General features: G+C 71.3%; 192 protein-coding genes, 7 tRNA genes, 1 other RNA gene, 4 pseudogenes and 1 riboswitch (1 of these 205 cut by a window edge). Of the genes and pseudogenes, 81 read left to right on the top strand and 123 right to left on the bottom strand.

What is annotated here, in order from left to right; translation table 11 throughout:
• On the top strand, window positions 1-274 hold the end of the coding sequence (gene pdxY, locus ASC54_RS10865; protein ID WP_055861057.1) for a pyridoxal kinase PdxY. Its footprint begins 578 nt before the window's first position; only the last 274 of its 852 coding nucleotides appear in the window; its start codon lies beyond the left edge, outside the window; it ends in the stop codon at window positions 272-274.
• 10 nt (window positions 275-284) lie between these two features.
• On the opposite strand, the gene ASC54_RS10860 is transcribed toward pdxY, so the two are convergent.
• From ASC54_RS10860 to ASC54_RS10840, 5 genes are all read right to left on the bottom strand, one after another.
• Window positions 285-860 (bottom strand): HIT domain-containing protein, encoded by a 576-nt coding sequence (locus tag ASC54_RS10860; RefSeq protein ID WP_055899023.1) that lies wholly within the window; start codon window positions 858-860, stop codon window positions 285-287.
• A 14-nt stretch (window positions 861-874) separates the two neighbouring features.
• On the bottom strand, window positions 875-2,782 hold the full coding sequence (gene thrS / locus ASC54_RS10855) for a threonine--tRNA ligase (protein ID WP_055899399.1): 1,908 nt from the start codon (window positions 2,780-2,782) through the stop codon (window positions 875-877).
• A gap of 202 nt (window positions 2,783-2,984) precedes the next feature.
• Window positions 2,985-3,059 (bottom strand) — tRNA-Val (locus tag ASC54_RS10850).
• 49 nt (window positions 3,060-3,108) lie between these two features.
• Window positions 3,109-3,179: transfer RNA gene (locus tag ASC54_RS10845), tRNA-Cys, on the bottom strand.
• 36 nt (window positions 3,180-3,215) lie between these two features.
• A tRNA-Gly gene (locus tag ASC54_RS10840) sits at window positions 3,216-3,287 on the bottom strand.
• A gap of 152 nt (window positions 3,288-3,439) precedes the next feature.
• Here ASC54_RS10840 and ASC54_RS10835 point away from each other — a divergent pair.
• Window positions 3,440-3,515: transfer RNA gene (locus ASC54_RS10835), tRNA-Val, on the top strand.
• Between the two features lie 8 nt (window positions 3,516-3,523).
• Here the strand turns inward: ASC54_RS10835 and ASC54_RS10830 are convergent.
• The 4 genes from ASC54_RS10830 to zapE form a co-directional block, all read right to left on the bottom strand.
• Entirely contained in the window at window positions 3,524-4,588 is a 1,065-nt protein-coding gene (locus ASC54_RS10830; protein WP_055899020.1) for an ammonium transporter, read from the bottom strand.
• Window positions 4,589-4,690: 102 nt separating this feature from the next.
• Entirely contained in the window at window positions 4,691-5,959 is a 1,269-nt protein-coding gene (locus tag ASC54_RS10825) for an ammonium transporter (RefSeq protein WP_055899018.1), read from the bottom strand.
• A gap of 206 nt (window positions 5,960-6,165) precedes the next feature.
• A complete protein-coding gene (nhaA, locus tag ASC54_RS10820) occupies window positions 6,166-7,521 on the bottom strand; it encodes a Na+/H+ antiporter NhaA (RefSeq protein WP_055861044.1) in 1,356 nt (451 codons plus the stop codon).
• A 115-nt stretch (window positions 7,522-7,636) separates the two neighbouring features.
• On the bottom strand, window positions 7,637-8,665 hold the full coding sequence (gene zapE / locus ASC54_RS10815; protein WP_055861042.1) for a cell division protein ZapE: 1,029 nt from the start codon (window positions 8,663-8,665) through the stop codon (window positions 7,637-7,639).
• Between the two features lie 206 nt (window positions 8,666-8,871).
• Between zapE and ASC54_RS10810 the strand changes: the two genes are divergently transcribed.
• From ASC54_RS10810 to ASC54_RS10800, 3 genes are read left to right on the top strand one after another with little or no spacing between them, the layout of a single operon-like run.
• Entirely contained in the window at window positions 8,872-9,771 is a 900-nt protein-coding gene (locus ASC54_RS10810; RefSeq protein ID WP_055899015.1) for a sulfurtransferase, read from the top strand.
• Between the two features lie 10 nt (window positions 9,772-9,781).
• The gene (locus ASC54_RS10805) at window positions 9,782-10,228 is read left to right on the top strand and encodes a SufE family protein (RefSeq protein WP_055861037.1); all 447 of its coding nucleotides are present in this window, start codon (window positions 9,782-9,784) and stop codon (window positions 10,226-10,228) included.
• Window positions 10,225-10,956, top strand: coding sequence for a dihydrofolate reductase family protein (locus ASC54_RS10800; RefSeq protein ID WP_055861034.1), 732 nt, complete (start codon window positions 10,225-10,227; stop codon window positions 10,954-10,956). Before ASC54_RS10805 ends, ASC54_RS10800 begins: the two co-directional genes overlap by 4 nt.
• Here ASC54_RS10800 and ASC54_RS10795 read toward each other — a convergent pair.
• Window positions 10,877-12,139 (bottom strand): S9 family peptidase, encoded by a 1,263-nt coding sequence (locus ASC54_RS10795; RefSeq protein WP_235451458.1) that lies wholly within the window; start codon window positions 12,137-12,139, stop codon window positions 10,877-10,879. The genes ASC54_RS10800 and ASC54_RS10795 overlap by 80 nt on opposite strands.
• Before the next feature lie 62 nt (window positions 12,140-12,201).
• Between ASC54_RS10795 and ASC54_RS10790 the strand changes: the two genes are divergently transcribed.
• The 5 genes from ASC54_RS10790 (at window position 12,202) to ASC54_RS10770 (ending at window position 18,192) form a co-directional block, all read left to right on the top strand.
• Entirely contained in the window at window positions 12,202-12,792 is a 591-nt protein-coding gene (locus ASC54_RS10790; RefSeq protein WP_055899012.1) for a DUF3000 domain-containing protein, read from the top strand.
• 97 nt (window positions 12,793-12,889) lie between these two features.
• Entirely contained in the window at window positions 12,890-14,071 is a 1,182-nt protein-coding gene (locus ASC54_RS10785; protein WP_082515118.1) for an HRDC domain-containing protein, read from the top strand.
• A 97-nt stretch (window positions 14,072-14,168) separates the two neighbouring features.
• A complete protein-coding gene (locus tag ASC54_RS10780) occupies window positions 14,169-15,353 on the top strand; it encodes an acetyl-CoA C-acyltransferase (RefSeq protein ID WP_369813330.1) in 1,185 nt (394 codons plus the stop codon).
• Window positions 15,354-17,513: a 3-hydroxyacyl-CoA dehydrogenase NAD-binding domain-containing protein gene (locus tag ASC54_RS10775; RefSeq protein WP_055899008.1), complete on the top strand. Its 2,160-nt coding sequence runs from the start codon at window positions 15,354-15,356 to the stop codon at window positions 17,511-17,513.
• Between the two features lie 136 nt (window positions 17,514-17,649).
• Window positions 17,650-18,192, top strand: coding sequence for a dihydrofolate reductase family protein (locus ASC54_RS10770; RefSeq protein ID WP_055861022.1), 543 nt, complete (start codon window positions 17,650-17,652; stop codon window positions 18,190-18,192).
• On the opposite strand, the gene dxs is transcribed toward ASC54_RS10770, so the two are convergent.
• From dxs to dut, 5 genes are all read right to left on the bottom strand, one after another.
• Window positions 18,168-20,123, bottom strand: a complete 1,956-nt coding sequence (gene dxs / locus ASC54_RS10765) for a 1-deoxy-D-xylulose-5-phosphate synthase (RefSeq protein ID WP_055861020.1) — start codon at window positions 20,121-20,123, stop codon at window positions 18,168-18,170. The genes ASC54_RS10770 and dxs overlap by 25 nt on opposite strands.
• A 162-nt stretch (window positions 20,124-20,285) precedes the next feature.
• The gene (locus tag ASC54_RS10760; protein ID WP_055861017.1) at window positions 20,286-23,099 is read right to left on the bottom strand and encodes an aconitate hydratase; all 2,814 of its coding nucleotides are present in this window, start codon (window positions 23,097-23,099) and stop codon (window positions 20,286-20,288) included.
• Between the two features lie 180 nt (window positions 23,100-23,279).
• A complete protein-coding gene (locus tag ASC54_RS10755) occupies window positions 23,280-24,047 on the bottom strand; it encodes a DUF3159 domain-containing protein (RefSeq protein ID WP_055899004.1) in 768 nt (255 codons plus the stop codon).
• Window positions 24,044-24,682, bottom strand: a complete 639-nt coding sequence (locus ASC54_RS10750; RefSeq protein ID WP_055861011.1) for a DUF3710 domain-containing protein — start codon at window positions 24,680-24,682, stop codon at window positions 24,044-24,046. The genes ASC54_RS10755 and ASC54_RS10750 overlap by 4 nt, the downstream gene beginning before the upstream one ends.
• Complete coding sequence (gene dut / locus ASC54_RS10745) at window positions 24,679-25,146, bottom strand: dUTP diphosphatase (protein WP_055861008.1); 468 nt, start codon at window positions 25,144-25,146, stop codon at window positions 24,679-24,681. The genes ASC54_RS10750 and dut overlap by 4 nt, the downstream gene beginning before the upstream one ends.
• A 32-nt stretch (window positions 25,147-25,178) precedes the next feature.
• Between dut and ASC54_RS10740 the strand changes: the two genes are divergently transcribed.
• Entirely contained in the window at window positions 25,179-25,637 is a 459-nt protein-coding gene (locus ASC54_RS10740) for a DUF3093 domain-containing protein (RefSeq protein WP_055899002.1), read from the top strand.
• Window positions 25,638-25,717: 80 nt separating this feature from the next.
• Here the strand turns inward: ASC54_RS10740 and ASC54_RS10735 are convergent, their stop codons facing one another.
• Window positions 25,718-26,008: a DUF4193 domain-containing protein gene (locus ASC54_RS10735; protein WP_055861003.1), complete on the bottom strand. Its 291-nt coding sequence runs from the start codon at window positions 26,006-26,008 to the stop codon at window positions 25,718-25,720.
• A gap of 204 nt (window positions 26,009-26,212) precedes the next feature.
• Here ASC54_RS10735 and sepH point away from each other — a divergent pair, with 204 nt between their 5' ends.
• Entirely contained in the window at window positions 26,213-27,322 is a 1,110-nt protein-coding gene (sepH, locus tag ASC54_RS10730) for a septation protein SepH (protein ID WP_055861000.1), read from the top strand.
• 4 nt (window positions 27,323-27,326) lie between these two features.
• Here sepH and ASC54_RS10725 read toward each other — a convergent pair whose 3' ends face one another.
• Entirely contained in the window at window positions 27,327-28,457 is a 1,131-nt protein-coding gene (locus ASC54_RS10725) for an alkaline phosphatase family protein (RefSeq protein ID WP_235451457.1), read from the bottom strand.
• A gap of 12 nt (window positions 28,458-28,469) precedes the next feature.
• On the opposite strand from ASC54_RS10725, the gene ASC54_RS10720 reads away from it, so the two are divergent.
• Window positions 28,470-30,932: a DNA topoisomerase (ATP-hydrolyzing) subunit A gene (locus ASC54_RS10720; RefSeq protein WP_055898998.1), complete on the top strand. Its 2,463-nt coding sequence runs from the start codon at window positions 28,470-28,472 to the stop codon at window positions 30,930-30,932.
• Window positions 30,933-30,983: 51 nt separating this feature from the next.
• Here ASC54_RS10720 and ASC54_RS10715 read toward each other — a convergent pair whose 3' ends face one another.
• A complete protein-coding gene (locus ASC54_RS10715; protein WP_055898995.1) occupies window positions 30,984-33,065 on the bottom strand; it encodes a type IIA DNA topoisomerase subunit B in 2,082 nt (693 codons plus the stop codon).
• Window positions 33,066-33,317: 252 nt separating this feature from the next.
• Between ASC54_RS10715 and ASC54_RS10710 the strand changes: the two genes are divergently transcribed.
• Both ASC54_RS10710 and ASC54_RS10705 read left to right on the top strand, forming a co-directional pair.
• A complete protein-coding gene (locus tag ASC54_RS10710; RefSeq protein WP_055860988.1) occupies window positions 33,318-33,539 on the top strand; it encodes a hypothetical protein in 222 nt (73 codons plus the stop codon).
• Window positions 33,540-33,545: 6 nt separating this feature from the next.
• Window positions 33,546-34,565, top strand: coding sequence for a sugar-transfer associated ATP-grasp domain-containing protein (locus ASC54_RS10705; RefSeq protein ID WP_055898992.1), 1,020 nt, complete (start codon window positions 33,546-33,548; stop codon window positions 34,563-34,565).
• 24 nt (window positions 34,566-34,589) lie between these two features.
• Here the strand turns inward: ASC54_RS10705 and ASC54_RS10700 are convergent, their stop codons facing one another.
• The 4 genes from ASC54_RS10700 to ASC54_RS10685 form a co-directional block, all read right to left on the bottom strand.
• Window positions 34,590-35,291, bottom strand: coding sequence for a coenzyme F420-0:L-glutamate ligase (locus ASC54_RS10700; protein ID WP_055860982.1), 702 nt, complete (start codon window positions 35,289-35,291; stop codon window positions 34,590-34,592).
• 52 nt (window positions 35,292-35,343) lie between these two features.
• The gene (locus ASC54_RS10695; protein WP_235451456.1) at window positions 35,344-36,798 is read right to left on the bottom strand and encodes an RNA polymerase sigma factor; all 1,455 of its coding nucleotides are present in this window, start codon (window positions 36,796-36,798) and stop codon (window positions 35,344-35,346) included.
• A 120-nt stretch (window positions 36,799-36,918) separates the two neighbouring features.
• Window positions 36,919-38,244, bottom strand: a complete 1,326-nt coding sequence (locus tag ASC54_RS10690) for a nitrate/nitrite transporter (protein WP_055860972.1) — start codon at window positions 38,242-38,244, stop codon at window positions 36,919-36,921.
• A gap of 70 nt (window positions 38,245-38,314) precedes the next feature.
• Window positions 38,315-39,241 carry a proteasome assembly chaperone family protein gene (locus tag ASC54_RS10685; RefSeq protein WP_055860969.1) on the bottom strand — a complete coding sequence of 309 codons (927 nt, stop codon included), beginning with the start codon at window positions 39,239-39,241 and terminating at the stop codon, window positions 38,315-38,317.
• A gap of 115 nt (window positions 39,242-39,356) precedes the next feature.
• Between ASC54_RS10685 and ASC54_RS10680 the strand changes: the two genes are divergently transcribed.
• From ASC54_RS10680 to sucB, 3 genes are all read left to right on the top strand, one after another.
• Window positions 39,357-40,850, top strand: a complete 1,494-nt coding sequence (locus ASC54_RS10680; protein ID WP_055860965.1) for a leucyl aminopeptidase — start codon at window positions 39,357-39,359, stop codon at window positions 40,848-40,850.
• A gap of 96 nt (window positions 40,851-40,946) precedes the next feature.
• The gene (lpdA, locus tag ASC54_RS10675; RefSeq protein WP_055860962.1) at window positions 40,947-42,320 is read left to right on the top strand and encodes a dihydrolipoyl dehydrogenase; all 1,374 of its coding nucleotides are present in this window, start codon (window positions 40,947-40,949) and stop codon (window positions 42,318-42,320) included.
• Between the two features lie 47 nt (window positions 42,321-42,367).
• Window positions 42,368-43,909: a 2-oxoglutarate dehydrogenase, E2 component, dihydrolipoamide succinyltransferase gene (gene sucB / locus ASC54_RS10670; RefSeq protein ID WP_055898985.1), complete on the top strand. Its 1,542-nt coding sequence runs from the start codon at window positions 42,368-42,370 to the stop codon at window positions 43,907-43,909.
• Window positions 43,910-43,924: 15 nt separating this feature from the next.
• Here sucB and ASC54_RS10665 read toward each other — a convergent pair whose 3' ends face one another.
• The gene (locus ASC54_RS10665; protein WP_055898982.1) at window positions 43,925-45,532 is read right to left on the bottom strand and encodes a hypothetical protein; all 1,608 of its coding nucleotides are present in this window, start codon (window positions 45,530-45,532) and stop codon (window positions 43,925-43,927) included.
• A gap of 113 nt (window positions 45,533-45,645) precedes the next feature.
• Here ASC54_RS10665 and ASC54_RS10660 point away from each other — a divergent pair, with 113 nt between their 5' ends.
• A complete protein-coding gene (locus ASC54_RS10660) occupies window positions 45,646-46,353 on the top strand; it encodes a DUF4191 domain-containing protein (protein ID WP_055898978.1) in 708 nt (235 codons plus the stop codon).
• Window positions 46,354-46,356: 3 nt separating this feature from the next.
• Here the strand turns inward: ASC54_RS10660 and ASC54_RS10655 are convergent, their stop codons facing one another.
• On the bottom strand, window positions 46,357-46,761 hold the full coding sequence (locus ASC54_RS10655) for a transporter (protein WP_055898975.1): 405 nt from the start codon (window positions 46,759-46,761) through the stop codon (window positions 46,357-46,359).
• 99 nt (window positions 46,762-46,860) lie between these two features.
• On the opposite strand from ASC54_RS10655, the gene lipB reads away from it, so the two are divergent.
• The 3 genes from lipB to glnA all read left to right on the top strand — a co-directional run bounded on the left by lipB (window position 46,861) and on the right by glnA (window position 50,104).
• Window positions 46,861-47,526, top strand: a complete 666-nt coding sequence (gene lipB / locus ASC54_RS10650; protein ID WP_055898972.1) for a lipoyl(octanoyl) transferase LipB — start codon at window positions 46,861-46,863, stop codon at window positions 47,524-47,526.
• Window positions 47,523-48,539 carry a lipoyl synthase gene (lipA, locus tag ASC54_RS10645; RefSeq protein ID WP_235451455.1) on the top strand — a complete coding sequence of 339 codons (1,017 nt, stop codon included), beginning with the start codon at window positions 47,523-47,525 and terminating at the stop codon, window positions 48,537-48,539. The genes lipB and lipA overlap by 4 nt, the downstream gene beginning before the upstream one ends.
• A gap of 140 nt (window positions 48,540-48,679) precedes the next feature.
• The gene (gene glnA, locus ASC54_RS10640) at window positions 48,680-50,104 is read left to right on the top strand and encodes a type I glutamate--ammonia ligase (protein ID WP_055898969.1); all 1,425 of its coding nucleotides are present in this window, start codon (window positions 48,680-48,682) and stop codon (window positions 50,102-50,104) included.
• A 91-nt stretch (window positions 50,105-50,195) separates the two neighbouring features.
• On the opposite strand, the gene ASC54_RS10635 is transcribed toward glnA, so the two are convergent.
• Entirely contained in the window at window positions 50,196-53,114 is a 2,919-nt protein-coding gene (locus tag ASC54_RS10635) for a bifunctional [glutamine synthetase] adenylyltransferase/[glutamine synthetase]-adenylyl-L-tyrosine phosphorylase (protein ID WP_055898966.1), read from the bottom strand.
• A 30-nt stretch (window positions 53,115-53,144) separates the two neighbouring features.
• Window positions 53,145-54,482, bottom strand: a complete 1,338-nt coding sequence (locus ASC54_RS10630; RefSeq protein ID WP_055860943.1) for a glutamine synthetase family protein — start codon at window positions 54,480-54,482, stop codon at window positions 53,145-53,147.
• A 56-nt stretch (window positions 54,483-54,538) separates the two neighbouring features.
• Between ASC54_RS10630 and ASC54_RS10625 the strand changes: the two genes are divergently transcribed.
• On the top strand, window positions 54,539-56,269 hold the full coding sequence (locus ASC54_RS10625) for an NAD+ synthase (RefSeq protein WP_055898962.1): 1,731 nt from the start codon (window positions 54,539-54,541) through the stop codon (window positions 56,267-56,269).
• 30 nt (window positions 56,270-56,299) lie between these two features.
• Entirely contained in the window at window positions 56,300-57,151 is an 852-nt protein-coding gene (gene panB / locus ASC54_RS10620; RefSeq protein WP_055898959.1) for a 3-methyl-2-oxobutanoate hydroxymethyltransferase, read from the top strand.
• Between the two features lie 19 nt (window positions 57,152-57,170).
• On the opposite strand, the gene ASC54_RS10615 is transcribed toward panB, so the two are convergent.
• Window positions 57,171-57,356 carry a hypothetical protein gene (locus tag ASC54_RS10615; RefSeq protein WP_055898956.1) on the bottom strand — a complete coding sequence of 62 codons (186 nt, stop codon included), beginning with the start codon at window positions 57,354-57,356 and terminating at the stop codon, window positions 57,171-57,173.
• A gap of 33 nt (window positions 57,357-57,389) precedes the next feature.
• On the opposite strand from ASC54_RS10615, the gene map reads away from it, so the two are divergent.
• Both map and ppgK read left to right on the top strand, forming a co-directional pair.
• Window positions 57,390-58,256 carry a type I methionyl aminopeptidase gene (gene map / locus ASC54_RS10610; protein ID WP_055898953.1) on the top strand — a complete coding sequence of 289 codons (867 nt, stop codon included), beginning with the start codon at window positions 57,390-57,392 and terminating at the stop codon, window positions 58,254-58,256.
• Window positions 58,257-58,290: 34 nt separating this feature from the next.
• On the top strand, window positions 58,291-59,043 hold the full coding sequence (ppgK, locus tag ASC54_RS10605; RefSeq protein ID WP_055898950.1) for a polyphosphate--glucose phosphotransferase: 753 nt from the start codon (window positions 58,291-58,293) through the stop codon (window positions 59,041-59,043).
• A 72-nt stretch (window positions 59,044-59,115) separates the two neighbouring features.
• On the opposite strand, the gene ASC54_RS10600 is transcribed toward ppgK, so the two are convergent.
• Entirely contained in the window at window positions 59,116-60,219 is a 1,104-nt protein-coding gene (locus ASC54_RS10600; RefSeq protein ID WP_055898947.1) for an acyl-CoA desaturase, read from the bottom strand.
• Window positions 60,220-60,411: 192 nt separating this feature from the next.
• On the opposite strand from ASC54_RS10600, the gene ASC54_RS10595 reads away from it, so the two are divergent.
• A complete protein-coding gene (locus ASC54_RS10595) occupies window positions 60,412-61,140 on the top strand; it encodes a VIT family protein (protein ID WP_055860917.1) in 729 nt (242 codons plus the stop codon).
• A 108-nt stretch (window positions 61,141-61,248) separates the two neighbouring features.
• The gene (locus ASC54_RS10590; RefSeq protein ID WP_055860914.1) at window positions 61,249-62,715 is read left to right on the top strand and encodes an SDR family NAD(P)-dependent oxidoreductase; all 1,467 of its coding nucleotides are present in this window, start codon (window positions 61,249-61,251) and stop codon (window positions 62,713-62,715) included.
• A gap of 40 nt (window positions 62,716-62,755) precedes the next feature.
• On the opposite strand, the gene rnpB is transcribed toward ASC54_RS10590, so the two are convergent.
• The 6 genes from rnpB to ASC54_RS10565 all read right to left on the bottom strand — a co-directional run bounded on the left by rnpB (window position 62,756) and on the right by ASC54_RS10565 (window position 68,913).
• An RNA gene (gene rnpB, locus ASC54_RS12505) (RNase P RNA component class A) lies at window positions 62,756-63,140 on the bottom strand.
• 24 nt (window positions 63,141-63,164) lie between these two features.
• Window positions 63,165-63,590 carry a reverse transcriptase-like protein gene (locus ASC54_RS10585; protein ID WP_055898944.1) on the bottom strand — a complete coding sequence of 142 codons (426 nt, stop codon included), beginning with the start codon at window positions 63,588-63,590 and terminating at the stop codon, window positions 63,165-63,167.
• On the bottom strand, window positions 63,587-64,327 hold the full coding sequence (locus ASC54_RS10580; RefSeq protein WP_055898941.1) for a zinc ribbon domain-containing protein: 741 nt from the start codon (window positions 64,325-64,327) through the stop codon (window positions 63,587-63,589). Before ASC54_RS10580 ends, ASC54_RS10585 begins: the two co-directional genes overlap by 4 nt.
• Window positions 64,327-65,184, bottom strand: coding sequence for a Nif3-like dinuclear metal center hexameric protein (locus ASC54_RS10575; protein ID WP_055898939.1), 858 nt, complete (start codon window positions 65,182-65,184; stop codon window positions 64,327-64,329). Before ASC54_RS10575 ends, ASC54_RS10580 begins: the two co-directional genes overlap by 1 nt.
• A gap of 9 nt (window positions 65,185-65,193) precedes the next feature.
• On the bottom strand, window positions 65,194-68,004 hold the full coding sequence (locus tag ASC54_RS10570) for a cytosine permease (RefSeq protein WP_055898936.1): 2,811 nt from the start codon (window positions 68,002-68,004) through the stop codon (window positions 65,194-65,196).
• An 18-nt stretch (window positions 68,005-68,022) separates the two neighbouring features.
• On the bottom strand, window positions 68,023-68,913 hold the full coding sequence (locus tag ASC54_RS10565) for a DMT family transporter (protein WP_235451454.1): 891 nt from the start codon (window positions 68,911-68,913) through the stop codon (window positions 68,023-68,025).
• Between the two features lie 98 nt (window positions 68,914-69,011).
• Here ASC54_RS10565 and ASC54_RS10560 point away from each other — a divergent pair, with 98 nt between their 5' ends.
• On the top strand, window positions 69,012-69,383 hold the full coding sequence (locus tag ASC54_RS10560) for a hypothetical protein (RefSeq protein WP_055898934.1): 372 nt from the start codon (window positions 69,012-69,014) through the stop codon (window positions 69,381-69,383).
• 34 nt (window positions 69,384-69,417) lie between these two features.
• Here the strand turns inward: ASC54_RS10560 and ASC54_RS10555 are convergent, their stop codons facing one another.
• The 4 genes from ASC54_RS10555 to ASC54_RS10540 form a co-directional block, all read right to left on the bottom strand.
• Window positions 69,418-69,951: a hypothetical protein gene (locus ASC54_RS10555; protein WP_055898931.1), complete on the bottom strand. Its 534-nt coding sequence runs from the start codon at window positions 69,949-69,951 to the stop codon at window positions 69,418-69,420.
• 23 nt (window positions 69,952-69,974) lie between these two features.
• On the bottom strand, window positions 69,975-70,883 hold the full coding sequence (locus tag ASC54_RS10550; protein WP_055898929.1) for a zinc-ribbon domain-containing protein: 909 nt from the start codon (window positions 70,881-70,883) through the stop codon (window positions 69,975-69,977).
• Window positions 70,884-70,981: 98 nt separating this feature from the next.
• Window positions 70,982-71,054: transfer RNA gene (locus ASC54_RS10545), tRNA-Val, on the bottom strand.
• An 11-nt stretch (window positions 71,055-71,065) separates the two neighbouring features.
• On the bottom strand, window positions 71,066-71,557 hold the full coding sequence (locus tag ASC54_RS10540; RefSeq protein WP_055860886.1) for a redoxin domain-containing protein: 492 nt from the start codon (window positions 71,555-71,557) through the stop codon (window positions 71,066-71,068).
• Window positions 71,558-71,694: 137 nt separating this feature from the next.
• Here ASC54_RS10540 and aceE point away from each other — a divergent pair, with 137 nt between their 5' ends.
• The 6 genes from aceE to ASC54_RS10510 all read left to right on the top strand — a co-directional run bounded on the left by aceE (window position 71,695) and on the right by ASC54_RS10510 (window position 79,396).
• Window positions 71,695-74,421 carry a pyruvate dehydrogenase (acetyl-transferring), homodimeric type gene (gene aceE, locus ASC54_RS10535; protein WP_055898926.1) on the top strand — a complete coding sequence of 909 codons (2,727 nt, stop codon included), beginning with the start codon at window positions 71,695-71,697 and terminating at the stop codon, window positions 74,419-74,421.
• A 77-nt stretch (window positions 74,422-74,498) separates the two neighbouring features.
• Complete coding sequence (locus ASC54_RS10530) at window positions 74,499-75,668, top strand: CdaR family transcriptional regulator (RefSeq protein ID WP_055862072.1); 1,170 nt, start codon at window positions 74,499-74,501, stop codon at window positions 75,666-75,668.
• A 148-nt stretch (window positions 75,669-75,816) separates the two neighbouring features.
• Complete coding sequence (locus ASC54_RS10525) at window positions 75,817-76,731, top strand: ACP S-malonyltransferase (protein WP_055898923.1); 915 nt, start codon at window positions 75,817-75,819, stop codon at window positions 76,729-76,731.
• Window positions 76,728-77,732, top strand: a complete 1,005-nt coding sequence (locus ASC54_RS10520) for a beta-ketoacyl-ACP synthase III (RefSeq protein ID WP_055898920.1) — start codon at window positions 76,728-76,730, stop codon at window positions 77,730-77,732. The genes ASC54_RS10525 and ASC54_RS10520 overlap by 4 nt, the downstream gene beginning before the upstream one ends.
• 92 nt (window positions 77,733-77,824) lie before the next feature.
• Entirely contained in the window at window positions 77,825-78,073 is a 249-nt protein-coding gene (locus tag ASC54_RS10515) for an acyl carrier protein (protein WP_055860874.1), read from the top strand.
• Window positions 78,074-78,157: 84 nt separating this feature from the next.
• Window positions 78,158-79,396 (top strand): beta-ketoacyl synthase, encoded by a 1,239-nt coding sequence (locus ASC54_RS10510; RefSeq protein WP_055860870.1) that lies wholly within the window; start codon window positions 78,158-78,160, stop codon window positions 79,394-79,396.
• Between the two features lie 212 nt (window positions 79,397-79,608).
• Here ASC54_RS10510 and ASC54_RS10505 read toward each other — a convergent pair whose 3' ends face one another.
• Window positions 79,609-80,112: a DUF3145 domain-containing protein gene (locus ASC54_RS10505; RefSeq protein WP_055860867.1), complete on the bottom strand. Its 504-nt coding sequence runs from the start codon at window positions 80,110-80,112 to the stop codon at window positions 79,609-79,611.
• Between the two features lie 227 nt (window positions 80,113-80,339).
• Between ASC54_RS10505 and ASC54_RS13090 the strand changes: the two genes are divergently transcribed.
• Window positions 80,340-80,906, top strand: coding sequence for a PadR family transcriptional regulator (locus ASC54_RS13090; protein WP_055898917.1), 567 nt, complete (start codon window positions 80,340-80,342; stop codon window positions 80,904-80,906).
• A gap of 13 nt (window positions 80,907-80,919) precedes the next feature.
• On the opposite strand, the gene ASC54_RS10495 is transcribed toward ASC54_RS13090, so the two are convergent.
• The 4 genes from ASC54_RS10495 to ASC54_RS10480 form a co-directional block, all read right to left on the bottom strand.
• Window positions 80,920-82,608, bottom strand: coding sequence for a bifunctional 3'-5' exonuclease/DNA polymerase (locus ASC54_RS10495; protein ID WP_082515116.1), 1,689 nt, complete (start codon window positions 82,606-82,608; stop codon window positions 80,920-80,922).
• Window positions 82,609-82,917: 309 nt separating this feature from the next.
• Complete coding sequence (locus tag ASC54_RS10490) at window positions 82,918-83,775, bottom strand: DUF1684 domain-containing protein (protein ID WP_055860858.1); 858 nt, start codon at window positions 83,773-83,775, stop codon at window positions 82,918-82,920.
• A gap of 117 nt (window positions 83,776-83,892) precedes the next feature.
• Window positions 83,893-85,506 (bottom strand): choice-of-anchor I family protein, encoded by a 1,614-nt coding sequence (locus ASC54_RS10485; protein ID WP_055860855.1) that lies wholly within the window; start codon window positions 85,504-85,506, stop codon window positions 83,893-83,895.
• A gap of 63 nt (window positions 85,507-85,569) precedes the next feature.
• Complete coding sequence (locus ASC54_RS10480) at window positions 85,570-86,304, bottom strand: hypothetical protein (protein ID WP_235451484.1); 735 nt, start codon at window positions 86,302-86,304, stop codon at window positions 85,570-85,572.
• A gap of 86 nt (window positions 86,305-86,390) precedes the next feature.
• Window positions 86,391-86,456: riboswitch (guanidine-III (ykkC-III) riboswitch) on the top strand.
• Window positions 86,457-86,465: 9 nt separating this feature from the next.
• Between ASC54_RS10480 and ASC54_RS10475 the strand changes: the two genes are divergently transcribed.
• From ASC54_RS10475 to ASC54_RS10465, 3 genes are all read left to right on the top strand, one after another.
• On the top strand, window positions 86,466-86,753 hold the full coding sequence (locus ASC54_RS10475) for a multidrug efflux SMR transporter (RefSeq protein WP_055860849.1): 288 nt from the start codon (window positions 86,466-86,468) through the stop codon (window positions 86,751-86,753).
• Window positions 86,754-86,886: 133 nt separating this feature from the next.
• Complete coding sequence (locus ASC54_RS10470) at window positions 86,887-88,242, top strand: adenylate/guanylate cyclase domain-containing protein (protein ID WP_055860846.1); 1,356 nt, start codon at window positions 86,887-86,889, stop codon at window positions 88,240-88,242.
• A complete protein-coding gene (locus tag ASC54_RS10465; protein ID WP_055860843.1) occupies window positions 88,239-89,249 on the top strand; it encodes a cyclic nucleotide-binding domain-containing protein in 1,011 nt (336 codons plus the stop codon). The genes ASC54_RS10470 and ASC54_RS10465 overlap by 4 nt, the downstream gene beginning before the upstream one ends.
• Window positions 89,250-89,302: 53 nt before the next feature.
• Here the strand turns inward: ASC54_RS10465 and ASC54_RS10460 are convergent.
• The 3 genes from ASC54_RS10460 to ASC54_RS10450 form a co-directional block, all read right to left on the bottom strand.
• Window positions 89,303-89,376, bottom strand: a tRNA-Ile gene (locus tag ASC54_RS10460).
• 38 nt (window positions 89,377-89,414) lie between these two features.
• Window positions 89,415-90,650, bottom strand: coding sequence for a glycosyltransferase (locus tag ASC54_RS10455; RefSeq protein ID WP_235451453.1), 1,236 nt, complete (start codon window positions 90,648-90,650; stop codon window positions 89,415-89,417).
• A gap of 83 nt (window positions 90,651-90,733) precedes the next feature.
• Window positions 90,734-91,654, bottom strand: a complete 921-nt coding sequence (locus ASC54_RS10450) for a DMT family transporter (protein WP_235451452.1) — start codon at window positions 91,652-91,654, stop codon at window positions 90,734-90,736.
• A gap of 40 nt (window positions 91,655-91,694) precedes the next feature.
• On the opposite strand from ASC54_RS10450, the gene def reads away from it, so the two are divergent.
• Window positions 91,695-92,261 carry a peptide deformylase gene (def, locus tag ASC54_RS10445; RefSeq protein WP_055860840.1) on the top strand — a complete coding sequence of 189 codons (567 nt, stop codon included), beginning with the start codon at window positions 91,695-91,697 and terminating at the stop codon, window positions 92,259-92,261.
• A 19-nt stretch (window positions 92,262-92,280) separates the two neighbouring features.
• Here the strand turns inward: def and ASC54_RS10440 are convergent, their stop codons facing one another.
• From ASC54_RS10440 to ASC54_RS10375, 14 genes are all read right to left on the bottom strand, one after another.
• The gene (locus ASC54_RS10440; RefSeq protein ID WP_055860837.1) at window positions 92,281-92,595 is read right to left on the bottom strand and encodes an AzlD domain-containing protein; all 315 of its coding nucleotides are present in this window, start codon (window positions 92,593-92,595) and stop codon (window positions 92,281-92,283) included.
• A complete protein-coding gene (locus ASC54_RS10435; RefSeq protein ID WP_082515050.1) occupies window positions 92,592-93,347 on the bottom strand; it encodes an AzlC family ABC transporter permease in 756 nt (251 codons plus the stop codon). The genes ASC54_RS10440 and ASC54_RS10435 overlap by 4 nt, the downstream gene beginning before the upstream one ends.
• On the bottom strand, window positions 93,344-94,258 hold the full coding sequence (locus ASC54_RS10430; RefSeq protein WP_055860834.1) for a sensor histidine kinase: 915 nt from the start codon (window positions 94,256-94,258) through the stop codon (window positions 93,344-93,346). The genes ASC54_RS10435 and ASC54_RS10430 overlap by 4 nt, the downstream gene beginning before the upstream one ends.
• 107 nt (window positions 94,259-94,365) lie before the next feature.
• Window positions 94,366-94,441: transfer RNA gene (locus ASC54_RS10425), tRNA-Asn, on the bottom strand.
• 75 nt (window positions 94,442-94,516) lie between these two features.
• Window positions 94,517-95,566 carry a D-isomer specific 2-hydroxyacid dehydrogenase family protein gene (locus tag ASC54_RS10420; RefSeq protein ID WP_082515048.1) on the bottom strand — a complete coding sequence of 350 codons (1,050 nt, stop codon included), beginning with the start codon at window positions 95,564-95,566 and terminating at the stop codon, window positions 94,517-94,519.
• A 43-nt stretch (window positions 95,567-95,609) separates the two neighbouring features.
• A complete protein-coding gene (locus ASC54_RS10415; RefSeq protein WP_055860831.1) occupies window positions 95,610-96,443 on the bottom strand; it encodes an ATP-binding cassette domain-containing protein in 834 nt (277 codons plus the stop codon).
• 158 nt (window positions 96,444-96,601) lie between these two features.
• On the bottom strand, window positions 96,602-98,602 hold the full coding sequence (dnaG, locus tag ASC54_RS10410) for a DNA primase (RefSeq protein WP_055898911.1): 2,001 nt from the start codon (window positions 98,600-98,602) through the stop codon (window positions 96,602-96,604).
• A gap of 10 nt (window positions 98,603-98,612) precedes the next feature.
• A complete protein-coding gene (locus ASC54_RS10405; RefSeq protein ID WP_200932327.1) occupies window positions 98,613-99,896 on the bottom strand; it encodes a deoxyguanosinetriphosphate triphosphohydrolase in 1,284 nt (427 codons plus the stop codon).
• Window positions 99,897-99,908: 12 nt separating this feature from the next.
• A complete protein-coding gene (gene dusB / locus ASC54_RS10400; RefSeq protein ID WP_055860822.1) occupies window positions 99,909-101,075 on the bottom strand; it encodes a tRNA dihydrouridine synthase DusB in 1,167 nt (388 codons plus the stop codon).
• Window positions 101,076-101,136: 61 nt separating this feature from the next.
• Window positions 101,137-102,828: an ABC transporter ATP-binding protein gene (locus ASC54_RS10395; protein WP_055860819.1), complete on the bottom strand. Its 1,692-nt coding sequence runs from the start codon at window positions 102,826-102,828 to the stop codon at window positions 101,137-101,139.
• On the bottom strand, window positions 102,825-103,847 hold the full coding sequence (locus tag ASC54_RS10390) for an ABC transporter permease (RefSeq protein ID WP_055860815.1): 1,023 nt from the start codon (window positions 103,845-103,847) through the stop codon (window positions 102,825-102,827). Before ASC54_RS10390 ends, ASC54_RS10395 begins: the two co-directional genes overlap by 4 nt.
• 1 nt (window position 103,848) lies before the next feature.
• Entirely contained in the window at window positions 103,849-104,955 is a 1,107-nt protein-coding gene (locus ASC54_RS10385; protein WP_082515047.1) for an ABC transporter permease, read from the bottom strand.
• 149 nt (window positions 104,956-105,104) lie between these two features.
• Window positions 105,105-106,763 carry an ABC transporter substrate-binding protein gene (locus ASC54_RS10380; RefSeq protein ID WP_055860812.1) on the bottom strand — a complete coding sequence of 553 codons (1,659 nt, stop codon included), beginning with the start codon at window positions 106,761-106,763 and terminating at the stop codon, window positions 105,105-105,107.
• A gap of 161 nt (window positions 106,764-106,924) precedes the next feature.
• The gene (locus tag ASC54_RS10375; RefSeq protein ID WP_055898908.1) at window positions 106,925-108,040 is read right to left on the bottom strand and encodes a Gfo/Idh/MocA family oxidoreductase; all 1,116 of its coding nucleotides are present in this window, start codon (window positions 108,038-108,040) and stop codon (window positions 106,925-106,927) included.
• Window positions 108,041-108,108: 68 nt separating this feature from the next.
• On the opposite strand from ASC54_RS10375, the gene ASC54_RS10370 reads away from it, so the two are divergent.
• Window positions 108,109-108,615, top strand: a complete 507-nt coding sequence (locus tag ASC54_RS10370; protein WP_055860804.1) for an aminoacyl-tRNA deacylase — start codon at window positions 108,109-108,111, stop codon at window positions 108,613-108,615.
• Window positions 108,616-108,914: 299 nt separating this feature from the next.
• Here the strand turns inward: ASC54_RS10370 and ASC54_RS10365 are convergent, their stop codons facing one another.
• The 10 genes and pseudogenes from ASC54_RS10365 to ASC54_RS10320 all read right to left on the bottom strand — a co-directional run bounded on the left by ASC54_RS10365 (window position 108,915) and on the right by ASC54_RS10320 (window position 120,166).
• Window positions 108,915-109,589 carry a DsbA family protein gene (locus ASC54_RS10365; protein WP_055860801.1) on the bottom strand — a complete coding sequence of 225 codons (675 nt, stop codon included), beginning with the start codon at window positions 109,587-109,589 and terminating at the stop codon, window positions 108,915-108,917.
• 86 nt (window positions 109,590-109,675) lie between these two features.
• Window positions 109,676-110,695, bottom strand: coding sequence for a hypothetical protein (locus tag ASC54_RS10360; protein ID WP_055898906.1), 1,020 nt, complete (start codon window positions 110,693-110,695; stop codon window positions 109,676-109,678).
• Between the two features lie 239 nt (window positions 110,696-110,934).
• Window positions 110,935-112,320: a glycine--tRNA ligase gene (locus ASC54_RS10355; protein ID WP_055860795.1), complete on the bottom strand. Its 1,386-nt coding sequence runs from the start codon at window positions 112,318-112,320 to the stop codon at window positions 110,935-110,937.
• Window positions 112,321-112,414: 94 nt separating this feature from the next.
• The gene (locus tag ASC54_RS10350; protein WP_055862055.1) at window positions 112,415-113,248 is read right to left on the bottom strand and encodes an isoprenyl transferase; all 834 of its coding nucleotides are present in this window, start codon (window positions 113,246-113,248) and stop codon (window positions 112,415-112,417) included.
• Window positions 113,249-113,442: 194 nt separating this feature from the next.
• Window positions 113,443-114,165: pseudogene (gene recO / locus ASC54_RS10345) on the bottom strand (DNA repair protein RecO); the annotation flags it as partial.
• A gap of 87 nt (window positions 114,166-114,252) precedes the next feature.
• On the bottom strand, window positions 114,253-115,524 hold the full coding sequence (locus ASC54_RS10340; RefSeq protein WP_200932314.1) for a cysteine desulfurase family protein: 1,272 nt from the start codon (window positions 115,522-115,524) through the stop codon (window positions 114,253-114,255).
• Window positions 115,525-115,530: 6 nt separating this feature from the next.
• Window positions 115,531-116,391 carry a carboxylating nicotinate-nucleotide diphosphorylase gene (gene nadC / locus ASC54_RS10335; protein ID WP_055898903.1) on the bottom strand — a complete coding sequence of 287 codons (861 nt, stop codon included), beginning with the start codon at window positions 116,389-116,391 and terminating at the stop codon, window positions 115,531-115,533.
• Window positions 116,388-118,121: an L-aspartate oxidase gene (locus ASC54_RS10330; RefSeq protein WP_082515045.1), complete on the bottom strand. Its 1,734-nt coding sequence runs from the start codon at window positions 118,119-118,121 to the stop codon at window positions 116,388-116,390. Before ASC54_RS10330 ends, nadC begins: the two co-directional genes overlap by 4 nt.
• 12 nt (window positions 118,122-118,133) lie before the next feature.
• A complete protein-coding gene (nadA, locus tag ASC54_RS10325; RefSeq protein ID WP_055898900.1) occupies window positions 118,134-119,405 on the bottom strand; it encodes a quinolinate synthase NadA in 1,272 nt (423 codons plus the stop codon).
• Complete coding sequence (locus tag ASC54_RS10320) at window positions 119,402-120,166, bottom strand: NUDIX domain-containing protein (protein WP_082515044.1); 765 nt, start codon at window positions 120,164-120,166, stop codon at window positions 119,402-119,404. Before ASC54_RS10320 ends, nadA begins: the two co-directional genes overlap by 4 nt.
• Before the next feature lie 157 nt (window positions 120,167-120,323).
• On the opposite strand from ASC54_RS10320, the pseudogene ASC54_RS10315 reads away from it, so the two are divergent.
• The 3 genes and pseudogenes from ASC54_RS10315 to ASC54_RS10305 all read left to right on the top strand — a co-directional run.
• Window positions 120,324-120,965 (top strand): annotated as a pseudogene (locus ASC54_RS10315) (trimeric intracellular cation channel family protein); the annotation flags it as partial.
• 199 nt (window positions 120,966-121,164) lie between these two features.
• Complete coding sequence (gene sigJ, locus ASC54_RS10310; protein ID WP_055862048.1) at window positions 121,165-122,079, top strand: RNA polymerase sigma factor SigJ; 915 nt, start codon at window positions 121,165-121,167, stop codon at window positions 122,077-122,079.
• A 34-nt stretch (window positions 122,080-122,113) separates the two neighbouring features.
• The gene (locus ASC54_RS10305) at window positions 122,114-122,863 is read left to right on the top strand and encodes an SDR family oxidoreductase (RefSeq protein WP_055898898.1); all 750 of its coding nucleotides are present in this window, start codon (window positions 122,114-122,116) and stop codon (window positions 122,861-122,863) included.
• 184 nt (window positions 122,864-123,047) lie between these two features.
• Here ASC54_RS10305 and leuA read toward each other — a convergent pair whose 3' ends face one another.
• From leuA to hrcA, 9 genes are all read right to left on the bottom strand, one after another.
• Complete coding sequence (leuA, locus tag ASC54_RS10300) at window positions 123,048-124,808, bottom strand: 2-isopropylmalate synthase (protein WP_055898896.1); 1,761 nt, start codon at window positions 124,806-124,808, stop codon at window positions 123,048-123,050.
• Window positions 124,809-125,355: 547 nt separating this feature from the next.
• The gene (era, locus tag ASC54_RS10295; protein ID WP_055898893.1) at window positions 125,356-126,297 is read right to left on the bottom strand and encodes a GTPase Era; all 942 of its coding nucleotides are present in this window, start codon (window positions 126,295-126,297) and stop codon (window positions 125,356-125,358) included.
• Window positions 126,298-126,310: 13 nt separating this feature from the next.
• Entirely contained in the window at window positions 126,311-127,642 is a 1,332-nt protein-coding gene (locus ASC54_RS10290; RefSeq protein WP_055898890.1) for a hemolysin family protein, read from the bottom strand.
• Window positions 127,639-128,106 (bottom strand): rRNA maturation RNase YbeY, encoded by a 468-nt coding sequence (ybeY, locus tag ASC54_RS10285; RefSeq protein WP_055860778.1) that lies wholly within the window; start codon window positions 128,104-128,106, stop codon window positions 127,639-127,641. Before ybeY ends, ASC54_RS10290 begins: the two co-directional genes overlap by 4 nt.
• A 2-nt stretch (window positions 128,107-128,108) precedes the next feature.
• Window positions 128,109-129,182, bottom strand: a complete 1,074-nt coding sequence (locus ASC54_RS10280) for a PhoH family protein (RefSeq protein ID WP_082515114.1) — start codon at window positions 129,180-129,182, stop codon at window positions 128,109-128,111.
• A gap of 55 nt (window positions 129,183-129,237) precedes the next feature.
• A complete protein-coding gene (locus ASC54_RS10275) occupies window positions 129,238-129,603 on the bottom strand; it encodes an HIT domain-containing protein (RefSeq protein ID WP_055860772.1) in 366 nt (121 codons plus the stop codon).
• A gap of 96 nt (window positions 129,604-129,699) precedes the next feature.
• The gene (locus ASC54_RS10270; protein WP_055898887.1) at window positions 129,700-130,455 is read right to left on the bottom strand and encodes a 16S rRNA (uracil(1498)-N(3))-methyltransferase; all 756 of its coding nucleotides are present in this window, start codon (window positions 130,453-130,455) and stop codon (window positions 129,700-129,702) included.
• 8 nt (window positions 130,456-130,463) lie between these two features.
• Window positions 130,464-131,576: a molecular chaperone DnaJ gene (gene dnaJ / locus ASC54_RS10265; RefSeq protein ID WP_055898884.1), complete on the bottom strand. Its 1,113-nt coding sequence runs from the start codon at window positions 131,574-131,576 to the stop codon at window positions 130,464-130,466.
• A complete protein-coding gene (gene hrcA, locus ASC54_RS10260; RefSeq protein ID WP_055898882.1) occupies window positions 131,577-132,596 on the bottom strand; it encodes a heat-inducible transcriptional repressor HrcA in 1,020 nt (339 codons plus the stop codon).
• 167 nt (window positions 132,597-132,763) lie between these two features.
• On the opposite strand from hrcA, the gene ASC54_RS10255 reads away from it, so the two are divergent.
• A complete protein-coding gene (locus ASC54_RS10255) occupies window positions 132,764-133,156 on the top strand; it encodes a DUF4870 domain-containing protein (RefSeq protein ID WP_055898878.1) in 393 nt (130 codons plus the stop codon).
• Between the two features lie 115 nt (window positions 133,157-133,271).
• Window positions 133,272-133,643: a DUF4870 domain-containing protein gene (locus tag ASC54_RS10250; protein ID WP_235451451.1), complete on the top strand. Its 372-nt coding sequence runs from the start codon at window positions 133,272-133,274 to the stop codon at window positions 133,641-133,643.
• A gap of 40 nt (window positions 133,644-133,683) precedes the next feature.
• Here the strand turns inward: ASC54_RS10250 and hemW are convergent, their stop codons facing one another.
• A complete protein-coding gene (gene hemW / locus ASC54_RS10245) occupies window positions 133,684-134,922 on the bottom strand; it encodes a radical SAM family heme chaperone HemW (RefSeq protein WP_055898875.1) in 1,239 nt (412 codons plus the stop codon).
• 70 nt (window positions 134,923-134,992) lie between these two features.
• Between hemW and ASC54_RS10240 the strand changes: the two genes are divergently transcribed.
• A complete protein-coding gene (locus tag ASC54_RS10240; RefSeq protein WP_055898870.1) occupies window positions 134,993-136,111 on the top strand; it encodes an NAD(P)/FAD-dependent oxidoreductase in 1,119 nt (372 codons plus the stop codon).
• Complete coding sequence (locus tag ASC54_RS10235; protein ID WP_055898867.1) at window positions 136,108-136,818, top strand: HAD family hydrolase; 711 nt, start codon at window positions 136,108-136,110, stop codon at window positions 136,816-136,818. The genes ASC54_RS10240 and ASC54_RS10235 overlap by 4 nt, the downstream gene beginning before the upstream one ends.
• An 11-nt stretch (window positions 136,819-136,829) precedes the next feature.
• Here ASC54_RS10235 and ASC54_RS10230 read toward each other — a convergent pair whose 3' ends face one another.
• Together ASC54_RS10230 and truB are read right to left on the bottom strand one after the other, a co-directional pair.
• The gene (locus ASC54_RS10230; RefSeq protein WP_055898866.1) at window positions 136,830-137,198 is read right to left on the bottom strand and encodes a hypothetical protein; all 369 of its coding nucleotides are present in this window, start codon (window positions 137,196-137,198) and stop codon (window positions 136,830-136,832) included.
• 97 nt (window positions 137,199-137,295) lie between these two features.
• Complete coding sequence (truB, locus tag ASC54_RS10225; protein WP_055898864.1) at window positions 137,296-138,213, bottom strand: tRNA pseudouridine(55) synthase TruB; 918 nt, start codon at window positions 138,211-138,213, stop codon at window positions 137,296-137,298.
• Window positions 138,214-138,246: 33 nt separating this feature from the next.
• On the opposite strand from truB, the gene ASC54_RS10220 reads away from it, so the two are divergent.
• Window positions 138,247-139,257 (top strand): ketopantoate reductase family protein, encoded by a 1,011-nt coding sequence (locus ASC54_RS10220; RefSeq protein WP_055898863.1) that lies wholly within the window; start codon window positions 138,247-138,249, stop codon window positions 139,255-139,257.
• A 180-nt stretch (window positions 139,258-139,437) separates the two neighbouring features.
• Here the strand turns inward: ASC54_RS10220 and ASC54_RS10215 are convergent, their stop codons facing one another.
• From ASC54_RS10215 to ASC54_RS10200, 4 genes are read right to left on the bottom strand one after another with little or no spacing between them, the layout of a single operon-like run.
• Entirely contained in the window at window positions 139,438-140,310 is an 873-nt protein-coding gene (locus tag ASC54_RS10215; RefSeq protein ID WP_055860734.1) for an aldehyde dehydrogenase family protein, read from the bottom strand.
• The gene (locus ASC54_RS10210) at window positions 140,307-141,818 is read right to left on the bottom strand and encodes an aldehyde dehydrogenase family protein (protein WP_055860732.1); all 1,512 of its coding nucleotides are present in this window, start codon (window positions 141,816-141,818) and stop codon (window positions 140,307-140,309) included. Before ASC54_RS10210 ends, ASC54_RS10215 begins: the two co-directional genes overlap by 4 nt.
• 3 nt (window positions 141,819-141,821) lie before the next feature.
• Entirely contained in the window at window positions 141,822-142,835 is a 1,014-nt protein-coding gene (gene deoC / locus ASC54_RS10205; protein WP_055898861.1) for a deoxyribose-phosphate aldolase, read from the bottom strand.
• A complete protein-coding gene (locus tag ASC54_RS10200) occupies window positions 142,832-143,866 on the bottom strand; it encodes a sugar-binding transcriptional regulator (protein ID WP_082515042.1) in 1,035 nt (344 codons plus the stop codon). The genes deoC and ASC54_RS10200 overlap by 4 nt, the downstream gene beginning before the upstream one ends.
• Before the next feature lie 207 nt (window positions 143,867-144,073).
• Between ASC54_RS10200 and ASC54_RS10195 the strand changes: the two genes are divergently transcribed.
• Window positions 144,074-145,009, top strand: coding sequence for an ROK family protein (locus tag ASC54_RS10195; protein ID WP_055860726.1), 936 nt, complete (start codon window positions 144,074-144,076; stop codon window positions 145,007-145,009).
• A 21-nt stretch (window positions 145,010-145,030) separates the two neighbouring features.
• Here ASC54_RS10195 and ASC54_RS10190 read toward each other — a convergent pair whose 3' ends face one another.
• The 5 genes from ASC54_RS10190 to lepA all read right to left on the bottom strand — a co-directional run bounded on the left by ASC54_RS10190 (window position 145,031) and on the right by lepA (window position 150,434).
• The gene (locus tag ASC54_RS10190; RefSeq protein ID WP_055898860.1) at window positions 145,031-146,329 is read right to left on the bottom strand and encodes a CynX/NimT family MFS transporter; all 1,299 of its coding nucleotides are present in this window, start codon (window positions 146,327-146,329) and stop codon (window positions 145,031-145,033) included.
• A 73-nt stretch (window positions 146,330-146,402) separates the two neighbouring features.
• Window positions 146,403-147,359, bottom strand: coding sequence for a bifunctional riboflavin kinase/FAD synthetase (locus ASC54_RS10185; RefSeq protein WP_055898857.1), 957 nt, complete (start codon window positions 147,357-147,359; stop codon window positions 146,403-146,405).
• Complete coding sequence (locus tag ASC54_RS10180) at window positions 147,356-147,790, bottom strand: hypothetical protein (protein WP_055860718.1); 435 nt, start codon at window positions 147,788-147,790, stop codon at window positions 147,356-147,358. The genes ASC54_RS10185 and ASC54_RS10180 overlap by 4 nt, the downstream gene beginning before the upstream one ends.
• Window positions 147,791-147,804: 14 nt before the next feature.
• Window positions 147,805-148,560 carry a DUF1990 family protein gene (locus ASC54_RS10175; protein WP_055898854.1) on the bottom strand — a complete coding sequence of 252 codons (756 nt, stop codon included), beginning with the start codon at window positions 148,558-148,560 and terminating at the stop codon, window positions 147,805-147,807.
• 2 nt (window positions 148,561-148,562) lie between these two features.
• Complete coding sequence (lepA, locus tag ASC54_RS10170; protein WP_055860712.1) at window positions 148,563-150,434, bottom strand: translation elongation factor 4; 1,872 nt, start codon at window positions 150,432-150,434, stop codon at window positions 148,563-148,565.
• Window positions 150,435-150,734: 300 nt separating this feature from the next.
• On the opposite strand from lepA, the gene rpsT reads away from it, so the two are divergent.
• Entirely contained in the window at window positions 150,735-150,995 is a 261-nt protein-coding gene (gene rpsT / locus ASC54_RS10165; protein WP_055860708.1) for a 30S ribosomal protein S20, read from the top strand.
• 415 nt (window positions 150,996-151,410) lie between these two features.
• Here the strand turns inward: rpsT and holA are convergent, their stop codons facing one another.
• From holA to ASC54_RS10140, 5 genes are all read right to left on the bottom strand, one after another.
• Window positions 151,411-152,463, bottom strand: a complete 1,053-nt coding sequence (gene holA, locus ASC54_RS10160; protein ID WP_055860706.1) for a DNA polymerase III subunit delta — start codon at window positions 152,461-152,463, stop codon at window positions 151,411-151,413.
• A gap of 92 nt (window positions 152,464-152,555) precedes the next feature.
• Window positions 152,556-155,093, bottom strand: a complete 2,538-nt coding sequence (locus ASC54_RS10155) for a ComEC/Rec2 family competence protein (RefSeq protein WP_055898851.1) — start codon at window positions 155,091-155,093, stop codon at window positions 152,556-152,558.
• Window positions 155,090-155,827, bottom strand: a complete 738-nt coding sequence (locus ASC54_RS12680; protein WP_082515040.1) for a ComEA family DNA-binding protein — start codon at window positions 155,825-155,827, stop codon at window positions 155,090-155,092. The genes ASC54_RS10155 and ASC54_RS12680 overlap by 4 nt, the downstream gene beginning before the upstream one ends.
• 61 nt (window positions 155,828-155,888) lie before the next feature.
• A complete protein-coding gene (gene leuS, locus ASC54_RS10145; protein WP_082515039.1) occupies window positions 155,889-158,576 on the bottom strand; it encodes a leucine--tRNA ligase in 2,688 nt (895 codons plus the stop codon).
• A complete protein-coding gene (locus tag ASC54_RS10140; protein WP_055898845.1) occupies window positions 158,542-160,005 on the bottom strand; it encodes an anthranilate synthase component I family protein in 1,464 nt (487 codons plus the stop codon). Before ASC54_RS10140 ends, leuS begins: the two co-directional genes overlap by 35 nt.
• 11 nt (window positions 160,006-160,016) lie before the next feature.
• On the opposite strand from ASC54_RS10140, the gene ASC54_RS13000 reads away from it, so the two are divergent.
• The 4 genes from ASC54_RS13000 (at window position 160,017) to ASC54_RS10120 (ending at window position 164,179) form a co-directional block, all read left to right on the top strand.
• Entirely contained in the window at window positions 160,017-160,928 is a 912-nt protein-coding gene (locus ASC54_RS13000; protein ID WP_055898842.1) for an aminotransferase class IV, read from the top strand.
• Window positions 160,929-161,010: 82 nt separating this feature from the next.
• The gene (locus ASC54_RS13085) at window positions 161,011-162,711 is read left to right on the top strand and encodes a DUF2510 domain-containing protein (RefSeq protein ID WP_235451450.1); all 1,701 of its coding nucleotides are present in this window, start codon (window positions 161,011-161,013) and stop codon (window positions 162,709-162,711) included.
• Between the two features lie 189 nt (window positions 162,712-162,900).
• Window positions 162,901-163,719, top strand: a complete 819-nt coding sequence (locus tag ASC54_RS10125; protein WP_055860689.1) for a DUF2510 domain-containing protein — start codon at window positions 162,901-162,903, stop codon at window positions 163,717-163,719.
• A gap of 130 nt (window positions 163,720-163,849) precedes the next feature.
• Window positions 163,850-164,179, top strand: a complete 330-nt coding sequence (locus ASC54_RS10120; RefSeq protein ID WP_055898836.1) for a hypothetical protein — start codon at window positions 163,850-163,852, stop codon at window positions 164,177-164,179.
• 33 nt (window positions 164,180-164,212) lie between these two features.
• Here the strand turns inward: ASC54_RS10120 and ASC54_RS10115 are convergent, their stop codons facing one another.
• Both ASC54_RS10115 and ASC54_RS10110 read right to left on the bottom strand, forming a co-directional pair.
• A complete protein-coding gene (locus ASC54_RS10115; protein ID WP_055898833.1) occupies window positions 164,213-166,786 on the bottom strand; it encodes an RNA helicase in 2,574 nt (857 codons plus the stop codon).
• A 36-nt stretch (window positions 166,787-166,822) separates the two neighbouring features.
• Window positions 166,823-167,665, bottom strand: a complete 843-nt coding sequence (locus ASC54_RS10110; protein ID WP_055898830.1) for a CPBP family intramembrane glutamic endopeptidase — start codon at window positions 167,663-167,665, stop codon at window positions 166,823-166,825.
• Window positions 167,666-167,788: 123 nt separating this feature from the next.
• Here ASC54_RS10110 and ASC54_RS10105 point away from each other — a divergent pair, with 123 nt between their 5' ends.
• From ASC54_RS10105 to ASC54_RS10090, 4 genes are all read left to right on the top strand, one after another.
• A complete protein-coding gene (locus ASC54_RS10105; protein ID WP_055898828.1) occupies window positions 167,789-168,169 on the top strand; it encodes a hypothetical protein in 381 nt (126 codons plus the stop codon).
• A complete protein-coding gene (locus tag ASC54_RS10100; RefSeq protein WP_055860673.1) occupies window positions 168,166-168,393 on the top strand; it encodes a hypothetical protein in 228 nt (75 codons plus the stop codon). The genes ASC54_RS10105 and ASC54_RS10100 overlap by 4 nt, the downstream gene beginning before the upstream one ends.
• Window positions 168,394-168,657: 264 nt before the next feature.
• Complete coding sequence (locus ASC54_RS10095; RefSeq protein ID WP_055860670.1) at window positions 168,658-168,948, top strand: hypothetical protein; 291 nt, start codon at window positions 168,658-168,660, stop codon at window positions 168,946-168,948.
• Window positions 168,949-169,073: 125 nt separating this feature from the next.
• On the top strand, window positions 169,074-171,221 hold the full coding sequence (locus ASC54_RS10090; protein WP_055898826.1) for a DUF2510 domain-containing protein: 2,148 nt from the start codon (window positions 169,074-169,076) through the stop codon (window positions 171,219-171,221).
• A gap of 60 nt (window positions 171,222-171,281) precedes the next feature.
• On the opposite strand, the gene ASC54_RS10085 is transcribed toward ASC54_RS10090, so the two are convergent.
• Window positions 171,282-171,950 carry an alpha/beta fold hydrolase gene (locus ASC54_RS10085; protein WP_055860665.1) on the bottom strand — a complete coding sequence of 223 codons (669 nt, stop codon included), beginning with the start codon at window positions 171,948-171,950 and terminating at the stop codon, window positions 171,282-171,284.
• A gap of 78 nt (window positions 171,951-172,028) precedes the next feature.
• Between ASC54_RS10085 and ASC54_RS10080 the strand changes: the two genes are divergently transcribed.
• From ASC54_RS10080 to ASC54_RS10070, 3 genes are read left to right on the top strand one after another with little or no spacing between them, the layout of a single operon-like run.
• On the top strand, window positions 172,029-173,540 hold the full coding sequence (locus ASC54_RS10080) for an NAD(P)/FAD-dependent oxidoreductase (RefSeq protein ID WP_055898824.1): 1,512 nt from the start codon (window positions 172,029-172,031) through the stop codon (window positions 173,538-173,540).
• Window positions 173,540-174,037, top strand: coding sequence for an SRPBCC family protein (locus tag ASC54_RS10075; protein ID WP_055898821.1), 498 nt, complete (start codon window positions 173,540-173,542; stop codon window positions 174,035-174,037). Before ASC54_RS10080 ends, ASC54_RS10075 begins: the two co-directional genes overlap by 1 nt.
• Window positions 174,038-174,081: 44 nt before the next feature.
• Window positions 174,082-174,609, top strand: coding sequence for a heme-binding protein (locus tag ASC54_RS10070; protein WP_055898818.1), 528 nt, complete (start codon window positions 174,082-174,084; stop codon window positions 174,607-174,609).
• A gap of 32 nt (window positions 174,610-174,641) precedes the next feature.
• On the opposite strand, the gene ASC54_RS10065 is transcribed toward ASC54_RS10070, so the two are convergent.
• Entirely contained in the window at window positions 174,642-174,905 is a 264-nt protein-coding gene (locus ASC54_RS10065; protein ID WP_055898816.1) for a hypothetical protein, read from the bottom strand.
• Window positions 174,906-174,995: 90 nt separating this feature from the next.
• Window positions 174,996-178,640 (bottom strand): bifunctional RecB family nuclease/DEAD/DEAH box helicase, encoded by a 3,645-nt coding sequence (locus ASC54_RS10060; RefSeq protein WP_055898813.1) that lies wholly within the window; start codon window positions 178,638-178,640, stop codon window positions 174,996-174,998.
• A 129-nt stretch (window positions 178,641-178,769) separates the two neighbouring features.
• Between ASC54_RS10060 and ASC54_RS13280 the strand changes: the two are divergent.
• The 5 genes and pseudogenes from ASC54_RS13280 to ASC54_RS10040 all read left to right on the top strand — a co-directional run.
• Window positions 178,770-178,925, top strand: a pseudogene (locus tag ASC54_RS13280) (helix-turn-helix domain-containing protein); the annotation flags it as partial.
• 18 nt (window positions 178,926-178,943) lie between these two features.
• On the top strand, window positions 178,944-179,375 hold the full coding sequence (locus ASC54_RS10055) for a hypothetical protein (protein WP_235451449.1): 432 nt from the start codon (window positions 178,944-178,946) through the stop codon (window positions 179,373-179,375).
• Complete coding sequence (locus ASC54_RS10050; protein WP_055898806.1) at window positions 179,372-179,932, top strand: DUF6036 family nucleotidyltransferase; 561 nt, start codon at window positions 179,372-179,374, stop codon at window positions 179,930-179,932. Before ASC54_RS10055 ends, ASC54_RS10050 begins: the two co-directional genes overlap by 4 nt.
• Window positions 179,929-180,216, top strand: a complete 288-nt coding sequence (locus tag ASC54_RS10045; protein WP_055860642.1) for a nucleotidyltransferase family protein — start codon at window positions 179,929-179,931, stop codon at window positions 180,214-180,216. Before ASC54_RS10050 ends, ASC54_RS10045 begins: the two co-directional genes overlap by 4 nt.
• Window positions 180,217-180,294: 78 nt before the next feature.
• Entirely contained in the window at window positions 180,295-181,206 is a 912-nt protein-coding gene (locus ASC54_RS10040; RefSeq protein WP_055898803.1) for a M48 family metalloprotease, read from the top strand.
• A gap of 34 nt (window positions 181,207-181,240) precedes the next feature.
• Here the strand turns inward: ASC54_RS10040 and ASC54_RS10035 are convergent, their stop codons facing one another.
• From ASC54_RS10035 to ASC54_RS10020, 4 genes are read right to left on the bottom strand one after another with little or no spacing between them, the layout of a single operon-like run.
• Window positions 181,241-181,480: a hypothetical protein gene (locus ASC54_RS10035; protein ID WP_055898800.1), complete on the bottom strand. Its 240-nt coding sequence runs from the start codon at window positions 181,478-181,480 to the stop codon at window positions 181,241-181,243.
• Window positions 181,477-181,740: a ribbon-helix-helix domain-containing protein gene (locus ASC54_RS10030; protein WP_055898797.1), complete on the bottom strand. Its 264-nt coding sequence runs from the start codon at window positions 181,738-181,740 to the stop codon at window positions 181,477-181,479. The genes ASC54_RS10035 and ASC54_RS10030 overlap by 4 nt, the downstream gene beginning before the upstream one ends.
• Before the next feature lie 55 nt (window positions 181,741-181,795).
• Complete coding sequence (locus ASC54_RS10025; RefSeq protein ID WP_055898793.1) at window positions 181,796-183,232, bottom strand: ADP-ribosylglycohydrolase family protein; 1,437 nt, start codon at window positions 183,230-183,232, stop codon at window positions 181,796-181,798.
• The gene (locus tag ASC54_RS10020; RefSeq protein WP_055898792.1) at window positions 183,229-184,119 is read right to left on the bottom strand and encodes an ARPP-1 family domain-containing protein; all 891 of its coding nucleotides are present in this window, start codon (window positions 184,117-184,119) and stop codon (window positions 183,229-183,231) included. The genes ASC54_RS10025 and ASC54_RS10020 overlap by 4 nt, the downstream gene beginning before the upstream one ends.
• An 85-nt stretch (window positions 184,120-184,204) precedes the next feature.
• Between ASC54_RS10020 and ASC54_RS10015 the strand changes: the two genes are divergently transcribed.
• The 4 genes from ASC54_RS10015 to ASC54_RS10000 all read left to right on the top strand — a co-directional run bounded on the left by ASC54_RS10015 (window position 184,205) and on the right by ASC54_RS10000 (window position 195,509).
• Window positions 184,205-184,870, top strand: a complete 666-nt coding sequence (locus tag ASC54_RS10015; RefSeq protein ID WP_055898788.1) for an NUDIX domain-containing protein — start codon at window positions 184,205-184,207, stop codon at window positions 184,868-184,870.
• Between the two features lie 59 nt (window positions 184,871-184,929).
• Window positions 184,930-187,869 carry a PD-(D/E)XK nuclease family protein gene (locus ASC54_RS10010; RefSeq protein ID WP_082515037.1) on the top strand — a complete coding sequence of 980 codons (2,940 nt, stop codon included), beginning with the start codon at window positions 184,930-184,932 and terminating at the stop codon, window positions 187,867-187,869.
• Entirely contained in the window at window positions 187,866-191,159 is a 3,294-nt protein-coding gene (locus ASC54_RS10005; protein ID WP_055898782.1) for an exodeoxyribonuclease V subunit beta, read from the top strand. The genes ASC54_RS10010 and ASC54_RS10005 overlap by 4 nt, the downstream gene beginning before the upstream one ends.
• Window positions 191,160-191,942: 783 nt before the next feature.
• The gene (locus tag ASC54_RS10000; RefSeq protein ID WP_055898779.1) at window positions 191,943-195,509 is read left to right on the top strand and encodes a hypothetical protein; all 3,567 of its coding nucleotides are present in this window, start codon (window positions 191,943-191,945) and stop codon (window positions 195,507-195,509) included.
• A gap of 55 nt (window positions 195,510-195,564) precedes the next feature.
• Here the strand turns inward: ASC54_RS10000 and ASC54_RS09995 are convergent.
• The 7 genes and pseudogenes from ASC54_RS09995 to ASC54_RS09965 all read right to left on the bottom strand — a co-directional run.
• Window positions 195,565-195,897 (bottom strand): annotated as a pseudogene (locus tag ASC54_RS09995) (DUF2130 domain-containing protein); the annotation flags it as partial.
• A 24-nt stretch (window positions 195,898-195,921) separates the two neighbouring features.
• Complete coding sequence (locus ASC54_RS09990) at window positions 195,922-198,948, bottom strand: Z1 domain-containing protein (RefSeq protein WP_082515035.1); 3,027 nt, start codon at window positions 198,946-198,948, stop codon at window positions 195,922-195,924.
• Window positions 198,945-199,925 carry a PD-(D/E)XK motif protein gene (locus ASC54_RS09985; RefSeq protein ID WP_235451481.1) on the bottom strand — a complete coding sequence of 327 codons (981 nt, stop codon included), beginning with the start codon at window positions 199,923-199,925 and terminating at the stop codon, window positions 198,945-198,947. The genes ASC54_RS09990 and ASC54_RS09985 overlap by 4 nt, the downstream gene beginning before the upstream one ends.
• Window positions 199,926-199,927: 2 nt before the next feature.
• Window positions 199,928-201,466 (bottom strand): ATP-binding protein, encoded by a 1,539-nt coding sequence (locus tag ASC54_RS09980; RefSeq protein ID WP_162242508.1) that lies wholly within the window; start codon window positions 201,464-201,466, stop codon window positions 199,928-199,930.
• Window positions 201,467-201,471: 5 nt separating this feature from the next.
• Window positions 201,472-204,801, bottom strand: a complete 3,330-nt coding sequence (locus ASC54_RS09975; protein ID WP_055898767.1) for a DUF499 domain-containing protein — start codon at window positions 204,799-204,801, stop codon at window positions 201,472-201,474.
• A 3-nt stretch (window positions 204,802-204,804) separates the two neighbouring features.
• On the bottom strand, window positions 204,805-207,633 hold the full coding sequence (locus tag ASC54_RS09970) for a DUF1156 domain-containing protein (protein WP_055898765.1): 2,829 nt from the start codon (window positions 207,631-207,633) through the stop codon (window positions 204,805-204,807).
• 75 nt (window positions 207,634-207,708) lie between these two features.
• Window positions 207,709-208,728, bottom strand: coding sequence for a sigma factor-like helix-turn-helix DNA-binding protein (locus ASC54_RS09965; RefSeq protein WP_055898763.1), 1,020 nt, complete (start codon window positions 208,726-208,728; stop codon window positions 207,709-207,711).
• 294 nt (window positions 208,729-209,022) lie between these two features.
• Here ASC54_RS09965 and ASC54_RS09960 point away from each other — a divergent pair, with 294 nt between their 5' ends.
• Entirely contained in the window at window positions 209,023-210,147 is a 1,125-nt protein-coding gene (locus ASC54_RS09960) for an endonuclease NucS domain-containing protein (RefSeq protein WP_055898760.1), read from the top strand.
• Here the strand turns inward: ASC54_RS09960 and ASC54_RS09955 are convergent.
• A complete protein-coding gene (locus ASC54_RS09955) occupies window positions 210,144-211,859 on the bottom strand; it encodes a nuclease-related domain-containing DEAD/DEAH box helicase (protein ID WP_055898757.1) in 1,716 nt (571 codons plus the stop codon). The genes ASC54_RS09960 and ASC54_RS09955 overlap by 4 nt on opposite strands.
• A 114-nt stretch (window positions 211,860-211,973) precedes the next feature.
• Here ASC54_RS09955 and ASC54_RS09950 point away from each other — a divergent pair, with 114 nt between their 5' ends.
• The 4 genes from ASC54_RS09950 (at window position 211,974) to ASC54_RS09935 (ending at window position 214,261) form a co-directional block, all read left to right on the top strand.
• Entirely contained in the window at window positions 211,974-212,870 is an 897-nt protein-coding gene (locus ASC54_RS09950; protein ID WP_082515033.1) for an HNH endonuclease, read from the top strand.
• Window positions 212,871-212,974: 104 nt separating this feature from the next.
• A complete protein-coding gene (locus ASC54_RS09945) occupies window positions 212,975-213,457 on the top strand; it encodes a DUF2510 domain-containing protein (protein WP_055898754.1) in 483 nt (160 codons plus the stop codon).
• Window positions 213,458-213,563: 106 nt separating this feature from the next.
• A complete protein-coding gene (locus tag ASC54_RS13080) occupies window positions 213,564-213,974 on the top strand; it encodes a DUF2510 domain-containing protein (protein ID WP_055898751.1) in 411 nt (136 codons plus the stop codon).
• Between the two features lie 80 nt (window positions 213,975-214,054).
• A complete protein-coding gene (locus ASC54_RS09935) occupies window positions 214,055-214,261 on the top strand; it encodes a dodecin family protein (RefSeq protein ID WP_055898746.1) in 207 nt (68 codons plus the stop codon).
• Between the two features lie 100 nt (window positions 214,262-214,361).
• Here the strand turns inward: ASC54_RS09935 and ASC54_RS09930 are convergent, their stop codons facing one another.
• Both ASC54_RS09930 and ASC54_RS09925 read right to left on the bottom strand, forming a co-directional pair.
• Complete coding sequence (locus ASC54_RS09930; protein WP_156376817.1) at window positions 214,362-215,183, bottom strand: hypothetical protein; 822 nt, start codon at window positions 215,181-215,183, stop codon at window positions 214,362-214,364.
• A gap of 199 nt (window positions 215,184-215,382) precedes the next feature.
• On the bottom strand, window positions 215,383-216,159 hold the full coding sequence (locus tag ASC54_RS09925; RefSeq protein ID WP_055898740.1) for a DarT ssDNA thymidine ADP-ribosyltransferase family protein: 777 nt from the start codon (window positions 216,157-216,159) through the stop codon (window positions 215,383-215,385).
• Window positions 216,160-216,332: 173 nt separating this feature from the next.
• Between ASC54_RS09925 and ASC54_RS12875 the strand changes: the two genes are divergently transcribed.
• The 4 genes from ASC54_RS12875 (at window position 216,333) to ASC54_RS09910 (ending at window position 219,875) form a co-directional block, all read left to right on the top strand.
• Window positions 216,333-216,887, top strand: a complete 555-nt coding sequence (locus tag ASC54_RS12875; protein WP_156376816.1) for a hypothetical protein — start codon at window positions 216,333-216,335, stop codon at window positions 216,885-216,887.
• 122 nt (window positions 216,888-217,009) lie between these two features.
• Entirely contained in the window at window positions 217,010-217,765 is a 756-nt protein-coding gene (locus tag ASC54_RS12870) for a hypothetical protein (protein ID WP_156376815.1), read from the top strand.
• A gap of 207 nt (window positions 217,766-217,972) precedes the next feature.
• A complete protein-coding gene (locus tag ASC54_RS09915; RefSeq protein WP_162242507.1) occupies window positions 217,973-218,926 on the top strand; it encodes a carbohydrate kinase in 954 nt (317 codons plus the stop codon).
• A gap of 91 nt (window positions 218,927-219,017) precedes the next feature.
• On the top strand, window positions 219,018-219,875 hold the full coding sequence (locus ASC54_RS09910) for a DUF429 domain-containing protein (protein ID WP_055898731.1): 858 nt from the start codon (window positions 219,018-219,020) through the stop codon (window positions 219,873-219,875).
• Here the strand turns inward: ASC54_RS09910 and ASC54_RS09905 are convergent.
• The 6 genes from ASC54_RS09905 to ASC54_RS09880 form a co-directional block, all read right to left on the bottom strand.
• On the bottom strand, window positions 219,872-220,261 hold the full coding sequence (locus ASC54_RS09905; RefSeq protein WP_055898728.1) for a hypothetical protein: 390 nt from the start codon (window positions 220,259-220,261) through the stop codon (window positions 219,872-219,874). The two genes, ASC54_RS09910 and ASC54_RS09905, sit on opposite strands and share 4 nt — an antisense overlap.
• Window positions 220,262-220,315: 54 nt before the next feature.
• Window positions 220,316-220,753, bottom strand: a complete 438-nt coding sequence (locus ASC54_RS09900; RefSeq protein ID WP_055898725.1) for a hypothetical protein — start codon at window positions 220,751-220,753, stop codon at window positions 220,316-220,318.
• Between the two features lie 165 nt (window positions 220,754-220,918).
• On the bottom strand, window positions 220,919-221,851 hold the full coding sequence (locus tag ASC54_RS09895) for a DnaJ domain-containing protein (RefSeq protein WP_055898722.1): 933 nt from the start codon (window positions 221,849-221,851) through the stop codon (window positions 220,919-220,921).
• Between the two features lie 47 nt (window positions 221,852-221,898).
• Window positions 221,899-224,037 (bottom strand): glycosyl hydrolase, encoded by a 2,139-nt coding sequence (locus tag ASC54_RS09890; RefSeq protein ID WP_156376814.1) that lies wholly within the window; start codon window positions 224,035-224,037, stop codon window positions 221,899-221,901.
• Window positions 224,034-224,777: an HlyD family efflux transporter periplasmic adaptor subunit gene (locus ASC54_RS09885; protein WP_055898716.1), complete on the bottom strand. Its 744-nt coding sequence runs from the start codon at window positions 224,775-224,777 to the stop codon at window positions 224,034-224,036. The genes ASC54_RS09890 and ASC54_RS09885 overlap by 4 nt, the downstream gene beginning before the upstream one ends.
• A complete protein-coding gene (locus ASC54_RS09880; RefSeq protein WP_055898713.1) occupies window positions 224,774-226,597 on the bottom strand; it encodes a glycosyltransferase family 2 protein in 1,824 nt (607 codons plus the stop codon). The genes ASC54_RS09885 and ASC54_RS09880 overlap by 4 nt, the downstream gene beginning before the upstream one ends.
• Window positions 226,598-226,902: 305 nt before the next feature.
• Here ASC54_RS09880 and ASC54_RS09875 point away from each other — a divergent pair, with 305 nt between their 5' ends.
• Window positions 226,903-229,185, top strand: coding sequence for a S9 family peptidase (locus ASC54_RS09875; RefSeq protein WP_156376813.1), 2,283 nt, complete (start codon window positions 226,903-226,905; stop codon window positions 229,183-229,185).
• A gap of 30 nt (window positions 229,186-229,215) precedes the next feature.
• Here ASC54_RS09875 and ASC54_RS09870 read toward each other — a convergent pair whose 3' ends face one another.
• Together ASC54_RS09870 and ASC54_RS09865 are read right to left on the bottom strand one after the other, a co-directional pair.
• Complete coding sequence (locus tag ASC54_RS09870) at window positions 229,216-230,142, bottom strand: aldo/keto reductase (protein ID WP_055898707.1); 927 nt, start codon at window positions 230,140-230,142, stop codon at window positions 229,216-229,218.
• Between the two features lie 36 nt (window positions 230,143-230,178).
• A complete protein-coding gene (locus ASC54_RS09865) occupies window positions 230,179-230,673 on the bottom strand; it encodes an 8-oxo-dGTP diphosphatase (RefSeq protein ID WP_235451480.1) in 495 nt (164 codons plus the stop codon).
• Window positions 230,674-230,686: the final 13 nt, after the last annotated feature.

Genomic DNA, 230,686 nt, shown 5'->3' with positions numbered 1-230,686 from the left:
GATGCTGGCCGTCGACGACCGCGGCGCATGGATCGTCACGACCCCGCAGCTGCCGATGAAGGCGAACGGCTCGGGCGACGTCACCGCGGCGCTCTTCACCGCGCACTACCGCCGCACCGGCGATGCCGCCGATGCGCTCGCCCGCACCGCCTCGAGCGTCTTCGATCTGCTCACCGCCACGCTCGAGTCGGGCGAGCGCGAGCTGCAGCTCGTCGAGTCGCAGGAGGCCTACGCGCACCCGCGCATGCAGTTCGCGGTGCGCCAGGTGCGCTGAGTCCGCCGGATCAGCGCGGCCAGGCCGCGGCGATCTCGTCGCGCACCTCGCCGAGCAGCCGGGGCACGGCCTTGGTCTGGGCGACGATCGGGAAGAAGTTCGAGTCGAGCGCCCACCGCGGGACGACGTGCTGGTGCAGGTGCGCGGCGATTCCCGCGCCGGCGATACGGCCCTGGTTCATGCCGATGTTGAAGCCGTGACAGCCGCTCGTCGCGGTCAGCACGCTCATCGCCGTCTGCGTCAGCTCGCCGATCTCGGCGACCTCCTCCCGGCTCGCCTCGTCGTAGGTCGCGATGTGGCGGTACGGGCAGACGAGCAGGTGCCCGCTGTTGTACGGGTAGAGGTTGAGCAGCACGTAGGCGTGCTCGCCGCGCGCGACGATGAGCGCCTGGACGTCGTCGAGCTCGGGGGCGCGGCAGAACGGGCATGCGTCGTCGTCCGGCTGCTGGCCGTTCTCGATGTAGACGAGGCGATGCGGCGTCCAGAGCCGCTGGAACGAGTCGGGCACGGCGGCGAAGCCGGCCGACGACTCGGCCGCGACTCCGTCGATCGACGGGCCCGGGGCATCCCTCTCGTTCTCGATCATGACCGGATGCCCGCCTACAGCTCGGCCGAGCGCGAGCTGATCGCGCCGGTGATGCGCGCGATGACCTCGTCGACGGGAACCCCGTTGACCTGCGTGCCGTCGCGGAAGCGGAAGCTCACGGCGCCCTTCGCGCGATCCTCCTCGCCCGCGATGAGCTGGTACGGGACCTTCTGCATCGTGTGGGTGCGGATCTTCTTCTGCATGCGGTCGTCGCTGCGATCGAGGTCGGCGCGGACGCCCTGGGCCCGCAGCCGGTCGATGACCTCCTGCAGGTAGGGGGCGTACTCCTCGGCGACGGGGATGCCGACGACCTGCACGGGCGAGAGCCAGGCCGGGAACGCACCCGCGTAGTGCTCAAGCAGGATCGCGAAGAAGCGCTCGATCGAGCCCAGCAGCGCGCGGTGGATCATGATCGGGCGCTGGCGCGAGCCGTCGGAGGCGGCGTACTCGAGCTCGAAGCGCTCGGGCTGGTTGAAGTCGAGCTGCACGGTCGAGAGCTGCCAGGTGCGGCCGATGGCGTCGCGCGCCTGCACCGAGATCTTCGGGCCGTAGAACGCGGCACCGCCCGGGTCGGCGACGAGCTCGAGGCCCGACTCGGTCGCGACCTCGCGGAGGGTCTCGGTCGCCTGCTCCCAGACGTCGTCCTCGCCGACGTACTTGTCGGGGTTCTTCGTCGACAGCTCGAGGTAGAAGTCGTCGAGGCCGTAGCCGCGCAGGGTCTCGAGCACGAACTCGAGCTGGCTCGCGACCTCGGCCTTGACCTGGTCGGGCGTGACGTAGATGTGGGCGTCGTCCTGGGTGAGGCCGCGCACGCGGGTGAGGCCCGAGAGCGTGCCGCTCTTCTCGTAGCGGTAGACGGTGCCGAACTCGGCGAGGCGCAGGGGCAGTTCGCGATAGCTGCGGCCGCGCGCGCGGAAGATCAGGTTGTGGAACGGGCAGTTCATGGGCTTGAGGTAGTAGTTCTGCCCCTGCTTGGTGATGTTGCCCTCGGCGTCGCGCTCCTCGTCGAGGTGCATCGCCGGGAACATGCCCTCCTCGTACCACTGCAGGTGGCCGCTCGTCTCGAACAGCTGACCCTTGGTGATGTGGGGCGAGTAGACGAGCTCGTAGCCGTTCTCGAGCAGGCGCTGGCGCATGTAGTTCTCGATCTCGGCGCGGATGATGCCGCCCTTGGGGTGGAAGACCGAGAGCCCCGAGCCGATCTCGTCGGGGAAGGAGAACAGGTCGAGCTCGACGCCGAGCTTGCGGTGGTCGCGCTTGGCGGCCTCCTCCAGGCGCGAGCGGTACTCGCGCAGCGCGTCCTTGCTCGGCCACGCGGTGCCGTAGATGCGCTGCAGCTGCGGGTTCTTCTCCGACCCGCGCCAGTAGGCGGCGGCGACGCGCATGAGGGCCCAGCCGTTGCCGATCATGCGCGTGTTGGGCAGGTGCGGGCCGCGGCAGAGGTCCTTCCAGTGGACCTCGCCGGTCTTCGGATCGACGTTGTCGTAGATCGTGAGCTCGGTGCCGCCGACCTCGACGCTCTCGCCGTCGGCGCCGTCGGCGGCGGCACCCTTGAGCCCGATGAGCTCGAGCTTGTACGGCTCGTCCGCGAGCTCGGCGCGCGCCTCGTCCTCGGTGACGACGCGGCGGATGAACCGCTGCCCCTGACGGACGATGCGCTCCATCGCCTTGCTGAGCGCGGCGAAGTCGTCGGTCGTGAACGGGGATGCGACGTCGAAGTCGTAGTAGAAGCCGTCGGTCACGGGCGGGCCGATCCCGAGCTTCGCCTCGGGGTTGATCGACTGCACGGCCTGCGCGAGGACGTGCGCGGCCGAGTGCCGGAGGATCGCGAGGCCGTCGGGGCTGCCGATCGTGACGGGCTCGACGCGGGCGCCGGGCTCGACGCGGTGCGCGAGGTCGCGCAGCTCGCCGTCGACGCGCATCGCGACGACGGAGCGGTCGGTGAAGAGCCCGAATCCGTCGGTCGTCGTCTCGGCCACGACCGCCTCGAGGGTGGGGGTGGACTGCTCGGCGACGGGCTCGGACACGGTGCTCCTTCTGCAGGGTCTGCGGGACCGCACCAGCCTACCGGCGGCGAAAACGCGAAAACCCCCGCCGGAGCGGGGGCTGTTCTCGCGAAACTCGTGGTGGGCGATACTGGGATCGAACCAGTGACCTCTTCCGTGTCAGGGAAGCGCGCTACCGCTGCGCCAATCGCCCAAGGTGGTGCTGGTGGTAGTGGTACCGCCTCGGATCTCCGGGGAGTGCGAGGTGGCGACGGGATTCGAACCCGTGTGCACGGCTTTGCAGGCCGCTGCCTCGCCTCTCGGCCACGCCACCGTGGGTGCAACCCCCACTACCGAGGGGCCGTACTCGAGCGGATGACGAGATTCGAACTCGCGACCCTCACCTTGGCAAGGTGATGCGCTACCACTGCGCCACATCCGCATTTTCGCCTGCCGTTTCCGGCGTGCATGGAAACCATAGCCGACCTCTCGGGGGGATGCCAAACCGGGCGGACCGGGCGTGTCACCCCGCGGTATCGACGGCCGCGAGCGGTGCACGACGGCCTGAGGACTTATGGCAAGATGGACGCGCACGGGCGATTGGCGCAGTTGGTAGCGCGCTTCCTTCACACGGAAGAGGTCATCAGTTCGAGTCTGGTATCGCCCACCACTCTCCCCTCAGTGCTCGGTCACGAATCGCTTCGTCGCTCTCAGCGCGACCCACGCGATCACCCAGCAGACAAGGCCGCCGAGCGCCGCGAGCAACGTCACCGCCAGCACCGCTCCGAGCTGCGCCGCCGCGAGGACGAGCGTGCCGGTCGCGGCGAGGCCGAAGCCGTCCGCGAGGAGCGCGACGATGATCCCGCCCGTCGCGGTCGCCCCGATCGCCCCGATCGTCCACGAGCGTCGCGGCGCGGCATCCGCGTCATCGCGGGCTCCTGCGCCGCTCATCGCCGAGCCGACGGCCCCGCCGAGCACGGCCGCGGCTCCCAATGCGGGCGGCGCGAGGAACGGTGCCCCGACGCCGATCGCCGCCCATCCTCCCCAGGCGCCGGCGACGAGCACCGCGGGGGTCAGCCGGTTCCAGCCGATCTTCTCGATGAGCGACCACGTGAGGGCTGCGACGGCGATCCCGATGACCGCGTTGGCGACGATGCGGCCCGTCGCCTCGTCGACGACGCGCTCCACTCCTGCGAGCCAGGCTGTGCCGCCGACGATCACGAGAGCGGCGGCGAGCACCGCGCGCGGCCAGCCCACGGATCGGGCGACGAACGCGAAAGAGACGACGCGACGTGGCGCGGGCAGCAGATGCACGACGAGGAGCGCGGCCCCGGCAGCGACATGCGTGGCGAGGACTCCGGCGAAGTCGACCGCGCCGATGAGCGACTGCACGAGCGCGGGGAACTCCCCCACGACGGCCCCCACTACGGGCTGGTAGACGAGCGCCGACCACGAGCCGGCGAGCACGACGCCGCCGACGGAGCCGAGCCGGCGGGCGGCGAGGGTCGCCACGATCGCCGTGACGGCGGCCGCGATGGCGGCGTCGAGGACGCGCGCCGGGAGATCCGTGATCGGGCCGGCCAGGGCATCCCCCGCGATCGAGGCGACGGCGCCGGCCGCGCCGGCGACGAACGCGGTCAGCACGCGTACGCGCTCCGCTCGCCCGGTGCCGAGAAGCACTCCGGCCGGGGCTGCGAGCACGAGAAGCGCGGCGACGAGCTGAAGGCCGGGATCGCTCGTCACGTGCCGTCTCCTCGCGTCGGGACCCCCGTGCAACGACGACGGGGCGCTACTCGAATCGAAGAGTAGCGCCCCGCGCGCGCCCGGAGGCGATGGGTCAGTCGATCAGCGCGTGCCCTCGAGGACGTAGCCCTCCTCGCCGTGCACGATCGGGTCGATGCCCGCGAGCTCGTCCTCCTCCTTCACCCGGAAGCCCATCGTCTTCTCGATCGCGAGACCGATGACGAAGGCGAGGGTGAACGAGTAGATCATGACCGCGAAGGCGGCGATGGCCTGCACCATGAGCTGCGTGAGCTCCCCGCTGTAGAGGAGGCCGGTGCCGTTGGCGAAGACGCCCAGGTAGAGGGTTCCGACGAGGCCGCCGACGAGGTGGATGCCCACGACGTCGAGTGAGTCGTCGAAGCCGAACTTGAACTTCAGGTCGACCGCGAGGGCGCAGACCGCGCCCGCGACGAGGCCGAGCACGATCGCCCAGCCCGGCGTGAGCGCGGCGCACGCGGGGGTGATCGCGACGAGACCGGCGACCGCGCCCGAGGCGGCGCCGACCGAGGTCGGCTTGCCATCCTTGATCTTCTCCACGACGAGCCACGCGAGCAGGGCTGCGGCCGGCGCGGCGATCGTGTTGATGAAGGCGAGCGCTGCGGTGCCGTCGGCGGCGAGCTCCGAGCCGGCGTTGAAGCCGAACCAGCCGAACCACAGCAGGCCCGCGCCGAGGAGCACGAACGGCGGGTTGTGCGGCACGTGAGCGCCCTTGGCGAAGCCGATGCGCTTGCCGAGGACGAGCGCGAGGGCCAGTGCGGCGGCGCCCGCGTTGATGTGGACGGCGGTGCCACCGGCGAAGTCGATCGCGCCGACCCCGAAGGCCTCCTGCATCCCGTACGTGATCCATCCGCCGTCGGTGAACGCGAGCGTCTCGGGGTCGAGCGTGAAGTTGAAGACCCAGCTGGCGACGGGGAAGTAGACGACCGTTGCCCAGACGCCCGCGAACACCATCCACGCGCCGAACTTGGCGCGGTCGGCGATCGCGCCCGAGATGAGGGCCACGGTGATGATCGCGAACGTCGCCTGGAAGGCGGCGAAAGCGAGCGGCGGGAACGCGGCACCCTCGGGGACCTCGAGAAGGCTGGTGAGGCCGATCGCGCCCGAGTCGATGCCGATGACTCCGTCGATGCCGACGTTGTTGGCGAAGGCGATCGCGTAGCCGTACAGAACCCAGAGGACGCCGATGAGCCCGATCGCGCCGAAGCTCAGCATCATCATGCTGATGACGCTCTTGGCCTTGACGAGTCCTCCGTAGAAGAACGCCAGGCCGGGGGTCATGAGCAGGACGAGTGCGGCGGCGACCAGGATGAAGGTGGTGTTTCCCTGATCCATGTGGAACCTCTCTTGCCGTGGGGAATGAGGCGCCCGACTCGGAGGCTCGGATGTAGGGTCACCGGCCTCCCGGCGAGGACCGGGCGCTCTTGAAGTGTCGGTGCGCGAGATTTCGCGAGAGGTGTCGCGGTATTTCGAGCGGGTTACACGCCGGCCGGTGATGTAAACATCGCGTTACGCGAGGCGAGGAGCTCGCCCGGGCTCCCCTATGCGCGGACCGTGTCCTCGAAGGCGTCGGGGATCCCGTCGCCGTCCGAGTCGCGCTCGTCCTCCTCGCGCCGGCGCCGGTAGTGGCGATTGCGGGTGCCGAGCAGGATTCCCGCAGCGACCGCGGCGATGAGCGAGCCCAGGAGGATCCCGACCTTGGCGACGTCGTCCAACGGGTCGCCCTGCCCGTAGCTGAGCTCGCTGATGAGCAGGGAGACCGTGAAGCCCATGCCCGAGAGCATCGCGAGGCCGACGACGTCGATCCAGCGCACGCCCCGGGGCAGGGTGACGCCCGGCAGCCGGGTCACGAGCCAGGAAGCCAGCGTGATGCCGATCGTCTTGCCGACGACGAGCCCGACGACGATCCCGATCGCCACGGGCGATGTGATCGCCTCGACGAGCCCGTCGAGACCGCCGACCGCGACCCCCGAGGAGAAGAACGCGAACACCGGCACCGCGAAGCCCGCCGAGATCGGGCGCAGACCGTGCTCGAACTTCTCAGCGAGACCCTCCCGGCCGCCGAGCCCGTCCTCCTCGCCCCCGCGGGCGAGGACGGGCACGGTGAACGCCAGCAGCACTCCCGCGACGGTCGCGTGCACGCCCGAGGAGTACATGAGGAACCACACGACGATGCCGATCGGGGCGAGGATCGCGATCGCCGCGGTCGAGCGCAGGCGGAAGAGCTCCTGGTACCTCTGCGCGATGAGCCCGAAGATCGCGAGCCCGATGCCCGCCAGCACGAGATACAGCGGCTGGAGGTCGTCGGTGTAGACGAACGCGATGACGGTGATGCCGATGAGGTCGTCGACGACCGCGAGCGTCAGCAGGAAGGTGCGCATCGCGATCGGCAGCGAGGTGCCCACGACCGCGAGCACTGCCAGGGCGAAGGCAATGTCGGTCGCGAGCGGGATCGCCCAGCCGCGCAGCACCTCCTGCCCCTGGGTGAGGTTCACGAGCGTGAAGATCACCGCCGGCGTCGCGGCTCCGCCGAACGCGGCCGCGACGGGAACGAGCGCGCGGCGAGGGTCGCGCAGCTCGCCGGCGACGAACTCGCGCTTGAGCTCGAGGCCGGCGAGGAAGAAGAAGATCGCGAGCAGACCGTCGGCGGCGAGGTGGCCGACCGAGATCTCGAACACCGCGTCGCCGAATCCGAGGATCACGGAGGTGTCGCGCAGCGCGAAGTAGCCGTCGGCCGCGGCCGAGTTGGCCAGGGCGACCGCGATCACCGTCGCGACGAGCAGCAGGATCCCGCCCACCGTCTCCTTGCGGAGGATCTGCTCGATCCAGAGGCTCTCGCGGTAGCGGTCGGCACCCGTAGGGGCGCCGGAGGGCGTTCCGGTGGGCGTTCCGGTCATGGGGTCTCCTCGGGGTCGTCGGCGCGGTTCCGCCCCCGCGACGCGGCAGGCGGGCCGACCAGACTTCCCGGCGCTCCGGTGACGATCCTATCGGCGCGTCCGCGCGCGACCCCGGTCAGGACGCCGTGGTCAGAGCGATCATGCGCGAGGTCGCCCGCAGGTACTTCTTCCGATACCCGCCAGCGAGCATGTCGTCGGTGAAGACCTGATCGAGCGGGGTGCCCGTGGCGAGGATGCGGATCTGGGCGTCGTAGAGGCGATCGACGAGCGCGACGAGGCGCAGGGCATCCGTCTGATTGCGCAGCGGCGAGACGTCGGTGAGCGCGATCGCCGACAGCCCGTCGATGAGGCCGATGTATCGGCTCGGGTGCACGGTCGCCAGGTGCGCGAGGACCGCGTCGAAGCGGTCGACGGTGACCGTGCCCGTCTCGGCGGCGAGGCGCGCGTCGAGCTCCTCCGGGCTCAGCGCGACCGCGTGGCCCTCGATGTCTCGCTTGCGGTAGTCCTCGCCGTCGATGCGGCGGATGTCGAAGCGGTCGGCGAGGGCGTTGATCTCGCGCAGGAAGTCCTGGGCGGCGAATCGCCCCTCGCCGAGCGCGTGCGGAGGCGTGTTGGAGGTCGCCGCGATGCGCGAGCCGCTCGCGACGAGCTCGCCCAGCAGGCGCGACATCACCATCGTGTCGCCCGGGTCGTCGAGCTCGAACTCGTCGATCGCGATCAGGCGCGCCCCGCGGAACTGCTGCACCGCCTGCTGGTAGCCCAGCGCCCCGACGAGCGCCGTGTACTCGATGAACGTGCCGAAGTACTTGCGACCGCCGACGCGGTGCCAGAGCGCCGCGAGCAGGTGCGTCTTGCCCACGCCGAAGCCGCCGTCGAGGTAGATGCCGGCCTTCTCGGCCACGACCGGGGTGCGGCGCGCGAAGAGGCCGCGCAGCCCGGTGGGCGCCTCGTCGGGAGCGCCGTCGGCGAAGCGACGGATCGCCTCGACCGCCTCCGCCTGCGAGGGGTGCGCCGGGTCGGGCACGTAGTTCTCGAGGCTCGCGTGAGCGAACTGCGGCGGCGGGGTCAGGTGGCCGAGCAGCTCGGAGGCCGCGAGGGTCGGCTGACGGTCGGTCAGGCGCAGGGTCGTCGGCGCAGGATTCACTAGGGGCCGTTCGCTCGCGGGGGTCGCACTCTCCGCCCTGCCGCGCCGGGTGGCGGGACGAGGCGCGGCGCGCTCGGAGTGCGTAGATTCGAGCGCGCGCGGCGTGTCCCAGAATACCGGCGGCCCGCCGCGCGTTGCTCCCCGCACAGGCTCGCACCGTGGCGCCGCTCCTCGGCAGCCGCCGTTCCCCCATCGAGAGGTCACCCATGCCCGTCTCCCCCGATCCGTCCGAGAAGTTCCAGGCGTACGCCCACCCCGAGCGGCTCGTCTCGACCGCGTGGCTCGAGGAGCATCTCGAGGACCCCGGCCTCGTCGTGGTCGAGTCGGACGAGGACGTCCTGCTGTACGAGACCGGGCACATCCCCGGCGCGGTGAAGATCGACTGGCACACCGACCTCAACGACCCCGTCGTTCGCGACTACATCGAGGGCGAGGCGTTCGCCGAGCTCATGGGCCGCAACGGCATCGCGCGCGACACGACGATCGTGCTCTACGGCGACAAGAGCAACTGGTGGGCCGCCTACGCGCTGTGGGTCTTCACGCTCTTCGGCCACGAGGACGTCCGGCTGCTCGACGGCGGCCGCGACCGCTGGGTCGCCGAGGGCCGCGCGATGACGAAGGACCGCCCGAGCCGCGAGGCCGTCGAGTACCCGGTCGTCGAGCGCGACGACAGCGCGATCCGCGCCTTCAAGGAGGACGTGATCGCGCACTTCGGCAAGCCGATCATCGACGTCCGCTCGCCCGAGGAGTACAGCGGAGAGCGCACCCACATGCCCGCCTACCCCGAGGAGGGCGCCCTCCGCGGCGGCCACATCCCCTCGGCGCGCAGCGTGCCGTGGGCTCGCGCTGCGAACGAGGACGGCACCTTCCGCGGCGCCGACGAGCTCGCCGCGATCTATCGCGAGGATGCCGCGATCGGCGAGGCGGAGGACGTCGTCGCCTACTGCCGCATCGGCGAGCGATCGAGCCACACGTGGTTCGTCCTGACCCACCTGCTCGGCGTGCCGCGCGTGCGCAACTACGACGGGTCGTGGACGGAGTGGGGCAGCGCCGTCCGGGTGCCGATCCAGACCGGCGGCGAGCCCGGCGACGCGCCCCTCCGGTAGCGTGACGGCGATGACCGACGCCCCGACTCCCGCCCTCCCACCGTCGCTCGCGGAGATCCGCGACGACTTCCTCGAGCTCGGCGAGTCCGACCGCCTGCAGCTGCTGCTGGAGTTCTCCGAGGCGCTGCCCGAGCTCCCCGAGCGGTTCCGCGACCACCCGGAGCTCCTCGAGCGCGTCGAGGAGTGTCAGTCGCCCGTCTTCATCGTCGTCGAGGTCGACGGCGGCGCGGTCGCGGTGCACGCGACGGCCCCCGCCGAGTCGCCGACGACGCGGGGCTTCGCGTCGATCCTCGCGCAGGGTCTCAGCGGCCTCGAGGTCGCGACGGTCCTCGCGACCCCCGACGACTTCCCGTTCGAGCTCGGCCTCACCCGCGCAGTGAGCCCCCTGCGCCTGCGCGGCATGACGGGCATGCTCGCACGCATCAAGCGGCAGGTGCGCGAGGCGGCCGCGGCGTGATCCTCCGCCGAGTCCACCCCGCGGGGGCGGCCGAGGAGGTCGCGCTCGACACCGAGAGCCCGGGAGCCCGGGATCGGCTGCTCGAGTGGTACGCGCCGGGCGACGGCGAGCGCATCCGACTGAACTTCGTCGCGACGCTCGACGGACGCGTGACGGGCGAGGACGGCACGTCCGGCTCGCTCACCGCGGGCGCCGACCGCATGATCCTCGGCGTCATCCGCGAGCACGCCGACGTGATCCTCGTCGGGGCGAGGACCGTGCGCGCCGAGTCGTACCGGCTCCCCCGCCGCACGCCGCTCGCCATCGTGACGACCTCGGGCGACCTGACCGGGCACGGCTTCGAGCCGCGCGAGGGCGCGCCCGAGGTGCTCGTGATCGCGCCCGAGACGGCGACGGATGCCGTGCGCCGCTCCCTGAGCGGCATCCGGAGCACGATCCTCCCCCTCCCCGATCGCGGCGAGGCGGCGACCGCGCTCGAGATCCTCGGCGCGCTCCGCGCGCACGGCGCCGAGCGGATCGTCTGCGAGGGCGGCCCCGGCCTCGCCGGGCTGCTGCTCGCCGCGGGGCTCGTCGATGAGGTGTGCCTGACGACGGTTCCGCGCCTGGGCGGGTCGGGCATCCGCCTTCTGGCCGATGACGACCCGGCGATCAGCCGGTGGGCTCCCCGTCAGCTGCTCCTCGACGACGAGGGCGTGCAGTACGCCCGCTGGACGCGTCGAGCCGGCTGATCCAGGCGCGGATCACGCCCTCCCAGCGCTCGGGGTCGAGGTTCCACAGCCGCGTGTGCCGCGCGCGGGCGAACCGCTCGAGCGTCACGAGGTCGGGTCGGGCGTCGGCGAGGGCGAGCGAGGCGTCGATCGGCACGTAGCCGTCGTCGTCGCTGTGCAGGATGAGAACGGGAACGCTGAGCTCGTCAGCGCGGGCGACGAGATCGAGCGAGGCGAGATCGATGGGCTCGGCGCTGCCGACGAGAGGCGTGACCGCCGTCGTGCCGAGCAGCCCCATCGCGACCTCGCCGACCGACCTGGGCAGCCCCGAGAGGGCTGCGTGGAACCGCAGCACCGTCCGCCAGTCGATCACGGGCGAGTCGAGCACGAGGCCGTGGACGAGTCCCGCGAGCTCGGATCGGACGAGCAGCTGCAGGGAGATCGCGCCGCCCATCGACCAGCCCATGACGACGATGCGGCCGGCTCCCGCATCCCGCGCGTGCGCGACGGCCGCCTCGAGATCGCGCCACTCGGCGGCCCCGAGCGCGTACCGACCGTCGGGGCTCGCGGGGGCGTCGCCATCGTTGCGGTAGCTGATGAGGAGGCTCGCCCAGCCGAGCTCGCGCGCGAGCGGGATGGCGCGGATGCCCTCGGCGCGCGAGGCCCCGCGCCCGTGCACGTGAATGATCCAGTCCTCGCCGGCGCCGCTCCCGCCGTCGACGGACGGCACGAACCACGCGGGCGCGTCGCCGACGGGGGTGCGGATGCTCGTCTCGACCGCCGCGACGCCCAGCTCGCCCGGCTCGAGCCAGTACCACCCGCCCCAGCGCCCCGCGGGCGCCGACTCGAGCGTGCCGCGCTGCACGGACTCGAGCACGCGCGTGACCGAGCCCGCGTCCTCATGGAGGACGCGGCCGACGCGCGCGTGGCCGCGGCCCCCGGCGAACCAGAAGCCGTATCGCCCGGGAACGGCGGAGTCGGCCGTGCGACTGAGGCGGATCGTCGCGCGCGCGGTGTCGACGGCGAGGACGCGGATGTCCTCGGGCCGCTCGCGCACCGGAGTCACGACTCGGCGCGCCATCGTGATCGCCGCAGCGGCGGATGCGGCCAGCGCGGCGATCCCGGCACCCGCGACTCCCGCCGCGATCGCGACGGCGAGCCCGCGGCGTCGGCGCTCGGTCGTCCCCCGTGCGCCTCGGCGCACGGCTCCCCTCAGGTCGGCGCGTCCCACGCGTCGAACGTAGCAACTGCTCTTAGTCTTCAGGGGTGCCCCTCTCTCCCGCATCGCCGCAGGAGGTGTTCGACGCACTGATCGCCTCCGTCGATCGGGCCGTCCTCCGCCCCGAGCTCGACGTGCGCAGCATTCCGGCGCCTACCGGGCTCGCGCCCTTCTCGTACGCGCTCGCGGCGGACGTCAACCCCGCGCGGCACGTCGACGACTCCGACCTCGGCACCGGTCGTCTGCTCGTCCTCTTCGATCCGGAGGCGCCGGCCGGTTGGAAAGGCACCGTGCGCATCGTCTGCTTCGCCCAGGCGCCGCTCGAGGTCGACATCGGGCTCGATCCGTTCGTTGCCGATGTCACCTGGGCGTGGCTCGTCGACGCCCTCGAGACCCGGGGCGCCGAGTACACGGCCGCGAGCGGCACGGCGACCAAGGTCCTCTCGACCGGCTACGGCGAGCTCGCCGCTCAGGGCAGCGGGGCGCAGCTCGAGCTCCGCGCCTCCTGGACGCCTCTCGACGACGATCTCTCGGCGCACGTCGAGGGCTGGTCCGAGCTCCTGTGCATGATCGCGGGCTACCCGCCGGCTCCCGAGGGCGTCGCCGTCCTCCCGACCAGGCGGGCATCGCGTGACTGACGCGCAGTCGCCCGATCCCGATGGCGCGGTCGCGCCCGCGGGCGAGCCGGCCGCGGCTCCCCCGCTGCCCACCGCCGTCCCGGCCGTGACCCCCGTCGTGATCGATGATCGGGAGCACTATCTGGTCGCCGTCGAGGCCCTCGCGGCCGGCGAGGGGCCGGTCGCCGTCGACGCCGAGCGCGCGAGCGGCTTCCGCTACTCGCAGCGCGCCTACCTCATCCAGGTCTTCCGCCGCGGAGCTGGCACCTTCCTGTTCGATCCTCCGGCGATCGGCTCGTTCGTCGAGCTGCAGGAGGCGATCGGCGAGGCGGAGTGGGTGCTGCACGCAGCGAGCCAGGATCTCTCGTGCCTCCGCGAAGTCGGTCTCGACCCCGTGACGATCTTCGACACCGAGCTCGGGGCCCGCCTCGCCGGTCTGCCCCGCGTCGGTCTCGGCGCGGTGGTGGAGTCGACCCTCGGCCTGCACCTGGCCAAGGAGCACTCGGCCGCTGACTGGTCCACCCGCCCGCTTCCCGCATCCTGGCTCACCTACGCGGCCCTCGACGTCGAGCTGCTCGTCGACGTGCGCGACGAGATTGCCGCTCTGCTCGCCGCCGACGACAAGCTCGAGCTCGCCGAGCAGGAGTTCGCGGCCGTGCTCTCCCGCGAGGCGCCCGAGCCCCGTACCGACCCGTGGCGACGCCTCTCCGGTCTCCACTCCGTCCGCGGTCAGCGCGCGCTCGCGGTCGCCCGCGAGCTGTGGCTGGCGAGGGATGCCTATGCGCGCGAGATCGACAGCGCACCCGGCCGCCTGCTCCCCGACGCCTCCCTCATCGTCGCGGCCCGCGCGATGCCGGCGAGCAAGCGCGAGCTCGCCGCGCTGCAGGGCTTCCACGGGCGTGCGAGCCGCTCGCAGATCGACCGCTGGTGGGCCGCCATCGAGGCGGGTCGCACGACCGAGGACCTCCCCGTCCTGCGCTCGACCGAGGAGGTCATCCCGCCTCCCCGCTCGTGGGCCGATCGCAACCCCGAGGCGGACCGCCGGCTCAAGGCCGCCAAGCCCGCGGTGCAGCGCGTCGCGGAGGAGCGGCGGATCCCGCTGGAGAACGTCGTGATCCCCGACCACCTCCGCCGGCTCGCCTGGAACCCGCCTGCCGAGACGACCGTCGAATCGATCGCGGAGGCGCTGCGCGCGCTCGGCGCCCGCCCCTGGCAGATTGACGCAACGGCACAGACGATCGCCCAGGCCTTTGTCGATGCGAGCCAAGGGCCCGTCGAGGGCGCCGAGAGCGCTTCGTAGGAACACGCAGTCGAATCCCCGCCTCGCGGGCTGGCCTCCTAGGTTGGTGGAGTTGACCACCGACAAGGGAGGCACTGTGGCCGATCGAGCCGAAGTCGTGTTCGTCGACGGAGTTCGCACTCCGTTCGGACGAGCGGGCGAAAAAGGGATGTACTGGGGCACGCGAGCCGACGATCTGATCGTCAAGGCGATGATCGGGCTCCTGGAGAGGAACCCGTCGCTGCCGAAGGACCGCGTCGACGACGTCGCGATCGCGGCGACGACGCAGGAGGGCGATCAGGGGCTCACTCTCGGTCGCACCGCGGCGATCCTCGCCGGGCTGCCGATGTCCGTCCCCGGGTACGCGATCGACCGAATGTGCGCCGGCGCGATGACCGCGGTCGCGACGACCGCGGGCGGCATCGCCTTCGGCGCCTACGACGTCGCGATCGCCGGAGGAGTCGAGCACATGGGCCGCCACCCGATGGGCGGCAGCGCCGACCCCAACCCGCGCTTCCTCGCCGAGAAGCTCGTGAGCGGCGACGCTCTGAACATGGGCATGACCGCCGAGCGCCTGCACGACCGCTTCCCGCAGCTCACGAAGGAGCGCGCCGACCGATTCGGCATGCGCAGCCAGCAGAAGGTCGCCGCGGCCTACGCCGCCGGGCACATCCAGCCCGACCTCGTTCCCGTCGCTCTCCGCAGCGAGCAGGGCTTCGGCCTCGCCACCATGGACGAGGGCATGCGCCCCGAGACCACGATGGAGGGTCTCGCCGGGCTCAAGACCCCCTTCCGCCCGCACGGCCGGGTGACGGCCGGCAACGCCTCGCCCCTCACCGACGGCGCCACCGTGAGCCTGCTCGCGAGCGCCGGCGCGGCCAAGGAGCTCGGGCTGCAGTCGAAGATGCGCCTGGTGAGCTTCGCCTTCGCGGGCGTGCAGCCCGAGGTCATGGGCATCGGGCCCATCCCCTCGACCGAGAAGGCGCTGAGGAAGGCCGGCCTCACGATCGAGGACATCGGTCTCTTCGAGCTCAACGAGGCGTTCGCCGTGCAGGTGCTGAGCCTGCTCGACCACTTCGGCATCGACGACGACGACCCGCGCGTCAACCCCTGGGGCGGCGCGATCGCGATCGGCCACCCGCTCGCGAGCTCGGGCGTTCGGCTGATGATCCAGCTCGCGCGTCAGTTCGAGCAGCACCCCGAGGTGCAGTACGGCCTCACCGCGATGTGCGTCGGCCTCGGCCAGGGCGGATCGATGATCTGGGAGAACCCGCACTACCGCGGCGGACGGAAGGGCAAGTAGATGACCAGCGCCATCGCACAGTACTCGGCCGAGCAGTTCGAGCCGCTGCTCGCGCTCGCCGACGACGAGGTCGTCACGCACTCCTTCGTGCGCGACGTCGCCCTCCCGAGCGGCGGCACCCTCGCCCTCGTCACGATCGATAACGGCCGTGACCACACCCGACCGAGCACGCTCGGCCCCCAGGGGCTCCTCGAGTTCGCGCGCGTCATGGACGAGCAGGCCGGCCGCGCCGCGCGCGGCGAGATCGCGGCCGTGGCCGTGACCGGCAAGCCCTTCATCCTCGCCGCGGGCGCCGACCTCTCGAAGGTCGAAGGCATCCCCGATCGCGCCTCGGGCAGGCTCATGGCGCAGCTCGGGCACTACGCGCTCGGCAAGCTCGGCGAACTGGGCGTCCCGTCGTTCGTGTTCATCAACGGCCTCGCCCTCGGCGGCGGCGTCGAGGTCGCGCTCAACGCCGACTACCGCACGATCGATCGGAACGCCGCCGGCATCGCCCTGCCCGAGGTCTTCCTCGGCATCATCCCCGGCTGGGGAGGCGCATGGCTCCTGCCGAACCTCATCGGCATCGAGAACGCGCTCAAGGTCGTCGTCGAGAACCCGCTGAAGAACAACCGCATGCTGACCGCAGAGCAGGCGTTCGAGCTCGGCATGGCCGATGCGATCTTCGACTCCGCGACCTTCCTCGAGAGCTCGATCCGCTGGGCCGACGGCGTCGTCTCCGGGCGCACGAAGGTCAAGCGCCCGAACCAGCCCGGCAAGATCGAGCGCGCGGTGAAGTGGGATGCCGCCATCGGCATCGCGCGGAGCATGCTCGAGAAGCGCATCGGCACGGTCGCCCGCTCGCCGTACGTCGCGCTCGACCTCCTCAAGGCGGCCAAGAGCAGCGACAAGGCCGCGGGCTTCGCGGCCGAGGACGAGTCGCTCGCCGATCTCATCTCGGGCGACCAGTTCCGCGCCTCCATCTACGCCTTCACCCTCGTGCAGAAGCGCGCGAAGAAGCCCGCGGGGGCCCCGGACAAGTCGCTCGCGACGCCCGTCACGCGCATCGGCGTCCTCGGCGCCGGTCTCATGGCGAGCCAGTTCGCGCTCCTGTTCGTCCGCCGCCTGCAGGTCCCGGTCATCATCACCGACCTCGACCAGGAGCGCGTGGACAAGGGCATCGCGTACATCCACGGCGAGATCTCGGCGCTCGAGAAGAAGGGCCGTCTGCACGCGGACGACGCCAACCGTCTGCGCTCGCTCGTGACGGGCACGACCGACAAGGCCGACTTCGCGGGCTGCGACTGGGTCATCGAGGCCGTCTTCGAGGAGCTCGCGATCAAGCAGTCGGTGTTCGCCGAGATCGAGAAGCACGTCTCGCCGACGGCCGTCCTCGCGACGAACACCTCGTCGCTCTCGGTCGAGCGGATCGCGGAGAAGCTCGAGCACCCCGAGCGCGTCGTCGGCTTCCACTTCTTCAACCCGGTCGCCGTCATGCCGCTCATCGAGGTCGTCAACGCGCCCGCGACGAACGAGGCGACCCTCGCGACCGCGATGGTCACGGCTGCGGCGCTCAGGAAGAACGCGGTCATAACCGCCGACTCCCCCGGGTTCGTCGTCAACCGCATCCTCGCCAAGCTCCTCGGCGAGGCGATGCACGCGGTCGAGACCGGCACGCCGTTCGAGGACGTCGTCGCCGCCCAGCGCCACTTCGGGCTCCCGATGGACCCGTTCGTGCTGCTCGACCTCGTCGGCCTCAAGGTCGGCGCGCACGTGCTGGACACGCACCACGCGGCGTTCCCCGAGCGGTTCTTCGAGTCGCCCGCGCTCCACGAGCTCGCCGAGGCCGGCGTGCTGCTGGAGAAGGACGCGAAGGGCAACCCGAAGGGCATCGACAGGAAGGCGATCGCGATCGTCGCGAAGCACCGCCCGGCGGGCTCGACCCCGGCGACCGTCGAGGAGCTCACGCGGCGCCTCGAGGACGGCCTCGCCCACGAGGTCCACCGCATGCTCGAGGAGGGCGTCGTCTCCGCACCGGAGGACATCGACCTCTGCATGATCCTCGGCGCGGGCTGGCCCTTCCAGATGGGCGGCGTCACGCCGTTCCTCGACCGGGTCGGCGCCTCCGAGCGCGTCTTCGGCGGCACGTTCCACACGCCGCCCATCCGCGGCTCGCACTGACCGCGGGCACCGTTCCGCCGGTCTCGGCCCCGGGCGTCCGTCACGGATGCCCGGGGCCGTCGCCGTTCCCGCTCCGCTCCCGACGGCGCAGCCCCGGTGCCCCGCCGATGTCGGCGCATCGCCGTAGCGTGGCCGCATGAGCACCGTGCAGTACTACGTCGCCCAGAGCCTCGACGGCTTCATCGCCGACGCCGACGATCGCATCGACTGGCTCCTCGCCTTCGGCTTCGAGGCCTTCCAGGAGGGCTACGACCGATTCTTCGCCGGAGTGGGCGCGATCGTCATGGGAGCGGGGACTCTGCGGTTCCTTCTCGAGGAGGGCGCACCGTGGGCCTACCCCGGACTCCCGGTGTGGGTCCTCACGCACGGCGAGGTCCCGAGCATCGAGGGCGCCGACATCCGCGTCGTGAGCGAAGACGTCGGTCGCGTGGCGCGCGAGGCGCGTGCCGCCGCGGGCGACCGGTCGGTGTGGCTCGTCGGAGGCGGCGCGACCGCCGCCCAGTTCGCCGAGATCGGAGAGATCGACGAGCTCATCGTCACCGTGATGCCGCTCACGCTCGGTTCAGGTGCCCGACTGATGCCGACGACGGGCGAGCCGCATCACTGGAAGCTCACGGGCACCGCGACGTTCGAGAACGGCGCGGTCGAGCTGCGCTATCGGCGGCGGTCGGTGGGCTGATCGCTCGAGGACTCGATCGCGGCGTCCTCCGGCAGAGGCCGAGCGACCGGGATCCGCGTGCCGAGCACCTGGGCGACTAGGTCGCGGGCGATCGCCTGCGGCGTGAGCCCGACCTCCTCGAGGATCTCATCGCGGCTCGCGTGGTCGAGGAACTCGTCCGGCAGACCTAGCTCGTCCACGGCGGTGTCGACCCCGGCCGCGCGCAGCTCCTGACGGATCCGCGTGCCGATGCCGCCGACGCGGATGCCGTCCTCGATCGACACGACGATGCGGTGATCGCGTGCGAGGTCGATGATGCTGCCGGCGACCGGGACGACCCAGCGCGGGTCGATGACGGTGGCGCCGATGCCCTGCGCGGCGAGCCGCTCGGCCACCTCCAGCCCGATCTTGGCCATCGGGCCGACCGTGACGATCAGGACGTCCTTGTGCGGGGCCTCGCGGAGGACGTCGACGCCGTCGGCCGTGCGACGGACAGCATCGAACTCGGTGCCGACCGAGCCCTTCGAGAAGCGCAGCACGGTGGGGGCGTCCTGCACCGCGACGGCCTCGGCGAGCTCCTCGCGGAGCCGGGTGGCGTCGCGCGGAGCCGCGAGACGGATGTTGGGCACGACCTGCAGGATCGCGAGATCCCAGATGCCGTGATGGCTCGGGCCGTCCGGTCCGGTGACGCCGGCGCGGTCGAGCACGAAGGTGACGCCCGCCTTGTGCAGCGCGACATCCATGAGCACCTGGTCGAAGGCCCGATTGATGAAGGTCGCGTAGACCGCCACGACCGGGTGCAGCCCGCCGAAGGCGAGGCCGGCGGCCGAGGTCACGGCGTGCTGCTCGGCGATGCCGACATCCAGCACGCGGCCGGGGTGCTTCTCAGCGAGCTTGTGCAGGCCGGTGGGCCGCAGCATCGCCGCGGTGATGCCCACGATGCGCTCGTCGCGGTCGGCGAGCGAGACGAGCTCCTCGGCGAAGACGCTGGTCCAGGAGGGACGGGTGGCGACCTCCATCGACTCCCCCGTCTCGGGGTCGATCTGCCCCACGGCGTGGAACTGGTCCGCGACATCGGCGAGGGCCGGCTCGTAGCCCTTGCCCTTCTGCGTGATCGCGTGGACGATGACCGGCGCGCCGTACTCCTTCGCCTGACGCAGCGCGCGCTCCATGGCTTTCAGGTCGTGACCGTCGACGGGGCCGACGTACTTGATGTCGAGGTTCGAGTAGAGCGCCTCGTTGTTCGTGAATCGCGAGAGGAACCCGTGCAGACCCCCGCGCACCCCGCGGTAGAGGGCGCGGCCGGGAGCACCGAAGTGCGCGAAGAAGCTCTCGCTCGAGCGGCGCAGGCGGCGATAGCCGCGTCGCGTGCGCACGTCGGAGAGGAACCGCGCCATCCCGCCGATCGTCGGCGCGTAGGAGCGCCCGTTGTCGTTGACGATGAGGACGAGGTTGCGGGAGTTGTCGTCGCTGATGTTGTTGAGGGCCTCCCACGTCATGCCACCTGTGAGAGCGCCGTCGCCGACGACCGCGACCACGTGACGATCGTTCTGACCCGTCATCTCGAACGCTCGGGAGATGCCGTCCGCCCAGCTGAGGGAGCTCGACGCGTGCGAGCTCTCGACGATGTCGTGCTCGCTCTCGGAGCGCTGCGGGTAGCCGGCGAGGCCGCCCTTCTGGCGGAGCCGCGAGAAGTCCTGGCGGCCGGTGAGGAGCTTGTGCACGTACGACTGGTGACCGGTGTCCCAGACGATCGCATCGCGCGGCGACTCGAACACGCGGTGAATGGCGATCGTCATCTCCACGACGCCCAGGTTCGGGCCGAGGTGGCCGCCGGTCTTCGAGACCTCGGCGACGAGGAATCGGCGGATCTCATCGGCGAGGGCTGCGAGCTCGGACTCCGTCAGGCGATCCAGATCGCGCGGGCCGTGGATCGTCTCGAGCAGTGCCATTCCAGCACTCTACGCGAGCACGACCGCGGGCGCCCTGATGCCGTGCCGCCCGCCGCCTGGTCGTTCGCTGTGTGCGGACCGTACGCGACAGGCGGGCATCCGGGAACGCGGAGCGGGCCCGATCGCGCACGGCGATCGGGCCCGCTCCCGGGATGGCGCGGTCTAGACGAGGCTGCGCAGCACGTACTGCAGGATGCCGCCGTTGCGGTAGTAGTCGGCCTCACCGGGGGTGTCGATGCGGACGACCGCGTCGAACTCGATCGTCGACTTGCCCGCGGGCGAGTGGGCGCTCGGCTCGGCCGTCACGCGGACGGTCTTCGGCGTGCGCCCCTCGTTGAGCTCCGTGATGCCCGAGATCGAGACGGTCTCGGTCCCGTCGAGCCCGAGGCTCTCCGCGGTCTGACCGGCGGGGAACTGCAGCGGGACGACGCCCATGCCGATGAGGTTCGAGCGGTGGATCCGCTCGAAGCTCTCGGCGATGACGGCGCGGACTCCGAGGAGGCTCGTGCCCTTCGCGGCCCAGTCGCGGCTCGAGCCGGAGCCGTACTCCTTGCCGGCGAAGATCACGAGCGGGACGCCCGCGGCCTGGTAGTTCTGGCTCGCGTCGTAGATGAACGACTGCGGGCCATCGGCCTGCGTGAAGTCCCGCGTGAACCCGCCCTCGACGCCGTCGAGGAGCTGGTTCCGCAGGCGGATGTTCGCGAAGGTGCCGCGGATCATGACCTCGTGGTTGCCGCGGCGTGAGCCGTAGGAGTTGAAGTCCTTGCGGTCGACGCCGTTCTCCATGAGGTAGGCGCCCGCGGGCGAATCGGCCTTGATCGAGCCGGCCGGACTGATGTGGTCCGTCGTGACCGAGTCGCCGAGCTTCGCGAGCACGCGAGCGCCGGCGATGTCGGTCACCGGGCTCGTCTCGATCGTCATGCCGTCGAAGTACGGGGGCTTCCGGACGTAGGTCGACTTCGCGTCCCATTCGAACGTCGCGCCGTCCGGCGTCGGGAGCGAGCGCCAGCGCTCGTCGCCCTCGAACACGGAGGAGTACTGCGTGTCGAACATCGCGGTGTCGATCGACGAGTCGATCGTCGCCTGCACCTCCGCCGCGTCGGGCCAGATGTCGCGGAGGAAGACCTCGTTGCCCTCGGAGTCCGTGCCCAGGGCATCCTTCTCGAAATCGAAGTTCATGGAGCCGGCGAGAGCGTACGCGATCACGAGCGGCGGGCTCGCGAGGTAGTTCATCTTCACGTCGGGGTTGATGCGGCCCTCGAAATTCCGGTTGCCCGAGAGGACGGCGGTCACCGCGAGATCGTTCTGGGCGATCGCGGAGGAGATCTCGTCCGCGAGCGGACCGGAGTTGCCGATGCAGGTCGTGCAGCCGTAGCCGACGGTGTAGAAGCCGAGGGCCTCGAGGTCGTCGGTGAGACCTGCCTTCTCGTAGTAGTCGGTCACGACCTTCGAGCCCGGCGCGAGGGTCGTCTTGACCCACGGCTTCGCGGTGAGGCCCCTCTTCACCGCATTGCGGGCGAGCAGGCCCGCGGCGAGCATCACCGAGGGGTTCGAGGTGTTCGTGCACGACGTGATCGCCGCGATCGTCACGGCGCCGTGGTCGAGCGTGAACTCGGTGCCGTCCACCGTGACGTCGATCGGCGCGGACGCCGTCGCCGGCGCGTGCGAGCGGTGGCGGTGCGACAGCTCGTGCGCCGTGTCCTCGTCCTGCGCGGTGAAGCCGACGGGATCGGAGGCGGGGAAGGTCCCCTCGACGGCCGCGTCGACCATCGAGTGGTCGTGGCTGGTGTAGTCGACGAGCGCGGTCTCGAACGCGGACTTGGCGTGCGTGAGCTCGATGCGGTCCTGCGGGCGGCGCGGGCCGGCGATCGAGGGGACGACGGTCGACAGGTCGAGCTCGATGTACTCGCTGAACACGGGCTCGACGCTCGGGTCGTGCCAGAGGCTCTGCATCTTCGAGTAGGCCTCGACGAGGGCGACCTGCTGCTCGCTGCGGCCGGTGAGGCGGAGGTAGTCGAGCGTGACGTCGTCGATCGGGAACATCGCCGCGGTCGAGCCGAACTCGGGGCTCATGTTGCCGATCGTCGCGCGGTTCGCGAGCGGGACGGAAGCGACACCCTCGCCGTAGAACTCGACGAACTTGCCCACGACGCCGTGCTTGCGGAGCATGTCGGTGATCGTGAGCACCACGTCCGTCGCGGTCACGCCCGTCGGGATGGCGCCGGAGAGCTTGAAGCCGACGACCTTGGGGATGAGCATCGACACGGGCTGGCCGAGCATCGCGGCCTCGGCCTCGATGCCGCCGACGCCCCAGCCGAGCACGCCGAGGCCGTTGACCATCGTCGTGTGCGAGTCGGTGCCGACGCAGGTGTCGGGGTAGGCGCGCAGCACGCCGTCGACGGTGCGCGTGTAGGTGACCTTGGCGAGGTGCTCGATGTTGACCTGGTGCACGATGCCCGTGCCCGGGGGCACGACCTTGAAGTCGTCGAACGCGGTCTGGCCCCAGCGGAGGAACTGGTAGCGCTCGCCGTTGCGCTCGTACTCGATCTCGACGTTGCGCTCGAGCGCGTCGGCCGTGCCGAAGAGGTCGGCGATGACCGAGTGGTCGATGACGAGCTCGGCGGGGGCGAGCGGGTTGATCTTGTTGGGGTCGCCGCCGAGCGCCGCCACGGCCTCGCGCATCGTGGCGAGGTCGACGATGCAGGGCACGCCCGTGAAGTCCTGCATGACCACGCGCGCGGGCGTGAACTGAATTTCGGTGTCCGGCTCGGCCGAGGGCTGCCAGGCGCCGAGCGCCCGGATCTGCTCGGCGGTGACGTTCGCGCCGTCCTCGGTGCGGAGGAGGTTCTCCAGCAGCACCTTGAGGCTGAACGGGAGCTTCTCGTAGCCCGGCACCGTGTCGATGCGGAAGACCTGGTACTCGTCGTCACCGACCCGGAGGGTGTCGATGGAATCGAAACTGTTCACTGCGGACACTTCGCCGTCTCCTCTTGACTCTGCCGGGCGCATCCCGCGCTCGCACGTCGGCCAGCCTAGCCTCCGACGCGGCGCGCGGCACCGGCTCGATCGACCTCGACGACGGTGCGGATGCGGCGCTATTTATCTTGATGTCGAGATACTTCATGGTAGCACCGGCGGGCGATCGCCAGGCGAGGATCAGGCGGCGCGGCGCGCGTAGACAGCGCGAACCATGAGCCAGGTGACCCAGAGCAGGGCGGCGTAGAGCGGCACGCCCATGATGAGCTTCGTCGCCGCGAGGGCGGCGGCCTGCGAGGACAGGTAGAGGGGAACCTGGACCCCGAGACGCAGAGCGAACATCCCGACCCACAGCCAGGTCGTGACGGTCAGCACCGCACGCTTCGCCGGGTCGCCCCTCCAATCGTGGTCGCCCGTGAGGAGCCCGGCGATCACGCCCACGAGGGGGCGGCGGGCGACGAGGCTGACGAGGAGCGCAACGAGCCAGACGGCGTTGATGACGAATCCGAGGACGAAGTTCTCCTCCGCCCGTCCCGTGATGAGGGCGAGGCCTGCCGAGAGCGCGATGCCGACGAGGCCGACGACGGCCGGGAGGATGGGCGAGCGCGTGACCGCGCGGACCACGACGAACAGCACGGCGACGGCGGCCGGGATGAGGACCGACGGGGCGACCTCGCCGGTGATCGTGAAGACGATGAGGAAGAGGAAGCCGGGCAGCAGCGACTCGAGGAGCCCCCGGACCCCGCCGACCGCAGCCCAGAGAGCGTGCGCGGTCGGGCGCTCCCCCGGCGTCACGAGACCGAAGCCGGACTGCCGCGCCGCGGCGGCGAGGGCCTCTCGGACCTGCTCGCGCTCGTCGCGGTCGGGTGCGGCGGAGGTGCGGTCGAGCCCCGCGTCGTCGCAGTCGCGCTCGCCCGGGCTCTCGGCTCCCGTCGGGGTGCCCGTCATACCGAGGCGGTCGGCGGCACCGCGGCGGGGCCGCCCGCGGTCGCGCCGGCCGGCACGTGGAGCGGGATCAGGTCGCGCGGCGGCATCGGGGTCGAGCCGCGCACGACGACGATGCTGCGGAAGACGTCGTCGATCTGCTCGGCCGCCGCGGCATCGACGGCGCCCTGGCCGGCCACGACGCCGCGGAGGAACCAGCGCGGGCCGTCGACGCCGATGAAGCGCGCGATTCGCGTGGAGCCGCCCGCGTCGCCGACGACGGGGATCCGGGCGAGGATCTCGGGCCCGAAGGGGCCTTCGCGCTCGGTCGTCTCGCCGCCCTGCTTCTGGATCTGCTCGATGATCTGCGCGCGCACCTCGTGCCACAGACCGCTCGAGCGCGGCGCGGCGAAAGGCTGCACCTGCAGGGTCGAGCCCGCGAAGTCGATGCCGACCGCGATCACGCGCTGGGAGCCCTCCTCGACCTCGAGCCGCAGCTGGAGCTCGGGGCGGGGGACGATCTTGACCCCGCCGAGGTCGACGTAGGGCCGGACGGCGTTCGCCTCGCTCTCGTCGAGCGGACCTGCCGTGGGGCGGTCCTCCGGGGCGGATTTCGCGTCGTCGGGCAGGGGCCCGTCGGTCGAGATCGGATCGCTCACGCGGTGACTCCTTCAGTGGTGTCGGTCGCTCCACGGTAGCCCGTCGAGCCGAAGCCCTGCTCCCCGCGGTGCGAGCCCGGCAGCGAATCCACCGGGACGAAGCGCGCGCGGACGACGCGCTGCACGACGAGCTGCGCGATCCGGTCGCCGGGGCGGACCTCGAACGGTGCGGCCGGGTCGGTGTTCAGCAGCGTCACCCGGATCTCGCCCCGGTAGCCCGCGTCGACCGTGCCGGGCGCGTTGACGATGGTGATGCCGTGCCGGGCGGCGAGGCCGCTGCGGGGCATGACGAAGGCGGCGAAGCCGTCGGGCAGGGCGATCGCCGTGCCCGTTCCGATCGTCGCGCGCTCCCCCGGAGCGATCACGACGTGCTCGGCCGCGACCAGATCGGCCCCCGCGTCACCGGGGTGGGCGTAGACCGGGAGGTGGTCGCCGGTGATCAGGACGTCGGCGGAGTCGGGCACGCGTCGAGGTTAGTGCATGGTCGAATGGAGGCATGTCGAGCTATCGCGAGCGCCTGTGGCCCGCCGCCTGGATGTACCTGGTCATCGCCCTGATCGTGCCCGCGACCATGCTCGTGTTCACTCCGATCAGCCTGATCGCGGGCGTCATCACCGCGGTCGCGCTCGTCGCGGCGTGCGTGGGGCTGCTCATCGCCTCGGCCCCGACGATCGCCGTGGAGGACGGACTCCTGCGAGCGGGGCGGGCGAGCATTCCCCTCGATCTGGTCGGGGATGCGTCGGCTGCGCACGGCGAACAGGCCCGCCACGAGCGGGGCCCCGGCCTCGACGCTCGGGCCCACCTCGTTCTGCGCGGCTGGGTGGACCCGGTTCTGCGCGTCGAGATCCTCGACCCGGACGACCCGGCGCCCTACTGGCTCGTGTCCACCCGGCGGCCGGAGCAGCTCGCCGCCGCGATCGAGGCGGAGCGCGCGGCGAGGCCGAGCGGCGCCTGACGGCGCCCTCGCGTTAACGACGCAGCCGCCGCATCCCCTCACGGTGTGCGACGGCTGGGACGACAGCGGCGCGCGATGGACTACGCGGCGCACTCCGTGCACACCGGTCCGAGCTTGACCTCGTGGTCGAGCTGCGAGCGATGCTTGACGAGGAAGCAGCTGACGCACGTGAACTCGTCGGCCTGCGGCGGGAGGACGACGACGTCGAGATCGAGGTCGGCGAGGTCCTGGCCGGCCAGCTCGAAGCCCGGATTGTCGGCGTCGTCGACGTCGACGACACCCGACATCTTGTCGGGAACGCGCTCCTGCAGAGCCTGGATCGAGTCGGTGTCCTCGTCCGTCTTGCGGGGGGCGTCGTAGTCGGTAGCCATGCTGCTCGTTTCGTCGAATGGTGCTTCGGGGCCGCGCTCGGCGGCGATAGTTTGCAGGAACCCCGACCGAAACGCAAACCACTGAGAGCGTGGGTGTTCGGCGGTGCTTCCCGGGCAACTTCCGACCCGCCCGGTCTATTCCCGGGTGCGGGGGCATCGGCATGGAACACTGAGCCGACCGGTTGCGAATGAGAGGGCCACGTCATGGACGAACTCACCGTCATCGGCGCCGAGAACGGCGCCCTGATCGTGGTCTCCGAGGACGGGAACCGCTACCGCGTGCCCATCACGGAGGCCCTGCACACCGCCCTGCGGCAGAACCGACCGGCGGCGCCCGCGGCGCACCGCGTCAGCCCCCGCGAGATCCAGGCGATGATCCGCGCCGGCAAGTCCGCCGCAGAGGTCGTGGCAGAGACCGGCGAACCCGCCGAGTACGTGCAGCGCTTCGAGGGGCCGGTCATCGCCGAGCGGGAGTACGTCGTCACGGCGGCGCGCAGCGTTCCCGTCGCCGTCGTCGCCGAGACCGAGTCGGGCATCGCCTCGCACACCTTCGGCGGGGTCATCGACTCCCGTCTCTCCGAACTGTCCGCCACGGACGTCCGGTGGTCGAGCTGGAAGACGGATCTCCACTGGATCGTCACCGTCGCCTTCCTCGACGCGGGCGTGGAGCGCGAGGCGCGCTGGACGTTCGACCCCAAGAAGGCCACGCTCATCCCCTCCAACCACGAGGCCCAGTCGCTCTCCCAGCAGGGCGAGGCTCCTCCCACGCTGATCCCGCGCCTGCGCGCCGTGCCGATCCAGCAGTCGGAGGACCGCACCCGGTTCGACAGCGGCGCCTTCCTCCTCGACGACGACATCGCCGGGATCGGCTCGCCCGCAGCCCCGTCATCGGGCGCCTCCGCGGGCTCCGCGAGCATCCCGAGCGCGCCGCTCGCCCCGGCCGCTCTGCCGCACAGCCGAATGGGCGTGCGCACCGCGGGCGACGACGCCGACACCGCCGATGTGAGCCAGACCGCGGACCTGCTCGAGGCCCTCCGCCGACGCCGGGGCGAGCGCGAGGCCGCTCCGCGCGATGAGCTCGAGGCCGCGAAGGCGGCGCACCCGTCGACCGGCAGCATCCGCATCGTCGACGTCCCTCTCGACTTCTCGGCCGATTCCGCCCCCGAGCCCGACGAGGCGCCGCGGGCGACGGCGCCCACCGCGATCGGCGCGAACGATACCGGGCCCGTCAAGAGCGCGCGCCGCGGCCGGGCAGCGATGCCGAGCTGGGACGAGATCGTCTTCGGCGCTCGCCCGGACGACGACCCCGCCTGATCGCTCAGGGCGCGAAGGCGCCCCATCGGGCGAGGGGGATGCGCGTCTCCTCCGGCGAGAACGATCCGTGCTGGCCGACCATGGCGAGCGATCGCGGCGATGCCGTGCGCTCGTCGTAGTAGGCGACCCGGCTCCGCGCCGCCACGATCACGTCGCCGATGCGCTCCTCGACCCCCGGCGCCACCGCCCCGAACCAGCCGGCGGCGATCGCCTCGTCCCGGCTCACGACCCATGATCGCGCGCTCTCCGCCGCGCGCCAGCGCTCGAGCACCTCGACGGCATCGGCGTCGGGCTCGAGCGCGAGCTGCAGGCATCGCGGCTCACCTGCGACGTGCCGCACGCCGCTCCAGAGCGCGCTGCGCGCGTCGATCACCAGTCGCTGGTGCTCGGGCACGTCGAGCATGCCGTGATCGGCCGTGAGGTGGATCCCGGCATCGCGCGGCACCCGTCGTGACAGCGGCTCGAGAGCGGCGTCGAGCTCCTCCAGCCTCTCGATCCAGGCCTCCGACTCGCTGCCCTGCGCGTGGCCGGCCATGTCGAGCTCCGGGATGTAGCAGTAGACGAGCGCGGGCTGCGCCGCGCTCAGCAGCTCGACGGTCGTGCGGATGCGATCGGCGATCGAGGGCTCGGCCAGGAAGCGAGCCCCGCGCAGCACCGCGTCGGTGAAGCCGGTGTCGCGATAGCGCTCCGCGCCGACGACCACCGCGTCGATGCCGGAGGCCGCGGCAGACTCGAACACCGTCGGGTGCGGCTGCCATTCCGCCGGCCGCATCCCGTCGTCCCATCCGGTGAGCTGGTTGACGACACGGTCGCCCGCGCGATCGACGGCGGTGTAGCCGACCAGGCCGTGGGTGCCGGGCTCGAGCCCGGTCGTGAGGGTGGCGAGCGCGGCAGCGGTCGTGGTCGGGAAGCCCGCGTCGATCGCCCCCCGCTTGCTGGGGAGGGCGGCCAGCAGGCGGCGGGCGTGACCCGCCCGCGCGCGGAGGGCGGACATCCCGAGACCGTCGACGAGGATGACGGCGGCGCTGCGGACGGGAGCGCTCCCGAGGCGGTTCTCCTCGCCCCGCATCGCCGCGAGCGCGCCCGTCAACACGTGCCCGAGTGACGGGGCGTCGCGTCGGGGCGCCGGTAGCATGGGGGCCATCCTATGACTCCCCCTCCTGCGCCCCGCTCGACCCAGCCCGACCTCGACGAGACCCCCGGCGAACGCATCGACGACGTCGATCTCGCCGACGAGATGCAGGGGTCGTTCCTCGAGTACGCGTACTCGGTCATCTACTCCCGCGCGCTCCCGGACGCGCGCGACGGCCTCAAGCCCGTGCAGCGGCGCATCCTCTACATGATGAGCGAGATGGGCCTGCGTCCCGACCGCGGGCACGTGAAGTCGGCGCGCGTCGTCGGCGAGGTCATGGGCAAGCTTCACCCGCACGGCGACGGCGCCATCTACGACGCGCTCGTGCGCCTCGCTCAGGACTTCACGCTGCGAGTGCCGCTCGTCGACGGGCACGGCAACTTCGGCTCGCTCGACGACGGACCCGCCGCCTCGCGCTACACAGAGGCGCGCATGCGGGCGGCCGCGCTCGCGATGGTCGACGATCTCGACGAGGACGTCGTCGACTTCATCCCGAACTACGACAACCAGCTCGTGCAGCCCGCCGTCCTCCCGGCGGCCTTCCCGAACCTCCTGGTCAACGGCGCGAGCGGCATCGCGGTCGGCATGGCCACCAACATGGCCCCGCACAACCTCATCGAGGTCGCGGGCGCCGCGCGTCACCTCATCGAGAACCCGGTCGCGACGCTCGAGGAGCTCATGGCGTACGTGCCGGGCCCCGACCTGCCGACGGGCGGCACGATCATCGGCCTCGACGGCATCAAGGACGCCTACGCGACCGGCCGCGGCTCGTTCAAGACGCGGGCGAAGGTCTCGATCGAGCCGGTCACGCCGCGCAAGACGGGCATCGTCGTCACCGAGCTGCCCTACCTCGTCGGCCCCGAGAAGGTCATCGAGAAGATCAAGGACGGCGTCCAGTCAAAGAAGCTCGCCGGCATCAGCGACGTCACCGACCTGACCGACCGCAAGAACGGCCTGCGGCTCGTCATCGGCATCAAGACCGGCTTCAGCCCCGAGGCAGTGCTCGAGCAGCTCTACCGCTACACCCCGCTGGAGGACGGCTTCTCGATCAACGCCGTCGCTCTCGTCGAGGGCCGCCCGCGGACGCTCGGTCTGCGGGAGCTCCTGCAGGTCTACGTCGATCACCGCATCGAGGTCGTCACGCGCCGCAGCCGCTACCGGCTCGCGCGCCGCCGCGAGCGCCTGCACCTCGTCGAGGGCCTGCTCATCGCGATCCTCGACATCGACGAGGTCATCCAGGTCATCCGCGCCTCCGACGACGCCGAGCAGGCTCGCACGCGCCTCATGGAGGTCTTCGACCTCAGCCAGCTGCAGAGCGATTACATCCTCGAGCTGCGCCTGCGCCGCCTGACGAAGTTCAGCCGCATCGAGCTCGAGGCCGAGCGCGACCAGCTGCGCGCCGAGATCGCGGCGCTGGAAGCGCTGCTGGCGGACCCGGCGCGCGTGCGCACCGTCGTGGGCGATGAGCTGGATGCCGTGGCCGAGCGATTCGGGACGCCCCGCCGGACCCTCCTCACCGAGGCGAACCCCTCCATCGCCGCGCCGCGATCGCGGGGTGCGGCGCCCGTGCTCGAGATCGCCGACACCCCCTGCCGCGTCCTCCTCTCGACGACGGGCCGCGCGGTGCGCGTCGAGCTCACCGACGAGCCCCTCGTCCCGCCGGCGCGCCGCAGCAAGCACGACGCGATCCTCTCCGCCGTCGACTCCACCGCCCGCGGCGACCTCGCGGCGATCACCTCCCGAGGTCGTTTCGTGCGGTTCACGCCCGTCGGGCTTCCCGCAGTCCCGGCGAACTCTCTGCAGCTGGGCGCGGGCGCGAGACTGCGCGACTACATCGGTCTCACTGACGCGAGCGAACGGATCGTCGCGATCGTCGACCCCGCGTCGACGACGCCGCTCGCTCTGGGAACCCGCGACGGCGTCGTCAAGCGCGTCTCCCCCGGCTCCTGGCCGGCGCGCCCCGACGGCGAGGTCATCGGGCTCAAGACCGGCGACGAGGTGGTCGCCGCCGCGCCCGCGGCCGACGATGCCGAAGTCGTCTTCGTGACGTCGGATGCGCAGCTCCTGCACTTCGGAGCCGATCAGGTCCGCCCGCAGGGCCTCCCCGCCGGGGGCATGGCGGGAATCAAGCTCGCTCCGGGCGCGCGAGTGGTGCACTTCGGCGTCGTGGAGCCCGCGACGGCCGAGGTCGTCACCGTGAGCGGGTCGACGGAGACGATCGCGGGCACCGATCCCGGCCGCGCGAAGGTCTCGGCCTTCGCCGAGTTCCCGGGGAAGGGGCGCGCCACCGGCGGCGTCCGCGCCCACGCATTCCTCAAGGGCGAGGATGCCCTGCAGCTCGCCTGGGTCGGCACCGACCCGCTCGCCGTCGGCGCCGACGGCTCGGCGCGGGCGCTCCCCGCGGGCGGAGCGAAGCGCGACGGCTCGGGCACGCCGCTCGACGCCGTGATCGGATCGATCGGCGCGCGCCCGTCCTGACGCGTCGGCCGCGCTCGGCCGATCCGGGCATCCCCCCGTCGTCGATCCGGGCTAGACGTCGATGCGGTCGCGGTCGAGCCCCTGGCCGGCGATGATGAAGTCCTTGCGCGGGGCGACGTCGTTGCCCATGAGCAGCTCGAAGACGCTCGACGCCATCTCCGCGTCGCTCACGCGCACGCGCCGCAGCGTGCGGTGCTTGCGACTCATGGTCGTGTCGGCGAGCTGGTCGGCGTCCATCTCGCCGAGGCCCTTGTAGCGCTGGATCGGGTCCTGGTAGCGCCGACCGGACTTCTTCAGCGCCGCGAGCACGCCCTGCAGCTCGGCCTCGCTGTAGGTGTAGATCGTCTCGTTCGGCTTCGTGCCGGGGTTCATGACGATGACCCGATGCAGGGGCGGCACGGCGGCGAAGACCCGGCCCTCGTCGATCATCGGGCGCATGTAGCGGAAGAAGAGCGTCAGCAGCAGGGTGCGGATGTGCGCGCCGTCGACGTCGGCGTCGCTCATGATGATGACCTTGCCGTAGCGGGCGTGCGCGAGATCGAACGAGCGGCCGGAGCCGGCGCCGATGACCTGGATGATCGACGCGCACTCGGCGTTCGAGAGCATGTCGCTCACGGAGGCCTTCTGCACGTTGAGGATCTTGCCGCGGATCGGCAGCAGCGCCTGGAACTCGCTGTCGCGAGCGAGCTTCGCCGTACCGAGCGCGCTGTCGCCCTCCACGATGAACAGCTCGCTGCTCGCGACGTCGTTCGAGCGGCAGTCGACGAGCTTCGCCGGGAGCGAGGACGACTCGAGCGCATTCTTGCGACGCTGGGTCTCCTTGTGCGCGCGCGCCGAGATGCGGCTCTTCATCTCGGCGACGACCTTGTCGAGCAGGAGGGCGGTCTGCGCCTTGTCATCGCGCTTGCTGGAGGCGAAGCGCTCCTTGAGCGCCGACTGCAGCACCGAGGCGACGATCGCGCGCGCGGCGGGAGTGCCGAGCACCTCCTTCGTCTGGCCCTCGAACTGCGGCTCGGCGATGCGCACCGTCAGCACGGCCGTGAGGCCGGCGAGGACGTCGTCCTTCTCGAGCTTGTCGCTGCCGGCCTTGAGGCGCCGCGCGTTCTTCTCGACCTCGGCGCGCAGGGTCTTCAGCAGCCCCTGCTCGAAGCCGGCCTGATGCGTGCCGCCCTTGGGGGTGGCGATGATGTTGACGAAGCTGCGCAGCACCGTCTCGTAACCCGTGCCCCAGCGCAGCGCGATGTCGACGACGCATTCGCGCTCGAGCTCGGTCGGCACCATGTGGCCGTTCGCCTGGAGCACCGGCACGGTCTCGGTGAAGGTTCCGGTGCCCTGGATGCGCCAGGTGTCGGTCACGCCCGAGTCGGGCGCGAGGAACTCGGCGAACTCGCTGATGCCGCCGTCGTAGCGGAAGGCCTCGGCGACCGGCTCGTCGCCTCGCTCATCGGTGATCGAGATGGCGAGGCCGGGGACGAGGAACGCGGTCTGGCGCGCACGGCCGACGAGGTCATCCGTCTGGAAGGTCGCGCCGCGGCTGAAGATCTGCGAGTCGGCCCAGTAGCGGATGCGCGTGCCGGTGACGTTCTTCCCGACCTTCCCGACGACGCGCAGCTCGCTGTTGTCGGTGAACGGGGTGAAGGGTGCGTCGGGACGAGGGCCGTCGGGGCCGTCGGCGAACACGCCCGGCTCGCCGCGGTGGAACGACATCGCCCAGGTCCTGCCGTTGCGGTCGACCTCGACGTCGAGACGCTCGGAGAGCGCGTTGACGACCGAGGCGCCGACGCCGTGGAGTCCGCCCGACGCGGCGTACGAGCCCGACCCGAACTTGCCGCCCGCGTGCAGCTTCGTGAACACGACCTCGACGCCCGAGAGCCCCGTCTTCGGCTCGATGTCGACGGGGATGCCGCGCGCGCGGTCGCGCACCTCGACGCTGCCGTCGCGGTGCAGGTGCACGTCGATCGTGTCGCCGTGACCGCCGAGCGCCTCGTCGACCGAGTTGTCGATGATCTCCCACAGGCAGTGCATGAGCCCGCGGGAGTCGGTCGAGCCGATGTACATGCCCGGTCGCTTCCGCACGGCCTCGAGGCCCTCCAGGACCGAGAGATGGTGGGCGGTGTAATCGGACTGGGCCACGGGTGAGTGCCTCGCGATGCTCGTGAATCAGGATGCTGCGGGCGCGCCCGGCGGCGAGCCCACGACAGCCTAAACCGGCCCGCCGTCGCGGCCGGCCTCCCACGCCCGTCGCGAGCGCTCCCGGTCGCGGGTGTTCGCCCTCGCCTACGCGTTCAGCGAAATGGCAGGCGAATGGCACCGATCCGCTGGCGGCGTGTGTTCGAATAGGGGTCACCAGGTACCACGACGATTCAAGGAAGTGAGGGACACCCCATGACGCAGCTCACCACCGAGAGCCCCGAGATCGTCGTCGCGCAGCCGCTCACCGTCTCCGACCGCTGCGACAGCTGCGGCGCTCAGGCCTACGTGCGCGTGACCCTGGCCACGGGCGAGCTCCTGTTCTGCGCGCACCACGCCGCGCGCTTCAAGGAGAAGCTGAGCACGGCCGCCCTCGCCTGGCACGACGAGACCGACCGCCTGACGGCCGACGCCTAGGCCCGCGTGGCAGGCCTCGGCCTGAGCCGGCGGCTCCGGTACCTCGCCAAGCGCGCCGCGGCCGTCGACACCGCGAACCTGTCGAGGCTGGCCGGACGCATCGCCGCCTCGAGCGGTCGACCCAAGCCCGTCATCCTCGGCGACATGCTGTGGTCGTCGGTGCGCCACGAGACCGGCTTCCAGGACTACTACGACTGGGACTTCCACCTCCTGAACCGGCGCGAACGTCGCACGTTCATGACGCACCCGAAGTCGAACCACCTCGCCCAGAAGCTCAACCAGCCGGAGCACCGGGCTCTGTTCGCCGACAAGTCGCGCTTCAACGCCCGTTTCGGCGATGCGCTCCATCGCGAGTGGCTCGATCTGCGCGTCGCGTCCTCCGAGGAGCTGACCGACTTCCTCGGGCGCCACGACCGGGTGATGGCGAAGGTGGCGGACAGCCTCGGCGGCGACGGGATCCAGGCGTTCGCGACCGCGGACATCCCCGACCCTGAGGCGTGGCGCACGGCGAGGCTCGCCGCGCGCCAGGTGCTCGTCGAGGAGTTCCTCACCCAGCACCCCGTGATGGCCTCGCTCAACCCGTCGAGCGTCAACACGCTGCGCATCATCACGTTCCGCGACGACCAGGACCGCGTGCACACGCTCGCGCGAACCCTGAAGATGGGGAACGGCGGCGACGTCGACAACTTCAGCGACGGCGGCATGTACACGATGCTCGACGAGCACGGGGTCGCCCATCACCCCGCCTTCGACGGCGAGGGGCGCGTCTTCTCGGTGCACCCGCTGTCGGGCACGTCGATCGTCGGCTTCGCGGTCCCCCTGTGGGAGTCGGTGCAGGCGCTCGTCGAGCGGCTCGCGCGCGAGGTTCGGGAGATCCCGTACGTCGGGTGGGACATCGCGATCACGCCCGAGGGGCCCGCCGTCATCGAGGGCAACTACAACACGGGCGTGTTCCAGCTGAAGCCGAGCGTCACGGGCGTCCGCGAAGGGCTTCTGCCGGTGTACCAGCGGGCGATCGGGTTCTGAGCGCCGGAGCGCTCCTCCGATCGGCTAGTCGACCGGGCGGATGACGCCGAGCGGCGTCGACTGGTGGCCCTGACCGAGCGGGTTGTCGCCGAGGATCCGCGCGAGGCGCGCGTGCCCGGCCTTCGGCAGGGTGGCCCCGAGGATGTTGCCGCCGAAGTCGTTGATGTCGACGATCGCGACGTCGGCGATGTCGCCGAGAGCCGTCTTGATCTCGGCGGCGACGGCATCCGGGTTCTCGGGGACCAGGACGACCTGCGTGTTGTACGGCGGGATCGTGTTGTGGGTCGGGCCGTCGATGCCGCGCGCCTTGGGGCCGGCGATGCGGTAGAAGTCGCCCTTGCGGCCGATCGCCTTCGAGACGGCGGCGACCGCCGCGGCGAGGAGGATGCGCGGCGTTCCGACCTCGCGGAGGGCCATCTCCATCGTCTCCGGCATGCCGAGGCCGATGCCGTGCGAGGTCTTCGTCACGTACTTCGAGAGGGTGTGCGCGAGCGGGCGCGCATCGATGTCGCCGACGGGGTACGAGCGCCCCTGCGTGATCGCGACGATCTTCTCGGTCACGAACAGGACGTCGCCGGGCTGGACGACCCCGGTGGCGTAGCGGGTGACGACCTCGATGATGTCCTCCCCCGCGACGACGACGTGCGTCTTGATCGGGATGCGCTGCCAGCGCTGCCCGTCGATGTCGACCTCGAGCGCCTTGCCCTCGTTCGCCTGAGCGGTCATGTCGGTTCTCCCTCGCGGTGTCGCGTGCCGGATCTCGTTCGGGCGCGGCGGTCTACTCGAGGTAGTCGCGCAGCGCCTGCGAGCGCGACGGGTGCCGCAGCTTCGCCATGGTCTTCGACTCGATCTGGCGGATGCGCTCGCGCGTCACGCCGAAGGTGTCGCCGATTTGGTCGAGCGTCTTCGGCATGCCGTCGCCGAGGCCGAAGCGCATGCGGATCACGCCGGCCTCGCGCTCGGAGAGCGAGTCGAGCAGGCTCTCGAGCTGCTTCTGCAGCATCGTGAAGCCCACGGCGTCGGCCGGCACGACGGCCTCGGTGTCCTCGATGAGGTCGCCGAACTCGCTGTCGCCGTCCTCACCGAGGGGCGTGTGCAGGGAGATCGGCTCGCGGCCGTACTTCTGCACCTCGATGACCTTCTCGGGCGTCATGTCGAGCTCGCGGCTGAGCTCCTCGGGCGTGGGCTCGCGGCCAAGGTCCTGCAGCATCTGGCGCTGGACGCGGGCCAGCTTGTTGATGACCTCGACCATGTGCACGGGGATGCGGATGGTGCGCGCCTGGTCGGCCATGGCGCGCGTGATCGCCTGACGGATCCACCACGTGGCATAGGTCGAGAACTTGAAGCCCTTGGTGTAGTCGAACTTCTCGACGGCGCGGATGAGGCCGAGGTTGCCCTCCTGGATCAGATCCAGGAACTGCATGCCGCGACCGGTGTAGCGCTTGGCGAGCGAGACGACGAGTCGGAGGTTCGCGCCGAGGAGGTGGTTCTTCGCACGCTGCCCGTCCTTGGCGACCCAGGCGAGCTCGCGACCCAGCTGGGTGCGCTTCTCCTTGTCGCTCATCTGACCGAGCTTCTCCTCCGCGAAGAGGCCGGCCTCGATGCGCATGGCGAGCTCGACCTCCTCCGCGGCGTTCAGCAGCGGGACCTTGCCGATCTGCTTCAGGTAGTCCTTGACCGGGTCCGCCGTGGCGCCCGTGATCGTCGAGGAGTAGACGGGGACCTCGTCGTCATCCTTCATCGACAGCACGATGGCGCCGGTGGGGAGGTCGACGATGGGGGCGGAGGTCGCGCCGTCCTCACCGCTCTCCTCGGCATCGGCGTCGTCGGACTCGTCGGAGGCATCTTCCGCGGCGGCGGGGACCACCGCGTCCGCGTCGACCGCGTCGGCGCTGTCGTCGATCTCGACGGGCTCGACGTCGTCGTCCTCGGCGGGCTCGGTGACGCTCGAGGTCGTGCCGGCCGCCGCCTTCTTCGAGGCGGGCTTCCTCGTTGCGGGCTTCTTGGCGGCGGGGTTCCTCGCCGCAGGCTTCTTCGTCGCCGTCGCGGCGGTGGTCTCGTCTGCCGACGCGGTCTTGAGGGTCTCCTCCTCGACGACGGCGACGGCTGCGGTCTTCGTCGCGGCGGGCTTCCGAGCGGGAGCCTTCTTCGCGGCGGTCGTCGTCGAGGCAGTGGTGGTTCGGGTTGCCATTCGGACCCTCTTTTCCGTTCTCCGGGCAGTACAACGACCCATGTCAAGTCGCTCTTCCCGCGCGCTCTGCATGAGCGAATGAGAGTGGGCGACCGACCGGGTCGTGAGCGTCAAGTATCGCACAAGTTCGCGGTCACCCGATGCAGGCCACCGAGCGGGCACTCACTCCCCGCGTCGCTCTCGTCGCGCCCGACGACGACGGACGATCGCGACCCACAGCGGGCCGACGGCGATGCCCTCCTCCTCGGCGAGGAGCCGCCGTGCGCGCCCGCGGGAGACGAGCATCGCCGCGACGGTGGCCGCGACGACCGGGTACTGCACGGCGAAGGCGATCCGGAAGCTCTCCCACGAGTACAGGAGCGCCGGATCCGGCGAGTCGCTCCGCGCATCGAGCACCAGGCCGACGAGCAGGAGGAGTGCGACGGAGGTCGCGAAGCCGCCCACGTTCACGAACCCGGAGGCGGCTCCCTGGCTCGCCGGAGGGTTGAAGGTGCGCGCGAAATCGAATCCGATCAATCCGCCCGGACCGCCGACGGCGAGCACGACGAGGAGCGCGATGACGGCGGCGAGGGGCGGGCGCTCGGGCCACAGCAGGACGACTCCCCACGCCGCCGCCGTGAGACCGACGATGAGGAGAACGACGTTCGAGCGCCGGTAGGGGTAGCGAGCGGAGAGCAGGCCGATGACGGGGCCGCCCACGGCGCCGGCGATGACGACGATGCTGAGCAGGGCGCCGGCGCTCGCGGGCCCGTACCCGAGCCCGACCGAGAGCGCGGGGAACCCCCACAGGATCACGAACATCGTCGCACTCGCCTGGCTGGATGCGTGCGCCCAGAATCCGAGTCGGGTCCCCGGTCGCCGGAGGCTCTGACCGAGCTGCTGCAGGGCGACCCGGAAGGTCGCCGCACGCAGTCTCTCCGTCCCGGGAGGGGTGTCGCGGACGCCGAACCAGACCGCCGCGCTCGCGGTGGCCGAGATCGCCGCGAGACCGATGAACGACGACGACCAGCCGATCTCGTGCAGCGCTATCGAGAGCGGGATGGCGGAGAGCAACTGACCGGTCTGCCCGAGCGTGCCGACCCACTGCGAGAGGAGCGGGAGGCGCCGCGGCGAGAACCACGCGCCGAGGAGCCGGAGGACGGAGATGAACGTCATCGCGTCCCCCGCGCCCACGAGGACGCGTCCGGCGATGGCGACGGAGACATCGGGGGCGAGGGCGAGCACGAGCTGACCGAGTGCCATGACGGTCGCGCCGACGCCGATGAGGGCGCGAGGACCGAAGCGGTCCACCAGCACGCCGACGGGGATCTGGAGCCCCGCGTAGACGAGGAGCTGCAGGATCGCGAGCGAGGAGAGCGTCGTCGCATCGATCGCGAAGCGCTCGGTTGCCGCCACTCCGGCGACGCCGAGGGATGTCCGCTGCATGACGCCGACGATGTACGCGAAGCCGCCGACGGCGAGGACGATGATCGCGCGGCGGGAATCCACGCTCCCAGCGTAGGTCCCGCGGCCGATCAGCCGGGTCGGGCCCGTCGCCGCGGACGGGGCCCCCGACCGCTCAGCCGACGATCGGCGGCTCGTCGCTCGGGCGGCGGAACGCGAGGAACTTCTCGAGCTCGGCGGCGATCGAGTCGGCGCTGGGCAGCTCGCCGTCCTCGTCCGTCAGCGGGGAGCGGAGCGGGTTGTCCTCCATGTAGCTGTCGTGACGCTCCTCCAGCGTGCCCACGAGTCGGGCGAGCTCGGTGTTGCCCTCGACCTGCGACTCGATCTTCGCGAGGAACTCGCGACCCTCCTCGCGCAGCCGGTCGGTCGGGAAGAGCAGCCCGGTCGCCGCGGTGATGCTCTCGAGCGCGGTGACGGCCGCCGAGGGGAACTCGGTGTCGGCGAGGTAGTGAGGGACGAGCAGCACGAAGCCGGCGGTCGAGTGCCCCGACTGCTGCAGTCGGAACTCCAGCAGGTGCAGCACGTTGCCCGGCACCTGGGTGCGCGGGCGCCACACCGACAGGGCCTCGATGAGGTCGTCTCGATTGCCGCTCACGGTGACGCCGATCGGCCGCGTGTGCGGCACCGGCATCGGGATGGCGTGGACCCACGTGGTGCTCGACACCTCGAAGCGCTCGATGATGTCGCGCACCGCCTGCGTGAAGCCTTCCCAGAGGAAGTCCGGCTCGTACCCGCTCAGCAGAAGGAACGGCGCCCCCATCTCGTCGGTCATGAGGCGCACGGCGAGCGAGGGCATCGTGTACTCGGCGATACGGGTCTCGTCGAAGAAGAGGACGGGACGGCGCGCGCGCCAGTCGAGCAGCTCGTCGTTGTCGAAGACGACGACGTCACGGTGGTCGAGAGTCGAGAGGAGGTACTCGGTGACCTGGCCGACAGCGGTCCCCGCGTCGGCGAAGCCCGTGAGCCCGGCGACCAGCGGGAGCCCGCGCGGCACCTCGTGATCCGCCATGACGACGGAGTAGAGAGAGGAGGGTTCGCGCATGCCTCCATGGTAGGTCTGCGCCTCCGGGCGAGGTCGCCGCACAGGACCTGCCGAGAGCGAACAGGCCCCCTGGCGTCCCCGATCCGGGCCAGGAGCCGCCCGTAGGATTGCCCGCATGACCCCTCCCTCTCTCCACGTCTCCGCCGTGCCCGCCCGCGAGATCCAGGCCGACGTCCTCGTCGTCGGGGTCGTGAAGGGGGCAGATGGGCCGCGCGTCGAGGGACCGCTCGCGGAGGAGCTCGGTGCCCTGGGAGCCGGGCTCGCCTCACTGGGCCTGACCGGAGCGGCCGACGAGGTCTCCCGCCAGGTCGCGCCCGCGGGCCTCGCGGCCGGGAGCGTGCTCCTCGTCGGGCTGGGCTCGGGCCCCGCAACCCCGGACTCGCTGCGCAGCGCGGCCGGGACCGCCGCGCGCTCCGTGAGCGGGGCATCCCGCCTCGCGATCGCCCTCCCCACCGCGGACGGTGCCGACGTCCAGGCAGTGCTCGAGGGCGCCGCGCTCGGGGCGTACCGGTACACCGCCTACCGCTCGGGCGACGCGCCCGCGCCCGTGGCCGAGATCGTGCTCGCGACCGACGTCGACGGTGCGGATGCCGCGCTCGAGCGGGCGCGCATCGTCTCCGAGGCGGTCGTGGCCGTCCGCGATCTCGTCAACGCCCCGCCGAACGACCTCTACCCGGAGAGCTTCGCGGCTCGCGCCCGCGAGCTTTCCGAGGGCCTCCCCGTCGAGCTGCAGGAGTGGGACGTTCCCGCGCTGCAGGAGGGCGGCTTCGGCGGGATCCTCGGCGTCGGTCAGGGCTCCTCGCGGCCGCCGCGGCTGGTCGCCGTGCGCTACGCGCCGGAGGGCGCGACGCAGCACCTCGCGCTCGTCGGCAAGGGCATCACCTTCGACTCCGGCGGTCTCTCGCTCAAGCCAGCGGCCGCGATGGTCGGTATGAAGTACGACATGACCGGCGCCGCGACCGTCCTCGCCACCGCGCTCGCCGTCGCGCGGCTCGGTCTGCCGATCCGGGTCACCGCCTGGCTCTGCCTCGCCGAGAACCTCCCCTCGTCCACCGCGATGCGGCCCAACGACGTGCTGACGATCCGCGGCGGCACCACGGTGGAGGTCCTGAACACCGACGCCGAGGGCCGGCTCGTGCTGGCCGACGGGCTCGTCGCCGCGAGCGAGGAGCGTCCTGACGCGATCGTCGACGTGGCCACTCTCACGGGCGCCGCCCGCGTCGCGCTCGGCGACCGCTACGCCGCCGTGATGGGCGCCGACGATCTGGTTCGATCCGTCCAGGAGGCGGCGGCGGCGACCGGCGAGCTCGTCTGGCCGATGCCGCTCCCGGCCGACCTGCGCTCGATCCTGCAGAGCGAGGTCGCCGACATCGCCAACGCCAAGCCGGGCAACACGGCCGCGGGCATGCTGCTGGCGGGAGTCTTCCTGCAGGAGTTCGTCGGACGCACCGGTGACGATCAGGATGCGCCGCGCATCCCCTGGGCGCACCTCGACATCGCCGGCCCCGCCAGCAACGGCGGATCCGGCTACGGCTGGACCCCGAAGGGGCCGTCCGGCGTGACGGTGAGACTGCTCGTGAAGCTCGCTGAACGGCTCGCCGGTCAGTAGTAGGCTCGACCGCGGTGCGCGACGCGTGCCGCCCTCCAGGTCGACTGCCACCGTCTAGATCGGCCTCCGCACGAAATCCTCAAGGGAGTCTCCTCGGTGTCGGAACACACTTTTGACCTCGTCATCCTCGGTGCCGGCAGTGGCGGCTACGCGGCCGCCCTCCGCGCCAGCCAGCTCGGCATGACCGTCGGTCTGATCGAGAAGAGCAAGGTCGGGGGCACCTGCCTCCACGTCGGCTGCATCCCCACGAAGGCGCTGCTGCACGCGGCGGAGGTCGCCGATGCGGCCCGCGACTCGGCCAGGTTCGGTGTGCGCGCGACGCTCGAGGGGATCGACGTCCCCGCCGTCACCGCGTACCGCGAGGGCATCATCGCGAGCAAGTACAAGGGCCTCCAGGGCCTCATCAAGGCGCGCGGCATCACCACGATCGAGGGCGAGGGGCGCCTCACCTCTCCGACGACCGTCCAGGTCGGCGAGAACACGATCACGGGTAAGAACGTCGTCCTCGCGACGGGCTCCTACTCGCGCAGTCTCCCCGGGCTCGAGATCGGCGGCCGCGTCATCACCTCCGAGCAGGCCCTCCAGCTCGACTACGTGCCCAAGAAGGTCGCCGTGCTCGGCGGCGGGGTGATCGGCGTCGAGTTCTCGAGCGTGTGGCGCTCGTGGGGCTCGGAGGTCGTCATCATCGAGGCGCTCCCCCACCTGGTCCCCAACGAGGACGAGGCGATCTCGAAGCAGTTCGAGCGCGCCTACCGCAAGCGCGGGATCGACTTCAAGCTCGGCGTGCGCTTCCAGGGCGTCACGCAGGACGACAACGGCGTGGTCGTGACCCTCGAGAGCGGCGAGACGATCGAGGCCGACCTGCTGCTCGTCGCCGTCGGCCGCGGCCCCATGACGGCCAATCTCGGATTCGAGGAGGTCGGGGTCGCGATGGACCGCGGCTTCGTGCTCACGGACGAGCGGCTCCGCACCAACGTGCCGGGCGTCTACGCCGTCGGCGACATCGTGCCCGGCCTGCAGCTCGCCCACCGCGGATTCCAGCACGGCATCTTCGTCGCGGAGGAGATCGCGGGCCTCGACCCGGTCGTCATCAGCGACGTCAACGTGCCGAAGGTCACCTACAGCGAGCCCGAGGTCGCGTCGGTCGGCCTGACCGAGGCCAAGGCGAAGGAGCAGTACGGCGAGGCGCAGATCGCGTCGTACGACTACAACCTCGCCGGCAACGGCAAGAGCCACATCCTCGAGACCTCCGGGATCATCAAGGTGATCCGCGTGGTCGACGGTCCGGTGGTCGGCGTGCACATGATCGGCGCCCGCGTCGGCGAGCTCATCGGCGAGGCGCAGCTCGCCGTGAACTGGGATGCCCACCCCGAGGACATCGCGCCCCTGCTCCACGCGCACCCGACGCAGAACGAGGCGCTCGGCGAGGCGTTCCTCGCTCTCGCCGGCAAGCCCCTGCACGGCATCTGATCCGCCCATAAGCTGAACAACCACCGGTTTCCAAAGGAGCATCACTGATGAGCGAATCCGTCAACCTCCCGGCGCTCGGGGAGAGCGTCACCGAGGGCACGGTCACCCGCTGGCTGAAGAACGTGGGCGACCGCGTCGAGGTCGACGAGCCGCTGCTGGAGGTGTCGACCGACAAGGTCGACACCGAGATCCCGTCGCCCGTCGCCGGCGTGATCGAGGAGATCCTCGTCGCGGAGGACGAGACGGTCGAGGTCGGCACTCCGCTCGTCCGCATCGGAGACGGCAGCGGCGGCGGCGAGTCCGCGCCGGCTGACGCTGCTCCCGCGGACGCCGCTCCTGCGGCCGAAGCCGCTCCTGCCGAGCAGCCCGCGCCGGCGGCGGAGGCCCCGGTCGAGGCCGCTCCGGCGGAGCAGGCGCCCAGCACCGAGCAGCCCGAGGCAGCGGCTCAGCCCCCCACCGAGGCACCCGCCCCTGCCGAGGCGCCCGCCGCGTCCGCCCCGGCGGCACCGGTTCAGGAGGCACCTGTTCAGGATGCGCCGGCCCCCGCGCCCCAGACGCCCCAGCCGACGGAGGCGCCCGCCGCGCAGCCGGTGGCCGAGGCCCCGGCGGCGGCCGCCCCCGCCGCTCCGTCCGTCGTCTCGACCCCCGCCGCGGAGCCGGCTGACGCATCCGATGCGAACGGAAGCGCCGGATACATCACCCCGATCGTGCGCAAGCTCGCGCAGGAGAAGGGCGTCGACCTCGCGAACGTGAGCGGCACGGGCGTCGGCGGCCGCATCCGCCGCCAGGACGTCCTCGCCGCCGCCGAGTCCGCTGCGGCTCCCGCGAACGCCACCCCGACCGCCGCACCGCGGGCCGCCGCGGAGGTCTCCCCGCTGCGCGGAACGACGACCCAGATGTCGCGGCTGCGCAAGGTCATCGCGGAGCGCGCCGTCGCCTCGATGCAGTCGACGGCCCAGCTCACGACGGTCGTCGAGGTCGACGTGACCAAGGTCGCGGCCCTCCGCACCGCTGTGAAGGACGAGTTCCAGAAGGCGACGGGCGTCAAGCTCTCGTTCCTGCCCTTCTTCGCGAAGGCGGCGACCGAGGCGCTGCGCTCGTTCCCGATCATCAACGCGACCGTCGACGGCGACTCGATCGTCTACCCGGAGACCGAGAACCTCTCGATCGCGGTGGACACCGAACGGGGCCTGCTCACCCCCGTCGTCCGCAACGCGGGAGATAAGTCGATCGCCGATCTCGCGAAGGACATCGCGGACCTCGCCGCGCGCACGCGCGACAACCAGCTGAAGCCCGACGAGCTCGCTGGCGGCACGTTCACGCTGACCAACACCGGCTCGCGCGGCGCGCTGTTCGACACGCCCGTCGTGTTCCTCCCGCAGGTGGCCATCCTCGGCACCGGCGTCGTTGTCAAGAAGCCGGCGGTCGTGACCGTCGACGGCACCGACGCGATCGCCATCCGGTCGACCGTCTACCTGGCCCTGTCGTACGACCACCGCATCGTCGATGGCGCCGACGCCGCTCGCTTCCTCAGCGCCGTCAAGGCGCGCCTGGAGGAGGCCGACTTCGACGGCGACCTCGGCATCTAGCCGACGCCGTCCGCCTCACGGCATCACGGCGCGAACGCGCCACCCGGCCTCGCTCCTCACCACGAGGAGCGAGGCCGTCGCCGTCTCCGCCTCCAGCAGGTCCACGAGCGCTGCGGCGCCCATGCGATCCACGACGATGAGCGTGCGCTCCCCGCCGGCCCACTCCTGCAGCGCGGACAGCGCCTCCACCGATGCGGTCGCCTCAGCGCCCGCCATCAGAGCCTCGTGCGCCGAGGAGCCGGCGTGCGCCACCGACGCCGCGCAGTCCTCCGACGGCGACGGAGCGCACGCGATCCAGCGGTCGACGAGCTCCCCGACGAGCGGGCTCCACTCCTCCGGCGTGGGATCGTCGAGCGACTCCGGCAGGGCGGCAGCGCTTCGCTGCTCAGCGGCGGCGGTCGATGCGGCGGGCCTCGGCGTCGCCTGCCGGCCCTGAGCCGCCGGATCCGACGGGGGTGCCGGCGTGCCCGGCGCCGACGACGCCGACGTGCTCTCGGCCGAGGCGAGGGCGCCCGCTGCGAGAAGGGCCACGAGGCCCGCGGCACCCACCAGGACCACTCCCCTGCGCGGGCGGGGCCCACCGGCGACTCGGGTGACGAGAGCCCGACTCGCTCGCACCCTGCTCCCGACCGCGCCCTGCGCCGACCGCAGGGCCGCGTCCACGGGCCGAAGGAGCCCGGCGGGGAGCCCGATCGCCTGGGAGACCCGATCGACTCCGCTCGCGACCTCCGGAGGATCGGACGGCACCACCGGGAGGGTCTGCCGGCGAGAGGTCGGGAGCTCTGCCGAGACCTGACCCCGGGGAGCGGGTGTCGGCGCAGAGCGCGGGAGTTCCGCGGCCCGGGAGTCGTCCCCGTCGGGCTCCTGGAGGAGCGACTGCAGCGGGAGCGGCGCAGCGCAGTCGAACAGGGCGAGCTCGAGCGCGCGCGGCTCCCCGGCGCTCGCGAGAGCCGCGCGCACCGCATCCCGCTCGCGCTCGTGGACGCGGTCGGCGAGAGCGTCGCCGAAGGCGCGCAGCGCGGCGCGATCCGCGCGGATCGACGGCTCCCGATCGCGGAAGCGCTCCGGCAGCGGCGCGGCGACCGCGGCCGCGCCGAGGGCGACGACGATGGGCGCTCCGGAGGAGTCGAGTCGGATGCCTGCGGCGTCGAGGCGACCGAGAGTCACCCCGAGCTCATGGGCCCCGTCGAGGAGGGCCGCGATCGGGGCGAGGATCGTCGTCACGTGACCGGCGCGCAGGGGGCTGGTCGCTCGAGGCAGGACGTCGCTCAGGAGCGGCCCGACCACCGCGGCGATCACGGGCACCGGCCGGCCGTTGCGCGACGTCGCGACGTCGAGCAGCTCGGGCACGTGCCCGTCGCGCAGCCGCTCGCGCGCGCCGAGCTCGGCGTCGATGCGCGCATCGGGTGCGGAATCCCGGAAGACCCGGAGCACCACCGTCTCCTCGCCGCCGCGGGCGAGCCAGGTGACGACGGCCTCGTCCTCGTCGAGTCGCCGCACGAGGCGGTAGCCCCCGACCGCCGCGGGGTCGCCCGGAGCTGCGGGCAGCCCCGATGACGGGGGCTCGGGGAGCGATGCGGAGCGGTGCTCGTGCGGGTCGGACGAGGAGAGGGCGCGCGGCATGCCGGTCAGGGTGCCGGGGACACGGCGGATCCGCGCCGCAACGGTGCGACCTGGGGAGGAACGAGCGTGAAGCCCGTCAGGGGACGACCCGCGCCGGGCCCTATTCTGGAGGCATGGCCCGCCCCTCCGCATCCACGCCCGCCAAGGAACCCGGTCGCATGACGCAGCTGTGGCAGGTGTTCCGCATGACCATCCGGAACGACCGCGCCGCACTGTGGCTGATGCTCGCGGGTCTGCTGCTGCCCATCGCCGCGGGCATCGTGCTCGCGATCGCGTTCTCCAGCGACAACGTCATCGGCATCGTGCTGTACATCATCACCGGCGTCCTGGGCGGAATCCTTGGCCTGCTCATCGTGCTCGGGCGCCGCGCCGAGCGCGTCGCCTACCGCCAGATCGCCGGTCAGCCCGGCGCCGTCGGCGCCGTGCTCAAGAGCTCGCTGCGCCGCGCCTGGCAGGCGAGCGAGATGCCGGTGGCCGTCACGAAGTCGCAGGACGCGGTCTATCGCGCCGTCGGCAAGCCCGGTGTCGTGCTGATCGGCGAGGGCCCGCACTCGCGGACGCGTCGCATGCTCGAGGAGGAGCGCCGCAACGTCGCGCGCATCATCCCCAACGTGCCCATCCACCTCCTGCACGTCGGGCCGGACGGCGAGAGCATCCCGCTGGAGCGTCTGCCGAGGACGCTCAACCGCCTCAAGAAGTCGATCAGCAAGGCCGAGGTCCTCGCGATCAACAACCGGCTCGTGTCGCTCAGCCGGAGCAGCAGCCTGCCCATCCCCAAGGGCATCGACCCGACGAAGGTCCGGGCGCCCAAGCCCCGCTGACGCCTATCGGCGCAGCAGGATCGTGCGGACGGCGCGATCGTGGAGCCCCCGCTGGTCGTTGTCGACGATGAGCGCGGGAATCACGAGGCCCAGAAGCACCGAGCGCACGATCGGGCGCCAGGCCCCGAGCCCGCCGCCCTCGATGCGCTGGAGGCGCATCCCCAGCAGAAGATGGCCGACGCTGGCGTTCAGCAGCACGAGCGGCACGATCTGCAGCAGCACGAACAGCCCCTGCAGCACGAGAGCGTCGTACTGGAAGAACGCCACCGCGAGCAGGACGGCGAGCGCCCAGTCGATCGCGACGGCCGCGAGCCGGCGACCGTAGCGGGCGATCGAGCGCGGCCCGGACTCGGGGAGCCCGAGGTGCTGGCCGGGCCACTGCGGGAAGGCGGGCGGGGTCTCGGGCACGGCTCCGATCCTAGGCGGGGTGCGGCTGGGCGAGCACGCACAGCAGGCGCGGAGCATCCACTCGCATGACCGTCGGCGCCGCAGGCGTACACTGACGACGTGATCGACTACGTCGACACGGGGCTAAGCGCCAACTCCGTGCCGTATCTGTCGGGTCTCGAGCAGCAGCGTGCACGGCACGCCGCCGTCGTCGAGGGCCGGGCGCCTGATTCCGTCCTCCTGCTCGAGCACGAGAGCGTCTACACCGCCGGCAAGCGCACCGAGCCGCACGAGCGACCCGTCGACTGCTCCCCCGTCATCGATGTGGACCGCGGCGGCAAGATCACCTGGCACGGCCCCGGCCAGCTCGTCGGCTACCCGATCATGCGCCTCGCCGAGCCCGTCGACGTCGTCGCGTACGTGCGCGCCCTCGAGGGGATGCTCATCGCTGTGCTCGAGGACCTCGGCGTCGTGGGTGCCGAGCGCGTCGAGGGCCGGTCCGGCGTCTGGCTGCGCGGCACCGACAAGATCGCGGCGATCGGCATCCGCGTCGCGAGCGGCGTCACGATGCACGGCTTCGCCCTCAACTGCTCCAACGGCTTCGAGGCCTACGAGCGCATCATCGCGTGCGGCCTGACCGACGCGAGCGTCACGAGCGTGAGCCGCGAGCTCGGTCGCACCGTGACGCCCGCCGACGTCGCCCCCCTCATCCAGCGGCACTTCGCGCCGCTCGTCCACGCGCGCGTCGGCGTGCCCGCCCTCCAGGATCAAGGAGTCCCCGCATGACCGCCCTCGACGCGACCACGAGCCCCACCCACCCCGGCGAGGGACGCAGGATGCTGCGTCTCGAGGTGCGCAACGCGCAGACCCCGATCGAGAAGAAGCCCGAGTGGATCAAGACGCGGGCCAAGATGGGGCCCGAGTACACAGAACTGCGCGCCCTCGTCGGCGAGAAGCAGCTGCACACGGTGTGCCAGGAGGCCGGCTGCCCCAACATCTACGAGTGCTGGGAGGACCGCGAGGCGACCTTCCTCATCGGCGGCAGCCAGTGCACCCGCCGCTGCGACTTCTGCCAGATCGACACGGGCAAGCCCGCCGACTACGACCGCGACGAGCCCCGCCGCGTCGCCGAGAGCGTGCGGGAGATGAACCTGCGCTACGCGACCGTGACGGGCGTCGCGCGCGACGACCTCCCCGACGAGGGCGCGTGGCTGCACGCCGAGACCGTCCGCATGATCCATGAGCTCAACCCCGGCACGGGCGTCGAGATCCTCGCGACCGACTTCAGCGGCAACCCGGACCTCCTGCGCGTCGTCTTCGAGTCGCGCCCGGAGGTCTTCGCGCACAATGTCGAGACCGTCCCGCGCATCTTCAAGCGCATCCGCCCCGCCTTCCGCTACGACCGCTCGCTCGACGTCATCACGCAGGCGCGCGACTTCGGCCTCATCACGAAGTCCAACCTCATCCTCGGCATGGGCGAGACGCGCGAGGAGGTCAGCCAGGCGCTGCGCGACCTGCACGATGCGGGCACCGATATCGTCACGATCACGCAGTACCTGCGCCCGACGCCGCGCCACCACCCCATCGATCGCTGGGTCAAGCCCGAGGAGTTCGTCGAGATCAAGGCCGAGGCCGAGGAGATCGGATTCCTCGGCGTGCTCGCCGGCCCTCTCGTGCGCTCGAGCTACCGCGCCGGTCGTCTGTGGGCGCAGTCGATGGTCGCGAAGGGGCGCGAGATCCCGGATGCCCTGCGCGGGCTCGCGGAGCCGAGCGCCGGCTTTGCCCAGGCCGTGGGCTGAGCATCCGTCGCCGCTGCGCCGGGCCAGCGCGGCGCGTAACATCCCCGAAACAATCGGGACACCGCGGGGAAACGCCCGCCCCGTAACGTCGACCACGGTTGCGCTCGCAGCCGTCCGGTACTTACCCAGGAGACCATCACATGTTCAGTGATTCTTCCGAGGTCCTGAAGTTCATCAAGGACACGGACGTCAAGTTCCTCGACATCCGCTTCACCGACCTCCCCGGCGTGCAGCAGCACTTCAACATCCCTGCTGCCAGCGTCGACGAGGAGTTCTTCACCGTCGGCCAGCTGTTCGACGGCTCGTCGATCCGCGGCTTCCAGTCGATCCACGAGTCGGACCTGCAGCTCATCCCCGACGTGTCGACCGCCTACGTCGACCCCTTCCGGGCCGAGCGCACGCTCATCATGGTCTTCGACATCTACAACCCGCGCAACGGCGAGATCTACGGCCGCGACCCGCGCCAGGTGGCCAAGAAGGCGGAGAAGTTCCTCGCCTCGACCGGCATCGCCGACACCGCGTTCTTCGCCCCCGAGGCCGAGTTCTACATCTTCGACGACGTGCGCTACGAGGTGAAGCAGAACAAGAGCTTCTACGAGGTCGACTCGAGCGAGGCCGCGTGGAACTCCGGTCGCGTCGAGGAGGGCGGCAACCTCGCCAACAAGACTCCCTACAAGGGCGGCTACTTCCCCGTCTCCCCCGTCGACCAGCACGCCGACATGCGCGACGACATCGTCGTCAAGCTCATGGAGGCGGGCCTCGAGGTCGAGCGCAGCCACCACGAGGTCGGCACCGCCGGCCAGGGCGAGATCAACTACCGGTTCGACACGATGGTCTCGGCCGCCGACGACATCCTGAAGTTCAAGTACATCGTCAAGAACACCGCCTCCGAGTGGGGCAAGGTCGCGACCTTCATGCCGAAGCCGCTCATGGGCGACAACGGCTCGGGCATGCACACCCACCAGTCGCTCTGGAACGACGGCAAGCCGCTGTTCTACGACGAGGCCGGCTACGGCGGGCTCTCGGACATCGCGCGCTGGTACATCGGCGGCCTGCTCAAGCACGCCCCCGCGGTCATGGCGTTCACGAACCCCTCGGTCAACTCGTACCGCCGACTCATCCCCGGCTTCGAGGCGCCCGTCAACCTCGTGTACTCGGCGGGCAACCGCTCGGCCGCGATCCGCATCCCGATCACGGGCACGAACCCGAAGGCCAAGCGCATCGAGTTCCGCGCCCCCGACGCGGCGAGCAACCCGTACCTCGCCTTCGCCGCGCAGATGATGGCCGGCATCGACGGCATCATCAACAAGATCGAGCCGCACGAGCCCGTCGACAAGGACCTCTACGAGCTCCCGCCCGAGGAGGCCAAGACGATCCCGCAGGCTCCCGCCTCGCTCGAGGCGGCGCTCGCGGCGCTCGAGGCCGACCACGACTTCCTGCTCGCGGGCGGCGTGTTCACGAAGGACCTCATCGAGACCTGGATCGACTACAAGCGCGAGAAGGAGCTCCTCCCCTTCGCGCAGCGCCCGCACCCGTTCGAGTACGAGCTGTACTTCTCGGTCTAGGCGCCCCTGCACGACAGCGCCCGAGGGCCGCATCCGCATCGCGCGGGTGCGGCCCTCGTGGCGTTGCGGGGCCGTGGCGTTGCGGGGCTCGTCAGGCGGTCGGCGGCGCGGCGTAGAAGCCGCGCTCGAAGACCTGGCGCGCGAGGCGCGTCGTGCGGAGGTAGTCCTCCTCGAGACGCGCTGCGCCCCCGGGCCCGTACCCCAGGAGCCGGGCGACGCCGTCGAGCTGACGGCGGTCGGTCGGCAGGACGTCGGCGGTCTTCGCCGTCCACAGCGTCATCGCCGACCGGGCGCGGGAGGCGATGAGCCACGCATCGCGCAGCCGCTCGGCGTCGCGCTCCGGGATGAGTCCGGCCTCCACGCCTGCCGCGAGGGCCCCCAGCGTCGAGGGCGTGCGCAGGCCCGGCGTCGCGGCGGCGTGCTGCAGCTGCACGAGCTGGACGAACCACTCCACGTCGCTCAGCGAGCCGCGGCCGAGCTTGAGGTGCCGCGCGGGGTCGGCCGCTTGGGGAAGCCGCTCCGATTCCACTCGCGCCTTGATGCGGCGGACCTCGCGGGCATCCGCCTCGGCGAACGCGGCCGGGTACCGGACGCCGTCGGCGAGGGCGGTGAAGTCGGCCGCGAGCGCCTCATCGCCGGCGATGACGGCCGCGCGCAGCAGCGCCTGAGCCTCCCACGTGAGCGACCAGCGCTCGTAGTAGGCGCGGTACGAGTCGAGCGAGCGGACGATCGTGCCGTTCCGGCCCTCCGGCCGCAGGCCCGCGTCGAGCTCGAACGGCAGGCGGAGGTCCTCCGTGAGACGGACGAGCTCGCGCACGACGAGCTCGGCGCGCTTCTGCGCCGCGTCCCCGGCCCCCGCGTCGCGGTAGACGTACATGACGTCGGCATCGGAGCCGAACCCGAGCTCTCGGCCGCCGTACCGGCCCATGGCGACGATCGCGAACTCGATGCCCGCGGCGTCGCGGCGCGCGAGTGCGAGGGCACCCGTGAGCAGCGTCGTCGTGATGTCGCTGAGCGCGACCCCGAGCTCCTCGATCGTGATGACGTCGAGGATGCCCGCGAGGGCCGTGCGCAGGATCTCCCTCCGTCGCGCGGTGCGCAGCGCCTTCGCCGCACCCTCCACGTCGCCCGCGTGGCGCGCCAGGGTGGCGCGCGCCTCGTCGAGCAGCGCATCGAGAGGACGCGGCCTCAGCTCCTCCTCGTTCTCGAGCCACGCCGCACCGTCGGGGATCCGCTCGAAGAGCCCGCCGACGTACCGCGACGAGGCGAGCACGCTCGTCAGGCGCTGGGCGGCGCCGCTCGAGTCGCGGAGCATCCGCAGGAACCAGTACGCCTCGCCGAGGTCGTCGCTCAGGCGGCGGAAGGCGAGAAGGCCGTAATCGGGGTCGGCGCCGTCGGCGAGCCACTGCAGGATGACGGGCAGCAGCGTGCGCTGGATCTGAGCGCTCCGCGAGACGCCCGTCGTGAGCGCCGCGATGTGGTGCAGAGCTCCGCGCGGGTCGACGAAGCCGATCGCGCGCAGCCGCGCCTCGGCCTGCGCGCTCGTGAGCGCGAAGCCCTCCTCCGGGAGCGCGGCGACCGCCGAGAGCAGGGGACGGTAGAAGAGGCGCTCGTGCAGCGAGCGCACCGCGAGGCGCGTCTGCTGCCAGCGCACCGTGAGCTCCTCCGCCGTCGAGAGGAACCCCGTCGCGCGGGCGATGACCCGCAGCTTCTCCGGATCGCGCGGCATGAGGTGCGTGCGCCGCAGCCCGTCGAGCTGCAGCCGGTGCTCGATCACCCGCAGGAGGCGGTAGTCGCTCGAGAACTCGGCGGCCTCGGCGCGGCCGATGTAGCCGCGCTCGGCGAGGGCCGCGAGGGCGTCGATGGTCGAGCGCGCCCGCACCGAGTCGTCGAGGTGCCCGTGCACGAGCTGCAGGAGCTGGATCGTGAACTCGACGTCGCGCAGCCCGCCCGGCCCGAGCTTGAGCTGCACGTCGACCTCGTCGGCGGGGATGTGCGCGGTCACGCGCTCACGCATCGCCTGCACCGACTCCACGAAGCCCTCGCGCTGCGAGCTCTGCCACACGAGCGGCGAGACCACGCCGAGGTAGTCCTCGCCGAGCTCCTCGTCCCCCGCGATCGGGCGGGCCTTCAGCAGCGCCTGGAACTCCCAGTCCTTCGCCCACCGCGCGTAGTAGGCCCGATGCGAGTCGAGCGAGCGGACGAGCGCTCCGTCCTTCCCCTCCGGGCGCAGATTCGCGTCGACCTCCCACAGCGGCGGCTCGATCGCCGGCTCCTGGATGCCCCGGGCCGTCGCCTGCGCCAGTCGCGTCGCGATCTCCACCGCCCTCGCCGTCTCCAGCCCGGAGGAGCCCTCCGCCACGTAGATGACGTCGACGTCGCTGAGGTAGTTGAGCTCGCTCGCCCCGCACTTGCCCATGCCGATGATCGCGAGCCGCGTCCGCGCGACGTCCTCGGCCGGGAAGGCGCTCTCGCGCCGGGCGATGTCGAGCGCCGCCTCGAGGGCGGCGCCGGCGAGGTCGGCGAGGGCGGCGCCCACGCGCGGCATCGCGGCGAGCGGGTCGGGGTGCTCGAGATCCCACACCGCGAGACGCAGCAGGTGATGGCGGTAGCGGACGCGCAGCGCGATGACCGCCGCGTCACCCGAGCTCGCCACGACCGCCGCCCGCAGGTCGTCGCGGTACCCGAGCGCCGTCAGGGGCTCGGGCAGCGGGTCGCGGAGCGCCGTCAAGTGAGCCGGACGGCGGCGGAGGAAGTCGAACAGCCCGTCGCTCGCGCCGAGAGCGCGGATCAGCCGCCTCGCCCAGTCGGCGTCGCCGAGGGCGGCGGCCACGGCATCCCCATGCAGCTCGTGGAGGCGCCGCAGCGACCGCAGCGCGCGGTCGGGGTCGGCGGCGAGCCCGAAGGCCTCGAGGTGCTCCTCGTAGCCGTCGAGGCCCGCGCGCGCGTCGCTGAGCTCGGTGAACCCGAGCCGGGCGATGGATGAGAGCGTCAGCGGTGAGCGCGTCATGGTGTGCGGGGGCGCGGAGCGCGCGGCGAGCTAGAGGATCTCGAGGTTGCTCTTGAGCTCGTACGGCGTGACCTGCTCGCGGTACTCCTTCCACTCCGCGCGCTTGTTCAGCAGCACGTAGTTGAAGACCTGCTCGCCGAGCGTCTCGGCGACGAGCTCGCTGTTCTCCATCAGGCTGAGCGCGCGGTCGAGGCTCGCCGGCAGCGCCTGGTAGCCGAGTGCGCGGCGCTCGGCCTCGGTGAGCGCCCACACGGTGTTCTCGGCCTCGGGAGGAAGCTCGTAGCCCTCCTCGATGCCCTTCAGACCCGCCGCGAGAAGGAGCGAGTAGGCCAGGTACGGGTTCGCGGCCGAGTCGACGCCGCGGTACTCGATGCGAGCGCTCTGGCCCTTGCCGGGCTTGTAGAGCGGCACGCGGACGAGAGCCGAGCGGTTGTTGTGGCCCCACGTGACGTAGCTCGGGGCCTCGTCGCCGCTCCACAGCCGCTTGTACGAGTTGACGAACTGGTTGGTCACGGCGGTGATCTCGGGGGCGTGGGTGAGGATGCCCGCGACGAACTGGCGGCCGATCTGAGAGAGCTGGTACTGGCCGGCGGGATCGAAGAACGCGTTCGAGTCGCCCTCGAAGAGCGACAGGTGCGTGTGCATGCCCGACCCGGGGTGCTTCGCGAGGGGCTTCGGCATGAACGTCGCGTAGACGCCCTGCTCGATCGCGACCTCCTTGATGACCGTGCGGAAGGTCATGATGTTGTCGGCGGTCGTGAGCGCGTCGGCGTAGCGGAGGTCGATCTCGTTCTGACCGGGGCCCGCCTCGTGGTGGCTGAACTCGACCGAGATGCCGAGGTCCTCCAGCATGCGCACCGCACGGCGGCGGAAGTCGTGCGCGGTGCCGCCGGGCACGTTGTCGAAGTAGCCGGCGGAGTCGACGGGCTCGGGGCCCTCGGGGCCGTACTTGCTGCTCTTGAGCAGGTAGAACTCGATCTCGGGGTGCGTGTAGAAGGTGAAGCCGCGGTCGGCGGCCTTCGCGAGCGCGCGCTTGAGCACGTGCCGCGGGTCGGCGGCGGCGGGCTGGCCGTCGGGCGTCGTGATGTCGCAGAACATCCGCGCGGTCGGGTCGACCTCGCCGCGCCACGGGAGGATCTGGAACGTGGTCGGATCGGGGTGCGCGAGCACGTCGGCCTCGAAGGCGCGCGTGAAGCCCTCGATCGCCGAGCCGTCGAATCCGAGGCCCTCGGCGAAGGCGCCCTCGACCTCCGCGGGGGCGATCGCGACCATCTTGAGGGTGCCCACGACGTCGGTGAACCACAGCCGGACGAACTTCACGCCGCGCTCCTCGATCGTGCGGAGAACGAAGTCGCGCTGCTTGTCCATGGGGCCCTTCCTCGACGGCGGATGGGCCACCAGGACCCAGCGTTAGGCTACCGGCTATGCCCCGTCTCCGCTTGGCACTCGGCCAGTCCAACCCCGTCGTCGGAGACCTCCGCGGCAACGCCGAGCAGGTGCTCTCGGCAGCCCGCGAGGCGCACGCCGCGGGGGCCGATCTGCTGGCGATGGGCGAGATGGCGCTCACCGGCTACCCCATCGAGGACCTCGCCTCGCGGCCCTCCTTCCTGGTCGCCGCGAGCCGCGCCGCGCACGAGCTCGCGGCCCGCCTCGAGGCCGAGGGTCTCGGCGAGCTCGTCGTCATCATCGGCCACCCCGACGGTCCGCACCCGCCGCGCGAGCTCGGCACCTCGAACGCCCCGACGGCGATCGCGCAGAACGTCGCGAGCGTCCTCCACCGCGGCGCCGTCGTCGCGCGGTACGCCAAGCACCACCTGCCCAACTACTCCGTCTTCGACGAGTACCGCGTGTTCATCCCGGGCGACGAGCTGCTCGTGCTGCGCATCCGCGACGTCGACGTCGCCCTCATCGTCTGCGAGGACCTCTGGCGCGACGGCGGCCCCGTCGGCCGCGTGCTCGAGGCCGACGCAGGGCTCCTCGTCGTCATCAACGCCTCGCCCTTCGAGCGCGACAAGGACGAGGTGCGCCTGCCGCTCGTCACCCGCCGCGCTGTCGAGACCGGCACCGTCGTCGCGTACGTCAACATCGTCGGCGGGCAGGACGACCTCGTGTTCGACGGCGACAGCGTCGTCGTCGACGGCGACGGCGTCATCCTCGCCCGCGCGCCCCAGTTCGCCGAGCACCTGCTCGTCGTCGACGTGGATGCCGCGGCCGCGACCGACACGCCGCTCCCGCCCGCGGTCGCCCGCGTCGCGATCGCGGCCGCGGACTCGCCTCAGCCCGAGCTGCCCCGCGACGTGGCCGAGCTGCCGGACGACCGCGAGCAGATCTGGAACGCGCTCGTGCTGGGGGTGCGCGACTACGTCGGCAAGAACGGATTCAGCTCGGTGATCCTCGGGCTCTCCGGCGGCATCGACTCCGCCGTCTGCGCCGCGATCGCCGTCGACGCGCTCGGGCCCGACGCCGTGCAGGGCGTGAGCATGCCGAGCCGCTGGAGCAGCGACCACAGCCGATCCGACGCCGACGACCTCGCCGAGCGCCTGGGCCTGCACTACTCGGTCGAGCCCATCGCCGATCTCGTGGCGCCGGTCGAGAGCCAGCTCGCGCTCAACGGCATCGCCGCCGAGAACCTGCAGGCGCGCATCCGGGCCATCATCCTCATGGGGCTGTCGAACATGCACGGCCACCTCGTGCTCACGACCGGCAACAAGACCGAGCTCGCCGTCGGCTACTCGACGATCTACGGAGACTCGGTGGGCGGGTTCGCCCCGATCAAGGACGTCCCGAAGACTCTCGTGTGGGAGCTCGCGCGCTGGCGCAACGAGCACGCGGTCGCGCGCGGCGAGACCCCGCCCATCCCCGAGAACTCGATCGCCAAGCCGCCGAGCGCCGAACTGCGGCCCGACCAGGTCGACCAGGACACCCTGCCGCCGTACGAGCTCCTCGACGCCGTGCTCGAGGCGTACATCACGCGCCACCTCGGCAAGGACGACATCGTCGACCTCGGCTACGACCCCGACCTCGTTCACCGCATCACGGGCCTCGTCGATCGCGCCGAGTGGAAGCGCCGCCAGGGCGCGATCGGGCCGAAGATCTCGGGCATGGCGTTCGGGCGCGACCGGCGCCTGCCGATCACCTACCGCCCGACCGAGTGAGCCCCCGCCCTCGGGTCTAGGGTGGATCGCATGGCTGAGCAGGCACTCAAGCGCGTCCGCACCCGTCACTTCGCACGGGCGAAGGAGCAGGGCATCAAGATCACCGGCCTCACGTCGTACGACGTGCTCACGGCGCAGATCTTCGACGAGGCGGGCATCGACTTCCTGCTCGTCGGCGACTCGGCGGGCAACACCGTGCTCGGCTACGACACGACGCTCCCTGTGACGATCGATGACCTCATTCCGCTCACGCGCGGTGTCGTGCACGGCGTCAAGCGCGCGCTCGTCGTCGCCGACATGCCCTTCGGCTCGTACGAGACCGGCCCCGACGAGGCGCTCCACACGGCGTTCCGCTTCATGAAGGAGACGGGCGCCCACGCCGTCAAGCTCGAGGGCGGGGTGCGCTCGGCCGAGCAGATCCGTCGCATCGTCTCGGCGGGCATCCCCGTCATGGGCCACATCGGCTTCACCCCGCAGAGCGAGCACGGCCTCGGCGGCCACGTCATCCAGGGCCGCGGCGAGGCCGCCGATCTGCTGCTCGCCGACGCGAAGGCCGTCGAAGAAGCAGGCGCGTTCGCGGTCGTGCTCGAGATGGTGCCGGCCGAGGCCGCGCGCCGCGTGACCGAGGCGCTGAGCATCCCCACGATCTCCGTCGGCGGGGGCCCGCACTGCGACGGCCAGCTCGTCGTCTGGACGGACTGGGCGGGGCTGTCGAGCGGGCGCATCCCGAAGTTCGTGAAGCAGTACGCGAACCTGCGGCAGGTGCTCACGGATGCCGCGCTCGCCTACCGCGCGGACGTCGAGTCGGGCGCGTACCCCGACGCCGATCACTCCTACGAGGACGACACGGCCGAGCAGGCGCTGCAGGAGCGCGCGAACTAGCCTCCGCCCTTCCCCGCGCTCAGCTCTCGGCGGCGTCCTCCGCCGCCCAGGCACGGGCGCGCTCGCGCGCGATCTCGGGAGCGCGCGCGGCCTCCTCGCGGCTGGAATACGGGCCGTCGCGGTCGGAGCCCAGCGACTGGGGGCCCTCCTCCACCTCGCCGGTCCGATGGTTGTACCACCACTGCGTCGCTCGATCGTCGGCCATGACCGTCTCCCCTCGCTCGGTAGACTCGACCCTATGCCTCGCGACGCGTCCGGACACCTCATCGCCGGGCGGCTCTCACCGCAGCGTCAGGTTCCGGCGAGCATCCCCCGTCCCGAGTACGTCGGGAAGGCCTCTCCCGCCGCGCACGTCGGCGGCGACGTCTACGACGCCGAGACGATCGAGCTCATCCGCCACTCCGGACGCATCGCCGCCCAGGCGGTCGAGACGGTCGGCGAGGCCATCCGCCCGGGCATCACGACCGACGAGCTCGACCGGATCGCGCACGAGTTCCTCCTCGCCCACGACGCCTATCCGTCGACGCTCGGATACCGGGGCTTCCCCAAGTCGAGCTGCACGAGCATCAACGAGGTCATCTGCCACGGGATCCCCGACGACACCGTGATCGCCGACGGCGACATCGTCAACATCGACATCACGGCCTTCGCGAACGGCGTCCACGGCGACCTCAACAAGACCTTCATCGCGGGCACCGCGAGCGAGGATGCCCGGCTCCTCGTCGAACGGACGCAGGAGGCCCTCAACCGCGGCATCAAGGCCGTCGCGCCGGGCCGGCAGATCAATGTGATCGGCCGCGCGATCGAGGCCTACGCGAAGCGCTTCGGCTACGGCGTCGTGCGCGACTTCACCGGTCACGGCGTCGGCCGCTCGTTCCACTCCGGGCTCATCGTGCCCCACTACGACGCCGCGCCCGACTACTCGACGGTCATGGAGCCTGGCATGGTCTTCACGATCGAGCCCATGCTGACGCTCGGCTCGATCGAGTGGGATCTCTGGCCCGACGACTGGACCGTCACGACGAAGGACCGCTCGCTCAGCGCGCAGTTCGAGCACACGCTCGTCGTCACCGAGCGCGGAGCGGAGATCCTCACGCTGCCGTGAGGCCGACCGACCGCCCGAAGGAAGGACATCCGCTATGACGATCGCCGTCGGCATCGACATCGGAGGCACGGGCATCAAGGGAGCCCTCGTCGATCTCGCGACCGGCGAGCTGCGCAGCGAGCGCGTCAAGCGCGCGACGCCCGCGGGCGGTGCGCCCGCCGCGATCGTCGAGACGACCGCCGACATCCTCGCCGAGCTGGATGCTCCCGCCGGGGTTCCCGTCGGCGTCTGCTTCCCCGCGATCGTGATAGCCGGCCGCACGATGTCGGCCGCGAACGTCTCGGACGAGTGGATCGGCCTCGAGGCCGAGGCGCTGTTCGAGGCGGGACTCGGCCGCGGCATCCACTTCGTCAACGACGCCGACGCCGCGGGCGTGGCCGAGGCGCGGTACGGTGCCGCCGCGGGCCAGGACGGCCTCGTCATCATGACGACGCTCGGCACGGGAATCGGCAGCGCCTTCCTCTTCGACGGCGCACTCATCCCGAACACCGAGCTCGGCCACCTCGAGCTCGACGGAGCGGACGCCGAGACGTGGGCCTCCAACGATGTCCGGGAGCGCGAGGAGCTCTCGTTCGAGGAGTGGGCGGCCCGGCTGCAACGCTTCTACGCGCACGTCGAGTTCCTCTTCTCGCCCGACCTCTTCATCGTCGGCGGCGGCGTCTCGAAGCACCACGAGCAGTTCCTGCCCCTGATCGACCTGCGCACCCCGATCGTCCCGGCGACGCTCCGCAACAACGCGGGGATCCTGGGCGCCGCGGCGCTCGCGCACCGCCCCGAGCACACCTAGGCCGCGCCCGGGGGAACGACGAACGCCCGGCACGAGGGCCGGGCGTTCGCGAGGATCGTGCCGAGGCGCGGACTACGCGCGGCGGAACCGGTTGACCATCGGGCAGTCGAACGGGTCGCGCGCCTGCAGGCCCACCTCGTTGAGGTAGCGGATGACGATGCGGTACGACTCGCCGACGCCGGCCTCCGTGTAGGGGATGCCGAGCTGCCGGGCGTACTCGCGGGTGATCTCGCGGGCCTTCGCGAGCGCGGGGCGCGGCATGTTCGGGAACAGGTGGTGCTCGACCTGGTGGTTGAGCCCGCCGAAGAGGGCCGTCGACCACCACCCGCCCTTGATGTTGCGCGAGGTGATGATCTGGCGGCTGAGGAAGTCGAGCTTGGAGTCGTGCGGGAGGATGGGCATCCCCTTGTGGTTGGGCGCGAAGGAGGCGCCCATGTACACGCCGAAGACGGCCAGCTGCACGCCGAGGAAGGCGAAGGCCAGGCCGAGCGGCAGCGCCCAGAAGATCACGGCGACGTAGAGGCTCAGGCGGAGGCCGATGAGCGTCAGCTCGAGCGCGCGGCCCTCGATCCTCCCCTTCTCGAACAGGCTCATGATCGAGCGCACGTGGAGGTTGATGCCCTCGAGGGTCAGGAGGGGGAAGAACAGCCAGCCCTGGCGGCGCGTGATCAGCGCGAGCGGCCCGCGGACCTCTGCGGCGTCGGACTCGGTGAAGCGGATCGTGTCGGGGGCGATGTCCGGGTCGGCACCGACCTGGTTCGGCTTCGAGTGGTGGCGCGAGTGCTTGTGCATCCACCAGTGGTAGCTGATGCCGACGACACCGGCGGCGAGCCAGCGGCCGGCGCGATCGTTCGCCTTGCCCGACTCGAAGACCTGGCGGTGCGAGGCCTCGTGGGTCACGAAGGCGATCTGCGTGAGGATGATGCCGAGAGCGGCAGCGATGAGCAGCTGGTACCAGGAGTCGCCCAGAAGGACGAAGCCCGTGATCGCGCCGCCGAGGGCGACGACGAGGGCGCCGAAGACGGCGAAGTAGAAGCCGCGGCGGCGGCGCAGGAGGCCGGCGTCACGCACGGTTCGCATGAGCGCCGAGTAGGTGCTCGTAGGGTGCGGCGCCGCCGGGTCGCGCGGGGTGGTCGGGCGGACCGCACCGAGGGTGGAGCTGGTGATGGAGGTCATGGGGCCTTCCGGAATCGAGTCGCCGACTTCCCAGCCGCCATGTGCACCCGGGCTGACCCGGTGGATGCATTCCACAGTACGTGCCGACCCATGCAGAGCGAGGAATACAGGTCGGGGCTCGACGGGGCCGCTGTGAGTGTGCATAGCCTCGCCTTCATTGAGCCAGGGGGGCTCGAGTGCTTGACTTCCCCTATGTCCGACTCCCCCGCGATCTCACTCCATCGGGAAGAACCCCACGACCGCGGCGCCTTCACCGATCGGGTCAACCGGATCCGCGCCGGCGTCCTCGGCGCCAACGACGGCATCGTGTCGGTCGCGGCGGTCGTCGTGGGCGTGGCGGGAGCGACCTCCGACACGCAGCCGATCCTCGCCGCGGGACTCGCCGCCGTCATCGGAGGCGCGATCTCGATGGCGCTCGGCGAGTACGTCTCGGTCTCGAGCGCGCGCGACAGTCAGAGCGCGCTCATCGCGAAGGAGAAGCGCGAGCTGGCCGAGCAGCCGGAGGAAGAACTGGCGGAGCTCGCCGCCATCTACCGGGGAAAAGGCCTCACGGAGGCCACTGCGCTGCGCGTCGCGGAGGAGCTCACGGCGCACGACGCGCTCGGCGCGCACCTCGAGGCAGAGCTCCACATCGACGAGCACGAGGTGCTCAAGCCGTGGCAGGCGGCCCGCGCCTCCGGCCTCGCGTTCCTCCTCGGGGCCGTCCTGCCGATGCTGGCGATCCTTCTCCCGCCGGAGGGGCTGAGGATCCCCATCACCTTCGCCGCCGTCCTCGTCGCCCTCGGCGTCACGGGCGCGATCGGCGCGCGGCTCGGCGACAGCCACTGGGTGCGACCCACGATCCGCGTCCTGGTCGGCGGCGCGATCGCCCTCGCCGTCACCTTCGCGGCGGGCGCGCTCCTCGGCGCCGCCGTCCAGTAGCGCGACGATTCCTCGATCCTGAGCAGTTCCTATGCGGTTCGGTCGCGCCTGAATTCCGGGCGTGTCGGATGCGGCGCGGCGCCGGGCAGGCGGCCGGTACGATTCCGTGTGCCCACCCCGCCTCCCGCACCGAACCGGATCGACCCCGACGACCTCGCCGCCACCCTGCGCGTGCTCGAGGCCCTCCACGGCCTCGACGAGGACGACCCCGACTTCGTCGCCGTGCGCCGCGCGACCGCGCACATGATCCGCGCCGTGAAGGTGCGGCGCCGGGTCGACAAGCGCACCGAGATCGCGGACGCCGACCGCGCGGTGATCGCCGCGACCGCGACCGGCTCGCCGGAGCGCATCGACGACGAGACCCGCGGCGTGGACATCAGCTCGTCGACCGACGCTCCCTTCGCGGGCGAGCTCACGCGGCCGCAGGCGTGCTACATCTGCAAGAAGCCGTACACGCTCGTCGACGCGTTCTACCACCAGCTCTGCCCCGACTGCGCCCGGCTCAACCACGCGAAGAGGGATGCCCGGACCGACCTGACGGGGCGCCGCGCCCTGCTCACCGGAGGTCGCGCCAAGATCGGGATGTACATCGCCCTCCGACTGCTGCGGGATGGAGCCCACACGACGATCACGACGCGCTTCCCCCGCGACGCGGTGCGCCGCTTCTCGGCGCTGCCGGACTCGGCCGAGTGGATCGACCGCCTGCGCATCGTCGGGATCGACCTGCGCGACCCCGCCCAGGTGATCGGGCTCGCCGAGTCGGTCGCCGACGCCGGTCCGCTCGACATCCTGATCAACAACGCCGCGCAGACCGTGCGGCGCTCGCCCGGCGCGTACCAGCCGCTCATCGAGGCCGAGCTCGCGCCCCTGCCCGACGGGCCGCTGCCGGAGCTCGTGACGTTCGGCCACACGATGGATCCGCACCCGCTGGCTCTCGCGGAGTCGGTCGCCGCCCACCCCATCCTCTCGGCGGCCGCCGCGAAGGCCGAGCAGCTGACGCAGGCGGCCCTGACGGCGGGGAGCGCATCCCTCGCCCGGCACCGCGACGGCACCGCGATCGACGCCGGCGGCCTCGTGCCCGACCTGCACGACGTCAACAGTTGGACCCAGGCGGTCGGCTCTGTCGAGCCGCTGGAGATGCTCGAGGTGCAGCTCGCGAACTCGGTCGCGCCGTTCATCCTGGTCGATCGGCTGCGGCCGTCGATGGCTGCTTCGTCGTTCGAGCGGCGCTACGTCGTCAACGTCTCGGCGATGGAGGGCGTGTTCGGCCGCGGGTACAAGGGGCCGGGGCATCCGCACACGAACATGGCGAAGGCCGCGATGAACATGCTCACCCGCACGAGTGCGCGGGAGATGTGGGAGTCGGACCGCATCCTCATGACGAGCGTCGACACGGGCTGGATCACCGACGAGCGCCCGCACCCGACGAAGCTGCGGCTCGCCGAGGAGGGCTTCCACGCCCCGCTCGACCTCGTCGACGGCGCCGCGCGCGTGTACGACCCGATCGTGCGCGGCGAGGCCGGCGAGGAGCTCTTCGGCGTCTTCCTGAAGGACTACGCGCCCTCGCAGTGGTGAGCGGGGCATCCGTCGCCCGACCGGTGATGCGGTTATGAGGCAAGTGGGCCGGCCGATACGCCGGGTTCTGTTCCCGGGATCTCTCCCGTTCGACGGCCATCTCTCTCGACGTGACGTTGCCGGCACGTTCCAGCGGTCTACCCGACACCTCAGCGAGCCGCCTCGACGGTGTCTGTCTGACCTTGCTCCGGGCGAGGTTTACCCAGCGAGCCCGATCGCTCGGGCCCCTGGTGGTCTCTTACACCACCGTTTCACCCTTACCGCCGGCACGAGGCCGGAGGCGGTCTGCTCTCTGTTGCACTTTCTCGCGGATTGCTCCGGGTGGGTGTTACCCACCGCCCTGCTCTGCGGAGCCCGGACGTTCCTCGGCGGAGCCGTTCCCCCTCGCGGGGGCGTGTCTCCGACGCGACCGTCTGGCCGACCCACTTGCGTCCCCCAGGCTAACGCTCTCAGCGCGAGAAGGATGCCCGGGCATCCATCGCATCGTTCGCGCACTTGTCGGCGCGGGAGTTCTGCAGTCGCGGCACCCACTCGAAGCGGACGGGCGTGCCCGTGAGCGCCTGACGGGCCTCGGCGGCGAGCTCGGCCATCGCGGGGTGCTTGATCTTCCAGCGGCCCATCATCTGCTCGACGACGAGCTTGGAGTCCATGCGGATCGTGAGAGCGGCATCCGGATCGATCTCGAGGGCGCGGCGCACGCCCGCGAGCATGCCCGAGTACTCGGCCACGTTGTTGGTCGCGGTGCCCACCCAGACGCCGACCTCGGCGATGACCTCGCCGCTCGCGGGATCGATGACGACGGCACCGCCCGCGGCCGGACCCGGGTTGCCGCGCGAGCCGCCGTCGGCCTCGATGAGAAGCTCGCGAGCCGTCACAGACCCGACTCCGCGGTGCGGACGAGGATGGCGTTCGAGTCGGGGCACAGGACGACCTCGTCGGGCGCCGCGCGGCGCACCATCTCGAGGTCGGAGCCCGTGAGCGTCACGCCGCTCGCGCTCGACACGCGAGCGCGCAGGTGCGAGGCGCCGGTGCCGTAGCGCTCGCGCTGCTTCTCGTAGAGCGCGACGAGGTCGGCGGGCAGCTCGGCGACGAGCGCGGAGCGCTGCGCGTCGAGGTCGGCGCGCTCGCGGTCGATCCCGGCGAGGGCGGCGGCGAGCTCCTCCTCGGCGACCGTGCGGCGAGCGGTGTGCGCCTCGAGCGTCTCGCGGGCACCCGTCGCGGCGCGCTCGAGGAGCTCGATGCGCTCCATGACGGCGAGCTCGATCTCCTCCAGATCGCCGAGCCGGGTGCGCAGCGAGGCGAGCTCGTGCTCGAGGCCCTGGATGTCCTTCACCGACGAGCTCGACTGCAGCCGCTCGGAGTCGCGGGCGATGCGCTTCTCGACGAGCTCCACGTCGGACTCGGCGCGGCCGAGCTCGAGCCGGGCATCCTCGAGGTGGCCGCTCGTCTCGACGACGGCCGCCTTGATGCGCTCGGCATCCTCCTGCAGCGCTGTCACGGCCGCGCGCTCGGGGAGCGTGCGGGAGCGGTGCGCGAGCTGCTGCAGCGCGGTGTCGAGTCGCTGCAGGTCGAGCAGCCTCGCCTGGGTCTCGGGGCTGGCGGTGAGTGCCATCAGGGGTGCCTCTCTCGCGCCGGGGTCGCCGGCGTCTCGTTGACGATCTGGAAGCTCCAGGGGTCGGTGCGGCGGTCGCTCTCGACGACCTCCAGCCCGGGCAGGGCCGCGCGCAGCTCGTCGGCGGCGGTCGCGAGCCACAGCGACTCGCTCGCCCAGTGCGACACGTCGATGAGGGCCGGGCCGCCGGCGACGAGGGCCGTCTCGACGGCCTCGCTCGCGGGGTGGTGGCGGAGGTCGGCGGTCACGTAGACGTCGGCCTCGCGCACGAGCGGCGCGCCGAGCAGCGAGTCGCCCGCGCCGCCGCAGACCGCGACCGCGCGCACCATCCGGTCGGGATCACCCGCGACGCGGACTCCCCCGACCGTCGGCGGCAGGATGCTCGCGACGCGCCGCGCGAAGGCCTCGAGCGTCATCGGCACGGCGAGTCGGCCCGCCCGCCCGAGGCCGCGCTCGGGGTGCTCGCTCGACGGCTCGATGGGCCGCGCATCCTCGACCTGGAGGAGCTCGGCGAGCCGCGCGCTCGTGCCCGACTCGACGACGTCGGCGTTCGTGTGCGCAGCGTAGAGCGCGCACCCGCCGCGGATCAGACGCGCGAGCAGCGCGCCCTTGGCCGTCGACTCGGCGACCGTCGTGACCCCGCGCATGAGCAGCGGGTGGTGGACGAGGAGCAGCTGCGCCTCGCGCTCGACCGCCTCGTCGACCGTCGCGGCGACCGCGTCGACGGCGAGCAGGACGCGCTCGACGGGCGCGAGCGGGTCTCCGCTCACGAGACCGGGGGCGTCCCACTCCTCCGCGCCGCGCAGCGGCCACAGCCGCTCCGCCGCGGAGACGACATCGGCGACGGTTCGGAGCATGCCCCCAGTCTAGGAGTCGAGGGACGCCCTGTACTCGGCCGCCTGGAGCCGGCGGACAGCCGGGATGCCCGCGACGATGGGCGTGAGCAGCCCCACGAGAAGGGCCACGGCGACGCCCGCATCGGATTCGGCGAGAGCCCCCGAGCCGCCCGTGGCCGCCCACAGGTAGCCCTGCCAGTCGAGGCCGCCGACGGCGGCGCTCGTGAAGCCCCAGCCGAGCACGCTCGCGACGACCAGCATGACCGTGTTCACCCAGCGGACGGGCGGGTAGACCCCGCCGGACTGCAGGAGGGAGGGCGAGTGCACGCGCCGCGTGCGGATCATCGTTTCGGCGCCGAAGATGCCCGCCCACGCCGCGACCGGCACCGCGAGGGTCGTGAGCACGTCGCGCACGAGCACGTCGAGCGAGGGCGCCATCGCGACGACGGGGGCCGCGATCGCGCCCGTGATCACGACGCCGATGAGCACGCCCATGGGCCGCGAGGTGCGCAGCCCCGTGGAGAGGAGAGCGAACCCGCCCGAGTAAAGCGCGAGCGCCGCGGCGGCCGTGAGACTCAGCGCGATCGCGAGGACGAGCGGCAGGCCGAGCCCGGCGGGCAGGAGGTCGACGAGCGCGCCGACCGGGTTCGTCGCGAGGGACGCGCGCAGCTCGGGGTCGGAGCTCGCGAGGGTCGACCCCCACCCGATGAGGGCGAAGGCGGGGATGGTCGCGCCGAACGAGGCGAACAGCACCGCGCCCGCGCCGATCGTGCCCTTCGACTGGTAGCGGGCGAGATCGCCGCTCGAGTTCGCCCACGCGAGCCCGACGACGCTGAAGACGAGCACGGCGCCGGTGACGACGAGCGCCCAGTCGCCGTCGGGGATCGCGAGGGCGGCGGACATGTCGACCGCAGGCGCGGTGAGGGCGATGACGAGAACGACGAGGATGCCCGACACGATGCTCGCGGCGGCGGCGACGGTCGCGATCATGCCGTATCCGAACCCGGCCACGACGGCGGCGAGCACGAGGCCGGTCGTCGCGATCGCGCTCGCGAGCCCGAGCCGGTCGGCTCCGGCGGCGATGCCGGTCGAGACGAGGGCCTCCGCGACGCCGGCGCCGAGCATCCCGAGCAGGATGGCCGCCCAGAGCAGGCGCGTGACCACCGCGAGCACTGCGGGGAGGAGGTTCCCGACGATGCCGAAGGTGGCGCGGGAGATGACCATCGTGGGCTGGCCGCTCCACTTGCCGGCGAGCGTGCCCAGGCCGAGCGCGAGGAAGGAGACCGCGACACCGACGAGCGCCGACAGGATCGCCTGGCGCAGGCTCATGCCGAGCCCGACGAGGATCCCGCCGAGACCGATGCTCACGACGCTCGCGTTGACCGCGAACCAGAGCCAGAACAGGCGGATCGAGCGTCCCGCGCGGAGCGCGACGGGGGTCGGCTCGAGCGCGGAGGCCTCGACGCGCAGCGCGGGCGGGTTGGAGCGCCCGCCCGTGTCGGGGACGGGGACTGCCTGGAACGGGCCCGTGGTGGACGGGGGCATCGTGGTCGTCTTCGGCGGGGGCGTCTTCGGCGGGGGCGTCGTCGGCGGAGGCGTCGTGGCCGCAGTCGACGAGAGTGCTGTCGGCACGGTGCCGGCGGAGGATGCGGCGAGGGTCGCCGGCGGGTCGAGCGCGGGCTCGGGCGCCGACGCGGGCGTCGCACCCGCGGCGCGCAGGATGTCATCGAACCCGAGGGCCGCCGCCGCGACCGCGGCAGGATTCGCCAGGATCGGACCCGTGGGGGCGCCGACGGGCGCTGAGGGCATGGGCCGTTCGGCGCGGCGAACGGGCTCCTCGGCGCTCGGATCGGCGGTCGGGTCGGGGCTCGGCTCGACGAGCGGTTCAGCGCTCGGCTCGATGAGAGCCGGCGGCTCCGGGGTCGGGGCGAAGGCCGCCTCGTCCGCGGGAGGGGGGACGACGGCGGAGGGCACGAGGCCGAACGGCGGAGGGGCGTCCGCGAGGATGCCGGCGAGCGAGGCGGCGGGGTGGGGGCCGGGGTCGACCGGCCCGGGGTACGGCTCGGACTCGGTGCGCACGTCGGGTTCGGTGCGCGGCTCGGACTGCGGCGGCGGGGCGACCTCGAGCGCGGCGGCGATGTCCTCGGGGCCCACGATCGGCGGGATCACGAGCGGTTCGCTGTCATCCGCCGAGGCCGGGGGCGGCGCGATCTCGCCCGGGTAGCGCGCCCACGGGTCGTCGCTCGTCGGCGCCGGCGGGATGACGTCGATGATGCCGGTGAAGGCGCTGCGGACGGACTCGACGATCTCGTCGGCCTGCGGCAGGCCCGTCTCGCGCACGGCCTGCTCCCACAGGGACAGGCGCTGAGCCTCCTCGGCGCGAAGGGCGAGCTGCTCCTCGAAGAGGTCGATGAGCTCGGCCGTGCTGCCGGGCGCGGCGGTGGACGGGTCGACGACGGACGCGAGCTCGGCGTCGGAGAGCGACAGGCGCGAGGGCGGCGCCGGGATCTCGGCGAGATCGACCGCGGAGACGGGAGCGGTCCGGCCGGGGATCCCGGCGGGCGGCTCGGAGCGCACGGGCGGCTCGGCGGTCCCGATCTCGGGCTCCGAGCTCTGCACCGTCCAGACGACGCGGTCGGACTCCTCGGGCGGCTCGACGGGCTGCTCGGCGCGCGGCTCGGCACCCAGCTCCGTGCGCGGCTCGGCGGGCAGGGTTACGGCGTCGCCCGTCAGCGAACCGGGGCGGTACTCGGCACCGGCGGGAGGCGGGGTGTAGGTCGATCGGCGGGGGCCGGGCGGACGAGCCGGGTCTCCGTCGTCGGGTTCGAGGGGGTCGACCATGCCCCGATGATAGGGGCGCTACGGCGCCGGAACGGGGCGACGGGCCGTGGAGACGACGGTCACCCCGACGAGGATCAGCGCGAGCCCCGCCCACCCGAGAGCGTCGAGGCGCTCGCCCACGACCAGGACGGCGAGGAGGGTCGCGATGACGGGCTCGAGCAGCGTGACGACCGTGACCGTCGAGCTGCGGATCGACCGCAGCCCCCAGCCGAACAGCACGTAGCCGAGGAGCATCGGCCCGACGGCGAGGTAGCCGATGATCGCGACGTCCTGCGGCGACTCGAGGATGGGCCTGCCCGTCGCGAGCAGGACGACCGCGAGCGGGATCGCCCCGAGCCCGAACACCGCGCCCATGGTCGAACGGCTCGAGACGCCGAGTCCGATCACCCGCCCGGAGGCGAAGGTGTACAAGGCGTACGCGGCGCCCGCGAGAAGCCCGAGCGCGACGCCGAGCGGCACGCCTGCGGAGTCCGCGCCGCCCTCGCCGCCGTGCCCGCCGGCGACGAGCAGGGCGACGCCGACGATGCCGGCGCTCGCGCCGAGCATCCACCGCCGGGTCAGACGACGGCCGTCGATGACGCGCTCCAGGAGCGCGGCGAACAGCGGCCCGGAGCCGAGCGCGACGACGTTGCCGATCGCGACACCGGCGAGATCCATGGCCGAGTAGAAGGCCAGCGGGTAGGCGACGACGCCGACGGCGCCGATGAGGAGCCACCGCCGGGTGTCGGGCCGACGCACCGCGGCCACCGCGCCGCGGGCGCTGATCGCCAGCAGCAGGGCGCCGCCGATCGCCATGGTGGCGGCCCCGATGGCGATCGGGCTCACGGCGTCGCTCACGAAGCTCGCGGCCGTGCCCGTCGTGCCCCAGAGGATGCTCGCCGCCACGAGCGCCCACAGCGCTGAACGCACGGCCGGCTCCCCTACTCTGATGATCATCGCCGCGATCGCGGCTGAGCCGATCGTAGCGAGGGCTCGATCGGAGTCCGGCACGACCCAGGGAGCCCCCGTTGACCGAGCCAGAGCTCATCGCGCAGTGGAACGCCGCCCGCTGGCACATCATCGTCTCGCAGCTCGCCCCGACCTTCCTCCTCGCCGTGACGGTGTGGATGCTCGTCGACGGGCTCGCCGAGACAGAGCTGCCCGTGCGCCTCGCGGCGGCGGGGATCCTGCTCGCCTCGGGCGTGCTCGGCGCGATCACCCAGTTCGCCGCCGCGAGCGAGGGGCGCGCGATCATCGAGTCGCTGCGATCGATGCCCTCCTCCAGCACGCTCTCGCGGCGCATCGTCGCGATGGGTCGCGGGGTCGAGATCGTCCGCTTCGTGACGCCCGCGATCTTCGTGCTCACGTTCGTCGCGCTGCTCTGGGCGCTGTTCCTCTAGTTTGGGGGCCCCCGGTCAGTCGCGAGACACGGGGTCACGCCAGTGGCACCGGGTCGAGGTCGAACCCGGGCACGACGCCCAGAGTGAGCCAGTCGTGCGCGATCCGGAGGAACTGGTCCGCCGTGAGGAGTTCGCTCAGATCGACGGGCTGGCGGCGATCGGATTCCGGGTGCACGTCGATCGTCTCGCCCCGAGGGCTGCCCTGCCGGACGCGTTGGACCGCATGCCGCCGGGAGACGGCGTCGCGCGCACCGATCTCCACGATGAGACGGGCGCGCGTGCCGAGGCACTGCACGAAGCGCTCGCCGGGGTCCGTTGTCCGCTGGACGACCAGATAGGGCATGCCCGTCGAGCCGAGCGCGCGAACCAGACGAGCGAGGTGCGACCACGAGAAGAGCGGCTCGAACCGACCGGCGTGGCTCGCCGTCGACCATTCGAGCGCCGGCATGGGCGAGAGCGCGAGGGCCGAGAGCGCGAGGGCGGTGACGGCAGCGCGATGCTCCGGTGATCGGGCCGACGCACGCTGCCGGGCGTGCGCGGGCGCGGGCGCGGTGCCATCGGTGGTCATGCGGCTCCTCTCCTCAGTCGAGGCTAGGCACGACCACCGACATCTCCCGCACGTCGGTAGGCGTCGACGAAGAGCGGGCTGCGCGCCTCGGCGACGCGGTCGACGAGGGCGTCGATCGCTCGCTGCGACACCCCGGGCACGACGAGGTCGAAGGGCCCGAGCGGACGAAGGGGGCGGATGCGCAGGCGGACGACCTCCCAGCCCACCTCGCGCAGCAGCCGATCCTTCCGACGATCGACGGATTCCCGGCGCCCGATGTGCTCGTCGGCGTTGCGCCCGATCGTGTCGAGCTCGATCGCGACCGCGAGCTCGGGGATGACGATGTCGGGCCACACCTCGAGCCGATCGAAGAACGGCGTTCGGATGCGCACGGCGTTCGGGGTCAGGTCGACGGCGAGGCGGGCCTCGATCGCGGCGCGCACCGCGCCCTCGCTCGCCGATGTCGCTCGAGGGGCTATCGCGCTGCGGAAGGCGCGGCCGACGGCGACGTCGGCGGCGCGCACGGTCGGGAGCGCGGCGGCGGTCGCGGGCACGTGCCGGGGAGGGCGACGCGCGGGCGGCGGGGTGACGGGTGAGGGAGACGGGGCGGCTGCGGTGGCGGGGCGGGGCCACTTGCCGCCCGCCGGCAGGAACCCGGGCACCGAGCAGATCGGGCACCACGAGCGGTTGGAGCGCGACCGGCCGGGTCGTGCTCGCTGCTCGGCGGGGGTCGCGACGAACTCGTGGCCGATGGCGCACACCCAGACGAGCCACACCTCCGCCGCGGGTGGCACCTGCGACAGCAGGAGCGCGCGATTGCGGTCGGGGCGGAACTGCTCGACCAGCATCGCGAACGGGGCCCAGGCATCCCGATAGCGCCCGATCGGGTAGGGCACCTCGCGACCGGTCGTCCACTGCCGCCGCGCCCACCACTGCTCGACGCTCTCGGGCACGCTCCCGCTCCCTCTCCGGACGCCGGTGCGCCCGAGTGCGACGGTAGCGGCGACCGCCGACACGAATATGCGCCGCGCGGGGGCGGACAGGAGCGCGGTGGGCCCTGAGGGACTCGAACCCCCGGCATCCTCGGTGTAAACGAGGCGCTCTACCAGCTGAGCTAAGAGCCCGCGCGGCCAGCCTAGCCGCGGGCCGCGCGCTCGTCGGCCGGCGCGTCGAGAGCCGCGAGCATCCCGCGATGCATCTCCGCGTCCCGGGGCGCACCGTCGGTTCCGGTCGCGAGAGCGCGGACGACGCCGGCGGCGTCGACGAGCACCGAGACGCGATCGGCCCAGCCGCGATCCGGCAGGAATGAGCCGTAGGCCTCGGCGACCGCGCCGTGCGGCCAGAAGTCGGAGAGCAGGGTCAGCCCGAGCGCCTCCGCCTCATCGAACGCGCGGAGCGTCGCCATCGAGTCGACCGAGCAGGCGAGGACCGTGACTCCCTCGGCCTCCAGTGCCGCGCGCTCGGCCGCGAGCGACCGCAGCTCGTCCGTGCAGGTGGGGGTGAACGCCTGCGGGAAGAACACGAGGAGGACGGCGCGCCCGAGGCGGGCATCCGGCACCGCGATCGCGCGCCCGAACTGGTCGCGCAGGGCGAAGGGAGGGGCGGGCGAGCCGACGGCGATGGGCACTCGTGCAGGCTACCGCCGCCTCGGCGAGCACGAGGGCGCTCGGGTCTAGAGTGGGAGGGTTCGCCAGTCCGCGTGTCCGCAACCCGGTCCGCGGCGCCGACACACTCCCCCTAATCACCACCAGGAAGAGGTTCAGGGTGACGGTCAACGACCAGGATCCGTACTCGGTGCACACCATGGATGCGGATCCGGAGGAAACCGCCGAATGGAACGAGTCGCTCGACGCCCTCGTGCAGCAGCACGGGCCGCAGCGCGGGCGCGAGATCATGCTCAGCCTGCTCAAGCGCAGCAAGGAGCTGCACCTCGGCGTGCCGATGGTGCCGACGACGGACTACCTCAACACGATCGCCCCCGAGAACGAGCCCGAGTTCCCCGGGGATGAGGAGATCGAGCGCCGATATCGCGCGTGGATCCGCTGGAACGCCGCGATCACCGTGCACCGCGCGCAGCGCCCCGGCATCGCCGTCGGCGGCCACATCTCGACCTACGCGTCGAGCGCGGCGCTCTACGAGGTCGGCCACAACCACTTCTTCCGCGGCGCCGACCACCCCAACGGCGGCGACGCGATCTTCTACCAGGGCCACGCCTCCCCCGGCATGTACGCCCGCGCCTTCCTCGAGGGCCGCCTGAGCCCCGAGCAGCTGGACGGCTTCCGTCAGGAGAAGTCGCACCCGACGGGCGGGCTCTCGAGCTACCCGCACCCTCGCCTCATGCCCGACTTCTGGCAGTTCCCGACCGTGTCGATGGGCCTCGGGCCGATCAACGCGATCTACCAGGCCCAGCTCAACAAGTACGTCACCAACCGCGGCATCGTCGACGGCGACGACTCGCAGGTGTGGGCGTTCCTCGGCGACGGCGAGATGGACGAGGTCGAGAGCCGCGGCGCACTGCAGCTCGCCGCGAACGACGGCCTCGACAACCTGAACTTCGTCATCAACTGCAACCTGCAGCGGCTCGACGGCCCGGTCCGCGGCAACGGCAAGATCATCCAGGAGCTCGAGAGCTTCTTCCGCGGTGCCGGCTGGAACGTCATCAAGGTCATCTGGGGTCGCGAGTGGGATGCCCTGCTCGACCAGGATCACGAGGGCGCGTTGCGCGACCTCATGAACGTGACCCCCGACGGCGACTACCAGACCTACAAGGCCGAGTCGGGCGCGTTCATCCGCGAGCACTTCTTCGGCCGCGACCCGCGCACCGCCGCGATGGTCGAGAACTACACCGACGACCAGATCTGGAAGCTCAAGCGCGGCGGCCACGACTACCGCAAGGTGTACGCCGCCTTCAAGGCCGCGCAGGAGCACAAGGGCCAGCCGACCGTCATCCTCGCGAAGACCGTCAAGGGCTACGGCCTCGGCCCGAGCTTCGAGGGCCGCAATGCGACCCACCAGATGAAGAAGCTCACCCTCGACAACCTCAAGCAGTTCCGCGACGAGATGCGCATCCCGATCACGGACGCGCAGCTCGAGGCCGACCCGTACCGCCCGCCGTACTATCACCCGGGCGACGACGACCCCGCGATCCAGTACCTGCACGAGCGTCGCCGCGCGCTCGGCGGCTACCTGCCCGAGCGCCGCTCGAAGCACGTCGACATCTCGCTTCCCGACGAGAGCGCCTACGCGATCGCGAAGAAGGGCTCGGGCAAGCAGGAGGTCGCGACGACCATGGCCTTCGCGCGCCTGCTCAAGGACCTGCTGCGCGACAAGGAGTTCGGCCACCGCATCGTCCCGATCATCCCGGATGAGGCGCGCACGTTCGGCATGGACGCCTACTTCCCGACGTCCAAGATCTACAACCCCAACGGCCAGCACTACACGAGCGTCGACCGGGAGCTGCTGCTCGCCTACAAGGAGAGCCCGCAGGGCCAGATCATCCACACCGGCATCAACGAGGCGGGCGCGTTCGCCGCCTTTACGGCCGTGGGCACGAGCTACGCGACGCACGGCCAGCCGCTCATCCCCGTCTACGTCTTCTACTCGATGTTCGGCTTCCAGCGCACGGGCGATGCGATGTGGGCGGCGGGCGACCAGATGGCGCGCGGCTTCATCATCGGCGCGACGGCCGGCCGCACGACGCTCACGGGCGAGGGCCTGCAGCACGCCGACGGCCACTCGCCGCTGCTGGCCAGCACGAACCCCGCCGTGGTCACCTACGACCCGGCGTTCGGCTACGAGCTGGGACACATCGTGCGCGCGGGCCTGGACCGCATGTACGGGGGCCAGCACCCGGACCCGAACGTCATGTACTACCTGACGGTCTACAACGAGCCGCACGTGCAGCCGGCCGAGCCCGAGGGCCTCGACGTGGAGGGCCTGCTCAAGGGCCTCTACCTCCTGAAGCCGAGCGCGGCCGCGGGCCACAAGGCGCAGATCCTCGCCTCGGGCGTCGCCGTGCCGTGGGCGCTCGAGGCCCAGGAGCTGCTGGCGAACGACTGGGGCGTGTCGGCCGACGTCTGGAGCGTCACATCGTGGACGGAGCTGCGCCGCGACGGTCTCGCCGCCGACGAGCACAACTTCCTCAACCCCGCGGCGGCGCCGCGCACGGCCTACGTGTCCGAGAAGCTCCGCGGAGCCGAGGGGCCGTTCGTCGCGGTCACCGACTTCATGCACGCCGTGCCCGACCAGATCCGGCAGTTCGTGCCCGGCGACTACGCGACCCTCGGAGCCGACGGCTTCGGGTTCAGCGACACCCGCCCCGCCGCCCGCCGCTTCTTCCACATCGACGGCCCGTCGGTCGTCGTGCGCACCCTGCAGCAGCTCGTCCGACGCGGCGAGCTCGACCCCTCGGTCGTGGCGGAGGCGATCGAGCGGTACCGCCTGCACGACGTCACTGCCGGGACCACCGGGTCCGCCGGCGGCGAGGCGTAGATCGCAGCAGCACCATCCGGGGCCCCGCGACTCGCGGGGCCCCGACCGGTCCGAGGAAGGGACGAGTCGTGGCGTCGATGACGAAGGCCCAGACCCTGCAGTACCTGCGGAACATCTCGGGCGAGCTCGCCACCGCGACGCTCAAGCGGCTCGACGACACGCTTCCGTGGTACCGCGAGATGCCTCCGAGCCGCCGCTCGGCGGTCGGCCTCGTCGCGCAGGCCGGCATCAGCTCGCTCATCAGCTGGTACGACGACCCGACCTCACAGCCGTGGATCGCCGCCGACGTGTTCGGCGCCGCGCCCCGCGAGCTGCTGCGCTCGGTCAGCCTGCAGCAGACCCTGCAGCTCATCCGCGTGACCGTCGAGGTCGTCGAGGAGCGGGTCACGAGCGGCGACCAGAGCCTGCGCGAGGCGATCCTGCTGTACAGCCGCGAGATCGCCTTCGCCGCCGCCGACGTCTACGCGCGCGCCGCCGAGGCGAGGGGGCTGTGGGATGCCCGGCTCGAGGCTCTCGTCGTCGACTCCATCCTCTCCGGCGAGTACGACAACGAGCTCCCGAGCCGCATCGCCGCTCTCGGCTGGAACGGCCACGGCGAGGTGTGCGTGCTCGTCGGCACGACCCCGCGCATCGTCGACGTCGACCAGATCCGCCGCACCGCGCGCCATGTCGACGCCGACGTGCTCATCGGCGTGCAGGGCAACCGCCTGGTCGTCGTGATCGGCCGCGCCCTCCCGCGGGCCGACGAGCCATCGCCGCAGCCGGCGACCTTCCCGCAGATCGCCCAGGCCCTCGAGCCGTTCTTCGGCGCCGGGCACCTCGTTCTCGGGCCGGAGGTCCCCGACGTCGTCGACGCCGGCAAGAGCGCCAAGGCCGCGCTCGCGGGCTTCGCCGTCGCGCGCTCGTGGCGCAACGCCCCGCGCCCGACCCTCGCTGACGACCTGCTGCCCGAGCGCGCGCTCGCGGGCGACCCGATCGCGCGCTCGACGCTCATCAACCGCATCTACAAGCCGCTCAAGCAGCACAACACGGAGCTGCTGACGACCCTGTGGGCCTATCTGGACAACGGCCGCAGTCTCGAGGCGACCGCCCGCGAGCTGTACGTGCACCCCAACACCGTCCGCTACCGCCTCAAGCGCATCAGCGAGGTCATCGGCTGGGATGCCACCGGCGCCCGCGAGGCGATCATCCTGCAGTGCGCGCTCATCGTCGGGTCGATCTCCGAGCCGGAGGCGCCGCGCCGCTGACCGCGCCCAGGCCGGTTCCCGCTCCGCCGGCCCCGGGAGGCATGCCCCGGCGGGAATCCCCGACCCTGTACGGTCCTCACAAGGTCTGCGACCGTTCTTGCACCACCCCCACACCACCCCTTGTCCCCGCTCTTGGGAGGATGAAGCAATGATCGTCGTCGTCGCCCCCGGCCAGGGCTCGCAGAGCCCCGGCTTCCTCGAGCCCTGGCTCGCCGACCCCGCGCATCGCACCCGCCTCGAGGCGCTCGGCGAGGCCGCCGGCATCGACCTCGTCACGCACGGCACGGTGTCGGACGCCGACACGATCCGTGACACCGCCGTCGCGCAGCCGCTCATCGTCGCCGCCTCGCTGCTGAGCGCCGCCGCGCTCCTCGAGGGGCGCCGCGACCGCGTCGGCGCCGTGGCCGGCCACTCCGTCGGCGAGTTCGCGGCCGCGGCCATCGCCGGGGTCATCGACGAGCTCGACGCGATGCGGCTCGTCCGCGAGCGCGGCATCGCGATGGCGGAGGCCGCCGCGGCCGTGCCGACCGGCATGAGCGCTGTTCTCGGCGGCGACGCGGATGCTCTTCGCGAGCGCCTCCTCGAGCTCGGCCTCGAGGCCGCCAACGTCAATGGCGGCGGGCAGACCGTCGTCGCGGGCGAGCTGCGCAACCTCGACGCCCTCGCGAGCGACCCCGTGCCCGGCACGCGGGTCATCCCGCTGCAGGTCGCCGGCGCGTTCCACACGAGCTACATGGGCTCAGCGGTCGAGCGCGTGCGCGCGGCTGCCGCGACGGTCCCGACCGCGGACCCGGGCATCCGCCTCTACACGAACCGCGACGGCGCGGTCGTCACCTCGGGCGCGGGCTACGTCGACCTGCTCGTCGGGCAGATCTCCTCGCCGGTCCGCTGGGACCTCTGCATGGAGTCGATGGCCGCCGACGGCGTCACGGGCGTTATCGAGCTGCTGCCCGCCGGCGCCCTCGTCGGGCTCGCCAAGCGCGGCCTCAAGGGCGTGCCGACCGTCGCGATCCGAACCCCCGACGACCTCCCCGCCGCGATCGAGATGCTGGAGAGCGCATGAGCGAGCAGCCTGTCCTGAAGCAGTCGGTCGGCGTGCCGTTCACGCGCATCTGGTCGGTCGGCGCAGCGCGCGGCGACCTCACGGTGCCGAACGACGACATCGTCGGGCCGATCGACTCCTCCGACGAGTGGATCCGGCAGCGCACCGGCGTCATCACGCGGATGCGCGCCTCCGACTCCGTCACGGCCGTCGACCTCGCGGAGGCGGCCTCGAAGGAGGCGATCGCGAAGGCCGGCATCGACCCGAGCCGTATCGGCGCCGTGATCGTCTCGACGATCTCCAACCCCGTGCAGACGCCCTCGCTCGCGGCACTCCTCGCCGAGCGCGTGGGCGCGAACCCCGCCCCCGCGTACGACGTCTCAGCCGCGTGCGCCGGCTATACCTACGGCATCGCGCAGGCGGACGCCCTCGTCCGGGCCGGCGCTGCCGAGTTCGTGCTCGTCGTCGGCGCCGAGAAGCTCAGCGACTTCGCGAAGCCCACCGACCGCACGATCTCGTTCCTGCTCGGCGACGGCGCGGGGGCGGCGATCGTCGGACCCGCCGACTCCCCCGGCATCGGAGCGAGCGTGTGGGGCTCCGACGGCTCGAAGTGGGAGACGATCGGGATGGACCACACGATCGCCGAGGGCGTGGAGGCCGGCGTCTTCCCGACACTCCGCCAGGAGGGCCAGACGGTCTTCCGCTGGGCGGTGTGGGAGATGGCGAAGGTCGCCCAGCGCGCCCTCACCGCCGGCGGAGTGACCGCCGACCAGCTCGCGGCGTTCATCCCCCACCAGGCGAACATGCGCATCATCGACGAGTTCGCCAAGCAGCTCAAGCTGCCCGAGAGCGTCGTCATCGCGCGCGACATCGCAACGACGGGGAACACCTCGGCGGCCTCGATCCCCCTCGCGACGCATCGACTGCTCGCCGAGCATCCCGAGCTCAGCGGAGGACTCGCCCTGCAGATCGGCTTCGGCGCCGGACTCGTGTTCGGCGCCCAGGTGGTGCGGCTGCCCTAGCCCGCCACGACCACCCCGGCCACCGCGCCCGCGGCTCACCCCCGCCCTAGGATGGGGGACGGTCATTCGACACCCCCTGAGGAGACAACACCATGGCACATTCCACCGAAGAGGTTCTCGCCGGCCTGGCCGAGCTCATCAACGACGAGACCGGCATCGCGACCGACTCCGTCGCGCTCGACAAGTCGTTCACGGACGACCTCGACATCGACTCGATCTCGATGATGACGATCGTCGTCAACGCCGAGGAGAAGTTCGACGTGAAGATTCCCGACGAGGAGGTCAAGAACCTCAAGACCGTCGGCGACGCCGTCACCTTCATCGTCAACGCGCAGGGCTAGACCCCGCGCGGATGCCGGGGCCGTCGCACACGCGCGGCCCCGGCCCCCGCGACGCCTCCCACCCCTGAGAGAAGAGCTGACGCTATGACCACCATCGTCGTCACCGGAATCGGTGCCACCTCCCCCATCGGCGGGACCGCCCGTGAGAGCTGGACGGCCCTCCTCGCCGGAGAATCCGGCGCCCGCAGCCTCGAGCAGCCCTGGGTCGAGCAGTACGAGCTCCCCGTGACCTTCGCCGCGCAGGCGAAGGTGCGCCCCGAGGAGGTGCTCGAGCGCCAGGAGATCAAGCGCCTCGACCCGTCCGCGCAGTTCGCGCTCATCGCCGCGCGTGAGGCGTGGGCCGACGCGGGCGCTCCCGACATCGTCCCCGAGCGCATCCTCGTCGACTACGCCACCGGCATCGGCGGCCTCTGGACGCTCCTCGACGCGTGGGACGTGCTGAAGGAGAAGGGCCCCCGGCGGGTCCTCCCCATGACGATCCCCATGCTCATGCCGAACGCCGCCGCGGCCGCGATCAGCATGGGCCTCGGCGCCCGCGCGGGCGCCCGCACCGTCGTCTCCGCGTGCGCCTCCGGCACCGAGGCGATCGCCAACGCCTACGAGCACCTGCAGCAGGGCCTCGCCGACATCGTCGTCGCCGGCGGCACCGAGGCGGTCGTGCATCCGCTGCCCATCGCCGCGTTCGCGTCGATGCAGGCGCTCTCCAAGCGCAACGATGACCCTGCCGCCGCCTCGCGGCCCTACGACGTCGACCGCGACGGCTTCGTGCTCGGCGAGGGCGCGGCCGCGATCGTGCTCGAGACGAAGGAGCACGCGCTCGCGCGCGGCGCCCGCATCTACGCCGAGCTCGCCGGCGGCTCCGTGACGAGCGACTCGTACCACATCACCGCTCCCGACCCGGAGGGCTCGGGCGCCGCCCGCGCCGTGCTCGCGGCCCTCGAGCAGGCCGGGGCGACGCCCGACGAGGTCACGCACATCAACGCCCACGCCACCTCCACGCCCGTGGGCGACGTCGCGGAGTTCGAGGCCCTCAAGCGCGTCTTCGGCGACCGGGTCGGGTCGATCCCCGTCTCGGCGACGAAGGCGTCCACGGGCCACCTGCTCGGCGGGACGGGCGCGCTCGAGGCGGTCTTCACGATCCTCGCGCTCCACGAGCGCACCGCGCCGCCGACCATCAACCTCGACAACCAGGACGAGCGCATCCCGCTCGACGTCGTCACCTCGCCGCGCCCGCTCGGCGACGGGCCGCAGCTCGCGATCTCGAACTCGTTCGGGTTCGGCGGGCACAACTCGGTCATCGCGTTCCGCTCGTACGACGAGTAGCCCGCTCTGCGACGGGCGCGGCCGCGCTCGACCGCGCTCGCGTCGGAACTCAGGACGATCGACGTCGGCACCCCGCCGCGCACGTCAACAACTCAGGACCAGCGGTGCTTCACGGGCCCGGGGAGCGATCACCCGGCGCTCGTGGCGCCTGCTGTCCTGAGTTGTCGACGAGTGCGGGGTCCGGTCGTCCTGAGTTCTCGACGAGCGCCGGGTCAGCCGGCGCGGTGCAGCCAGACGACGCGCTGGCCGTCGCCCGCGTGGCGGAAGGCCTCGAGCTCGTCGTCCCAGGCCTGGCCGAGGGCGAGGCGGAGCTCGCGGTGCAGCTCGAGCGTGTTCGAGCCCGCGACCTCCATCGCGTAGCGGACGCGGTCCTCCGGGACGACCATGTTCCCGGCGACGTCGGTCTGGGCGTAGAAGATGCCGAGGTCGGGCGTGTGCATCCAGCGCCCGCCGTCGGTGCCGAAGCCGGCCTCCTCGGTGACCTCGAAGCGGAGGTGCTCCCAGCCGCGCAGGGCGCTCGCGATGCGCGCGCCGGAGCCGCGCTCGCCCTCCCAGACGAACTCGGTGCGCTGCGAGCCCTTCATGACCGGCTGATCGATCCAGTCGAAGCTCACGGCGCGATCGATGGCGCGACCTGCTGCCCACTCGATGTGCGGGCAGAGCGCGCGCGGAGCGGAGTGCACGTAGAGCACTCCGCGAGCCGTTGCTGTTGCCACTGTTCACTCCGTTTCCTCAGGTACGACTTCCCCATCGACCTGTTCGCGGTGTGACAGCGTGTTCAGTTATGGCGATCTCTCGCCGTGTACGCATTATCGCCCACCACGGGCTCGAATCACAAGCGTGTCGTTCGATCTCCTCGACGCATCGCCCCGCCGTCCCCCCGACGCGCGGAGAGGCGCTGACCGATTTCCCGGTCATTGCATACGCCGCATAGTGTGGAGTCATGACGCTCCGTCATTCCCTGCTCTCCGTCCTCACCCTCGGCCCGGCCTACGGCTACCAGCTGCACGCCGAGGTCGTCGAGCGCACGCGACGCGACGCGCCCCTCAACGTGGGCCAGGTCTACTCGACTCTCGACCGGCTCCGCCGCGACGGACTCGTGGAGGACGCGGGCTCCACGCCCGACAACCTTCCGCTCTACCAGCTCACCGACGCCGGCACGATCGAGGCGCGCATGCACCTCACCGAGCCCGACCTCGCCGACTGGCACGAGATGGTCGAGCGGGTCCTGCTCGCGATGTCGCTGCCGGGCAACCACCTCGACACGCTCCTGGCGAACTATCGGATGCTCTGGGCGCCTCGAGAGGGCGCCTCCGCCGAGATCGCGGATCCCTCCGGCGGCGCGGCGCAGGCCTCGGCCGCCCACGCGCAGCGCCTCCTCCGCTCCGCGGCGCTCGCCTGGCTCGATTCCCTCCCGGCGATCGACCCATGGCCGCTCCGCACCGATCGTCGCCGACGCGGTCGCCGCGCCGCCGACACCAGCGCGGCCGCGCACGGCTCGTCGCGCTGACGCGGACGACCGGCTACTTGGCGTCGCTGTAGCGCTCGACCGTCGCGACCGTGACGGGGAAGCTCACCGGACTGCCCTGGAAGAGCAGGCGCCCGGCGTCGACGGCGGCGGCGCGCATCACCTGCTCGACCTCGGGCGCGCGCTCGCGCGGAGCGTGGACGATGAGCTCGTCGTGCAGGAAGAACACGAGGTGGGGCTGCGAGGCCAGCGGACCGCCCTCCGGCGACCAGAGACGGCGGCGCACGCCGGCCATCCACGACAGCGCCCATTCGGCGGCGCTGCCCTGCACGACGAAATTGCGGGTGAAGCGCCCCCACGCGCGCGCGGCCGAGCGTGCCTCGTCGCGCTGCGCGGCGGTCGCGGCGTCGGAGGCCGCGATGAGCTGCCGCTCGCGCCAGGCCTCGCTGGGCGCGGGCGACGTGCGACCGAGGCGCGTGCGCACGTGCTCCCCGCGCTCCCCCGCCCTCGCTGCCTCCTCCACGAACCGGATCGCGTCGGGGAACGCGCGCTGCAGCCGCGGCAGGACGCGGGCGCTCTGGCCGGTCGTTCCGCCGTACATCGCGCCGAGCATCCCGAGCTTGGCCTGCTCGCGCGACTCGACAGCGCCGCTCGCGACGATGCCGGCGTAGAGGTCCTCCCCCGCGCCGGCGCGCGCCATCGCCGCGTCGTGCGAGAGAGCGGCGAGGATGCGCGGCTCGAGCTGCGCCGCGTCGGCCACCACGAGCACCCAGCCCGGGTCGGCCTGCACGGCTCCGCGGATCTGCTTCGGCAGCTGCAGCGCGCCGCCCCCGTCGGAGCCCCAGCGGCCTGTGACGACTGCGCCGGGGACGTAGCTGGGGCGGAAGCGGCCGTCGCGCACGTGGGCGTCGAGCCAGTTCCAGCCGTTCGCGGAGAGCAGTCTGCTGAGCTTCTTGTAGCGCAGCAGCGGTTCGATCGCGGGGTGGTCGAGGCGGCGGAGCTCCCAGGAACGGGCGCTCGAGACCTCGAGCCCGGCGCGACGCAGCGCCTTGACGAGCTCGGGCGGGGAGTCGAGCGGGATGCTCCCCGGCGCGGCCCCGAGCAGTCGCTCGACCTCGGCGCCGAGCGCGGTGAGGCTCGCCGGGCGGGCCCCGGGGGCCTCCGGACGTGGCCCGAGGAGCTCGGTGAGGAGGGCGTCGTGGGTCTCGGCGCTCCACGGCAGGCCCGTGCTCTGCATCTCGACGGCGGCGAGAGCGCCGGCCGATTCGGCTGCGGCGAGCAGGGCGAGGGCGCGGGGGCGCGGCGCACCGGGGCCGCGGTCGCGGGCGAGGTCGGCGCGCTGGGTGGCGGCGAGGGTGGGCACCGGCGCGGGGCGCCCGAGATCGGGGCCCCCGGGACGCACGGCCGGCACCGGCGCGGAGGAGCCGTCGAAGACGACGTCGTCGAACTCGAAGAGCGCCTCGACCTGCGGGCGCGGCATCGGGGGTCGGACGAACTCGACCGTGCGAGCGAGCGCGGGCTCGGGCGCGCGGCCGTCGACCCCGGCGAGGATGGCGTCGACGAGGCGCAGGTCGTGGCAGCGCTCGACGCGCGCACCCGCGGCGAGCAGCTCGGGGTAGCGGGCGGCCGTGTCGCTCCAGACCCACCGGGGCGGCTCGCCGGGCTCGCGCTCGCGCGCGGCGACGGTCGCGGCGAGCTCGGCGGCGGGGAGCTCGATCGTTCCGTCGTCGTCGGTGAGGAGCATCCCCCCGTCAGGGCTGCGGTCGACGACGATGAGCACGCCCCCAGTCTGCCGCCCCCCACCGACGGCGCCCGCCGCGCCAGGCCCGTGCGCGCCAACAACTCAGGACGAGCGTCATGCGCGCTCGCGTCAACAACTCAGGACCAGCGCTGCGGGCCTGTGGTCGCTCGCCCGGTGCAGCGGGACAGGACCGCGGTCAGACGCGCGCTCGTCCTGAGTTATTGACGCGCACTCGCGGGCAGGGTCGCGCGGGCCCATCGCGAGGAGCGCTCGTCCTGAGTTGTCGACGCGCAGCGTCAGGGCGTCAGGCCGTCAGTGCAGCAGCGAGCCGTCCTTCGCGAGCACGTTCTTCTCGCCCGCCTCGATCGGGAAGGGGAAGCGGTTCTGCTTGGGCGGCAGCGGGCAGTTGAAGTTGTAGCTGAAGGCGCACGGAGGGAGGATCGCCGTGTTGAAGTCGAGGGTGATCGAGCCGTCGGCGTTCGGGGCGAGGAAGAGGAACCGCCCGACCGAGTAGGTGCTGTCGCCCGCCGTCGCGTCGCTGAAGACGAGCTGCAGGGCCCGGCCCGACTTGAAGGCCGCGATGTCGTACTCGACCCCGCCGTGCGTGAAGCGGATCTCGCCCGGGATGACCTCGTCGCGCGTCGCGCCGTCGTCCTTGAGGTGCTCGAAGCCCACCGTCGTGCCGCCCTCGATCTCGCGGAACGTACCCGTCACGACCCACGCCGGGTCGTAGGGGAACGCGTCGATCCGGCCGAAGCTCTCGATCGCCTCGCTGCGCGAATCCCACACGCGCAGGGCGTAGGTGCCGTTCTCGCCGGCGATGACGAAGCCGGTCGTGTGGTCGTCGAACACGATGCTGGAGGCCTGCGGGTCGTCCTTGCCGCGCACGCGCACCGTGCCGTCGACGACGGCCCCGTCGACGGTGATGCCGTCGGCCGCGGTCGCGGTGACGAGCAGACCGCCCTCGGGCGCGGGCGCCCAGCGCCCGGGCACGCCCCAGATCGTCTGCTCGGCATCGACCCACTGCGTGTTGACGAGGGCGAGCGGGCCCTGCGGCTGCACCGCGGCGAGGTCGCGCCGCTCGCGGAAGACGCGATAGCGCTCCTCCGGCGTGGCGGGTGCTGCCGTGGAGGCGGGGGCGGCGTTCGGGGCGGCGGCGGCGTGCGACATGGGCTCCATCCTGACGGGGATGCTCGGGCCAACGCCAATCGGCGCGCCGGTGTTCCCCGGCGCGCCGATCGTCGACGACGTCCCAGCCCGGTCGGTCGTCGGGCCTGAAGCGGATGATCAGCCGGCGAGCTGCCAGATGACGACGGTGCTCGACACCTCGTTCGAGGAGATCAGGAGCGGCTGGCCGGTCGGCGAGTCCGAGGCGGCGACGAATCGCAGGACCTCCACGCCCGAGTCGGTCTCCGCGGACTCGGGGTCGGCGGCGTAGTCACGGGTCTGGAGGTACTCGACGAGCACGGGGGTGCCCGGGTCGCTCACGTCGAGCACCATGACCCCGCCCTGCCGCTCGAGCCCGACGAACGCGAGAGTGCGGTCGCCGAGCCGGCCGACGGCGACGGCCTCCGGCTCGGGGCCCTTGTTGTCGCTGCGATTGTCGAACGCGTTCTCGTCGTTGTTCGTGTTGAAGTCGGCGGGGCTGAGCTCCGCGACGGTGCGCTCGAAGAGGTCTCCCGTGTCGGCGACGCGCGCGGCCGTGGAGCCGTTCCAGATGCTCGCCGAGCGTGTGCCGAAGGCGACGATGCGGTCGTAGTCGCCGTCGCCGTCGTCGTCGCCGCTCGCGCGCGTGACCGTCAGGCGACCCAGCTCGGCGTTCGCCTTCAGCGCCGCCGCGTCGGGGAAGGCCGTGGGGTCGAGCGCATAGCCGCCCGAGCCGACGCGGACCTCCTCGGCGTACCCCGGCCAGTCCTCGCGCGAGTCGCCCTCGTTGGCCGAGACGAGGTAGGTCTCGCCGTCCACGAGGAAGGAGGCGATCGCGTCGGGCATAGGCAGCCCCACGACCGGGCGCGGGCGGATGTCGATGCGGCCGTCGCGGTCGCTCGCGTCGATCCCGGAGCCACGCACGGAGTGGTCCACGGGCGCGAGCGCGCGGATCGCGACCACCTCGAGCCCGGCGAGGTCGAGCTCGGCGATCGCATTGTTCTCCTGCAGGCTCACCCACGCCCGCTCGCCCTCGACGGTGATGTACTCGGGCTCGAGATCCTCGCTCACGCTCGCACCGGGACCGAACACGCGCACCTCGGCGGGAAGCTCGGCGTGCCGGGCACCGACCTCGTCGAACGCGCGGAAGTCGATCGTCGCCAGCGCGCCGGGGTCTCGAGCGAGCATCCGTCGCACATCGACGACGCTCACCGAGCCCTCGGCGTCGTCCTTCGGGGAGTAGGAGACGGGCTCGCCCTCGTTCGCGACGAGGATGCGGCGGCCGGCCTCGTCGAAGGTCACCATGTCGGGATTCGCCCCGACCTGCACCTCTCGCAGAACCCTGCCCGCGGGGTTCAGGAGCACGAGCGTCCCGGGGTCGGTCTTGTGCGCGGCCGGCAGCACGACGGCCACGCGTCCCTCGGTCGCGGCGACCGAGGTGATGCTCGGGCCGAACGCGGAGAGGTCGATCGAGCGCTCGCGGCGGGGGTCGCGCGGGTCGGAGATGTCGACGATGTCGAGCCGGGCATCCGCGTCGATCACGTACATGCGGTCGCCGGTGACGGCGACGACCTCGGCGCCGTCGTTGGCGTAGCGGCCGAGGACGGTCGCGGAGAAGCCGTCGGCGTCCGCATCGAGGCCGGAGACGGGGGTCGACGCGGTGGCCGGGAGTGCAGCCGTCGCGGCGAGGGCGGGCGCGAGCACGAGGGCGGCGAGCAGCGGAGCGGTGCGGCGGCGGATACGGGGTCGGGTCATGGAGGAAGCGAATCGATCTCGTGTGAACGGACCCCGAACTCCGATCGTCCCGCCGATGAACGCTCAGCCGAGAAGACGCACGAGAACCACGAGCACCGCCGAGTGCGCGAGCCCCAAGAGGGTCGCGACCCGCTCGGCGTCGGCCGCCGGGTGGGCCGACCGCCGATGCTCGCGGTGCCACCACACCGAGAACCACGACGCCGCGGCGAGCAGCAGGAGCGCGATCGTGCCCGCGCTCACGACATCGCTGACGGGCTCGCCGACGAGCAGCCGTGTCACCTGGTACAGCGCGACGACGCCCCACGGCACGATGCCGATCGCGGCCCCCGCGCTGAACGGTGCGAGCCCGCGCGGGCCCGGCGCCGTCTGGCGGTCCTGGATCCACAGCAGCAGCACCGCCCCCGCCGCAAGGGCGTAGAGGGCGACGAGCACGCCCGCCTCGCTCACCCCGTTGAGCAGCGCGACGAGCACGATGGTGATGCTCGCGGACTGCGACAGCTCGAGCCAGCGCCAGCCCGCTCGACCGCGCGCGAGCTGATCGTCGACCCGATCGCGCAGGGGCGGGATGCTCGCCAGCAGCCGCGCGACGGCGCTCGCGAGCACCACCACGGCGGCGGCCGCCGCGAGATCGACGGACGCGAAGGGCTCGGCCGGCACGCCGGGCGCCGAGAGTCGGACCGGGAGCTCGACGGTGAGCCGACCGGCCCCGGCGAGGAGCACGACTCCGGCGGCGAGGTGCAGCGCGGCCGCCACGGCGTCGACGAGCGCGCGCCGCGGCATCCGCGCCCCATCGATCATCACGGGCCCGATGCTACCGAGCGAGCCCGCAGGATCGGCCGCCCCGTCTGCTCAGGTCGTGCACACCCCGCTCGGGCACGATGGTCGTCGAGCGCGGCGATCGCGCTCCCGGACGACGGATCAGTACCCGGAACGCGACAGGACTGGCCGGGAGGCTCGTCATGTCGTGGATCATCCTCATCGCGTCAGGGATTCTCGAGGCGGTCTGGGCCAGCGCGCTCGGCGGGTCGAAGGGCCTCACGCGCATCGGCCCGTCGATCGTCTTCGGCGTCGCGCTCGTCGCGAGCATGGCCGGGCTCGCGTGGGCGATGCGCGACATCCCCACCGGGACCGCCTACGCGATCTGGGTCGGCATCGGCGCGAGCCTGACCGTGCTCTGGGCGATGGCGACCGGGGCCGAGGCGCTCACTCTCGCGAAGGTGCTTCTCGTGCTCGGGATCGTGGCGTGAGTCATCGGCCTGAAGGTCGTGAGCGACGCCCACTGACGCGGCCGGGGGGACCGGCGCTCACCCGCCGACATCGGCGTTCCTCGTCGTGCGCGAGGCCTATACGTGAGCACGGGTCGTGTGGGAGGGTGACTCCATGACGAGCGTCGTCACCCCCGAGACCCGTTTCGTCCGATCGGGGGACGTCGACATCGCCTACCAGGTGGTCGGTGACGGTGAGCGGGATATCGTCGTCGGCATCGGCTGGGTGTCGCACCTCGAGCTGCTGTGGGAGCTGCCCGAGACCGTGCACTTCCTCCGCCGCCTCCAGACGTGCGGACGGCTCATCCTCCACGACGCCCGCGGCACGGGTCTCTCCGACCGCCCCGCCCGGCCGGCGACGATCGACGACCTCGCCGAGGACCTGGTCGCGGTGCTCGACGCCGTCGGCAGCGAGCGCGCCGTCATCCTCGGCTGGGTCGACAAGGCAGCGGGAGCGATCGCGCTGGCCGCTCGCCATCCCGAACGGGTCGAGGCGCTCGTGCTCGGCGAGGCGCTGGCCACGACGGTCGCCCGCGATGACCACTCGGAAGGACTGGACTCCGCCGTCATCGAGAACCTCGCGGCCGCCGTGGAGCAGGGCTCCTGGGGCACCGGCGCACTGCTGCCGGCGATCGCCCCCAGCGTCGCCGGCGACCCGCGCATCGCCGCCTGGTGGCGCCGCTGGGAGCGCATGTCGGCGACGCCGAACATGGCGGCGGGGATGCTCCGCACACTGCTCGATCTCGACGTCCGCGCCCTCCTGCCCGCCGTGACGGCTCCGACGCTCGTGCTGCACCGATCGGAGAACATGCTCGTGCCGTCGGCCGCCGTGCGGCGCCTCGCCCACGACCTCCCCGACGGACGCCTCGTCGAGCTGCCCGGCTCGGATCTCGCCGCGTTCTTCGGCGACACCGACGCTCTGCTCGACGAGGTCGAGGAGTTCCTCACCGGCACCCGCACGGGTGCCGACGCCGATCGGGCCGTGCTCACGATGCTCGTCACCGACGTCGTGGGCTCCACCGCACTGGCGGCGGAGCTCGGGGACCATCAGTGGAACGAGCTGCTCGACTTCCACCACCGCGAGGTGCGCGCGGCCCTCGCGCGTCACGGCGGCACCGAGATCGACACGGCCGGAGACGGTTTCCTCGCCGTCTTCGCGCTCCCGAGCCGTGCGCTCGCGTGCGCGCGCGAGGCGCGGGATCGGCTCGCCGCAGGCGGCCTGACCATCCGTGCCGGACTGCACTGCGCCGAGGTCGTCCACCGGGGAGCGGGCGTCCGGGGCGTCGGCGTGCACGTCGCCGCGCGCGTGGCTGCGAGCGCCGGGCCGGGCGAGATCCGCGCGACGGGCACCGTCGCTGACCTGGTGGCGGGCGCGCGAGCGGAGTTCGGGGACCTCGGAACGGCGACGCTGTCCGGAGTCCCGGGGCTCTGGCGCCTCACCCGGCTCGGCGACGCACGAGGCGACGCATGAGGGTCGAGCACACCGCCACGACGCTGTCGTGGATCCCCTCCGAGTCCGCGCAGGGCCTGCTCGAGACCGGGTTTCAGATGGGGCTCGCGCATTACGATCGGCCGCCGTCCGACGTGCTCTCCGGACCCGAGGAGGTGCGGCGCCTCTGTGACGATGACCGTTTCCGATTCGCCAACGTACTGGCCGGATGGGCCGAGTTCACCGACGACGGCCTTCCGACCGCGTGGGGGTACGGCCACGAGTCGGGAGTCGTCATGGGCTCCACGACGGTGCGTATCGCGTCGGTCGGCGCGACCTTCGCCGGGGTCGCCCTGCCGACGCTGCGTCCGAGCCCGGACGTCGGCACCCGCTCGGTGCGGCTGGTGCAGACGGTCGGAGGCCGCACCGGGGTGCCTCTGCCTCGAGCCGTCCCCTACACGCCCCTCGTGCGCTGGCAGGCACCCATGGTGTGGACGACTCTCGCACTCACCCTCCACTCCGACGGGCGCGGCGATGTCGAGCTCGTGGGCGCCAGCTCGTTCCCGCGGCACTGGCTCTTCGGGACCGACGGCCGGCTGCTCGCGAAGAGCGGACTGACCGACATGAAGCGCTGGTTGTCCGACTCGTTCGGCCCGCGAACGCCGTGGGGCGAGCAGGACTCCCCCGTCGTCGTCGCCGCCGTCGAGTCCGCCGCCGAGCGCGCGCTCTCCGCTCAGATCATGCGGACCGGCCGACGCCCGACCGTCGAGCGGCTCGACTCCGGGACCGAGATCGCCCGACAGGGCGACACGGGAGCGGGCGTGTACCTCGTGCTGGACGGGGTCTGCGCCGTCGAGGTCGACGGTCGGGTCGTCGGCCAGGTCGGGCCCGGGGCGATCGTCGGCGAACGGGCCGTCCTCGAGGGCGGCCGTCGGACGGCGACGATCACCGCCCTCACCCCCGTGCGTCTCGCCGTCGCGTCGTCCGAGGACCTCGACCGTGAGCGCCTGGCCGAGGTCGCGCGCGAGCACCGCCGCGAGGAGACCTGAGCGAAGGCCGCCGCCGACTCAGAGCGGGGCGACGACGGCTCGGTTGGCATCGGTAGGGCGGACGGGACTTGAACCCGTGACCGACGGATTATGAGTCCGCTGCTCTGACCAGCTGAGCTACCGCCCCGCGGGCCCCGTGGGCCCGCCACCATGCTACCGAGCGGTCTAGGGGGTCGTTGAGCCCACGCCGTCGACGATCGGGTCGTCGACCTCTTCGCCGCGGTAGAGCGCCTCGAACGTCTCGAGGGTCCGCGTGATGTCGTGGCCGGAGACGATGCGCAGGCTCTCGCGCTTGAGCTCGAGCAGCTCGTCGTGCGGCATCGTGAAGATGCGCTCGAGCCGATCGGCGAAGCCCTGGATGTCGCCCGGCTCGTAGAGGTAGCCGTTCTCGCCGTCGTGGATGAGATGGGGCAGCGCCATCGCGTTCGCGCCGACGACCGGCAGGCCCGAGGCCATCGCCTCCATCGTCGCGATCGACTGGAGCTCGGCGCGGCTCGGCATCGCGAAGACGGATGCCCGCGTCAGCTGCTCCTTCAGGTACTCCTCGGGCGCGTAGCCGGCGAAGTGCACCCGATCGGCCATGCCGAGTTCGCGCGCGAGTCGCTCGAGGGCGCCGCGTTGCTCGCCGTCGCCGATGATCTCGACCTTCACGGCGAGGGCGTCGTCGAGGAGCGCGACGGCGCGCAGGAGCTCGTCGATGTGCTTCTCCGCCTCCACGCGCCCGAGGAACAGGGCGACGTTCTCGGTGCGCGGAGCGAAGTTCGGGGTGTAGTTGTCGATGTGCAACCCGCAGGAGATCGCGTGCACGCCCTCGATCTCGGAGTACTTCTCGAGGTAGTCGGCGGCCTTGCGGGTGGGGGTCGTGACCGACTCGGCGAGGCCGAAGGTCCGGCCCGCAGCCTTCCACATGCCGCGGATGGCGGCGTCCTTGAGCGAGCCGAAGAACGGCGTGAACTGCATCGCGTTGTCGGGCATGAAGTGGTTGGTGCCGACGATCCGGATGCCCCGCGCGGCGGCCTGGCGGGCGAGGCCGCGGCCGACGACGATGTGCGACTGGAAGTGCACGACGTCGGGCTTGACCTCGTCGAGGATGCGCGCGGCGTTCCGCTCGATCCGCCACGGCAGCGCGTAGCGCAGCCAGGGGTGCGGGTTCCAGCGCCACGATCGGAGGCGGTGGACCGTCATGGACTGGCCCTCATGCTGCTCCACGCGCGTGACGTTGGGGCCGTCCTCCGGGCGGGGGGCGACGATGTGGACGTCGTGGCCGCGCTCGACGAGACCGGCGGCCAGGCGCTCGGCGAACTTGGCGGCCCCGTTCACGTCCGGGGCGAAGGTGTCGGCGCCGATCAGGATGCGCATCGGCGACGGGTTCGCCGCGTGCGGATGCGGTGCGTCAGGCACGATCTGGATGATCCTTGCGTCTCGGGGGCAGGCGCGCGCGGCGCCGCGGTCGGGGGAGGAAGACCAGCGGAGTCTACGGTACCTCAGCGATGCGTCTGCGGGTGGTGCTTGGCGAGGCGGATGACGCCGACGATGGCGATGCCGCCGGCGATGATCGACAGGATGGCGGCCGGGAGCGGGATGAGCGTCGCCTCCCCCAGCACGATGACGCCGATCAGGACGGCGATGAGCGGGTCGACGACCGTGAGGCCGGCGATGACGAGGTCGGGCGAGCCGACCGAGTAGGCCGTCTGCACGAAGTACCCGCCGAGCGCGGCGCTCGCGAGGAGCGCGACGATCGCGACGACCGTGAGCCACTCGAAGTTCCCGTTGACGATACGGTTGATCACGACCTTCGCGAGAGTTGCGACGAAGCCATAGAGCACGCCGGCGCCGACGATGTAGAACATCGCTCCCGCGCTCCTGCGCCGCACCGCGAAGAGCACGCCGAACGCGGCGGTGACGACGCCGAGGATCCCCAGCACCGTCAGCAGCTGCTCCTCATCGATCCGCTGCTCGACCGCGAACGTCGCCGCGACGACGACGAAGACCCCGACGCCGCCGACGCTCATCGCGATCGCGCCGATCGCCTTCCGATCGAGGCGGATGCTCGACAGTCGGGCGTTGAGGATCGCGGTGATCACGAGGGCCACGACCCCGATCGGCTGCACCACGATGAGCGGGGCGAAGCCGAGGCTGGTGAGCTGGAAGACGATCGCGAGGCCGAGCATCAGCGTCCCCAGCAGCCACGACGGGCGGCGGAGCAGGTGGGCGAGCTGGCGCGGGCTGAGGCCCGCCCTGGACCCGTCACCAAGGTTCGCCTCGACCGTGGACACGCCGCGGTGCTGGAACTGGGCCCCCAGGGACAGGAACACGGCGCCGACGAGCGCGAGCGGGATGCCGATGACGAGGAACGGACTGCGGATGAGTTCGCTCGTCAGTTCGCTCAGCTCGGGGGGAAGCACCCGGACACTGTACCGACGGGCGCGCCGATATCCTGGACGAATGGCCGTGCTCCCCATCCGCATCACCGGCGAGCCGGTGCTCCACCTCCGAGCCCTCCCTGTGGAGACCGTCGACGACGGGATCCGCACTCTCGTCGCCGACATGTTCGACACGATGGCGGCCGCACCCGGCGTGGGCCTCGCCGCGCCGCAGGTCGGCGTGGGCCTGCGGATCTTCGTCTACGACTGGACGGACGAGCAGGACGTCCGCTGGCGCGGCGTCGCGGTGAACCCCGAGCTGCTCATCAGCCCCCTCGACCTCGACGAGCTGGACGAGGACGACGAGTCGGAGGGCTGCCTGTCGGTGCCCGGCGAGCGATTCCCGCTCCGCCGCGCCGAGCGCGCCGTGCTGCGGGCGACCGACCTCGAGGGCGAGCCCGTCGAGATCGATGCGCGCGGCTGGCTGGCCCGCATCTTCCAGCACGAGTACGACCACCTCGACGGCGTGCTGTACGTCGACCGCCTGGCGCACCCGCACGGCAAGGCCGCTCAGAAGGCGATCAAGCGCAGCTCCTGGGGCTCACCGGGCCAGTCGTGGCTGCCGGGCCGCGACCACCTCGAGGACTAGCCCGGCGCCTGGTCAGGGGCTACGCCGCCCAGCCGAGCGCGCGCAGCGCAGCGGCGACGCCGGCCGCGGCCGCGATCACGAGGATGAACGGCACCCGCAGCGCGAGCAGCCCCGCGGCCGCTGCGATCGCGGGAACGCGGGCATCGATGAGGATGCCCTGCCCCGAGCCGATCGTCTGCACCACGATGAGCGCCGAGAGGAGCGCGACGGTCACGAGGTTCGCGGTGCGCGCCGCCGTCGGCGTCTGCAGCACCTGCTCCGGCACGAGGTAGCCGAGGAGCTTGATCGCGAGCACGGCGATCGAGGAGACGAGGATGATCTGCCAGACGGTCATCGCTCCGACTCCCCCGAGTCCGGCGCGGGCGGCACGTCGTCGTGGTGGACGAGTCGCGGCTGCGCGGCGCCCCGCGAGCCGAGGAGGTCGGGGATCCCGACGACGACCCCGACGAGGGCGGCGACGAGCACCGGAAGGCCCGGCGGGAGGACGGGGATGGTCGCCGCGGTGACGACGGCCGCTCCCACGGCCACGACGACGGGTTGCAGGGCTCGCAGGCGCGGCCACACGAGCCCGAGGAAGGCCGCCGCGGCGGCCGCATCCAGCCCGAACGCGCTCACGTCGCCGAGCAGGTCGCCCACGAGCGCGCCCGCGAGCGTCATGAGGTTCCACCCGACCCAGATGATCGTTCCCGTCGCCCAGAAGCCGATCCGCTGGCTCTCGAGCGTCGGCTGCGCCGTCGCGACCGCGGTGGACTCGTCGATCGTGAGGTGCCCGGCGAGGAGGCGCTTCGCCCAGCCCGGCCCGACGATCGGCGAGACGCGGATCGCGTAGAGGCCGTTGCGAAGGCCCAGGAGCGTCGCACCGGCGATCGCGGCCGGGCCCGACGCCGGGCCGCCCGCGGCGAGGACGCCGATGAGCGCGAACTGCGATCCGCCGGAGAACATGACCGCGCTCAGCACGCAGGCCTGCCAGACGTCGAGGCCGGAGGCGACCGCGAGAGCGCCGAACGAGACCCCGTACGCGGCGACCGCGAGGCCCACCGCCCAGGAGGCGCGCCAGGCCTCCCGACGATCGGATGCCGCGCTCACGAGCGGCGCAGGTCCACTCCGTGCACGCCGTTGTGATGGCGCAGCGCGGGGAACACGACCGCGAGGGTGAAGCCGACCCCCGGCTGCGTCGTCGCGGTGAGGATGCCGCCGTAGAGCTCGGCACGCGCGCGCATCTCGGCGATGCCGCGGCCGTCGACGGTCCGCGTGAGCGCGGCGAGATCGTCCTCGATCGACGTCGCGGGCGCCTCGGCCGGGCTCGTGCCGCTCTCGGTCGCACGGCGGTGCTGGGCGCGGATCCCGTCGTCCTCGACGCGCAGCTGGAGCCCCTGGTCGGACCACGTGAGCGTGACGCGCGCCTCGGTGCCCGGGCCCCCGTAGGCGAGCGCGTTGGCGAGCGCCTCCTGCAGGATCCGGTAGATCGCGATCTCGGCGCCTGGTTTGAGCGCGAACGCCTCTCCGAACTCCTCGACCACGATATCGAGACCCTGCTCGCGCATCACCCCGATCAGCTCGTGCGCGGCGTCCAGGCGGGCGCCCTGCGCCCCGGACGACTCGCCCTCCCCCACGAGGCTCATGACGCGGCGGAGGTCGGCGAGCGTCGAGCGGGTCGTCTCGGCGATGACAGCGGCGCTCCGACCGGCCGCGGAGGGGTCGCGCTGGGCGGCGTAGCGTGCGCCGTCGGCCTGGCTGATCACCACGGAGAGCGAGTGCGCGGCGACCTCGTGCAGCTCGCGGATGATGCGGAGCCGGTTCGTCTGCTCGGCGAGCGCCATCTCGGCGTCGAGCCGCGCGCGATCGGCGCTCGCGCGGTCGGCGCCGAGGCCCGACACGCGTCGGCGCGATCGCGACCAGGCGATGACGAGCACGAGCGACAGGATCACCGTCGTCGCGGCGATCGCGACGGCCATGAGCACGATGTCGGCCGCGTTGGCGGTGAGCCAGGTGATCACGCCGTCGTCCTCTCGTGCCGGCCCGCCGCCGTCCGTTCGCGGTGATCCGACCATCGCGAGCGGGGTGACGGATCGCCCGACGCGGTCGCGACGGACGAGGGAGGGGATGGCTCCCCGACTTGGACTCGAACCAAGAACCTGCCGGTTAACAGCCGGCTGCTCTGCCAATTGAGCTATCGAGGATCGCTGCGAACAGCGAGGAACACGTTACCAGAACTCGACGAGCCCGCTCGCACGGGCCGCCGCTGCCGAGGCCCCTCAGTACCCCGCAGCCGGGTCGACGATGCCGACGAATCGGCCGTCGCCGAGGAATCCGCGGACGTTCTCGGTGATGCGACTGGCCAGCAGCGGCGCGGTCATCTCGGGAGTGTCGGCCGAGTGCGAGGTGATGATGCAGCGCGGCTCGCTCCACAGCGCGTGGTCGTCCGCGAGCGGCTCGGGCTCGGTGACATCCAGACCCGCCCCGAGCAGCCTCTTCTCGCGCAGGGCCTCCACGAGCGCGTCGGAGTCGATGAGCGCCCCGCGGGCGATGTTGACGAGGGCGGCGTGCTCCGGCAGGAGGGCGAGCTCCGCGGCGCCGATGAGGTGCCGCGTGCTCGGCGTCGACGCGGCGGCGAGGATGACCGCGTCGGCCTCCGGGAGGACCGCACGCAGCCGGTCGACGGTCACCGTGCGGTCGGCGCCGGCCACCTCGCCGGCCGATCGGCGCACGACCGTGATCCGCACGCGCCAGGGGGCGAGCAGGCGGATGATCTCGGCCGCGATGCCGCCCGCGCCGACGATGACGACGTGCCGGCCGTACAGCGACAGCCCCGTGCGCACGGGCGCCCAGCGGGCGGCGCGCGCCTTCGGTGCGAGCTCGCGGAGGACGGCGTGCAGCAGGGCGACCGCGTGCTCGGCCACCGGCTCGGAGTACGCTCCCTTCGCGCTCGTGAAGAGCGGACCTCGGCCCTGCGCGTATCGAGGCAGGATGCTCGCGAACCCATCGACGCCGGCCCACGGCAGCTGGACCCACCCGATGCCCGGGTGGGCGTCCAGGAGCTCGGCGAGCTCGTCCGCACGCTGCTCGCTCAGCCAGATGAGGCCGCGCGTGGCGCCGCTCAGCTCGGCGACCTCCGCTCCGCCCGCGATCGCCGCGTCGACGAAGAGCGCGGTCGGTCGTGGGAGAACGGCGATCGGTCCCGGCTCGACCCGTCGCCCGTCGGCGGGCTCGGCGCTACGGCCCGCGAGCGGGTCGACGTGCTGCCGCGGGCCGAGAACGGTGACCGAGGCGAGCGGGGCGAGCGGGCGGGCGTCGGACGCGGTCATGCTGCGGAACCTCCAGGGATGCTCGGCGCTCCGAGCGCGGAGGCTATCCGCGCGCGAGCGCTGCGAGCTGCTCGACGTAGGGGTGGGTCGGATCAGCCAGGACGTCATCGATCCGGCCCATCCCCACGATGCTCCCACGATGGAGGACGGCCAGTCGATCCGACAGGCGGCGGATCTCGCCGACCTCGCTCGAGACGATGAACGCGGCGAAGCGACGGCGACGCTGGACCTCGGCGAGGTGATCCAGGATGCTCGCCCGGATGGTCGCATCCACCCCCGCCGTCGGCTCGTCGGCGATGAGCAGGTCGGGCTCCAGGACGAGCGCGCGGGCGAGCGCGAGACGCTGCCGCTGCCCGCGGGAGAGCTCGTGTGGGTAGAGCGGGATGGTCGCGAGCGTCAGGTGCATCGCGTCGATGGCCTCGGCGACGATGCCGCCCGCGACCCTCTTGGCGAGCTTCGGGTTGCGCTGGAAGAGCGGAAGGGCGACGTTCTCCCCCGCCGTCAGGTGCGGGTCGAGGACGGTCGAGGCGTCCTGGGGGACGTAGCCGATGCGCAGCTCGAGCTGGTCGTCCTCCCGACGCCGCACGCGGCGCACGTCGATGCCGAGCACGTGGAGCGCACCGCCGGTGATCTCGGGCCCGCGCGGGACGGTGCGCGAGGTGAGCCCGGCCATCACCGTCGCGAGGGTGCTCTTGCCGCTGCCGGCCTCGCCGATCACGGCGAGGGTCTCCCCCGGGGCGATGTCGAGGGTGATCCCCGTCAGCGCCTGCACGGCCGCGTGGCCCTCGCCCCCGCGGTAGCGCACCGAGAGGTCGCGCGCGCTGACTGTCGCGTCGTCGATCTCGTCCGTGCCGCCCACGTGGTCGACTGCCGTCATGGGGCTCTCCTCCCGGCGGCCGGAGCCGCAGCGGCTCGCCGGAGACCGGCGCAGCGGGCTCGCGACTCCGACGAACCTGACATCCACTCTAGACCGAGCGGGTCGCCCCGGAAGGGGCTTGCGACGACCGCGTCGCCGATGCGATGGATGCCCGCCGCTCAGTCGCCCCGGATCCTCCGGCGCTCGGTCTCGAGGTCGACAAGCTGGCGCTGCAGCGTGCGGTAGCGCTCCGGGTCGCCGCTCGCGTCGGTGCGCTGGAGGGCGCCGAGGAGCTCGGTCTTGCGCCGCAGCAGATCGCGCTCGATGAGCGAGGTCGTCACCCCCGTGCAGTACTCCCGGACGTGGTCGCCGCGGATGGGCAGCGGCGCGATCGCGAGCTGCATGACGAGCGGCGCGAACGCGCCCGGCGCCTCCTCCGCGGCGCGCGCGACCCACTGATCGGTCCCGTAGTGCTCGAAGGCGCCCACGAGGGCGTCGCGGACGGTGCTGAGGGCGGGGACGGTGAAGCTTGTGTGCAGCGCACGCAGCGCGATCTCGCGGTCGATCTCGCCGGGGTGCTGGAGGACCGCCATGAGCAGCTCGCGCTCCAGCCGCGTGACGGGGTCGCCCGGCAGGTCGCTCATGCTGATCGACGGCGGGGCGTAGCCGCGATCCTCCGGCGGCGGCGCGTCCGCCGCGGAGCGATCGCCCTGGGGAGCGCCCGCCGTGCTGCGACCGGTCGCGCCCCCGCCCGTCGGGCCGGGGTCGCTCGGGCCGCGGCCGGGTTCGGCGGCGCCGCGGCCCGGTTCGGAGGCGCCGCGGCCCGGCGCCGGACGTGCGCCCGAGGCGCGGCGCGCGGCCTGCACCGCGCGCGAGACCTCGGCCGGCTCCATGCCGATCCACCCCGCGAGGGTGCGGGCGTAGCCCGACTGCATGGACTGGTCTCGAATACCGGCGACCACGGGAGCGGCGGCGCGCAGCGCCCCGACCCGCCCCTCGACGGTCTCGAGATCGAACTGGTCGAGGCGGCGGCGCACCATGAACTCGTACATGGGCTTGCGGCCCGAGACGAGCATCCGGATCGCATCGTCGCCGCGCTTCAGGCGCAGATCGCAGGGGTCCAGCCCGTCGGGGGCGACCGCGACGAAGGTCTGGGCGGCGAACCGCTGCTCCTCCGCGAAGGCGCGGCTCGCGGCCTTCTGGCCGGCCTCGTCGGGGTCGAACGTGAAGATGACCTCGCCGAGCTGCGTCGTGTCGGCGTTGTCGGTGTCGCCCATGACGCGGCGGATGACCTTGATGTGGTCCACCCCGAACGCCGTGCCGCACGTCGCGACGGCGGTCGTCACGCCCGCGAGGTGGCACGCCATGACGTCGGTGTAGCCCTCGACGACGACGACCTGCTTGCCCCTGGCGATGTCGCGCTTGGCGAGGTCGAGCCCGTAGAGCACCTGGCTCTTGTGGTAGACCGCGGTCTCGGGAGTGTTGAGGTACTTGGGGCCCTGATCGGTCTTGAGCAGCTTCCGCGCGCCGAAGCCGAGCGTCTGGCCCGTGACGTCCTTGATCGGCCAGATGAGCCGGCCGCGGAAGCGGTCGTAGGGGCCTCGGTCGCCCTGCCCGACGAGGCCCGCGGCGAGGAGCTCCTCGATCGTGAAGCCCTTCGTCAGCAGGTGCCCCGAGAGCGCGTCGTACGAGTTCGGGGCGAACCCGATGGAGAAGCGCGCGGCGGCCGCGGGATCGAAGCCGCGCTCGCCCAGGAACGCGCGCGCCGGCTCGGCGGCGGGCGACTGCAGCTGCTCGCGGAAGAAGGCCTCCGCGGCCTCGTTCGCGGCGAGGATGCGGCGGCGGCTGCCGCCGTCCTCGCGGGCCTGCCCGCCGTCCTCGTAGGTGAGCGTGTAGTTCAGCCGCTGCGCGAGGCGCTCGACGGCCTCGGAGAACGTGACGTGGTCCATCTTCTGCAGGAAGGAGAAGACGTCGCCGCCCTCACCGCAGCCGAAGCAGTGGTAGAAGCCGACCTGCGGGCGCACGTGGAAGCTCGGGCTGCGCTCGTCGTGGAAGGGGCACAGGCCCTTCATGGAGCCGATCCCGGCGCCCTTGAGGGTCACGTACTCGCCGACGATCTCGCCTATGTTCGTGCGCGACCTGACCTCATCGATATCGCTGCGTCTGATGAGCCCTGCCACGCGCCCGAGTCTAGGAGACGATGCGTTCGTGCCAGCTCATGGCCGACTGGTCGGTGAGACTCGCCACCTGATCCACAACCACCCGCCGACGCGCGGCGTCGTCGACGGCGACGCGGAAGTCGTCGGCGAAGCCCGGGTCGAGCTGGGCATCCCCCGCCTGCCACAGGGCGTCGGCGAGCTCGGTCAGCAGCGCGCGCTGCCGGGCGTAGATCGGCTGGCGCGAGTTGGTCGACATGACGTTCGCCGCGACGATCCCCTTGAGCACGGCGATCTCGGCCTGCGTCTCTCGCGGGACGACGACGTTCGCGCCGAATCGCGCGAGCGAGCGGCCAGGATGCGCCTCGCGCGTCGCGTGCACGGCCTCGTGCGCGAACCGCCCGATCAGCTGGCTCGTGAGGTTCTTCAGGCGCGCGAGGTCGCGCCGCGAGCCGTCCCACGAGTCGATCCAGAAGTCCAGGTGGTCGAGCCGGTCGAACGCGGCGATGAGCTCGTCGTGGTCGATCTCGCCGCCGATCCACTCGAACATCGAGTCGACGAGCGCGTCGTGGTCGGCGCGGGCGCTCAGTGCGGGGACGTCGAGGTAGCCGCCGACGATCGCGTCCTCGAAGTCGTGGACGCTGTAGGCGATGTCGTCGCTGAGGTCCATGACCTCGGCCTCGATGCAGCGCACGCGATCGGGCGCGCCGGCGCGCATCCACTCGAAGGCGGCCGCATCGTCGTCGTAGAAGCCGAACTTGCTGCGTCCGCTGGGATCGGGGATGCCCTGCGACTGCGGCCACGGGTACTTGGTGCTCGCATCCAGACTCGCGCGGGTGAGGTTGAGGCCGTAGCTGCGGCCGTCGGGGCCGAAGACCTTCGGCTCGATGCGGGTCAGCAGCCGCAGGGTCTGCGCGTTGCCCTCGAAGCCCCCGATGCCCTCGGCCCACGCGTTGAGCGCGCGCTCGCCGTTGTGCCCGAACGGCGGGTGCCCGAGGTCGTGCGCGAGGCACGCCGTGTCGACGACGTCGGGGTCGAGCCCGAGGCTCGTCGCGAGCTCCCGCCCCACTTGAGCCACCTCGAGGGAGTGGGTGAGGCGGTTGCGGGCGAAGTCGAGCCCGGATGTAGGGCTCAGCACCTGCGTCTTCGCGGCGAGACGGCGGAGGGCGCTGGAGTGCAGCAGGCGACCGCGGTCGCGGGCGAAGTCGCTGCGACGGGTCGAGTGCTCCTCCGGCAGCCAGCGCTCGGCGTCGCGCGGATCGTACCCGGTGGCCGCGGCGGTCTCGGCGCCGGGCGCACCGACGTCGTGGGGGTGGATCGTCACGCGGGCCTATCCTCCGCTGTTGTGCAGCTCGGCGGCCGCGACATCGGCGCTCTGGGCGGTCGACAGCTCGCGGCTCGCGAGCCAGTTCTCGGGGAGCGCGGGCTTCTTCGGCGTGCCGGCACGGCCCCGCTGGCCCTCGGCGGGCGCACCCGGGTAGGGCTGCTCGCGGTCGAGCTCGCCGAGCAGGTCGTCCATCTGCTGCAGGCTCTCGACGCTCGCGAGGCGCGCACGCAGCTCGCCGCCGACCGGATAGCCCTTGAAGTACCAGGCGACGTGCTTGCGGATGTCGCGGCACGCGCGGCCCTCGTCGTCGAAGAAGTCGACCAGCAGCTCGGCGTGACGGCGGAAGGCGTCGCCCACCTCGCCGAGGCTCGGCTGGATCCGCACATGCCGATCGGTGAAGGCTGCGGCGAGGTCGCCGAACAGCCACGGACGGCCGAGGCAGCCGCGGCCGACGACGATGCCGTCGCAGCCGGTCTCGTCCACCATTCGCAGGGCGTCCTCCGCCGACCAGATGTCGCCGTTGCCGAGCACGGGGACGCTCGTGATGGTCTCCTTGAGCCTCCCGATCGCCGACCAGTCGGCGTGGCCGGAGTAGAACTCGGCGGCTGTGCGGGCGTGCAGCGCGATCGCCGCGACGCCCGCGCCCTCGGCGGCCTTCGCCGCCTCGAGGTAGGTGAGGTGATCGGAGTCGATGCCCTTGCGCATCTTCACGGTGACGGGGATGTCGCCCGCGGCCTGCACGGTCTGCTCGACGATGCGGCGGAAGTGCTCGAGCTTCCACGGGAGCGCCGCGCCCCCGCCCTTGCGCGTGACCTTCGGGACGGGGCATCCGAAGTTCATGTCGATGTGGTCGGCGAGCCCCTCGCCCACGAGGAAGCGCGCCGCCTCCCCCGCCGTGACGGGGTCGACGCTGTAGAGCTGGATGCTGCGGGTCGTCTCCGACTCGTGGTGGCGGATGAGCCGCATGCTCTCGGGCGTGCGCTCGACGAGCGCCCGGCTCGTGATCATCTCGCTCACGTAGAGCCCCGCGCCGTACTCGCGGCACAGGCGCCGGAAGGCCGTGTTCGTGATGCCGGCCATGGGCGCGAGGACGACGGGCACGCTCAGCGGGATGGGCCCGATGCGGAGAGCGCCCTCGTGGGTCTCGGCGGTCGTGGTGGCGGTAGGCATGGCCCGTCCATTCTCCCAGGTCTCGCGCGGGGCGAGCACCGCTCGGGCCGCGAGCGGTCGCTCAGCGCTCCGCGGCCCGCAGCGCGCGCAGCGTCTCGCGTCGCGTCGCCTGCGCCACCGGATCGGGCACGGGCAGCGATGCGAGCAGCCGCTGCGTGTACGCCTCCCGCGGCTCGCCCAGGACCTCGGCGCCCGTCCCCTCCTCCACGAGCTCGCCCCGGTGCAGCACCGCGATGCGGTCGGCGACCAGGTCGACGACCGCGAGATCGTGGCTGATGAACAGGCACGCGAAGCCCAGCTCGCGCTGCAGCTCGGCGAAGAGCTCCAGCACCCGAGCCTGCACGGAGACATCGAGAGCGCTCGTCGGCTCGTCGGCGATCAGCAGCTCGGGTCTCAGCGCGATCGCGCGCGCGAGACTCGCCCGCTGCCGCTGACCGCCAGACAGCTCGAACGGGAAGCGGTCGCCGTACGCGCGCGGCAGCTGCACCGCCTCCAGCAGCTCGTCGACCTGCGCGCGGGCATCGCCCGGATGCTCGGCACGACCGTGGATCAGGAACGGCTCGGCGACCGCCTCGGCGATCGTGCGCCGGGGGTCGAAGCTCGAGGCGGGATCCTGGAAGACGAAGCCGATGCGGCTGCGCACGGCGCGGAACTCGCGCTCGCGGACCCCGTTGAGCTCGTGCCCGAGCACCTGAAGGGAGCCGCCGGTGACCCGGGTCAGCCCGGCGATGGCCCGGCCGATCGTCGACTTGCCCGACCCCGACTCGCCCACGAGCCCGAGGACCTCCCCCGGACGGATCCGGAGATCGACCCCGCGAACCGCGCGGAAGCCCGACCGACCGAGCCGACCCGGGTAGGTGACCTCCAGACCCGACGCCTCGACGACGGCCTCGCCGCTCGCCCACTCCGCCGCGCGGCTGGAGGCGCGCGCCGCGGCCGCGGAGCGGCCGTGGCCCACGTACGGGACGGCATCGAGAAGGGCGCGCGTGTACTCCGTCTGCGGCGCGGAGAAGAGCGTGCGGACATCCGCCTGCTCGATCACGCGGCCCTGGTACATGACCGCCACGCGATCGGCGAGGTCGGCGACGACGCCCATGTTGTGGGTGATGAGGACGATGCCGGCGCCGAAATCGTCGCGGCATCGGCGGAGCAGATCGAGGATCTCGGCCTGCACGGTCACGTCGAGCGCGGTCGTCGGCTCGTCGGCGACGATGAGTCCGGGCTCGAGGACGAGAGCCATCGCGATCACGATGCGCTGCTTCTGCCCGCCGGAGAACTGGTGCGGGTAGTGGTCGACGCGCTCGTGCGGATCGGGGATGCCGACGGCGTCGAGGATCTCGATCGCCCGGCGACGGGCTGCCCGCCGCGGCATGCCGTGAGCCCTCAGACCCTCGACGATCTGCCAGCCGACCGTGAAGACCGGGTTCAGGGCGGTCGAGGGCTCCTGGAAGACCATCGCCGCGTCGCGACCGCGCACCGCGCGAAGGTCGCCGCCGCGGAGGGCCACCACGTCGTGCTCGCTCGAGCCGTCGCGGCTCGAGAGCATGACGACGCCGCTCGCTGTCGCGGTCTCGGGCAGGAGGCCGAGGATCGAGCGCGCGGTGACGGTCTTGCCCGACCCCGACTCGCCGACGATCGCGAGGACCTCGCCGCGCGCCACCTCGAGTGAGACGCCGTCGACGGCCTTCACGTCGCCGCCGTCGGTCGCGAACGAGACGCCGAGCGAATCGATGCGCAGAACGATGTCGGTCATCGGTGGTCGTCCTCTCCGGAGGCGGTGGATGCGGCGGCCGCGGGAGCGATCGAGGTCTCGGCCACGGCGCCCGAGGAGACGCCGGCCCGTCGCCGGCCGCGCAGACGCGGATCGGCGAGATCGTTGAGGCTCTCGCCCACGAGCGTGATGCCGAGCACGGCGAGCACGATCGCGAGGCCCGGGAACAGGCTCGTCCACCAGATGCCGCTCGTGACGTCGCTGAGCGCCTTGTTGAGGTCGTACCCCCACTCCGCGGCCGCGGTCGGCTCGATGCCGAAGCCGAGGAAGCCGAGACCGGCGAGGGTCAGGATCGCCTCGGAGGCGTTGAGCGTGACGATGAGCGGGAGCGTGCGCGTGGCGTTCGGGAGGACGCTGCGGAGCATGATGCGGCCGCTCGGGGCGCCGAGGACGCGCGCCGACTCCACGAAGGCCTCCGACTTCACCCGCACGACCTCGGAGCGGACCACCCGGAAGTACTGCGGGATGAACACCACCGTGATCGAGATGGCGGCGGCGAGCAGACCGCCCCAGAGGCTCGACTGGCCCCCCGAGATCACGATCGACATGACGATCGCGAGCAGGAGCGAGGGGAAGGCGTAGATCGCGTCGCATACGACGACGAGGATGCGGTCGAGCCAGCCGCCCAGATAGCCGGAGACGAGGCCGAGCAGCACGCCCGCGATGATCGACAGGACGATCGCGACGACGATGACGAGGACGGCGGTCTGGGCGCCCCAGAGCACGCGCGAGAGGACGTCGTAGCCGCCGACGGTCGTGCCGAGGAGGTGCTCGGCGCTCGGCGGGCGCTGAGCGCCGAACGCCTCCCCGTCGGCGCGGAGCTGATCGAAGCCGTACGGGGCGAGCAGCGGGGCCAGCAGCGCGGTGAGCAGGAAGACCGCGGTGATCACGAGACCCGCGATGAGCATCCCCCGCTGGAGACCGACGGCGCGCCGGAGGTCGCGGACGACGGGGAGCCGGTCGGCGAGCGGGCGCCGTGCGGGGCGGACGATGTCGCTCATCTCAGTACCTCACTCGCGGGTCGATGAGCGCCGCGACGACGTCCACGACGAAATTCGTGAGCGCGACGATGACGGCGAGGAGGGCGACGATTCCCTGCACGGCGACGAAGTCGCGCGCCTGCAGGTACTCGGCGAGCTGGAACCCGAGGCCCCGCCACTCGAACGTGGTCTCCGTCAGGACGGCGCCGCCGAGCAGGAGCGCGATCTGCAGGCCGATGACCGTGATGATCGGGATGAGCGCAGGGCGCCACGCGTGCGTGCGCACGAGCCGGGACTCCGAGACGCCGCGCGAGCGGGCCGCGTCGACGTAGTCCATCGCGAGCGTGCCGATGACGTTCGTGCGCACCAGGCGCAGGAACACGCCGGCCGTGAGCAGCCCGAGCGCGATGGACGGGAGGACGGCGTGCTGCAGGACGTCGGCGATCGCCTCCGAGCTTCCGGTGCGGATGGCATCGATCAGGTAGATGCCGGTCGCATCGGGCAGGAAGGCGAGCTGGAGCTCCGTCGAGGTGGATGCCCGGCCGGCGACCGGCAGGAGATCGAGCCACACGGCGAAGACGAGCTTGAGCAGCAGGCCGGCGAAGAAGACCGGGGTGGCGTAGCAGAGGATGGCGAAGAGCCGCAGCGCCGCGTCCGCGGGCCGATCGCGGCGGGCCGCGGCGAGGAGACCGAGCGGGATCCCGACGAGGAACGCGACGATGAGCGCGTAGAAGGCGAGCTCGAGCGTCGCGCCGCCGTAGGTCAGCAGCACCTCGGTGACCGGTCGGTTGTCGCTGATCGTGGAGCCGAAGTCGCCCGTGAGCACGCGGCCGAGGTACTCGATGTACTGCACGAGGAGGGGGCGGTCGTAGCCCGCGGCCTCGATGCGCTCCTGCAGCTGCGCGGGCGTGAGGCGGCCGCCGAGAGCCGCGGTGATGGGGTCGCCCGTCGCGCGCATGGCGAAGAAGACGACCGTCACGAGGATGAAGACGGTGGGCACGATGAGGAGGGCGCGGACCACGATGTAGCGGCCGAGACCACCGCCGCCGCCACGGGTGGAGGGCGCGGTCGGCGTCGCGCCGCCGGGCGCGGCGATCGCGGCGCCGCTGGGTTCGGGGAGATCGGTCATGGTTCTTCCGGGAGGGGAGCTCGCGACCGCGGAGCGGGGTCGGCGAGCGGCGGCATGGGGGTGCGCGGACGACATCGGTGCCGCGCTCGGCCGTCCCGCCCCGCGGGCGGCGGGACGGGACGGCCGAGCGGCGTCGCTCGACGGACGGATCAGCCCTTGGAGAGAGCCGCGTACCGGAACTTGAAGGACGCGTCGAGCGTGTCCTCCGTGCCCTGGACATCCGCCCCGACCACGGCGACCTGGGCGCCCTGGAGGTAGGGGACGGTCGAGAGGTCCGCCGCGACGGTCCGCTGGATCTCCTCGATGACGCCCTGGCGCTCGGCCGGGTCGCTCGTGACCGCCTGCTGGAGGATCAGCTCATCGACCTCCGGGTTCGCGTAGTGGTTCCCGAGGAAGTTCTCCGTCAGGAAGAACGGCGTCAGGTAGTTGTCGGCGTCGGAGTAGTCCGGGAACCAGCCCAGCTGGTAGGCGGGGTACACGTCGGCCGAGCGGTCCTTGGAGTACTGCACCCACTCGGTGGTCTGCAGGTTCACGGTGAAGAGGCCGTCGGCCTCGAGCTGGTCCTTGATGAGCGCGTACTCCTCGCCCGAGGACGGGCCGTAGTGATCGTTGGAGTACTGCAGGTTCAGCTCGACCGGCGTCGTGATCCCGGCAGCGCTCAGCGTCTCCGCGGCCTTCGCCGCGTCGGCGCCGCCCTCGCCGTCGCCGTAGAGCTCCTTGAGGGGCTCGATGGCGCCGGTCAGACCCGCGGGGACGAAGGAGTACAGCGGCGTGTAGGTGCCGCGGTAGACCTGCTCCGAGAGCGCCTCGCGGTCGAGCAGGTGCGCAACGGCCTGGCGGACCGCGAGCGCCTTCGCCTCGTCGGCCTCGCCGGTCTCGGCGCCGAAGGGCTGGGTGTTGAAGTTGAAGACGATGTAGCGGATCTCGCCACCCGGGCCCTCGACGACCTTGACGTTGTCGTCGCCCTGGAGGTCCTCGACATCGGTGCTCGTCAGGCTGCGGAAGGCCACATCGATGTTGCCCTCCTGCACGTCGAGTTTGAGGTTCGAGGAGTCGGCGTAGTACCGGACGTTGACCGTGCTGTTCTTCGGCGCGCCGAGCAGACCCTGGTAATCGGGGTTCGCCTGGTACTGCACGACGTCGTTGAACTCGTAGGCCGAGATGACGTACTGGCCGGCGAAGGCGTTGCCCTCGACGATGTCGGTGTCGGGAGTGAGCTCGGTGGCCGAGAAGACGTCCTCGTCGACGATCGGGCCGACCGGGCTCGAGAGGATCTGCGGGAAGACCTGGTCGTTCTCGCTCTTGAGCGTGAACACGACGGTGAGGTCGTCAGGAGCCTCCACCGACTCGAGGTTGTAGAGCAGCGAGCTCGGCCCGTTCGGGTCGGCGATCGCGAGCTGGCGGTCGAAGCTGAACTTCACGTCGGAGCTCGTGAGCTCGTTGCCGTTCGCCCAGGTCAGGCCCTCCTTGAGGGTGACCGTGTACTCGGTCGGGCTCGTGAACTCCGCCGACTCGGCGATGTCGGGCTCGACGTCGGGGCTGCCGTACGGCGTATTCATGAGGAACGGGTACACCTGGTTCATCACCGCGAACGAGCCGTTGTCGTACGAGCCGGCCGGGTCGATCGTCGTGATCTTGTCGGTCGTGCCGATCGTGATCGTTCCGCCGTCGCCGCCGCCGCTGCTGGAGCCGCCGCCGTCGCCGCCGCCGGCGCAGGCGCCGAGCGTGAGGGCGACGGCCGACGCGCCGGCGAGCACGGTGAGCGCGCGCCGCACCGCGAGCGGGTGCTGGGGAGATACGAGTGCCATGGACTGCCTCTCTGGGGGTGGCACCGGAGGCAGAGCGACGCGGGGGATCCCCCCGAGCGGCGCCTCCGGCGCGAGTGCGAATCCTCGCACTGTAGTCCCGTCCGCGCCGTCCGACGCGGAACCCCACACCGAGTGTGAGGAATCCCCCAGCGAGAACGGCGTCAGCCGCGATCGCGGCGGTGGGCCTCCTCGATCAGACGGACGGTCTCGAGGGCGTCCCGGGCATCCACCGGCATGGGCGCGCCGTGGCGGATGCTCGCCGCGACGCCCGCGTAGAAGGCGGGGTAGTCCCCCGCCTCGGTCGGGACGGGTGCGAGGGCCGGCACGCCGCCCTCGACGCCGACGACGCCCCACTCGCTCTCGGGCGTCGTGCCGTAGCCGGCGCTGCCCGGCCGCATGCCCTGACGGAGCGCGTGCTCCTGGCCGTCGAGGCCATGGACGCTGAAGGCGCTCTCGTCGCCGAGGACGCGGAAGCGCGGGCCGCTCTGCGCGGCGACGCGGCTCATCGTCAGGTGGCTGCGGACCCCGCCGTCATGGATCAGCGAGACGAACGCGTCGTCCTCGTTGCCGATGCCTGCGCGCACCCGTGTCAGCTCGACGTGCTCGAGCCTGGCCGGCCCGAGCAGCGAGAGCGCCTGGTCGATCAGATGACTGCCGAGGTCGAAGAGGATGCCGCCGCCCTGCTCGGGTCCGATGCGCCCCTGCCAGCGGTCGAGCTTGGGGGCGCCGAAGCGCTCGAACGTCGACTCGAAGCGGTGGATGCGGCCGAGGGCTCCGCTGCCGACCACGCGGCGGACGGTGAGGAAGTCGCCATCCCAGCGGCGGTTCTGGAAGACGGTGAGCGGGCGCGGTGCGGGAGTGCGGCCGGTGGCGGGGGCTGCGGCGGCGTCGGCTGCGGCTGCTGCGGCTGCGGCGTCGGCTGCGGCGATGATCGCCTCCGCGTCGGCGACGGAGGGCGCGAAGGGCTTGTCGATCACGACGGCCGCACCTGCCTCGAGCGCGGCGATCGCCTGCTCGCGATGCACGTGCGGCGGCGAGGCGAGGACGACCAGGTCGAGCCCGCCTGCGAGCGCGAACTCCAGGAGCGCCTCGGGCGACGACGAGATCCGAGCGGTCGGATGCGCGGCTCGGGCCTCGGCGGCGCGCTCAGGGCTGCCCGTGGCGATCGCCGAGAGCTCGAACGCCGGGTTCGTCGCGAGGAACGGCGCGTGGAAGACTCGCCCCGACAGGCCGAAGCCGATGATGCCGGTGCGGATCGCGGTCGGGGCGTCGGGCATGGGAACACCCTAGGCGCGGTTGCACCCGGGGTGCGCGGGTCGCACGCGAGACTGAGGAGGAGTCGCCGGTGACGGAGGATGCGGTGGTGCGCCCGGGGCGCGAGCGCGTGGCAGAGGATGCTGCGGCGCGCGGCCTGGACGTGGAGTTCGTCGAGCGGATGCGGGCGGGCTCTCTCGAGGAGGCGGCGGGGATCCTCGGGATCGCGCCCGCGGACATCCTCAAGTCGCTCGTCGTGAAGCGGAGCGACGGGACGTTCCTGTTCGCGCTCGTGCCCGGCGACCGGCAGATCTCGTGGCCGAAGCTGCGCGCGGTCGTCGGAGTCAACAAGCTGCAGCTGCCGGCGCCCGAGGTGGCGCTCGCGGCCACCGGGTTCGAGCGTGGGACGATCACGCCGCTCGGCTCCACGACCCCCTGGCCGGTGTACGTCGACGCCGCGGTCGTCGCGACGCCGGGTCGGCGCGTGTCGATGGGCGCGGGCGAGCACGGGTACTCGCTGTTCGTCTCGTCGGACACGCTCGTGACCGCCTTGTCGGCGACGGTGGCCGACATCAGCGAGCCGCAGGCCGCGCGCTGACGCGGGGCGCGGGGTTGCGCGCGTTCGCCCCCGCCCGTGCTCGCACCGTCCGCGCGCTGACGCGGGCTCGCGCCTGTCCGCGCGCGTTCGCGCCCGCCTGGGCCGCTGGTCAGCAACTCAGGACAAACGGCCGGTGGGCACGCTCCCGAGCGCCACGCAGAGCTGTTGCGCGCTCGAGCGCGCGGGTTAGTCCTGAGTTGTCGACACAGGGCGGGGCGGGATCAGGCAGGCGTCGCCCTCGCAGGCCTCGGCGGCGGGGTCGCCGAGCATCGCGAACGGCGTCGGCGCAGCATCCGCGCTCATGAGGTCTCGGCCCCGGCCGTCGAGCGCTCCCCCGCAGCCTGCTGCAGCGCGGCGAGGAACGTCGTCGAGTCCTGCGCTCCGGAGATCCCGTAGCGCGCATCGATCACGAAGAACGGCACGCCCTGGATGCCGTACGCGACCGCCTGCGCCATGTCGGCCTTCACGTCCGGCAGGTAGGTGTGCTCGGCAAGTGCTGCCGCGGCGGCGTCGCGGTCGAGTCCGACGTCGGCAGCCAGATCGGCGAGCTCGTCGGCGCGGCCGATGTGGCGGCCCTCGGTGAAGTAGGCGAGCAGGAGGCGCTCCTTGAGCTCGACCTGCTTACCCTGCGCCTTCGCGAAGTGCAGCATCTCGTGGGCGAGAACCGTGTTCGTCTGGTGGATGCGGTCGTAGTGGTAGTCGAGGCCCACCGATTCGGCGATGCCGCTGACGCGATCGACCATCTGCTGCGCCTGCTCGGGGCTGATCCCCTTGCGCTGGCTGAGGTAGTCGATGGGCGTGCCCTCGAAGTCGACGGGCGTGTCGGGGGCGAGCTCGAAGCTGCGGTAGGTGACCTCGACCTGGCCGCCGGCGGCCTCGAAGTCGGCGACGGCGGCCTCGAACTTCCGCTTCCCGATGTAGCACCAGGGGCACTGCACGTCTGACCAGATCTGGACGTCGATGGGGTTGCTCATGCTGAGGCCAACGCGCCCGGTCGGGCGGTATTCCCTTCGCGGGCCTCACGGGCGCAGCCCGGGCGGGCTCCGCGGCCCGTCGGGCGTCAACGACTCAGGACGATCGGTGGCGGTCTGCGCGGTCTCGGACTCATCGACCGCGGCACCGCGCGGGTTCGGCGACGGGCTCGTCTCGGTCGTCCTGAGTTGTCGACGCCGGATGCTCGGCTCGCGCTCGGCGGGGCGGGCACCCGCACGCCCCGCGCCGTGAGCGCCGCGCGGATCGCCTCGAGCACCGCGGGCCACTCGTCGAACACGTGCCGCGCCGCGGGTCGGAGGGCGTGGAACCCCGACCGCGTGGCGGCGAGGTCTTTCGCGCGGTCGGGGTAGAAGCGCTCGCGGTGGAACTCCTCACCGTCGACCTCCAGCGCGACGGAGCCCTCGATCAGCAGATCGATCGGACTCGGGTCGTCGGGCAGCAGGACCTGCTCGAGCACGCCCAGCCCCGTCGCGCGCAGTCTCGTGCGCGCGAGGCTCTCCGGCAGCGAGTGGCACGACCCGCTGGATGCCGAGACCAGCCGGCGCCGGCTCGCCGGAAGCCGACGGGCCAGCGCGGCGAGGTCGAGAGCATCCACGCGTCCCGACCGGCGCGCCCAGTCGATCGCCGCGATCGCGTCCTCCTCGGGCTCGACGAGGCACACGACCTCGAGCGCCTCGAGGAGCGTGACGACTCCGGTCGACGTGTCCCGGTCGTGCTGAGCGCTCGTCCAGTGCAGGGCGACGCCGTTGCGGGCGGGAGAATCGGTGAAGGCGACCCGGCGTCGACGAGGGCAGCGAAGACGGGAGGCGTTGACGGGCGTCGCGACGTGCATCCTGGATGCTCTGCGCACCCAGCCGCCCCACGCCCGGATGGCGCTGATACCGGTGAGGCGACCACCGATCCGCAGCGCCAGGATGCGCGGGTCATCGGGCGACCAGATCGAGTACCAGCCTCGGCGGGCGCGCGTGAGGACGCCGGCGCGGACGGCTGCAGCGAGCATTCGATCGGGATGCCCGCGCCTCACCAGGTGCGCGCGTCCGGCCGCACCGCCCGCCCGGCGGACCTCCTCGACCAGGGCCTCGAACACGCGACGAGTGTGCCGTCCTCACCGCTCGAGCAGGGTCGGGACGGTGCCGCGCGGGGAGGAGCGGCGCAGGGTCAGCGCTGGGGACGAGCAGCTCGTGGCGGACGCGCGGCTGACGGCGTCAACAACTCAGGACAAGCGCGCGTCCAGAGCTTGCAAGGCGCCGATCGCGCGCCAAGCATCCCCGGTAGTCCTGAATTGTCGACGCGAGCCGGGCGGGGACGCGCGCGCCGGCCGCGCGGCTATGCGCCGAGCAGCTCGCCGGCCAGGTACGCCTCGAGCTTCGCCAGCGGGATGCGCTCCTGCGCCATGGTGTCGCGCTCGCGCACGGTCACTGCCTGGTCGTCGAGGGTGTCGAAGTCGACCGTGATGCAGAACGGGGTTCCGATCTCGTCCTGACGGCGGTACCGGCGGCCGATCGCGCCGGCGTCGTCGAAGTCGACGTTCCAGTGCTGCCGCAGGCGGTCGGCGAGCTCGCGCGCGACGGGCGACAGCTGCTCGTTGCGGCTGAGCGGAAGAACCGCCGCCTTGACGGGCGCGAGCCGGCGATCGAGGCGCAGCACCGTGCGCTTATCGACCCCGCCCTTGGTGTTGGGCGCCTCATCCTCGGCATAGGCGTCGAGGAGGAAGGCCATGAGGGCGCGCGTGAGTCCGAATGCGGGCTCGATGACGTACGGGGTCCAGCGCTCGTTCCTGCCCTGGTCGAAGTACGACAGGTCTGTGCCGGAGGCGGCGGCGTGCGTCGAGAGGTCGAAGTCGGTGCGGTTCGCGACGCCCATGAGCTCGCCCCACTCGCCGCCCGTGAAGCCGAAGCGGTACTCGAGGTCGACCGTGCGCTTGGAGTAGTGCGAGAGCTTCTCGGCCGGGTGCTCGTACTGGCGGATGTTAGCCGGGTCGATGCCGAGGCCGAGGAACCACGCGAGCGACGTGTCGATCCAGTACTGGTGCCATTCCTCGTCGGTGCCGGGCTCGACGAAGAACTCCATCTCCATCTGCTCGAACTCGCGCGTGCGGAAGATGAAGTTGCCCGGCGTGATCTCGTTGCGGAAGCTCTTGCCGATCTGGCCGATTCCGAACGGGGGCTTCATGCGCGCGGCGTTGAGCACGTTGACGAAATTCACGAAGATGCCCTGCGCGGTCTCGGGGCGCAGGTAGTGCAGGCCGCTCTCGTCGTCGACGGGGCCCAGGTAGGTCTTCAGGAGCCCCGAGAACTCGCGCGGCTCGCTCCACTGGCCGCGGGTGCCGCAGTTGACGCAGACGATGTCGGCGAGACCGTTCTCGGGCTTGCGGCCTTTCTTCGCCTCGAACTCCTCCTCGAGGTGGTCGGCTCGGTACCGCTTGTGGCAGCTGAGGCACTCCACGAGCGGGTCGCTGAAGACCTCGACGTGGCCGGAGGCCTCCCACACCCGCTTGGGCAGGATGACGCTCGAGTCGAGCCCGACGACGTCGTGCCGGGACTGCACCATGGTCTTCCACCACTGGCGCTTGATGTTCTCCTTCAGCTCCACGCCGAGGGGCCCGTAGTCCCACGCCGAGCGCGAGCCGCCGTAGATCTCACCGGCCTGGAACACGAAGCCGCGCCGCTTGGCGAGGGAGATGACGGAATCCAGACGGGTGGGGGCTGCCACTTGGGGGTCTCCTAGAGATCGCGCCGAGCTGGATGCCCGGCGGCTGTCGCACGAAGTCCCCAGTCTACTGAGGCCGGGGCCGCGCGACGGGCGGTCAGACCGTGCCGGGGTCGGTCGCCGCCGCGGGTTTGTCGACCGCGCCGCCGAACCGGCGGTCGCGCCCCGCGTAGGCCTCGATCGCGCCCCACAGGTGGCGTCGCCGGAAGTCGGGCCACAGCGTGTCGAGGAACACCATCTCGGCGTAGGCCGACTGCCAGAGCAGGAAGTTGCTCGTGCGCTGCTCGCCGCTCGAGCGCACGAAGAGGTCGACATCGGGCATCCCCGGCGAATAGAGGTGCTGGGCGATCGTGCGCTCGGTGACGCGATCGGGGGCGAGGCGGCCGGCGGCGACGTCCGTCGCGATCGCGCGCACGGCATCCACCAGTTCGACGCGGCCGCCGTAGTTGACGCACATCGTCAGCGTTAGTCCTGAGTTATCAGCGGTGCGGCGCTCGGCCTCCTCGAGCTCGGAGATCACGCTGCGCCACAGCCTCGGGCGGCGGCCGGCCCAGCGGATGCGCACGTTCCAGGCGTCGAGCTGGTCGCGGCGGCGGCGCAGCACCTCGCGATTGAAGCCCATGAGGAAGCGGACCTCGTCGGGGCTGCGGCTCCAGTTCTCGGTGCTGAAGGCGTAGACGCTCAGGTGGGTGACGCCGATCTGGATGGCGCCGGCGACGACGTCGAGCAGGCTCGCCTCGCCCGCGCGGTGACCCTCGACGCGCGTGAGGCCCTGCTGGTTGGCCCAGCGGCCGTTGCCGTCCATGACGATCGCGACGTGCTTCGGCACGGCGGCCGTCGACAATTCAGGACAACGCTCGCCCGTCCAGTCGATCGGGCGCAGCGGTTCGGCCTCGGCGGCGCGCCGGGCCGCCCGGCTCTGGCCCGGAATACGGGGGGTGCGGGGCTCTCGGCTCACGCGGGGGCTCCGATCGTCGGGGTCTCGTGCGGTGCGCCACCGGGCGGCTTGTCCTGAATTGTCGACGCGGGCGCGGTCGGCGACGCGACCCCGGGGGGCGGATGCTCGCTCGCGAGCTCGGCAGGGCCGGCGGCCGCGCGGCGCGAGGTGGGAGCGCTCGGCGCCTGGCGGTCGACGTGCGGCAGACTGCGCAGCCCGCGTTCGAGGTGGAACTGCGTGTAGGCCGCGATGATGCCGCTCGCCTGGTTGCGCGCGCGCTCGTCGGACGCGTCGGCCGTGGCCCAGTCGCCCGTGAGGAGGGCGGCGAGCAGCGCGAGAGCCTCCGGGCTCACGCGCGGAGACCCGGGCGGGGCGACGTCGGCGGCCACCATGCCCCCCAGCTGGACCACGAAATGGCTGTGCGGGCCGGGCGCGCCGGTCACGGCGCAGTCGCCGAAGCTCGGCGCCCATCCGGCGATCGACAGCGCTCGGAGCAGATATGAGTCGAGGGTCAGGCTCGGGGCGTGCTCGCGGCGGGCGAGGGAGCGGAGGGCTCCGACGAGGAGGAGGTACTGCTGGACTCCTCCGCCGTCGTCGTCGGTGACCTTGTCGGCCGTCTCGACCATGACGCTCGCGGCGGTGTAGCTGCCGTAGTCGTCGCTGATCTCGGCGCCGTAGCTGCCGAGCGACTCGGCCTGCTGCACGATGTCGAGGCTGCGGCCGACGTAGAGCTGCACGTCGGCGACCATGAACGGCTCGAGGCGGCTGCCGAAGCGGCTGCCGGTGCGCCGCACGCCCTTCGCGACCGCGCGGATCTTCCCGTGGTGCCGGCTGAGCATCGTCACGATGCGGTCGGCCTCGCCCAGCTTGTGGGTGCGCAGCACGACGGCTTCGTCACGGTAGGTGGGCACGCTCCAGTATCGCGCGCGGAGCGGCGCGGCGCGGTGAGCGCGCGGGCGGGTGGTCGACAACTCAGGACTACCGCGCGCCCGCCGCGCTCAAACCCGCAGGGCGGCGGCCGATCGGGCGAGGAGCTCGACGGCCGACGCGAGTTCGTCCTGAGTTGTTGACGCACCCCAGCTGAAGCGCAGGGCCGTGCGGGCCACGTCGGCGGGGTACCCCATCGCCAGGAGCACGGGCGACGGGTCGTCGCGGCCGGCGGCGCACGCAGAGCCGCTCGAGGCGATCACCCCGCGATCATCGAGGGCGATGAGCAGGGGCTCGCCGCCGATTCCCGGGACGACGAACGACGCGTGCGCGGGCAGACGCTCAGACGGATGCCCGGTGAGCGCCGCCCCGGGGACCCTCGCGAGCACGTCCGCGACGAAGCGATCTCGCCGCGCGGCGATCGCGACGAGGTCCTCCCGTTCCTGCTGAGCGAGCTCGAGCGCGACGGCGAGCCCCACCGCTCCGGCGACGTTCTCGGTGCCCGAGCGCCGCTCGCGCTCCTGCCCGCCGCCGTGGATCAGCGGCTCCACGGGAGCGCCCGTCGGCAGCACGAGCGCGCCGATTCCCTTCGGCGCGCCGAGCTTGTGCCCGCTGATCGCGACCGCGTCGGGGCGGGATGCCGCACCGGCACCGGGGACATCAGCCGTACCGGCAGCACCAGAACCGGCAGCACCAGAACCAGCAGCACCAGCAGCCCCGGCCCCAGCAGCTGTCGACCCGGCAGCGCCCGGGCCGGCGCCGGTGAGGGGCGGCACCACGGGCATCCACCCCGCCGTCTGCACGGCGTCGACGTGCACGCGCGCCCCCACCGCCCGCGCGGCGCGCACGAGAGAGTCGACCGGCTGCAGCGTTCCGACCTCGTTGTTGGCGTGCTGCACGGCGACGAGCGCGGTGCCCGGTCGCAGCAGCGCCTGGAGCTCGCCGACCGAGTACCGCCCGAGCTCGTCGACTCCGAGCCGCGAGACCTCGACCCCGTGCCAGCGCGCGAGGTGGTCGGCCGAGGCGAGCACCGCCTCGTGCTCGACCGCTCCGACCACGACGTGCCGGTCGCGCCCCGCCGTGAGCGCCGCGAGCGTCAGCCCGATGACGCCGAGGTTGTCGGCCTCCGTGCCTCCGGAGGTGAACACGATCTGCGCCGCCCGCACGCCGAGGAGGCGCGCGATGCGGCTACGGGCATCCTCGAGGGCGTCGGCGGCGCGCCGCCCGAGGGCGTGCGTGCTCGACGGGTTGCCGTAGTCGCCCGTCAGGTGCGGCCACATCGCCTCGAGCACCGTGCGGCGCACGGATGCCGTGGCCGCCTGATCGAGGTCGATGATCGTCATGAGCGGCTACAGCGCGATGTCGAGGCCGAGGTCGAGCGCGGGGGCCGAGTGGGTGAGGGCTCCGACCGAGATGACGTCGACGCCGGTCTCGGCGATCGCGCGCACCGAGTCGAGAGTGACGCCGCCGCTCGCCTCGGTGATCGCGCGGCCGGCGATGAGCGCGACGGCCTCGCGCAGGTCGGCGAGGGAGAAGTTGTCGAGCATGATCGTGTCGGGCGCCGCCGCGATGACGGCGGGCAGCTGGTCGAGGCGGTCGACCTCGACCTCGAGGTGCGTCGTGTGCGGGATGCGCGCGCGCACCGTGCGGATCGCCTCGGTGAGGTCGAGCCCATGCGCCGTCAGGACGGCGAGGTGGTTGTCCTTCAGCATGACCGCGTCGGAGAGCGAGAAGCGATGATTGCGGGCGCCGCCGGCGCGGACGGCGGCCTTCTCGAGCATCCGCAGACCCGGTGCGGTCTTGCGGGTGTCGACGATGCGAGCGCTCGTACCGGCGACCGCGTCGACGTAGGCGCGCGCGAGCGTCGCGACGCCGGAGAGGCGCTGAGCGAGGTTGAGAGCGACGCGCTCGCCGAGGAGGATGCCGCGCGCAGGCCCGGTGATCTCGGCGACGACGGTGCCGGGTCGCAGGGGGTCCCCGTCGGCATGCGTGCGGGTGACGCGCAGCGTCGGGTCGGCGCGCAGGAACGCGGTCTCCAGGGCGAGGCCCCCGGCGAGGATGCCCGTGCTGCGGCTGACCGCACGCGCGGTCGCCGTCACGCCGGCCGGGATCGCAGCCTCGGAGCTGACGTCGCCCCACGGCGCGTCCTCGGCGAGGGCGCGGTCGATGAGCTCGACGAGGGCGGGGCGGGGCGGGTCGAACGCGGTCATGCGGCTCCTCGGGAGGGGGTGGGCGCGGCGGGTGGGTGGGCGGCGGTTGGGTGGGCGGCGGGGTGGGCGGCGGGGTGCGGGGCCGGGTGGGCGCGGATCGTCAACAACTCAGGACGAGCGATCACGGCGGGCGCCCAAGCTCGCCGCACGCGCTGCGCGTCATCGGACTCCGGCGCGTCCGCACGCCAGTGCGCGCCGCGCGACTCGACCCGCGCCTGCGCGGCGGCGGTGACGAGGCGCGCAAGCGGCAGGAGCGTCTCAGCGGTGGTGTCGGCGGGGCGGCATTCCCCGAGTTCTCGGGCGAGAGCGGCCAGCGAGTCGCCATGTCGCTCGAGCCCGAGCACCGCCCACGTCCGCTCGCGGAGCCGCGACGACTCGAGGGGTCGCAACGGCTCGAGACGAGCATCCGTCTTCATGCTGGCGGCCGACGCGGTGACGACCTCCAGACCGCTGGGAACCAGGTAGTCCTGAATTGTCGACGCGGGGGCGGCGAGCAGGCGGCTCGAGAGGCGTCGGGACATGACCGCGGCCTCGAGGAGGGAGTTCGAGGCGAGGCGGTTCGCGCCGTGCACGCCCGTGGCCGCGGTTTCGCCCACAGCGAACAGGCCGGGGATCGTCGTGCGGCCATCCAGGTCGGCGAGCACTCCGCCCATCGCGTAATGGGCAGCGGGCGTCACCGGCACGGGCTCGCGCGCCCAGTCGATGCCCTGCGCGCGCACGAGCCGGTCGATCGTCGGGAAGCGGCGCGCGAGGGCGGCGGCTCCCCCGAGCCGCGCGGCGACGTCGCGAACGTCGAGCAGCACCGGGTCTCCGCCCTGTTCGCGCATCGTGCGGGCGATCGCGCGGGCGACGACGTCGCGGGGGGCGAGCTCGGCACGAGCATCCACGTCGGTCATGAAGCGTCGGCCGCGCGAGTCGCGCAGCACCGCGCCCTCGCCGCGCACCGCCTCGGAGACGAGGCCGCCGCCGACGAGCACCGTCGGGTGGAACTGCACGAACTCGAGGTCGGCGACCATCGCCCCCGCGCCGTGGGCCAGCACGACGCCCGCTCCGATCGACCCCGCGGGGTTGGTCGTGCGAGGGTAGAGCGCGCCGTAGCCGCCCGTCGCGAGCACGACGGCGTCGCCGGCGAGGGCTCGGCGCGCGCCGGTCGCGTCGGTGACCTCGACCCCCGCAGCCGCGCCGTCGCGGGTCAGGATGCTCGAGACGCGCACCCCCTCGAGCACCGTCACCCGGCTCGACCGGACAACCCGCGCGAGGGCGTCGACGATGCGCGCGCCCGTCGCGTCGCCGCCCGCGTGCAGCACGCGCGCCCGCGAGTGAGCGGCCTCGAGACCGCGGGCGAGGTCTCCGGTCGCATCGCGGTCGAAGGCGACTCCGAGATCGAGGAGCTCGGCCACGACTCCGGGAGCCTCCCTGCACAGGGCGAGGGCGGCATCCGCATCGACGAGCCCGGCGCCCGCCGCGATCGTGTCGGCCGTGTGCAATTCAGGACCATCGTCGGCGCCGACCGCGGCGGCGATACCGCCCTGCGCCCACGAACTGGAGCCGGAGGGCAGCGCGCCGGCCGTCACGAGCGTGATGTCCTGAATCGTTGACGCGCCTGCGCCGTGCGGCCGCGGGCGGGCCGCGGGCCGGTAGTCCTGAGTTGTCGACGAACCCGCTCCGGCCGCGAGGCGCAGGGCGGTCAGCAGGCCCGCAAGGCCCGACCCGACGACGACGACGTGCATGGCAGGCCCTGGTCAGCCGCGCGGCTTCGCGGCGAGCATCCGCTCGAGGGCGACGCGCGCGTCGGACTGCACCGACGCGTCGACGACGATCTCATTAACGACGCGCCCCGCGACGAGCTCCTCGAGCACCCAGGCGAGGTAGCCGGGGTGAATCCGGTACATCGTCGAGCACGGGCAGATGACCGGATCGAGGCAGAAGATCTCGTGCTGCGGCTGCTCGGCGGCGAGCCGGTTCACCATGTTGATCTCGGTTCCGATCGCGAAGACGCTCGGCTCGGTCGCCCCCGCGACCGCACGCCGGATGTAGTCGGTCGACCCCGCCTCGTCGGCCGCGTCCACGACCTCCATCGGGCACTCGGGGTGCACGATCACGCGAACCCCGGGGTGGGATGCCCGCGCCGCCTCGATCTGCGCCGGCGTGAACCGCTTGTGGACGCTGCAGAATCCGTGCCACAGGATCACCTGCGCGTCGAGCAGCTCGTCGGCGGTCGAGCCGCCGAGGGCCTTGCGCGGGTTCCACATCGGCATGCGCGACACAGGCACACCCATCGCCTTCGCGGTGTTGCGCCCGAGGTGCTGATCGGGGAAGAACAGCACGCGCTGGCCGCGCTCGAACGCCCACTCGAGCACGGTTGCGGCGTTCGACGACGTGCAGACGATGCCGCCGTTCCGCCCGCAGAACGCCTTGAGCGCGGCGGATGAGTTCATGTAGGTGACGGGGATGACCGGGGCCCGGCCGTCGGCGTCGGGCGACGACCCGTAGAGGGCGGTGAGCTCCTCCCACGCCGCCTCGACCGAGTCGATGTCGGCCATGTCGGCCATCGAGCATCCGGCCGCCAGATTGGGCAGGATGACGCGCTGCCACTCGCGGGCGAGGATGTCGGCCGTCTCTGCCATGAAGTGCACGCCGCAGAACACGATGAACTCGGCATCGGGCTTCGTGAGCGCGGCGTTCGCGAGCTGGAACGAGTCGCCGAGGAAGTCGGCGTGCTCGACGACCTCGTCGCGCTGGTAGAAGTGGCCGAGGATCACGAGGCGGTCGCCGAGCGCGGCCTTCGCGGCGCGGATGCGGTCGTGCAGCTCGGCGTCGGGCGCGTCGCGGTACTCGGCCGGAAGTGCGCCTTGCCGCGGCGACCCGGTCGGGATGACGTCGAGCATCGACGAGCCGGGGCCGTAGCCGGGCACCGTGTCGAACTCCCACGGACCCTTCGCGAGGTCGGGCGTGCAGACCTCGCCGGCGGCGCCGTTGGTGATTCCGCGGATCACGGTGTCGAGAGCGGTCATCGGGGGTCCTCCTGGGCGGGTTCTGGCTGGCCGTCGTGACGAGAAGCGGGGGGATGCTGGGCCGTCGCCGCGACCACGCGCGCGGTGAGCGGCCCGGCGTCGGCGAGCTCGACTCCCCCGGCGTAGCGGTAGAGCTTGGGCGGGCGGTGCCGGCCGCCGACGACCACGTCGCCGGTGGGCTCGATCGCGCCAGAGGACTCCATCTGGCGTCGGAAGTTCGCCGGATCGAGCGGCTTCTGCAGCACGGCCTCGTGCACGCCGCGCAGCTCGGCGAGGGTGAACTGCTCGCCGAGGAAGGCGTGGGCGATGCGGGAGTACTCCATCTTCGTGCGCAGGCGCCAGAGGGCGTACTCGACGATGAGGTTGTGGTCGAAGGCGAGGTCGGGCAGGTCGTCGGCGGGGAACCAGCGCACGTTCTCGCCGGGGCTCACGCGCTCGGCCTCCTCGGGGCGCACGAGCGCCCAGTAGACGATCGACACCAGGCGGGTGGTCGGCGAGCGGTCGACGTCGCCGAAGGCGTAGAGCTGCTCGAGGTAGGTGGGCTCGAGCGCGGTGGTCTCGAGCAGGTTGCGGCGCGCAGAGGCCTCGAGGCTCTCCGACAGCGCGACGGGGCCGCCGGGCAGCGCCCACCGGTCGAGGTACGGCTCACGGATGCGCCGGACGAGGGGCAGCCAGACGCTGGGCTCCCCCGCGGCGTTGGGACGGAGCGCGAAGATGACGGTCGACACGGCGAGGCCGATGCCGGATGCGGCGGCGGGCATCCGCGCCCCCTCTCATCGCTGCGTGCGGACCGCGATCGCGGTTAGAGTCACGCTGACCCGAACAGAGTCTAGCACTTCGTGTCAGGGCGACACGAACCGGAGGATGCGTCGACCGCGCGGCGGCCCGACCCCGCTCCGCGACCGCCAGAATGGGCGCATGGCCGAGGTGTTCGTGATCCCGCTCTGGGCCGACCTGCTCGCGGTCGGCATCGGAGCGCTGCAGGGCGCGCTGTTCGCGGCGCAGTTCCGCGACCGGCGGCTCGACTGGCTGGGCGTCGCGATCATCGGCATCGTCGTCGGCTTCGGCGGCGGACTCCTGCGCGACCTCCTGCTCGACGTGCCGCTCGCTCCCCTGCAGACGAACTGGTACGTGGTCGTCGCGACCGGAGCGGCGCTGCTCGGCATGCTGCTCGAGCGCGTGTTCTCGCGCCTCGGCGGCCTCATCACCGCGCTCGACGCCCTCACGATCGGGCTCTTCGGCGCGATCGGCACGACGAAGGCCCTCGCGCTGGGGATCCCCGAGGTCGCCGCCGTCTTCGTCGGCGTGCTCGCCGCGGTCGGCGGGTCGATCCTCCGCGACGTGCTGCTCAATCTGCCGATCGCGCTCATGCACGTCGGCTCGCTCTACGCCGCCGCCGCTGCTGCCGGCTCGGGACTCATCGCCCTGCTGCTCGCCCTCGACGCCCCCGTCTTCGCGGCGGCGGTCGCCGGCGTCGCACTCACCTTCTGCGTGCGCATCGCCTCGGTGCTGTTCGGGTGGAGCCTGCCCGAGCAGAGAGCGATCACCCGGCTGCCGCGACTGCCCGCGCTCCCCCGGCGGGGTCGGCGCGGCGAGGACGACGGGACGGGCGATCGCGGTCGCACCGTCACGACGACGACCGGCGTGATCCACCTGCGACCCACGACGTCGACGATCCCCGTCGTCGGCTCGACGCCTCGCGTACGGCGGCGCTCCCCCATTCCCGGGGCGAGCCAGCGACGCGGGTGACCGCGTGACGATGCACGCGAACGAGGCGGCCGCTCGGTTCGAGGCCGCCCGGCCCCGGCTCACGGGCCTCGCCTACCGCCTGCTCGGCTCGTGGGCAGAGGCAGAGGACGTCGTGCAGGACGCATGGCCGCGCTGGGCATCCACGGCCGCGACCAATGACATCGACAACGCCGACGCGTACCTGACCACGATCGTCACGCGGCTCGCGCTCACCGCGCTCGACTCCGCCCGCGTGCGACGCGAGCTGTACGTCGGGCCGTGGCTGCCCGAGCCCGTCTCGACGCTCGACGACCCGACCCTCGGGGCCGAGCGCGCCGAGGCGCTCGACCTCGCGACCCTCCTGCTGCTCGAGCGCCTCAGCGGCCCCGAGCGCGCCGCCGTGGTGCTGCGCGAGGCCTTCGCCTACGACTACGCGAGCCTCGCCGAGGTGCTCGGCACGAGCGAGGCCGCCGCGCGCCAGCTCGTCTCGCGAGGGCGGCGCGCCCTCGACGGGCACCGGCGGGAGCAGGCCTCCCCCGCCGAGCGCGACCGGCTGCTCGCCGCGTTCGTCGCGGCGGCGCAGGGCGGCGACCTCGCCGCGCTCGAAGCGGTGCTCGTGCCCGACGCCGTCGCGATCAGCGATGGGGGCGGCGTGGTGAGCGCGGCCCGCCGGCCCGTGCGCGGCGCCGAGCAGGTCGCGCGCTTTGTGCTCGGGGTGCTCGAGAAGTTCGGGCGAGGCGTGCGGAGCATCCCGGTCATCGCGAACGGCGATACCGCCTTCCTCGCCGTCACCGACGAGGCCCGGCCGAAGCCGGTCGCGCTGTGGTCTCTCGACTTCGGCGCCGACGGGGTGCGCGGCGTGCACATCGTGCGGGCGCCCGCCAAGCTCGCGCGGCTCACGGCTTCTGCCCTGTCACAGAACGACGGCCCGCCCGGTCGACTCTGAGAGGGATGCGCCCGGCACTCTCGGAGAGGACACCATGACCCTGCTCATCACGGGAGGCACGGGCACCGTCGGGCGCCCCACCGCCGAGGCCGCGCGCGCCGCGGGGCTCGCGCCGAGCATCCTCAGCAGACGACCCGGGCCCGACCACCGCGTCGCCGACCTGCGGACCGGTGCCGGGCTCTCCGCCGCGCTCGACGGCGTCACGACCGTCGTGCACCTGGCCACCAACAGGCGGTCGGATGCTCGAGCGACGTCGCGGCTCGTCGCAGCCGCGCGCGCCGCGGGAGTGGAGCACCTCGTGTACCTGTCGATCGTCGGCGTCGACGCCGTGCCGCTCGGCTACTACCGGTCGAAGCTGGCGTGCGAGGGGCTGGTCGCGGGGTCGGGGGTGCCGTTCACGGTGCTGCGGGCGACGCAGTTCCACGAGTTCGTGGGCGGGGCGTTCGCGGTGCAGCGGCGACTGCCGCGGGTGCTCACGCTCGACGTGCCGTTCCAGCCGATCGGCACGGGAGCGGTAGCCGCACGCCTGGTGTCGCTCGTGGGCGGGCCGCCCGCCGGCGGCCGGGTGGATGACCTCGGCGGGCCCGCCGTTCTGCCGATGCGCGAGCTCGCCGAGCAGTGGCTCGTCGCGCGGGGTGCGTCCGAGACGGATGCGCGGCGCCGGGTCGTCGAGTGGCGCGCGCCGGGGCGGCTCGCGGCGGCCTACCGCGCCGGGCTGCACACGACCGGGCTGCCCGGGCCGGGCATCCCGTTCGCGGAGTGGGCGGCGCGGGCCGCGCGCTGACCCGCGGGCGCAGTCGGCCGCGGGTCAGCGCCTCCACAACTCAAGAGATCTCGTCACGAGGCGGCCCCGACACGCCGAGGCGAGCGTCAGCAGCGACCTGCGGCGCGCGCAGCTCCTGAGTTGTGGAGACGAGCGTCGGGGAGGTCGACGGCTAGGAGCCGGCGCGCGGCACGGAGGGCGCGGCTCAGGCCGAGACGAGCTCGCGGTCGGGCGACTCGAGCCGGATCGCCCGGTTGACCGCCGAGACGACCGCCTTGAGGGATGCCGTCGAGATGTCGGCGTCGATGCCCACGCCCCAGAGCGTGCGCCCGTTCACCTCGAGCTCGACGTACGCAGCGGCGAGAGCATCGCCGCCGGCCGAGAGCGCGTGCTCGACGTAGTCGAAGAGGCGGATGGTGATGCCCTCCGACTCCATGATCGACAGGAACGCCGCGATCGGGCCGTTGCCCGTCGCCGAGACGCCGTCGATCGACTCGCCGTCGCGCAGCGTCGCGTCGAGGCGCACCTCGCCCGTCATGTCCGAGGCCGTCCGGGTCGAGAGCAGCTCGAAGCGGCCCCACTTCTCGTCGGCCGAGGCGGCCGGCAGGTACTCGTCCTGGAAGATCTCCCAGATCTGCTCCGACGTGACCTCGCCGCCCTCGGCGTCGGTCTTCGCCTGCACGACGCCGCTGAACTCGATCTGCAGCTTGCGCGGCAGGTCGAGCTTGTGGTCGGCCTTGAGCAGGTAGGCGACGCCGCCCTTGCCCGACTGCGAGTTGACGCGGATGACGGCCTCGTAGGTGCGGCCGAGATCCTTCGGGTCGACGGGCAGGTAGGGAACACCCCAGACGAGGTCGTCGACGCTCACGCCCGACTCCGCGGCACGGGCATCCATCGCCTCGAAGCCCTTCTTGATGGCGTCCTGGTGCGACCCGCTGAAGGCCGTGTAGACCAGGTCGCCCGCCCAGGGGCTGCGCTCGTGCACCTTCAGCTGGTTGCAGTACTCGGCGGTGCGCTTGATCTCGTCGAGGTCGCTGAAGTCGAGCTGCGGATCGATGCCCTGCGTGAACAGGTTGATGCCGAGGGCGACGAGGTCCACGTTGCCGGTGCGCTCGCCATTGCCGAACAGGCAGCCCTCGATGCGGTCGGCTCCGGCCATGTACCCGAGCTCGGCGGCGGCGACGGCCGTGCCGCGGTCGTTGTGCGGGTGCAGGCTCAGGATGATCGAGTCGCGCCGCGCGAGGCGCCGGTGCATCCACTCGATGGAGTCGGCGTACACGTTCGGCGTCGCCATCTCGACCGTGGCGGGCAGGTTGATGATGAGCTGGCGCTCGGGCGTCGGCTGCAGCTGCTCGATCACGGCGTTGCAGACCTCCAGCGCGGTCTCGAGCTCGGTGCCCGTGTAGCTCTCGGGGCTGTACTCGTAGAAGACCTCGGTGCCGGGCACGGTCGACTCGTACTGCTGGCACCAGCGGGCGCCCTGCAGCGCGATCTCCTTCACGCCCTCGACGTCGGTGCGGAAGACGACCTCGCGCTGCAGCGCCGACGTCGAGTTGTAGAAGTGCACGATCGCGCGCTTGGCGCCCCTGATCGATTCGTAGGTGCGGGCGATGAGGTGCTCGCGCGACTGCGTCAGCACCTGGATCGTCACGTCGTCGGGGATCAGGTCGTCCTCGATGAGGTGGCGCACGAAGTCGAAGTCGGTCTGCGAGGCGGAGGGGAACCCGACCTCGATCTCCTTGAAGCCCATGCGCACGAGGAGGTCGAACATGATGCGCTTGCGCTCGGGGCTCATCGGGTCGATGAGGGCCTGGTTGCCGTCGCGCAGGTCGACGGCGCACCAGCGCGGCGCCTGCGTGATGGTCGCGCTCGGCCACGTGCGATCGGGCAGCGAGACGGGGAGAGCCGACTGGTACGGCTCGTACTTGTGGATCGGCATGCCCGAGGGCTGCTGACGGTTCTGCATGAGGTGCTCCTGCTGTCTGGTTCGAAGGGTTTCAGCCGACGACGAACTCCGCGACGAGGGAGGCTAAGGGTCTAAGCCTCGTCGCGGCAGCGAAGAAGGAGCTGGCCGAACACGTCTCCAGGGTACACCCGGGCTGCACGGGCGCGCGAACGAGCAGGGGGCGGGATGCTCGCTCTGCGCACCCCGCATGATCTCGTTCATGCGCTCGGGTGAGCGGCGCGGGTTTCGCGCGGGATCGAGGTCGGCGCCGCGTGCGGGCGCGTGCGGGCACGCGCACGGCACGGGCACGGGCACGGTGCGTTCTGCCTCACGAGCACAAGCGGCTCCCCGGCGCAGGTGTCGTGCGCACCCGGCTGGCGCGGTGACACGCCGCACGCATCGTGTCGCGACGGCGTGTCGCACTCATCCGCCGGGGCGTTGCGACACCCCGCGGGGGCCGGGTGCCGGGGACCGGGTGCCGGGGGCCGGAGGCGCGAGTCTGGAGCTGAGGCCGGACCCGGCGCCGGGGGGCCGGTGCCGGGGGGCCGGGGCCGGCGTCGAGGCCGGCCTAGAACCCGAGCCGCCCGAGCTGCTTCGGGTCGCGCTGCCACTCCTTGGCGACCTTGACGTGCAGCTTGAGGAACACGCGCCGGCCGAGCAGCGCCTCGATCTCGAGCCGCGCGCGCTTGCCGACCTCGGTCAGGCGCGAGCCCTTGTGCCCGATGATGATGCCCTTCTGGCTGTCGCGCTCGACCCAGACGTTGGCGAAGATGTCGATGACTCCCCCGGGCGTGCGCTCGACCATCTCGTCGATCGTCACGGCGAGCGAGTGCGGGAGCTCGTCGCTCACGCCCTCGAGGGCGGCCTCGCGGATGAGCTCGGCGACGCGGTCGCCCTCGCTCTCGTCGGTCACGGCCTCCTCGCCGTAGAGCGGCGGCGAGACCGGCATGAGCGCGATGAGCTGGTCGGCGAGGAGGTCGACCTGGTCGCCCGTGAGAGCCGACAGCGGGATGATGAGGTCCCATTCCCGCAGCTCCGACACGGCGAGCAGCTGCTCGGCGACCTTCGTCGGCCCGGCCGCGTCGGTCTTGGTGACGATCGCGACCTTCCGCGTGCGCGGGAAGCTCTCGAGCTGCTCGTTGATGTACCGGTCGCCGGGCCCGATCGGCTCGTTCGCGGGCACGCAGAAGCCGATGACGTCGACGTCGCCGAGGGTGTCCTGCACGACGGCGTTGAGGCGCTCGCCGAGCAGCGTGCGCGGGCGGTGCATGCCGGGCGTGTCCACGACGATCAGCTGGCCGGATGCCCGGTGCACGATCCCCCGGATCGCCCGCCGCGTGGTCTGCGGCTTCGAGCTCGTGATCGCGACCTTCTCGCCGACGAGGGCGTTCGTGAGGGTCGACTTGCCGACGTTGGGGCGGCCGACGAAGGTCACGAAGCCCGCGCGGTGCTCGGGCGTCTCCTCGGGATCGCCGCCGCCGGAGCGGGGCTTGCGGGGGCGGTCGCTCATGGTCGGGCCTCGCTCAGCTGTGGTCGGGATCGGGAGCGGAGGACGGCGACGCCGGGGACGCCGCGGAGAAGGCGCGACGGGCATCCTTCAGGGCCTCGTCGGCCTCGACGAGGACGGTCACGACGCGCTTGCGGCGGCCCTCGGTGCGCTCGGCGGTGAGGACGACGCCGTCGACCGTGACGGTCGAGCCGGCGACGGGGAGCCGGCCGAGATGCTTGGTGAGGAGGCCGCCGACGGAGTCGACGTCGTCGTCGTCGAGCTCGATCCCGAAGAGGTCTCCGAGCTCGTCGACGGGCATGCGGGCGCTCACGCGGAAGCGGTCGTCGTCGAGCTGCTCGGAGGTCGAGATCTCGCGGTCGTACTCGTCGCTGATCTCGCCGACGAGCTCCTCGATGAGGTCCTCCATCGTCACGAGGCCGGCGATGCCGCCGTACTCGTCGACGACGAGCGCGAGGTGGTTCGACTCGACCTGCAGCTGGCGCAGCGCGTCGTCGGCCTTCTTCGACTCCGGCAGGAACAGGGCGGGCTTCGCGAGCTCCTCGACGGTCGTCGTCGTGCACGCCTCGGGCGTCTCGTACGCCATGCGGGCGGCGTCGCGCAGGTACACGACGCCGAGCACGTCGTCGGAGTCGTCGCCGACGACGGGGATGCGCGAGACGCCTCGGGCGAGGAAGAGGCTCATGGCGTCGGTGACGGTGAGCTCGCGGTCGAGCGTCACCATGTCGGTGCGCGGCACCATGACCTCGCGCACGATCGTGTCGTTGAACTCGAAGATCGAGTGGATGAGCTCGCGGTCCTCCACCTCGAGCACGTCGAGGTCGGTGGCCTCGTCGACCATGCTGAGCAGCTGCTCCTCGCTCGAGAAGGTCGCGCTGCGGGGACGGCCGGGCGTGACGCGGTTGCCGAGGAAGACGAGCAGGTCGGCGAGCGGGCCGAGCATGAGGCGCACGCCGCGGATGAGCCCGCCGGTGAGGCGCAGCAGCTCGCGCGGGTGGGCGCGACCGACGCTGCGCGGGCTCGAGCCGACGAGCACGAACGAGACGCCGATCATGATGAGCGCGCTCACCGTGAGCACGAGCCACCACTCGTCGAGGACCGCCGAGAACGCGAGCGTGATGAGCACGGCGGCGATCGTCTCGGCGACGATGCGGAGGAAGTTGACGGCGTTGACGTGCGCGCCGACGTCGGCGGAGACCGCGAGGAGCGTGCGCGGGCTCTTCTTGCGCGAGGCGAGGTCGATGAGGTCGGTGCGACTCACGACCCCGAGCGCCGCGTCGATCGCCGCGAGGAGGCCGCCGAAGGCGACGAGGATGCCCGCGACGACGAAGAAGACGACGGTGATCATGTGGAGCGCTTGCGCTCGGCGAGCGCGAAGCCGACGAGGACGTCGCGCTGAACCCCGAACATCTCCTTCTCGTCCTCCGGCTCGGCGTGGTCGAAGCCGAGCAGGTGCAGCAGGCCGTGCGTGGTCAGCAGCAGCAGCTCGTCGAGCGTCGAGTGGCCGGCCGCCTCGGCCTGGCCGATCGCCACCTGCGGGCACAGCACGATGTCGCCGAGCAGCCCGGGCGGGGTGGGCTCCTCGTCGGAGCCCGGGCGGAGCTCGTCCATCGGGAAGCTCAGCACGTCGGTCGGGCCGGGCTCGTCCATCCACTGCAGGTGCAGCTGCTCCATCGCGCCCTCGTCGACGAGCACGATCGCGAGCTCGGCGTCGCGGTGCACGTTGAGGAAGTCGAAGGCGTGCAGCGCGAGCCGCTGCAGCGCCTCGTCGTCGACCTCGACGCCGGACTCGTTGTTGATCTCGACGGCCATGACTACCAGCTCCCGCGTCGGGGGCTGCGACGGATGCCCGTGCTGCGATCGCGCTGCAGCCCCGATCGGCGCGCGGCCCGGTTCTCGCCCTCGGCACCGCGCTCGGCTCCGCGATCAGCACCGCGCTCGCCGTCGCGCAGGCTCTCGCGCTCGTGCTTCTGCGCCATGCGCTCGGCGTCGTAGGTCGTGTACGCGTCGACGATGCGGCCGACGAGCGTGTGGCGCACGACGTCGTCGCTCGTGAGGCGGGCGAAGTGGATGTCGTCGATGTCGGCGAGCACGCGCGTGACGAGCTGGAGGCCGCTCGCGCCCGTCGGCAGGTCGACCTGGGTGATGTCGCCCGTGACGACCATCTTCGAGCCGAAGCCCAGGCGCGTGAGGAACATCTTCATCTGCTCGGGCGTGGTGTTCTGCGCCTCGTCGAGCACGATGAACGAGTTGTTGAGCGTGCGGCCGCGCATGTAGGCGAGCGGCGCGACCTCGACGACGCCCGTCGCGAGGAGCTTGGGCACGAGCTCCGGATCCATCATCTCGTTGAGCGCGTCGTAGAGGGGCCGCAGGTAGGGGTCGATCTTGTCGGTGAGCGTGCCGGGCAGGAAGCCCAGGCGCTCGCCCGCCTCGACCGCGGGTCGCGTGAGGATGATCCGGTCGACCTCCTTGCGCTGGAGGGCCTGCACGGCCTTCGCCATCGCGAGGTAGGTCTTGCCCGTGCCGGCGGGGCCGATGCCGAAGACGATCGTGTTGACGTCGATCGCGTCGACGTACGACTTCTGCCCGAGAGTCTTGGGGCGGATGCTCTTGCCCCGGCTCGTGAGGATGGCCTGGCTGAGCACGTCGGCGGGGCTGCCGGCGCCCTGCTCGAGGATCCTGGCCGAGCTGGCCACCTCGACCTCGCCGAGGTCGTGTCCGTTACCGATCATGGTGATGAGCTCCCCGACCAGCGCGCTGGCCGCTTGTACCTCGGCGGGGTCTCCGTCGAGGGTGATCTGGTTGCCGCGGACGTGGACGTCGACGCCGCGGTACTGCTGCTCGAGAGTGCGCAGGAGGCGGTCCTGCGGGCCGAGCAGACGCACCATGGCGACCCCGTCGACCTCGATCGCGACGTGCCCGGGGCTCGCCGGGGCGGAATCGTCAGTGGGCAAGTGACCCCTCGGCGAGCGAGCCCGCGAGGACGTGGGCGTGCACGTGGAAGACGGTCTGCCCGGCCCCGGCGCCCGAGTTGAAGACGAGGCGGAAGTCGCCGTCGGCGTGCTCGTCGGCGAGCGACTGCGCGGTCGCGACGATCTCCGCGAGGAGGGCGGGGTCGGCGGCGGCGAGCTCGGCGACCGTGCGGTGCTGCGCGGTCTTCGGGATCACGAGCAGGTGCACGGGCGCCTGCGGCGCGATGTCGCGGATCGCGATGAGCCGCTCGGTCTCGAGCACGATGTCGGCCGGGATCTCGCGCGCGATGATGCGCTCGAAGATCGTGGGCTCGGCGGCCTGGTCGGTCGAGGTCATGGGCTCCATTCTAGAGCGCCGCTCGGCACCCGGAACGGGGTTGCGCGCCGGTTCGCGCCGGGGTTCGCTCTGGGCGTGCCTCGACGCGCGCGCGGCTCACCAGCGGCCGAGAGCGGCCGAGAGCACGGCGATCGCCGCGGGCCCGGCGGTGGAGGTGCGCAGCACGGTCCGCCCCAGCCGCATCCCGCGGGCTCCGGCGGCGACGAGCGCCGCGAGCTCCTCCGGCGCGACGCCGCCCTCCGGTCCGACGACGAGCACGACGTCGCGGTCGCCGAGCGCGCCCGCATCGAGGGCGGTGAGCGGATGCTCGGCGAGCGGATCCAGGACGAGCACCGTCGCCGAGGCTGCGAGGCGCGCGATCGCGGCCGTCGTCGCGAGCGGCGCGACCTCCGGCACCCGTGGCCGGATCGCCTGCTTGCTCGCCTCGCGCACGATCGTCGCCCAGCGCGCGCGGCCCTTCTCCGCCTTCGCCGCATCCCACCGCGAGACGCTGCGCGCGGCCTGCCACGGCACGATCGCGTCGACGCCGAGCTCGGTCGCGGCCTGGATGGCGAGCTCGTCGCGGTCGCCCTTGGCGAGGGCCTGCACGAGCACGATGCGCGGGCTGGGCTCGGGCGCGCGCTCGACGTGCTCGACGCGCAGGACGACCTCCTGCGCGCTCGACTCGACCACCTCGCCCTCGACGATGAGCCCGGCTCCGTCGCCGAGGCGAAGATGCTCGCCAGGACGCACGCGCGAGACGGTGACCGCGTGGCGGGCGTCGGGGCCCGTCAGGCGCACGATCGCGCCGAGCGGGGCATCCGCCCCCGCGAGCTGCGCCGCGAGCGAGTCGTCGAGGTAGAAGTGCGCCACGCGCGGGCCTAGAGGTTCAGGAACCGGTCGCGGAGCTTGGAGAAGATGCCCTGCTGGAAGGTCGAGAACTCGGGCGGCACGGGGCGGCGGGAGCCCGCGAACTCCTGGATGAGCTTGGTCTCCTTGCTGTTCAGGCGCACCGGGGTGACGACCTGGATGCCGATCTTGAGGTCGCCGCGGCCGGCGCCCCGGAGGCGCGTGATGCCGCGCTCCTTGATCGTGAGGACCTCGGCGCTCTGCGTGCCGGGCTTGATCTCGACGCGGACGTCGCCGTCGAGCGAGCGCAGCGTCGCGGTCGTGCCGAGAATGGCATCGGTCATCTGCAGCTCGAGGGTCGCGAGCAGGTCGTCGCCGGAGCGGCTGAACGTCTCGTGCGTCTTGACCTTGATCTCGAGGTAGAGGTCGCCGTTGGGGCCGCCGGCGGGGCCGACCTCGCCCTGGCCGGGGAGCTGGATGCGCAGACCCGTGTCGACGCCCGCGGGGATGTCGACGGGGATGGTGCGGCGCGCGCGCACGCGGCCCTGGCCCGCGCACGTCGGGCAGGGGCTCGGGATCACCGTGCCGAAGCCGCGGCACGAGCCGCAGGGGCTGGAGGTCATGACGTTGCCGAGCAGGCTGCGCACGGTGCGCTGGATCTGCCCGGAGCCGCGGCAGATGTCGCAGGTCTGCGGGCTCGTCCCGGGCGAGCAGCAGGAGCCCTCGCACGTCTCGCACAGCACGGCCGTGTCGACCTCGAGCTGGCGGGTGGTGCCGAAGACGATCTCCTCCAGCTCGACCTCGACACGCAGGAGGGCGTCCTGTCCGCGCTCGCGGCGGCTGCGCGGGCCGCGCTGCTGCTGACCGCCGCCGAAGAAGGTCTCGAAGATGTCGCCGAAGCCGTTGAAGCCCCCGCCGCCGCCGCCGCCGCCGAAGCCGCCCGCGCCGCCGAGGTCGTACTGCTGACGCTGGTTCGGGTCGCTCAGCACGTCGTAGGCGTGGGTCACGAGCTTGAAGCGCTCGGCCGCCTCGCCGCTCGGGTTGACGTCGGGGTGCAGCTCGCGCGCGAGCCTCCGGTACGCCTTCTTGATGTCGTCGGCGCTCGCGTCGCGGGCGATGCCGAGAACCTCGTAATGGTCTGCCACTTATTCCTCACCGAGCAGCCGGGACACGTAGCGCGCGACGGCGCGGACGGCTGCCATGTTGTTCGAGTAGTCCATGCGGGTGGGGCCGAGCACCCCGAGTTTGGCCGAGAGGTCTGCGCCGACCCTGTACGCGCTCGTGACGACGGCCGTCTCGCGCAGCACCTCGTCGTTCTCGCGGCCGATGCGCGCCGAGACGCCGTGCTGGTCGAGCTCCATCTCGCGGAAGAGCTTCAGAAGCGTCACCTGCTCCTCGATCGCCTCGAGCACCGGGTAGACGCTGCCGGCGAAGTCGGACTCGGTGCGCACGAGGTTCGCCGCCCCCGCCATGACGAGCCGGTCGCTGCGGTGCGCATCCACGTGACCGAGGAGGGCCTCGGTGACGACGGAGACGGCCGCACGGCGATCGGGCGCGAACTGCTCGTCGAGCTTCGGCGCGAGGTCGGTCACGTCGCTGAGCGACCGACCCGCGATCGCGGCGTTGATCTTCGCGCGGAGCTCGCCGAGGAAGACCTCGTCGGTCTCGGCCGGGAGCTCGATGATGCGCTGGTCGACGCGACCGCCGTCGGTGATGAAGACGGTCATGACGCGCGTGGCCGACAGCGGCACGAGCTCGACGTGCCGCACGCGAGCGTGGCCGAGGGTCGGGTACTGCACGAGCGCGACCTGGTTGGTCAGGCTCGCGAGCAGCCGCACCGTGCGGGCGAAGACGTCGTCGAGATCGACGGACTGGTCGAGGAAGGCTGCGATCGCCTGCCGCTGGGCGGCGCTCAGAGGTCGGAGGTCCTGCAGCTCGTCGACGAAGAGCCGATAGCCCTTGTCCGTTGGCACGCGGCCCGAGGAGGTGTGCGGGGCCGCGATGAGCTCCTCCTCCTCCAGCTGCGCCATGTCGTTGCGGATCGTCGCGGCGCTCACGCCGAAATGGTGCCGCTCGACGATCGCCTTCGAGCCGACGGGCTCGCGAGAGGCGACGTAGTCCTGCACGATCGCCCGCAGAACGTGGAGGGCGCGCTCCGAGATCATGGCGCTCTCCTTTCCCTCGGGATGGCGAGTGCTGGCACTCGCCTTAGCTGACTGCCAATTCTACCCCGCCGCACCGGGCCGGAATGATTGCCCGCGCGGCGACCGAGCGCTATTTTGTGCCTGAGTTCCACTCCACTCGATCGCACGCATCGGAAGGCAGCACGCTCATGACCGACTCCACCCCTCCCCCGGCCGCGGCCTCCGCGGCGCCGCTCACCGAGGCCGAAGACCGCCAGTGGGCTTCGCTCGCCCACCTCGGTGGCATCCTCTGGATCCTGCCCTCGCTCATCATCTACCTCGTCTTCAAGGACCGCGGGAGCTTCACGCGCGTGGAGTCCAAGGAGGCCCTGAACTTCCAGATCACCGTCGGCATCGCCTACATCGCGCTGCAGATCGTGTCGGCGATCCTCGCCGCCGTCACCTTCGGGCTCGGCGGCCTTCTGGGATTCCTCGCCCCGCTCATCTGGATCGCCGCGGTGATCTTCTCGATCCTCGGCTTCGTCCAGGCCAAGGATGGGAATCACTACCGCTACCCGGTCTCGGTGCGCTTCATCAAGTAGTCGCGCGTCGATCGCTCAGGGGGTCCGGCCGGAGGCCGGGCCCCCTCCGCGTGTCCGGGCGTCGCGACGTCGCGGGGCATCGCGGGGCCGGCGGGCACCGACCATAATGTCGAGCATGACCCAGCAGCCGCCCGCGAGCCCCTACGCCGCGACACCGAACCCCCTGCGCCCCGAGGACGAGAAGACCTGGGCGATCCTGACGCACATCGGCGGCCTGTTCGTCCCTCTCATCGGACCGCTCATCGTCTACCTCGTGCTGCGCGATCGAGGCCCCTTCATCCGCCATCACAGCGCGACGGCGTTCAACTTCCACGTCACCATGACCCTCGCGAGCATCGTCGGAGGGATCCTGACCATCGTGCTCGTGGGCATCCTGATCCTTGCCGCGGTCGGCATCCTGTGGTTCGTCCTCGCGATCGTCGCCGCCCTCGCGGCGGGCCGAGGCGACTTCTACACCTACCCGCTCAGCATCCCGTTCGTCCGCTGACGCGGGATCCCGGCGCCCGCGCATCGGCGGTGCCGGGCCGCTAGTCGAGCAGCCGGCGCACGACCGCGTCGGCGAGCAGCCGGCCGCGCAGGGTCAGCACGACCGTGCCGCGCAGCGCCGACGCCGGGTCGACGAGGCCGTCGGCGATGAGGCCGGCGACCTCGCGGCGGCCCGTCGGCGCGAGCGCGCTCGTCGGCAGCCCGTCCGCGAGGCGGGTCTCGAGCAGCACGCGCTCGACGCGTCGGGTCTCCTCGTCGAGCGTCTCGCGCCCGGCCGCCGGCGACTCGCCCGCAGCGAGGCGCTGGGCGTAGGCGGCCGGGTGCTTCACGTTCCAGAATCGGACGCCGCCGATGTGGCTGTGCGCACCCGGGCCGATGCCCCACCAGTCCTGGCCGGTCCAGTACGCGCGGTTGTGGCGCGAGCGACGGGATGCCCCGCCGTCGTGAGCCGAGAGCGCCCAGTTGCTGACCTCGTACCAGGAGTAGCCCGCCTGGGTGAGCCGGGCATCCGCCGCCTCGTACATCGCGGCGTGGAGGTCGTCATCGACGGGCGGCACCTCGCCGCGGGCGATCTGACGGGCGAGCTTCGTGCCCTCCTCGACGATGAGCGCGTATGCGCTGATGTGGTCGGGGCGCTGCTCGAGAGCGGCGTCGAGGCTCGTGCGCCAGTCGTCGAGGGTCTCGCCGGGGGTCCCGTAGATGAGGTCGAGGCTCACGGCGAGACCGGCGGCACGCGCCTCGGCGACGCGGAGGGCGACGTTCGCGGGGTCGTGCGTGCGCTCGAGCGTCGCGAGCACGTGCGGGACGGCGGACTGCATCCCGATGCTCGCTCGGGTGAATCCCGCGTCGGCCAGCCGCCGGAAGCCGGGCGCGTCGATCGAGTCGGGGTTCGCCTCGGTCGTGACCTCGGCGCCGGGCGCGAGACTGAACAGGCGGTCGACTGCCGCGAGCATGCGGGCGAGATCGGCCGCCGGCAGGAGGGTCGGCGTTCCCCCGCCGAAGAACACGGTGCTGGCGGGCCGCGGCGGCAGGCCCGCGTCGTCGAGGACGCGCGCGGCGAGCTCGAGCTCGACGATCGCCTGGTCGGCGAAGTCGCTCTGCTTCACCCCGCGGATCTCGCTCGCGGTGTAGGTGTTGAAGTCGCAGTAGCCGCAGCGGACTCGGCAGAAGGGCACGTGCAGGTAGACGCCGAAGTCGCGGTCGGCCGCGCCCTCGCGCACGCTCGCCGGGAGCGCCCCGTCGACGGGAGCGGGGTCGGCGAGGGGCAGGGCGCTGGGCACGCTCCATCCTCCCACCGAGCCGGCGCGCCGCTCTCAGCCGCGGAGCACGCGCAGCGGCGATGATGGGCGCATGACGGAGACGCCGACCCCGCCCGCGCTCCCCGACTCGGTCGACGTCGTCGTCGTCGGCGGCGGTCAGGCAGGGCTCGGCATGGGGTACCGCCTGCGCGAGGCGGGCATCCCGTTCGTCATCGTCGACGAGCGCGACCGCGTCGGCGACGTGTGGCGGGAGCGGTGGCGCAGCCTCGTGCTCTTCACGCCGCGTCGCTTCGCCGCGCTGCCCGGGAGCGCGCTCCCCTCCTCGACCGCGTACTACCCCAGCAAGGACGAGATCGCCGACTACCTCGCGCAGTACGCCGCCGAGCACGAGCTCCCCGTCGTGCCGCGCGCCCGTGCGTCCGCCGTGCGGCGCGAGGGCGAGGAGTTCGTGGTCGAGACCGCGCGCGGCACGGTGCGGGCGCGCTCCGTCGTCATCGCGACCGGCCCGTTCCAGTACCCGCGCGTGCCGCGCGTGGGCGCGAAGCTCGCCGCGACGGTCGCGCAGCGGCACTCGAGCGCGTACCGCGCACCCGAGGACCTGCCGCTCGGCCGCACGGCCGTCGTGGGCGGCGGGAACTCCGCCGCGCAGCTCGCCGTCGAGCTCGCCGCGACCCGCGAGGTCACGATGGTCGCGCCCGCGCCGCCCTGGTTCATCCCCGAGCGCATCCTCGGCGTCTCGGTCTACTGGCCGCTGAAGCTCCTCGGCATCCTCGACTCGCCCGCCCAGAGCCGCATCAGCCGCTACATCCACTCCCGCGGCGACGGGATCCTGGGCACGGAGGCGAAGCGGGCGGTGCGCGCCGGCCGGCTCGCGCTGCGGACGAGCCGCGTCGTGGATGCCGAGCCCACGGCGCTCGTGCTCGCCGACGGAACCCGGCTCGAGGTCGATGCGGTGCTCTGGGCGACGGGCTTCCGCACTCACTACCCCTTCGTCCAGGTCGACGGCGCTCTCACCGAGCACGGCGCCCCGCGCCACACGGAGGGGGTCTCGCCCGTCCCCGGCCTCTTCTGGATCGGCCTGCCCTGGCAGGTGCGCCTCGACTCGTCGATCCTGCACGGGATCGCCGCCGACTCCCGCGACCTCCTGGTCGCCGTGCGAACGCACCTCGCGCGCGGCGCCCGCGCGGCCTCTGCCAGGCTGGACGGGTGACCGACTCCCCCACCGCCCCCGCGCTCACCACGATCCTCTGGGACGTCGACGGCACTCTCCTGTTCAACGCGGCCTCGGGCGGCGGCGAGCTCTACCACCAGGCGGTCGAGGTCGTCGCGGGTCGCGCCCTCCACCCCCCGCTTCCGCGAGCCCACGGCAAGACCGACGGGCAGATCCTCTTCGAGATCCTCGAGGCCTTCGACCTCGACGCGGCGCGGCACGACGACGCGGTCGCGGCGCTCGACGCCCTCTCGGTCGAGCGCGCGACGGCGGGCGATCGGCGCGAGGTCGCCCCAGGCATCCCCGAGGCCCTCGCCGCGGCCGCCGATCGCGGCTGGGTGAACGCGCTCCTGACCGGCAACTCGGCGACCCGCTCGCGCGTGAAGCTCGCCGGCGCGGGCCTCGACCCCGAGCTCTTCGACTGGAGCCGCTCGTTCTTCGGCGACCGCGCCCGCGAGCGCCGCGACATCACGACGGCGGCGCGCGCGGCTCTGCCCGACGAGCGCCTCGTCATCATCGGCGACACCCCGCGCGATGACGTCGCGGCGGTCGCGGCGGGCATCCCCTTCATCGCGGTCGCGACGGGCGTCTATGACGTGGATGCCCTGCGCGAGACCGGCGCCCTCCTGGTCGTGCCGACCCTCGCGGAGGGCCTCGACGCCGTGCTCGCGGTCATCGACGCGCTGCCGGAGTCGCCGGCGTACTGAGGCCCACCGCTCTAGGCGACCTGCACGAACCAGATCTGCCCCATGCGGTAGACCATGACGGCGACGGCGAGGCTCACGACGCCGAGCACGACCGTCGACCAGCGCGAGCGGTCGACGAGCCCCCACACGATCGCGAGCGGCGGCAGCAGCAGCGCCGAGATCAGGTAGACCCAGTACTCGACGGGGTCGCCGGTCGGGTCGTTGCCGACGAACGGCGCGACGATCGAGACCACGACCTGGGCGAGCAGCAGCAGCGCGACGAGCGCCGTGAGGCCGTTCGTGAGGTCGCTCGGCGCGCGGCCGACTCCCCCGGCGATGAGGCACACGATGCCGATGACGACGGCGACCGCGACCTGCGCGGTCGTGAACCACTCGATCACTGCTGACTCCTGGGTGAGGGGGCGGTCGCGGGCGGCGCGTCGTGGCCATGCGCTGCGTCGCGACCGTGCGCTGCGTCGCGACCGGCGGGGCGGATGCTCACTCCGCGTCGATCGGGAACCCCACCAGCGTACGGCCGACGCCCCGGCGCACGCTCACGAGGGCCACGAGCCGGCCCGAGGCGTCGATCGCGGCGAGCGGCTCGACGTCGTCGAGCTCGGGCAGCGCGAGCCTCTTGCCGTGGCCGAGGTCGCGGGCCTGCTCGTCGGTCGCGCGGAGCACCGGGAAGAGCCGCTCGGCGACTGCGGCCGACGACTCGAGACCGGCGGGCCCCTCCTCGGCGAGCTGCTCGAGGCTCGCGGCGTCGGCGATGTCGAACGGTCCGACGCGCGTGCGCCGCAGGGCGCGCAGGTGGCCGCCGACGCCGAGAGCCGCGCCGAGATCGCGGGCGAGCGCCCGGATGTAGGTGCCTGACGAGCAGTCGATGCGCGCATCCACCTCGATCGTCGGGGGTTCGTCGGCCGAACCCGGACGGCGGCGCACGGCGAGCACGTCGAACGCGGCGATCGTCACGGCGCGGGGCGTCAGCTCGACCTGCTCCCCGGCGCGGACGCGGTCGTAGGCGCGGCGCCCGTCGACCTTGATCGCGCTCACCGCGCTCGGCACCTGCTCGATCGGGCCGGTGAGGGCGGCGACGGCGGCGGCCAGCCGCTCGTCGGTCACGGCGTCGAGCGCGGAGGACGGGGCCGGATCGCCCAGGAGCTCGCCCTCCGAGTCGTCGGTCGTCGTCGCGCGACCGAGCACGATCGTCGTCTCGTACGTCTTGTCGAGGCCCACGAGGTAGGTCAGCAGCCGCGTCGCCGAGCCGACGCCGAGAGTCAGCAGCCCGGTCGCGAGCGGGTCGAGCGTACCGGCGTGCCCGACCTTGCGGGTGCCGAGGGCGCGACGGGCGCGGGCGACGACGTCGTGGCTCGTGAGGCCGGCGGGCTTGTCGACGAGGAGGAGTCCGGTGGGCACCGCCCCACGCTAGCGCGGTCGTAGGATGCCCAGGTGCGGATCGCGGTCGTCGGGGCGGGGGCGGTCGGCGGCGTGCTCGCGGCGCTCCTTGATCGCGCGGGCGACGACGTCGTCGTGACCGCCCGGGGCGAGCACGGCGCGGCGATCGCGCGCGACGGCCTGGAGCTGTCCGGCGGCTGGGGGTCGCACCTCGCGCGCGTGCCCGTCGTCGAGCGCGTCGAGCCGCCCGTCGATCTCATCGTGCTCGCGACGAAGGCGCACGACTCGGCTGCGGCGCTGCGCGCGGTCTCCGGCTGCGACGGCACCCCGGTGCTCGTCGTGCAGAACGGCCTCGGCGGGGCCGACGCGGTGCGGGATGCCCTGCCGCGCTCGCCCGTCGCGATCGGCCTCGCGCTCTTCGCCGCGAGCCTCATCGCTCCCGGCCGCGTGTCGGTGACGGGCCCGGCCCCGCTCACGCTCGCGGGCGACGACGCGGCGGTTGCGGTCGCGCTGCCGCTCCTGCGCGCCGCCCTCCCCGCCGAGGTCGGGGTGACCGACGACGTGCGCGGCGCGCAGTGGACGAAGCTGCTCGTCAACCAGGTCAACGCGCTGCCGGCGATCACCGGGCTCAGCGTGCAACGGGTCGTCGCCCACGACGGACTCCGGCGCATCCTCGCGCGCGGCATGGTCGAGACGGCGGTCGTCGGCCGGGCCCTCGGGGTGCGGTGGGCGCAGGTGGGCTCCGTGGGCGCGGCCGAGGTCGAGGAGCTGCTCGCGGGCGACTCGGAGCGGGCCGAGGCTCTGCCGCGATCGCTCGCCGAGCGCATGGGGGACGTGCCGAACCCCGCCTCGACGCTGCAGAGCATCCGCCGCGGTCGGAGCACCGAGATCGACGCCCTCAACGGGGCGGTGGCGGATGCCGCGGCCGGGCTGCGCATTCCCGCTCCGGTCAACGCCGCGATGGTCGCGCTCGTCCACGAGGTCGAGCGGACGGGCGAGTTCCTCGAGCCTGCCGAGGTGCTCATGCGCGTGCCGCGCGAGAACGACCCGGCCCGCACCGACTGACGCCGCCCGTCAACAACTCAGGACGAGCGCCCGCGCAGAGTGTCGCGCTGCCCGCAGCAGCGGGCCTGCGCGCGCCAGAGCGGCGCGGTAGTCCTGAGTTGTTGACGCACGCGCGCGGGCGCACCGAGAGGCGGGCCGGCTCCCACCACAAGAGCCGGCCCGCGGGCACGAGGGCGAGCGCTAGAGCATCGCCTTCGTGTGCCAGACCGTCTTCGTCTCGACGAAGGCGGTGATCCGCTCGAGGGAGGGCGCGGGCGCCCCCTCGACGGGCGGCAGGACGCGCTTGAGCGTCTCGGCCGCGGTGATCTGCAGGTCGACCCACGCGCCGTCGGCGAGGGAGCCCGCGCCGGCGAGGTCGAGCGCGTTGACGTCGGCGTGCGAGGCGAGCCACGGGGCGAGCTCGGCGGGCGAGCCGGTGAGCACGTTCACGACGCCGCCGGGGACGTCCGAGGTCGCGAGCACCTCCGCGAGCGAGATCGCCGAGAGCGGAGCAGCCTCGTTGGCGACGACGACGACCGTGTTGCCGGAGAGCACGATCGGGGCGACGACGGCGGCGAGGCCGAGCAGCGAGACCCCGGTGCGGTCCTGCGGCGCGATCGTCGCGACGACGCCCGTCGCGTCGGGCACAGAGAGGTTGAAGTAGGGGCCCGAGACGGGGTTGCCGTTGCCGGCGACCTGCGCGTACTTGTCGGCCCAGCCGGCATACCAGACCCAGAGGTCGATGGTCGCGTCGACCTGCGCGCCGGCGACGGCGGCCGTGACGCCCTCCGACTGCACGATCTCGTCGACGAACTGCGCGCGACGCCCCTCGAGCAGCTCGGCGATGCGGTACAGCACCTGGCCGCGGTTGTAGGCCGTGGCGCCCGCCCACTTGGCCTGCGCTCCGCGGGCGGCGACGACGGCATCCCGAGCGTCCTTCCGCGAGGCGAGCGAGGCGTTCGCGAGGAACTCCCCCGAGGGCGAGGTCACGACGTAGGTGCGGCCGCTCTCGCTGCGCGGGAACGCGCCGCCGATCGCGAGCTTGTAGGTCTTGGGCACGCTGAGCCGGCTCACTTTGCCACCGCCTTCCGGGCCTTCCGGCCAGATCGAGGGGATGCTGCGCTCGACTCGATCGGAGCCTGCCAGCCGCTCGCCTCGAGGTACGCGGCGAGACCGTGGCGGCCGCCCTCGCGGCCGTAGCCCGACTCCTTGTACCCGCCGAAGGGCGAGGCGGGGTCGAACTTGTTGAACGTGTTGGCCCAGACGACGCCCGCGCGCAGGCGGTCGGCGAGGGCGAGCATGCGCGAGGCCTTCTCCGTCCAGATGCCGGCCGAGAGGCCGTAGGGGGTGTTGTTGGCCTTGGCGACGGCCTCCTCCGGCGTGCGGAAGGTCAGCACCGACAGCACGGGGCCGAAGATCTCGTCGCGCGCGATGCGGTGCGAGGTCGAGACGTTGGTGAAGATCGTCGGCGCGAACCAGAAGCCGTTCGAGGGGATCTCGCACGCGGGGCTCCAGCGCTCGGCGCCCTCCTGCTCGCCGATCTCGCTGAGCGCGCGGATGCGGTCGAGCTGCTCGCGCGAGTTGATCGCCCCGATGTCGGTGTTCTTGTCCAGCGGGTCGCCGAGGCGCAGCGTCGACAGGCGCGTCTTGAGGCGGTCGACGAGCTCGTCGTGGATGTTCTCCTGGACGAGCAGGCGCGAGCCGGCGCAGCAGACGTGGCCCTGGTTGAAGAAGATGCCCGAGACGATGCCCTCGACGGCCTGATCCATCGCGGCGTCGTCGAAGACGATGTTCGCGCCCTTGCCGCCGAGCTCGAGCGTGAGCTTCTTGCCCGTGCCGGCGACCGCGCGGGCGATTTCGCGGCCGACGGGCGTCGAGCCGGTGAAAGCGACCTTGTTGACGTCGTCGTGCGAGACGAGCGCGCGGCCCGTCTCCCCCGCGCCCGTGATGATGTTGACGACGCCCGCGGGCAGGTCAGCCTGCTGGCAGATCTCGGCGAACAGCAGCGCCGTGAGCGGAGTGGTCTCGGCGGGCTTGAGCACGACCGTGTTGCCGGCCGCCAGGGCGGGGGCGATCTTCCACGCGAGCATGAGCAGCGGGAAGTTCCACGGGATGACTTGCGCGGCGACGCCGAGCGCGCGCGGCGCCGAGCCGAGGCCCGCGTACTCGAGCTTGTCGGCCCAGCCGGCGTAGTAGAAGAACCACGCGGCGACGAGCGGGATGTCGACGTCGCGGGTCTCCTTGATCGGCTTGCCGTTGTCGAGGCTCTCGGCGACGGCGAGCTCACGGGCGCGCTCCTGGACGAGCCGCGCGATGCGGAAGAGGTACTTGCCGCGGTCGCCGCCCGACATGCGCGACCAGGTGCGGTCGTAGGCGCGGCGGGCGGCGGCGACGGCGCGGTCGACGTCGGAGGCATCCGCGCACGCGACCTCGGCGATGCGCTTCTCGGTCGACGGGCTGATGGTCGCGAACGCCGCGCCGTGGCCGTCGACGAACTCGCCGTCGATGAACAGGCCGTACGAGTCGCGGAGGTTCAGGATCGCCGTCGACTCGGGAGCCGGGGCGTACTCGAGGAAGCTCATGGTCTAGTCCACCGTCACGTAGTCGGGGCCGCTGTAGTGGCCGGTCGTCATCTTCTGGCGCTGCAGCAGCACGTCGTTCACGAGGCTCGAGGCGCCGAATCGCCACAGGTGCGGCACGAGCCACTGCTCGCCGACGGTCTCGGCGACCGTGACGAGGTAGCGCACGGCATCCTTCGACGAGCGGATGCCCCCGGCGGGCTTCATGCCGATGCGCTCGCCCGTGAGGCGGTTCCAGTCGCGGATCACCTCGAGCATGAGCAGCGTGACGGGCAGCGTGGCCGCGGGGCTCACCTTGCCCGTGGAGGTCTTGATGAAGTCGGCTCCCGCGAGGATCGAGAGCCAGGATGCCCGGCGCACGTTGTCGTACGTCTGCAGCTCGCCCGTCTCGAGGATGACCTTGAGGTGCGCGTACGACCCGTCGGTGCGGCGGCATGCCTCCTTGACGGCGACGATCTGGTCGAACACGAGCCCGAAGCGACCGGAGAGGAAGGCGCCGCGGTCGATGACCATGTCGATCTCGTCGGCGCCCGCCGCGACGGCCTCGCGCGTGTCGGCGAGCTTGATGTCGAGGCTGGCGCGGCCGGAGGGGAAGGCGGTGGCGACGGCGGCGACGCTCACGAGCCCCTGGTCGGGGTCGCCGTGGTGGGCGCCGAGCGCCTCGACCGCGTACGGCACCATGTCGCCGTAGACGCACACCGCGGCGACGCGCGGGCAGGAGGGGTCGCTCGGGTCGGGCATGACCGCCTTCGCGACGAGCGAGCGCACCTTGCCGGGAGTGTCGGCGCCTTCGAGAGTCGTGAGGTCGCAGGTGCGGATGATCGTGTCGAGGGCCCAGGCCTTCGAGCTCGTCTTGATCGAGCGCGTCGCGAGGTTCGCGGCGCGAGCCTCCAGACCCACCGCGTCGACGCCCGCGAGGCCGTCGAGGTGGAGCCGGAGCGCCTTCTCGGTGAGGTCGCCGCCGAGGAGCCGCACGGCGCGTTCGGCCGGGGCGAGGGCGACCGGATGGTCGATGGTCATGAGGAGGACCCTTCCGATGGAGTGGCGTGGTGGCCGGCGGGCTCGACGCGGAGGTCGGCCCCGGAATCGTGGCCGTCGAGGTCGTCGAGCAGCGCCCGGGCGGTGTGCTCGTCGGTCACGATGACCGAGCAGAGGCCGTGGGTGACGATCGCGCGGGCGACGGCGTGCTTCGCCTCGCCGCCGATGACGAGGATGCTCGTGGTCGCCTCCCGCAGCTCCTCCAGCCCGAGGCCCAATGTGCGCGCATCGAGCTCGGGGTCGGCGATCGTGCCGTCGGCGGTGATGTAGCGGCCGATGACATCGCCGACGGCGCCGCGCTCGCGCAGCTCGCCGATGTCGTCCGCCGTGAGGTAGCCGCTGTCCACGTGGACCGAGGACGTGTCGGCGACGCCCGCGCTGAAGAGGTAGGCGGCCGCGCCGCGGGCCATCTGCACGACGCCGCCGACGGTGCGGTCGCTCTCGATGGCCTTCTTCGTCTCGAGGCGCTCGAGGATGGCCGGGCTCGGCAGCAGGGTCGCCTGCCCTCCTGCCTTCTGAGCGATCATGACGGCCGTGCTCGCGGCCGTGCCCGGGCGCTTGGACAGGCTGACGCCTCCGTTGATCTGCACGACGTTGACGGCCGTCGCCCAGCCCACGGGCAGGGCTTCGGCGACCTGGTGCAGCGTGCGACCCCAGCTGACGCCGAGCAGGCGCGGCACGGGGCGGACGCTCACGAGGTAGTCGGCAGCGGCCTCGGCGACGCGCGCCTGCAGCTCGACCTCGTCGACCGGGGCCGGGACGACGATCGCGTCCTTCAGTCCGTAGCGGGCTCCGAGCTCGCGCTCGAGGGCGAGCCGTCGGGCTCGCGGGTGCACGATCTCGATGCGGATGATGCCGCGCTCGCGAGCCTGGGCGAGGAGTCGGCCGACCTTCCAGCGCGTGACGCGGAGGATCGCCCCGATCTCGTCCTGCGTCTTGTTCTCCTCGTAGTAGAGCTCGGCCGCGCGGACGGCGAGCAGCTCGTTCGCTGCCGCGCTCTCCGTGGACACCATGGTTCTCCGTCGTGACGTCGTGAGGTCGATTCCCGATCCGCCCCGAGGGCGGCACCGCTCCAGGCTAGGCGCGGTCGCGCGCCGGGACCAACATATGATGCGCGCCTGCTCACATGAGCATCCGACCGTCCGGTGCCGCGCGCGGCGCTCGATACGCTGTCCCTCTACACCCCCCGCGCGGCCCCGCGCAGCAGGAGAGGACACCCCGTGACCGACTACGCCCTCGCCGTCGACCTGGGAGGAACGAAGGTGGAGGCCGCACTCGTCGACGCCGCCGGGCGGGTCCTGCCGGGATCGCGTCATCGCCGCCCCACGGGCGCGACGTCCACGAGCGGCGAGCTCGCGGCATCCGTCACCGAAGCGGTGGAGAGCGCGCTGGAATCGGCCAGCAGCCCCGGCGTCGAGCTGCTCGGCGCGGGGATCGGCTCGGCCGGCCCCATCGCCGGCCGCACGGGCAACGTCTCGCCCCTCAATCTCGCCGCCTGGCGCGACTACCCTCTCGGCGAGCTCGTCGCCGACCTTCTGCCCGCCTCGCTGCCCGTCACGCTGCGCATGGACGGCATCTGCATCGCCCTCGCCGAGGTGTGGGTCGGCGCCGCGCAGGGCGAGACGAACGTCATGGGCATGATCGTGTCGACCGGCGTCGGCGGCGGCGTGATCCTCGACGGGCGCGTCATCACCGGCCGCAGCGGCAACGCCGGCCACATCGGCCACGTGCAGGTCGCGGGCTTCGACGACGCGTGCGCGTGCGGCGCGAGCGGATGCCTCGAGGCGGTCGCCTCGGGACCGCGGACCGTCGCCTGGGCGCGCGCGCAGGGCTGGTCGGGCGCGACCGGCGAGGAGCTCGCCGCCTCCGCGACCGAGGGGGATGCCACGGCGCGCGCCGCCATCGAGCGCTCGGCCGGGGCGGTCGGCCGGGCCATCGCGTCGGCCAGCGCCCTCGTCGATCTCGACGTCGTCGCGATCGGCGGCGGATTCAGCCACGTCGCGGACGACTACATCGACCTCGTGCAGGCCGCCGTCGCCGGCCACAGCGACTTCGGGTTCGTCACGAACACGCGCGTCGTCCGCTCGGCTCTCAGCGGCGAGGGGCCGCTCATCGGCGCGGCCGCCCTCGTGCACCAGTCGCACCGGGTCGACTGACGACGTCCGGCGCTGGCGCGGTCAGAGCCCTCGGCGCTCGAGCTCGTCGTCGATGGTCTCGCCCGAGCGCAGGAGCGGGATCGCGACGAGCGTCGAGAGGGCCGCGAGGAGCAGGATGACGATCGCGGGCATCCAGCTGCCGGTCGCGGTGCGGAGCAGCCCGAGTCCCAGTGGGGCGACCGCGGCGACGCCGTAGCCGATCGCCTGCACGAAGCCGCTCACGGTGACCGCGCGGTGCGAGGTGCGACTGCGCAGCGAGATGAGCGCGAGGCACATCGGGAAGAGGATCTGCCCGGCGCCGAGGAGGATCATCCACAGCGGGGTCGCGAGGGTCGGCGCGAGCGCGAGGCCGAGGAAGCCGACCGCGAACGACGCGACCGACCCCACCATGATCGGCGCGGGCGAGCGCAAGCGCGCGGTGACGACCGGCGTCGCGAGCGACAGCGGGAGCCCCACGATCGCGAAGAGGCCCAGGAGGGCGCCGGCGCGGCCGGCGTCGAGCCCCGCGAGATCCTGCAGCAGCAGGGGCATGAGCGCGAAGATCGAGTACGCGGTGACGCCCGAGATCGCGAACGGGATCGTGATCCCCCACACGACGCGCGAGCGGGCGAGGCGGCCGAACTGGCGCGTGTCCGTCTCGTCGACCGGGTCGGCCGCGATGTCGCCGACCGCGTCCTGCGCGTCGGCCGGGGCCGCCGGCGCCGGCGCGTCGACGATCGTCACGGGCTCCGTGATGACGGGATGCGGCGGTCGCATCGCGAGGACGACCCACGGCACGAGCGCGAGCACGCCCGCCGCTCCCCACATCGCGAGCGACAGTCGCCAGCCCGCCGCGTCGGCGACCGGCACGGCGATGAGCGGGGGAAGCGCCGTCGAGATCGACATCATGGTCGCGTAGGCGGCGGTCACCGCGCCGATGCGACCGGGGGCGTAGCGCTTGACGGCGGGCGGGAGCAGGATGTTGCCGAACCCCGCACCCATGAGCACGAGCAGCGTGCTCGCCAGCAGGCCGGGGTAGTCGAGCGAGGCTCCGCGCAGCAGGTGGCCGACGATCATCGCCACGACGGCGGCGAGCAGCGCCCGCTCGAGCCCGATGCGGTGCGCGACCCAGGGGGCGACGATCCCCGCCACCGCGAAGGCGACGGGGGGCACGACGCCGAGCAGCCCGATCGCGGCGGCGTCGAGCGGGATCTCCGCGTCGATCCGTCCCGCGATGGGCGAGAGACCGGCGACGGCGGTGCGGATGTTGAGGGCGATCAGTACGATGCCGAGAACGCCGAGAAGGCGTCCGCCGCGGGGCGAGAGAAGGCGTTCGGGCACCAGGCGACTCTACTGCCGGGCGCGGGCCGTCGAGGGCGCGGCGACGGCGGTCAGCGCCGCGCGGCGACGGCGGTCAGCCGGCCGCGGCCGCGCCGGGAACGCCGAGGACGCCGCGGATCTCCTGCTCGTCGCGCCCCATCTGGGTCGCGAGCGCGTCGGCGGACTCGAACTTCCGCATGCCCCGCATCCACCGCACGAACTCGAGCTCGACGGTCTTGCCGTACAGGTCCAGCGCGACGTCCATCGCGTGAGACTCGACGGTCTTGTCGGGCACGTCGCCGAAGGTGGGGTTGTTGCCCACGCTCGTCGCCGCCGGGTAGCGCACCCCGTCGACGTGGAGCCACGTGGCGTACACGCCGTCGGCCGGGATGTACCCCTCGGCGTTGTGCGCGAGGTTCGCGGTCGGGTAGCCCAGATCGCGGCCGCGCTGATGGCCCGGCACGACGAGCGAGCGGATGCGCGGGTGCCGCCCGAGGGCATCCGTCGCCGCGTCGAGCCGGCCGGCGTCGAGCGCCTCGCGGATGCCCGTCGAGGAGACCCGTCGCCCGCCCTGCTCGCACACGTCGTCGACGAGCGAGACGGTGAAGCCGAACCGCTCGCCCTCCTCGCGGAGCGACTCGACCGAGCCGGCTCCGCGCGCGCCGTAGCGGAAGTCGGTGCCGACGACGACCTCGATCGCGCGGAGCCCGTCGACGAGGACGTGCTGGACGAACTCGTCGGGGCTCCAGCTGGCGAAGTCGCGAGTGAAGGGCATCACGACGACGAGGTCGGCGCCCGCCTCGACGAGCGCCTCGGTCTTCTGCGCGACGCTGAGGAGCGGTGTCGGCGCCCGCTCGGGGGCGAGCACCGCAGCGGGGTGGCGGTCGAAGGTGACGACGACGACCCGGGCGTCGCCGGCGCGCTCGCGCATGCCCGCGATCACGGCCCGGTGGCCGCGGTGGACGCCGTCGAACTTGCCGATCGTGACGATCGAGCGGACCTCGTCGAGCGGCAGTTCGGCGAGGCCGTCGAGGACGCGCGCGTCGCTCATCGCGCCCCCTCCGTCACGGCGGCGGCGCGGCGGGAGCGGTGGACGCGGCGCAGCCAGAGCAGACCGAGGACGGGAAGCACGAGGGGGATGAACAGGTACCCCTGGCCGAAGCGCGACCACACCGTGTCGTCGGGGAAGAGCTCGGGGTCGACGAGGCTCGCAACGCCAACGGCGAGCACGCCGACGAGCTCGACGACGATCGCGACGACGGCGATGCGGAAGGCCGTGGCGCCGCGCGCGACGAGCGCGACCGTCGCGACGACGTAGACGACCGCGGCCGCGGCGGAGAGCGCGTACGCGACCGGCGCCTCGGCGAGCTTGGTCGCGATCTGGTAGCCCGAGCGACCGGTCGCGGCGAGAGCGAGCACGGCGTAGACGACGACGAGAACGCGGCCGATGCCGGACGCGGTCGGGCGGGGTTCCTCGGTCACGACTTCAGCGTAGGTCAGGAATCCTGAGGGTCGACGTCGCGCTCGGCGGGCGCGATCGCCGGGCCGGGGTCGGTCGGCTCGACGGCGAGACGCTGGGAGGGCAGAGGGCTCGCCCCGGGGATGGGCGCCGAGAGGGCCCGGAGGAAGCGCTGGGCGATCCGGCGCCGGGCGACGCCGAGCGCGGGGTTCGCGAGCGCCCAGCCGGGGCTCGCGGCACGCGCGAAGCTGCGCACGGTCAGCCAGATGCCGCCGTCGGACTCCCGCTCCAGCAGGAACGACTCCTCCCCCGACAGCGGATGCCCGGGGAGCGTCCCCACGGCGTAGAGGACGCGATCGGGGCCCTCCTCGCGCAGCACCACGCGGCCCGGAAGCGGATACAGCATGCGTCCCCCGAGCGCGGGGCCGACGATCACGGTGTCGCCGGGCCGCACGTACCGCTCGCCGGAGGGCGAGAACTCGTCGTCGGGCACCTCGAGCGTCGCGGCGCCCACGGGCTGGCCGGACTCGTCGTAGCTCACGGGCAGGTAGTGCGCGGCATCCTGCTCGCCGGCAGCGGGGATGATGCGGACCGCGAGACCCGCACCGCGGTAGACGCCGCCGGTCAGGAGGCGCTCGACGGCGTGCTCCCAGCGGGCGTCGCCGTGGCCGACGCGGCCGCGCACCTCGAGCGGTCGGTAGCCCTTGGGCGGATACTGCAGGAGGTCGACGGCCTGCGTGCCGCCCACCGACCCGTAGGTGACGGTGCGCTGCTCGAGAGGTCGGCGGGCCACCGCTACTTCTTCTCCTTGGCCTTCTCGGTGTCGCCCGAGAGCGCGGCGATGAACGCCTCCTGCGGGACCTCGACGCGACCCACCATCTTCATGCGCTTCTTGCCCTCCTTCTGCTTCTCGAGGAGCTTGCGCTTGCGGGTGATGTCACCGCCGTAGCACTTGGCGAGCACGTCCTTGCGCATCGCGCTGATCGACTCGCGGGCGATGATGCGGGCGCCGATCGCCGCCTGGATGGGCACCTCGAACTGCTGGCGCGGAATGAGCTTCTTCAGGCGCTCGGTCATGAGCACGCCGTAGGCGTAAGCCTTCTCACGGTGCACGATCGCGCTGAACGCGTCGACCGCCTCGCCCTGCAGCAGGATGTCGACCTTCACGAGGTCGGCCTCCTGGTCGCCGGTCGGCTCGTAGTCGAGGCTCGCGTAGCCGGCCGTCTTGCTCTTGAGCTGGTCGAAGAAGTCGAAGACGATCTCGCCGAGCGGGATCGTGTACTTGATCTCGACGCGGTCCTCGCCGAGGTAGTCCATGCCGATGAGGCTGCCGCGGCGGCTCTGGCAGAGCTCCATGATCGTGCCGACGTAGTCCTTCGGGGCGAGGATCGCCGCCTTCACCATGGGCTCGCTCACGCTCGCGATCTTCGCCCCCGTCGGGAACTCGCTCGGGTTCGTGACCGTGAAGTGCTTCCTGTCGTCGGTCGTGACCTCGTAGGTCACGCTCGGCGCGGTCGAGATCAGGTCGAGGCCGAACTCGCGCTCGAGGCGCTCGGTCACGATCTCCAGGTGCAGCAGGCCGAGGAACCCGCAGCGGAACCCGAAGCCGAGCGCGACCGAGGTCTCGGGCTCGTAGTTGAGGGCGGCATCGGAGAGCTTGAGCTTGTCGAGCGCCTCACGCAGGACGGGGTAGTCGCTGCCGTCGATCGGGTACAGCCCCGAGAAGACCATCGGCTTGGGGTCGGTGTAGCCGGGGAGGGCGTTCGCGGCCGGCTTCTGCGCATTGGTGACGGTGTCGCCGACCTTCGACTGGCGGACATCCTTCACGCCGGTGATGAGATAGCCGACCTCGCCGACGCCGAGACCCTTGCTCGGAACCGGCTCGGGGCTCGAGACGCCGATCTCGAGGAGCTCGTGCGTCGCGCGCGTCGACATCATCTGGATGCGCTCGCGCGGGCTGAGCTTGCCGTCGACCATGCGGACGTACGTGACCACGCCGCGGTAGGCGTCGTAGACGGAGTCGAAGATCATCGCGCGAGCGGGGGCGTCCGGGTCGCCGACCGGAGCCGGGATGAGCTCGACGACGCGATCGAGCAGCGCCTCGACCCCCTCGCCGGTCTTGCCGCTCACGCGCAGCACGTCGGCCGGGTCGCCGCCGATCAGCTGGGCGAGCTCGCGCGAGTACTTCTCGGGGTCGGCGGCCGGGAGGTCGATCTTGTTGAGCACCGGGATGATCGTGAGGTCGTTCTCGAGCGCGAGGTACAGGTTCGCGAGCGTCTGCGCCTCGATGCCCTGCGCGGCGTCCACGAGCAGGATCGCGCCCTCGCACGCCGCGAGGCTGCGGCTCACCTCGTAGGTGAAGTCGACGTGGCCCGGGGTGTCGATCATGTTCAGGGCGAAGGTCTGCGGCTTCGCGCCCTCCTGCGGCAGGGCCCAGGGCATCCGCACCGCCTGGCTCTTGATCGTGATGCCGCGCTCGCGCTCGATGTCCATGCGGTCGAGGTACTGCGCGCGCATGTCGCGGTCGCTGACCACGCCCGTGATCTGCAGCATACGGTCGGCGAGCGTCGACTTGCCGTGGTCGATGTGCGCGATGATGCAGAAGTTGCGGATCAGCGTCGGGTCGGTGGCCGCGGGGGCGAGCGGCGTGAGGGCGCGAGGAGACATGTCGCGCCATTCTCCCACGCCCGCCGCGGGGCGCGATCACGCACGGGATGCCCGGGGCCGGGCATCCGCGCCGGTCGCCTCGCGCGCGCCCTCCGCGACGCGCCCCGCGCGCGATTGTCGCGGGCGCTCGCCTGCTGGTAATGTTGCCTGTTGGCTTGCGTGTCAGGAAGCCCTCTCTCTTCCGACACGGATTGCGGCTGGGATTTCGCCACAGCGGTTGTGCTCGTTATCAAGCGCGTTCGCACGGCACCCCACCCCCGGCCGCCACACTCACACCGACCGCATCGAAGAAAGACAGTCATGGCGAACATCAAGTCGCAGATCAAGCGCATCAAGACCAACCTCAAGGCGCAGGAGCGCAACAAGGCCGTCAAGAGCGAGCTCAAGACCGCCGTGCGCCGCACGCGCGAGGCCATCGCCGCGGGCGACAAGGCCGCCGCCGCCGAGGCTCTCGTCGTCGCGACGAAGAAGCTCGACAAGGCCGCCAGCAAGGGCGTCATCCACAAGAACCAGGCGGCGAACCGCAAGTCGGCCATCGCCAAGCAGGTCGGCGCGCTCTAGCCGCACCCGCCCCCGCACGTCGGGCGCCGCGCGCGCCCCGCTCGAAGCCCCGCTCCGCCCGTCGGCGAGCGGGGCTTCGTCGTGCGCGGGGCTGTGGTGCGCGGGCCTCGTCGCTCGCGGTGCTGCGTCGTCAACAACTCAGGACGAGCGGGGCGCCCTCGCACTGCGCGCCGCGAGCGGGCGGGGTGCGGGGGGTCGACCGCGCACGGGTTGGTCCTGAGTTGTTGACGCGGGCCGGCTCACGCGCCACGGGTGTCGACAACTCAGGACTAGCGGCGCGCGCGGCCGCGTGAGGCCTCGCGCTGCACGAGGCGGGCGGCCGCTCGCGCGCGGTAGTCCTGAGTTGTTGACACGCTCGCGGCCGCGGTCGTCCTGAGTTGTTGACGCGCGCGGGGGCGCGCGGGTCGGGGTGCGGTCAGGCGGGCGGGAGGCCCCGAGCCGCGACCGTGCGCACAAGGGTCTCGAGCGAGTAGATGGGGTCGCGGGAGGCTCCCTTGACCTGCGCGTCGGCGTCGGCGACGGCGAGGATGGCGCGGCCGAGGCCCTCCTCCGTCCAGCCCTGCAGGTCGCGGCGGGCGCGGTCGATCTGCCAGGGCGCGAGCCCGAGCTGCCCGGCGAGCTGCCCGCCCGAGCCGCGCGAGCCGCCGACCTTCGCCATCGTGCGCAGCTTCATCGCGAAGGCAGCGACCATCGGCACCGGATCGGCTCCCGTCGCGATGGCGTGCCGCAGCAGTGCGAGCGCCTGCCCGTGCTGCCCGGCGATGGCGGCATCGGCGACGGCGAAGGCGTTCGTCTCCACGCGCCCGCCGTAGTACTTCTCGACCGTCTGCGGCGTGATCTCGCCCTCGGTGTCGGCGACGAGCTGCTGGCAGGCGCTCGCGAGCTCGGCGAGGTCGTCCGAGAACGCGTTCACGAGGGCTCGCAGAGCGGAGGGTGCGATCGCGCGGCCCGCGTGCCGGAACTCCGCGGCCGCGAAGTCGGCTCGGTCGGAGTCTCGCTTGAGCTCGGTGCAGACGACCTCGATGCCGGAGCCCTGGCCCGACCGGATCGCGTCGAGCATCTTCTTGCCGCGCATCCCCCCGCCATGCCGCAGGAGCACGACCGTGTCGTCAGCGGGCGAGGCGAGGTAGTCGAGCACGTCCTCCAGGAACGCATCGCTGCACTTCTCGACGTTGTCGACGCGGATGAGGCGCGGCTCGCCGAAGAGCGACGGGCTCGCCAGGGTCAGCAGCTCACCGGGCGCGTACCCGTCGGCGCGCAGGTCGTGCACCTCGAGGCTCGCGTCCTGCGCGCGCAGGGCATCCCGCAGCACACGGCTCGCCCGGTCGGCGAGGAAGGCCTCGGGGCCCGTGACGAGGACGACCGGCGCGGGCCGGATCTCGTGCCACGACAGCTGCGGGATCGACGCCTTCGCCTTCGCCGACGACGCCTTCGCGCTCGAGGTGCCGCGCGAGCGGGGAGCGGGCATGGTCCTCCTCGAGGGCGGGTGGGCGGATGCCGCGGGCGCGTTCTCGCCGGCCCTGCGGCCGTGCGCCGGCCCCGTTCGCGGCACGCATCAGCCTAGTCCGCGGCACCGACCTCCCCGGGGTCGGCCACGGCCCCGCGCTCGGTCCAGACGCGCCATCCGGCGCCGTGCGCACAGTCGCCGTCGGAGCCGCCTCCCGAATCGCCGCCGGACTGCCCGTTCGACGCTGCGCCCGACCCTCCGCCCGACCTCCCGCCGAGACCGGCACCCCAGACCCTGCCCGTGCCAGGAGCGATCAGCACGAGCCCGAGCCGGTCGCTGCGCAGCGCCGCTCCCCCGCTGTCGGCGAGCATCGCGAGGGCCTCCTCCGTCGGGTGGCCGTAGGTGTTGTCGGCGCCCACCCCGATGAGCCCGAGCGTCGCGCGCGCCTCGGCGTACACCTCCGCGCTCTGGTCGTTCGATCCGTGGTGGCTGACCTTGACGACGTCGACGGGCGCGATCCGCACGCTCGCGCGCAGCGACTCCTGCGCGTCGCGGCCGAGGTCGCCGAGCGCGAGCATGCTCGGGCACGCGCACTCCCCCGCACTGCGCCACTCGAGGACCAGGCTCGCGCCGTTGCCGGGCGAGACCCCGCGGTGGTCGGGAGGCCACAGCGCGCGCCAGCCGTAGTCGCCGTGCCTCCCGGAGTCGCCCGCCGTGACGTGCTCGACCACGGCTCCGCCGGCGACGAGGGCATCGAGCACCGCCTCGTCGCGCGCTCCGTCCGTCGGACCCACGAGCGCCGCACCGACTCGGCCAACGACGGCCTCCACCCCGCCGACGTGGTCGGCGTCGAAGTGCGTCAGCACGAGCAGGTCGATGCGGCCCACACCGAGCTCGTCGAGGCAGGCGGCCAGCGCGTCCGGCTCGGCGCCCGTGTCGGTGAGAGCGACGCGCCCGGCCGATCGCACGACGACCGCATCGCCCTGCCCCACGTCGCACTGCGCGATCACCCAGTCGGCGGGGCGCCCCAGCCGCCCCAGCGCATCGGCACCCGCTGTCGCTCCTACGATCACGACGAGCACCGCGGTCGTCGCGAGCGCCGCGCGCGCCCGCAGGCGGTCGCCGGCGATCGGTGCCGGGACGCCCGCGGCGACGAGAGCGCCGACCGTCAGCCCCGCGAGGAGAAGGGCTCCGATCGCGCCCTCGGGCCACGGCATCGTCGCACTCGGGAGGCCGCTCGTGACCCGCGCGGTGCCCGCGATCCAGGTCGCGGGCACCCACGCGAGCCCCGCGAGCGCGGTGGCGAGCCAGGGCAGCGCGGGGGCGATGAGGCACGCGGCCATCCCGACGATCGTCGCGACGGGGGCCGCGGGTGCGGCGAGGATGTTGGCGACGACGCCCATCAGAGGGAGCTCGGGCGCGAGCAGCACGAGGACGGGCTGGCAGGCGAGCTGTGCGGCGAGCGGCACGGCGATCCACAGCGCGATCGCTCGCGGCATGACGGCCGCGAGCCGGGCCGCGAGCGGGCCGGAGAGCACGAGGAGCGCACCTGTCGCGAGCACGGAGAGCGCGAAGCCGTAGTCGCGAGCGATCCAGGGGTCGAGCACCAGGATGCCCAGCACCGCCGCACCGAGCACGGGCAGACCGCGCCCGCCTCGGCCGGTCGCCAGGGCGAGCAGCACGACCGCGGCCATCACGGCCGCGCGCACGACGCTCGCCTGCGGCGTCACGAGCACGACGAACCCGCCGAGCGCGACGAGGGCTGCGCCGACGCGAGCCGCGCGCGGCCACCGGCCCAGCGCCCCGAGTCCGAGCACGAGACCGACGACGATCGCGCAGTTGGCCCCGGAGACCGCGGTGAGATGGCTGAGCGAGGATCGCTTCATCGCCGCGTCGAGCTCGGCGTCGATGGCCGAGGTGTCGCCGATCGCGAGCCCGGGGAGCAGCGCGGCACCCGGCCCGGGGAAGGTGCTCGCCACTCCGAGGAAGCGCTCGCGCAGGGCATCCGCGCCCGCCATGAGAGGCGGCGGCCGCCCGGCCGCCTCGAGTGCGCCGAGGGGCTTCGCCAGCGCCACCCGGTCGTCGCCCGCCTCGAGCGGTACGAGGCGCACGAGGCCCTGCCAGCGCGACCCGAGGGCTGCGCGCTCGGCGGGCTCGAACCCGAGGAGGACGACCGGGACGCGAACCTCCCGCATCGACTCGGTCTCGGGCGGCGCCGCCCCACCGGCGAGCTCGGGGTCGGCGCCGCCGCCGACGCCAGCGGGTCGCGGGCGGAGCGCGACGACCGTCGCGTCCGTCGCCGAGGAGGACCCGCCGACCGCGGCGACCGTCTCGTCGAGCGCGACCACGACCTCGATGGGCGCGCCCGTATCGAGCGCGCCGGCGAGCACGGCCGGCTGGCGGAGGGGCTCGTGCAGCGCGATCGCGAGCGCGACGACGGCAATCGCGACGAGGGGCAGGATGCCCGCCTCGAGCGCCCGGACCGTCCGGCCCCCCGCGAGAGCCGACGCCACGCCGAGCAGCGACGCGAGCACGGCGACCGCGGCCGCGCCGGCGACCGGACCGGCGGCCCCCGGAATTCCGACGAGAAGGATCGCCGCGACCCAGGCCCCGGCAGCCGGCAGGGCGAGGCGCAGATCGGTCGCCGTCACACCGTCACCTGGTCGCGGAAGCCCGCGAGGGTCTTCTCGCCGATGCCCGAGACCGCGAGCAGTTCGTCGACCGCGCGGAACGGCCCGTTCTGCTCGCGCCAGGCGATGATCCGCGCGGCGAGGGCGGGCCCGACGCCGGGCAGCGTCTCGAGCGTCGCGGCATCCGCCGCGTTGAGGTCGACGAGTCCGCCGGCAGCGCTAGGTGGCCCCGCACCGCCCGAGCCTGCAGCGCCGCCCGGCGCCGCACCTCCCGGACCGGCCGCGCCCGCGGGGCCGCCGGGAACGACCTCCCCCACCGCGGGCACGTACAGCTGCTCTCCGTCGACGAGCGCGCGGGCGAGGTTGACGCCCCCGAGGTCCGCGGTCTCCAGGGCGCCGCCGGCCTCTGCGATGGCGTCCATGACGCGGTCGCCCGGTCGCACCTCGACGATGCCGGGCTCACGCACCGAGCCGAGCACGTGGACGATGACGGCGGCCTCGGAGGGCCGGGGGGCTCCCTCGCCGACGCCAACGTCGACCGAGGAGGAGGACGATGATGAGGAGGACGGCGCCGCGGACGGCACCCCGCCGACGACGCTCGTCGAGCCTCCTGGCACCACGAGCGCTCCGATGACCGCCGCGGCCACGCCGAGGAGGGCGAGCACGATCGCGGCCCCGACCGCGGCGCGCAGGCGCGGACTGCGCCGCGGCGGGCCCGCGCCGAGGTCGTCAGGCGCTTCCGGATCTCCGCTCACGCGGGAAGGCTAGGCACCCTCCCGACGGCGCGGCACCGGATCCGGCGATCCGGGGGACGGATCAGCCCCGGGTCGCGATGTTGACGACGCGCGGGGCGCGGACGATGACCTTGACGATCTCGCGGTCGCCGATCGAGCGGATGACCGCCTCCGACCCGCGAGCGAGCGCCTCGAGCTCGTCGCCGCCGATGTGGGGGGAGACCTCCAGACGGTCGCGCACCTTGCCGTCGACCTGGACGACGGCGGTGACCGAGTCCTCCACGAGCAGCAGCGGGTCGGGCTTGCGCCAGCCGGCGAAGGCGACGAGCCCGTCGCGCGAGGTCGTCGAGCCGCCACCACTGCCGTCGGCCGCCGGAGCGACGCCGTGGCCGAGCCGCGCCCACATGTCCTCCGCCGTGTACGGCGCGAAGAGCGAGAGCGCGATCGCGACGGCCTCGACGGCCTCGCGCACGGCGGGGTCGCCCGCTCCGGGGCCCGAGTCGACGGCCTTGCGGATGGCGTTGACGAGCTCCATCGTGCGCGCGACGGCGACGTTGAACTTAAACGCCTCGACGAGCGGCGGCACTTCGGCGAGGAAGCGGTGCGTCAGGCGGCGCAGAGCCACGTCTCCCTGGGCGAAGTCGACTCCGACGGGCGACGTGACCTCGCCGGCGAGCCGCCAGGCCCGCGCGAGGAACTTCTGAGAGCCCGTGACCGACACGTCGCGCCAGTCGATGTCGTCCTCCGGCGGGCCGGCGAACGCCATCGTGAGGCGCACGGCGTCGACGCCGAAGCTGTCGAGCTCCTCGGTGAAGTAGACGAGGTTGCCCTTCGACTTCGACATCTTGGCGCCGTCGAGGATCACCATGCCCTGGTTCAGCAGCGCGCTGAACGGCTCGGTGAAGCTCACGTAGCCCATGTCGAAGAGCACCTTGGTGATGAAGCGCGCATAGAGCAGGTGGAGGATCGCGTGCTCGACGCCGCCGACGTACTGATCGACGGGCGCCCACTTCTCGGCCTCGCGCGGGTCGAAGGCCTGCGTGTCGTCGGTCGGCGAGAGGAAGCGCAGGAAGTACCACGACGAGTCGACGAAGGTGTCCATCGTGTCGGTGTCGCGGCGCGCGGGGCGGCCGTCGGGCGTGGTCGTCTCGACGAACGAGGCGACGCTGCCGAGCGGCGAGGTGCCCTTGGGCTTCATGTCCATGCCCTCGGCGTCGGGCAGGCGCACCGGCAGGGCGTCCAGCGGGACGGGCACCTCGGTGCCGTCCTCCGTGTACATGATGGGGATGGGCGTGCCCCAGTACCGCTGCCGGCTGATGAGCCAGTCCCGGAGCCGGTAGGTCTTCGCGGCGCGACCGGTTCCGCGCTCCTCGAGCAGCTCGATCGCGCGCCGGATGGCGTTCGACTTCGACAGCCCGTCGAGGGGACCGGAGTTGATCATGCGGCCGTCGCCCGTGAGCGCCTCGCCCGTGACCGACGGGTCGAGCTCGGGGATGTCGCCGGACTCCATCATCTCCGGCGTGATGACGGGGATGGCGCCCGTGACGGGCGCGAGGGTGTCGACGACCACGCGCACGGGCAGGTCGAACTGCCGCGCGAAGTCGAGGTCGCGCTGATCGTGCGCGGGTACGCCCATGACGGCTCCGTGGCCGTAGTCGGCGAGCACGTAGTCGGCCGTCCACACGGGGATCCGCTCGCCGCTCACGGGGTTGACTGCCCAGCGGTCGAGGAAGATGCCGGTCTTCTCGCGCGAGGTGTCCTGCCGGTCGATCTCCGATTTCTTCTGCACCTGCTCCAGGTAGTCCTGGAAGCGCATGCGCACCTCGGGGCTCGATCCGGCGGCGAGCTCGGCGGCGAGGTCGCTGTCGGGGGCGACGACCATGAAGGTCGCGCCGAAGAGCGTGTCGGGGCGCGTCGTGAAGACCGTGACGGGGCTGTGGTGGCCCTCGATGACGAAGTCGACGTCGGCGCCGACCGAGCGGCCGATCCAGTTGCGCTGCATCGTCAGGACCTTCGAGGGCCAGGAGCCCTCGAGCTGGTTCAGGTCATCGAGCAGGCGGTCGGCGTAGTCGGTGATCGCGAAGTACCACTGCGTGAGCTTCTTCTTCACCACGACGGCGCCCGAGCGCTCGGAGGTCCCGTCGGGCAGCACCTGCTCGTTGGCGAGGACCGTCTGGTCGACCGGGTCCCAGTTGACCCAGCTGTCCTTGCGGTAGGCGAGCCCCTTCTCGTACATCTTCAGGAACAGCCACTGGTTCCAGCGGTAGTACTCGGGGTCGGAGGTGTGCAGCACGCGCGTCCAGTCGAACGACGCGGCGTACCTCTTCATGGAGGCCCTCTGCTGGGCGATGTTGTCGTACGTCCAGCCGCGCGGGTCGACGCCGCGCTTGATGGCGGCGTTCTCGGCGGGGAGCCCGAAGCTGTCCCACCCGATGGGGTGCAGCACCTGGAAGCCCTGCTGGCGCCAGTACCGCGCGACGACGTCGCCGAGCGCGTAGACCTCCGCATGGCCCATGTGCAGGTCGCCCGAGGGATACGGGAACATGTCGAGCACGTACTTCCGCGGCCGGGCGTCGGTCGGGTCGTCGACCGAGAAGGGCTCGAGGTCGTCCCAGATCGGGGTCCAGTGCGCCTCGATGCGCCGGAAGTCGTAGTCGTTCTCGGCGCGGTCGTCAGGGGTGCGGTCGGCGGCGGCTCGGGCGTCGTTCGGGCGGTTCTCGGTCACTCGTCCGAGCTTACTGGGGGCCGACGGGGAACTCGGGCGGGGCATCCGCCTCATCGCGCACGCCGAGGGCGCGCTCGAGAGACCGGGCCTTCAGGCGCATCTCGGCGACCTCCGCCTCGGGGTCGCTCAGCGCGGTGATGCCGCCGCCCGCGCCGAGCGTCGCGACCCCGTCGGCGATGAGGATGCTGCGGATCACCATCGCGAGGTCGGCCGCGCCGTCGGCGGCGAGGTAGCCGAACGCGCCGGAGTAGACGCCGCGCGGCGCCCCCTCCCAGCTCGCGAGGAGCTCGATCGCGCGCCGCTTCGGGGCTCCCGTCATCGAGCCGGCGGGGAAGCACGCGGCGACGGCGTCGAGCGCGTCGAGCCCTGCGCGCAGCCGCCCCTCGACCGTCGAGACGAGCTGGTGCACCTGGGCGTACGACTCGACCTCCAGGAGCCCGGTCACGACGACGGAGCCGAGCTCGCTCACGCGCGAGAGATCGTTGCGCATGAGGTCGACGATCATGAGGTTCTCGGCGCGCTCCTTCTCGCTCGCCTCGAGCTCGGCGACGAGCGCGGCGTCGGCGGCGAGGTCGGAGCCGCGCGGGCGAGTGCCCTTGATGGGGCGCGTGCGGGCGCGCAGCCCGCCGCCCGCATCGAGCTCGACGCGCAGGAAGGTCTCGGGGCTCGCGCTCACGAGCGTCGCCGCGCCGATGCGCAGCAGGGCGCCGTGATGCGCGGGGCTCGCCCGGCGCACGCGCCGGTAGAGCTCGATCGCGTCACCCGGGTCGTCGACCGTCGCGCCCGAGGTGAGGCACAGCTGGTACGCCTCCCCCTCGCGGATCGCCTCCTGGCACCGACGCACGAGCTCCGCGTAATGCGCGTCGTCGTGGCGCCAGCGGGCGGCGCGCGGCGGCGGGTCCGAGACGGGCGGGGCGGATGCCCGGCGTGCGTCGTCGACGAGCGCGACCATGCGCTGCCGCCACACTTCGAGCTCGCCGCTCCAGCCCTCGCCGTCGGCGTCGAGCGCCACGAGCTCGAGCGACTCCGCAGCGTGGTCGATCACGAGGCCGCGATCGACGGCCAGCCACGATGCCCGGTGGGCGGGCGGCGTCGCGGGGGCGGGCATCCCCATCGTCTCGTCGCGGAGCTCGTACCCGAACCAGCCGACCAGGCCGAGCGGCGGGGCCGGGGCGGCGGGCGCCGCGGGCGCAGGCGCGGGCTCGGGCGCGCTCGCGCGGTCCGCGCCGCGCATCGTGGCGAGGGTCGCGCGCAGCTGCGGGAGGACGGGAGCATCGGCGTCGAGCACGACGCGCTCCCCGTCGGCGGAGAGGAAGGAGCGGCCGGTGCGGGCTCCGACGCCGGAGTCGAGCCAGACGAGGTCGGCGGCGGGGTCGTCCGCGACGAGGGCGAGCAGAATGCGCTCGGCGAGCTCGGACGCAGTCGCCGTGCCGGTCGCGGGCGCGAGTCGGTGCCGCAGGAGCCCGTGACGCATACGCTGATCCTATGAGCGCGAGCGCCGAGCACCCCGAGGAGGGGCTCCGACACTGGCGCGGGGGCGCGGCGCCGGACGACGTCTGGACAGCCGTCGACTGGTGCGACGTGCACGCGGGGCCCCTGCTCGCGGCCGACTCCTGGCGCGTCGTCGACGGTCGCGTGCGCGGGGTCGACCGGCACCGCGCCCGCTTCCTCGCCGCGATCGCGCCGTTCCGCTCCGACGGCGGGGCGTTCTTCGACGAGGTCGTCGCCGCGCTGCCCCGGACGGGCGACTGGTTCCCCCGCGTGGAGCTCCGCGCCCGCGGCATCCCCGCCCCGACCGCGCCGACCGTCCCCGCCCTCGGCGCCGCGACCGGGCTGAGCCTGCGTCTGCGCCCCACGCCGCCCACCGCGGAGGAGGTCGTCGTCGCGACCGCTCCCCACGATCCGCGCACGCGGCCGCGGGTCAAGGGCCCCGACCTCGACGCGCTGCAGCGGCTCCGCACGGCCGTCCAGCCGCTCGGGGCGGGCGAGGCGATCATCCTCTCCCCCGAGGGACTCATCGTCGAGGGCGCCTACTCGGGCCTCGTGTGGGTGCGGCCCGACGGCGCTCTCGTGCACCCGAGCGCGAGGCTCGAGAGGATCCCGAGCGTGACCGCGGGCATCCTTCTCGCGGCGGCCGCGGCCGACGGCGCCGTCATCGAGGCGACGGATGCCCGCCCGCACGATCTGGACGGCTGCGAGCTGTGGGTGCTCAGCGCGCTGCACGGTCTCCGGGTCGCGACCTCGTGGGTCGATGGTCCGGCGCTCGTGCGCGTGCCGGGGCGCGCCGAGCGGGCACGACGCCGGCTCGATGACGCGGCGACCCCGCTGCCCGGGCCGCCGTCGGCGACTCCGTCACCCGGTGCCCCCCGACAGGGGTACACCCACTCTGGGGGCTGACGGACCCTCCCTTTCCGAGCCGACCGACCCATACACTGAACCCAGCCGGCCTCGGGGTCCGGCCTGATGAGGGGGCAGAACGGTGTCGGAGGACGAATACGGGCGGGTGCCTGCGGGGTGGTACCCCGACCCGCTCGGTCTGCCGCAGCTGCGGTGGTGGGACAACCACGCCTGGACCGAGCACGTCTCCGATGCCCGCCAGCCCATGGTCGCCCAGCCCGCGCCCACGACCTTCGCCGACGATGACGAGCTGCCCACGCGCCGCGCGCGCCGCAGCGCCGAGTCGGCAACCGATGCCGGCGAGACCATCGACGACCGCCCGCTCGCGCACGTTCTCAAGGCACTTCCCGCGCCGACGACCGTCTCGATGCCCGCTCTCGTCGAGCCCGACATCGCCGCCCCGTCCTTCGCGCCCGAGCCCGTCGTCGAGCCCGTCGTCGAGCCGCTCATCGCGCCCGAGCCCGAGTTCTCGAGCCCGCAGTCGTTCACCGCCGCGCCCGCCTTCGGCGCTGACCCGTTCGCGGCCGACCCCTTCGCCGCCTCCGAGCCCGCCCCGTTCACGCCGCAGGCCACCACGACCCCGCCGCCCTTCGCCACCGAGCAGACGGCCGCGCCGCAGCCGGCCGCGCAGTCGGCGCAGCCGGCGCCTCAGCAGTCCGCCCCTCGCACCGAGGCCCCGCGTCCGGCTGCGAACCCCGGCTTCGACATCCCCACGAGCGAGTCCGCGATGCGCGACGCGCAGTGGATCCCGATGCAGGAGCCCCGCGAGCAGCAGCCCGCGAACGCGCCCGGCCCCGTGTCGGCCGCGAGCGCCGTCAACCACTCCTCGCCCGGCTCCGTGCCCGGCGCCCCCTCGCACGGCGGGTGGCAGCCCTACGGCGGCGACCCGCGCTCGGCGCAGTCGGCCGGCCACTACTCGGCCGCCCAGACCTCCGCCCCCCACCCGCAGGAGCAGTGGGGTGGGAGCCCGTACTACGCCCAGCACGCGCTCTTCCAGGATTCCGCGCCGCAGCATCCCTCGGCCGCCCGCTACGGCTCTGCGCCCGGCACCGGCAGCGCCGCCGGCTGGGGCTCCGTTCCGGGCGCTCCGCAGTACGTGCCGTACGTCGCCGAGTCGCCCGTCGCCGCCATGCGGCGCGGAGGGATGATGCCCGGTGCCGCCGGACCCGTCCCGCACGTGCACACCGGTGCCGCCTGGGCGATCGCGCTGCTGCCGATGGTGCAGCTGCTGCTGAGCCTGCTCGTCGTGGCCGCGTTCACGAGCGGACTCGACCTGCCGATCATCACGGCGATCTGGCTCGCGCCGATCCCCGTCGTCATCGCGCTCGCGTACTTCGACCAGCGGTCGCTGAAGCGGCGCGGCATCGACCGCCCCGCCGGCTGGTGGTGGTCGATCATCGGAGCGCCCGTCTACCTGATCATGCGCGCCGTCAGTCTCGCTCGCTACTCGGGCGCCGGCTTCGCGCCCGCCGCCGTCTTCCTCCTCCTCGTGGGGCTGCAGGTCGGCGCGATCGTCGCGGTTCCCGGCCTGCTGATCTCGGCCGTGCCGCAGCTGTTCGCCGACGAAGCGTCGAACTCGATCGAGCTGAACGCCCGCAGCATCGGCACCGCCGCCGAGGTCACCTGCTCGGGCACCCCGCCGCTCTTCATCGGCCAGCAGTACCGCTGCCCCGCGGTCAACGCCGATGGGACGACCTTCGTGGTCACCGTCAGCCTCCAGCGCGCCAACGGCTGGATCACCTGGCAGGTCGACGACTGGGGCGTGTACAGCCTCACCGAGTGATGAGACCGGGCCGCGTCACGCTGCAGACGCATCCGAGGCCCACCGCAACACCGCAGCACAGCACGGCACAACCGAATATCTGCAGCACACGTCGCGTGGGACCCGAAACGTCGCGACAGCGCCTCGCACACCCGTGCGAGGACGGGTTCCACACCGGTCGGGGGACCGGTACGACACCTGGGGGAAGTCATGAGCATCACCGCACCGTCCCGCGTACCCGCGGGCTGGTACCCGGATCCGCTGAGCCGAACCGGCTCCGAGCGTCGCTGGTGGGACGGCGACAAGTGGACCGAGTACACCGCGCCCGTCGCCGTTCTCAGCGAGGTCGTCGAGACCGTCGTGCAGTCGTCGACCGGCCCGGTCATGATCCACGGCTCAGCCGCGACGCCCACGGCGCGCGAGTCGGCGCGGATCGCCGAGTCCATGCCGCTGCACACGATCGTCACGGCCTCGAGCCCGACGTGGGACGAGCTGCCCCGCGTCTCCGCCGCGACGGTGTTCTCGCCCGACATCGTGCTCTCCGACGTGGTGCCCGCCGAGTTCCAGGACGCCTACGTCGCCCCGGTCGCCCGCCCGCGCATGGCCGACACGTTCGCCTCGCGCGTCAACACGAGCGCGGTGTGGCTCTTCGCGCTCCTGCCGATCATGCACGCGGCCTCGCTGTACTACGCGATCACGGGCCTCCCCGAGGCGGCCCCGCTGTCGAGCGTGCTCATGCTGCTGGCGCTGCCCTTCGTGCTCTACGCGGCGCTCGCTGCGCGCGACGCCCGGGCGCTCGGCGACGACGGCCACCTGTCGACGGCGCCGTGGGGTCTCGCGCTCATCGCTCCCCCGGTGTACCTCGCCGTGCGCGGCGTCCAGGTCTCGCGCGCGACGGGGTCCGCTCCGTGGCCGCTGTTCTCCTGGGTGCTCGTGCAGGCCGCGGTCGTCGGCGCCTGGTGGTTCGTCTCGCCCGAGACGCTCGCCGCCCTGCCGAACCTCATCACCGTGCCGAGCCTGCTCGGCTGAGGCCCCGGGCGCGGCGTCCCCCCGACGCGCCCGGCCACTCCCCGAAGAACGCGCAGGCGCGCGTCCCCCCGACGCGCCCGGCGCATCCCCCGCTTCGAGCTCACCCCTCGAGCCGTCCTAGGCTCGAGGGGTGAGTCGTTCCTCCTGGCCCTCCCGGCATGAGCGCCGGCGCGGCGCGAGCCTCGAGGTGCTGCGCGCGGAGGCTCACGACGAGCTGCAGACCGTCGTGATGGAGCGCCTGCGCGACGGCGAGGACCCGTGGGACTTCATGGACGAGCTCCCGACCGTCGACGAGCTCGTGGTGTGGATGCTCCGCGCCGAGCTCATCCGCGAGGACGACGAGCGCCGCCCGAGCGCCGCTCGCGACTACCGCATGCTGCGTCAGATCGCCCTCGACCACCCGCCGCTCACGCGCACCGTGTGGTCGATGCTCGGACGGCTCGAGGCCGAGGCCGGTTAGCGACCCGGCAGGGCGCTCGAGCGCGCGCCCGGGCTACAGCCGATTCAGCCCCTCGACCCGCACGACCGCGACGCCCTGCTCGGCGCTGGCGGCGAGGTCGACGACCGCGTCGATGCCCCAGTCGTGGTCGCCGGCGGGGTCGTCGATGACCTGACGGACGCGCCATGTGCCGGGGGCATCCGTCGGGGTCTCATCGATTCTGATGAGGGATGCGCTGCGCGCGTTCCCCGCGGTGCCGATGCTCTCGTGGTCGGCGTAATAGGCGTCGAGCGCGTCGGGCCACGCCGCCTGCGGGTCGAGCGCCTCGAGCTCGTCGTCGCGCTGCAGGGCTGCGAGCTGCACCCGCCGGAAGAGCTCGTTGCGCACGAGCACCAGGAACGCGCGGCGGTTGGTGAGCACCGACGGCGGCGCGGGCGGGATGACCGGCTCATCGCCCTCGGGCTGCGGGTTCGACAGCGCCTCCCACTCGTCGAGCAGGCTCGAGTCGACCTGGCGCACGAGCTCGCCGAGCCAGGCGATGATGTCGCGCAGCTCCTCGGTCTTCGCCTCGTCGGGCACCGTCTGCCTGATGGCGCGGTCGGCGTCGGAGAGGTAGCGCAGCAGCAGGCCCTCGCTTCGCGCGATGCCGTAGAAGGAGACGTACTCGCTGAACGTCATCGCGCGCTCGAACATGTCGCGCACGACGCTCTTGGGCTTGAGCTCGACGTCGCGGATCCACGGCTGGCTCGCCGCGAACGTCTCGAACGCCTCGCGCAGCAGCTCGCCGAGGGGCTGCGGGTGCTCGACCTCGTCGAGCAGCTCCATGCGCTGCTCGTATTCGATGCCGTCGGCCTTCATGCCCGCGACGGCCTCGCCGCGCGCCTTGAACTGCTGCTGGCTGAGCACCGGGCGCGGGTTCTCGAGCGTGGACTCGATCACGCTCACGACGTCGAGCGCGTAGTGGCCCGTGCCGATGCCGCCCGTGTGCGAGCCCGTCGCGTCACGGCCCGCCGCCTGCGTCTCGGCGGGGTCGAGCAGCTCGATGACGGCGAGCGCGAACGGGCTGAGCGGCTGGTTGAGAGCGAAGTTGGGCTGCAGGTCGACCGTGAGGCGGATGCGCGGCTCGCGCTCTCTGCCTTCGGCACCGTCGGCGCCGTCGCGGTCGATCACCACGACGCCGGCGCGCACGAGGGTCTTCGCGATGCCGAGGGCGCGCTTCACGAGCTCGCGCTGCCGGTGCGGCGGCTCGTGGTTGTCGGTGAGCAGCGCACGGGCGCTGCCGAGGACGTCTCCCCCGCGCGCGATCAGGTTGATGAGCATCGCCGCGCTCACCTGCATGCGGCTCTCGAGCGGTTCGGGCGCGCCGCCGACGAGGCGCTCGAAGCTCGTCTCGCTCCACGTCACGAAGCCGGCGGGCGCCGACTTCCGGACGATCTTCTTCCTCTTCTTCGGGTCGTCGCCCGCCTTGGTCGTGGCGAGGTGGTTCTCGATCTCGTGGTCGGGCGCCTGCACGACGACGAGCCCCGAGGTGTCGTAGCCCGCCCGCCCGGCGCGGCCCGCGATCTGGTGGAACTCGCGCGCGCTCAGCTGCCGCGTCTTCACGCCGTCGTACTTGCTGAGCGCGGTGATGAGCACCGTGCGGATGGGCACGTTGATGCCGACCCCGAGCGTGTCGGTGCCGCAGATGACGCGCAGCAGCCCGCGCTGGGCGAGCACCTCGACGAGGCGGCGGTACTTCGGCAGCATGCCGGCGTGGTGCACGCCGATGCCCGCGCGCACGAGGCGGCTGAGCGTCGAGCCGAAGCCCGTCGAGAATCGGAAGTCGCCGATCGCGGCAGCGATCTCGTCGCGCTGCTCCCGACTGACGATGCGGATGCTCGACAGGGCCTGCGCGCGCTCCATCGCCGCGGCCTGGCTGAAGTGGACGACGTAGACCGGCGCCTGCCTCTCGTCGAGCAGCCGCTCGACGGTCTCGTGCACGGGGGTGCGCACGTACTCGAAGCTCAGCGGGATGGGCCGCTCGGTGTGCGTGACCTCGCTCACGGGGCGCTCGGTGCGGCGGTGCAGGTCGTCGGCGATCGCGCTCATGTCGCCGAGCGTCGCGCTCATGAGGAGGAACTGCGCGCCCGTGAGCGTGAGGAGCGGCACCTGCCACGCCCACCCGCGCTCGGGCTCGGCGTAGTAGTGGAACTCGTCCATGACGACGAGCCCGGCCTCGAGGTCGGCGCCCTGGCGCAGCGTCAGGTTCGCGACGATCTCAGCGGTGCAGCAGATGATCGGGGCGTCGCCGTTGACGGCGGAGTCGCCCGTGACCATGCCGACGTTATCGGCGCCGAAGATCTCGACGAGCTGGAAGAACTTCTCGCTCACGAGCGCCTTGATCGGCGCGGTGTAGTACGACCTCTGCCCCTGCGCGAGCGCGATCGCGTGGGCGGCGACGGCGACGAGGCTCTTGCCCGACCCGGTGGGGGTGGCGAGGATGACGTGGGCTCCGGCGACGAGCTCGAAGATCGCCTCCTCCTGCGCCTCGTAGAGCGGTCGCCCGCCCGCGGCCGACCATGCGGCGATCGCGTCGAACGCGGCGCCCGCCTCGAAGGGCCGGGGCATCGCATCCATGAGGGAGGTCATCGCCCCCAGTCTGTCAGCCGCGCCCTGCCGAACCGGTCAGTACAGGAAGATCGGGAGCGCCGCCGGGTCGTGCGCGTGCACGATCACGAGGAACACGACGAGGTCGAACAGCAGGTGCACGATGAGGACGAACGTGAGGCTCCTCGTGCGGTGGAAGAGCATCCCCTGCACGAGCGCGAACGGGATCGTCAGGAGCGGACCCCACGCCTGGTAGCCGAGCTCCCACAGGAAGCTCACGAAGATGATCGCCTGCAGGATGTTCGCCAGCCACGGCCGGAAGTGGCGCAGCAGCAGGGCGTAGCAGGTGCAGATGAAGAACAGCTCGTCCCAGGTGCCGACGGCGTTGACGCCGACGAAGAGCCGGCCGATCTCGCTCGGCGTCTCGACGTCGGGCCAGTTCCGGTAGACGCCGGAGGTGAGGAAGTAGAACGGCAGGATGAGCCAGCCGAGCGCCGGGGTCGCGACGAGGTAGACCCTCTCGCCGCGCGTCCACCTCCGGCCGCTGCGCCAGGGGAAGCGGATGGCCCTCCGCCGGTACACGAAGCGGTCGACGAGGAACGGCACGAGCACCGCCGCCGTGAACACCGTGCCGAGCAGGACGATGTTGAGCCAGCTGATGTCGGCCTCGACGCTCACGAGGCTCACGATCGTGATGCCGATGCCGATGAGCAGCAGGTCGCGGAAGAGCGCGCGGTCGACGAGGAGCGCGGCGACGAGCGACACGACGAGCACGGCGTAGCCGAGCGGACGGAACGGCGCGTCGAAGAAGCCGTAGAGGACGACGGCGGAGATCGCCACGCCGAGGGCGGGCGGCAGCTTCGCGCTCAGCACCCCGCTCGGCGGGTCGAGGTCGACGGCGGCGGCGACGGGGGCGGGCATGGCTCCATCCTCCCCCACCGCGCCCGCCCGTAGGGCGCTCCGCGGCCGGATGTCTACCCCCTTCCCCGAGAGCCTCCTGAGGGGTTGAGTGGGGTCGTTCCCCCGAGATGTAAGGAGACCGCGATGAGCGAGCACGACATCCATCAGGACGACACCACGATGGGCCAGAACCCGGGTGCGGAGGGCGACTTCGGCGCCGGGCAGGGCCAGGAGGGCCAGTCCGCCGACGTCGCGACCGGGCATCCGACCGGCACCGACCAGCCCCGCGCCGACGAGGTGATCCACGACGACATGGACGCCGCCGGCGAGGACGAGCCCATCCCGGGCATCGACGACTCCGCGCAGGCGGGCCTGCTGACCACGCCCAACGACTACGACGAGGGCCAGACGCTCACCGGCCAGGCCGACGACGGCGTCGAGAACAACTTCGACGAGGGACAGGCGGGCGGCGGCGTTCCCGGCAACCAGCCCGGCCACGACGGCCACGGCGGAGCGCACTCATGACCCACCACGGCGACGAGTCGCAGCACCACGACGACCAGCACCTCTCGCCGAGCCCCGACGAGCCCGTCGGCGTTCCCGGCGACCAGGTCACGAGCGGCGGCGGAGTCTCCGCCGACCCGCTCGACGGGCAGAACGCGACCGGCGGCTACGGCGACGAGTCCACGGGGCTCTCCGACCAGGCCGACGACGCGGACGAGCGCAGCGGCGGGACCACCGACCGCTGAGCAGGCGATCGCCGGCCGCGGTGCGCGACTCGGAGGGCGGTGCATCCTCCGGCGCGAACATCTGTGACGGATGCGCGGCCGGCGATCAACGAACCGGCTCGGCGGAGGCTGGAGCCCCACCGGGTCGATGAGCCGCGACGACATCAGGGCTGACAGCGTTGCGGCTGCGGGCGCCCCTCCCTCCGATCAGGGGGGCGCCCGCGTCCTACTCCCCCGATCGTCCGCCCCCTGACCGCTCCCACGATCCAGACGAAGGCGCATGACATGGATGCTCAGACCGACCGCCACGGAAGCGACGACCCCGTCGCCCACGACATCGAGAGCCGCAACCCCGACTCCGGCGACATCGTCGCCGGCGAGCAGGTGCTCGACGAGGGGCACGTCGCTCCCGACCAGGACGAGCGGGGGCCGAACGAGGGCTCGGCGTCGGCGGCCGCCGGCGGTCCGATCGAGGGCTCACCGGAGGGCGAGCCAGAGTCGCTCGAGGAGCGCCGCGACGGCGCCGACGAGCGCACCGACGCCGCCGCTCCCCCGAAGCAGGAGCAGCCCGGCTAGCACGCGCCGCCCGCCGCCGTGTCCCCCGCTTACGGGGGTATGACCGGCGTTTTCCCCGACCTAGACTCGCCTGAAGCTGTGCTGCGTGCACAGGTGATTCCGGGGGGAACACGATGACTGAGTCGATGACGGGGAGCGCACTGCCGCCCGCGGGGTGGTACCCCGACGCCGGGGGGCCCGGATTCGCTCGCTGGTGGGACGGCAGTGCGTGGACCGAGCACGTCCAGGCCCTCGGCCCCGCTCATGCCGAGCCGCTCGCTCAGGACATGTCGCGCCCCGTCACTCCCGTCTCGCTCGGTCAGCCCGGCCCGATCGGCGTCGGCATGGACCCGGTCGACATCGTGCAGCGCCTCCAGGATGCGGGCGAGCCCGCCCCCGTCTCCCCCGTCGACTTCGTCACGGGGCAGCACTCGACCTCGGCCTTCCTCGACGGGGGCTCCAGCGGTTCCGGCCCCTCCGGCTCCGGCGGCGGCGCGGCGCCGTCGAGCTCCGGCGGCGGTGAGCTCGTGCTGAGCCGCCGCCAGCGCCGCGAGCTCGAGGCCTCCGGCACCGTGCTCGTCGAACCGGCCACCGCCGCGCCCGAGGCGACCACGACGACCGTCGCACCCGAAGCGACCGTCGCCGAACGTCTCGCCGAGGCCGGAACGGCCGCGGCCGCCGCGCCCCGCGCCTCCGTCGTCCCGCCCTCTCCGGCACCCACCATCCCGCCGCCCGGTGCGGAGGCGCCGGTCGCCCCGGCCCACGAGGTCGTGCCCGCGGCCGAGGCCGCCCCCGTCGCCGACGTGACGCCCGAGCCCACCGCGTCCGCCGCGCCGACCCCGGAGGAGATCGCCGCAGCGATCGCCGCGCGCCCGCGCGGAGCGCGTGCCACGGCGCGCGCCGCGACCGCCGCCGCCGCGACCGCGCCCGGGGTCGACCCGCTCATCGCCGCCGCCCTCGCGGCGCAGCCCCCGGTCGTGGTGACGACGCCGTCGAGCGCCTTCGGAACGTCCACCGCGCAGACCTCGCTCGCGGGCGACCCGGCCGACGCCGCGCCGCACGGCGTGCCCGTCGACTACCCGATGTCGGCGACCGTGCTCCAGGTCGAGCTCTCCGTCTCCATCCCCTCCGCGCCTACCGTCGCCCCCGAGTTCGAGGCGCTCGCGCCGTCGGCGCCGGGCGCGGGCGGGCTCGTCGAGCCGGCCCGCTCACCGCTGGCCGGGCTCACCGGGCCGCAGCGCATCGCGCCGCAGGCCGCGCGCGCGACCGCGACCGCGCATCCGTCGCTCGCCGCGCCGGGCGGGCCTGTCGCAGCACCCGTCGCCGCAGCGCCCGCGGCTCCCGCACCCGTCTCGGCCGCCACGACCGCCGGCGCGACCGGCTTCGACTCGCTGCTCGCGATGGCCCCGCCGCCCGAGCCCGGAACCGCCGCCGCTCCGGTCACGGCCGGTGCGGCCCGCGTCGCCCCGCCGTTCGCCCAGGCTGAGGCCGACGCGTCCGCTCCGGCGCGCGGCCGCTCGTTCGCGCAGCCCGCCTCGGGCGAGCCGGGCTCGGCCGACTTCGGGGCGATGGGCCGCGGCTGGCCCGGATCGGTCGCGACGCCTCCGCAGCGCGCGGGGCGCGCATCGACGGGCGCCGCGTGGATGCTCGCGCTCTCGCCGCTCGTCGGCCTCATCGTCGCCGCGCTCGTGCTCGCCGACCGGATCGCACTCGCGGTGCCCGCCCTCGCCCCGGTGCTCACGCCCGTCGGCGGTGCGATCGCCGGCGCTCTTGCGCTGCTGCCCGCGGCCGTCGCCCCGTTCGCGCCGCTCGTGCTCGGCGTCGTCGCCATCGTGCTGACGGTCCTGCTCGCGGCGCTCGACGCGCGCGCGCTCGCGAGCTCCGGTCACGCGAATCGCCCGTCCGCCGTCTGGGCGCTGCTCGGCCCGCTCGTCTACCTCGGCGTGCGGGCGATCGTGCTGCGCCGCGCGCCGGGCGGTCAGGCTCCGGCGTGGGTGAATCTCGCTCTCTCGATCGTCGCCGGCGCCGCGACCGCCGCTGCGGTCGTGCTGCTGCCCTCGGTCGCGACGGGCGAGCAGCTGCGGATGGTCGAGTCGCTCATCGCGCAGGATCTCGCGACGCAGGGCGTCACGGCGACGGTCGCCTGCCCCGACGGCATCCTGTTCGGGCTCGGTCAGACCTTCACGTGCGAGGCGCGCGACGACCTCGGCGTCGTGGGACTGTCGACCGTGACGGTCACCGGCCCCTCCTCGGTGGAGTGGACGACGCAGCTCGCGGCGGCCCCCGCCGAGTAGGTCGAGGCCCCCGGGCCGCTGCGGCCCGAGCGGATCAGTGCCGCGGCTCGGTGCCGCGGATCAGTGCCGCGGCTCGGCCGCCCAGCGCGCGACCTCGTCGAGCACGAGCGGGTGCTCCAGCACGCGGAAGTGGCCGACGAGCGGCAGCTGCACGTTCGTCGCGCCCTCCAGGCGGCTCGAGCCGGGGATGTACTGGTCGAAGGCGCTGAAGATCGACACGATGCGCCCGTTGACCTCGGTCGCCTGCGCGAGCGAGCGGATCACGGGCCGCTCGGGCGCGAACTCGCGCCACGCGGAGATCGCGTAGCGCGCGAGCGGGCTGCCCGGGAAGGGCGTGTTGATCGCGATGAGTCGCGCGATGCGCTCCTCGTGGTCCTCGACCGTCATGAGCTGCTTGCCGATGAGCCCGCCCTTGGAGTGCCCGACGATGACGACGTCGCGCAGGTCGAGCTCCTCGAGGTGCTCGCGCACGAGCGAGGCGGTCTCCTCGATCGGGTTCCGGTTGAGCCCGAGCCGCTGGAGGAAGTGCACGGGGTGCCCCTCGGCGGCGAGGCGGTCGCCGATCGCCTCCAGGTAGTGCCAGGTCTCGAACACCCCGGGGATCAGCAGGACGGGCGCGGCGAGCCCCGTGCCCGGGTCGGGCGGCGTGGAGCCGATGCGGATGGATCGCCAGCGGCTGCGCGCGACGAAGCCGTAGTCGCGGATCACCCCACCGGTTCGCTCGAGCATCCCGTCATTCTGGCCCCTCGCTCCGACAGAGGCGCAGGGGCTTGCGCCGCACGGGGCGCACCGGCCTAGGGTCGAGTCATGGACGATGCGCGCGCGACCGGCCCCGGCACTCCCGACGCGATCGTCGTCGGCTCGGGCCCCAACGGTCTCGCCGCGGCGGTGACGCTCGCCCGCGCGGGCCTCGAGGTCATGGTGCTCGAGCGCGCGTCGACGATCGGCGGCGGCGCCCGCAGCGGCGCACTGACCATCCCCGGCTTCACGCACGACCTCGGCTCGGCGGTGCATCCGCTCGCGCTGTCGTCGGGCTTCTTCCGGCGATTCGAGCTCGCCAAGCGCATCCGGATGCTCGTCCCGGAGATCTCGTACGGGCATCCCCTCGACGGCGGAGGGGCGGGGCTCGCCTACCGCGACCTCGAGCGCACGGCCGAGGCGCTCGGCGCCGACGGCCCGGCGTGGCGCCAGCTGTTCGGCCCGCTCGTGGAGAACGCGCACCACATCGCGCAGCTCACCGGCTCGCCGCTGCTCCAGCTGCCGCGCCACCCGCTCACGACGCTGCGGTTCGGGCTGCGCGCAATCGAGCAGGGCCTGCCGTCGTGGAACCTGCGCTTCTCGGAGGACGTGGGCCCGGCGATGCTGTCGGGGCTCGCGGCCCACTCGATCCAGCCGATGCCGAGCCTGTCGACCGCGGGTGCCGCCCTCGCGCTCGGCACGACGGCGCACGCGCGCGGCTGGCCGATCCCGGCGGGCGGGTCGCAGGCGATCACGGATGCCCTCGCCGACGATCTGCGCGCCCACGGCGGGTCGATCGTCACGGGTGCGGAGGTCGGCGACATCCGCGAGCTGCCCGCCGCCCGCGCGGTGCTGTTCGACACGAGCCCGCGCGCGCTGTCGCGCATCGTCGGCGAGCGTCTGCCCGCGCGGTACCGCGACCGGCTCGAGGGCTACGAGTACGGCAACGGCGTCGCGAAGGTCGACTTCGCGCTCAGCGGCCCGGTGCCGTGGATGAACGAGGAGCTGCGCACGACCCCGACCCTGCACGTCGGCGGCTCGCGCGAGGAGATCGCCGCGGGCGAGGCGGAGGTCGCCGCAGGCGGGCACCCGGAGAGCCCGTACGTGCTCGTCGCGCAGCCGAGCGTCATCGACCCGAGCCGGGCGCCCGAGGGCCAGCACACTCTGTGGGCGTACACGCACGTGCCGCACGGGTCGACGGTCGATCGCGAGGAGGCGATCATCGCCCAGATCGAGCGGTTCGCGCCGGGCTTCCGGGAGCTGATCCGGGCATCCTCGAGCCGGACGGCGGCGCAGATGCAGCAGCAGAACGCGAACTACCTCGGCGGCGACATCGCGGTCGGCGAGCCGACGTTCGCGCAGCTCGTGGCTCGCCCGGTGCTGTCGACCGATCCGTGGCGCACGCCCGCGAAGGGCGTCTACCTGTGCTCGTCGGCGACGCCGCCCGGGCCGGGGGTGCACGGTCTCGCGGGCTACTACGCGGCGCGGTCGGCGCTCAAGCACGAGTTCGGCTACAAGATGCACCCGTATCTGGGCACGGGAGATCCGGTTGGGACGGCGCCGGCGCCGGGAGGTGCGTGATGTCGGTCACCGTTCGTGAGATGCACTGCTCGCCCGAGGCGGTGTTCGGGGTGCTGGCGGATGCCTGGGTGTTCCCGACCTGGGTGGTCGGGGCGTCGCGGATGCGCGACGTCGACGGCGCGTGGCCGGAGGTCGGGTCGAAGCTGCATCACTCGTTCGGGCTGTGGCCGCTCGTGATCGACGACCGGACGGAGATGGTCGAGTGGGATCCCCCGCGGCGCGCGGTGATGCAGCCGGCGGGGTGGCCGCTCGGCGAGGCGCGGGTGGAGATCGATGTGAAGCCGCGCGGCTCGGGCTGCGTGGTGCGGCTGGTCGAGTTCGCGGTGCGCGGCCCGGGGCGGCTGGTGCCGTCTCCGGTGGCGGATGCTCTGCTCTCGGTGCGCAATCGGGAGACCCTGACCCGGCTCGCCCACATCGCGGAGGGCCGTGAGGAGAACCACGAGGCGCTCGTGTCGGATCAGGAGCCGGACGACGTGGACGAGGTGCAGGAGCGCTAGTCGGGGGCCTGTCGCTCCGGCCATGACGGGTCTACCGTCAGGGCATGACCGAGGAGCTCGACTACGCGGTGGTGAGGCGGTTCGGCGACTTCGAGGTGCGCCGCTACCCGGAGTTCGCCGTCGTCGAGTGCGTGGAGCGCGGCGACTTCGGCTCGGCGGGCAATCGCGCGTTCGGGCCGCTGTTCCGCTTCATCTCGGGCGACAACAGCGCCGGGCGGAGCATCGCGATGACGGCGCCCGTGCTGCAGCAGTCATCGGAGGCCGGGGAGCACCGGGTGGCGTTCGTGATGCCGGCGGCGATGGATGCGGCGTCCGTTCCCGAGCCGCGGAGCGGTCGTCTGCGTGCGCGCGCGGTCGCTGAGCACGACATGGCGGTTCGCCGATTCAGTGGCTCGTGGAGTGAGCGGCGGATGGCGGAGCAGGCACGTGCGCTGGAGGACGCGATGCGCCGGGAGGGCCTCATGCCGTCGGGCGAGGTCACCTTCGCGCGCTTCGACCCGCCGTGGAAGCCGGGCTTCCTGCGCCGCAACGAGGTGATGATCGCGCTGCGGGAGCCCGTGCGGGTGAGGTAGGCCGTGCTCCGTGACGCGGCCTGACGGTCGGGTCAGGCGGCGGGCGACTGCGGGTCGGTTCGCGGCGGATCGGTGTGCGGCGGCGCGGGGCGCTGCGGGGTGATGGGGCCGTAGTAGCCGGTGGCGCCGCCGCGGGGCGGCTGGTTCTGGGCCCAGCGGTGGTAGTCGCGCATGCCGCGGGAGACGCCGACGCGGATGATGCCGTAGAGCAGCAGGAGCGTGATCGCGGTGCTGACGACGGCGAGGATGACGGGCAGGAAGAGGCCGGTCATGAGTCCGAAGTCGGGGCTGTACATGGGGTGATTCTCCGTCGCGGTCGGGGTGCGGGCGCGGAGGCGCGCGGGCTGTCGGGCTCGGTTGGGGGCGGCCTGCGCCTGCCCAGTGCGTCAGCTGCCGGCGTCGAGCACGCGGAGGAAGGCGCTGAGCTCGGCGACGCCGGCAGGGGTGTGCGGCAGGTGGTCGGCGAGGGCGGGCGAGTGGACAAGGTAGGCGGCCCATTGGGCGCGTGAGATGGCGACGTTGAGCCGGTTGCGGTTGAGGAGGAATTCCATGCCGCGGGGCGCGTCGCCGGGGTTGGAGGCGGCGAGGCTGACGATCGCGATCGCGGCTTCCTGGCCCTGGAACTTGTCGACGGTGCCGACGCGCGTCTCGCGGTGCCCGGCGGCGTCGAGGGCGAGGCGCAGGGTGTGCACTTGCGCGTTGTAGGGGGTGACGACGATGACGTCGCGGGCCTCGAGGGGGCGGGTCTGGCCGGCGGGCGTGTCGCGGTCGTCGGGGCTCCACGTGGTGCCGATGAGGCGGTCGATGAGGTCGACGACCGCGGCGGCTTCCTCTGTCGATTCGGTGTCGTTGCCGCTGTGCTCGACGGGGACGGCGTGGAGGCCGGGCGGCACGCCGTCGAGGTGCCGGCGGGAGGCGGCGGGGTGCGCGTGGAGGCGCCCTTCGTACGAGAGGTCGCTGACGACGGCGGCGAGGGCGGGATGCACGCGGCGGGTCTCGGCGAGGAAGTATCCGAGCTCGGGCGGGAGGACGTCGTGGCCGGAACTGAGGTAGCCGAGCGCGCTGCCGTCGATGGGTTCCGGGTGAGTGCCCTGGCTGACCTGGGGCAGCTGCTGCGGGTCGCCGAGGAGGAGCAGCCGTCGGGCGCTCATGGAGGCGGCGATGGTGGCGGCGAGGGAGTACTGGCCGGCTTCGTCGACGACGAGCAGGTCGAGCTCGCGGCGGCCGACACGGTTGGCGTCGCTGAAGTCCCACGCCGTTCCGCCGATGACGTAGCCGCCGGTCTGACCGGCGGCGTAGGCGCCGAGCGACTTCGAGCCGTTGGGCAGCAAGGTGTAGCGCCGCAGGGCGGTGCTCTCGGCGTGGTCCTCCCCCGCTCGCGCGGCCTTGGCGACCTGGGCGGGCGGGAGTCCGGCGGCGACGACGGTGTCGAGCATGTGCTCGACGGTGGCGTGGCCTTGCGCGACGACGCCGATGCGCCATCCGTGGTCGGCGGCGAGGCGGGCGATGACGCGCGAGCCGAGGTAGGTCTTGCCGGTGCCGGGCGGGCCCTGCACGGCGAGGTAGGAGTCGTGGAGGTCGAGCAGGCTCGCGACGACGGCGCTGATGCGGTCGGGCTCGCCGTCGGCGTCGTCCTCGACGGCGGCGAGCGGCCCACCGCTCGCGGTGACGGGCGGTCGCCGCAGGAGCAGGTCGACGACGGCGTCGCGCGGCAGTGAGGGGGCGGAGGCGACGAGCGCGGCGCCCCATTCCTCGATGGCGGGCTTCTGCTTGCCGGGGTCGGGCGGCGGGCCGGGCGTGAGCGCGATCGGCAGGTCGTCATAGGGGTCGACGGGTTGGCCGGTGGCGGGGTCGGTCGCGAGCGTCTCGGTGATGACGACGCTGTCGTCGTCGGCGCCGGTGAGGGCGATGCCGCGGGCGGGGCGCGATCGCGGGTCGCGCCGGTTGAGCGGCAGCGGGGCGGGATGCTCGTACACAGCGAACGGTCCGGTGCGCGTGCTGACGCTCACGCGTGAACCGGGCGCCCACTCGCCGACGAGGCGCACGTGCCGGCGGAGCGAGCGCTGCTTGCCGCTCTTGCCCCAGTCGGTCTGGGTGTGGGCGCCGTCGGGGTCGACGAGGAAGACGTCGCGCGTGTCGGCCCACTCGTCGGCGGCGCTGGCGAGGCGGTCGAAGTGCTCCCACCAGAAGGTCTTGTGCTCGCGCCGGTGGTAGTCGATCGCGGCGGCGGCGTAGTGGTACAGCCGCTCTTCGGGCGTGCGGTCGGGCTCGACGCCATACGAGCCGTCGGGTCGGGCGGCGAGGGCGATGAGGTCGTCGTGGAGCGGCGAGGCCTCGATCTCACGCTCGGGCGGCGCGTCGTCGAGCGTCGAGCCGTCGCCGCCATCGCCCGGGTCGTCACTCTCGGGCCCCTCGCCATCCCCGCCGGGGCCGTCGCCCTCTCCCCCACCCCCGCGCGGGTAGGCGCGAAGCCAATCGGCGAGCTTGCGCGTGCTGACGCAGTCGACGCGGTTGTACTCGGCGATGTCGTCGATGATCGCCTGCGCCTCAGCCTCCTGACCGTTCTCGCGCAGTTCGCGAGCGCGCACGTACTCGGCGACCGAGTCACCTCCGGCGGCGACCGCTGCTCCCTCACGCGACTCGGGCCAGTAGAGCGGCTCGAGCTTCTTGATCGAGTAGCTCGCCGACCCGATGCGGAACGCGCGCTTGACGACCGTGTACAGGTCGACGAGCACGCCGTCGCGGAGGAGCTCGTCGACGATCTGCTCGCCGACGCCGTGGCGGGCGGCGAGCTGGCGCAGGTGGGTGCGCTCGTAGGCCGCGTAGTGGTAGATGTGCAGGTCGGGGTGGGCGGCTCGTCGCTGCTGCACGTCATCGAGGAAGGCGATGAGGGCATCCCGCTCGTCGGCGAAGGTGTGCGCCCAGTACGGGGTGAAGACGTCGTTGGCGTCGACCATGCCGAAGAGGTAGTCGATGCCCCAGCGAGCCGGGTCGCCCTCGGTGTAGAGCGGGTCGCCTTCGAAGTCGAAGTAGAGGTCACCGGCGCTCGGCGGGGGCAGCGCGGCGAGGGCGGCAGCATCCACGAGCTCGACGGGGGGCGGGGAGCCTGCGCCCTGCGCGGCTGCGGCGGCCTGCAGGCGCGCCTGGAGTCGGAGCCCCTCGAGCGTGCGGGCGGGCATCCCGTCGATGGGGCCGGTGGAGTCGGCCAGCTCGCGCACGGTCGTGATGCCGGCGGCGCCGAGGCGGCTCCACTGCTGGCCGCGCAGGCCGGCGACCTGCCAGACGTCGTCGTGCTCGACGATGGCCGCTTCGCACCAGGCGCACTTCCCGCAGTGCGCGACATCGGCAGCGCGCCAGGGCAGCACCGCGTCGGCGCCGACGCGCTCGCGCAGAAGGGCGTGCATGCGGGCGCGCTGGCGGCGGTGCACGGGGGCGATGTCGATGAGGCGGTGGATGCTCGTGGCGCCGGTTCCGAGGATCAGCCCGGTCTCGTCGTCGACGGGCACTCCGAGCCGCTGCAGCTGGTCGGCGTAGGCGGCGAGCTGCAGCAGGGCGGTGACCTTCGCCTTGCGGGCGAGCTTGCTGTCGAGCACGCGGTAGACGCCGTCGCCGCGGTGCTCGAGGAAGTCGGCGAAGCCGATGAACGCGAGCCCGAGGTTGTCGGCGAGGTCAGGGCCGTGCTCGGGGTCGAAGAACGTGCCCTGCGTGACCATGTCGGTGCGGGCGCGGAGGGCGGCCACCGTCTCGGCCTGGCGCTCGAGGTAGGCCTCCGCGGTCATCGCGTCGGCGCGCGGGATGTCGACGAGCGTGCCCGATTGCCGGTAGCGGTCGACGAGCCGCGCCTCGTGGGCGTGGCCCATCTCGATCGTGCGCTGCATCATCGCGTCGGTGGCCTCCTCGACCTTCGCGATGCGGCCGAGCAGGGCGTCGACCGTGCGGCCGAAGCCGAACTCGCAGCCCGCGGCGCTCGTCAGGTCGCTCGCCGAGGTGACGAGCATCCGCCCGCCATCGGGCCTGGGGAGGAGGAACATGGGCTCACGCTAACGGCCACCACCGACATCGACCGGACAGCGCGTCCGCACGAGTGAACGCAGAGCGCGGCATTGCCTCAATCCTCGAACCTCTCTACACTCTTATGCGTATACGCATAGGAGGTTCCGTTGATTCAGCCCGCAGGGACGCTCCTCCGCGCCCGTCGATCCGCCGGGCTCAGCCAGGCCGCACTCGCTCGGCGAGCCGCCATCGCGCAGTCGACGATCAGCCGCATCGAGGGCGGAAGACTCGACCCGACCTGGTCGACGATGCACGCGCTTCTCGAGGCCACGGGTTGGGAGGTGAACGCCGCCGCCGGGCCCCAGTCTGAGCTGATCGCGCCAGAGACCGCAGCCCGTTCGATCGCAGAGCAGCTAGGCCGCGGCGACATCGATGGAGCGGCCCGCGACCTCGCTGAGTCGGTGGGTCGACTGATCCGCTATCTCGACGAGCATCCGGGCGTTGAGCCGCCAGCGTGGGCGGTCGCCGCTCCGAAGACGGCGGACCTGCCCCTGATGTGGTCGACCTTCCTGGCCACGGGGTTCGCGTACGCGCTTCAGAGCACCGGGCGCGCGGCTCCTCCCTGGATGCTCAACGCGCCCGCACTGCCCACCGAGACCGCTCTGGGCTTCGAGCCCAGTCCGCGATTCCGCGAGTGGCTTCGCGCGCGCACACCGGAGGTGTTCCGTCAGAAGAACCTCTTGTCGCGCGCTGAGGACTGGAGCATCGCTTGAGTCACGTCTACCGTCAGCTGACTGGCGACGAGATCGAGGGCCTCCTCGCCGAACTGTTGGAGCGTGCCGACGACGCAGGTGTCGACGCCGACATCTTCCTCGTGGGCGGGGCCGCCATGGCGCTGCAGCTAGGCCGTGATCAGCTCACCCCCGACGTCGACGGACTCTTCCGCCCATTCGACCGGATCCAAGCGATCGCGCAGGCGATGGCGGAGGAGCACGGGCTGAGTTCGCAGTGGATCAACGAGAACGCTCGCCCCTTCATCGCTTTCGACACCGACGACCCGCGCCACTTCGTCACCGTCACGCTCAGGGGCCGCGCGCTTCGGCTCGCATCGCCCCGGGCGCTCCTGGCGATGAAGATGGCGAGATACGCACGAAAGGACTACGCAGACGTCACGGCGCTGATCCAGCAGCTCGACCTCACGACTCCCGAGCAAATCGTCGCACTGGCCATCGAGGTGCTGGGAGAGGATTCCCCCGCGCTCGTCGATGGCCGGGAGGATCTCGAATTGCTGGCCGCCGAAGCTCTTCGCCGGGCGGGTCGCCTGAGATGACACTCGACGACGTGCTGGCGCATCGTCACGAGATCCTCCGTCTCGCTCGGGAGCACGAGTTCCGTGCGGTCACCGTCATCGGCTCCGTGGCTCGCGGGACGGCAAGCGAGTCCAGCGACCTTGACCTTCTCGTAGACCCACTCCCGACGGCCACGTTGCTCAGCCTCGGGGCGTTCGAAGCCCGCCTCGAGGAGCTTCTCGGCGTCGGCGTCACCGCTCTCAGCGCTCGAGCACTTGACCCCAACCGCGATCGCTCCTTCCTGATGGGGGCAGTCGAACTCTGACGCCGTCCTTCCCGCGCCCGCCGCAACTCACTTCGGCACCGCGTGCCACTCCGCCCCGCGCGGCAGTACAGTCACCCCATGTACCGGGAGATCGCCCGCAACAAGCGGTGGAGCATCCTGCTCATCGCCCTGTTCTGCGTCGCCGTGATCGCGCTCGGCCTCTTCGCGTCGTGGGTGTTCGCCGAGCTGTGGCCGCTCGTGCTGCTGGTGATCGCGTGCCCGCTCTACGTGTGGCAGGCGCTGAGCCACGCCACGAAGTCGGCCGCCGAGACCGCCGGGGTGCGCTTCGTCTCGCTCGAGGAGGAGCGGCGCCTGCACCGCATCGTCGAGACGACGGCGATCCGCGCCGGCATACCGATGCCCCGCATCGGCGTCATCGATGAGGATGCCCCCAACGCGTTCGCCGCCTCGCTGAAGCCGGACGACGCCGTGCTCGCCGTGACCCGCGGAGCGCTCGAGCTGCTCGACGGCTCCGAGCTGGAGGCGGTCGTCGCCCACGAGGTCGCGCACATCGTCAACCAGGATGGCCGCGTCACCCTCACCGCCTTCGCCCTCGTCGGGTCGATCGTGTCGCTCGCGGCGGCGCTGCTGATGCTGGGGTGGGCGATGATCCGGTCGGTGATCCCCGAGTTCAAGTTCGGGCTCGGGCTGATCAACGGCGCGATCGGCCTGCTCCTGCTCCTCCTCGGAGCCGCTGCCGGCATCGTCGGCTTCCTCATCGGCCCGCTCATCACCTCGGCGGTGTCGCGTCGCCGCGAGTTCCTGGCCGACGCGAGCGGAGTGGAGCTGACGAGGTTCCCCGACGGACTCGTGCGCGCCCTCACCAAGATCGAAGAACGCGGTGGGATGCTCGCCCGCCCGGTGCCGGAGGTGGCCGAGCTCTTCATCGTCGACCCGACGGGCCCCAGCTGGTTCGACCGGCTGCTCAGGTCGCACCCGCCGACGTCAGAGCGTGTGGAGCGGCTCGAGGCGATGGCGCGCGAGTTCTAGGCGGACACCGGTCTCTGGCTCGGCTCCGCCCCGGTCACGGCAGAAGGTCGAGCATCTGCGGCCGCGCCTTCATCGCATGGATGACTAACTCGTTGCCGCTGTCGAATACGAGCACAACGGTCTCGAGCAGGCGACCTTGGGTGTCGAACCCCAGTCGCAACTGGCGGGATGGGCTCTCATCGTCGAGGTCTTCGACCCACAGAGCCCAGGTTGCCGCAGAGATGGCGTCGGCCTCGAGAACGCCGTGCTTGAGCGCCGAGTTGTGAACTCTCACGCGGCCGGGTGCGTCAGCGCCTCGCGGATGACCTCGGAGCGCGTCTTGCCCTCACGCGCGGCACGAGCATCGAGCTCAGCGATCTCGTCGAGCGTCAGGCGCAGCGCGACCACCTGGGAGGGCTCCGCTCCGCGGCCGGGGCGCCCGCGTCCCCGCTTCTTCAGCGCGGCGACGTCGTAGCCCGCTTCGGCCTCAGCGGCCCACGCGGCGATCTGCTCCTCGGTGACCGGCTGCCCGTTGATCGTCTCGTTCTTGGACATGCGCATTATTGTATAACGATAATAGTTGCGACGTCGAGACGCGCTGCCCCAAGGCTTAGGACGTGACCGCAATCGCGCGAGCCGCTGAAACTAGCGCCGACTGCGGCGCCGCATCCGACAGCGCTTCGCGTACCGCAGCGAGCGCCGCGTCGAAGTCGGCCCCGAGATGCCGCGCCGCATACAGCGCCGCGACCGTCGGCGTCCGGCTCTGCGCCTGCACGCAGTGCAGCAGCACGCGCTTGCCCTCCGAGCGCAGGGCCGCGACCGCGTCAGCGGCATCCACCAGCACGAGCTCGAGGTTGGGATTCTGCGCCGGCTCCGGAGAGTCGATCAGCCAGATCTCCACGCGATCGGCTGTGTCGACACCGGCAGGCAGCTGATCGACTCCCACCCGACACAGCGACACCACGGCATCGACCGGAGCACCCTCGACGTCGTCGATCGCGCCGAGCAGCACGCCCTCGTCGTGCGGGTGCGCGACGAGCACGCTGCGGCGCGGCCAGTCGGAGTAGTCCATGCGCGCGATCGTCGGCCACCCGGTCGAGTCCGGATGCCCGCCCCGCACGGCGAACACCGCCAGCTCGACGAGGTCGCGGCCTCGCAACCCCGGCCATCCGTGCACGACGCGGCGCCATGCGCTCGGCACCGCTGACGCGCCCCACCGGGCTCCGGCGAGGCCGCCGGCGATCGCGGCGACGGTGTCGGTGTCCCACCCGGCGAGCACGGCGCGCCGCACGGCGTCGGCGTACGAGTCGCTGCGGTGCACCGCCGACCAGGCCGCCATGAGCGCCTTCACGACTCCGCCGTTCGATCCGAGGGCCGACGGCTCGACCGACTCCGCCTCATCGAGGCGCGCCGCCCACACCGCCTCCCGCTCCGGTGACAGCACAGCGAGCCCTGCGCGCACGTCGTACGAGCCCGTCAGCACCGCGTGTCTGATCGCCAGGCACCAGAGCACGCTTGCCTCTTCCGAGTCGTCACCCGCATGGGTCAGGGCCGAGACCGCACGTGCGGCGAAAACGAGCGCCTCCGCGTCGTGCAGGTACGCGAGCGCCACCGGCGCCGTGCGCATGAGCGAGCCGTTGCCGCGCCCGTCGTGCTGCGCGTAGTCCTCGGCCGCCCGGCCCGACGCGCGCGCCGCCGAGCCCGGCCCGACGGTCACCCCTCGTAGAACCCGCCGCGTCTGGTTTCCGACGTCAGTGGCGTCGCGCGACCATTCGACCCACGCGTCGACGATGCCATCGAGCACGGCGGGCTCGCGCAGGTCATCCCCCCGCGCCACGGCCTGCGCGATCGGGATCGCAATCGACGTGTCGTCGGTCCACTCCCCCGGCGCCCAGCCGAAGCTGCCGCCTCCGGTCATGGCGAGCTGGGTCTCGGGCGGCAGCGGCGGCCGGAACTCGTGCGGCGCGCCGAGCGCGTCTCCGCACGCGAGGCCGAGCAGCACGCCGGCGGCGCGGTCGATCTGAGCAGCGGTGAGTCGAACGGTCATGAGGTGCCTCCTACGAGCAGCGGGTGGGAATGGTCGGTCAGCGCAAGGTGCAGCAGACGGTCAGGCTCGGCGGGAAACGCGAGCGAGCTTCCGCGCGACGACGTGGCGATCCCAGCACCGCGCACCGACGCCCGCGCGCCCTCCACGGCGACGGCGATGCCCGCTTCATCGACCGGGCTCACCGACAGCTGCTCGACGATCCGCGCGAAGGCCCGAGCCGTCTCAGCCGCGGTCGGTGCCCACGACCTCCGCCGAGCATCCAGTCGCGCGCCCTCGACGATGCCGCGCCACCGCGCCCGCAGCCCGGAGCTCGAGCCGTAGAGCTCGGCTCCGAGGATGCGCCCGCCGATGCCGATGACGACGCCGCGCTGCCCGTCGAGCACGCGCGGCAGCGGGGACGCCGGCGCGTCGAGGTGGTGCAGCAGCGAGGAGGTGCCGCTTCCGGTGAAGGCCTGGTCGAGGCCGTGGATGCTCTGCCAGACCCGGCTCTGAGCATCCGCTCCCTGCCGGCTTGCGGCGCGGACGCTCGCCGCCGCACGTCGCCCGCGTCGCGCGAAGCCCGCCGTCCCGTGCCAGCGCCCCTGCTCGACGCACAGCGCGGAGACTGGAGAGGTCGAGCGAGGTGCGAGCACGAGGCTGCGCGCAACCATGCGGTGCTGGAGTCCGCCCTCGGCGAGGTCGCCCTCGAGCGCGATCGCCCGGCGCTCGCTGGCGTTCCGGGCCTCGAGGGTCGCGACGGTCGCGCCGCCGGAGTGCTCGCTGAAGCTCACCGCCCCGGGCGACCAGTCGTGACCGGTCACCGCAGGCGTGCCGACCCAGAGCGGGAAGAGGCTGACGCCCTCGTCGTGGATCGCCTTGCCGACGTGCAGTTCGTGAAGCTCTCGCATGATGGACTCCTTTACCGCGCTTCTGCGCTAAAAGAAGTATGCACCCGACCGCCGACATTTGACGCACTTCCGCGATAATCAGTGCATGACCCCTGCAAGCGAGCCCTACCGCGACTCTTCCGGACGAGCTCTCACCGACTATCCGCGCCCCTCGGTCGCGGTCGACACGGCGGTCCTGACCGTCACGGAGGGCGGCATCGCGGTCGTGCTCGTCGAGTCGGAGGGCGACGCGGCACTGCCCGGCACCTTCCTCCACGAGTCGGAGGCTCTCGCTGATGCTGTCCTGCGCAGCCTGCGCGAGAAGGCGGGCATCGAGGGCCTCGCACCGCGGCAGCTGCACGTCTTCGACCGCCCGGGGCGCGACTCGCGCGGGTGGGTGCTGTCGGTCGCGCATCGCGTCGTCGTCCCCGAGCGGATGCTCCGCCTCGACGACGCGCACGCCCGCGTCACCCCGCTCGCCGAGGCACTCGCCCGGCCGCTGGCGTACGACCACGACGAGATCATCCGCCGCGCCGCGGAGTCGCTCCGCACCGACTACCGCGACTCCCCCGACCCCGAGCGCCTGATGGCCGAGCCGTTCACCCTGCGCGAGCTGCAGCAGGTGCACGAGGCGGTCGCGGGAGCGCGACTGCCTCGCGACGCCTTCCGCCGCGCGATGGAGCCGCGCCTGCGCGCCACGGGCGAGCTGACGAGCGGCACGCGCGGGAAGCCGGCGCGGCTCTTCCGCATGCCGAAGGCGAGCCAGCGTTAGCCCTGTCGGAGGCGGGCGGTAGCGTGACCCTCACCCCTCCCTCGAATCACTGGAGACACATGCAGCTCTCCCCCGCCGCGATCGCTTTCGACACCGTGGTCGAGGCGGTAGATCGGGCGAAGCAGGTCGACCCGCTCGCCCCCGTGACCGCCATCACCCCGAGCCGCGCCAGCGCGGTCGACGTGCGGCGGGCGGTCGCCCGCTTGGCGCGTGGCGGGCGCGGAGCCCTCGGAGTCACGTCGACGACGCTCGCCGACCTCGCAACCGATCTCGCGTCGCGCAGCCCGCGAAGCGCAGGACTGCGGCCACTGACGGCGGCAGCACGGCAGGCCGCGATACGGTCTGTGCTCGCCAGCGCTCCGGGCCCGTTCATCGAGGTTGCCGAGCAACCGGTAACAGTGCGTGCGCTCGCCCGCGCGTCAGAGCAGCTCGATGGAGCGAATCTCGATGACGCAGATCTTCATGTGAGGGAAGTCGACGCCACCGCCGGGCTCAGCGCCGAGGTCATCCGCATCCATCGGGCCGCGACGGCCTTGCTTACGGACGGCTGGCTTGTTCCTGCTGACGCCCTCACCATCGCCTGCGACGCCATTGCTGATCCAGCCGTGCGGCGACGGCTCGGCACCCTCATCCTGCTGGGCGACAGCGAGCAGGCGACCCGCGCCGACCAGCGCTTCGCCGCCGCCCTGCGCGCCGCGGGAGCGAACGGCAGCACGGTCATCGAAGTACCGCTCGCCTCCACCGGCGACGCGGCACTGCCCCACCAGCGCGTATCGGCGAGCGATGCCGACGAGGAGGCGCGGGCGGTTGCCCGTTTGGTCGTCGGGCTGCTGCGTGACGACGTGCCCGGGCACCGCATCGGCGTCTTCTGGGGCGCAGCCGAGCCCTACCGCACGCTCCTGCACGCCCATCTGGGCGAGGCTGGGGTGACGGTGAGCGGACCAGGAGCCCGGACGTTGGCCGATACTCCTCTCGGTCGCAGTCTGCTGCGCCTGCTCGCACTCGACCCCGACGACGTCGACCCGCTCGTCGTGCTGGGGGTGCTCGCCGACGGCGTCCTACGCTGGAGCGAGAAGCCCCTCCCTTCGAGCGCCGAGGCCGAGCGCATTTCGGCGCGCGACCGCATCGACGAGCCCGCCGAGCCTGAGCGAGGCGTGTTCTTCGGCAACTTCGAACCGAACCAAGGCGATGAAGGTGCCGGCACCGAGTTCGATGATCGGCAACGCCGACGCCTGAAGCGTCAGACGCTGTGGGACGAATACCTCGCCGTGGTGTCGGCGAGCATCCGTGACGTCGCCTCCTGCGACAGCTGGGCTGGGGCGACGGATGCCCTTCGCGCGCTCGTCGAGACCCACTTCGCCGTGCCCGCCGCCCTCGAGCCCTCCGAACTGCTGCTCGCACGCGAGCAGCTGAGCCGCATCACTGGCGACCTCGCGTCGCTCGATGCGATTGCGGGCGCGCGACCGACCCTGGCCGACGTGCGAAGCACTTTGGAGACTCAATTCGTCGAGACCAGGGCGAGGCATGGCCAGCAGGGAACGGGTGTCGCGCTCGGATCGTTCGACGCGGGCGTGGCGCGCGACCTCGACCACGTGATCGTCGTCGGGCTGGCCGAGGGGGTCGCGCCGGCGCGCGGCCGCGACGACGCGCTGCTGCCCGACGTGGTGCGGAAGAGGTGGGGGCTGCCGACCATGCGCGATCGAGCAACCGTCGCCCGACAGCAATTCATCGAGACTCTCGCGAGCGCCCGTAAGACACTCACGATCGTCGTGCCGCGCGGCGACCTGCGCAGCGGCGGCGAGCGAGAGGCTTCGCGCTGGCTCACGAGCGTGCCGGATGCACGCGAGACCCTCACTGTGCGCGCCCACCACGATGGACTGATGACGGGAGCCCCCGCTGCCTCGACGGTTCCGGCGACGGAGGCGGAGTGGCGCATCCGCGCCGAGCGCAGTGAGGGTGACTGGCGGGCGGCCCCCGAGGCCGACCTCATCGATCGCGCCCGACAAATGCGTGACGACCGACGCCGGGGCCGCTTCACTCGTTTCACTGGCAGTGTCGTCGAGGTCGCCGCGCTCATCCCGTACGCCGAAACTCCGATCGCCGCGACCGAGCTGGAGGAATGGGTGGCGAGCCCCCTGTTCTTCTTCGTGCGACGCATACTCGGTGTTCGGGCCCTCGATCTGCAGGTCGACGATTTCGAGCCGTCGCTGCTCGAGCTGGGAACGATCCAGCACGAGGCGATCGAAGCGTTCACTCGAGAGGCGCTCGCGGGCACGATCACGTCGGCGACGCTCGAGCTGCTGCTCGATTGCAGCGAGCGGGCCTTCGACGCGCACCGCCGCATCAGCTGGATCCGCCACCTTGAGACCCGCGATCGGCGCCGGGTGGCCGGACAGCTCGAAGCGTGGTGGCGCCGCGAGGTCGCCACGGGAGCTTGGAGCCCGGTGTCGGCGGAACAGCCGTTCGGGCTCGACGACCCTGAGTCGGTCGACGCGGTGCCGTTCACGCTCAACGACGGATTTACCATCACCTTCCGCGGGAAGGTCGACCGGATCGACCGCACGACCGACGGCGTGCGAGTCGTCGACTACAAGGGCTGGCGGCCGAAGAAGCTCAGCATCACGGCCGCCGACCCGACGGCGGGTGGCCAGAAGTTCCAGCTCGCGGTGTACGGGCTGTTCGCGGCGCAACTGGGCGAGGGCGAAGCGGCCAGCGCCGTCCGCACCGAGTACGACTACCTGCGGTCGCCCGACGATCCTGTGCTGGGGTTCACGATGTCCGACGAGTCCGTGGCGGTGCTGCGCGCCGATACTACGGCGGTCATCCGGGCGATCCGCGCCGGAGTCTTCCCGGCCCGACCGGCGGGAGGCTCGCTCGAACGGTTCACGACGCTCAGCGGCAAGGCCGATCTCGACCGGTTGTGGAGCCTGCTGAGGGAGGGCCCCGAGCTCACCGCCTACCGCCGCTTCTTCATCGAGACCGAGGAGGCTGACGCGTGAGCACGTTCGTGGACAGTGCGGCCCGCGAGCGCATCGACGCGGATATCGGGACGACTCTCTTCGTCGAGGCGGGCGCCGGCGTCGGCAAGACGCACCACCTGGTGACGCGCATCTTGACCCTGATCGCGGCGGACGTTCCCGTCAGCCGCATTGCCGCCATCACGTTCACCGAGAAGGCCGCCGGCGAGCTGCGAGATCGGATGCGAACCGCACTGCAGGTGTCGACCGCGCTGACGGCGGCGCAGCGGGATGCGGCGCTCGATGATCTTGACGCCGCCCCGATCGGCACCATCCACTCGTTCGCTGCGCGCGTGCTCGAGCAGAACCCGATCGAGGCAGGGCTGCCGCCGGGCATCGAGGTCGTCGACGAATTGCGCGCCGGCATCGCGTTCGCGCAGCGCTGGCGCCGGGCACGAGGCGCGCTGTTCGGCGACCGTGACGCCGCGGCAGCCATCGAGCTGCTGCTTGCCGGCGGCGCCACACTCGGTAACCTCGAGGACCTCGCACGCGAGCTCGACGCGGCCTGGGATCGCGTGCGAGATGCGCCCGCGCCGCTTCTCGGCCCGATCACGCTCGACCTGCAGCCACTCGTGCGACTGCTCCAGAGCATCCTCGACCGTCACGGTGAGTGCAGCGATCCTGACGACGCCATGGTGCGCGGCTTCCCACTGCTGCAAGGGAGTCTCGAGGCCCTGCAGACGGCCGCCGCGGGAGGCGACATCACCGCGCAGCTCACGGCACTGTCGACACTCAAGCGCCCCCGCCCGAACGTGGGTCGAGGGGCCAACTGGCCGGACGTCGAGAGCATCCGCACGCTCGTGCGCGAGATCGACCCGCTGAAAGGGGAAACGCTCCGCGCCGCGATCGACCCCGCCCTCACCCGGGTTATCGCGACGCTCGGCGCGACGCTCGAGGCCGAGGCGAAGGAGCGCCGTCGACGCGGCACCCTCGAGTTCCACGACCTGCTGATCCTCGCGCGCGACCTGCTCGTCGGGCCTGGCGCAGCGACCGCGCACGCGCGGCTGCACGAGGCGTATCCGCATCTGCTGCTCGACGAGTTCCAGGACACCGACCCGCTGCAGGCCGAATTGGCCGTGCGCATCGCCGCCAACACTGTGCTGCCCGCAGCCGGCTGGGTCGAATCGGTCACCCCGGCTGGACGCCTGTTCATGGTGGGCGACCCTAAGCAATCGATCTACCGGTTCCGCCGCGCCGACATCGCCACCTACCTCGAGCAGGGTGAGAGAGTGAGCTCTGTGCCGGGCGGGGCCACTGTGTCGATGGTCACCAACTTCCGGTCGACAGCGCCTGTGCTCGACTGGATCAACATCGCCTTCGGCACTCTCATCACGGCCGACGGTCACCGTCAGCCGGGGTACACGCCGTTGTCGCCCGCACCCGCTCGATCGACCTGGGACGCCATCGAGGGCGGGCCGCCCGTCGTCGTGCTGGCTCCCACCGACGCTGAGAAGGCCGAACAGATCAGGGCCGACGAGGCGGCGTCCGTCGCCAGCGCGGTGCTGCGCGCTGTCGGGCGGCACCCGACGGCGACGGGTGCCGCCTGGCTCGTCGAGAGCCGCAACCGCGAGACGAAGCAGTACGAACGACGGGCCGCGCGGCTCGCGGACGTCTGCATCCTCCTGCCGAGCCGCACCGCCCTGCCCGCCCTCGAGGCGGCTCTCGACGCGGCGGGGGTCGAGTTCGTCGCCGAGTCGTCGTCGCTCGTCTATTCGACCCGCGAGGTCGCCGACCTGCTGCTCGCAGTCCGGGCGATCGCCAACCTGGCCGACGAGGCCGCGCTCGTACTCGCGCTGCGGACACCCATGTACGCGTGCGGCGACGACGACCTGCTGCGGTGGCGCGTGGCAGGAGGACGCTGGGCGGTCGACGCCGAGGTGCCCGAGTGCCAGGAGGAGAACCCCGTGGCGGGCGCTCTCACCTCGCTCGCCTCACTGCTGCAGGACGCGCGCACGCTCACGGCGGGCGGGGTGCTCGCGCGGCTGGTCAGCGACAGACTCGTGCGCGCGGTGGTGGTGGACACGCCGCGGTCGCGAGACGTGTGGCGGCGCATCCGCTTCGTCGTCGATCAGGCGCATGCCTGGTGTGACGCCACGCATGGCAGCCTGCGCGAGTACCTGGAGTGGGCCGAGCTGCAGCAGGACGAGAAGGCCCGCGTCGCCGAGCGCTCGGTGCCCGAGGAGGACCTTGACGCGGTGCGCATCACGACTATCCACCAGTCGAAGGGCCGCGAGTTTCCGATCGTTGCGCTGCACGGGATGGGCACCGGCTGGCGCAGCAGCCGCCCGACCCTGCTGTGGAGCGATGGGGGTCGCCCGCTCGCCGCGTTCAGCGCTGAGAAGCAGCTCGAGTCGACCGGCTATACCGAGGCGTACGACAACGAGAAAGAATTCCTCCGGGCCGAGCGACTGCGGCTGCTCTACGTGGCGTGCACGCGCGCCGAGTCGCACCTGATCGTCTCTGGATTCCAGTCGCGTCGCACCTCATCGTGGGGCGGACTTCTCGCCCCCGCTCTCGACGCTGCACCCGGGGTCACTTTCGAGTGGGAGCCCCTTCCGGAGGTCGAGCGCCCCGCCGGTGGAGCGGAGGTGGCGCCCGTCGTGGAGTGGGAAGCCTGGCTCGCCGAGCGGGCACGGTGGCAGGAGGTCTCCGCCCGACCGTCGAGCATCTCTGTCACAGGCATGGCGCACGGCGGGTCAGAACCATTCACCCCGACTCTCTCGTTCACCGATGCCGAGGACGACGCCCCGTTCGTGGGGCGCCGGTTCGGCGGCGACGCTGGAAGCGGCACCGCGCTCGGAACCGCTGTCCATCGTGTCCTGGAGCTCACGGAGCTGGATGCAGAGGCGGACGTCGAGGGGACCGCGCGACTGGTCCTCTCCGCATCCGGTGTGGATGCTCTCGGGATCGACGCCGCGACGCTCGCCACGATGGCTCGCTCGGCACTGGCGGCCGAGCCGGTGGCCCGCGCGGCGAGACTGCCGCACTGGCTCGAGCTGCCCGTGACCGCAGTGCGCGACTTGCCCGAGACCGGACCCATCATCGTGGAGGGTGTCGCTGACCTGGTCTATCGCGAGGAGGACGGGTCCCTCGTGATCGTCGACTTCAAGACCGATCAGGGGGTCACCGAGCTCTCGGTCGAGGCATATTGGAAGCAGCTGAACGCCTACGCCGACCTGATCACCGAGGCGAGCGGGCAGGTCGTAAGCGCGCTGTACCTAGTGTTCTGCCGCGCCCACCCCGCGCACGTCAGGCAGAAGGTGCGGGCGTAATTTCAGGTGCGGCAACCCACGCGACTGCGTGAGCAACCAGCGCGCTTGGACCGTCAGTCACGTCTCGCGACGCGCGCCATCGCGGAAGCGGCATTCAGAGACTGGGCCCCTCCGGGAGCGACGCTTCCCAAGCGAACACCGGGGAACGAAGCCCTGGACTACTCATTCTCTCCAGGCGAACGCTCGCGGTTCATCAATGGAGCCGAGCGGTCCGTACTCGTCCTCCCAGCTGCGGATGACGATCGAGCAGAGTTGAGCGAGTTCATCGCTATCGATGAGTCCCGACGCTCGTAGCGTGAGGGCCTTGATCACGGCCTGGGGCCACACCAGTTGTTCCGTGAAATCGGCACCTCTCAAAGCCCAGTGAGTAAATAGGCCTTCTTCAGCGGAGAGGCCACTAAAGGAGCCATCACAGACTCTTCTTATCGCGGGCCATCTGGCTGGGATCTTCTGCTGTCGAAAGCATCGCGCGAAGAAGTCCTGACCCGCGGGGTACTCTTCCGCCTCTGCTGCGTACATCGAGGCAAGGAGACCAGCGTGAAGACGTGCCAACCGCGTGCGCAACTCCACTGCTTTGACGTCATCCAAACCTGCTCCTCGGCGTTCAGTCGAACTGTGTCCGCCAGCATGCCCGTATGCACCGACAAATGCGACCCCAAGACGAGTTCCGCTGAACCGCTTCCTCGTTGTCAGAGGTCGTGAATACCCTTCAGGCATGACTCTCGTTCAGCAACGGAGGCGGCATGTATGACTCATGATCTTGTTGAGCGAGCCCATAGTTTGATGAATCGGCTCGTCCGTGCAGGACTCGTCGACGAGATCGGCAGGCCGCTATTTGAGGACCCCGACTGCGGACCCATTCGTCGCGGTGGCCGCTCGATGACGACGTCGCCCTTTTCCGGCGATCAGATCGATGCCTACGAGATGACTGTATGCGTGTGGGACGGTGACAGTCACGATCCGCTGGGCGACCACTTCGCCGATGGCTTCGTGGCCTGGACGGAGGTTCTGTTCATCGTCGCGGGCGATGGATGGAGCATCGGCGCCATGCCGGTCGCACGCGATGCGGAAATCGACCCAGAGCTCGAACGGGTCGTGCTCGACCTGTTCGGCGGTGACGTCGTGGCACACCGCGACATTCCGGCGCCGCAGTGGTTCGACGCCCGGTATACGAGCGCTGCGCAGGTGATCGACGCCGCGTGCCGCGTCGGCTTTGCGCAAGAATCGTCGTTCTTCATCGACTCGGGAGGGCCGCTCGGGGAAGAACTGCGCGAGTTGGCGGAGAGAGGAGAATACGCGCACGCGTTCGCTCACAATCAGGGCAGCGAGCAACGGTCAGCACTTCACGTGGTGATCGAGAACCGTTTCGCGGCAGACGCCGTTGAGTGCGCTGTCCGCGGCGAGATCGATCTCTCCGGAAAAACCTGGGGCGCCGGGGGCGGAGATGGCTGGGCTTTCGTCATCACTTCCGAGAACGTGGAGCAGCCTGTTGCCGGCGGTGCGGATATTGAGCTCTCCCTCGCCTTGCGCGCTGCCGCGCTGTGCGAGGCAATCGATGGCACGGTCGTGCGCACGTCTGCCGCGTTGGCGGCTTCGTCTGACCCCGTCGTCCTCGATGCTGCTCGTGCGATCGGGCGACTCGCGCGACTACCCAACGACATCATCGAGAAGCTGGCGCGCATTCCACGGTCGAACACTTGGCGACGCGCTTGCCCACCGCAGATCGCGGCCTCACTTGAGTCACTCGCTCACGAGTGGCGAGACAACTACGTTCGCAGCCGCATGTTGCGCGTGGGGCATGAGGTGCCGGATGCTCGGGGCGCTGTCATCGAAGCGGCATTCAACAGCGCCCTCGCAGCCGCCGGGACGTTGGCGGCACTGGGCACCATGCGCGCAGACAGCACCTGGGAGAACGACGCGGACCCAGAACTTCGCCACGAGCTTGTCCAGGTGGTTCTCGGATATGAGTCGGTCGCGGGGTCGGCGACGGAAGATGACAACGTCCGACGCGACTCCCGCGGAGGAGCAAGCGAAGCGCACTTCGACCTGTTCCGCACGCGAACCGAGATCAATGAGCTGCTTGTTTTCGCGCACATCATCCCGGTCAAGAATGGCTTGCACACCGAACACGTCGCCGCGAAGTACCCGGGTTGGGCGTGGAACGAGCTCATGACCGAGCTGAAGGCCGCAGACGCACTCGACCGCGAACCCGGCGCGTCTTCCGTCTGCCGAGCCGACGTCGAGAGCATTCACCTCGGTCGCGACGGCACGTGGGCTGTTGACTTGCTCGATGGCACGACACGGCGCGACCCCGTCGGGGCCGCGCGGATCGCACCGATCAACGAACGCCAGGGCTCGATAAGTGCGGACGGCGAAAAGACGCCCGCGGTTGAGGCGCGAGAAGCGGAGACCCAGAGTCTCAAGCACTACCGGCTCAGCGGCCGTGACGACCTCGGAGATCGTGGATTCGGATGCGCAGCCGCCGCCGAATCGGACGCCATCCGTTTCGCGGGCGTTCTCGGCCTGACGGCCGCGATCGTCGACGAGATCACACCACTGCCGCATCGAGACGAGCCTGAGCACGCGCGCAATGCGATCCTCGAGAACCCCTTGCTCGGGCCGGAGTGGCTTCCACTTGCGGACGCGATCGCGGCCGCAAGTGAGTGCGCCCGCAGTGGCGGGTTGTGGCAGATGAACACCTACCCGCGACACACGGGCTTCGACCCGGGGCCCGCCCCGTATGTTCAAGGGCTCGTCGAGAACGACGGCACACACCACCTCGAAGTGGGCGGGCACGGTCGCGGTCCCGACTGGTCGAGCGCCGAGACACTACGAGGGCTCGACCTTCTGGGGTGGACGCAGGCGGGGGCAGATAGCCGAGCCAATTGGGTGCTGACGCTCGAGTCGTCGTGGACGGGTCACCGCGTCGCTCGCGAGGTGCTCGAAATATTCGTCTCGATCTACGGCCATGAGTGGGAGACGCCGATCGCGTTCGGCGGCTCGAATGCGGTTCGAGAAGCAGTGCTCCGCCACTTGACGGTGCTGCAACCACCAGATGTGCTCATCCAGCCATCGCCGCCACAGCCCCCTACTCCGTCATCGCAGGAAGATGACTCCGGAAGGTCGATGGGCGACTCTACGCTCCCCAGCAATGACGTCGACGACAGCGACTTCTTCACTCAGGAGGCAAGGGATGCGATCGCTACGGTCGCGACCGACTTGGGACTGTCCGCCGACGAGATCATCGCGGTTCTGGAGCGCCAGTTCTACGACGGTCCACCTGACGCCGATGACGGGGGCGGGTGTCGGCAATTCGACCCAGAAGCACTCGCGGAGGACAAACCCCTCACCATCGCCGAAGCCTTGCGGCTTCTCAACTCCGCCCTGACACGACTCCCGCACCTGTCGCGGGCGATCAGCGCGCTAGAACTCCTGAATGAGCGCCAGGATCACATCGGGCACTTGGTGGACTGGTGGACTTTGGTGACGGCCACGAGCGAGAACCAGGAGCTGCGCAACCATGAGCACTGCTCCCCCCGCTGCGTGATGCGGGACCCAGTGGGACGCATTCTCGTTGCCGCCTGCTCAACGGATGCCTTAACGGTTCACCTTCTGCGCGATCACACCTGCCGAATCGTCTCCGATACTGCGCGCGAGCGTGATGCGCCGGATGTCGACGAGGATCGGCCTGTTCGCCTACGAGAGCGCGCCGTGCGCGGCGCCGGATGTGGGCCGCTTTGCGAGGATGCAGCGCACGACATGTCTTCCGAACTTCGATACGAAGGCTTGCGGAGACCCTCTATGCCAGTGGTCATCACCCGCGGGCTTCGCCGCTACGACTCGTGGTTCTGGGCGACGCGTCCCGAACCGCTGCCGGCCCATGACTATTACCCTGGGCGCTTCTCACACTTGATGGGCCTGTTATGCGATCAGTTCGCCGTCACCCACAGCGGCCATGGCATGAACAGCTACTCAGTCAACCTTCGACTGGCGATTGGGCGCTTTGCGTTCCTCGGCCAGGCGCATCGAGGGTTCGCCTACTTCGACCACGAGAGCACGGAGGCTGCCTGGGAACGAGTCTGCGAGGTAGCAGAAGCACTCGGACAGCTCGAGAGTGATGAGTGGGACCCTGCTCGCTATCAGCGGCGCCCCTGGCTGGTCACCTTCAGCGACTTCCGGGACGGACCGTACGTTTCCGCTCACCGTTGGACGATTTCATGGATTGGCGAAGGGCAGCCGTGGGGGAACCTGCCGACACAGTTCACTCTGTCGACGGTGAAAGAAGCGATTCAGACCCTCCACCGAATCCGAGGGTTCGTGGTGGAAGAGGAGATCTCCGGGGAGGAGTGAAACTTCCTTTGGCTCGGCGTGGAGCCTCGGCTCCGGCACCACGGATGACCACGTCTCAGCGTGCGTTGGATGCCATCGTTGGGTTGCCACGCGTCGACTTCTTGATGGTCACATCCTGCGCTTTGTCGTTCTCCAATCGCCGGTTGCGCTCTGACCCGAGCAGCGCGTCCCTAACTTTCTGCCACCGCTCGATCGCCTTGTCGATCTCGGTCATGGCCTCGCCGAAGCGGCGCGACGCCAACTCGTAGCTCTCGCCGATTTCCGACTTGAACCCGTCGAGGTCGTTCTCGAAGTTGGTGATGTCGACCTTTTGCGCTCTCACCAGTTCGAGTTCGCGCTTGTAGTGCAGCGAGCTGAGGGCGGCGTTGTGCAGCACCGTGATGATCTCTCGATCGAATTGAACGAACCGGGCCTAGACCTTCGCCGAATCCGCTTCGACGGTTGCCGCTTTCCCCTTCACCCTCCAGGTCCAGACAAGCCGCGGCTCAGGAGCAGCCGCATACGGAACTGTGAAGCTGAAGACCGTCGCCACGTCTTCCTGAGATAGGTTTTGCGGCAGCGTTTCCTGGGGGCCCTTGGGCATGCCCCTAGCGGAAGACACCTTCGATTGATCTTCCGGGTCATAGGCGAAGAACAGTGCGAGGACGCCACGAGTACCGTCACCTCGGAGGATCTGCGACTCAGGCAAGTCGCCGAACTCTGGATGGCCGGCGATCGCCTTGAACGGACCCTCGGCTCGCGTGAGCTTTCCGGAGAATGCGGGTCGGTCAAGTCGTCGAGTGATTGACCGGATCGGTAGGCGCAGATCGCCCAAGGTTCTAATCGCAGCACCCTGTGTCTCGGGAATCATCACAACGAACTCCGTCAATCTCTCTTCAGAGATCAGGAGCCTCATGAAGGCCGTGTGCTCTTCGATGCCATAGCCATCTGGCATGGTGAAGCCCTCTAGTAGCTCGACGGTCTTCGCGGCATCGACGACCCAGCAGTTCGCGGGCCAGACTGGCAGGCCTTCCGGGCTCACAAAGTTGATCCGATGTGCCGGCGCCTGCAAGAGAGCCGAGACCATGGAGAGACGCTGGTTATTCGCCTTTGACGAGCGAGGTGGGTACCAGGTCTTCTCGATAGGCACTCCTCCCTCCCCAATTTCCTTCAGCACGGCGTTGTGGCGCTTATTTGCGGCAACCGGGCGAAGCCAAGGCACCGCCTGGAAAATCAGTGCTGGAACTTGTCGAGGAGTGATCTTGGGCTTTCCGTGCTCGTCGACACCCTCAAACCGTCGGAGCTGACGGCGAAGAATGAGCTCATCTTCCAGGCTCCCCTCGAAGGCCTTGTACAGGTCAAAGACCTTGCCCTTCTTATCGACCACATATCGGTCGATGTAGAGGCGTACTAGGTCCCGATAACCAGGTCGGTAGCCGAACCATCGACCCATCTGCATGAGTGTGTCTGCCGACTCCGACTTCCTCCTGAAGTAGGAAATGGTCAGATCCTCGATCGTGAATCCTCGGCTGAGCTTCGCTCCACCGACCAGGACGCGCCAGGTCTCTTCAGACTGGAAGTTCAACTTCCCATAGTCAGAGTCCTTATCCCCGTTGACGATGACGACCGGTGAGACAACGTTGGCTTCCCTATTGCGCTCCATGCGATCAACTGCAGCGCCAAGATACGGAACGAGCTCCTGAAAGGATTCGGGCATTGGCAAGTCCGCGAAGTCGCCGTGGCGTCGCGACTGCCAGGTCGGGAGGAAGTCTTCTTCCCACTTCTTCTTGATGCGCTGCTTTCCGGCCGCGGTCTTGTAGCCCGCCTCACCCCACAGCTTGTCAATGCGAGCAGCCAACGCCTTGTGTTCTTCCGTCCGCACCGACTCATGAACAAGCATCGTGTGGTGACGGAAGCGGAAATCAGAGGTGGCCTGGCGCCAAAGCTTGATTCCTCCGGTGAGTACCCAGGCGTCCAACGCGTCAGCGAGTTCATGATCCTCATCGCGTTGAGGGTCTAAGCCAAGGCTTCTCGCATAGGCGGCTTCATTGGAAACAGCAGGATCCGCCTTGTCAAGCGTCGAGTCTGCTTCGAGGTCATGAAACGCCGCGCCACCCATGTACTCACCGGATGGATCGAGCGAGAAGACGAAATCCTTCGGAAAAATGTCTTCCTCAATGTCGGGGTTCACGAACACGTTGGCCGCAGGTGTCGCCGTGTACCCCAAATATTGAGCCCGCGGCATCGCCTTCAGAAGTTGCACGATCTCGCCGTTGACGGCGGTACGTTCCGCTTCCTGTTTCTCCTCGTCTTTGGTTCGCTTGCCCGGGCGTTTCGTATTGATAGAGGCGAGGTCAGACTCGTCGTCCAGGATGAGCGCGGGTATCTCGCTCAGGTCAATGTGGAGCGCTTCAAGATCGGCGTTGAGTTTCTTCAGGACGGCGGAGTTCTTCTTGACGACGGCCAGTCGCACGGCAGAGTCGTACAAGTTCCTTTCGTCCCACAGCGGCCTATGTTTGACCGACTTCTCAACCTGGAAGTCAAGTACATTCCGGTTGATGACACCGAGCAACTTGTAGTCAGTGAGCGATGTCGTGAGCCGGTTGATCGCTGGTACACCCGGAACGTTCACTGGGTTCACTCCCAGCTTGGAGAACTTCCCTTCCTTCCATTCGTTGTCGTTTGAGCTGATGTAGTCGATCTGTTGGGCGAGCTTTGGGTTGTCGAGCGGTAGTCCACCGACGATGTTCTCCCAACCCACGAGTTCCTTGTCGAGACGACGTTGCGTCTGCGTGCGCAGGTTGTCATACGTGCCGGTAAGAACAATGATCAACCGGTAGCCAGCGTCGATGGCTTTGGCAATTACTCCGCTAAAGTTCGCCGTCTTGCCGCTCTGCACATAGCCGACGACCAAACCCTTGCTCTGATAAGGAACCTCAGATGTGGGGTCTGCGAGTCGGCCGATGATCTTGTCGGTCATCACGTCGAGCCCGTTGATTGCGGTCTTATCGAAGCGGTTCTTGATCAGTACGTTCCGATAGTGCGTCCAATAGAAATCATGGGCACTCTGTCGGGCCGTGGTGTACCACGGCTCCCAGTTCGCATCGACGATTCCGTCACTGAAGCTCTCAACCGGAAACTCTGCGTCGACAGCCTGACGGGCGGAAGCAGAGAGTCCAAGCCGTTCGTGGACTCGCGCACGCCTCTCGAGCGATCCCTGGAGAGTCCCCGCAGTCCACTTGGCGTCCAGCTCCTGATCCCAAGCCGTGAGTGCGATCCAGAACGCAGTTTGCGCGGCCTGACCAACCTGGGTGACCGCCGGCACCACAACAGCCTCATCAACTGAAATGTCGTGGTCTTCCAGGTTGCGGTTCACTTCATCTACGAGATTGCGAGGTCCGATCGACGACATTCCCTCTATGGCCGCGCGGATTGCGACGGCGATGAGCTCAGAGCTCACTCGGCGACCTCCACGAGATCCTGAACTGGCTGGCCAACCGCAGTGCTCGACAAACCAGAGACGTTGACCTGGTAGCGGACACTGACGATCAACTGCGGGCTTGGGACGTTGTCTGCCACGGTCGACGGGGTCAACGCCGGGAAGCTGGAGTCAACGAGGTAGGCCCGAGGCTTCGTCCGATACAGCCAGCGGGTCGGGTACAGGTCTGCGTCTTCGTCGTGCCAGCCGGCGCGCTTGAGCTTCTCATCGATGCCTTGATGCCACTTCTCCGGAGTGGCAGATCGAAGGGCTCCGATAATGTCCGCGAGAGATCGACCCTCGTGTGCAGCGCCCGCGCCCGTCAGCTGAATGGAGAGCAAGTAGAGCGGCCGGCCTGGCGCCGCCGACAACTGCTTGAGCGAGCCGATCATGTGCACGCGATCCTCACTCCGCGTTGACTTCACCTCGACGTCGAAGTCCTCGAAGACGAAATCGTGCTCTTCTTGATCCATCCCCAACCATGCAGCGAGAGTTTCGTTAGGGTTCACCGCGAGACCATGCTCTAGCACGAGCAACTCACCCATTAGGCCGACTTGTTGTTCCTCAGACAAGCGGGCTCGGCGAGCAAGTAGCTCGCGAAGAGCTCCGACAGCGACCGGAACTGCGTCGTGGAACTTCACTCCACTTCGGAGCAACTCCGTGACGACAGCAAGAACCTGGTACGCGGCGAAGCGGTCTTCGCCCGCGCGAATAGTCAACTCGTGCCACTGCACGCCGCTCGAATCCGTCACTGCTTGGTAGTCCATGTGCCTCATCGCCGTGACGTCGGGCTCGACCGCCGTCATCATCCGACTCTGGAGGGTCAATTGGTCCGTCCCTGGCACCACGATCAGGTAGGTCTCAGGCTCAGCCGCGATTCGTCGCCTCGCACGCGGGATCGGGGCCTTGAAGAGTTCTTCGATGTCTTCCGGGCTCAGTCGCGCGCTTGCCTCATTCATGGTCACTCAGTGTGTCCTTTCGTTCGCTCTCGATAGCGACGTTCCTCGGAATGAGCGGCTGCCGTGAGCAGTCGGAGCCACACACGTTGGTCGGCTCGTTCTTTCGGGCCTGGGCGCGCACCCGTGAAGTGCGCTCCGTAGACAAGAAGCAACAGGGACTTCAGGAGAGGTGCGTCATCGTTGTCCTCGGAACCGAGTCCGCCGTTCAACACATGCCGGTAGCGGGTGTTCAGCCAGATCGTTCGGGTGTTGAAATCGAAGTGCAAGAGGTCGTCGCTGGTCATTGCACGCCAGCGCACGTCCACTTCGTCGCCGTCGATGAACTGAGCTGCCTCGCCGAATGACTCAACGATCTCGGCAAAGGTCGCTTGGAGTCCCGCAGAGAACCCACGGTCTGGCTTGACAAGACGCGTTGGTTGAAGTGCGTGGGTCTTTGACTCCCGATACTCGCTCGCCGCGAGACTGAGGAAGTCCTGGAATGTAAGGCTGTTTGGCCCCGTAGCGCTCAGCAGTGCTTGTCGAAGCTCGGAATCAAACTCGACGCCGCTCTTCTCGGGATTGATCGTCACGTGCTGCTCGAGGTCCGCACTAAGGTCCAGCGAGACTCGCGCGAAGCGGTACTTCACGTCGGGATGAACAAGCCCCTGCCAGTCGCCTGTAGACAGGAGTCGATCTCGTCGGTATACGAAAACGCCTTGGTGTTCAGCGCCCCTCCCCGCAAGAACGTATCCAGGCAACGTCGCCTGAGCGGCGGGCCAGACGTGGAGGTCGACAATGCGGGATTTCCCGTCGAGCGTGAAAGTGAACTGTTCGGGGAAGCCTGCTCCCCCCACGATCTCGTAGCCGAATGGGTTGACCGCGAGAACCTCGATGGGAAAGCCACCATCTTCCAGCTCTAGATCCCACTCATCGATCGTGAGCGTGACGGACCCATTGGCGATCATCCGATGGAATGTCATCCCCAGGTGCGTGATCAACTTGCGGCTCGTACTGCTGAACCAGATCTCTCGATCTGACATCGATGCATCAACTAGGAACGAGCGGGGCGCAGACCATTCAACGATGGTTCCAGTGGCGGTCGAGAACCCCCCTTTCGCCCCGCGCAGTGCGTCAACCACGGCCTCCGTGTCGATCGTGTGCACCGTTGTCGGACTGATGCGGTCGATCTGCCGGCCAGCGGGAACAGCGCCGGCAGCGGAGGAATACACACGCAGGGTATCTGCCTGACTCAGGCTGGCCGCCTTCAGTCCGATGCCAAAGTGACCAAGGTCACCGGCACCGTATTCACGCGTCCTCGCGTATTGCATTGCGGAATCAAGGGTTGCGGAGTCCATGCCACTGCCGTTGTCGATAACACGGAGTCCGATGACGACGCTGTCGGATCGCATGAACCGGATCAGGACGTTGCGGGCGCCAGCGTCGACGCTGTTGTCGACGAGGTCCGCTACCGCGCTCTCGAAGGAATGACTCCTCCCTACGGCGTGGACGATCGACTCATCGGGGGCGACAGTCTTTGAGCCCTGAAGTCGCGGCTCCGGCATTCCCATCATGTCCCCGTGAACCCGTCACCCTTGAAACCAAGCGTCGAACCGTTCTCCTTGATCGTCCGAATCTCGGCTTCACCAAAACCGCCACGCTTTGACGCGTCAATCTCGATTCGGACTTCGAAGCTATCCGGGGTTGCGTGCTGTAGGTGAACAAGCACCTCGTCGACGATCAACTTCAGCTGCGCACCCAGATCATCTGCGGGTTTGAGATCCACTCGCGCGCTATAGGTGGTGTTGCGTATCGCGGACGGAACAGGATTGGGCTTAGGTGGCTTCGGAACATCTCTCCCAGCGGGCCCCGGTGTGACATCAGGCTCTGGAGTTTCGCCGCGTTCACGTTCTCTTTGGGCGCGAGCCAATGCCGGGGACACGAGAAGAGTCTGGTCGTTGATCGCTGGCGCCTGATCCTCAATGGGAATGAGGAGGTCACGGAAGTCTCCGCTTGCTTCGTCATATCCACCAGCGAGCGCAAACCCATGAGCGTCCCACGCCATATCGGTCATTACCGAGGCAACGGCGTCCGTAAGCACTGCTTTGTCTCGAAGTCGAGCCAGGTAGGGGTACCGCACGTGGTACTCCCACAACTCGCCCACGCTCACTCGACCCGTGTTCCACTTCGCGCGAAGGTGGTTGCTCAGCGCGATTCCGATCGAAGTGGCCGAGTGCTGCACCTGCACGATATCGTGGCGCCTCAGCTTCTCGGCAGCATGGCGAGCGATCGAATCTGTGGCGCCGTCAACCTTCAGCTGGCTGATGGCCCACTGCGATTCACCTGCACCCTGCTGGGCGTGCAATGCCCAGATCCAGGTCTCGCGGATGCGCTGCCTCACGACGCCATTGAACTGGTCGATCTTGGCCTTCGCCTCATTCGACTGGCTCTCCGTCAGGTTCAGTGTCGACCGAGAGTCGTAGATGTAGGTCCACGCAAGGTAGTGCCTCACTGACTGTTCGAGCTCCTTCAGGCGCTCGCTGTCTGCGGCCAACGTCACGACCGTGTTCGCGTTGACGCGGCCACCGGCGCCTCGCTTCGAGGTCACTTCGTGGGCCCACAAGCGACCCGTGGTGTCTTTGCCCTTCTGCTCGTGTGTGTAGCGGGGGTGGGCAATGACCAGTCGCACACGGTCTTTCTCATCGATATCGAGAGAGCCCTCCGGCGCGATGACGACTTCAGGTATCTCCGGCGTCGATTTCGGCTCCTGACGGAGACGCTCAATAACTGCTGCCCACACGTCCGACTGCTGATAGGACTCAGCTCGCTCAGTGACTGTGCGGTTGAGCGAGGGCGTGCGGTCGAACCAATACCGGTCAGAGTCTGCGTAAAGGTGAGTCGCACGCTCGGATAGTTGACTGAGCGCCGACCCAAAGTTGCCGATCGTGTCACCCGGCAGCGCGACGCTCAGGAACACTTGTTTGCGCTCGATGCCCTTGTGCTCGGTGGTCAGTGTTGCCGCCGACCCCATGAAAATTGCGCGCGCGATCCGTCGTGTCAGCGCTCGCGCACCAAAGAGCGGCTTGTCATTGTCGATGTAGACCGACGTTGCCAGTTCACCGTCGATGTCTTTCGCGATGATCGGCTGCCATTCATCCGGCAGATAGCCGGCGATCTCGTCTCGCACAGCGTCGAAGTCAAGTGGCATCGACCCGGGCATGATAAGCGGCGCTTTGTCTCCGGTCGCCCACAGCGAATGAACGACGTGACTCATGAGTCTCAGCACTCCACGCGTGCGCTGAAAACGCTCGAGGGTTGACCAGTCGCCATACAGTCGATCGAAGAGCGCCGGGTGAATCGGATACGCCGCCCTGATGCGGTCTTCATAGCTGAAGTCAAGAGACTCACCCGGCAGTTCACCCTTGTGATCGGTGTAGAACTTCGTGAACCGCCGGGCAACTTGTTCGATCGTAGTGAGGGCCGCAGCATCCGGCTCCCGGAAGAGTCGCCGCTTAACGATCTCAAAAGACTCGATCGGCTTCGCCGGCGCCCAACGGTAAGCGTCGCGCGTAATGGTGTGATCGAGCATGTCGAGGGCTTCGCGACCTCGTGGGCCGCCGATCTCGATGTCGTGCGCCGAGACCGTGTCATCGTCGGCCCGAATTTCCGATGCCGGCAACGAGACCAACAACACCGTGCCCGGGGTCGCCTTGACGGCTGCGTTTAGCGCTTGCGCAAAGCTTCGTTGTTCGCCGAAGTCACCTCCTGGAAGTCCGTCCTTGCCCACCAGTCCACGGGCGTACGCCACCCACTCATCAATAAGAATGACCGCCGGTCCGTAGGTCTCGAGCAGAGTGCGAAGAGCGTGTCCCGGATTTGTCCCGTTGCGGTCAGAGTCCGCAATGATCGCGTAGCCCTCGGCTCCCCCGAGTTGCCAGGCCAATTCGCCCCAAAGTGTGTGAATCTCGGTGTCGCTATGCACCCACGTCTGGCCCGGCGAAAGCTCGTTACCGACGAGAGCAACCCGCCGCACCGGGGTCGTGAAAGTTTCAGCGGAGACCAGGTCGCCGAGAAGGTCTTGGACGGCCTGCGGGAACTCGCTCAGTGGTCGACCGGCAAATAGGTGCCACGCGGCCAGCATGGCGTGGGTCTTGCCTCCGCCGAAGGTCGTCTGGAGGTTAACGATCGGCTCGGCATTCGTGTCGCCTGAAATACGTCGAGCAACATGCTTGAGCAGAGTCTGGATACCATCGGTCAGGTAGGTACGCCTGAAGAACTCGATCGGGTCGGCGTAGTCAGCGCCTGCCTGCCCGCGTGCGACCTGGTACAAGTCGGCGGCGAACTCTGCGCTGACGAAGTTTCCAGCCGCGACATCGGGATGCGGTTCGAGCACGTCTCGCCATGCCGGAACGTCTCCCGCGTCGAGGGTGGGCATAGCCGCAACGCGCTTCGTGTCTTTCCTTACCTCCGCAAGCTGGCTCGCCTTCGCGATCTCACGACGCTCCGCCTCGACCACATCGGCCGCTCGCGGGTCATTAATCTCGCGCAGTAACAGCACCATGGTGTCGAGGGCGCGCTCGGCCTCCTTGGGCTGCCACGGCCTATTGTGGTTCGCCTTATTGCGAACGTCGAGCAGTTCGGCCGTCCACGCTTTCGTCGCCGTTTTGCTCAGCTGGTCCCAGAACGGATTGCGCCGCCCGCCTGGCCACGGAAGCGAGATCAAGTAGAACTGTGCCTGCGGATCGTAGGGCTCGTACACGTTGCCCGGAAACCGCGCCGAGACGATCTCAGTCCATTCATCACCAGGACCGAGCACCGACTCGATGAATCCGCGAAGTGCCGGTGCGACCACATCGTCAAGGGCTCGTCGCACGCGATCTTTATTCGACAAGTCAGCCATGAATCAATCCTCCAGCGAATCGAAGTCGAGTGTCGCTTCAGAAATTGCCGGCGCGATGGCAACAGCATCGTGAGATGCCGCCATGATCTCCGACCAAGCGGATGCCAACTGGTTGAAGACGATCGCCGTCTTGGTGCTGCCCCGCTTCTCTGAGATGACGAACAACAGGTCAGCTAGGGCTTTGCCTTCCGTCATGTCGAATCCGCGCTCAACTGCTGCCGCGAAAATGCGTCCAGCATCCGCGAGCCCAAACTCGGTGACGGACTTGGCAAGGTGCATTACAACTTCCCAGAGCGACACGCGGTCGTCCGCTCGCGGGTCGTATCCGGCTCTGAGCTCGGCAAGATCGAACAGCTTGACTTTGCCCCCACCAGTGCTCAAGATCCCGCTTCGCGCGAGGCCGTCGAGCGTAGTCGCTTTCGCAGTCGCGAGTGTATGCGCATCGCCAAAAGATCCAGCGCTGAATCCATGCTGTTCGAACCACGTGACACACCACCGGGTGTCCGAGTCAAAATCACCCTCTTGCTCACGACGGACCGAATCGAGTACCGAGTTGATCTGGACGAGCGCATCATGCACAGTCATCGCTGAGCCATCCGGCTGCACGACCTTTATGTACTTCGAGAAGATTGCCATTCCGGGCCCGATTGCTGCTTGCGCCATATCCACCGGCGCCACTGTTCCCTGGTACAGCTCACGAAGCGACCCAGCCATCGAGGACTTTAGCTCGGAAAGAAAACCTCTTCGATCTGTAATCGGCGCGTCTTTTGACCTCGGGCGCAAGGCAAGAACGATGGATGAGGCAAGAGCGTTGGTCCCCGACGCGATCATTCGGTTACCAAGTTCCGAGCGCATTGGCCAGGTCGCTGTTATGCACCAGCCTGCGCGGACCATGGATCCAAGAATCGTCTCCCACCCACGGGAGGACTCTTCACCGTTAAGGGACTCCGACTGCTTGAACGCGTAGTAGACGGTTATCGGGTAAATCTCTGATGCAGATGAGCGAGCGTGTGCGAATACCTCCTCAAACCCAGATTCAAAGAAATCTCTCGCCCCCTCTGTTCCGCCATGGCGATAAGGGTTTGCGACCAATTCATCAGCCTTTGGCACGAGCATTGTGCCAAGCAGATCCGTATGAACCGTTCGCAATGACCTTCTAAGCCAAACGTAAAAGAAGTCTGACAAGTCTGAATAGCCGATATTGTCATAATACGGAGGATCGGTGGACAGTACGACGTCCGCGTACGAGCGGTTTGCAGCGTCAGCTTGAATGACCTCGTGAATTCCACTCGCGGGCAACTTCTCGATGACCTTCGCGACCCAGGCTAGATCCTCCTTGTAGTCGCCTGCTGCGTTGCCAAAAGGATTCGCCTCCCCGAAGTCCCAGACCATGGGCAAGGCTTGGCGAGCGAAGACTCCACGGACGCCTTCGACCTTCGTGCTGGAGTCCCAACCGGACAACGTGGAACTCTTGTTGAGGGTCCGGCTGAGAGCGAACCCGAGGTAGGTTGTGACCGCATCAGCGTAAGACTCGGAGTCCGAACGCGCATGCTCCAGGCTCCCGGCTCGAGCATGCGATGCCGCCATCGTCTCCGCAAGGACTTTTCCACGCGCCTCCATAATCAAGTCACTCAAGTTTGTCAGAGCGGTTAGCTGCCTATTTGTGAAGAGGTCAGCCCACTCGGTCATGCCGTATGCCTGTACCCGAAAAGACAATGCCTTGTCTGGGAGGCTCCCCGCAGGTAGTACAAGAGGCTTCGAAACGTCCGCGGCATGACGGTGGCGCTCCGTAGCCGGGAGGTAAACGCGCGTCCGGGAACCCTCAGCAACAACTGCGGTCATCTGGGCTCCCAGGCCACCACTTCGACTTGTTGATCGCACATATTCCAGCGGTACGACGGTTTGACAAGACAAGCAAGCGGCACCAGTTCGACCCACCGTCCCATCCTTTTCTTTCGTTGGACCGAATTTTGTATCATGCCCGATCTCATACTCGATTCGACCGCTCACCACGGATGGGACTATGTACGCCTCTTTGCCCTTCTTCTTGCCCAGCCACCAAGTGCTCACCAGAGGCATCTCAATTCCGCAGGCCGGATTCGGGCAGGTAATCGTGCGAGCCCATATCCAGGCGATGACATTTGCAGTCGAACCGTCGGCCAATGTTGCCTTCGGATAGTGATGTCCTATCCGTTTTTCAGCTTCATCACGCACCCAGGAGCCATAACGGCGGACATCCTCAGCAAGACCGGAGGCGTTGGGCCAATCATTTCTTTGTTCGGCGGCTCCTGAAAATACCGGCGGTCGGCCGCGGAATTTTGGTGGGATTTCGAGCAGCGCTTTGTTGATGAGCACCGCGACAGGATTCAAATCAGACGCATGAGCCTTGAGCCCGAGGCGCTGCGCTTCGAGAGGGATAGTGCCGCCGCCGGCAAACGGGTCGAGGATGGCGGGCGGGTTGCCGTTCGTGCTCTTGAGAATCTCCGCACGCACCTCGTCGAACAGCGCCTCGTCGCCGAGGTTGTCCCAGTTGACCATTCGCTCGATCAGCCGAAAGAGTCGTTGGCGCTCGGCCTGAACCGCGCGTTCAGCGTAGGCGTCCGCATCCGCTTCGCCCTTGCGCACCGCTTCCTCGCGGTATTCGTCTTCGCGATTGCTGGGGTCATCCACGAGTTGGGCAAAGAGGACCGCGCGCGCCGTGGCGAGCGGGCGACGCGCCCACCAGAGGTGCAGGGTTGAAGGGTGGCCGTGGCGAATGGACTTCTCGCGTGCGGACTGCTTGTTGATCTCTTCGAGCGGCAGTGCTACTTCAATCAGCTTGCGCTTCGTCACGCGTTGGAGCCCTTCACTTTGGTTGTTCGGTCGACGCTGCGCCACGGCCGCACCAGGCGGATCTCCGCGGAATCTTCATTCTTGCAGTGCATGCGCACCGGCATGGTCTGCGCTCTCGCGCGCTGCCCGCATGGCCTTCGACCAAGAACCAAAGATGTTGCGCAAGGACGCGCCGGACGGTCGCTCGCGTCCCTCATTTGCCTCGAGTCGGCGCCACTCCTTGTAGCGGTCCACCGAGGGCGTTGCATCGCGACGATCGGCCCACGCGACGTAGTCCATCGCCGCCCTTTGGTACTCATCGGCGGTGTACTTGAGAAACCCCTTTGAGCGCCCAAACTCCGATCGCTTCAGCCCCACCCGCAGCAGGGTCTCGCTCCATCCGCCGAACCGTGCCATCGCGGCCTGTCGCGTAGGCGGCCAAAAGTGGGTACCTCGCGCTGACTCGAGACCCCAGGCGACGACCTGCTTCTTTCGAAGAACCCCGTACCGGGCCGCGGTAATCGACACTCCGGGGTTTTCTGTGGCGAAGTTTTGAGCCGCAGCAATGACGCCGAGAACGCGTGCGCGCTCAAGCTCGTGGACCCCTTGCCTCGCAAGAACTTCGGTGAGTTCGGAGATCAGCGCGTGGTCAAGCTTCTTGATGGCGAGTGAGGGGTCGGCGGGGATCTGGTAGTCGAGACCGAACAGGAACCAGACCGCTGCCACGAGCAACCGGTTTGACATGAAGTCATCCACCCAGTCCTGCGCAAACACGATACGAGCCTTGCGCAGCACAAACCCGGCCATCACCTCGTCAATACTCGGATCAATGGCCTTCAGCCTGGCGATCACATCGCGTCGCGAAGTGCCTTTGCTCGCGAGCTCGCGCGCGATGGGTAGGTACTGGGCCGCAAACGCTTCTCGCTCACGCTGCCCTTCGGCAGACTTCGTGCTTCTCGCCGCCCGGTGGGCATCCTGAGCGGTCGGGCCGCCCGCCTTAACGATGATCTGCCGCACACGTTCTCTGCTGACGCCGTACGACTTACCGATGCTGTCGAGTGACTCGCCGAGCGCACGCCGAAAGACCATGTCCTGTTCGCGCATACTTGCGTCCACGCCTGCCATCCTTCGCACAAATTCGCTGGTCTGACTTGCTCCCAACATTACGTATCACCAGTGACAAAGCGGGCTCGCAACGCTTACGGCGCGAAGGCGAAGCTGCGAAGACGCACGAACCCGTGGCCTTATCCACGTGCACGACACAATCACTCAGCGCCGGTCAGTTCTTATTGCCCCCTCGACAGGTGATCGACTGAAGCTGCCGGATAGGCAACCGCCAATCGGGCCTGCCCAGGAGCGCGATCTGAGGGCTGAAGCAGTAGCCTCGGCGCCAGCACGAAAGGAGCATCCATGCCGCGTCGCTTTTTGGTCGAGCGTGCAGGCGAGCGATTCGATCTCGTTGAGTCGCCCGCAGCGAGCGAACACCACTTGCAGGAGGTCATGAAAATGAACCCGCAGCTCATTCCCGCTGACGACCTGGGGCTCGATGGTGACCTGCTCGTGATTGGGCGTGAAACCTCCTTGGCTTCCGGGTCCATCGACTTGCTGTGCCTCGCCTCGTCGGGCGACGTGGTGCTCGTGGAGCTCAAAACTGGGCCACAGAACCCCGACTTCAGGCACGCCCTCGCCCAGCTGATCGACTACGGCTCAGACCTGTGGCGGCTGTCGGTCGACGACTTCGACCGAGGCGTCGTGCAGCGCTTCCTGCGCAGCGGGCACGCGCCCGAGCGCCTCGCCGGTAGCCACGATCTGCGCGACGCGATCAGTCGCGCCGGATGGGCCCTCGACTCCGAGGCGACGGATGCTCTGCTCGAGCGCCTTGCCGATGTGCTGCAGTCGGGCGATTTCCACTTCGTGGTCGCCGCGCAGAGGTTCACCGAGACCATGCGGACGAGCCTTGAGTACATGAACGCAACCATGAGATCGGGGCGCTTCTTCTTGGTGGAGATTGTGCAATTGGCGGGCGCGGAACTAACCGCTCACGCCGCCCAGGTCGTCGCATCGCCGTCTCGGCGGACAGCTGCGACCAGCCGGTCGCAGACGACGACCGACGAAGTCGCCTTCTTGGCCTCGATCAATGATGACCAGTATCGCGATGCGTTCCGCGACTTCCTCGCCGGCTGCATTTCGCTCGGGCTCGCCCTCGCTTGGGGATCGAAGGGGCTCTCCATCCGCATGCAGACACCCGACCAGAATCTGCCGATCTCGATCGCGTGGGGGCTGCCGGAGACCACAAGCTGGCAGGGCCTCAAGTATCTGTCGGTGGGCATCGATCGAACGTCGCTGGCCAGAACCCCGAGCGTCGCCCAAGCCGCTGAACGCTATCTCGCCGCGATCGGCGCGATTCCCGGTGGCCGGACAGCGAACTCAAAGATCTCGGCCCGCAGCTTTGACGCCGCCACTGCTCCCGCTGCGGTGCCCGCCTTGATTGAAGCGATCGAGGCGCTGGTCGAAGAGGTGCAGGCGTTGAGCTAGTCCCTAAGCTCGAGCACGACCAGCCGATCCGTCGCGCGCGACGCCCCCACATAGAGCAGATCGCGGTGGTACCCCTTCGACAGGTCGACGTCGGTCAGAATCACCGCGGGCGCCTCAAGACCCTTGAACTCGTGGATGCTCCCCCACCGAATGCGCGTCGAGTCGTCGAGGCTCGTGCCGAGGCGTGAGGTGAGTCGGGCATCCGTCGACTGACTGGCGAGAGCCTGGCCGGCAGCCGACCGCTCGCGAGCGTAGGGCGACAGAATCACCAGCTCGCGCACCGTGAACGGCTCCGACAGGATGCGCTCGACGGCGTCGGCGAGCAGGGGCTGCTGCTGCTCCAAGGTGGTGAAGGTGTGGCGCTCGACCGAGACCTGGTCGTCGTCGCTGCGGCGGTGCTCGCTGTAGAGGGTCGGCTCGCCGATGAGCTCGGCCACGAAACGCGCCACCTCGGGGGTCGAGCGCACGTTCTTGTCGAGTCGGAGCGTCATGAGACCCGGCATGCGGCGCAGCACGGTGGCGCGGGCATCCGTAACCTCGTCGTCTGCGTGGCGGCGGTAGATGACCTGGTGGTCGAAGTCGCCGGTGAGGAAGACCGGCGCGCGCTCGAGCCCGCCCACGAGCAGCGCGTCGAGCACGTCGAGGTACTGCTCAAGCGCCACGTCTTGCGCTTCGTCGACGACGAGATAGTCGTACTGCGGGCCCAGCTCAAGGGCCGCCTCGAGTGCCTGCTCGGGCAGGGTCTGGTCGTACCACTCCGGCTCCACTCGCCCGCTTTCGAGCTTGCGCCGCGCCTCGTTCTTGCCCGCGTACCGATCGACCACCTGCGCCATCAGCGAGTGGATGCGCCGCACCTCCAAGCCTTCACCGCAGAGCTCGGCGAGTCGGGCTTCGATGAGGCGATTGAAGACGACGACGAGGGTGCGCTTCCCGGCGACGCAGGCTCGGCGCGCGGCCTCTGCCGCAACCCACGTCTTTCCCGAGCCGGCGGGCCCCTCGACCAGCAGCCGCGGGTTGGTTCCGACCACGTCGAGCACCTTTACTTGCTCGGCCGTGAACTGGGCTTGCTCGGCCTCGCGGCGCCGCGCGAGCTCTTTCGCGCTGAGCTCGGCGACGAACCGCGGGGTGAGCAGTTCTGTGATTCTCGCGGTGTGCTCGGCGACGGGTTGGCCGGCGACGCGGCGGTAGCCGCTGACGCTGTCGGCGAGGTGGGTATTCGCGTGGGTGAGCGTGCGGATCACCGCGGCGGCGGCGTTGCCGTTCGCCAGGTCGGCGGCATCCAGCAATTGCCAGTTGTGCCAGCCGATGCTGGGGGCGAACTTGGTCTTGCTCAGCTGCGTGAGCCAGGCGGCGTGAAAGACCGGGTAGCCGACGGGGCCGGCTCCTTTCGACTGCAGGTATTCGAAGATGGAGTGCTGCGCCCCCGACGCCTGCTCGAAGGGGCTGCGGGTGACCCAGTCGCGGCTGCCGTAGCGCCAGCGGCCTTCGCCGTCGGCCTCGATGCTCTCGTGCGACTTCACTTCAATGACCAGGATGCCCTGCCCCGGCGCCACGACCACAAAGTCGGCTTCGCCCTGGACCTGGCTGACGTGGCGGGCGATCTCGAGCGAGTGGAAGACGACCCAATCGTCGGTGCGAGGTGCGTCGCGGAGCGCCGCGAAGACGGCGTGCTCCCCCGGTGGGGCGTCATCGCCGATCGTGGAAGGGATCATCCGTGCCATTGGAATTGAGCGTAGGTCGAATGCCGGGCTCGGTCGACACCCCCGAATCGGTGGCAAAGTCTGGGCTCACCAATAGGCTGCGGTGAAATAGGGCAAGGAGTGCGGATGCTGTCGAGCGAGGAACAGGCACGTCTGCGGTTGGAGATCTTCGCCGAGCTTGAGCTCTTCATCGACGCGCGAGGTGGCTTTGCCAGCCGGGACGAGCTGACCGCGTTCACGCTGCGAGGCGGCCTGCGCATCCCGCTCATCGACCGCAACAAGGGCATCCGCAACCCGGCCGAGTTCGATGCCACCCTGGCGATCGTCTCGGCCGGCGACAAAGGTCGTTACAACGTCTACGATGACGCGATCGACCGGACGAGCGGGCTTCTCTACTACTCGTGGGCGCAAGGCCCGCTCAACGCCGGCGACAACCGGAAGCTGCACGTCGCGTTCGAGCAGCAGGTGCCCATCATCCTCTTCGAGAAGCCGCTGCCGAACCTCTACGTTCCCGTCTTCCCGGTGCACGTGATCGACGTGCTGCCCGAGCGCCGCCAGTTCGTCATCGACCTCGACGAGAGTGGCGTACGCGCCACCACTGCGACGACGCTCGACAAGCGCTACGTCGAGCGCCTCGTGAAGCAGCGTGTGCATCAGCCGGTGTTCCGGGCGCGTGTGCTCAGCGCCTACAACAAGCGATGCGCGGTCTGCACGCTCAAGTACGCCGAGCTCCTCGACGCCGCGCACATCATCGCCGACACCGACGAGCGGGGGTTGCCCGTCGTCACGAACGGCATGGCGATGTGCAAGATTCATCACGCCGCCTACGACCAGAACTTCCTCGGAGTCAGCCCCGACTACGTCGTGCATATCAACGAACGTCTGCTCGCCGATCGTGACGGGCCCATGCTGCAGTACGGCCTCCAGGCGATGAACGGCAAGCCGCTCGAGCTGCCGGCTCGTCGCGACGACCGCCCCGATCGCGACTTCCTCGCCGAGCGCTTCGCCACCTTCGCCTCCTAGTCCACGCCCAAGCGCTCGCTACGGCGCCGCGGGCGCCGCATAATGAACTCACCTCACCGCGCGCCTCACCCACGCGCCCCCACCCGAGCTTCGAGGAACCCGCCATGACCCTCAACCCCGCCGACTACGGCCAAGCACCGCCCGCCGAGGGCTGGTTCCCCGACCCCACCTCCCCCGGTCACGAGCGCCGCTGGGACGGCACCTCCTGGACGAACGAGACCCGCGAGTCCGCCAAGTCGCAGCTCATCGAGCCGTCCGCGCTCGCGAGCCCCGACCAGCTCAACGCCGCCATCCTCAGCGCCGAGGCCTACAGCGAGCTCGTCGACCTCGCTCCCCCGACGCCGCCGGCCTCCGTGCCGCTGCTGTCGGTCGCCACCGCGCCCAAGCGCGACCGCAAGACGCGCCGGCTCGTCGGCGGGCTGTCACTGCTGCTCGTCTTCGCCGGAGTCATCGCCGTCATCGTCGGTGTCTACGGCCTCGTCGGCGTGCTCGCGCTGCAGACCACCGCAGCGATTCTGCTTGCCGTCGCCGGCGCCGTCGTCTTCTTCGCCGGCATCGTCGTCGGGGCGATTCGCACCCGCCGCTGACCGCCGCACGAGCACCAGCCAACAACGCGAGCCGCGATCGCTGATTCACACCCCCCATTCGGGGGGCACTCCGAGAAATGCCAGGGGCATCCCGGACGATTCTCACGTGACTGACATCGTGATCATCCAGCCGCGCGAGGGATGGTTCGCCGACCCCACCGTCCCCGGCCAGGAGCGCTGGTGGGATGGCGTCGCATGGACGCCCCTCACGCGCCCCGCCGCCCGCACCGCCCCCGTCGGCCCCGAGCAGCCCGCGAGCCCCGACCAGATCGAGACTGCGATCGAGAGCGCCGAGGCCTACACCGAGCTCGTCGACCTCGCTCCCCCGCGCATCGACGACCGTCTCGTCACCCGCGTCGACGCCGCCGAGCTCGCCGACGCCGCCCGCCAGCCGTCGGCACGGGCCGGCTACGCCGCCGCGATCGCCGTCGGGATGCTCGGTTCGGCCCTCATCGCCGCCACCGCCGTGATCACCACCGGCCTCGTGCAGTCGGGCACAGTAGCGCTTCCCTTCTAGCCGGCGCACCCCCTTGCGGCACATCGGCCGCGCACCTTGACTGGCCCCTTCACCCGCTTCACCGAAGAAGGAGGAACGCCATGTCATCTGTCGCCCGCGTCACCACCATCACCGCACGATCCGAGAAGAGCTTCGAAGACGCCATCCGCGTCGGCATCGAGCGCTCGAGCGCCACGCTCCGCAACGTCGAAGGCGCCTGGGTCAAGGAGCAGAAGGTCGACATCGACAACGGCTCCGTGCGCATGTGGCACGTGACGCTCGAGGTCACGTTCGTCCTCGACGACTAGACACCGAGAACACAGCAACGGATGCCCGGGAGGGCTCCCGAGCGCAGACGAGAGCCCGGCGGGTGCGTAGACACCGCCGGGCTCTCGAGCTGGGCGGGAACTAGCCGAACGGCAGCGGCGACGGCGCCGAGGCCGCCTTGCCCCAGTCGATGGTCTGCGCGAGCGAGTCGACGAGCTCGGTGAACGCCGCACCGTGCTCGCTGTTGGCCTCGAGGAGCATCGAGTAGACCTGGTTGGCGCCGGCCTGCGAGCTGACGCCCGCGAAGTCCGCGACGTCGAGCGGCATGCGCGCGGCGACCGCGGCGAGAGCCGTGTCGAAGTACTGCTGCATGATCTCGCGCTCGTCGACGCGCTCCTGGATGATGCGGCCGCCGAACTTGCTCAGGGCGGTCAGGCCGAAGCTCTGCCACAGGATGAACCCGTGCCGGTCATCCCACGCCTCGGGGTAGGCCTTCGCGACGGCCGACCAGTAGTACGAGACCATGCGGGTGATCAGGCGCGCGCCCTGCTCGAGCTGCAGCTGCGACGCCGAGTGCGGGCCGCCCTCGATCGCGGCGAGCACGACCTCCGGCGGGAAGCACTGCGCCTCGACGCGCGGCATCTCGCGCAGCGTGATCGAGACGATGGCCTTGAGGGCGCTGAGAGTGATGGGCTCGACGGCTCCGACCTTCTTGGCGAGCTTCTTCGCCTGCGGCACGTGGACCTTGCCGTCGAACACGGCACCGGCCTTCACGAGCTCGGCGGCGATCCACTCGGCGCGGCCGTTGGAGTTGTGGAGCAGCTCGGCGTCATCGGGCCGGGGCTCGGCGGTGACGACGCTGATCAGAGGCGGCACGGAGGCGGGGGCTCCGGCGGCGGGGAGGTTCGGGCGGGCGAGGCCCGCGTAGTCGAAGCGCGAGCGCGCGGGGGCGATATCGGTCATGATGCATCCCATCGGGGGGTCCGTCGGGCGCGAGGATGGGTGGTTCGGGTGCCACGCGCGGGACTGGGTGCGGGTATTCGGGTATGACGGAACGCGCGGGGACACGAACCGTTCTCGTCATTGTGCACCCGAGGGCGCTAGAACGACACCCCGCGTGCGGGGGACACGCCGGAGCGGATCGGCGAATTCGCGCTGCCGACTACGCGATCGGCGTCGGCACGAACCACGGCGGGTAGACGGCGACCTTCGCCTTGAGCCCCGCGTCGGCGAGCGCGCGCTTGACCTCGTCGCGGCGCTTGTCGTTGGCGACGGCGACGAGCGCGACGCTCGCGAGCGGCACTGGGCCGGGAACGAGGGCTTCGGCAGCCTGCATGACGTCCTCGTCCATGGCGGCGCGGGCGAGCATCCGCTTCGCCGCGTCGGGGCTGCTGCCGACGGCGGTCGTCATCGCGGCCGCGTCGCCGTCGGTGACGATCAGTCGGTCGGCGACGGCCGGGATGTCGACGCCGAGCACGACGAAGTCGACGGCGAGGGCGCGGCGGGCGTCGTCGCTCCAGGTGGGGCCGGCGGCGCCGTCCTGCACGAGCGACCACCAGGTCGCGCGCGGCGTGAGCGAGAACGCGATGCACTCGAGCACGGATGCGTCTGCCGTCGCCTGCGCGGTCGCCCGCAGCTCGTGCGTGATCGGGCTCGCGAGCACGACCTCGGCCTGCTCGGCGCTCAGGGTGCTCGGCTTCAGCTCGCCGCTCGCGATGATCGCGGGCAGGTTGCGCACGTGCGTGACGTGAAAGATGCGCTTCGGGAGGTTGCTCGCGCGCGGCTCAGGAGCCTTCGCGGCGGTCGTTCCGGGAGCGGGAGTGCGCAGATTCGTCTTCGGAGCCTTCGGCGCACGACGGATCGCGACCTTCTCCGGCTCGGGCGGAGGGAAGCACGATGCGCACATGCCGGGCTCGAAACCGTGAATGCACTCGTCCATGTACTACTGCTCCCTCACTCCGTTGCGGGCTCGTGGCCCGAGGGTTAACGGTACGCGGGTTTCCGGGGAGCTCTGACCGCGCCGGTCGTCCCCCGCGCGTGGGGTTGCGGTCGGGTCGTGCGCCGTTGTGGAGAACACCCGAATCCGACGAATGCTCTGCCTACCCTGTGCGGGTGACGTCGTCCCGCCTGCCCCTGGCCCTCCTGCTCGCCGCCTCCGCATTCGCCCTCGGTGGATGCTCGCCCGAGGCCGCAGTGCCCAGCGCGCCACCCTCGGCCGAGGCCGAGCCGTTGTTCGCGAGCGACGAGGAAGCGCTCGCGGCTGCGGAGGCGGCATATGCCGAGTACCTCGCCGTATCGAACGAGATCCTTGAGAGCGGAGGAGTGGGTGAAGAGGAGCTACGTCCGCTCGTGTCCGACCAGGTCTTTGAGGACGAGAGCGCTTCATATGCGGAACGACGAGCCAAAAACTGGCGAAGCGTCGGCTCTACCGAGCTAGTCAGCACCAAACTGCAGCAGTCATCTGAAACTGCGAGTGGCGCGGAAGTCATCGCTTTCGTCTGCGTTTCGTATCTTGATGTCGACGTGGTCGGGCCCGACGATGTATCTGTTGTAAACCCCGATCGACCCCCTTACGTGACGTTCGAGGCCGTAGTGTCCTTCGACTCAGAAGGCAAATGGCGACTCGAACGAAATGAGTTCTGGGAAGCGTCGGAGTCATGCGAGTAACCACGACGTTTACTTCGGTTCTTCTACTCGCCGGGTTGCTCTTTGCGTTTGACCCCACAATCTCCTCAGCACAAGCGGCCGAAAGCTGCAACACCAACGCCAATCATCAAACCGGCGGACAGGTGTGTGCCAAGAACGGCACAGAGGAAACCACGATTGAAGGCACCGAAAGCGCTGGGTCAACCGAAGAAAGCAGTTCGGCCAACGCCCCTACCGACAACACAGTCGCCGACCGCGTCGCCTGGACCCCTCCACCCGGCATCCCGCCGTGGGTCGTCCCCGTCGAGCGCTGCGTCGCGCAGGGCGACATCGCCGCCGACTGCACCGCTGCTCGCCCCGGCGCCCCCGCCGCTCCCCCGCCCGCCGACTCCGCTCCCGGCACCCCCGGCATCACGATCCGCGACGTCGCCTCCTTCCGGCCCGAGCTGGCGACCCTCTCCTCCGAGCCCGACGGCTGGGCCGTGCGCGGGCTTCACGCCAACGTCCTCGCGGCCGGCGGCACGAGCATCCGCACGGGCGAGCTCTTCGGCATCACCGCCGAGGTGCGGTTCACCCCCGTCGCCTACCTCTTCGACTACGGCGACGGCTCCGCACCGCTCAGCACCTCGACGCCCGGCGCCACCTGGGCGGCGCTCGGCCTCGACGAGTTCGACGCGACCCCCACCAGCCACGTCTACGAGAGCTCCGGCACCTACGCCGTCACCCTCCTCGTCGACTACGCCGCCGAGTACCGCATCGGCGGCTCCGGACTCTGGACACCCATCCCCGGCACCCTCGCGATTCCCTCCGACCCCGTGAGCATCGTCGTCGCCGACAGCGCCGCCACCGCCCTCGTCGACCGAGACTGCGCCGCCAACCCCCGCGGGCCGGGCTGCTGACGTAACAACACCAGGTCCCCCAATTTGTCCCCCTAAATGCGGACACCCCCAAGTCGGGGGTGAAATGGTCTCACCACCTCGTTTACCTGCCGTTCACGAGATAAAGTCGCGGTAGAACGACCACTGGGGTGGTCGGCACATCCAGGGGGAGGTGCAATGGTGGACACCCGACGTCTCACGACACCACCGACGCGCACACGAGCACTCGTGATCGGCGAATCGCTGATCGACATCGTCCACGACGACCGCGCCGGCGACGGCAGCGCTCCGCTGACGACCGAATACCCGGGCGGCAGCCCCATGAACGCCAGCATCGGCCTCGTCCGCCAGGGCATCGACGTGCAGTTCGTCACCGAGCTCGGCGCCGACCAGCGCGGCGACCGCCTCGAAGAGCGCCTCGTCCGCGAAGGCGTCGACCTGCTCATCGCGCCCCGCGCCGGCAGCACCGCCACCGCGAGCGCCCACCTCCGCGGCGACGGCTCCGCCGAGTACTCCTTCGACCTCGACTGGAGCCTCGGCTGCGGCGAGATGCCCGCGCACCGGCCCGTCGAGGTCCTCCACTTCGGCTCGCTCGCCGCCGCCATGAACCCGTGCTGCTCCGACCTCGAGAACGCCGTCCGCGCCGCCCGAGCCACCGCGACCATCAGCTACGACCCGAACATCCGACCCACGCACGACACCGACCCCGACGCGGCCCGCGCACGGGTCGAACGGCAGGCGCGCCTCGCCGACATCGTCAAGGCCAGCGACGAAGACCTCGCCTACCTCTACGGCGACGAGCCGCACGCCGCCATCGCCCAGCGCTGGCTCGACGCCGGAGTCGCCCTCGTCGTCATCACCCGCGCCGCTGACGGCGCCCTGCTCATGACCGCCGACGCCGTCGTCGACCTGCCCGCCTACGACGTCGAGGTGCTCGACACCATCGGGGCCGGCGATGCCATGACCGCCGGGCTCCTCGCCGGGCTCGGCACCCTCGGCCTGCTCGGAGCCGACCGTCGCGAAGAGCTGCGCAGCATCGACGAGCGCACGCTGCGCGCCGTCGGCGACTGGGCGCAGCAGACCGCCGCGCTCACCATCGGACGCCCCGGCGCTGAGCCGCCGACCTCCGCCGAGACCCGCGACGCGCTCCTGCAGACCAGCTCCCGCTCCGTCGCCGCCTGACGACCACAGCGACGACCACAGCGACGACCACACCGCCGACCACACCGCCGGCCCGGCGTCCGAGCCCAGACCGCTCGACTACGCTCGCCGCGTGGCGCGCTACTTCGGCATCGACCTCGCCTGGGGTCTCGGCCGCACCGACCCGCGCACCGGTCGCGTGCGGCCGCCCAACGAAACCGGGCTGTGCCTGCTCGACGCCACCGGGCGCATCCTCGACGCCGGCTGGGCCCGCGGAGTCGACGCCGTCCATGACTTCATCGCCGCCCACGAGCAGCCGGGCGACGTCATCGCGATCGACGCGCCCCTCATCGTGCCGAACCCCACCGGCATGCGCGCCGCCGAGCGCGAGGTCGCCTCCCGCTACGGGCGCTGGAAGGTCGCGGCGAACGCGTCGAACGCGGGCTCGGCGGCCCGCGCCGGAGAGCTGCTCCTCGCCGCCCTCGAGCCCCGAGGCATCCGCTACACCGACGGCACCGGGCCGCCGCTCGCCGGCACGACCGTCGCCTTCGAGTGCTACCCGTACACGACGCTCGTCGGCGTCGCCGAGCTCGGCTACGACGACGAGCGCCCCCGCTACAAGCGGCTCATCCCCGGCATCGACCGGGCGGATGCCCGCGCCCGCCGCGCCGCCGCCTGCGACGACCTCATCGCGCGGCTCTCCCGCCTCGGCCCGAGCACGCCGCCGCTCGACCTGCGCAGCCACCCCGCGACTCGCGCGCTCGTCGACGAGCCCTCGCCGATCACCGACGCCGCCTACAAGCACCGGGAGGAGCTGCTGGACTCGGTCATCTGCGCCTGGACGGCCGCCCTCTGGCACGCGAACGGCCCCGAGCGCACGCAGGTGCTCGGGGCCGACACGGGCGAGGTGGATGCCCGGGGCCGGCGGGCGACGATCGTCGCGCCCGCGCGCCCCGAGCAGCGCCGCGCCGCAGAGGACGAGAGCGGCTAGCGCTCCTCGTACTGCTGCAGCGACGCGGCGAGCTCCGCGAGCCGCGACTCGGAAACCGGGATGCCCGACTGCTCGAAGCGCTGCGCGAGGAGCTCGAGGGCTGAGCGAGCGTGGCCCTGCTCGAGGTCCTGCCGGGTCTGATCGAGGATTCCGGTGATCTTCTGCTCGTCGGTGGCGTCGAGAGCGCCGTCCTCGATCGGGCGGGACTGCTCCGCCTCGGCGCCGGCATCCTTCGCGTCGAGTCCCTCGTGCCGCTGGCTGTCCGCCGTGCCGGAGGTCTCCGCCGTCTCGACGAACTCGCCGGAGCCGCTGCCGGCGGGCGGGGCGCCCTCGACGTCGCGCGGGTCGAGGTGAGCGGGTGAATTCTCGTGGGGCTGCCAGGTCATGCCTCGACTCTGGCCCTGCTTCCGGGGCGTTCCCTGAATCCGCTCGACGGACGTTCAGGCAGCGGGCGGATTACCCTCAGCGTCCTGCTCCTGCTCCGCTGCGGCCGCTTCCTCAGCCTCCCTCTCCTCCCGCAGCCGCCGCGCGCGGTCGACATCACGCAATGACTCCGCGAGGTCGGCGATCTCCGCGTCGCTGAGCGACATGCGGCACGCCTTGAGCCGCTCGCGCAGCAGCGTCTCGGCCTCGAGGTGGTGACCGCGACCGAGGTCGAACCGCATCTGGTCCATGAGGCCGTCGAGCTTGTCGCGCTCGCGCGCGCCGAGAGCGCCGTCGAGCACGGGGATCTCCTGCGTGGTGGGCTCGTGCTTCGGCTTCGGCTGCAGTGCCCACGGGCCCTGCTTGAGCGACTTCGTCGCGAACAGCGGCTCGCGCGGAGCATCCGTCGCCCACAGCCGCCGCACCGGACCGCTCGTCTTCGACTTCCAGGTCATCGTCGTCCCCTTCGTCAGCGCGCAGTCCGCCGGCCACCCGATCTTGCAGACGGCGGACTGCGCGTGCGGGCAACAGTGCGCCGCGAGACGGGGAGGACGCTGGAGCGAGACCGCGTGTTCTCTGTCAGTGAGTGGCGAAAACGCCGTGGGCGGAGTGCCGCCCAGTTAGACGAAGCGGATGCTCGCCTGCAGGCGCGTGCGCACCTCGAACAGGTCGGTACCGCCGACGCCCACGCCGGGCAGCCCCGTCCGGAGCAGGTTGACCAGGCGCGAGCGCTCCACGAGCATCCCCTGCGCGCCGCGGACGCTGCCGAGCTCGGTGAGCGAGGCGGGCGCCTGGGAGTCCTCGACGACGATGACGAGGCCCGAGAACGTGACCTTCGCCGAGCGCGCGATCGTCTTCGCGCGGATGCCGAGCTGGTGCAGCGGCTTCTCGCCCGAGGCGAGCCCCTCGCCGATGAGGTCGCCGCGCTTGACCTTCACGGGGCCGCCCCAGTCCTCGCTGAGCACCGCCCAGAGGCCGGTCGGGCCGAGCACGACGTGGTCGACCTTGTCGTCGGGGCCGGGGCCTGCGACGACGTCGTGCCAGATCGTGAAGCCGATGCCGAGCGTCGCGAGCGCCGTCGCCGTCTTCTCCTCCGCGACCGCGGCGGCGAGCGTGTGCCGGATCTCGCGCGGCGCGCTCCGCACGAGCTGCAGGTCGTACGGGTCGTCGAGCGCGGCGCCGCGCCCCACCCACTCGCGCATCATCGCGAGGTAGCGCTCGCGGTACATGCCGCCGGGATGCCCGTGCGACTTCGCGTTCGGCCGCGAGTCGCCGCGGCGCGCGCCCGCCCCTCCCCCAGAGCTGCCCGAGGTCCACGCCGCGGAGCCGCCCGCGCCGACGTCGGCGCCCGAGTCGTAGGCGTAGCGGGCCGAGGGCGTGCCGATGCGCTGCCACGCCTGCTGCACGCGATCGAACTCGGCGCTCGATCCGCCCGTGTCGGGGTGCGCCTGACGGAGCCGGCGGCGGTAGGCGCGCTTGAGGTCGTCGTCGCTCGCCGTCGGGGCGACGCCGAGAACCTCGTACGGGTTCGCGGCGAGAGGGGACTCCGACATAGTGCACCGAGCCTAGCGAGCGCGGGCGAGGAAACGGCTGGGCGCGACTACTGCTGGCTCATGATGAACGCGAGCGTGTACGCCCGCGAGCCACCCTGGTCGATCTTCGAGGCCGGGAGCTCGCGCGCGGCGGCGAGGGCCGCCTCCGCCTGCTCGGGGCCGGCGAGCGACTGGTACATGAGCAGCGAGTCGGCGAACAGCGTCGCGGTCTCGGCGCCGCCGGGCGCGGCCTCGGCGATGTTGTCGAGGATGCGCTCGGCGTCCACGCCGTCGGCGAGGTAGCCCGCCATCGGGTGCATCGGCAGCAGCTGGATGCCCACGATCGCAGACGGCTCAGGGCTGAACCACGTGCCGAAGTCGCGCTTGGCGTCCCACACGATGCCGACCGTGCCCCGCTCGTAGCCCGCGTAGGGCTCTGCGGCGCGATCGAAGGCCGTCCAGTACGCGCGGGCGCTGTGCGCCTCGGCCGAGAGCATCCACTGCGCCTGGTCGGCGAGGGCGTCATCGCCCGTCGCCTCCGCCCACAGCGCGAGGCCGTTCGCGGCGCTCACGGCCTCCGAGCTCGACTCCTGGTTGTTGCCGTCGGCGAAGGGCGAGAAGCCCGACGCCCACGAGTGGCCCGAATACGGGTCGAAGGCGCGCTGGGCGGGGAAGACCTCGCCGCCGCTGCTCGCGATGTCGGCGGCGAGCAGATCCATGACGGGGCGCAGCTCGTCGACGAGCTCGGTGTCGATCTCGGCGGATCCCGAACCGCCAGCGCCGGCCGGTCCGGTCGCGCCGGCGAGCACGCCCGCGGCGTACAGGAAGTAGCCGTAGTGGAAGTGGTGGTCGTTGAACTCCTCCGAGCCGAACGACGCCTCCTGGCCGACGATGCCGCGCAGCCGCGAGTCGTAGGTGAAGCAGCGCTCGGCGCGCTCCTCGCAGCCCTGCGGCTCCGTCCACGTGCGCAGCTCGGCGGTCAGGCGCTCCTCGAGCCCCGTGGCGATTCCGGCGGCCGCCTCGGCGGTCGCGTCGTCACCGGTCGAGAGCTGGCGGGCGAGCTGCAGCATCGTCGCGAGGCGCGCGAGGGCCTTGCCGCCGAAGTAGGTGTCGGCGGGGCTCTCAGGGGTCTCGGCGACATCCTGCTCGAGGGCGGCGACGAGCTCGGCGCGGTCGTCGCCGGTCGGCTGCGCGTCGTCGAGCGCGAGCGCGCCGGCGGGGGCGAGCTGCGGAACGCTCCACTCGAGCTCGGCGCTCGCGCACAGCTCCATGGCGCCGTACGCGGTGAGGAACGAGCCGAGCGCGCACGACGCACCCTCGCTCTGGTGCGGCAGGCGGCCCGTGACGGTGTCGCTGCCGTCGGCCGTGGCGTAGGTGAGAGCGGTCGTCGCGGCGTCCTCCGCGAGCGAGGCCGAGACCTCCACGCGCGTGATGGGCGATGCGGCCAGCGCCGCGAGCTCGGCGACGTCGGCGCCCTCGGGAACGGCGACCCAGTTCGCGGTCGCCCCCTCCGGGAGCTCCACGACGAGGCCGTCATCCGAGACGGATGCCTCGGGCGCGACGAGCGCGAACGTCGCGGTGGGCGTCTGCAGCGTGTGCACGCCCTCCCCCGCGTCGGGCGCGGCCTCGACGGGCGCGTTGAGGCGCAGCTGGTGCGCGGCGGTCGCGGTGTAGCTCACGACGGGCGAGCCGCGGGCGATCGTGACCTCGGCGGTCGGCTCGTCGGCCGCGGCGAGCGCGAGCGTCACCGAGACCTCGTCGTAACGGGTCACGACGGCCGAATCCGTGCCGGCGGTGAGCGTCACGGCGGGCGCGTGCGGGGCGCTGATGGCCCCGGGGCGCGAGGTGACCTCGGGCACGCCGAACGCGACGCCGTCCGCGACGAGACCGAACGACAGCGGCAAGGGGAACACCGGCTGCGGCTCGCTACCGAAGACGAGGCCGCTGAACCACGAGTTGGTCGGCGGCATGAGCCCCTCGGCGAGGCGGTCGAGCGACACCTCGGTGCCGGGGGCCTCCGGGAGCGCGTCAGCGAGCGGGCGCGTCTGCTCGTCGCCCAGCACGGTCGCGCCGAGGGGCGAGGCCGCGCCGTCGCCGGCGGAGCCGCCGCGGTCGGCGGGGGACGCGCATCCCGCGATCACAGCGCCGATGCCGAGAGCGGCGACGGCCACGAGCGGGGCTCGGGGCGTGCGGGAGCGGGCCCTCACGCGAACAGCGCCTCTCGCACGTCGGAGATGAGGGTGCGCAGCTCGGCGACCGAGGTCGCGAGCAGGTCGTCGTTGCGCAGCTGCATCGTCGCCTCGACCGGCGTGCCCGGCGTCATCAGGCCGCCCTGCTCGGCGAACTGCGACTCGTCGATGTCGACGGTCGCGGTGGCGACGGCCTTGTCCTCGACCGTCGCGACCTCGATCGACTCCACGGTTCCGGCGAGGATCTGGTCGTTGGGCAGGGTCACCTCGACGCGGGCGCCCTGCTCGATGCGCTCGAAGTCCTTCGGGTCGAGGATGAACTCGGCCGAGACGAACAGCGAGTCCAGCGCCGCGATCGTCGCGAGGGTCGAGCCACCGGCCGCGTACCCGCCCTGCTGCACCGCGACGTCCTGGACGAGGCCGTTGACGCTCGAGAGCACCGTGTAGGTGCCGTCGTCGTTGACCTGGAAGACCTCGCTGTCGGGCACCGAGATCTCGTCATCGATGTCCTGCAGCAGCTGCGTGGACTGGATGCGCGCGATCGGGTCGCCCGCTGCGACGGCGTCGCCCTGCACCACGAACTGCTCGATCACGGTGCCGGAGTAGTCGGTGCCGACGGGGTACTCGATGGCGTCCATCGAGGCCGAGCTCGCGTCGGTCTCGCCCTTGCGGTGCGAGAGCGCGACGGTGAGCGCGAGGACGAGCAGGAAGACGGCGATGACGCCGAAGAACATCTTGAATCGGGTGGCCCAGGTCATGCGGAGACTGCCTTTCGGTCGGAGCGACGGGCGCGTCGGCGCCCCTCGAGGGCGTGCTGGCGGTCGGAGCGGCGGATCGCGCGCTCACGGGCCTTGCGCTGTCGGCGCTCGCGGGCGATCTGCCGCGACTCCGCCGAGGCGGTCAGGATGAACGCGCCCATGATGAGTGTGTTGGTGACGTTCCACGCGGTGGCGAGCGTGAGCGCGCCGTTCGTGACGTCCTTGTAGATGGCGACGATCGAGGTCAGCAGCAGGAACCAGAAGAACAGCGTCTGCGGGATCATCACGTTGAACGGGCTCGACCTGTCCCTCTTGCCGCCCGTGACGTGCCAGGCCTGGTCGCGGCCGAGGATCACGTTGCCGAGCGCCCGGAGGTAGATCGGGAAGGACACGCTCGCGAGCATCAGGGTCTCCCAGCGGAAGGACCCCATGGTCGTGAAGGCGAGCATGATCTGCAGGCCGTAGAAGCCCAGGTAGAACAGCAGCCAGGTCACCCACGTGACCGTGAGGTTCACCGGGCGCAGGTCGAAGAAGATCTCGAGCGGCGGCACGAGCAGCAGCAGGAACGGGACGATTCCCACGAGGTAGTGCGTGGCCGTCACGAAGTACTGCACGCGCTGGTCGGGCGTGAGCCGGCGGCGCGGGTTCAGCGGGTTGGCCTTGAGGAGGATCTCGAAGCCGCCAGTCGCCCAGCGCAGCTGCTGCTTGGAGTAGTCCTCGATCGTCTCGGGGGCGTCGCCGATCGCGAGCGTGACGGGGATGTACACCGAGCGCCAGCCGGCCTGGTGAAGCTCGTACGAGGTCCACACGTCCTCCGACTTCGAGTCGGTGTGCATGCCGCCGATGTCGTCGATCGCCGTGCGGCGGAAGATGACGTTCGTGCCGACGCTGAAGGCCGCGTTGAAGCTGTTGCGGCCCGGCTGGACGAAGCGGTAGAAGATCTGCTGCATGTAGGCGGCGCCGCGCGAGATGAGCGTGTGCAGGTTGCCGTACGCCTGCGGGGTCTGCACGAAGGCGACCACGGGGTCGACGAAGAACGGCACGGTCTCGTACAGGAAGTCGGGCTGCGGGACGAAGTCGGCGTCGAGGATGACGTAGAAGTCGCCGTTGCTGATGCTCAGCGCGTGGTTGACGTTGCCGGCCTTCGCGCCATTGCTGCTCAGGCGGCGCACGTAGCGGGCGCCGACCTCGGCGGCCATGTCGCGCACCTCGTCGCTGCGGCCATCGTCGAGGATCCACGTCGTGTGCGCGCCGCGCATCGCGACGGCCGCGCGCGCGGTGCGCTCGATCGTCTCGAGCGGCTCGCCGTAGACGGTGATGAAGACATCGACCGACACGGGCTTCTCGTCGATGAGCAGCGGCCAGCGGGTCGGGTCGTCGTCGAGCGCGTTCTCGCGGATCGCCGCGGTGTCGAACAGGCGCTCCTGCGCGTGGTGGAAGAGGAAGTCGCGCGGGTCCTTCGAGCCGGAGAGGATCGTCCACATCGACAGCAGCGCGGTGCCGACGAGGACGACCTCGGCGATCACGACGAGTGTGTACGGCAGCCAGTCGCCGCGGTTCTCGGGGTTGAAGAGGAAGAACGTGTACGCGAGCACGCCCAGCAGGGCGATGACGACGAACAGCAGCAGGGTCGGCGAGGTGACCGACTGGTTCTCCACCGCGCGCGGCAGCGGCGCCTCGGGCGGACGGCGCTCCCCCGCGAACAGCATGTCGGAGCGCACGGACGCGCGCGTCGGCAGGGTCGAGGCCGGCGCGCGGCTCGATCGGCGGTCGGTCGCCTCGGTGGTGAGGGCTGCTTCCCGCTGTCTCCGGGTGTTCATGCGCATGCTCGTCACGCAGAGTCCTGTTCTCTCGGTCGCGGCTCGGGGGCGTCCTTCGCGAAGAGCGCGCGGATGCTGAGCCTCGGTATGAGGAGGCGGCGACGGTGACGACTCCCCCCGTTCCACCGCCGGCGGATCGCTGAGGCGGTGACGGGTGGTCGTGAAGCAGGCCACGTTAGAGCATGAGCCCAGCATCCGCACCCCCCTTCGGGGGTCAATTCCCAGCCGGCGGCCCCGCGATCGGCGTGAGCGCGCGGATCGGGGCGTAGATGAGAGTTCTCTCACCGCCCGCCTACGCTGGTCGGATGAGCGAGACCTCCACGGCCCCGATCGCCGAGCGCATCCCCCACCGCCGCGAGCACCACGGCGACGTCGTCGTCGACCACTACGAGTGGCTGCGCGACAAGGAGAGCCCCGCGGTGCTCGACCACCTGCGCGCCGAGAACGCCTACAGCGACGCCCGCATGGCGCACCTCGAGCCGCTGCGCGAGCGCATCGTCGCCGAGATCAAGGGCCGCGTTCGAGAGACCGACATGGGCATCCCCGTGCGGGAGGGCGACTGGTGGTACTACGGCCGCACGGTCGAGGGGCTGCAGTACGCCATCCAGTGCCGCGTGCCCGCCGCGCCGATCGACCCCGCGAACCCGCAGGATCCGGCCGCGTGGACTCCCCCGCCGCCGCTCGACGACCCATCCCAGCCGCGCGAGGGCGAGCAGGTCATCCTCGACGCGAACGCCGAGGCCGAGGGCCACGAGTTCTTGAGCCTCGGCTCGCTCGACATCACGCTCGACGGCCGCTTCATGCTCTACGCGGTCGACACCGAGGGCGACGAGCGGTACACGCTGCGGATCCGCGACCTCACCACCGGCGAGAACCTGCCGGATGAGATCGCCGAGACCGCGGCCGGCGCGTTCTTCTCCCCCGACGGCCGCTTCGTCCTCTACTGCACGGTCGACGACTCGTGGCGCCCCGACACCGTCTGGCGGCACGCCGTCGGCACGATCGGCGGTGAGGCGGGCGGCGACGTGCGCGTCTTCCACGAGCCCGACGAGTCGTACTGGGTCGGCGCGGGGCTCACGCGCTCGCAGCGCTTCCTGCTCATCGAGGCCTCGAGCTCGATCACGAGCGAGGTGCGCTACCTCGACGCGTCGACGCCCGAGGGCGAGTTCGCGGTCATCCGCCCGCGCGTCGACGGCGTCGAGTACGACGTCGAGCACGCGATCATCGACGGCCGCGACCGCTGGCTCATCACCCACAACGACGGCGCGCCCGACTTCCAGGTCGACTCCGTCCCGATCGAGGCGGGCACCGGGTCGACGGACACCGGGTCAACGGGCACCGAGGCGGCGGATGCTGCGCTCGCCCCGGTCGTGACGCTCGTGCCGCACCTGCCGGGCCGGCGGGTCGAGGGCGTCGACGCCTTCGCAGGCTTCCTCGTGCTCGACTCGCGCCGCGACGGCCTGCCGCGCACGGGCGTCGCGCGGCTCGCGCCGGGCATCCGCGAACAGGACCTCGATTTCGTCGACCTCGAGGTCGGCGACGGGCTCATCTCGATCGGCGCGAGCGGCAACCCCGAGTGGGGGCAGCCGATGCTCCGCGTCGGGTACACGAGCTTCATCGAGCCGGCGACCGTCGCGAACCACGTCGTCGCGACCGGCGAGTGGATCATCCTCAAGCGCCAGCCCGTCCTCGGCGGGTACGACCCGGCCGACTACGCCGAGCGGCGCGACTGGGCGGTGGCCGACGACGGCACGCGCATCCCGATCTCGCTCGTCTGGAAGCGCGGGCTCGTGCCGGCGCTCGACGGCGCAGACGGGGCCGACGGCGCGGACGGCGCGGACTCCGCGGGTGCGCGCGAGGGCGCCGCCGAGCCGAGCCCGACCCTCCTCTACGGGTACGGCTCGTACGAGGCGAGCATGGACCCGGGCTTCTCGATCCCGCGCCTGTCGCTGCTCGACCGCGGCGTCGTCTTCGCGATCGCGCACGTTCGCGGCGGCGGCGAGATGGGCCGCGCCTGGTACGAGAACGGCAAGACGCTCACCAAGACCAACACCTTCACCGATTTCGTCGCGAGCGCCCGGCACCTCATCGACGCCGGGGTCACCGCCCCTGACCGGATCGTCGCCGAGGGCGGCAGCGCGGGAGGGCTGCTCATGGGCGCCGTCGCGAACATCGCGCCGGAGCTCTTCGCGGGCATCCTCGCCGACGTGCCCTTCGTCGATCCGCTCACCTCGATCCTCATGCCCGAGCTGCCGCTCACGGTCATCGAGTGGGACGAGTGGGGCGACCCGCTCCACGACCCCGACGTCTACGCGTACATGAAGGCCTACGCGCCGTACGAGAACGTGACCGAGCAGCCCTACCCGCGCATCCTCGCCGTGACGAGCCTCAACGACACGCGCGTGCTCTACGTCGAGCCCGCGAAGTGGGTCGCGCGGCTGCGCGAGGTCGGCGCCGACGTGCTGCTGCGCTGCGAGATGGAGGCCGGCCACGGCGGGGTCTCGGGCCGGTACTCGGCCTGGAACCAGCGCGCGATCGAGCTGGCGTGGATGCTCGACGTGCTCGGGCGAGCCGACACCGCCCCGTAGGGCGGGGCCGGCCCGCGATCGCGGCGCTCGCTAGGCCGAGGGCGCGGTCGGCGCGCCGACCGCCGCGAGCTCGTCGGCCGTGAGCTCCAGGGCGAACGACTGCAGCAGGCGCGGCAGCTGCTCGACCGTGCGCGCCGACGCGATGGGTGCGCCGATGGTGGGCTGCTGGCGGAGCCATGCCAGCGCGACGGCCGCGACCGAGACGCCACGGGCATCCGCCACCCGATCGAGGGCGTCGAGCAGCGCGAGGTTGCGCGGGTCGTCGAGCAGCTTCGTGGCGTTGCCGGCGCGCGCCGAGTCGACCTCGACGCCCGGGCGGTACTTGCCCGTGAGGAACCCGCCCTGCAGCGCGCCGTAGGGCAGCTCGACGAGGCCGAGCTCGGCGACCGTGCCGCGCAGGGTCGTCTCGTAGTCGCGGCGGACGAGGCTGTAGCCGTCCTGCGCGACCGTGAAGCCCGTCACGCCGAGCTCGGCGGCGATCGCGACGGCGCCGCGGAGGCGATCGGCGGTGAAGTTCGAGGCGCCGACCGCGCGGATCTTGCCGGCCGTCACGAGCTCGCCGAACGCGGCGACGTACTCCTCCTGCGGCACCGAGTCGTCGTCGCGGTGCGCGTAGTAGAGGTCGAGGTGGTCGGTCTGCAGGCGGCGCAGCGAGTCGTCGACGGCGGCGCGGATGTTCGCCGCCGAGAGCCCCGGGCGGGCCTCGAGCGCGAAGACCTTCGTGTGGATCTCGACGTCGTCGCGGCGCCCGCGGCGGGCGAGCCACTCGCCGAGCACGGTCTCCGACTCGCCGCCGGAGTTGCCCGGCGCCCAGGAGGAGTAGACGTCCGCGGTGTCGATCGCGCGGCCGCCGGCGGCGACGAAGGCGTCGAGCACCGCGAAGCTCTCCTCGCGCGAGCTGGTCCAGCCGAAGGTGTTGCCGCCGAGGACGAGCGGCCCGAAGTCGTGTGCAGTCATGCTGTCGACGCTACCCAGCGCACCTGGAGCCGACGTTCAGGTGCGGCGAGCGCCGGTCCAGTCCTCCGCGACCATCACGTCGCCCTCGCTGAACGTCAGCGTTGCGGCGACATACTCCCCCGCGAGCGCCCGCGGGACCCACCGGCCCGCATCGGCCCACATGCGATCGAACGGGATGCCCGACACCGGGAACCACGCCGGCTCGAGCTCGGCGCTCGTCGTCGCGTCGCCCGAGAAGACGCTCGCGGTGAACACGCGGTGGAGCTGCGAGAGGTGCGGCCGGTCGAGGAACGGGTACGCGATCTCGGCGATCGGCACGAGATCGCGGGCCGCCACCTCGATGCCGACCTCCTCGCGCACCTCGCGGATGGCGGCATCCGCCGCGGTCTCGCCCGGCTCGAGCTTGCCGCCGGGGGCGACGAGCCGGTCGATGCCGAGGCCCGTGCGCTTGCGGCCGAGCAGCACCTCGGTGCGCGGGCCGTCGGGGGTCGCGAGCTCGCGCGTCAGGTAGACGGCGGCGACCTCGAACATCGGCACGGCGCCA

Source organism: Yonghaparkia sp. Root332 (genome assembly GCF_001425665.1).
Classification (GTDB): Bacteria; Actinomycetota; Actinomycetes; order Actinomycetales; family Microbacteriaceae; genus Microcella.
This window is presented reverse-complemented; position numbering and strand designations above follow the sequence as displayed.

Bases quoted from the DNA above. Each gene is read 5' to 3' on its own strand.
- ASC54_RS10020 (WP_055898792.1), bottom strand. From the start codon at position 184,119: ATGCGAGAGCTTCACGAACTGCACGTCGGCAAGGCGATCCACGACGAG.
- ASC54_RS10860 (WP_055899023.1), bottom strand. From the start codon at position 860: ATGATCGAGAACGAGAGGGATGCCCCGGGCCCGTCGATCGACGGAGTC.
- ASC54_RS10495 (WP_082515116.1), bottom strand. From the start codon at position 82,608: ATGCTCCTCACCGACGACGACGGAACGATCGAGCTCCCCGCCGCCGAG.
- ASC54_RS10600 (WP_055898947.1), bottom strand. From the start codon at position 60,219: ATGACCTCCATCACCAGCTCCACCCTCGGTGCGGTCCGCCCGACCACC.
- sigJ (WP_055862048.1), top strand. From the start codon at position 121,165: ATGCACGCGAACGAGGCGGCCGCTCGGTTCGAGGCCGCCCGGCCCCGG.
- ASC54_RS10000 (WP_055898779.1), top strand. From the start codon at position 191,943: ATGAATCGGCTCGTCCGTGCAGGACTCGTCGACGAGATCGGCAGGCCG.
- ASC54_RS10615 (WP_055898956.1), bottom strand. From the start codon at position 57,356: ATGGCCGACGATCGAGCGACGCAGTGGTGGTACAACCATCGGACCGGC.
- ASC54_RS10735 (WP_055861003.1), bottom strand. From the start codon at position 26,008: ATGGCTACCGACTACGACGCCCCCCGCAAGACGGACGAGGACACCGAC.
- ASC54_RS09945 (WP_055898754.1), top strand. From the start codon at position 212,975: ATGACCCTCAACCCCGCCGACTACGGCCAAGCACCGCCCGCCGAGGGC.
- ASC54_RS10105 (WP_055898828.1), top strand. From the start codon at position 167,789: ATGAGCGAGCACGACATCCATCAGGACGACACCACGATGGGCCAGAAC.
- ASC54_RS10290 (WP_055898890.1), bottom strand. From the start codon at position 127,642: ATGATCACCGTCGTCTTCTTCGTCGTCGCGGGCATCCTCGTCGCCTTC.
- nadC (WP_055898903.1), bottom strand. From the start codon at position 116,391: ATGACCGCGTTCGACCCGCCCCGCCCCGCCCTCGTCGAGCTCATCGAC.
- ASC54_RS10115 (WP_055898833.1), bottom strand. From the start codon at position 166,786: ATGACCTCCCTCATGGATGCGATGCCCCGGCCCTTCGAGGCGGGCGCC.
- ASC54_RS10725 (WP_235451457.1), bottom strand. From the start codon at position 28,457: ATGCTACCGGCGCCCCGACGCGACGCCCCGTCACTCGGGCACGTGTTG.
- ASC54_RS10010 (WP_082515037.1), top strand. From the start codon at position 184,930: ATGCAGCTCTCCCCCGCCGCGATCGCTTTCGACACCGTGGTCGAGGCG.
- leuA (WP_055898896.1), bottom strand. From the start codon at position 124,808: ATGCAGAACCGTCAGCAGCCCTCGGGCATGCCGATCCACAAGTACGAG.
- nhaA (WP_055861044.1), bottom strand. From the start codon at position 7,521: ATGACCGGAACGCCCACCGGAACGCCCTCCGGCGCCCCTACGGGTGCC.
- ASC54_RS09925 (WP_055898740.1), bottom strand. From the start codon at position 216,159: ATGGACGAGTGCATTCACGGTTTCGAGCCCGGCATGTGCGCATCGTGC.
- era (WP_055898893.1), bottom strand. From the start codon at position 126,297: ATGAGCGACCGCCCCCGCAAGCCCCGCTCCGGCGGCGGCGATCCCGAG.
- ASC54_RS10185 (WP_055898857.1), bottom strand. From the start codon at position 147,359: ATGAGCGACGCGCGCGTCCTCGACGGCCTCGCCGAACTGCCGCTCGAC.
- ASC54_RS10045 (WP_055860642.1), top strand. From the start codon at position 179,929: ATGACACTCGACGACGTGCTGGCGCATCGTCACGAGATCCTCCGTCTC.
- ASC54_RS10595 (WP_055860917.1), top strand. From the start codon at position 60,412: ATGTCCGACTCCCCCGCGATCTCACTCCATCGGGAAGAACCCCACGAC.
- ASC54_RS10250 (WP_235451451.1), top strand. From the start codon at position 133,272: ATGACCCAGCAGCCGCCCGCGAGCCCCTACGCCGCGACACCGAACCCC.
- ASC54_RS10685 (WP_055860969.1), bottom strand. From the start codon at position 39,241: ATGCGCGAACCCTCCTCTCTCTACTCCGTCGTCATGGCGGATCACGAG.
- ASC54_RS10375 (WP_055898908.1), bottom strand. From the start codon at position 108,040: ATGCCCGACGCCCCGACCGCGATCCGCACCGGCATCATCGGCTTCGGC.
- ASC54_RS10075 (WP_055898821.1), top strand. From the start codon at position 173,540: ATGTCGGTCACCGTTCGTGAGATGCACTGCTCGCCCGAGGCGGTGTTC.
- ASC54_RS10470 (WP_055860846.1), top strand. From the start codon at position 86,887: ATGACGAGCGTCGTCACCCCCGAGACCCGTTTCGTCCGATCGGGGGAC.
- ASC54_RS10710 (WP_055860988.1), top strand. From the start codon at position 33,318: ATGACGCAGCTCACCACCGAGAGCCCCGAGATCGTCGTCGCGCAGCCG.
- ASC54_RS10385 (WP_082515047.1), bottom strand. From the start codon at position 104,955: ATGACCGATCTCCCCGAACCCAGCGGCGCCGCGATCGCCGCGCCCGGC.
- ASC54_RS10070 (WP_055898818.1), top strand. From the start codon at position 174,082: ATGACCGAGGAGCTCGACTACGCGGTGGTGAGGCGGTTCGGCGACTTC.
- ASC54_RS10680 (WP_055860965.1), top strand. From the start codon at position 39,357: ATGACCCCTCCCTCTCTCCACGTCTCCGCCGTGCCCGCCCGCGAGATC.
- ASC54_RS10085 (WP_055860665.1), bottom strand. From the start codon at position 171,950: ATGCTCGAGCGAACCGGTGGGGTGATCCGCGACTACGGCTTCGTCGCG.
- ASC54_RS10740 (WP_055899002.1), top strand. From the start codon at position 25,179: ATGTCGAGCTATCGCGAGCGCCTGTGGCCCGCCGCCTGGATGTACCTG.
- ASC54_RS10275 (WP_055860772.1), bottom strand. From the start codon at position 129,603: ATGACCTCGACCGACCAGGCCGCCGAGCCCACGATCTTCGAGCGCATC.
- ASC54_RS10440 (WP_055860837.1), bottom strand. From the start codon at position 92,595: ATGACCGTCTGGCAGATCATCCTCGTCTCCTCGATCGCCGTGCTCGCG.
- deoC (WP_055898861.1), bottom strand. From the start codon at position 142,835: ATGACCATCGACCATCCGGTCGCCCTCGCCCCGGCCGAACGCGCCGTG.
- ASC54_RS10140 (WP_055898845.1), bottom strand. From the start codon at position 160,005: ATGCGTCACGGGCTCCTGCGGCACCGACTCGCGCCCGCGACCGGCACG.
- ASC54_RS10080 (WP_055898824.1), top strand. From the start codon at position 172,029: ATGGACGATGCGCGCGCGACCGGCCCCGGCACTCCCGACGCGATCGTC.
- panB (WP_055898959.1), top strand. From the start codon at position 56,300: ATGGCTGAGCAGGCACTCAAGCGCGTCCGCACCCGTCACTTCGCACGG.
- ppgK (WP_055898950.1), top strand. From the start codon at position 58,291: ATGACGATCGCCGTCGGCATCGACATCGGAGGCACGGGCATCAAGGGA.
- ASC54_RS10525 (WP_055898923.1), top strand. From the start codon at position 75,817: ATGATCGTCGTCGTCGCCCCCGGCCAGGGCTCGCAGAGCCCCGGCTTC.
- ASC54_RS09875 (WP_156376813.1), top strand. From the start codon at position 226,903: ATGAGCGAGACCTCCACGGCCCCGATCGCCGAGCGCATCCCCCACCGC.
- ASC54_RS10490 (WP_055860858.1), bottom strand. From the start codon at position 83,775: ATGTCGCACGCCGCCGCCGCCCCGAACGCCGCCCCCGCCTCCACGGCA.
- ASC54_RS10475 (WP_055860849.1), top strand. From the start codon at position 86,466: ATGTCGTGGATCATCCTCATCGCGTCAGGGATTCTCGAGGCGGTCTGG.
- ASC54_RS10775 (WP_055899008.1), top strand. From the start codon at position 15,354: ATGACCAGCGCCATCGCACAGTACTCGGCCGAGCAGTTCGAGCCGCTG.
- ASC54_RS10210 (WP_055860732.1), bottom strand. From the start codon at position 141,818: ATGAGCTTCCTCGAGTACGCCCCGGCTCCCGAGTCGACGGCGATCCTG.
- ASC54_RS10040 (WP_055898803.1), top strand. From the start codon at position 180,295: ATGTACCGGGAGATCGCCCGCAACAAGCGGTGGAGCATCCTGCTCATC.
- ASC54_RS10485 (WP_055860855.1), bottom strand. From the start codon at position 85,506: ATGACCCGACCCCGTATCCGCCGCCGCACCGCTCCGCTGCTCGCCGCC.
- rpsT (WP_055860708.1), top strand. From the start codon at position 150,735: ATGGCGAACATCAAGTCGCAGATCAAGCGCATCAAGACCAACCTCAAG.
- ASC54_RS10635 (WP_055898966.1), bottom strand. From the start codon at position 53,114: ATGACGCGCTCACCGCTGACGCTCTCATCCATCGCCCGGCTCGGGTTC.
- ASC54_RS09935 (WP_055898746.1), top strand. From the start codon at position 214,055: ATGTCATCTGTCGCCCGCGTCACCACCATCACCGCACGATCCGAGAAG.
- ASC54_RS10530 (WP_055862072.1), top strand. From the start codon at position 74,499: ATGACGAAGGCCCAGACCCTGCAGTACCTGCGGAACATCTCGGGCGAG.
- ASC54_RS10480 (WP_235451484.1), bottom strand. From the start codon at position 86,304: ATGATCGATGGGGCGCGGATGCCGCGGCGCGCGCTCGTCGACGCCGTG.
- nadA (WP_055898900.1), bottom strand. From the start codon at position 119,405: ATGACCGCTCTCGACACCGTGATCCGCGGAATCACCAACGGCGCCGCC.
- ASC54_RS10575 (WP_055898939.1), bottom strand. From the start codon at position 65,184: ATGCTCCGAACCGTCGCCGATGTCGTCTCCGCGGCGGAGCGGCTGTGG.
- dxs (WP_055861020.1), bottom strand. From the start codon at position 20,123: ATGGCACTGCTCGAGACGATCCACGGCCCGCGCGATCTGGATCGCCTG.
- ASC54_RS10395 (WP_055860819.1), bottom strand. From the start codon at position 102,828: ATGACCGACATCGTTCTGCGCATCGATTCGCTCGGCGTCTCGTTCGCG.
- ASC54_RS10060 (WP_055898813.1), bottom strand. From the start codon at position 178,640: ATGTTCCTCCTCCCCAGGCCCGATGGCGGGCGGATGCTCGTCACCTCG.
- hrcA (WP_055898882.1), bottom strand. From the start codon at position 132,596: ATGATCTCGGAGCGCGCCCTCCACGTTCTGCGGGCGATCGTGCAGGAC.
- holA (WP_055860706.1), bottom strand. From the start codon at position 152,463: ATGCCCGCTCCCCGCTCGCGCGGCACCTCGAGCGCGAAGGCGTCGTCG.
- ASC54_RS09960 (WP_055898760.1), top strand. From the start codon at position 209,023: ATGCCGCGTCGCTTTTTGGTCGAGCGTGCAGGCGAGCGATTCGATCTC.
- ASC54_RS09950 (WP_082515033.1), top strand. From the start codon at position 211,974: ATGCTGTCGAGCGAGGAACAGGCACGTCTGCGGTTGGAGATCTTCGCC.
- ASC54_RS10825 (WP_055899018.1), bottom strand. From the start codon at position 5,959: ATGGATCAGGGAAACACCACCTTCATCCTGGTCGCCGCCGCACTCGTC.
- dusB (WP_055860822.1), bottom strand. From the start codon at position 101,075: ATGCCTACCGCCACCACGACCGCCGAGACCCACGAGGGCGCTCTCCGC.
- ASC54_RS10390 (WP_055860815.1), bottom strand. From the start codon at position 103,847: ATGAGCGACATCGTCCGCCCCGCACGGCGCCCGCTCGCCGACCGGCTC.
- ASC54_RS13000 (WP_055898842.1), top strand. From the start codon at position 160,017: ATGAGCGCGAGCGCCGAGCACCCCGAGGAGGGGCTCCGACACTGGCGC.
- ASC54_RS10660 (WP_055898978.1), top strand. From the start codon at position 45,646: ATGGCCCGCCCCTCCGCATCCACGCCCGCCAAGGAACCCGGTCGCATG.
- ASC54_RS10515 (WP_055860874.1), top strand. From the start codon at position 77,825: ATGGCACATTCCACCGAAGAGGTTCTCGCCGGCCTGGCCGAGCTCATC.
- ASC54_RS10665 (WP_055898982.1), bottom strand. From the start codon at position 45,532: ATGCCGCGCGCCCTCTCCTCGTCCGACCCGCACGAGCACCGCTCCGCA.
- ASC54_RS10380 (WP_055860812.1), bottom strand. From the start codon at position 106,763: ATGGCACTCGTATCTCCCCAGCACCCGCTCGCGGTGCGGCGCGCGCTC.
- def (WP_055860840.1), top strand. From the start codon at position 91,695: ATGGCCGTGCTCCCCATCCGCATCACCGGCGAGCCGGTGCTCCACCTC.
- ASC54_RS10340 (WP_200932314.1), bottom strand. From the start codon at position 115,524: ATGACGATCATCGACCTCGATCAGGCGGCCACGGCATCCGTGCGCCGC.
- ASC54_RS10580 (WP_055898941.1), bottom strand. From the start codon at position 64,327: ATGGCACTCACCGCCAGCCCCGAGACCCAGGCGAGGCTGCTCGACCTG.
- lipA (WP_235451455.1), top strand. From the start codon at position 47,523: ATGACCGCCCTCGACGCGACCACGAGCCCCACCCACCCCGGCGAGGGA.
- ASC54_RS10570 (WP_055898936.1), bottom strand. From the start codon at position 68,004: ATGGTCGACCCCCTCGAACCCGACGACGGAGACCCGGCTCGTCCGCCC.
- glnA (WP_055898969.1), top strand. From the start codon at position 48,680: ATGTTCAGTGATTCTTCCGAGGTCCTGAAGTTCATCAAGGACACGGAC.
- ASC54_RS10415 (WP_055860831.1), bottom strand. From the start codon at position 96,443: ATGACGGCAGTCGACCACGTGGGCGGCACGGACGAGATCGACGACGCG.
- ASC54_RS09865 (WP_235451480.1), bottom strand. From the start codon at position 230,673: ATGTTCGAGGTCGCCGCCGTCTACCTGACGCGCGAGCTCGCGACCCCC.
- thrS (WP_055899399.1), bottom strand. From the start codon at position 2,782: ATGCGCGTCGACGGCGAGCTGCGCGACCTCGCGCACCGCGTCGAGCCC.
- ASC54_RS10200 (WP_082515042.1), bottom strand. From the start codon at position 143,866: ATGGTGTCCACGGAGAGCGCGGCAGCGAACGAGCTGCTCGCCGTCCGC.
- ASC54_RS10510 (WP_055860870.1), top strand. From the start codon at position 78,158: ATGACCACCATCGTCGTCACCGGAATCGGTGCCACCTCCCCCATCGGC.
- leuS (WP_082515039.1), bottom strand. From the start codon at position 158,576: ATGCCCCGCCCGAGTTCCCCGTCGGCCCCCAGTAAGCTCGGACGAGTG.
- ASC54_RS10065 (WP_055898816.1), bottom strand. From the start codon at position 174,905: ATGTACAGCCCCGACTTCGGACTCATGACCGGCCTCTTCCTGCCCGTC.
- ASC54_RS10700 (WP_055860982.1), bottom strand. From the start codon at position 35,291: ATGACCGCTCAGGCGAACGAGGGCAAGGCGCTCGAGGTCGACATCGAC.
- ASC54_RS09885 (WP_055898716.1), bottom strand. From the start codon at position 224,777: ATGACCTGGGCCACCCGATTCAAGATGTTCTTCGGCGTCATCGCCGTC.
- ASC54_RS10025 (WP_055898793.1), bottom strand. From the start codon at position 183,232: ATGACCGTTCGACTCACCGCTGCTCAGATCGACCGCGCCGCCGGCGTG.
- ASC54_RS09985 (WP_235451481.1), bottom strand. From the start codon at position 199,925: ATGAATGAGGCAAGCGCGCGACTGAGCCCGGAAGACATCGAAGAACTC.
- ASC54_RS09900 (WP_055898725.1), bottom strand. From the start codon at position 220,753: ATGACCTGGAAGTCGAAGACGAGCGGTCCGGTGCGGCGGCTGTGGGCG.
- ASC54_RS10255 (WP_055898878.1), top strand. From the start codon at position 132,764: ATGACCGACTCCACCCCTCCCCCGGCCGCGGCCTCCGCGGCGCCGCTC.
- ASC54_RS10365 (WP_055860801.1), bottom strand. From the start codon at position 109,589: ATGAGCAACCCCATCGACGTCCAGATCTGGTCAGACGTGCAGTGCCCC.
- ASC54_RS10805 (WP_055861037.1), top strand. From the start codon at position 9,782: ATGACCGACGCCCCGACTCCCGCCCTCCCACCGTCGCTCGCGGAGATC.
- ASC54_RS10240 (WP_055898870.1), top strand. From the start codon at position 134,993: ATGACGGAGACGCCGACCCCGCCCGCGCTCCCCGACTCGGTCGACGTC.
- ASC54_RS10030 (WP_055898797.1), bottom strand. From the start codon at position 181,740: ATGTCCAAGAACGAGACGATCAACGGGCAGCCGGTCACCGAGGAGCAG.
- ASC54_RS10720 (WP_055898998.1), top strand. From the start codon at position 28,470: ATGACTCCCCCTCCTGCGCCCCGCTCGACCCAGCCCGACCTCGACGAG.
- ASC54_RS10770 (WP_055861022.1), top strand. From the start codon at position 17,650: ATGAGCACCGTGCAGTACTACGTCGCCCAGAGCCTCGACGGCTTCATC.
- ASC54_RS10015 (WP_055898788.1), top strand. From the start codon at position 184,205: ATGACCCCTGCAAGCGAGCCCTACCGCGACTCTTCCGGACGAGCTCTC.
- ASC54_RS10305 (WP_055898898.1), top strand. From the start codon at position 122,114: ATGACCCTGCTCATCACGGGAGGCACGGGCACCGTCGGGCGCCCCACC.
- ASC54_RS10755 (WP_055899004.1), bottom strand. From the start codon at position 24,047: ATGACGGGCACCCCGACGGGAGCCGAGAGCCCGGGCGAGCGCGACTGC.
- ASC54_RS10330 (WP_082515045.1), bottom strand. From the start codon at position 118,121: ATGCACGTCGTCGTCGTCGGGTCGGGCCTTGCGGGCCTGCTGACCGCC.
- ASC54_RS09880 (WP_055898713.1), bottom strand. From the start codon at position 226,597: ATGAACACCCGGAGACAGCGGGAAGCAGCCCTCACCACCGAGGCGACC.
- ASC54_RS10810 (WP_055899015.1), top strand. From the start codon at position 8,872: ATGCCCGTCTCCCCCGATCCGTCCGAGAAGTTCCAGGCGTACGCCCAC.
- ASC54_RS10630 (WP_055860943.1), bottom strand. From the start codon at position 54,482: ATGGACAAGCAGCGCGACTTCGTTCTCCGCACGATCGAGGAGCGCGGC.
- ASC54_RS13090 (WP_055898917.1), top strand. From the start codon at position 80,340: ATGACGCTCCGTCATTCCCTGCTCTCCGTCCTCACCCTCGGCCCGGCC.
- ASC54_RS09895 (WP_055898722.1), bottom strand. From the start codon at position 221,851: ATGTCGGAGTCCCCTCTCGCCGCGAACCCGTACGAGGTTCTCGGCGTC.
- ASC54_RS09870 (WP_055898707.1), bottom strand. From the start codon at position 230,142: ATGACTGCACACGACTTCGGGCCGCTCGTCCTCGGCGGCAACACCTTC.
- ASC54_RS10125 (WP_055860689.1), top strand. From the start codon at position 162,901: ATGAGCATCACCGCACCGTCCCGCGTACCCGCGGGCTGGTACCCGGAT.
- ASC54_RS10695 (WP_235451456.1), bottom strand. From the start codon at position 36,798: ATGGGTCGTTGTACTGCCCGGAGAACGGAAAAGAGGGTCCGAATGGCA.
- ASC54_RS10320 (WP_082515044.1), bottom strand. From the start codon at position 120,166: ATGCCCGCCGCCGCATCCGGCATCGGCCTCGCCGTGTCGACCGTCATC.
- ASC54_RS10465 (WP_055860843.1), top strand. From the start codon at position 88,239: ATGAGGGTCGAGCACACCGCCACGACGCTGTCGTGGATCCCCTCCGAG.
- ASC54_RS10100 (WP_055860673.1), top strand. From the start codon at position 168,166: ATGACCCACCACGGCGACGAGTCGCAGCACCACGACGACCAGCACCTC.
- ASC54_RS09930 (WP_156376817.1), bottom strand. From the start codon at position 215,183: ATGACCGATATCGCCCCCGCGCGCTCGCGCTTCGACTACGCGGGCCTC.
- lepA (WP_055860712.1), bottom strand. From the start codon at position 150,434: ATGTCTCCTCGCGCCCTCACGCCGCTCGCCCCCGCGGCCACCGACCCG.
- sepH (WP_055861000.1), top strand. From the start codon at position 26,213: ATGGACGAACTCACCGTCATCGGCGCCGAGAACGGCGCCCTGATCGTG.
- ASC54_RS10520 (WP_055898920.1), top strand. From the start codon at position 76,728: ATGAGCGAGCAGCCTGTCCTGAAGCAGTCGGTCGGCGTGCCGTTCACG.
- ybeY (WP_055860778.1), bottom strand. From the start codon at position 128,106: ATGGCCGTCGAGATCAACAACGAGTCCGGCGTCGAGGTCGACGACGAG.
- map (WP_055898953.1), top strand. From the start codon at position 57,390: ATGCCTCGCGACGCGTCCGGACACCTCATCGCCGGGCGGCTCTCACCG.
- ASC54_RS10110 (WP_055898830.1), bottom strand. From the start codon at position 167,665: ATGCCCGCCCCCGTCGCCGCCGCCGTCGACCTCGACCCGCCGAGCGGG.
- ASC54_RS10625 (WP_055898962.1), top strand. From the start codon at position 54,539: ATGCCCCGTCTCCGCTTGGCACTCGGCCAGTCCAACCCCGTCGTCGGA.
- ASC54_RS10555 (WP_055898931.1), bottom strand. From the start codon at position 69,951: ATGACCACCGATGGCACCGCGCCCGCGCCCGCGCACGCCCGGCAGCGT.
- ASC54_RS10095 (WP_055860670.1), top strand. From the start codon at position 168,658: ATGGATGCTCAGACCGACCGCCACGGAAGCGACGACCCCGTCGCCCAC.
- ASC54_RS09975 (WP_055898767.1), bottom strand. From the start codon at position 204,801: ATGGCTGACTTGTCGAATAAAGATCGCGTGCGACGAGCCCTTGACGAT.
- sucB (WP_055898985.1), top strand. From the start codon at position 42,368: ATGAGCGAATCCGTCAACCTCCCGGCGCTCGGGGAGAGCGTCACCGAG.
- ASC54_RS09905 (WP_055898728.1), bottom strand. From the start codon at position 220,261: ATGACCTGGCAGCCCCACGAGAATTCACCCGCTCACCTCGACCCGCGC.
- ASC54_RS09955 (WP_055898757.1), bottom strand. From the start codon at position 211,859: ATGATCCCTTCCACGATCGGCGATGACGCCCCACCGGGGGAGCACGCC.
- ASC54_RS09980 (WP_162242508.1), bottom strand. From the start codon at position 201,466: ATGCCGGAGCCGCGACTTCAGGGCTCAAAGACTGTCGCCCCCGATGAG.
- ASC54_RS10090 (WP_055898826.1), top strand. From the start codon at position 169,074: ATGACGGGGAGCGCACTGCCGCCCGCGGGGTGGTACCCCGACGCCGGG.
- ASC54_RS10280 (WP_082515114.1), bottom strand. From the start codon at position 129,182: ATGGTGCGTCTGCTCGGCCCGCAGGACCGCCTCCTGCGCACTCTCGAG.
- ASC54_RS10420 (WP_082515048.1), bottom strand. From the start codon at position 95,566: ATGACCGCGTCCGACGCCCGCCCGCTCGCCCCGCTCGCCTCGGTCACC.